Here is a 198477-nt window from a genome sequence, read left to right as displayed (position 1 = left end):
GCAGGGCCAGGGAAAAGGTCAGGAAGTAAAAGAGGTTGCCAGCTCCAAACGTAAAGGAAAGCCGGCTAAGGTTGGAGTAGAGGAGAATGCTAAAGCTGATGCAAAAGTAAAAGCTAATACACGTCGTGGCGGTGCTTCCCGTGCTGCTGGTGCTGCTCGTGCAGCGGCAGCTGTAAATGCCAAAGAAGCCGGTGCTGGTGCTGCCTCAACAGTAAAAGGCACTGTGAAAGCAACAGGTAAACCTGTTAAAGCAGCTACAAAAGCCGCTACTGGTCGTCCGGTACAGGTAGGTGGCGCTGTTAAAGTAGGTACTAAGATTAAAGTAGGTAATTAATTAGCTACTTTAATTTTAATTAATCCTTCAGCATTCCGGGCTCTACCCCGGAATGCTGATTTATTTATTTGTATGAAAAAGCTAAAAACATTTAAGTTGCTGCTCGGGCTGTTGCTGGCACCAATCCTACTGTTTGCGGCACCTGCTGAATTAGTAGAGGCTGATACAGCTACCGATTCAGTTAAAGTTAAAGAAGGTTGGTGGACTGTGGGCGCCGAAGTCGCTAACAATTCCTCGTTCTTCGGCCGTAATACCATTACCAGATACCCCTATGCGGCGGCATCTCTTACTTACATACATCGCACAGGAGTATGGGCCTCTGTTACATCCTACCAACTGTTTAATACAGATACTTATATTGATGAAACAGATATCTCTGTAGGTTATAGCTTCAAGATCCGGGATCTTGTGGAGGCCAATCTAAGTTACTCCCGGTTTATATTTGGAGAGAATACCCCGCTCGTTAACGCCTTCACTTCTAATGCTCTTTCTGCAAAAGCAGCTTTGGATTGGGGAATACTTTATACAGGGCTAACGTCAAGTTATGTGTTCGGAGAGAACCACGACCTCTTTGCGGTTTTAGAGAACTCCAGATTTATCCCTCTTAACCCGCTTTGGAGCGGAAAGCACGTCATTGGTTTGGACCCGAAGATAACTATAACAGCAGGCACCCAACGGTTCTATGAGACGCATACCACTACAACTCAAGATAAATCCGGCCTCCCAACTAGTGGTGGCTCAACTGGTAGCGGTCCGATAAGCGGTTCCCCTGTTGGTGGCGTTCTTGACCCGCTGAACCCGGGAGGGAAAAAGAGTCCAAACAATCCAAACACTGGCGGCACCACAACTACCACCACCATAACATCTGATAGTAAGTTCAACGTGATAAACTATGAGCTAAAGATACCAGTGGTTATTTATTTAGGTAACTTTGAGCTGGAGCCGGCTTACAGGTATTCCATTCCGGTAAATAAAATTGAGGGCGATGAATCAAAAGCCCAGTCTTTTTACTCATTTAACATTAGCTACACGTTTTAACCTTCTTTTTACAGAACGATTTCACCCATGCATGTACTAATTGTAGAGGACGAAAAAAGTCTTTCAAAAGAGCTGGAACATTTTCTCACTAAAGAGCACTATCGTTGCGATACAGCTTATACAGGTAATGAAGCCTCTGAAAAAATTGCAGTTAATTTATACGACTTCATACTTCTGGATTTAGGCCTTCCTGATTATCATGGTCTGGATCTGTTAAAGGAGGCCAAGGAACTGGAGCACCAACCTGCTATTATCATTTTAACAGCCCGTGGGGCCGTAGAAGACCGGATTGAAGGACTTGCTCTGGGTGCTGACGATTACCTGCCAAAGCCATTCTCGTTGCTGGAACTGCAGGTACGGATGCAGGCGATCATGCGGCGAAAGTTCAATGTGAAGTCTAATGTCATTTCTTTTCATGGCCTGGAAATAGACAGCACTTCCCGGCGGGTAAGCTACAAAGAAACGGAGTTGTCTCTCACCAAAAAGGAATTTGACCTGCTGCATTACCTTCTGTTGCATAAGAACCGCATACTTACCAGGTTACAGCTAACAGAACATATCTGGGGTAATATTCTTGAAGATGACTACGACTCTAATTATATAGATGTACATATCAAAAACCTCCGGAAAAAGCTGGCAGAGTATGTTCCCAAAGATTGGTTGGAAACAGTACGCGGTGTTGGCTACAGGCTAACATTCTGACATGCGGCTACAGTCAAAGCTTACCCTCTTTAGTGCGGCATCGAAAATCATTATCCTGCTCGTACTGATTCTGATATTACCTCCTTTAGTAAACAGAGTAGCCCTGCACAATACCGATCTGCGCCTGCTTGAGAAGAAAGAAGAGGTGTTCGACATTATTGAAGAAAAAGGAATCACCTCGTTTATCAGTGAGGGAGAAGATGAGATGTACGGCAGCTATAATCTACTGAAAGAGGAGTTTATTTCGATGGAGCCCATTGATACCTCTCAGATAAACAACCGCATTGAGAACACTTACCGTAAAGTTGAAGGTGAAATAGTTGAGTACCGGGTATTAAGCCTGGCTTTTGAAGTAGAAGGAGGTACTTACCTGCTCGAGATCGGCCGCAGTCTGGAGACAATTGTCGAAACAAGTAACACCCTGCAGCGCTACGCCCTGTACTTTTTAGTTGCGGTCGTTCTGATCACAGTTTTCATAGATCTGGCTTTTGTAAAAATTCTTCTGCGCCCGCTAACTCTAATCATTCGGCGGGTGCAGCGCATTGGTCATCCTGATAAATTCAAACCAATCCAAATTCCCACCACAACCAGTGATTTCGTTTACCTGAACGACACCATCAACGGGATGATGGGGCAGATCAAAGATGCATTTCTGAAGGAAAAGGAATTTATAGGGAACGTCTCACATGAACTGCTTACTCCTGTTTCCATACTCCAGACAAGGATGGAAAATCTGCTTACAGATCCGGACTTACCAGAAGACATGCTGGTAAAGGTGGTGGAGAACCAGAAGACGCTCCATCGGCTAAAAAGCATTATACAGGCTCTCCTGCTAATTTCTCGTATTGAAAACGAGCAATACCTTAAGAATGAGTCAGTAAGCCTGGAGGCTCTTGTATTGGATGTAGCAGAAGAAATAGAAGAGCGTATCCAAGCCAGAAAGCTAACCCTGGAGGTTAATATCGCAGATGATAAGGTTGTACAGGGGAATCATTCCTTGCTGTTCACCATGTTATTTAACGTGGTAAATAATGCCATCAAGTATAACAGACCAGGAGGAGCCGTTACCATAGAGGGCAAAACAACTGGGAAAGGTTACCTGCTTAGCGTTACCGATACTGGTGTTGGCATTCCGGAAGAACAGCTACCCTACATTTTTGATCGCTTCAAGCGTCTGCATGCACCTGACAGAGAAAGCCATGGTTTAGGTTTACCAATTGTTGAAACAGTAGCGAACTTCCACAACATTAAAATCACAGTAACTTCTGAGCCAGGCACAGGTACAAAATTTAGCTTTCTCTTCCCTGGTAAATAACCCTATTCACTATACGGCAATATTATAACCGCACTATTTTTTTAACACCTTACAACCCTTTGCATCCGGTTGGGGTCATTTAATTAAAACAGTTAGGAATGTGCTGCTAAAATGGTTGTAATAAAAAATCGTATAGTATGAGAAGGAAATCTTTACCCGCTCACAAACAGCTGCTTGTGCTTTTAATGTTCTTACCAGTACTGCTACTTGGTGCATGTACCGATGACTGTGAAACAACAGTTACTTACACAGTTCAGGAACCTGTGTACATGTTGCGGACTAACCTGAAGAATGCTGTTAAAGTTTCTGTTCCTCAAACACTGGAAGATCCTGGTAAAATCTATGTTAAAGGCAATTATCTTTTTATCAATGAAGTTAACAAAGGGATACATGTCTTCGATAACACCAACCCTGCTGCTCCACGCTCTTTAAGTTTTATTCAGGTACCAGGAAACATTGACATGGCTGTTAAAGGAAACACCCTGTACGCTGACAGCTATATTGATTTGGTTGCCTTAGATATCAGCAATCCAATGGATGTTAAGCTGGTAAAAAGAGTGGAAAATATTTTTCCGGCTTATGGTATGGTTGTAAACGACACCGCAAAAGTTTTCCTTTCAGGATATGTTGAAAAAACGGTTACGCAACCCGTTAGTTCAGACTGTGAAAGTTATTATAACCAGGGTCGACCTGTTTTTACACACGACTCCGGCGGACTCATCAACCGGGGTAGTACAACAGGAGGAAATCCAGGAGCAGCCGGCCAAGGTGGCTCCATGGCGAGATTTACAATTTCAGGAGACTTCCTTTATACTGTTAGCCTCTCCGATCTCCAGGTTTTTAATATCAGCAATACCTCTAACCCTCAGAAAGGGAACAAGATCAACATGGGCTGGGGTATCGAAACTATTTTCCCTTACAACAACAAACTCTTTATCGGATCTGCCACCGGTATGCACATCTATGACAACAGCAATCCTGTGAATCCGGTACACCTCTCCACCTATGCTCATGTAAGAAGCTGTGACCCGGTGGTAGTAGAAGGAGACCTGGCATGGGTTACCTTACGGTCAGGCAATACCTGTCCAGGTGTAACTAATCAACTTGATGTGATCAATATCAGCAATCCCCGAGAGCCTAAGTTGCTTAAATCTTACCCGATGCAGAATCCCCATGGTTTGGGAATAGACCAGTATGCCCTCTTCCTGTGTGAAGGAGAATTTGGACTTAAGGTGTTTGAGGTAAAGGACCACCTAAAGGTAAGTGAGAATCTGAAGAAGCACTTTAAAGATCAGCATGCTTATGATGTAATCCCATTAGGCAATACCTTGCTCCTGATTGGTAAGAACGGCTTGTACCAGTATGATTACAGCAACATAGATCAAATGAAGCTAATAAGTACCATTCCGGTTGTTCGAAAAAATATTTAAATGAGAAAGTTACCCTTAATCTTCCTCCTCTTTTTTCTGGATCATTTTTCTAAGGCACAGTCTCAAAATGAGTATGTTCAGGATGTGCACCCGGATTCCGACAAAGGCTATATGGGTATGATAGAGATTGGCTACCTGTATGGAAAAATGCCTGGCTCAGACCTTGACCGTTCTAGGGCTGCCGCCTCTTTTCAAATTTTCAACGGGTACCGCTTTAACAGATTCTTAGCAGTAGGTGGCACAGTAGGCTTTGATTCTTATGATGATGTCTTGATAACTCCCCTGGCTCTGGGAATCCGGGGAGAGCTAACAGATACTAGAATCAGCCCTATTTATAGCCTTGAGGCAGGTTATGGCTCAGCTAAACTAACTGACACAAACGATCAGTTTGATGCGAGGGGTGGCTGGATGTTTAATCCGGCACTAGGTATAAGAGCGATGTCGGGCAACAAAACTGCTTTCACTTTTACTGTTGGGTATAAAAACCAGCGTGTGGAAACCCTGACATACTTATGGAACTCCCGTACGGAGCAAAAGATCAACTTCAAGCGCTTAACTATTCGAATGGGTTTTACATTTTAACCTGCTGTAACTTTCTTTTTTAACAGGCTGCACAAATTCAGCACAAATTTTGTTGTTTTGTATCATAGAATACAAACAACCCTTATACAACAAAATGAAAAAGTTAGGAAGTCTTTTCTTGCTGTGCCTGTTACTCACTAGCCAGGCTTTTGCCTGGGGCCAAAACGGGCATCGCGCTGTAGGTCTTGTGGCAGAGCAGCACCTGAGCAAAAAAGCAAAGAAAAAAGTTATGCAGCTGCTGGAGGAAAATACTCTGGCAGAAGTATCGGTTTGGATGGATGATATCAAGAGTGACAACGCCTACGACCATACGCACGATTGGCACTGGGTAACTGTTCCGGACGGGCAGACATATGAGGAAGCCGAAAAGAACCCAAACGGAGATATTATCGCTAAAATAGAGGAAGCTACTAAAGTTCTAAAATCTGGAAATTTAAGTAAGAAGGAGGAACAAGAGTATATTAAGTACCTTGTACATCTTGTGGGCGATATTCACCAGCCCCTGCACGTGGGAGGTGGTGATGATCAGGGCGGTAACGCTGTAAAAGTGCAGTGGTTCTATCAGCCTTCTAACCTGCACCGTGTCTGGGACAGTGAAATGATAGACGGTAAGAACCTTAGCTTTACAGAAATCGTGCGCTTTCTGGGTGAACCAACTAAATCTCAGATCAAGCAATGGCAATCTGAAACAGTGAGGGATTGGGCTAAGGAGTCTATGAGCTACCGCGATCAGGTGTATAACCTGCCAGAGGATAAAAAACTAGGTTACCGTTATGCATATGAAAACTATGATACGGTTGAGAAGCGCCTTTTGCAGGCCGGTATTCGTCTGGCCGGTCTTCTAAACGAAATTTACGGTTAGGTTAGATAAGGCTTAAACGAGAAGAGGGTCGTCCTGTTAAAAGGGACGGCCCTCTTCTCGTTTAATAGCCGACTCATAGACTGGCATTTAGAAACAGGATAAACAAAAATGCTCCGGAAAACTTTTTAAACTGATAGTGTAAGCAGGAAGTATAACCTTATGAATAAAATGTAGCAACTATGAAAAAGACAAAACATGACTTTGATTCCTATGAAGAGGAAGCAATATCTACGACCTCACGGGTAGCGGGTGCCATTGGTAAAGGCCTGGTAGCAGGGCTAATAGGCACTGCCGTAATGACGATAGCACAGATGATAGAAATGCAGATAAGTGGCCGGGAGTCCAGCGACACACCTTATAAGGCAGTGAAGAAGATTTTCGGAGTTAAAGCAGAATCAGAAGAAGATAAAGAAACCATAACTAACCTGACCCACATTGCCTATGGCACTTTGTGGGGTGTACCACGTGCTTTACTGGCAGAGTTTGGAGCGGGAGGTGTTGCCGGAACTATAACACATTTCGGAGCAGTATGGGGTACTGAAATTACTATGCTCCCTTCACTGGATATAATGAAGCCTGTAACGGAGTGGAAACCGAAAGGAATTAGTGAAGATGTACTCTTCCATGGAATTTATGCCCTGACCACCGGCTTGGTAGCAGATGCTTTAGTAGAAAGCGAGGAATAGTAACTGCTTAAAAGTTAGCTTTTTACTACCAGTTTACCATTTCGAACAATATAAGAGGTTTGCAATACGCCCTATATTATCTAATTTAGAGCATCTAATCACAAACAAAAACTTAACATGAAAAAAATCAAATCTCTTTTACTGGCTTTCCTGTTTATGGTACCCTTCCTTTATGCATGCGAGGAGAAAACTGATGTTGTAGAGTCTGGCACTTATGCAGGAACTATACAGGAAGTAGAGGCTGACAAGTCGGAAATTTATGTTTTAACTGACGATGGCAAACTTCTGGAGTTATATTTTACTGAAACAACTACCTTGACTCAGGGTAGTGAAGAAGTTGCATTCGACCAGTTGCAAGAAGGTGGTAAAGTAGAAGTAGAGGTAGAAAAGGTAGGCCAGCGCCTGGACCCGATCGCTGTACGAATAGTAGAGTAGCATGACTGACCTGACCTCCTGGCGAACAGAGGTTTGGCATCCTCTTTTTGTTCATTTCCCTATTGCCATTCTTTTGTTTGCCACTGTTGTAAAGGTTTTATCTTTAATTATCAAGCCGCCCAATGCCTTCTTCTGGCAACGGGCGGCTTCGTTAATGCTTTATGTAGGCGTTGTCTTTGCCTGGATTAGCCTATACACCGGTGACCTGGCAGACGGTTATGTATCAAGAAACCTTTGCGACCCTACTATACTTAAAGACCACGAGATTTCAGCTTACTACCTGAACTATCTTTTTTCGGCTGCTGCAGTACTTAATCTGGGTCTGCAAACAGAGCTTATCAAATTTCTCCCCAGACTGTTACACCTGCTAGTAGCCCTGGTCATGGTTACCGGAACTTATTTCCTGATACTGACTGGCCATTCCGGTGCGCAGGTGGTATACGAACAAGCCGGAGGGGTTAATGTTCCCTCTGAAGATTGCGCTGGATTCTGACTTCTTCTATCAAAAAAAGCACACGATAACACGTGTGTTTTTTTTTTAATGCCCCTCTTCCCTCTTTCATACTAACTATTCCTGCCTTTATTCACAAAATATACAGCTAATGTTATTATTTTATTATCCATATATAGATATTAAAATACTTTCTGTTATTTCGTTTGCTTTATCTCCCTTAAAACAAATAAAAGAATGAAAAACAATTACTTGCTTAAATGGCTTTTTATCTTTTCAGCCCTTGTTAGTTTTACTGCATGTGAGCCTGAACAAGACAAAGTTCAGCCTAACTTCTCCTTATCTAACAGTCAGAATCAGACTGCCGCCGCTACACTTTTTGAGGAAAATTTTGAAACGGCTACTAAAACCAGTTATGCCGCCGCTTCTGTTAACTTCTCTAACGGACCCTGGTACTTTGAAGAAGCGCTGCTGGGAAACACCTCCTCCGATAGCAAAAATGGCCTACAATCTGCACGCCTCCGTAACAGCGGAAAATTAACAATGGAGTTTGACCTGCCTGATGGAGCAAAGTCTATATCCCTTAACTACGCCAAATACGGGAGAGACAAGAATTCGGAGTTCGAGGTATACTACTCCACCAACAGCGGTACAAGCTGGACTTTAGCAGGACCGCGAACCACAGTAAGCAAAACGGCCCTTAATGCAGTAACTTTCGCATTAAATGTACAGGGCCCTGTCCGTTTTGAAGTGCGCAAGGTAGATGGTACCAGCAACAGGGTAAACATTGATGACATTGTTGTAGAGTCTAACCCTGCTCCCGCCCCTGGCACCACAGGTGATATAGTTGAAGATTACGAAGGTGGTTCTAAAGGGAGCTACACTGCCGGTTCGGTAACCATGGCAACAGGTAACTGGATGCTCAATGAAGCATTGCTTGGCACATTGGACACTGACAGAAAAACAGGCGCTAAGTCAGTACGCATCCGTGACCTTGGCACCCTTGATATGGAGTTTGATGTACAGGGAGCTCAATCAGTTTACATTAGTCATGCCGTATACGGCAGCGACGGTTCCAGTACCTGGGAGCTGCAGGCATCAACCGATGGCGGCTCAAACTGGTCTAAAGTAGGTAACACCGTAACGTCATCCTCTATCAACCTCGAAACTATAAGCTTTAGCGTTAACTATACTTCCGGAGTACGTTTTCGTGTTGTAAAGCTGAGCGGAACAGGCAACAGGATCAACATCGATGATTTTAAAATTAGTGGAACCTCCACAAGTACAGGTGGCGGTGACACAGGTGGTGGTGATACTGGAGGCGGAAGCACTGGCGGCGGTGATGGCAGCACTCTTGGAGAGGTGCATTTAGCTATGGGTAATCCTTCAAATGCTATCACAGATGTAAACCAGCCCAATAACTACCTGCTTCGCAAAGAAGAATGGGTTATTTCTTATAGCCGCGACAAAGGAACTGCCAACTGGGTAAGCTGGCATTTGGATGAGGCGTGGTTAGGAAGCACTCCACGCCAGGATGATTTCAGGGCTGATGTAACCCTTCCTGCTGGCTGGTACCAGGTTAGCGCAACAGACTATTCCTACAGCGGCTTCGACAGAGGACACATGTGCCCGTCAGCAGACCGGACACTTTCTGTAGATGACAATTCCAACACTTTCCTGATGACCAACATGGTACCTCAGGCACCGAATAACAACCGTATTGGCTGGGCAAGCCTGGAGAGCTACTGCCGGTCGCTGCTATCTGGTGGTTATGAAATTTATATCATCTCAGGTGGATATGGTATAGGTGGAACAGGTTCTAACGGTTATGCTACTACCCTTGCTAATGGTAAAATAACCGTTCCGTCTAACACCTGGAAAGTTGTTGTTATCATACCCGATGGAGATAACGATGCAGCCAGGGTTACAGCCAACACACGCGTCATAGCGATTGACATGCCAAACGATCAATCTGTTTCCTCTGACTGGAGGCAGTACAGAACTTCAGTTGATGCATTAGAAGCAAAAACGGGGTATGACCTGCTGAGCATGGTGGCTGACAATGTGGAGAGTATAATTGAGGCATCCGTAGATACACAGTAGTTCTAACATTAAATAAATCAGAGATAAAGCAAACAGGCACGCTCTTATGGGAGCGTGCCTGTTTTATTCTTACCTTTACTATAAAATCAGTCTAATATATGAAATCCCTGAGCACCCATTGGCTCATTTTTTGCTGATTTCATTTCCGTTGCACCAAAACTTTCACTTTTGCGTTTGTAAGCAGCGTGGCTATTTTCCCCACGTTAGTAAACAGGTACCTGACAAACATGAGGCGTACGCTGAAAAAGATCATCAAATTTTTTATTACCAGAATATTTGTACCGGTTGTGCGCTTCCTGCATACCGAATTTTCGGTTTTCTTTCAGAGCCAGAAGCCAAAGCTTACCCGTGCTTACTGGAAAGAAAAATGGATATACTGGCAGGAGAGCCACCATCGCTCCGACTATAAATTCCTTTTAAGGGGCTTTTATAAGCTGGCGCTTACAGGGCTTCTGGCGTTTGTGCTCTTTTACCTCTCCGTCTATATGGGCTTCTGGGGGGACATTCCTTCCAGGCGTGAACTGAGAGGAATTCAAAACAACACGGCTTCAGAAGTTTATTCTGCTGATGGCATACTGCTGGGTCGATATTATATTCAGGACCGCACCAACATCAAATTTGATAAAATGTCACCTGCTGCTGTCAAGGCCCTTATTGCCACAGAAGATGCTCGTTTCTACGACCACAGAGGTGTAGACGTACGCAGTGTGGGCAGGGTACTGGTTAAGTCGTTGCTGATGCAGAATGAGAGCTCAGGAGGCGGCAGTACCTTAAGCCAGCAGTTAGCGAAGAACCTTTTCCCGCGCAAAGACCACTGGTTCTGGGATATGCCGGCAAATAAGCTTCGGGAGATAATCATTGCCCAGAAGCTAGAAGCCGTGTATTCAAAAGAAGAAATCCTGGAGCTGTACCTGAACACAGTTCCTATGGGTGGAAACCTGTATGGCATTGAACGTGCTTCCCGACGCTTCTTCAATACATCTGCTGACTCTCTTAAAACTGAGGAAGCCGCTGTTTTGATAGGTATGCTAAAGGCTACCACTACCTATAATCCGCGGCTGGACCTGGAGCGTTCTACCAAAAGACGTAATGTGGTTTTAGGGCAAATGGCAAAGTATAACTACGTGTCAGCTGCACAGGCAGATTCTCTGAAGCAACTGCCCCTTAAACTCAACTATAACTACACTACCCACAACGATGGGCTGGCACCCTATTTTCGGGAACATTTAAGGCAGGAGCTCATGCTGTGGGCTGCCAGCAAAAAGAAGAAGAACGGAGATCCTTATAATCTCTACACCGATGGCCTGAAGATTTACACCACCATTGATGCCGGCATGCAACGCCATGCGGAGGCAAGTATTCGTAAGCGTATGGCAGTTTTGCAGAAGCAGTTTGATGCACACTGGCGGGGGCGCTCTCCGTGGGGCCGTAACTCAGATGTGATACAGGTAGCAATGCACAGGTCTGACCGCTATAGAAAGATGCAGGAAGCTGGTAAGTCAGAGGCTGAAATAAAAGCAGCTTTCAGCACTCCTGTGCCTATGCAGGTTTACGGATGGAATGGGAGCGATAAGAAAACCATGAGCCCATTGGATTCAGTGGCTTATTACCAGCGGTTCCTTAATACCGGGCTGTTTGCAGTTGAGCCTCACTCGGGCTTTGTCCGGGCATGGGTGGGCGGTATCAATCACCATGTATTCAAATATGATCATGTAAAAGCAAAACGGCAGGTGGGTTCTACTTTTAAACCTGTCCTGTATGCTGCAGCCCTGGAAAAAGGCCTGAAGCCTTGTGATTATTTTCCAAATGAACGGGTAACTTATACCGAGTACCAAGACTGGTCGCCAAGAAATGCAAATGAGCAATACGGTGGCGAATACACTATGCGTGGGGCGCTTGCCCATTCCGTGAATACCATTTCTGCACAGCTTATGATGAAAACAGGAGTTGGAAGAACAGTAGACATGGCGCATCGGTTAGGTATAAATTCAGAGCTGCCGGAAGTACCTTCCCTGGCACTGGGCACTGCAAACCTTTCGCTGCAGGAAATGGTAACCGCCTATGCTACCTTTGCTAACCGGGGTTATCGGGTGGATCCGGTTTACATTACTAAAATCACCGACCGTAATGGAAAGATACTGCGTGAGCATCAGGACGGAGCAAACGCAAAAAAAGTGTTGTCTGATGAGACGGCCGCTATTATGCTACACCTGATGCAAGGAGTGGTGGAAGAAGGCAGTGCCGTGAAACTGCGCTCACAATACGGCCTTAAGATGGATATTGCCGGCAAGACCGGCACTACACAAGATCATGCTGACGGTTGGTTTATTGGCATCACCCCCAAATTAGTGACAGGCGTTTGGGTTGGTGGAGAGAGCCCGGAAGTGCGGTTTCGCACGCTCCAGTTAGGCCAGGGATCTTATACAGCACTTCCAATCTGGGGTGAGTTCAACCGAAAGGTTGCCATTGACCCGGCTTATAAGGGTTATTACTATGCTCGTTTTGATCCACTTCCATCCCACCTGCAAGCTAGTCTGAACTGCCCTTCTTACCGGGCTGAGCCGCCTCAGGAAAACTTTCTGGAACGTGTTTTTAATACCGTAACTGAAAAAGTGGGTCAAAGTTATGAGGACTGGAAGGAGAAATGGAAAAAACGGCGTGAAGAGAAAAAGCGTGACAGGAAAAGGAAGAAAGACAGAGACTAGATTGGTTTATGCAAAGAAGCTACTGTGTTGATACAGTAGCTTCTTTGTTTATGGCTTTATTAGTTCTGGCTTTTCTCTAAAGCATCGTAAACGACCTGTAGCACGTTAGTACGGGTATTCAGCTTGCTGAGTGTTGCGTTTTCGCGGGTGGGATTTACACGGTTAGAAAGGAACACATAAACCAGCTTGTTCACCGGATCCACCCAGGCGTAGGTGCCCGTGAAGCCAGAGTGTCCAAAGCTTTCAGCCGGGGCGGACGGGGCAGCGTTGCTGTTCTGAGCGCCTGGCTTGGCCGGCCTATCAAAGCCCAGTGCGCGATAGTTGCCCTCTTCGCAGAACTGGCACTTGCTGAACGCACTCACGGTGTTACCACCGATGTAGGTCCTGCCGCCGTAGGAGCCATCCTGCAGGTAGAGCTGCATCAGCTTAGCCACATCGTTGGCCGTGCCGAAGAGGCCCGCGTGGCCGCTTACCCCACCCAGCATGGCAGCCCCCTCGTCATGTACGGTGCCATGCAACAGTTGCCGGCGAAAGTGCGGCTCATACTCCGTGGGAACAATACGGGATAGCGGGTAGCGCAAGTAAGGATTAAAGGTTAATGTAGAGGCGCCGATGGGCCTGTAAATATTCTCCTTGAGATACTCCTCAAATTCCTGACCGGTGATGGCCTCCACTACCTTCGGTGCCAGAATAAAGGAAAGGTCACTGTACACATAACCCGGCTTCTCGTTCAAAGGAGACTCCATGATTTGCCTGTAAATTTTCCCAGCGTATTTTCTGTGCATGTAGAGGTTATCAGCCACTTTGATCGGGAACCTACGGGAGGGTTCATCCTTAAAAGTGCGCCATCTGAACCTGCCGTTCTTTTTTACTGTCTCCTTCCAAAAAGGAATCCACGCTTGCAGGCCAGCCTGGTGGGTAAGAATATCACGGTACAAGAGTCCTTCCTTGTTAGAACCCCGCGCCATAGGCAAATAAGTACCAAGTGTTTTATTCTCATCAAAGCGACCTTCACTTTTCAGTTTCATCAAAGCTGCCAGGGAGGTAGAGATCTTCGTCACAGAAGCCAGGTCGTAGAGGTCCGTGTTCAGCACCGGCGTCTGGTTATCATAAGTATGGTAACCATATGATTTCTGATAGATCACTTTACCATCCTTTGCCACCAGCACCTGTGCTCCTGGGGTGGCCTTCTCAGCAATGGCCTGCCTTACAAGTGAGTCTATTCCGGCCAGGTCCTGCGTTCGCAAGCCCACCGCCTCTGGCATCGAATAAGCTAATCGTAAACTTCCCTGGGTGGTAAGGCCATCTCCCAGGCGGAAGGCACTGTTTACTGTAACGGGTAGCTTCCCGTTCGCACCTACCCCACCGAAGATAATCTGCGAAGCCATATCCTGCGTTAAAGGCGTCTCCTGGTAGGCAGCAATGACGGCATCTGCCTTATCCAGGCTCTCAAACTCTGCCAGGCTATAGACATTACCAAAGATGCTCACTATGGTTGGTTTAGAACGGATCAGGTCCTTCAAAAAAAGATTCATCTCTGCTGTTACCCCGAAGTTGCTGCTGCCTGCTTTCAGGTTCAGTCTGTGTACGCCTGCAACTACTAAGTCATAATCCTGCAACTTCTGCTTCAGCTCTAACAGCTCAGAAATGGAAGTAGTTGGAGTCAGGAAAAAGGTATCAACCTCTGTATACCTTGCCAGGCCCCGTTGAAATTCCGTTTCCTTATCTGTGCCGATGGCCAGTGCAGCAATTCTTTTGTCCTCCAATGACTTTAGTGGCAGTATGTTCTGCTTGTTGCGGAGCAGTGTAAGCGAAGCTTCCACCAATTGGCGATTCAGGTACTGAGCGTATGGATTGTTCAAGTCCTCTATCAAATGTTCCGTTTCTATTGGCTCCCAGTTATCCAGGCCAACCCATTGTTTCGCAGCCAACACTTTACGAACACGTTTGTCAATTTCTTCCTGTGTAATCTCCCCGTTGGCAATTGCTTTTTTCACTTCCTCTATCGTGGTTTTCACATCCATGGTGTTGAGCAACACATCGTTCCCTGCCAACAAAGCTTTTACATCCACTACGCCCGGAGGATAAAATTTAGCAACTCCCTGCATGTTCAGGGCATCGGTAAACACAAGTCCCTTGTAGTTCAACTCCTTCTTCAGGAGATCATTTACAATTGGGGCTGATAAAGTAGAAGCCAGGTTTGGCGTGTTGTCCAGCACCGGGATGTTCATGTGCGCTACCATAAGGCTACCCAAGCCGCTATCCATTAATTCCCGAAATGGATACAGTTCTACCGAATCGAGTCTGATTCTGGAGAAATTAATTATTGGTAGCCCCAGGTGCGAGTCAACATCGGTATCACCATGCCCCGGAAAATGTTTTGCATTTGCTAACACACGATGGTCTTGCATGCCATGCATATAGGCCAGCGCTTTTCGGGTAACATTATACTTGTCCTCGCCAAAAGAGCGGAATCCGATCACCGGGTTGTTGGCGTTGTTGTTAATATCTACGACAGGGGCAAAATTGACATGCACACCAAGCCGTTTGCATTGCCTGGCAATCTCCTCTCCCATGTTATATATCAGGCGTAAATCATCGATCCCTCCTAAAGCCATCTGGTAGGGGAACTTGATGGTGCTGTCCAGGCGCATGGCAAGTCCCCACTCGGCATCGATGCTCACCATCAGGGGCACCTTCGACTCTGCCTGATAGCGGTTGGTCATCTTGGCCTGCCGTACCGGCCCTCCCTGGAAGAAGATCAGGCCGCCCACTTTGTAGGTCCGAATGATGTTGCTGATCGAGTCAATGTGGGCCTGGTCCTTGTTGGAGTACACCGGGATCATGATCAGCTGCGCGATACGCTCCTCCGGCGTCAGCGTGTTGAAAACAGAGTCCACCCAGGGAGATTGCAGGTCATCCAGGAATCCAGGTTTTATGTCCGGAGCTTCGGCTTTAGGTTTAGGGGTTTGATGTAGTGAAGCAGATTTCTTTTGTGCCTGTACCTGCCAGGAAGTAAGTAAAACCAACAACAGAAAAGCTACAGGTATAATATGATTATTCTTCAAAATAGTGGAGAGTTGATTAACAGAAGTTTAAACGCAAATTTTTGATACAAAGTCAATTTCAATGTAAGCCTCACATGATTTTGACACATTAGATAAGAATAATATTTCAGGCTGGTTAAGTAACGCTTTTCGCAGAAAACACTACATTTATGGTCTAGTTATTGTACTTATAAACGAGAAACCACAACTACCTAATCTACATATCTTAAACCAATGACAAAAAAAGGATCTACAAAAAGCATCCCAAACTGGAAAAATCGTTTGACGATTCTACTGTTTGGAGTTGCTTCTTTCTGTGCTGTTGAGGCATCCGCACAGTACAAACCAGAAGGAACAAAGCAGGCAGCTTTTATTGATAAGGCCAATATGGACCTTACCGTAAAGCCCGGCGATGACTTTTATACTTATGCTAACGGTGTTTGGCTGAGAAACAATCCCGTACCGGCAAAGGAAACTCGCTGGGGCAGCTTTAACCAACTTCGCGATTTCAATATTGTAGCTGTTAGAACGATACTGAATGATGCAGCAAATAATAAAGGGGCTGCTTCCGGTTCTATTGAAAAGCGTGTAGGTGATTTCTATGCCGCAGGTATGGACAGTGCCACAATAGATAAGCTAGGCTATACACCTGTCAAAGCTGATCTGAAGCGTGTGCGCAAAGTTAAAGATGTAAAAGGTTTACTTAATGAAGTAGCCTACTTAAGAACTTCCGGTGCTGCCTCTCCTATGTTCGGCTTCTATGTTGGTCAGGATCGTAAGAACCCCAACAACATGGTGCCACAGCTTAGCCAGGGTGGTACAACATTACCGGATCGTGATTACTATCTGAAAGATGATGCCCGTAGCCAGAAAACTCAGGCTGCTTACAAGGAGTACATCACCAAACTCTTTAGCCTGACCGGCGTTTCTGAAGGTGAGGCAAAAAAGAATGCAGAAACCATTTTCAATTTAGAGAAGAAGCTGGCTGCTGCCCAGATGGCACGCGTGGAGATGCGTGATCCATACAAAACTTATAATAAATTTTCTGTAGCCGATTTCAGCAAAACCACTCCGAACATGGATTGGAAATCGCTGATGGCTAAAATGAAGGTAAGCGGTCAGGACACAATCTTAGTAAACAATCCTAAGTTCTTTACAGAGCTAAACGGTATGCTTACAAACGTACCAACCGCTGACTGGAATACTTACCTGCAGTGGAATGTATTGAAGTCTGCGGCACCATACCTGAGCACTGATTTCGTAGATGCTAACTTTGCGTTTTCACAGGCATTGACAGGTCAGAAAGTACAGACGCCGCGCTGGCAGCGTATGTCATCGCTAACCGACGGCACCATTGGCGAACTGTTGGGGCAGCTGTATGTGAAGAAGCATTTCAAGCCTGAGGCTAAGGCCAGGATGAATGAGATGATCGCTAACCTGATCAAGGCTTATGAGATCCGTATCAATGGTTTAGAATGGATGAGTGCTGAGACGAAGGAAAAAGCTTTGGCGAAACTTCATGCCTTCCGTCCGAAAGTAGGTTATCCTGACAAATGGAAAAACTACGAGGGTCTGGAGATCAGCCGTAAATCTTTCTTCCAGAACGTTCGCAACGCTGGCCAGTGGGCTTATAACGACATGGTGGGCCAGTTGGGCAAGCCAGTAGACAGAGAGAAGTGGGGTATGACCGCTCCGACTGTTAATGCCTATTACAGCCCTGTGATGAATGAGATAGTGTTCCCGGCAGGCATCCTGCAGTTCCCTTTCTTTGACCCTAATGCGGATGATGCTGTGAACTATGGTGGTATTGGTGCAGTTATTGGTCACGAAATCTCTCATGGTTTCGACGATTCAGGCAGCCAGTACGACAAAGACGGTTCTCTCCGCAACTGGTGGACGACAGAAGACCTTGCTAAGTTTAAAGCTAAAGCGCAGGACCTGCAAAAGCAGTATGATGCTTACACGGTGCTGGACACTATTCATGTAAATGGTAAACTTACGCTAGGTGAGAACATTGGTGACCTTGGTGGCTTAAGTGCTGCTTACGAAGCCTTTAAAATGACAAAGCAGGGACAGTCTAAGGAAATGATTGATGGCTTTACTCCTGATCAGCGTTTCTTCCTGGCCTGGGCCCAAGTGTGGCGTACAAACATTTTACCTGAAACTGCCGCACAACTAATTCTTACTGACTCTCACTCCCCAGGGCAATACCGTACTATTGGCGCCCCTGTAAATATGGATGCCTGGTATGAGGCATTTGATGTGAAGCCAGGAGATAAACTTTACAAAAAGCCAGAAGACAGAATCAGAATCTGGTAATTATATTGTTTACTGGTTCTTCCAGTGAAGAAAGGAAAGGGGTTTGATGGAAACATCAAACCCCTTTATCTTTTTCCTTAGGTATAGCACAGTAGAAGTCTCTATCCTGTTTTTATCTGTGTTCGCTAGCTGTTAGCAACTCCTATATCTTGGTTATACTATAATTTTTTGCTTAGTTCGTGTTGCAACAAAAGTAGCTGGCACAGATTTGCTGCTAAACTTAACTTTTTGTTGCATTAAAATTATTATTTACTCCCTTATTAAGCCCCTACATGGAGCAAATCACTACGCAGGAACCTCTAATTACCAATGATGCAGTCGTTCTTGGCATACTAGTCATCATACTGGCATTTGTATTCAAAACATCGTCTAGCAATCACCCTTTTTTCAGAAAGTTTTACTCTGTAGTACCATCGGTTCTACTATGTTACCTCATCCCTAGTATTCTTAATTCATTTGGTGTTATCTCGGGGGAACAGTCAGGACTCTACCATGTTGCCTCACGTTACCTGTTACCTGCCAGCTTAGTTCTATTTACCCTAAGCCTCGATTTGAAAGAGATCTGGAAACTACGCCACAAGGCTGGACTAATGTTCCTGACCGGCACGGTTGGCATTATGTTGGGAGGTCCGATTGCTGTTATGATTGTAGCGGCCTTTGCTCCTGACATAGTTGACGGTGAGGGCCCGATGGCTGTTTGGCGAGGTTTATCTACCATTGCCGGCAGCTGGATTGGAGGTGGTGCGAACCAATTGGCCATGTTTGAGGTGTTCAAGCCTGACCCAAACCTGTTCTCTGCTGTGATAGCCGTAGATGTAATTGTAGCCAATGTCTGGATGGCGGTTCTGCTTTACGGAGCAGGAGTCAGTGAACGCATTGACAGGTTCTTTAGAGCAGACAGCACAGCTGTAAATGACCTGAAGGATAAAATAGAAAAGTACCGACTCGGCATTATGCGTATTCCCAACCTATCCGACACTGCAATGATTGTAGGGGTAGGTCTTGGCGTTACGGGAATAGCTCATTTCTTCGCAGACATTATCGCCCCTTGGATTGAAGTAAATGCACCCTACCTGGATAAGTTTAGCCTTACCTCTGGCTTTTTCTGGATCGTTGTGCTTGCCACTACACTAGGTGTTCTTTTATCATTTACAAAGGCCCGTGACCTGGAGGGAGTAGGTGCTACACGAATAGGCAGTCTTTTCCTGTATATCTTAGTCGCCACCATTGGTATGCAGATGGATATACTTGCCATCGTTAGCCAACCTGGTTTATTTCTGGTCGGGCTCATATGGATACTAGTTCATTCACTACTGCTGATAATAATTGGGAAGTTGGTGAAGGCGCCGTTCTTTTTCCTGGCAGTTGGGAGTCAGGCAAACGTAGGTGGGGCTGCATCCGCTCCTATTGTAGCAGCAGCCTTTCATCCGGCATTAGCACCGGTAGGAGTGTTATTATCTATCTTAGGGTATGCAGTAGGCACTTATGCCGCCTATCTTTCCGGGCTCATGATGCAGATTGTAGCCCCTTAATCTGATAAAGTAGATCCCATTTATAAGCAATCAATTTCCTTCATAGTACAGTTGGTTTAGTGACATTAGTCACTGCACTGCAGGTATAAAAAAGAGAAATTTGCTTTGTAATCATTTTTGAAAAACCATGAAAGTAGAACAAATCTATACCGGCTGCCTTGCCCAGGGAGCCTACTACATTGAGAGCAACGGTGAGGCTGCTATCATCGACCCGCTGCGTGAGATTAAGCCTTACCTGGAGAGAGCAGAGAAAGACGGAGCTAAGATAAAGTACGTCTTGGAGACGCATTTCCACGCTGACTTCGTTTCAGGGCACCTGGACCTGGCTAAGGCCAGCGGCGCCCGAATTGTCTTTGGTCCTAATGCAAGCCCCACTTTTGATGCGCACATCACATCGGATGGCGAAGAGTTGAAAGTGGGCAAAGTGACTATTAAAGTATTGCACACGCCTGGCCACACGATGGAATCCACTACGTACCTCCTAAAGGATGAGAATAGCAGGGATTACGCCCTTTTCACCGGTGACACGCTCTTTATAGGGGATGTTGGCCGCCCGGACCTGGCAGCAAAATCAGACCTGACAAAAGAGCAACTGGCAGGGCACCTGTACGACTCACTTCGCAACAAGATCATGCCGCTTACTGATGATGTAGTTGTTTACCCGGCTCATGGAGCTGGCTCAGCTTGCGGTAAAAACATGAGCAAGGAAACGTTTGACACCCTGGGAAACCAGAAAAAGACGAACTATGCCCTCAGAGCGGACATGACAAAGGAAGAGTTTGTAAAGGAGGTGACAGAAGGCCTGCTTCCTCCTCCGGGTTACTTCCCTATGAACGTGAAGATGAACAAAGAAGGGTATAACAGCATTGACAGCGTAATGAACCTGGGGTTACAGGCTTTATCGCCAGATGCTTTTGAGGCTGCCGCCAATGAGACAGGAGCACTTATACTGGACACGCGTAAAGCACAGGATTTTGCTGCAGGCTGTATTCCTAACGCTATCTTCATTGGTATCGACGGAGGCTTTGCCCCTTGGGTAGGCACCCTTATCCCGGATATCAAGCAGCCCATCCTGTTCGTTGCCGACGAGGGCCGAGAGGAGGAAGTGGTAACAAGACTTGCGCGCGTAGGGTACGACCACGCCATCGGTTACCTGAAAGGAGGCTTCGCTGCATGGAGAGAGGCAGGCAAAGAAACAGACACTGTCACCTCTATCACAGCGGATACCCTTGCCACTAGCTTTGAGCAGGACATCAACATCAATATTATAGATGTGCGTAAGCCGGGTGAGTACCAGGCAGAGCATTTAGAAACTGCCGTTAACAAGCCTCTTGATTTTCTGAATGAACACCTGGCAGAGTTGCCAAAAGATGAGACGCTTTACATTCACTGTGCTGGCGGATACCGCTCCATGATTGCAGCTTCTATTCTAAAGGCACGTGGCTATGATATGTTAATCGATGTGCAAGGTGGCTATAAGGCAATTTCTGAAACAAACCTGCCGCGCACAAATTTCGTGTGCCCGAGCACCCTTCAGTAAAGGCTAAAAAGTAAGGTGGTAAAGGTACTCAAAGTCTTTACCACCTCATTTCTCTATAGACTATTCGATCAATATACCCATTTTGCCCATCTGGTAGTCACGCATGGCCTGCATGATTTCTGTCTGGGTGTTCATCACAAAAGGACCATGCGACACTACTGGCTCTTCCAATGGTTTTCCTGCCATTAACAGGAGGCGGGTGTCTTTTTTCGCGGTGATAGTGAAGTTCTCACCATCTTTATTTAGCACGAGCAGGTGGTGTCCGTCTACTTCTCCAAAACCTTCGTACCTCACTCTTCCATCCAACAGGTATAAGAAGGCATTATAATTTTCCGGAACGGGAAAGCAATAAGTTGTTTCAGCTTTCATCTCTATCCGAAGAGCCAGTATAGGAGTAGGTGTCTTTATCGGGCCTACAATACCCGCAAACTCTCCTGTAACAATTCTAATTCTTACTTTACCTCCCTCTATCTCCAGCACAGGCGTATCTTCAGCCTGTAGCGGTATGTATTCCGGCTGATTCATTTTGTGAGACCTTGGCAGATTCACCCAAAGCTGAATAATCTCCTGTTCTCCTCCCCTTTCATGAATATCTGCCGGAGGCCGTTCACTGTGAATTACTCCCATACCTGCCTGCATCCACTGGGTTCCTCCTTCATATACCACACTGTTGTTGCCCCGTGAATCGCGGTGGTGCACTCCCCCTTTGTACACAAAGGTAACCGGTGAAAAGCCTCTGTGGGGGTGGGGCCCCACCCCAGACTTTTGCGGAATAACTCCTTCTGGAACCCTGGAAACATGGTGGTGCAGCAGCAGGAAAGGATCTATTTGGTTTACCTGCTGGGTAGGGAACGGCTGCCGTACCGGCATTCCTCCCATGTCTACCACTTCAGCGTATAGCATCCGTTCAACTGTTCTGTTCTTCATCTTATTATGCGTGGTTACACTCTGCAAACATTTAAACTGCACTCCTGCTTGTTAGTTTCAAAGAAAGAGACCAAACTTAAACTGCTCCGCTTCAGGCATAAACCCAGGATTTAAAGAAGAAATTATGATTGTAAGCTTCAGATGCTAAGAAATAAGTCCTTTTTGGAAAGCATATCGGATAAGGGTGGCAGTGTTTTTTGTTTGAGTTTTCTCCAAGAGGTTCTGCCGGTGTGTTTCAATTGTTCTTTTGCTGGTATATAGCCTTTCAGCTATATCAGCATTGGTGAGCCCCTCTGCAATCAGGTTCAGTATTTCTAACTCCCTTTTAGTCAAATCCTTTACCTCTTTCTGATTCGAGACATTAACATGCACTTGAACAGGAACATCAGCATGTTGTTTTCGCAACAAATCAAGGGTAACGTTTGAGCAGATATAGGAGGTCCCTTTAGCTACCAAGCCAATCGCGGATATCAGTTCGTCTTTACCGGTGTCTTTTAGCAAATAACCTGTAGCCCCGGCCTCCATCGCCTCGTGAACATATTGTTCGTAATTAAGCATTGATAGCACTAATACTCTTACATCAGGAAAATGAATCTTTATATGCTTAATTGTATCTACTCCACTCTTTCCAGGCATATTAAGGTCAAGCAGTACTAAATCGGCGGTTATTTCGGATAGCAGCTTTATCAACTGTTCTCCATCTGCAGCTTCACCAACCACTTCAAGGGCATTTTCAATTTTCAGAAGCGCTTTTATTCCGTCCCGTATTAGCTTGTGATCATCAGCAAGAATGATTCTTATCATATGTGTTGTTTTATAGCTGAAAGTGTAGGGGTATGGGTAGTGTACAGGTTAAGGAAAGGATTCTAACCTCTCAAAAGGTTGTTAAAGATTCACTATTAAATACTTTTGCACAATTTATATGCTATTTAATATATACGTAATTATAAAAATACGTATTTGACGCAGTATCAATTAATTATTATTTTATTACATTAATTGCACATATTTAGATACATTTGATTACTACACTAACTTAACTTATTATGAAACAGGCTTACTCACTTCTATTATTTCACTTTTGTCCATCCCATCAGTCGCTATTCTGGTTTTGCCAGTTTGTTGGCATGAAACCATACAGGCTCGTGCAGGGAACCGTACCTGTTGTTTTCTAAAATAATAGCACCTTTCGCCAAGGAGCTTTGTCAAAAGGAACCTGAAGATGAAAAAGTTTGAAGCTGATGTAGAAAAGGACAGAGACCTAAGTATTGTAAGACTCTCGGGTGAATTAGATGCGAACACAGCTGTTTCAGCTGATGATGCACTACAAAGCGCTATAACGAAGGATTGCAAAGGGTTAGTGATTGACTGTAGTGAACTAGAATACATTTCTTCTGCCGGTCTTGGTGTTGTACTGGCTACCATGCATGCCTGTAACCACAATAGTATTAAGCTTGCTTTTTTTGGACTCCAGCCTAAGATCATGAACGTGTTCAGCATTCTGGGAGTGGAAAAAATAGTAAGCATAGCCAGCACAGAAGAGGAAGCCTGTAAACTAGTGGGTGGCTCCTAAAGCTTTACTCTCTGTTATTTGTTCTCCTTCTTTATCAATATTATCTTATTTGCCGTGAATGCAGGGGAACATAACTGAAAAAGCCGGATACATTTAAAAATGTATCCGGCTTTTTCAGTTATATTGGGTATGCTTCTATTTACCAGCTTTGATGGTGCCAGGTGTTATCCCTGCGCTCAGATTCTCTGCGTCTATCTTGGAAGTTCCGGTCATGGACACTTCTGTCAGAAGAGTACCGGTCTCCATACCCTTCGTTGTCCCTGTCTCTGTTGTAGCCATATGTATCGCCTCGTGAATAACCATGCTGGCTACTGGCATTTCTGTAATCTCTGTTCCTGTCATGAACTGACCCACTTCGGTATCCCCCACCATACCCTGACGAGGACACAAAATCATCAGCGTTTCCTCCGCCTCCACTCATGGCTCCATAATCTGAAGAACCGCCAAAGCTTCCATGGGAGCTATAATTTGATCCACCAAAGCCGGAGCCACTATAGCCTCCAAGTCTACCAGATCCATACCCCTGTTCGCGTTGTGCATTTCGTTCACGCTCCATTTTCGAACGCCTGTCCTCGCTCTCAGAACTTCCTCCAAAGCTGAAGAAACCATATCCCTGCCTGACATTATCCAGCCTATGTCGGTCTCCCCTCACATTTTTATAGTAGTTGTCCTCCATCTCATAATCCCGGTTTCTGTAGCTCCTGGCCCTGTCATCCTCATTCCGGTAATGATTGTACTTACCGCCCCTATAGCGATCTTCATACTCCCGTCCAAAGTCGCCGTCTCGGGTATTGCGGTCAAAGTCTCTTCTGTTCTCTTCTGCCCCAAGCCCGCCGTGGTAATATCTATTTCTGGTGTCTCTATCCATTTTAATATTTGTTTAGATGATACAATAGTGTACCCTTTCTAAACGCATTTCACTGGCATCTGTTTAGCACCTTTACCCTACAGCCATAAATCAGAAAGACCCGGACAATGCCCAGGTCTCTCATTCCATGTTATATTGCCAAAAAATTATCAGCTCATAGTTTTAGTCCCGTGGACCATAGCCTGTAGTAAAGTAGCCATAGGTATTGCGGCGAGGAACATCACCAGCTTCATTAAAATTTCCTCCTTCTATTGTAGGCTCAAACCTACTACCACCTTCTATGTCTGAGCTACTAAATTTGCCCTCTTTTACATTTCCGCTTTCATAGGGTGAGTAGTAGCCAAGATCACCTTTTCTCCTATCTTTATAAGGACGAGGACCTCCGCTGTGATTTCCGTACCTGTTTCTGTAGGTAGAAGTACTGGAGTGTTCATGGGTACTAGGGTAGCTTTTCATTCTAAGTCCTGGAACAGATTCAGAACCACGTCTGCCCGCATTGTTTAAGGCAGCATTCCAGTTACTTTTAAAAGGATCATACAAGTCTCTGTACTCCTTCCGCTGCCTGCTTTCGTAAGAATCCTGCTGGTAATCTTGTTCAAAGGAGCCGTTCGCATAACTCTCCTGCTGATAATTTCTGTTCATGGCCATACACTATTATAAAATAAACAAATTCTTGGACTTTAAACGTAACTTCCGATAGGCGGTTTTAGTTTCTTTCCTGCTAATCAACATTAATCCTGACATCAAATTCACGAGGGTATGAAGAATTTTATTGTTTAAACGTAGATCATGAAAACAAGGCTATCAAGCATTTACACAAAAATCTATGAATCAATGTTTTATGCAAAAAGAAATACATATTGGAACATCGGGTTGGCACTATAAACATTGGATGGGTAACTTTTATCCTCCTGAATTAAAGAGTAAAGATTTTACCTCTCATTACACACGCTTCTTTAAAACCGTTGAGATTAATAACTCCTTTTATAGACTTCCTTCCTCCGGAACGTTTTTAAACTGGCGCACTTCTGTACCCGACGATTTTCTTTTTGCTGTAAAGGCAAACCGATTTATCACCCACATGAAAAAGCTGAAAGACCCACAAGAAAGTTTGGACCGTTTCTTCACTAATGTAAACGCCTTAGGAGAAAAGCTTGGTCCTATACTCTTTCAGCTTCCACCCGGGTGGAAAGTAGACACGGAAAGGCTGCAGAACTTCCTTTCGCTACTGCTCTCCTACTATACCTATACCTTTGAATTCAGACATGAGAGTTGGTATACGGAGGATGTCCTGCAATTACTTAGAGACTATAACGTAAGCTTCTGCATCTATGAGTTGGCAGGTCTCATGTCGCCTATTGAGGTAACTGCCGATGTGGTTTATGTAAGGCTTCATGGACCAGGAGGTAGATATGCTGGCAGTTACGATGAAAGTGCCCTAAGGTGGTGGGCCAACACCTGCCTGGAATGGCAATCTGCCGGACTGGAGGTGTTTATTTATTTCGATAATGATGAGGCCGGCTACGCTGCATTCAATGCACAAAGACTGCAGGAACTGGTACAGAACAAATTAATGTAGGAACATTAAACAAACCGCAATCTTATGATGTTGCACAGGTGATATTTACAAAATGCTAAAATTCTATGGCCTGCTATGTAGTAAATATTACTTTTATGGCATCATAGCTTTTATTTCACTAAGAATAAAAATGAGTAATATAACAACTGATATATGTATCGTAGGGGCAGGTCCTGTTGGGCTTTTTGCTGTTTTTGAAGCTGGATTGTTAAAAATGAGGTGCCATGTGGTAGACGCTTTGCCTGCCGTTGGTGGTCAGCTTACAGAGATTTACCCGAAGAAGCCTATTTATGACATACCTGGTTTTCCGGAAATTCTGGCTGGTGATCTGGTACAGAACCTACAAAAACAGATTGCCCCTTTTCATCCTACCTTTACCTTAGGCGAACGGGTAGAGCATCTCGAAAAACAGGAAGATGGCTCCTTTATAGTAACAACTGTGGCAGGCACAGAGATAGCCTGTAAAGCAGTAGTAATTGCCGGAGGCCTTGGCTCTTTTGAGCCTCGCAAGCCTGCCATTGAAAACCTGGAGAGCTTTGAGAATAAGGGGGTAACTTACATGGTACGTGATCCCGAAGACTTTAAGGATAAGCGCGTGGTGTTGGCTGGCGGTGGCGACTCAGCTCTGGATTGGGCTATATACCTGGCGGGAATCTGTAAAGAACTGACACTGGTGCACAGGGGCACGTCTTTTAGAGGAGCTCCTGAATCAGCAGCTAAGGTCACCAGCATGGCCGAAGAAGGCCAGATAAAACTAATACTTAAATCAAATGTAACGGAAGTACATGGGAGTCATAAGCTAGACAAAGTAACTGTAATGGTCAACAATGAAAGTCCTTACGAGATTGAAACAGACTACTTTGTCCCGCTCTTTGGGTTAGTGCCAAAGCTAGGCCCCCTTGAAAACTGGGGACTGGAACTGGAGAAGAATGCCATTGTGGTAAACACCACCGACTACTCCACAAATATTCCGGGTGTTTATGCTATTGGTGATATAAATACTTATCCGGGTAAGTTAAAGCTAATTTTATGTGGCTTCCATGAGGCGGCTCTGATGGCTCAAAGCGCTTACAATATCCTATACCCGAATAAAAAGTTCGTTCTAAAATATACTACCGTTAACGGAATTCAAGAATTGTAACATGGAAGACGCAATAACTATATTTGTTGAGCAGGACAACGGCGAACGCATTGCCCTGGAAGCTCCTACTGACATGGGGCTGTCTGTGATGGAAGTACTGAAGGCGAACGAGTTTGATGTGCAGGCTGTATGCGGAGGAATGGCCATTTGTGCTACCTGCCATGTAGAAGTGCTACAAAGCGGACCTCTGCCCGAAATGAATGATGATGAGGCCTATATGCTGGAATCACTGCCGCATGCAACAGATAGCAGCCGCCTTTCCTGCCAATTGAAAGTAAATCCGGAACTGGATGGACTGGTGGTTCGGATAATGCCTGAAGCATAAATGTTAGAAGGAGGCTAAAGCCTCCTTCTTTATTTTACAGTCGGTAAAAAAGGTTTTAACAAACTATACTCGTTCTAAGGGTACTGTAGGTATAAAAATAAAGTGATAAAATCGTCCTCAGCACCCGAAAAGGACAATCTTATCACTTTATGTAGCGGTAATTACCAGGTTAATCAAAGGATTAAACTTAGCGTTACAGCTTATGGCTCAACCAACTTGATTTATAAAGCTGTTTCGTTATCTATTGTTACCGCTTTTATACTTTACGCCCTCGTGTAGCTATAGTTATATTATTTAAGTGTAAATTCACAAAATTCAGTCTTAATACTTCTATTACTAGGTGTTTATACTTAGCTACAACAGCGATGAACCTTGTACTTGAAAGTCTTAAATCGTTACCACCCACTAGCCAGCACATCGGCAATATGCATAGTTCGTATAGGCTTACTCTGCTTTTGTATATACGCCTCCAGGTGCATCAGACAGCTGCTATCCGTAGATACAATGTAATCAGCACCTGTAGCAATAGCGTTCTCCACTTTTTGCTCTGCCATAGCCGTTGAAATAGCTTCGAACTTAACGGCAAAAGTACCACCAAAACCGCAACAGGTTTCACTGTCTTCCATCTCTACCATTTCCAAGCCTTGTACACTACTTAGTAAAGCTCGCGGACCTGCTTTTATTCCGCACTCGCGAAGCGCACTACAGGAGTCATGGTAGGTGAATTTGCCCTCTAACACGGCTCCAGGTATACTTGTTATCCCCATAACATCTGTCAGAAACTCCGTCAGTTCATACACTTTTTTCTGCATGGTGCGGTACTTAACAAGGTTTGAAGATTTCACGAAGATATCCTGGTAAGCATTACGGACCATCCCCACACAGGAAGCCGAAGGGGCCACAATGTAATGAGATGTTTCGCTCGAGAAATCGTTCAGGAACTTAGTCGCCACTTCACGGGCCTCATTAAAGAAGCCGGCATTGAAAGCTGGCTGACCGCAGCAAGTCTGGTTAGGATTATAGTTTACCTCGCACCCTATCTTCTCCAGTACCTTCACCATGTTCATACCAGTCTCAGGGAAGAGTTGGTCTACAAAACATGGTATAAAAATATCTACAACTATTCTTCTTGCCATAATCAGGAAAAGACAACACTTGACTCAGCCAGTGCCCTGTCAAACGCTGCTTTGTTTAGGTTCAAATTTAAACCAATATTTTTGAAGTAGCCGACTAAATTTTCTGTTGCCATGTTGCCAACCAGTTCATCTTTAGCCATTGGACAACCACCATACCCTCGCATGGCTCCATCAAACCTCCTGCACCCGGCTTTGTAAGCTGCCTCTACCTTTTCTTGCCAGGTAGTGGGGGTTGTGTGAAGATGTGCCCCAAACTCTACCCCTTTGAAGGCAGGAATAAGATGCCCAAACAGGTAGGAAATGTTCTCGGGATTTGACACACCAATAGTGTCTGACAGCGAAATAATTTTTACCTCCAGCTTATGCAGTTCCTCAACAAACCGAATAACGGTTTCTGCATCCCAGGGATCATTATAGGGGTTACCGAAACCCATTGAGATATAGGTTACCAGTTTTTTGCCATGCTTATGGCATATTTCCTGAATTTGCGCCAGTTGCTCCATAGCCTCTGCAATACTCTTGTTTGTATTGCGCTGCTGAAAGGTTTCAGAAACAGAAAGCGGAAAGCCGAGGTAGTCAATCTGCTTATGCTGTGCCGCATCATCGGCTCCACGCACATTGGCAATTATTGCCAGCAGTTTAGAATTCGTTTTCTCCAGTTCCAGGTTTGCAAGCACCTCAGCAGTATCACTCATCTGCGGAATTGCTTTCGGGGAAACGAAACTCCCAAAATCTATGGTATCAAAACCTACTTCTAAAAGAGTGTTGATATAGGCGATCTTTTTCTCTGTTGGTATAAATTCTTTGATGCCTTGCATGGCATCCCGGGGGCACTCAATTATTTTCATAGTAGCGTTACTTCTATCTTTTGTCCTTTAGTAGGGTATCATTCAAATATACAAATTATACAGCCTCCTTCTTAAACCATCGGTACTGTTTCTCTATTTTATAAGTTAAACTATTCTTTCTAACTTAAAGAAGAATTTTGTGAGCCACATATGACCCATATCCGAAACAGTACAATCTTAATTACTGGTGGCGCTTCAGGCATCGGGCAGCTAATGGGACAAATGAGCCTGGAGCGCCAGGCCAGGTGCCTTATCATCTGGGACATTAATCCAGCCCAATTGCAGTCAGCAGCATCACGTTTAACCGAAAAAGGATACCAGGTTTTCCCTTTTGAGGTTGATGTGGCAGATGCCGTACAGATCCAGAAAGCCTCAGAGCAGATCATACGTGAGATTGGTGTTCCTGATATTATCATTAACAATGCCGGCATTGTAGTAGGAAAAACCTTCGCCGATCATTCATACGCTGACATAGGCCGGACAATCAATGTCAATGTACTGGGCGTAATGTACGTAACCAGGGCTTTCTTACCTGGAATGCTTACCCGTGGAACCGGACACATTGTAAACATTGCCTCGGCTGCCGGCCTGTTACCAAACCCGCGCATGAGCGTATATGCCTCAAGCAAGTGGGCTGTACTAGGTTGGTCTGAAAGCTTACGGCTGGAATTGGAAGAGCATTATCCGGAGTTGCACGTCACTACGGTTACACCCAGCTACATTGACACCGGCATGTTTGCGGGTGTTAAGGCTCCGCTGCTAACTCCTATCATTAAACCTCAAGCTATGGCAGCAGCCATTCTTAATGCTGTGGAGAAAAACAAAATTCTGTTAAGAAAACCTGCCATTGTTTACCTGTTGCCTGTACTGCGTGGCATACTTCCTACCCGTTTATTCGACCTGGTCGTTGGCCGCCTGTTTAACGTATATTCTTCCATGAATCATTTTGCAGGTCGCCCAACTGCAGAAGCCCTTACTTCACACAAACCAAAAGCTTAAAGCTATGGATAAACCCACACATGAAGCTAAGACAACTCCTTCCCCACCCGAAACAGCTAAGGAGCGGGTTCAGCAACTGGTTCAGAAGCAGCGAAGCTTCTTCGAAGGGCATGGCACCCTGGATGTTGAGTTCCGGAAGCAGCAGCTTCAGATACTGCAGAAAGCCATACGAAAGAATGAGCAGAAAATCATTGATGCTATGTATGCCGACTTTCGGAAGCCTCCCTTTGAGTCTTTCGCCACTGAAATAGGCTTTACAGAAATTGAATTGAAGCACACTTTAAAGAACCTGAAAAAGTGGGCAAAGCCGAAGCGGGTAAAGGAAACAATTCTGAACTTCCCGGCTAAAAGCTACATCTATCCAAAGCCTTATGGGGTTGCCCTGATTATTGCTCCCTGGAACTACCCCTTTCAGCTCATGCTGGCACCACTCATTGGTGCTATGGCAGCAGGCAACTGTACTATCCTTAAACCTTCAGAAATAACCCCCAACACATCTGCTGTAATCGCAGAGATTATTCGCCAGAACTACAGTGAGGAGTATATAGCTGTTGTTGAAGGAGGTGTGGAGACAACTCAACACCTGCTGGATGAGCGGTTTAATTACATCTTCTTTACTGGCAGCACCAAAGTAGGGAAGATCATTATGCAGGCTGCTGCAAAAACCCTAACACCAGTTACCTTAGAATTGGGAGGTAAGAGCCCGGCCATAGTTACCGAAGACGCTGACCTGGAGTTAGCTGCAAGGCGAATTACGTGGGGTAAGTTTATTAACGCGGGCCAAACGTGTGTTGCTCCTGATTATGTGTTGGTGCAGGAGCAGGTAAAAGAGGAATTCATTCAACTGGTTTCTCAAACCATTCATAATTTTTATGGAGACGATCCTTCGAAGAGCCCTGACTTTGCCCGCATTGTAAACAGGAGTCACTATAACAGGCTAAAAAGTTATTTGCAAGATGGGAATATGCGGACCGGGGGAGAAACAGATGAGAACTCTTTCTACATTGCTCCAACTGTACTTGACCAGGTAACCTGGCAGCACCCGGTTATGCAGGAAGAAATATTTGGGCCGATACTCCCGGTGCTTTCGTTTACGAGCCTGAATGATGCCATTGAGACCGTAAACGGTGGGGAAAAGCCCTTGGCTTTGTATCTGTTCTCTTCGTCTAAGAACAAGCAGGACGTAGTATTGAGGTGTGCTCACTTCGGGGGTGGCTGCGTTAACGATACCCTTTCCCATCTGGCAAACCCAAACCTTCCGTTTGGAGGTATAGGTGAAAGTGGCATGGGAAGTTATCATGGACAAACAAGCTTTGACTTATTTTCGCACCAGAAAAGTGTGTTACACCGTGGTACCTGGCTGGACCTCCCACTACGCTATCCCCCTTACGCCGATAGACTGAAGCAGCTTCAGAAATTCTTCAAGTGGCTCTGATACACCGGGTATAATTCGGCAGCAGCGGTGCCCCTGCAAAGAAATATATAATTCTGCGTATACAATCACGGACTACACGTATGCATGCAGAAACTATCACGACTATGGAAAACCTTACTGCTTACCTCGACGATTCACTGGTACCACTTGAACGTAAGATAAAAGAGTACCTGGAACTTGAAGGTAAAATCAGAAAGCTGGAAGTTGAAATAATAAACCTGAAAGCTAAGGCAACAGCACCTGGCAACCATCAGAAGCAGGAAGAGGGAACTACAGAGGCTAAGTCATCAGAAGATAATCTGAAGGAAGATGAACAGCTTTTGGATATCATGCTCCAGCGCTACAGGGAAATGCAGAACGAAGTGATAAAGATGCTACCGGAGCAGAACAAATTTATTGAAATTGACTTGGGTTATGGCCCAAGTATGGTAGGTTACTTTACCGTTGACCTGGAAACACATACCCAGCTTCCGGAACCTGTGCTGCGTGTTGTACATTGACTCCTTCTGCGTAACCGTCTCCTAAATTCTTTAACACAAATGCCTTAAATCATAACCATTCATGGGCTTTTTGCTTTTGTACTTATCTGTTGCTCTGTTTTTTTCTTTTCTATGCTCACTGCTCGAAGCATCTCTGCTTAGCATTACCCCTTCCCATGCCACTATCCTCAGCAAAGAAAATCCATCACTGGGTGAAGATTTGCACCACTTTAAAGAGAATATAGACAGGCCTCTTGCAGCCATACTTACCTTAAATACCTTTGCCCATACGATTGGAGCTGCCGGCGTGGGTGCACAGGCGCAGTTGCTATGGGGTGAGGAAGCCTTGACAATCGTATCTGTAGTACTGACCATCGTTATACTCATTTTCACTGAGATAATTCCTAAAACACTGGGAGCTAATTACTGGAAGCAGCTAACCCCTTTTACTGTCCGGACACTCAAAATATTGATCTATTCCCCACTTTACCCTATTATTATTCTGTCGCAGTTCATCACCAAGCGCCTCAAAACAGAAAAGGGCCGTAGCGTATTAAGCCGTGCTGATTTCACGGCAATGACAGAAATAGGAATCAAGGAAGGTATCTTCAAGAAAGGAGAGTCACAGATCATCCAGAACCTTCTGCGATTTAATAAAATACTGGTTCGCCATATCATGACACCCCGGACCGTTATAGTAAGCGCCCATGAAGACACCACTATTGTAGACTTCTTCAAAAGCTTTCCGGACCTGCGCTTCTCCAGAATACCTATCTATAAAAGTAACCTGGATGATGTGTCGGGGTATGTTCTAAAGGATGAGGTAATGTATAAGCTGATCAATGATGAGGGGCATCTGCCGTTAAAATCAATCTCCAGGAATATACAGGTAGTTACAGAGCATATCCCCATCCCTACTGTTTTTTCCCGCTTGCTTGAAAAGCAGGACCAGATTGCTTTAGTGGTAGATGAGTACGGTGGTACGGCCGGTTTAATTACAATGGAAGATATTATTGAAACACTTCTTGGAATGGAGATTGTTGATGAAATGGACCAGATTGCAGACCTGCAAACCTGGGCCCGTACCAATTGGGAGAAACGCGCCAAGCGCCTTGGCTTTAAACCGGAGCAAGAATAGGGGTTAGAAACAGCTCTTAAAAAAGCCTGCTGCAGATCTCTGCAGCAGGCTTTTTTAACCTTTTATTTGCTTTAATGGAACTGTTCCTCCTCTGTAGAACCAACTAAGGCAGCAGTAGAAGCTTTACCCGAAGTAACCGTGTTTTGCACCGCATCAAAATAGCCTGTTCCCACAAACGACTGATGCTTTACCGCCTTAAAACCTTCACTTGTCAGGGCAAATTCCCGCTGCTGCAGCTCTGAGTAGCCGGCCATACCGCGTTGCTTATATGCTCTTGCCAATTCAAACATACTTGTGTTCAAGGCATGGAATCCTGCCAGCGTGATGAACTGGAATTTGTACCCCATGGCGGCAAGCTCTTCGCGGAAGCTTTCCATTTCTTCTACACTTAATCTGGCTGCCCAGTTAAACGATGGTGAGCAGTTATAAGCCAGAAGTTTACCCGGAAACTCTTTATGTATAGCCTCTGCAAACTGTCGTGCCTGCTCCAGATCCGGATGAGATGTTTCCATCCAGATCAGATCGGCATACGGAGCATAAGCCAGTCCACGAGCAATACCTTGCGCTATACCATTTCTAACATGGTAGAAACCTTCACTGGTCCTTGGCTCATCCAGTATAAATTCATGGTCGCGCGGGTCTATATCGCTGGTAAGCAGGTTTGCGGCATCAGCATCGGTACGGGCTACAAGCAAAGTAGGCACTCCCATTACGTCTGTAGCCAAACGTGCAGCAACTAATTTATTTATCGCCTCCTGTGTTGGCACCAGTACTTTGCCACCCAGGTGTCCGCACTTTTTCGCAGATGACAACTGGTCCTCGAAATGCACGCCAGAGGCACCTGCTTCTATCATCATCTTCATCAGTTCAAATGCATTCAGGTTACCGCCAAAACCAGCCTCTGCATCAGCCACAATAGGCACCATGTAATCTATCTCTCCGTCTCCGTTTACGCTCTGTATCTGATCAGCGCGCAGGAGTGAGTTGTTGATTTTCTTTACCACGTTCGGAACGGAATCTGCAGGGTATAAGCTTTGGTCAGGGTACATCTGCCCTGCTAAGTTTGCATCAGCCGCCACTTGCCAGCCACTTAAGTATATGGCATTCAACCCGGCCTGCACCTCCTGTACCGCCTGGTTTCCGGTAAGAGCACCTAACCCTGCCACATAGGGTTCAGAGTGCAGCAAACGCCATAGTTTTTCTGCACCGTTCCTGGCCAAGGTAAACTCTATCTGCACGGAGCCCTGCAGCTTAACAACCTCATCGGCACTGTAAGGTCTCTTGATTCCGGCCCAGCGTGGGTTTTCGATCCAATCTCTTTCAATCTTCTGGATTCTTTCTTTTTTGTTCATGGCTATAGAAAATTTAAATTCGCTTTTTGATGATTCTGTGGGTTACTGTTAGTCTTACTTTGTGCTTGCACGGCACTACTCGATGTACTTGTATGCAGGCAGGGTCAGGAACTCTACAAAACACTGCGAGAGAACCAGCTCTGAGAAAAGATGAGAAGCCCTTTCAAAGTGACAGTTTTTAAACATGGCCAATCCGACCTCTTCTTTAATGCCTTCTGTTTCCTCTTTAATAAGTTGCAGTACCCGCTCTTCTGATATTTCCAGGCCGTCATCAGTTTTAGTGTGCGGATGATGCAGCCACTGCCATACTTGTGCCCTGGAAATTTCGGCTGTGGCAGCATCTTCCATCAGGTTGTGTATCGCTGCAGCACCGGTACCGCAAAGCCAGTTCCCGATGTACATAATGCCAACATTTATGTTTAGCCTCAGCCCTGCCTCCGTTATTTTTCCTTCTTTGATCGTGAAGTCGGTAAGATCATCAGCCCTTACCTGCACGTCTACCCGAAGAACTTCTTTCTGATGCGGCTTATCACCCAACACCTTATCAAATTCTTCCCGGGCCACCTGCACCAGGTCAGGGTGCGCTACCCACGTGCCATCAAAGCCATTTTTTGCTTCGAAGGCTTTGTCTGCTTTCACCTTTCTGAAGGCGTTTTCATTTACAGCAGGGTCGCGGCGGCTTGGAATAAAGGCCGCCATGCCTCCCATCGCGTGTGCCCCCCGTATATGGCAGGTTTTTACCAATAGGTTAGTATAGGCCTTCATGAAAGGAACCTGCATGGTTACATCTGTTCTATCCGGGAACAGCACATCCTCACGGTTCCTGAATTTCTTAATGGCACTAAAGATATAATCCCATCTACCTGCATTCAGGCCCACAATGTGGTCACGCAACTCGTACAGGATTTCGTCCATTTCAAAAGCAGCGGTGATTGTCTCGATTAGCACGGTTACTTTGATTGTACCAACCGGAATACCAAGCGCCTCTTGGGCTGCCACAAAAACATTGTTCCATAGCCTTGCCTCCAGGTGACTCTCCAGCTTAGGTAAGTAAAAGTATGGCCCTGTACCACGCTTCAACAGTTCTTCAGCATTATGGAAAAAGTATAAACCAAAGTCGAAAAGAGAAGCAGAAACCGGCGTACCACCAATTGTCAGGTGTTTCTCGTTTAAATGCCAGCCCCTAGGTCTCACTTTAAGAACAGCCACCTCTTCCTTCAGGCGGTATACTTTGCCGTTATGTACTGTAAAGTCAATGTCTTTTCTGATGGCATCGCGCAGGTTGATCTGGCCCTGCACTACATTCTCCCACGTTGGAGAGTTTGCATCCTCAAAATCTGCCATAAACACATTGGCACCGGAGTTTAGCGCGTTAATAACCATCTTCCGGTCAACGGGGCCGGTTATTTCTACCCGTCTCATCTGAAGATCCTTTGGCACATCTCCCACACGCCAGTCACCCTCCCGCACATGCTTCGTTTCCGAAAGGAAATCAAGTTTCTCTCCTGCATCTATTCTATTCTGGCGTTCTTTCCGCTTCTCTAGCAGTTCTTTTCTCCTGTCGTCAAACCTGAGGTGCAGCATCTCCAGGAAATCCAGTGCTTTGGGTGTCAGGATTTCGTCTGCTCCTTCTGTAGATTTTACCTTAACTTCGGCAGTGTTTTCTAAGATCATAATACTATTGACTTAAATGGTGATTAATTATCCCTTTTTCATCTATACGCGAACAATTTACTTCTGGCGAATTTTCGCTAAATATTTTTTTTCGTTTTTTAGGAGATTATCGCAAAAAGCTCTTTCTTAGATTATATTTAACCTTTTGAGGCTCTTATGAAACTGCAGGAAGACGTAATCAGGATAATCTTTGGACTGAAAGTAAAGCAGTTACGCAGTGATAAAGGTATTTCTCTGACTGATCTTGCCGCTGTAACTGGTATCTCGGTATCTTACCTGAATGAGATTGAGAAAGGAAAAAAACACCCCAAGCCAAGTAAGACTGCTATTATAGCCGATGCGCTGGGTGTATCCTATGATTATCTTGTATCGCTAAAACTGAACAAGCGCCTCCAACCTGTGGGGGAGTTACTACAGTCTAACATACTTTCGGAGTTACCCCTCGAGCACTTTGGCCTAGACATCAACCGTGTTCTGGACCTGTTTGCAACTGCCCCTGCTAAATTGAGTGCTTTTATAAACACTCTGCTGGAGATTTCCAGAGCCTTTGACCTGCGTGTAGAGCAGTTTTATTTCTCAGCCCTTAGATCATACCAGGAGCTTCATGACAATTACTTCGATGAAATTGAATTAGAGGCAGAACGTTTCCTGGAGCAATTTCAACTGAACGAGGAGATCACCCCTACTTTTGATGAACTCGCCATCATACTCCTGGACCAATTTAACATAACAATTCAAACAGAGAACTTTGTCAACCATACTGAACTTGCCAGTCTCCGTTCAGTATTTGTTCCTGGTGCCAGACCACAACTGCTCCTAAATCCTGCTTTGACGGTGCAGCAGAAAACGTTTGCCTTAGCCCGTGAACTAGGTTTTCAGTATCTGAACCTGCAGGAAAGGCCTTACACTTCCACATGGGTTAAAGTAGGTTCTTTTGAGGAGGTTCTTAACAACTTTAAAGCTTCATACTTTGCAGGTGCTTTGCTGCTAAACCAGGACAGGCTCGTAGAGGATATACAGGTTTTATTTTCACAGCCTGCATGGAGACCTGACCTGCTGTTGAAGCTGATGGAGAAGTACCGTACTTCCCCGGAAACACTACTGCACCGCTTTACATCGCTGCTCCCGAAGTTTTTTGGGATAAAGCAGCTGTTTTTTCTCCGTTTTCATCATACTCCGGAAACAGAAAGCTTTTATCTTACAAAAGAGCTGCATTTAGCTGGCCTGCATAACCCGCACGCCTCTTTTCTGAATGAACATTACTGCCGTCGCTGGATTTCCCTTACCATTTTTAATGAAGTGGAAAAGGAAACAAATGCCCGGAACACCTTAGTCGGCATCCAAAAATCTTCTTATATCAACTCTGACAACGAGTATTTGGTACTGGCCCTGGCGCAGCCCACAGAAAATCGCCACGGTACTATAAGCATTGGCTTGCTGATTAATGAAAATCTCAGAAATAAAGTTATTTTTTTAAACGATGCGGCCATACTTACCCGTGAGGTTAATGAGACCTGCGAACGTTGCCCTGCACTGAACTGCATGGAACGGGCTGCGGCCCCAATTATATTAGAGAAACAGCTTTGGCAGGAGCAGGTAAGTGAAACACTAACTAAGCTTCTAAAAGAGAATAAATAGGCACACCTGTGATTTGATACCTTCCTTGTCTACTGTAGAAAATAACTGCCGCCCTTTAGCCTGATAATCGAAAAAATCCTATCTTCGTTTTGTAGGAGCCGGATATAGCCGGCATTGAAGGAGAAGACCAGAAGTTGCCATGTCCCAGATATTTTTTCGTCAAACCATCGTGTATGAGGAGCAGTATGCTCCGCTCTCGCTATTCGAACTGCACCAACAGATCCGGGAGGAGCTGGAGGTAGCTTTCCCGGAAAGCTATTGGGTGGTGGCAGAAGTGGCCCAGGTCAATGTTGATAAGCGCAAAGGCCACTGTTACCTGACTTTGGTGGATAAAGGCGACGATGCACGACAAATGCTGGCACAGGCACGGGCTACTATTTGGGGTACACGCTACCAGATGCTCGGCCGCTACTTTGAAGAGAAAACGGGACAACCTTTAAAAGCGGGACTAAAAGTATTGTTACAGGCTTCCGTTCGCTTTCATGAACTCTACGGCCTTAGCCTCGACATCTCCAATATCGATCCTAATTATACTATCGGTGATTTAGCGAGGCAGCGGCAGGAAACATTGAAACGGCTGGAGGCAGAAGGCCTGCTTACTGCGAACAAAGAACTGGAATTGCCATTGGTGCCACAAAGGCTGGCAGTCATTTCTTCAGCTACTGCAGCAGGCTACCAGGATTTTATACATCAGCTGCTGAACAACAGCTACGGTTATGTTTTCTATACAACGCTTTTCCCGGCTGTAGTGCAGGGGAATGATTCTCCTGCCTCAGTGGCTGCGGCCATGGCCCGGGTAATTGAAGAAAAAGAAAACTTCGACATTATCATTCTGATTAGGGGCGGCGGTTCTCAAACAGACCTCAGCTGTTTCGACGACTATAAAATAGCCGCTGCTATTGGCCACTCTCCCCTGCCAGTTTTAACCGGCATAGGTCACGAACGCGATGAGAGTATAGCGGACCTTGTTGCCCACACACGCCTCAAAACTCCTACTGCGGTTGCAGGTTATCTTATTGATAGGTTTCGTGAAGCGGAAGAGTTAGCAGAGGGATTGTATGACAGTATCCGGATGTTTTCTGCACAACAGTTAAAAGCAACATCTGACAGGCTCGAGCGAATAAGTTTGCGCTATAACAACAACTCCAGGCAGTTACTGCAGGCTAACAAAGAGAAATTAGAACAACTCTCCCGTGGACTTTTGCTCAAGCCTAAGTCCTTTATGGAGGCTCAGCGGCATGTGGTAAGCGACTATGAGAAGGAAATAAATTCTGAAGTCAAAGATCTGTTGCATCAGCGTGAAAAATACCTGCAGGAGCTTTCGGTTTGTGTAGAAGGGAAAAGTCAGCGTTACATGCACATGAAGGAGCATGAACTGAACCACCTGGTGCATTGCCTGGAAACAGAGGCAAAAGAAAAGCTACAGCGCAGCCAGATCAGCTTCGCCAAAAGAAGTGATAAGCTGGAATATGGCATCCAAAAGAAGATGCAGCAGGAAGTACATCGCCTGAAGCTGCTGGAGATGAGCATAGAAGCAAATAACCCGGAAAAGATGCTTTTACGTGGCTATACCTTAACTTTGCTAAACGGCAGAATTGTGAAAAGTACAAAAGAAGTGAAGAGTGGAGACGTGGTGGAAACGAGGATGAAAGATGGTACGCTCCATAGTATGATTGTAAACATTGACAAAGATGAATAAGGAACTGAACGAAATGACTTACAGGGAAGCTACCCAGGAGTTGGAGGAAATTTTAAGGGCCATAGAAAATGATGCCGTTGATGTGGACGAACTAACACAAAAGGTACAGCGTTCTTCCCAGCTTATAAAGCTTTGCAAAGAAAAGCTTCGCAAAGCGGAGAAAGCTATAGACCAGGTTTTCAACGAGGAGAACTGCGAAGAACCAGTTAAGCAAAAATCCTCCGACAGCAAAAAGAGCCAGGGAGGTAATACTCTATTTTAGCCCTTGCTATACATAAACAACAAAGCCGCCCTGAATCCAGGGCGGCTTTGTTGTTTATACTGTACTTTTTATCCTGTCATCAACGCTCCACCGGAAGCCTGTTCAGAACTTGAATGCTGCGTTAATTTCGAGAGCATCCACCTGGCTTCCTGGCAAGTATCCAGATGATACTTTGCAACAGAATGGCCATTACCAATCTTTACTGTATAGGCATTGCGCGGCATAGCCTTAAAGATATCTTCATCGCCCCAGTCATCGCCAATAGCCAGCACAAACTTGTGCGGATACTTACTTAGCCAATAGCTGGTAGCCTTTCCTTTATTTATCTCCTGTGCCTTTACTTCCACAGCCATCTGACCGTCTAACACCTGTAAGTTACTATTTGAAGCCAGGAAGTTCAGATGATTTACCAACTCTCGTGCCCGTAGATCGCCTAGGCCTGTTTCAACTTTACGATAGTGCCAAACCAAAGAGTAATCCTTCTCTTCTATAAATGAGCCAGGTGTACGGTCAACATACAACTCCAGGATCAGTCGGATATCGTTTTTCCAGTCATCCATCAGGCTTAATACTGTCTGCCATCCGGTATTCTTCTGCTTTATCCAGACACCATGCTCGGCAATGATATCAATATTGAGGTCGCCCAGCCAGTCCTCCATATTATCTTTCTCACGACTGCTTACTACTACAACTTTGTTCTTCGGATTGCTACTCAGGCGCTGTAGCAGCTCGATCAGGTCTTCACTTGGCCTTGCCATTAGCGGCTTGTTGGTGTAATCAGCCAGTGCACCGTCATACTCCAGGAAGAACAAACGGGAGCTCGCTGACTCATAAGAATGCATTAGCTCCTGGAATGTTGCCTGGTCCAGGTAACTGGTAGCCATAGAAAGCTGCTTGATCTTCACGTAAGACAGCCTGTCCATAAACATACTTACCCAATGGTGAATATTATAGCGTTTTATCGTTTCCTGCATGCTGCTCATATGCACTTTTTGAATTTCTTCAGGCATCGTTAGCGCCTCATGCAGGGCTTCCACCATTTGATTGATATCATTCGGGTTGATGAGGATAGCATCAGAAAGCTCTTTAGAGGCACCTGCCATCTCACTTAGGATCAGCACACCCGATTGATCGTGCCTGCTAGCCACGTACTCCTTACAAACCAGATTCATACCATCACGCATGGGAGTTACCAAAGCAACATCGGCCATACGATAAAGGGCAGACAAAGTCTCTAACGGATAGGAGCGGTAGAAATACTGGATTGGATTCCAATTGATGTCGCTGAACTTACCATTGATACGCCCCACTTTTTCATCAATTTCCTCCTTCAGTTCCTTATATTTTTCAACCTCATCACGACTCGGCACCACCAGCATCACCAGCGTTACTTTTCCCTGGAATTCAGGATATTTAGCAAGGAACTTCTCAAAAGCATCCAGGCGCTGAGGTATACCTTTTGAGTAATCCAAACGATCGACAGCGATCATTACTTTTTCTGCATGCAGGTTGTTACGGTAGATATTAGCACGCCTGCCAACCTCCTCTGTTTTTGCTATACCTGCGTATTTTTCATAATCGATACCCATTGGGAAAGAATCCACAAGCAACGAACGGGAGCTTAAATTTATCCAGCCATGCATACTGCCATGCCCCACGATCCTGTTTACAGAGCTCAGGAAGTGGCGCATATCATCATAAGTGTGAAAGCCAACAAGATCTGATCCCAGCATACCCTCCAACAGCTCTTTACGCCACGGCAATAAGCGGAAAACCTCATACGAAGGGAATGGAATATGCTGAAAGAAACCAATCGTACAATCAGGAAGCTTTTCCCTCAGCATAGAAGGAAGCAGGAGCAACTGGTAATCATGCACCCAGATGGTATCGTCTGGCCCTGCCTGTTCGGCCACGGCGTCACAAAACTTTTGGTTTGCCTGCACATAAGTTTCCCAAAGCTGCTGCTCATAAACAGCATATTGACTGAAATAGTGAAAGGTTGGCCAAAGCGTTTCATTGCTAAAGCCTTCGTAATACTCCTTGATCTCTGTTTCTGTCAAAAAAACAGGGAGCATATTTTCTTTTTTAAGATCTTCCGTTACCTTTTTCTGCTTTTCCGGCTCTTCTACTACCTGGCCAGGCCAGCCTATCCAGATATTATCTCCTTCTTTATAAATGGACCCTAAGCCTGTGGCTAAACCGCCCTCACTTGTTTTAAAAATAAGTTCACCCTCCTTTTCCTGGAGTTTTACTGGTAATCGGTTTGATACTATGATCAGTTTCGCCATTTATATAGTTTTTTCAGAGGCAGTAGTAAACGGTAAATCGGGTGTCTTTTACCATCTAAAAGTAGTCTGCAATTCAGTTTATCTGTAATTGAATTAGATACAATAATCTTCTTTCTCTTACGAAAGAAATAAGAACACGTTTAATGTATATAGCTATTTTACTATAATGTTTTTACCCATTGCAGTTAACATAGGTTAACCTTTCATATAACCTCCTGCCATATTCCTGAGTAATCCTTTTGCAGGAACCTGCAACTCAGATAACGGACATGGTTGCCTGTTGATTTGACAAATTTTCTCATGGATAAAATTACAGTATATATTAATAAACTTGATGATTTTGCAATTGGCATTCTTATACTGGTTGCAGCAGCCATTGCAGGATTGCTGGTAAAACTTGTCTTATTCAGACTTATGAAGTTTTATAACAGGCGAGAGGATCCCTTACTAGTTCGTTCTCTCACTGAGCACCTTAACCAACCTTTTGCATTTTTTATACCGCTGCTCTTTATCTCTATTGCAATCCCTACCCTTCCATACTCAAACGAAACTATCTATGTACTAAAGCGGACCCTAGAAGTACTAGACATTATTGCCTTTGCATGGATTCTAGTTAAACTAACCAATGTTGGGCGCGACGTTGTGCGAAGCAAATACCAGATAGGCAAGGCTGATAATTACAGGGAGCGGAAGTTGTACACACAGCTCCAGTTTGTAAGAAAGATCACTATTATACTAATTGTTTTTGTTGCGCTGTCTTTGATCCTGCTCAGCTTTGATGCGGTACGAAAGCTTGGTACAGGTTTGCTAACCTCTGCCGGGGTGGCCGGTATTGTTATTGGTGTAGCCGCTCAACGGTCATTGGCAAACTTATTGGCAGGCATACAGCTTGCCTTTACTCAACCAATCCGGCTGGATGATGTACTTGTTGTTGAAGGTGAATTTGGAAGAGTGGAAGAGATCACCCTAACCTATGTGGTTCTGAAGCTTTGGGACAACCGACGACTGATACTCCCCCTCAATTATTTTATCGAGAAGCCTTTCCAGAACTGGACACGCACAGGCTCAGACATTTTAGCCACAGTGTATTTATATACAGATTATACTGTACCTGTAGATGCGCTGCGTGAGGAATTTAATAGAATTTTAGCTGGTACTGATCTTTGGGATAAACAGGTTTCCGTACTACAGGTAACAAATTCAAATGAAAAAACGCTGGAGCTTCGGGCTCTAATGAGCGCCCACAGTTCAGGTACTGCCTGGGATCTTAAATGCCTTGTAAGAGAGAAGCTGGTGTATTTTATACAAAAAACCTATCCGCATGCACTTCCCAAAGAAAGAGCAGAGTTTACAGGCGACAAAGCAGCTGGTTTCCTGAAACATTCTTAACTTAATGTTTTAACGTCGTTTTCCACTTACCCCTTCATTATGAATTATTTCGAGGGTATTGATCCAGGCATAGTAGAATGGGTCATCATTCCTTTTTTGATATTCTTCGCTCGCATTTGTGATGTAACCTTAGGCACACTCCGGATAATTTTCATCTCGAAAGGAGATAAAATCATTGCACCTGTTCTTGGTTTCCTGGAGGTGCTTATCTGGCTGGTAGCCATTACCCAAGTAATGGAGAACCTAAGCAATGTTGCCTCTTACCTCGCCTGGGCTTTTGGTTTTGCCACGGGCAATTTTTTAGGCTTGCGGGTAGAGCAAAAGCTGGCATTAGGACAGATGGTGGTAAGGGTAATCACAGTAGAGCCCGCTGACAAATTAATTGAGCGTCTTAAAGGCCATGGTTACCGCCTTACCTGTATCGATGCACGCGGCACCAGGGGAAAAGTTAACCTGCTGTTTCTGATTGTAAAGCGCAAAAAACTGGAGAAGGTAATTGACATTATCCGCGACTATAATCCTCAGGCTTTCTATTCTATAGAAGATGTACGCTCTGTTTCAGAGCACCACATGCCACAAGATGAAACTTCACGACGCTTGGATTTTCGTAAGCTGATCCCACTTAGAAAAGGGAAATAGAAGAAGTTGATGATCCTATAATTCATACCTAAGCTGGCACTGCCGGACTACAATCTGTTTTGTACAGACATAAAAAGAGGCGAAGCATAATTAAATGCTTCGCCTCTTTTTAAAGGTTTTTACGCCTTTAGCCTTTTCGCTTAAAGAAGACTACTGCAAGAGGCGGCACCTTTAGGTTAAGAGAGTACTCCCGGCCATGAAAAGGTTCTTGTACAGCACGAAGAGGTTCCTCATTCTGAACATTACTGCCTCCGAAGCGGCTGTCGTCTGAGTTGAAGATCTGAACCCATTCTCCATCATACGGCACCCCCAGCCTGTAATGCTCGTGCACCACAGGGGTAAAGTTGCAAACCACCAGGATCTCGTCCTGTGGATGATCGCTCTTACGTAGGAAACTGATGATACTGTTATGGGCATCGTTGTAGTCCAACCATTCAAAGCCTTTATAATCAAAGCTATGGGTATACATAGCAGGTTCTTCTTTGAGAATAGCATTTAACTCCCTCAGCTCCTGTTGTACCCCTTGATGATAGCCAAACTGTAGCAAATGCCAGTCTAAGCTGCTGTCGTGGTTCCACTCACTGCTTTGCCCAAACTCACCACCCATGAACATCAGTTTAGCTCCCGGGTGTGCATACATATAAGCATACAATGCGCGAAGATTGGCAAACTGCTGCCACTCATCTCCTGGCATTTTTCGTAACAAGGCACCTTTTCCGTGTACCACCTCATCATGTGAAAGTGGCAGCATAAACTTTTCAGAAAAAGCATAAATGATACTGAACGTAATTTCACCCTGGTGATGGCGACGGTAAACAGGGTCCTTGGAGAAGTAATCCAGAGTGTCGTGCATCCAACCCATCATCCACTTCATGTTAAAGCCCAAACCGCCGTCCTCAACCGGACCCGTTACCATAGGCCATGCCGTAGACTCCTCCGCAATGGTCTGTACCTCCGGGAAATTATCATGCACCGCCTGGTTAAACTCTTTTAGAAAGGAGATTGCCTCCAGGTTTTCTCGCCCTCCATGTTCGTTTGGTATCCACTCCCCTTCTTTTCGGCTGTAGTCCAGGTACAGCATAGAGGCCACGGCATCTACACGCAACCCATCAATATGGTATCTGTCTAACCAGAACAGGGCGTTGCTGATCAGGAAAGAGCGAACCTCATTACGTCCATAGTTAAAGATGTAGCTGTTCCAGTCCGGGTGGAAACCTTTCCTTGGATCAGCATGCTCAAACAGGTGAGTGCCATCAAAATAAGCTAAGCCATGTTCATCAGACGGAAAGTGAGAAGGAACCCAGTCCATGATCACACCGATTCCATTCTGGTGTAACACATCAATCAGGTGCATCAGGTCCTGCGGAGAACCATAGGTACTGACAGGAGCGAAATAACCTGTGATCTGGTAGCCCCATGAGCCATTGAACGGGTGAAACATGACAGGCATGAATTCCACATGGGTATAACCCAAATCCTTTACATAAGCAGGTAGCTCTTCAGCCAGTTCCCGGTAAGTTAGAGGCCGGTTGTTATCCTCCAGCTTTCGGCGCCAGGAGCCAACATGTAGCTCATATACGCTAAACGGCTGTGGCTGCCCTAGCTTACTCTTACGGTAATCAATCCAGTCCTGGTCGTTCCACTTATAATGAATATCACTTACAACAGAAGCTGTTTGTGGCGGTACCTCACGGCAAAAAGCAAAAGGATCGCTTTTCTCTACATGGTACAGGTGATACTTGGATTTGATGTGGTATTTGTACATCGTTCCCACCTGTACATCCGGAATAAAACCTTCCCAGATCCCGGATTCATCCTGCCGCAAATGCAGTTGGTGACTATCTCGACTCCAGTCGTTGAACTCACCCATTACCGACACCTGATCAGCGTTAGGAGCCCATACGCCAAAGTATGTTCCGGACATGCCATTCTGCTCCATAGGGTGTGAACCTAACTTCTCAAACAGATTGTAATGCTTGCCCGCTTTAAACAAATAAATATCAAACTCAGTAATCCGGTTACCATACTGTACAGCCATATCAGAGTGGTAGACAGGCTCCTGCTCTTCTTCCACATTAACCACTTTGGTTTTCCGGTCTGTACCATGGTGCTTCAACGTGATCATCTCCTGCACACTATCATTGTGAGCAATAGAAACCGTCACATCTTCCTCTCCCTTAGAGGCAGCTTTGACTTTCCCTGTTGAAGCTTTAGCCTTGGTAGCAGCGCCTTTTACTTTTCCAGTGCTCTTTGGTTTAACGCTTTCCTTAGCAGAAGAGCCTTCCGTTTCACTTTTCCCCTTTGTTTTTCGGGCCGGTGACTTAGCAGCAGGATCTGTTGTTGGTGCTCCCATTTCAGCAGCAGGTGTATCTGTGGCTTTCTTTCGACCACGCTTCGCCACAGGACTTTCCGCTGCTTCTGCCTTAGCCTCTTTAGCAGCTTTTGGTTCTGCTTTAGAGGCCTTACCAGCTGTTGAAGCTTTAGCCTTACCTGCTTTCTTATCTGTAGTCTCGGTTGTCGTGCTTTCTTTTTTCTTAGCCATTCTTATACTTCCTCATGATGTATTTAATGCCTCTGATCGGGATGAGCACCCAATCCGGACGGTTATTTAATTCATATCCCAGCTCGTAGATTGCCTTCTCCAGCAGGAATGTCTGGATCAGGATCTCAAAGTCTTCTTCTTTAGGTGGCACCACTCCTGTACCCATTGTTTTGCCCAGGTAGGTATGCATGAAGAAGTTGCTGGCGTAGTGATACCACTGTTCTGCCCAGGCTTCGAGATAATCAGCGTCTTCTTTCCGCAGGCCCTCCTGCTGAAAATAAGCACTGTAAGCTGCGTAGTGGAAGGAACGGATCATTCCTGCCACATCTCGTAAGGCAGACCTTTTCAGGCGACGCTCGCTGAAAGATCGGGCTGGTTCACCCTCAAAATCAATTATGTAAAAGTCCTTACCCGTGAAGAGTACCTGCCCTAAATGATAATCACCATGTGTTCTAATCTTTAGCGTATCAATCTTGCGTGAAAAGATCAATTTTAGCCTTTCCAGAACTTCCTCACGCATGTTTAGAACTTCCTCCGCTTCTGCCCGGATACTGTCCGGCAGGTTTGGCAGGTGTTTGCTTAGGCTGTCGAAGTTGCTGCGCACAAGCGATGTGAGCGACGAAAAGAGCGAGCGCTGGTAATGCAGCGAAAACTCCTCCGGAACAAAGTCCTTGTGATCGTTGATGGAACCCAGTGCAAGGTGCATTTCTGCTGTTCGCCTGCCCAAAAGGTCTACCCGCTCAACATGAGCGCCACCTAACTGCATCTGCACATCATCGGGCACTTCATTGAAGGCCAGAGGTCTGGAAAGAGATCCTACGGGAGGCTTGATTTTCGCTCGTTCATTATGTGCAAGAATCCGCTCATACATTCGTTTCAACGAGTCTCCTATATAGCTCCATGCATCTCCCTGGTTCGGCACCAGTTCCTGCAGCATGACCAGCACCATAGGCTGCTTTCCATTCACCTGCTGCTCTATAGCACCCAGGAAGCGTGGTACATGGTCGAAACCAACCCCCTCAGTCAACATCTGCACTACCTCCACATCAGGATTCACTGCCCTGTCTAACTTACGGTAAACTTTCAGGAAGAATGTATTATCATAGACAATGGACGTGTTGCTCTGTTCCGCACTTAATATTTTAGAGGTTAATGGGCCTTCCGCATTCCGTATCTCTGTGTTCACGTTCCTATTGCTGTACCCTGCTAATTCTGCATCACCCTCTCCTTTGATCTTCTTGCGCTTAGCCATCATTTGCAACAGTAAACCACGGAACTCCTCGTTGTAAAGTGCATCATAAAGAACACCTTCCTTTCCATCCATTGCTACCCGTGCAACAACACTATTCGGAAAAGAACTTCGCAGCTCTTCTTCCTCCTCACCAGTGGCGAATGCAACAGGTAACTGGTACAATTCAGGCAATCCTTCGTTGTAGCTCACCTCAACAAAAAGCCAGGATGCAGCCCCTTGTTTGCTAAGCGGCACCGGTATGTTGTTGACCACTTGCATGCGCTGCATAGTGCGCGCCTTACCACCGAACCACCGGCGCTGCCAGATGTATGCCGGCAATACATTATTCTCCAGCTCTCTCAGGGTTTTGGCATCCAACTCCTGCTTCAGGGAACTCATCTTTACTGCTGGCCGCATACGCTGCTCTTCTGCACTTTGAGAAGCTTCTTGTGGCTTCAGCTCCATCCAGTAATACCCATGTCCGCCAATCGTAAAGAGGTATGGTTCATCTTTAACACCCGGAAACTTATTCTTACTGAATACTTCCACAGGTACATGTCCTTTGTAGTCATGCAGATCAAGCTCTACGGCTTCCGGGAAACGTGAAAGGTTTGCAATCACAAGTATGGTTTCATCTTCATACTCCCGTACAAAAGCCAGTACTTTAGAGTTAGACGGAGACAGAAACTTTATACTTCCACGGCCAAAGGCTTTGTAGCGCTTGCGCATGTTAATGGTGCGGCGCATCCACCAAAGCAACGAGTTGCTGTTGTGGTTTTGTGTATCCACATTTACTGATTCATACTTGTACTCCGGGTCTATGATGATCGGTAAGTAAAGCTTCTGCGGATTAGCATCTGAGAAGCCGGCATTCCGGTTGTCATTCCATTGCATAGGCGTACGAACACCATCGCGGTCACCGAGATAATAATTATCACCCATACCGATTTCATCGCCATAGTATACCACGGGTGTGCCACGCATAGAGAAGAGCAGGATGTTCATCAATTCGATTTTATCCCGGTCGTTGCCCAGCAGTGGAGCCAGCCTGTGCCGGATACCGAGGTTGATGCGTGCCTGCGGGTCAGTGGTGTACACTTTGTACATATAATCCCGTTCCTCGTCCGTTACCATCTCCAGCGTTAACTCATCATGGTTGCGCAGGAACATAGCCCACTGGCAGCTTTCAGGTATAGCAGGGGTTTGATTAAAGATGTCGATGATCGGATACCGGTCCTCCATCTTTAAGGACATAAACAACCGCGGCATGATTGGGAAGTGGTAGTTCATGTGGCACTCATCACCGTTACCAAAGTAGGCAGCAGAGTCCTCCGGCCACATGTTGGCTTCAGCTAACAGTAATTTACCAGTATATTTTTCATCTACATGAGCCCGCAGCTTCTTCAGGAAATCGTGCGTTTCCGGCAGGTTTTCACCGTTGGTGCCTTCGCGTTCGAAAAGGTAAGGCACGGCATCCAAACGGAAACCATCCACCCCTAAGTCAAACCAATAGTCCAACACCTTGAACACTTCCTTCTGCACGGCTGGGTTGTCGTAGTTCAAGTCAGGCTGGTGTGAGAAGAAGCGGTGCCAGTAATACTGCTTTGCAACAGGATCCCATGTCCAGTTGCTCTGCTCCGTATCTGTAAAAATGATTCTTACATCTTTGTATTTCGTCGGGTCATCTGTCCACACATACCAGTCTCTGTACTTTGTACCAGGCTTCGCTTGCCGTGCCCGCTGGAACCAGGGGTGCTGATCGGAAGTGTGGTTTATAACCAGCTCCGTAATTACCTTCAGCCCACGCTTATGCGCCTCCCGCACAAAAACTTTAAAGTCCTGCATGTTACCATAGTTGGGGTTAATGCTGAGGTAATCGGCAATGTCGTAGCCGTCGTCGCGCAACGGCGATGGGTAAAAGGGCAGCAGCCAGATGGCTGTTACACCTAAATCTTCCAGGTAATCCAGCTTTTGCATCAAACCTTTAAAGTCGCCGATGCCGTCGCCGTTTCCATCTTTGAAAGCTTTTATATGTAACTCATAAATGATGGCATCTTTGTACCAGTGGATATTGTCGTCAAACTCGAATTTTGCGTCTGCCATAGTTGTGGTCAAAAGGGTTCTTTATTATTCGTTGGTATGGTGGTCTGTTGGTAGCCAGTTATCGTCTAAATTATCGTGTCCCATGCCGGGATTAGCTGTTTCGATACGGAAAACGTGTACTGGCATCTCATGCGGACGCAGCTCTACGTAATTCCACTCGTCGTGCCAGGTATACTTACGCTCCGTTAGCAGGTCATGTACCATATAGTTTTCGCCAGTAGTCATCTTGAGTTTCCAAAGCGGTACTTTTACCCACCCTGCCTGTGTGTTGTGCGGGTCCAGGTTGATTACCATCAGCATCTTGTTTCTGAAATCATCGCTCCACTTGGCATAGCAAAGCAACGATGGGTTATCAGAATCTCCGAAGGCGATATTCCAGGTAGTTTGAAGGGCTGGATTAACTTTACGTATTTTGTTGATGAGCGTAATTACCTCCCGTATTTTGGTAAGCTTGCCCCAGTCCCAGTGCTTTATTTCATACTTCTCTGAGTCGAGGTATTCCTCTTTACCAGGCACAGGGGTGGCAATTCCAAACTCATACACCGGACCGTAAAGGCCATAGTTAGAAGACATAGTTGCAGCCATTACCACACGCGTTATGTGTGCCGGCTCGCCTCCCTCCTGCAGGGCCACAGGGTTAATATCCGGCGTGTTCGGCCAGAAATTAGGCCGGTAGAACTCACGAAGCTCCGTTTGAGAGAGTTCTTCCATGTACTGCCTTAGCTCTTCGGCAGTGTTACGCCAGGTATAGTAAGTGTAGGTCTGGGTAAATCCGATCTTGGCTAACCGCTCCATTACCCGCGGACGAGTAAAAGCCTCTGATAAGAAGATGACCTGTGGATTTACTTTATGAACTTCTGCAATTACCCATTCCCAGAATGCAAAGGCCTTGGTATGCGGATTATCAACTCTGAAAATGAAAACACCTTGATCTACCCAATGCAGTAGTACCCTTCTCAGCTCCTTCCATAGGTTCTTCCAGTCTTCTGTTTCAAAATTAACCGGTAGTACGTCCTGGTATTTTTTCGGAGGATTTTCTGCGTACTGCACTGTTCCGTCCGGGCGCCACTTAAACCATTGTGGATGCTCCTTTACATAGGGGTGGTCCGGGGAACACTGGATAGCAAAATCAAGAGCTACTTCGATGCCGTATTCCCGCGCCTGGTGCACAAACTCCCTGAAGTCTTCCAGGGTACCAAGTTCCGGCAAAATGGCATCATGCCCTCCCAGCTCACTGCCTATAGCCCAAGGTGAGCCAGGCTCACCAGGCTCTGAAGTAACAGAGTTGTTTTTACCTTTTCTGAAAGCATGTCCTATTGGATGGATAGGCGGCAGGTAGATGGTGTCGAAACCCATTTCAGCGATGCGCGGCAGCAGGCGTTCGCAGTCTTTGAAGGTACCGTGCCGGCCGGCCTCCTGTGCTGCTGATCTGGGGAAGAATTCATACCACGTACTGAAGAGCGCTTTCTGTCGCTCCACATCAAGTGGGAGCACTTTATCATAGGTAGATATATTCTGGCGTTCACAGCAGGCGTGCATCAGGTCACTTACATCCGGGCCTGTGGCCAGTGCTACCGCATCGGACACAGAGGTAACATTGTATAGATCTCCTGCCCATTTCATGAGTCGCTTTTGCTGTCCCGGCTTGGCAGTGGCTGCAGCGTTTTCCAGTTGCTGTGCTCCTATCTGTAGTTCAACAGTTATATCCTGGTTGGCTTCGTATTTTTTCTTCAGCCCCTTTTGCCATGTATAGAAGTGATCCACCCACCCTTGTACCGTGTACTCATACCTACCCATGGTTTCAGGAGTAAAGGAGGCCTGCCACCGATCGTTGCCCAAAAACTGCATGGGCACTTCCTCCCATTTCTTCTTACGCTCGTGCCGGTACAGCACTGCAGCTTTCACTTCGTCGTGACCATCACTGAATACATCGGCTGTAATGGTTATGTTTTCACCCACTACGCGCTTAGCTGGATATTTTCCGCAATTGATCTGTGGCTTTACGTTCTCTATGACAACTCGTTTGGTTCCTTCGATTCCTTCCATGTAATGTTTTCTGCTTTAATTAATGTAGGTACTGTACTCAAAAAAATATGTTTCGGACAATATTCCGGAACTACCAATAAGTTACGTGACCGGACCTGCTTCAGTAGCCAACGGACTCTTCTCTATATGCTTCCCTAATGCCTTCTTTCGCTAAAAATCTACAACCAATTACCCTGTAAGCCAGTTTATACGAGCTACGCAAAACACTTGATTATATGTCGATACTGAGAGAGATAGGAGCACAGTATAATCCTGAAAATGGAACTGTTTTTACTGTTTGGGCACCCGAAGCCAGAAAGGTCGAGGTAAAGCTGCACCATCCTAAACCAGAAAGTATAGAACTGCAGCGGGAGGCGTTTGGCTACTGGACAGCCTTGGCAGAAAGTGCCAAACAGGATACCCGCTACACCTTTTTATTAGATGGTGAAAAAGAGCGGCCAGATCCGGCATCACAGTCACAGCCAGAAGGAGTGCACAATGCATCTGCCGTGGTAGATCATACCAGCTTTAACTGGACAGACAAGAAATGGAGAGGGCTGCCGCTGGAGCAGTACATTATATATGAACTGCACGTGGGTGCCTTCACAGAAGAGGGCACTTTTGCAGGGGTAACAGAAAAGCTGGCAGAATTAAAGAACCTGGGGGTTACGGCCATTGAGATAATGCCGGTGGCACAGTTTCCGGGAGAAAGGAATTGGGGGTATGATGGTGTATATCCTTTTGCTGTACAGAACTCTTACGGCGGCCCGGAAGAGCTAAAGAAACTAATCGACAGCTGTCATCAGCAAGGGATTGCCGTGGTGCTCGATGTGGTGTACAACCACCTGGGGCCGGAAGGAAACTACCTGCGTGACTTTGGGCCTTACTTCACTCATAAGTACAATACACCTTGGGGCGATGCTTTAAACTTTGATGACAACCATGCGGATGCTGTCCGTAATTTCTTTTTTCAGAATGCCCTGATGTGGTTCCGCGACTATCACATAGATGCGCTTCGCCTGGATGCTGTGCACGCCATATTTGATATGAGTGCCAAGCACTTTCTGCAAGAACTGCAGGAACATGTAAAGCAATTGGAGGAACAGGAAGGACGTCCCTTTATTCTCATAGCAGAAAGTGATCTCAATGATGTTCGCCTTATCAACCCTGTTGATGATGGCGGATATGGTTTGGAAGCACAGTGGAGTGATGATTTTCATCATGTACTGCATGCAATGGTAACCGGAGAGCAAAGCGGCTATTACGTTGGCTTTGGCACAGCTGAGCAACTAGTAAAAGTTATGAAGCGGGCCTTTGTATACGACGGCCTTTACTCTGAGCATCGTAACCGAACCTTTGGCAACTCTACAGAGCATAACCTGGCAAAACAGTTCGTTGTTTGTTCCCAGAATCACGATCAGGTAGGTAACCGCATGCTTGGAGAGCGCCTCTCTCAGCTCGTGGATTTTGAGATGCTAAAGGTACTGGCCGGACTAGTAATTTTTTCGCCTTACCTGCCCATGCTGTTTATGGGTGAGGAGTATGGTGAACAAAACCCATTTCTGTACTTTGTCAGCCACAGCGACAAAGATCTGATTGAGGCAGTACGGAAAGGTCGCCGGGAAGAATTCTCTTCCTTTGCCTGGCAGGGAGAAGCACCCGATCCGCAAAGTGAGGAGACCTTTCAAAAATCGAAACTAAAACGAAGCTATACTTCCGATGAACAACAGCTAAAGCTAAGAGAGTTTTATAAGCGCCTTATACAGCTGCGGAAGTCCTCCCCCGCACTGGCCACACCAGACAAGAACCTGATAGAAGCCAGTATGGAGGAACAGGAAAAGGTGCTGCATTTACTCCATGCAACTAAGCAACCTCACCTTTACTGCCTGTTTAACATAAATAAACAACCTGCAACAGTTAACATCAGTTTAGCTACGGAAGTAAAGAATTGGCAGGTGGTTCTTCATTCAGCTGCAACTGACTGGGGAGGCCTGGGATCAGATCTGCCACAGGAGATAAAGACGAAGGAGGATATAAGACTTCCGGCAGCATCCATGCTCGTATTAAAACAAGCCGACTGACATGAACCGCTATATCTGCATACACGGACATTTTTACCAACCTCCCCGGGAAAACCCGTGGCTTAATGAGGTTGAACTACAGGAGTCAGCCGCTCCTTACCACGACTGGAACGAACGGATCACGGATGAATGCTATGCACGTAACTCCGCCTCCCGCATCCTAAATGGGCAGGGCAACATCGTGGACATCATGAACAACTACAGCAACATTAGTTTCAACTTTGGACCTACTTTGCTGGAGTGGATGCAGAGAAAGGCCCCCGACACTTACCAGGCTATACTTGATGCCGATAAGGAAAGTATAAGCCGCTTCTCAGGTCATGGGGCTGCTCTTGCTCAGGTGTACAACCACATCATCATGCCTCTAGCCAACGAGCAGGATAAGCACACACAGGTGATCTGGGGTATTTATGACTTTAAAAAACGTTTTGGTCGCGACCCCGAGGGCATGTGGCTTGGAGAAACGGCAGCAGACACTCCTACTTTAGAAGTTCTTGCAGAACATGGCATTAAATTCACAATCCTGTCTCCATATCAGGCAAAGCGCTACCGAAAAAAAGGTGAGAAAGAATGGAAAGATGCTGAAGGAGGTAAAATTAATCCCCGCCGCCCTTATCTGTGCAAGCTTCCGTCTGGGAGAGAAATTGCTCTCTTCTTTTATGATGCCCCTGTTTCGCAGGGTATAGCATTTGAGCGCTTGTTGAACAGTGGTGAAACCTTGGCGCACCGGCTGGTCAGCGCCTTCGATGAAAAGAGCAAGGAGCCACAACTCATGCACATTGCCACAGATGGTGAAACGTATGGCCACCACCATCGCTTTGGTGAAATGGCACTCTCGTACGCTCTTTACCATATCGAAGAAGAAGAGCTCGCTCAGCTAACCATTTATGGTGAGTACCTGGAAAAGCATCCTCCAGTTTATGAGGCTGAGATCATAGAAAACACCTCCTGGAGTTGCGTACATGGCATAGAGCGCTGGAGAAGTAACTGTGGCTGCAGCACAGGAGGTCATTCCTCCTGGAACCAGGAGTGGCGCAAGCCCATCAGGAACTCTTTCGATCAGATTCGTGACCATCTGGCCCCGATTTATGAGCAGGAAATAAAAAAGCTTGGAGTACAGGACCCTTGGGCTGTTCGGAATAATTACATCGAAGTAATTATGGACCGTTCAGAGCAGAATGTCGAAAGCTTTATCAGCAGGCATACTTCGCGGAAACTTACCCCTGATGAGAAAGTCAGGTTTCTGAAACTGATGGAGATGCAGTACCACACGCTGCTACTCTTTACAAGCTGCGGGTGGTTCTTTGACGAAGTAACAGGAATTGAAACGATCCAGGACATTTATTATGCCGCCCGTGCAATACAGTTGGCACGTGATCTTACAGGTTTAGACTATGAAGGTGAGTTCGTAAAACAGCTGGAGCAGGCAAAAAGCAACTTAAAGGATCAGGGAAATGCAGCCTACGCCTATAATAAAATTGTTAAGGACACGATGATCGACTTGCTTCGGGTGGGGGCACATTATGCAGTGTCTTCTCTCTTTGGGGAGCATACTGATGAGCTTGACCTTTATAGTTTTACAGCTACCTCAGAGAAGCATGAGATGCTGGAAGCAGGAAAACAAAAGCTGGCAATGGGCAGGGCTAAAATCAAGTCTAACATTACTTGGGAAGAGATTATGGTTACTTACAGTGTGTTACACTTAGGTGATCACCAGCTTTTCGGAGGAGTGAGAGAATTCATGAACATTGAAAGTTATGATAACCTCCGGCACGAGCTTACAACTGCCTTTGAACGTGGAAATGTAAGTGAAGTGATTATGCTACTGGACAAGCATTTTGAGGCTCATAATTACTCCTTCTGGCACTTATTCCGGGATGACCAGAAAAAGATACTTGACCAGGTAGTAGAACAGACACTGGAAGGTGTTGAAAACGACTTTCAGCAACTGTATGACAACAATTATCCACTCATGCTAGCCATGAAGTCGATTGGCATGAAGCTACCCCTTCCTCTGAAAACTACGGTTGACATTATTGTGAATACAAAGCTTCTACGCGAACTTAATGCAGAGGATCCAAACCCCAAAGAAGTAAGCCGTTTGATGGAAGAGGCAAAACGGATGGATGTAAAACTAAACTACAATGCGCTTGAATTTGCGGTGACCAGTAGGGTAGAGATCATGATGAAGCAGGTACAGGAGCAGTTACACAGTATTGATTTCATGGACCGAATGATAGAGCTTTTAATGGTGTTAGATAACTCCGATTTGGATCTTGATTACTGGCAGGCCCAGAATATTGCTTTCAGGATACAACAGGATGGCTACGAAGACTATAAGGAAAGAAGTAACATGGGAGACAAAGCAGCGGCCGAGTGGTGCGACAAGTTTGAAACACTCTACAACAACCTCAATTTAAAAGTATAATATGACATATATACCTTCAGCTACTTACAGGTTGCAATTTCATTCCGGCTATAGACTGCAGCAGTTGCTACACCTGATCCCCTACCTGCAGGAAATGGGGATTAGCACGGTGTATGCTTCGCCTGTTTTCTGCGCCCGCCCTGGTAGCGAGCACGGCTACGATGTTACCGCCCCCTATGATATAAATCCAGAAGTGGGAACACAGCAGGAGCTTAAGCAAATAGCAACAGATCTTAAAAGCAGAGGGATGGGATGGCTACAGGACATTGTTCCGAATCACATGGCTTTTCACCCAAGCAACACGTGGCTGATGGATGTGCTGGAGAAAGGCTCCCAATCTTACTTCTATACCTTCTTTGATATTGATTTTCGTCATCCGGATTTTGCAGGACAGGTGATGGTGCCCTTTTTAGGAGAAGCCCTAGAAAAGGTACTTGAACAGGACCAACTAAAACTGAGTTTTGCGGAAAACGGAATAACGGTAAATTATTTTGATAACGCTTATCCAATTAATGTTGCCAGCTATAAACCTCTCTTACAACAGGTACTTCAGGATTCAGGTGACCCAGAGATAACTCCGCTGGTACAGCAGTATATAGCTGAACTACAGCAATTCGAGACAGAGGAAAACATTACCCCTGCCGGTTGGGGGAACTTTAAGAAAAAGCTGTTTCAAAATAAGCTGCTTAATGAGAAGCTTCAGCAGGAAATTGATGGGATAAACAGTAACAAGCAACGTTTCAAAAAACTTCTGGAAGAACAGCATTTCAGGCTGGCACATTGGCAGGAAACAGAAAAGCAGATAAACTACCGTCGCTTTTTTACGGTTAACGATCTGATCTGTCTCCGCATGGAGCACCCGGAGGTGTTTGAGCAGTACCATCAATTCATAAAACAACTTTGTGATCAGGAGGTCTTTCAGGGTCTTCGCGTAGACCATGTTGATGGTCTTTTTGATCCGGGAACATACCTGAAAAGACTGAGACAACTGGTCGGCAATGAGAAGTATTTAATTGTAGAAAAAATACTGGAGGGGGAAGAAAAACTACCCGAACGCTGGCCAATACAGGGCAACAGTGGTTATGATTTCCTGGCGTGGGTAAGTAACCTCTATACCTCCGGATCCGGACGACGCAAGCTGACAGATATATACCGGCGGCTGGTGCCGGATGCCCCGGTGAATTACGAGCAGTTGGTGTTTAATAAAAAAATGTTCATTCTGACCAACCATATGCAGGGAGAACTTCATAACCTGCTCCGTATACTTCAGTCGCGGCACCTCATTCCATTAGAACCGAAAGAGGAATGGCAAAAGGCATTGGCTATATTACTGGCTTCTTTCCCGGTATATTGTATTTATGGCAACAGACTACCCTTGTCTGATTACGACATGCATGTTGTGGATGAAGCTTTTGCTGAGGCGCATAAGCAGGCACCTGAGTTGAAGGATCGACTGGATCACCTTCATTCTCTTTTCACGGTAAAGCCGGAAGATGATGAGGAGGTCATTCATCACAAACTGTATTTTGTAATGCGAAGTCAGCAGTTTACGGGTCCGTTGGCCGCCAAAGGTGTGGAGGACACTACTTTCTACAACTATAACCGCCTCATCTCCTTAAATGAAGTAGGTAACAGTCCAGATATTTTTCACCTGGAGACAGAGGAATTTCACGAACGCATGCTCTACCGCCAGCGTGTTTACCCGTACTCTCTCAACGCTACGGCCACTCACGACACAAAACGCGGCGAGGGCGCACGCATAAGGCTAAATGTGCTAAGTGAACTGCCGGAGGAGTGGGAAGAGCATGTAAGGCAATGGATAAAAATCAGCAGAAAGTATACTTCAGAGCCAACAGACAATGACCTGTACTTTATCTTCCAAACCATATTGGGAGTTTTGCCGCTAAATGGTGAAGCAAGCAATGAGTTGGTTAAGCGTGTGCAGGAATATCTGCAAAAAGCACTCCGCGAGGCGAAAGTAAATACAGACTGGAGCAATCCAAATGAAACGTATGAAAATGCGGTACAAGAGCTTGCAGAAAAGCTTTTGCAGCAAGATCAGGAGTTTACAAAATCATTTAAGCCATTCTTTCAGAAGATCTCCCACTATGGCTGGATCTATGCACTGTGCCAAACACTCCTGAAAGTTACCTGCCCTGGCGTACCGGATGTATACCAAGGCACTGAACTATGGGATCTAAGCCTGGTAGACCCGGATAACCGCCGCCCTGTAGATTACCGCCTGCGCCAACATTACCTGCTTCGGATAAGACAGCAGGAAAACCAGAATCTGTACCAAATGCACAGGGAGTTGCTGGAGCAACCAGATACCGGGCAGGTAAAACTGTACCTCCTCTACAAGGCTCTCAACACGCGGCGGAATATGCAGACACTGTTTAACCGGGGTGATTACATCCCGTTGGAGCTGCTAGGCAAGCATAAAACCCACGCTCTTGCCTTTGCCCGCCATCACCAGGGGCAATGGGCGTTAGTGGTAGTACCACTTCTTTTAACAGGTCTGGTTTCAGAAAACCAGCTACCGCTAGGCCAGGAGGTGTGGCAGGATACTGCTATTAAGTTACCCGATGATGCACCAAAACATTGGTACTCGGTTTTTGGTAAAGAAGGAGTACAAGCAGATGAGCACCTCCCGCTGGCGGAGCTATTCAGAACTTTTCCAGTCGTATTTTTAACAGCATCAGAAGCATGATCATATCAAAGCGCAGCAGTGGTTTACTGCTCCACATAACATCTCTTCCGTCCAGATTTGGAATTGGTGACTTAGGTCCCGAAGCCTATCGTTTTGTAGACCAGTTGGTAGAGGCCGGACAACGGTATTGGCAGTTGCTGCCCCTTAATCCTACAGAAATAGGCATGGGTAACTCCCCTTATAGCAGCCACTCTGCATTTGCAGGAAACCCTTTACTTATAAGTCCTGAACATTTACATCAGGATGGACTGCTACTGGAAAAGGACCTGCATATAGATGAGGAGTTCAATGAGGAGAAGGTAGAATTTCCAAAAGTAGCAGAATCTAAAGTTAAGGTCCTTTGGAGGTCTTTTAAGCATTTTAAATCTGAACTTCCCGATACTATCTGGAAGGATTTTACTAAGTTTCAGAAGAAGCATCACCGCTGGCTGGACGACTATGCAAGGTTTGCCGCCTTTAAGCAACATTTCGATCATAAAAGCTGGGTGGAATGGCCCCAGGAAATAAAGGATCATCACAAGGAGGCAGTACAGGAACTGGAGCAGAAACTGGAAGACAGGGTACTTTTTGAAAAGTACTTACAGTACCTTTTTTACCGGCAGTGGAAGAAGCTAAAAGCCTACTGCGAAAGAAAGGACATTGTACTGTTTGGTGACATGCCTTTTTATGTAAGTCATGATAGCGCTGATGTCTGGACACATCCTAAATACTTTAAGCTTGACAAAGAAGGAAATCCTACTTCTGTTTCGGGAGTGCCTCCTGACTATTTTAGCGAGACCGGCCAGCTTTGGGGTACACCTGTTTTTAATTGGGAAACGCTGAAAAAAAATAACTTTGACTGGTGGGTAGAGCGTATTGACCATAACCTGGACCTTTTTGGCCTGCTACGGCTGGACCACTTTCGGGCCTTCTCAGCATTCTGGGAAGTTCCTGCGGGAGAAGAAACAGCTGTAAAAGGGAAATGGGCCAAAACTCCCGGCGCAGATCTTCTACGTCTTGTCCAGGAGAAGCATCAGCCAATGCCGATCATAGCAGAAGACCTGGGTGAAATTGATCAGCCAGTGCGGGACTTGATGAAAAAATTTGACCTGCCGGGAATGCTGGTGCTCCTCTTTGCCTTTGGAGAAGATATTTCAACTAATCCCTATGCACCGCACAATCATTCTAAGAATAATGTTGTGTATACCGGCACCCACGATAACAAAACTGTCAGGGCCTGGTACGAGGAAACGGCCAGCGCAGGAGACAAGAAGCGGTTGAGTGAGTACAGCAATCATACTTTAAATAAGTTGAATGTGGCAGATGTCATGATGCATCTTGTTCAGGGATCAGTAGCTCAACTGGCCGTACTTCCTGTGCAGGATGTGCTACGATTGGGTTCGGAGGCAGTGATGAACACCCCTTCAACTGGCAACGGTAACTGGGAATGGCGCCTAAAGCCCGGGCAATTCTCACAGCAGCAGGTTAAGTACCTCCGCGACCTCACTGCACTTTATGGCCGCTGCGAAAGCTAAGGAATATGACATAAAAATCTGAAGGAGGGGATTTGTATTGTGAACTGAAAGTATTATTTTGGATGAAGCTAAAGCACAAGGATGCTTTAGCTTCATCTTCTCCAAATCCTAAATATCACTATGGCACACGCTAACGCACCCCTCACACTTGGCACAAAGGCTCCTAACTTTGCACTGTTGGACACTTTATCAGACAGGCTGGTTACGCTAAACGATGTCGCCTCTCCAAAAGCAACTGTAATAATGTTTATTTGTAACCACTGCCCTTATGTAAAGCATATCCTGCATGAGGTGGTGAATGTGGCAAAGGTTTATGCTCAGAAAGGAGTAAATTTTGTAGCTATCAGTGCAAACGATGCCATAGCCTATCCACAGGACGGTCCGCAGGAGATGAAGGCACTGGCAAAAAAGCTTGATTTTCCTTTCCCCTATTTATACGACCAGACCCAGCAGATTGCGCTTACTTTTCATGCTGAGTGCACTCCTGAGTTTTTTGTGTATGACCGGAATATGCGCCTTGCTTACCACGGCCAGTTTGACGACTCCAGACCAAACAATCAGGTACCGGTTACAGGTAATGACCTGAAACAAGCACTGGACCTGCTGTTGGATGATAAGCCTGCTCAGGAACTGCAGAAACCAAGTGTGGGCTGCAGTATTAAGTGGCGGCCTCAGGAGTAACAGACGGCGGAACATCTTTCTGGTTTTCACTTAAAAGTTCTGCCATAGCCGATACATGGTCCAGGTATTGTGAGGTATACGCATCATGTGCTGCATGAGCATAAATAGCTGTGCCGCCAACCACTGCTTTTATTATATCTTCATGCTCTTCTATGGGTACAGCAGGACAACCTAAACTACGCCCTAATCTTCCGGCCTGCTTTATAAATTCCTCTGTGGCATACTCAGCACCATGCATCACAATGCTACGGTCCATGGCGTTTGTATTATATCCTTCATCCAGCCCGTTGAGTTTCAGTGAAAGACCGTGCTTGCCGTAGTATGTATTTTCGGTAACATAGAAGCCAATGCTACTCATAAAGGACTCGTTTGTATTTGAGAAGTGTTCTGCAAACTCCTCACCTGAATTGCGCCCATGCGAAACGTATGTATTGAACAGCAGTTCCTTTTTATCCAGGTCTATTACCCAAAGGCGCTTTTGATTCGATGACTTCGTGAAGTCGATTACAGTTATGACAGGCTTATCCGATACCTTACCATTTCGTTTCATGTTATAGTATCCTGTAAGCGCTTTCTCAAAAACCTCGAATCTTAAACCTGTGTTCTGAAGTTCCATGTTACTGTACAGGTTGTAGGCTACCTGGTTAAACTTCATAACTTTCAGATCAGCTATCTTTGCCTTAGTCCGTTTGGTATCATTAGTTGGTTTTGATGAAGCTGAACCTATTGGTGTTGTAAGAGGAGCGAGTGCCAGTGGTGCAAACAAGGGCAGCATTCCTTTGGCCAGTCTTCTTCTTATGTATCTGAATCTTGGTTTTCTCATCTTATAGAATTTGTATTTTAAGTCTGTTTCAAAGCAGCTTCTGCCACTGTAAACTCTTTTATACGAGAGTTTTATTCATCCGTAACACAATCCACACCACTAGCGCTGCAGGCACTGTTTTTGCGTATAAAGTTGTTTACAGATAATATAAAAGAACCAATGCTATATGCAGCATCTAAAAATAACCTTCCTTATCTATAGTATACTGGCTCTGTTGCTTGCCAGTTGTAGCGGTAAACAAACCCTTCGAGGCGTATTCAAAAATCAGACGCCTTATGAGCGCTATGTAGCAAAGCTGAAGGATGCAAAACTAGATCAGACAGCACTTGGCCAAGACTGGCTCACAGCTGGTAAGCAGGCTTTACAGGATTCTATTATTGTTGCGCTTCCATTTAAGGAAACAGGCTATTTTTCAGCTGAAAAGCCGAAGGCATTGGGATACAGGATTGACGCTAAACGGGGAGAACGAATTACTGTAAATCTGGAAATGAAAGCCCGGGAAGCTGCCCTTGTATTCCTGGATATCTTTGAGGCACCAGCGATACCTGGAGCAGAACCGGATCATGTTGCCTCTGCAGATACCTTAACCACTACGTTAACTTATGAGGTTGAAGAGGATTTACCGCACATACTTCGGGTGCAGCCAGAGTTATTGCGCGGAGGGCAGTATACTGTCACTATAAAATCCGAACCAACGCTAGCCTTTCCGGTAGCCGGCAAAAGTAGCCGGAATATTGCCAGTGTCTGGGGCGATTCACGCGACGGTGGCGCAAGAAGACATGAAGGCATTGACGTTTTTGCCCCGCGTGGCACACCCGCACTGGCATCAGCCGAAGGGCTGGTAACACGCGTTAGCACCACACCAAGAGGAGGAAAAGTAGTGTGGGTTTCTGATTTTAACCGCAGGCAGAACCTGTACTACGCGCACCTCGACAGTCAGTTGGTTTCACCGGGCCAGCGGGTACAACCGGGAGACACTATCGGTTTCATTGGTAATACGGGTAATGCCAAAACAACAAAGCCACACCTGCATTTTGGCATTTACAGGTCCGGGCGTGGCGCCACCAATCCATACCCTTACGTTCATGCATCTAGTGTAACAGCACCACCTGTTAAGATTGATGCGACTCATATTGGAAACTGGATACGCATAGCGGCCAGGTCAGCTAATGTGCGCCTGCAGCCAAACATAAATTCTGATGTATACACAACACTGCCGCAGCATACCCCGCTACTTGTTACCGGCGGCACTACCGATTGGTACAGGATAAGGCTACCCCATGGCAAAGAAGCGTATGTTGCCAGTAGTCTTGTAGAAGCGACTCACAAACCTATCAATTCAGGAAAACTTTCCGAGGCCGCCCCTGTTCTGGACCAGCCATATACAGGTGCACCTGCCATGGATCACTTAAAAGCAGGCAGCAGCATAGCAGTGATGGGTAAGTATAAGGAATTTTCCCTCATCAAAAACGAAACAGGCATGATTGGTTGGTTACCTGGTTCCGTAAAGCTGTTTTAGGCCTTCTCTTTGCTATAATTTTTTATATTTACAATTCGAATAAAAAACCAGGATAGATATAATTGAAATTAGCTGCTATAGATATCGGTTCAAACGCTGTAAGGTGCCAGATCTCAAGCGTACTGAACCAGAATGGAAATGTCTTTTTTAAGAAGGTGGAATATATTCGCTATGCCATTCGGTTCGGCGAAGATGTTTTTAATACAGGCTATATCAGTGATGTTAAGATTGAGAAGTTTGTAAAACTTCTTAAAGCATTCCAGTTGCTGCTGGATGTGCATGACGTAGATCACCATATGATCTGTGCCACATCCGCCATGCGTACCTCCTTTAATGCACCAGAAATCATTGAGCGGGTACAGCAGGAAGTAGGATTGGATATTAATGTGATTGATGGAGAAACAGAGGCTGATCTGATCAATAAGGTAATTTTTAATTTCCTGGATGAGCGAAATTACCTGCATGTAGATGTTGGTGGTGGCAGCACAGAATTCAATGTGTATGTAAACCGGGAGAAGATGGCATCCCAGTCTTTTGAGCAGGGATCTATCCGCCACATGCACAACCGCGATTCGAAGGAGCTCTGGAATCGCATGCGCGAATGGATAGAAACGAACGCACGTAAATATCACGTATCCCGCGCTATTGGAACAGGAGGAAACATCAATAAGCTATATGAATTGGCTGGCAAGTCAGCTGGCAAGCCCATCTTCAGAAAGCAAATTGAAGAGGTGGCCGCCAGGGTAGCTGAAATGAGTATGGAAGACCGGATAACAAAGCTGCTCCTAAACCCGGATCGTGCTGACGTGATCATACCTGCCTCTGAAATATACCTTTCGGCTATGAAGTGGGCTAAGCTGGAAAGCATGATTGTACCTGCCGTTGGCTTAAAAGATGGAATTCTCCACGCCCTTTATGAGCGCTACCATCCAGAACGCTTTGTGATCAGCAACATCAGTTGATATAAGTCTTCATCAAAAATCAAGAGCGGCTGCAGTTTAGTCTTAATAACTAACTGCAGCCGCTCTTGATTTCTTTTTTTATCCTCTAAAGAACAGCCAGACAAGGTAAAGTTATACTAGCTCCACTTGTCCGACTTCAGTATAACTCTTACTGTAGAAGAGCTTGTGAACATCTATTATTTCCTCGTTAGTTGCGGCACGTTTTTTCACGTAGGTCCCATCCTCGCGCATGATGTAGGAGTTTCGGTTATCGAGCAAGTTCCAGTAAAGCATGTTTATCGCTTCCTTCTTCAGCTCCTCATTCACGATCAGGAACAGTGCTTCAATACGGCGATCGAAGCTGCGCACCATGCAGTCTGCACTGCCACTGTATAACCTAGAATCCCCGTTATTGTGGAAGTAGTACAGACGCGTGTGCTCCAGGTACTCTCCTACTATACTCTTCACGCTTATGTTCTCACTCAGGTCCTCGCGCCCAGGGCGCAGGCAGCAAATACCCCGAACAATCAGCTTTATCTGAACACCCGCCTTAGAGGCCTTGTACATCTCATCTATAATTTCTCTGTCCTCCAGTGAGTTTATTTTGATTACAATGCCGCTTTTCAGTCCTTTCTTAGCATTGCGGGCCTCATGCCGGATGAGTTCTATTAACTGGTGCCGCATTCCCTTTGGAGATGTCATCAGGTACTTGTACTCATTTGGTCTGGAATGGCCTGTTATTACATTGAAGAATTCAGACACATCATGGGCATATACCTCATTTGTCGTAAGTAGGCTTATATCGGTATAGAGTCGCGCCGTCTGTTCATTATAGTTACCACTGCCAATGTGCACATACCGCGTTACCTTCTCTCCTTCCTTGCGGATGATCATCATCATTTTGGTATGTGTTTTATACTTGCTGATACCATAGATCACAAAACAACCTGCTTTTTCCAGCCGCTCACCCTCTTTGATATTCCGTTCTTCGTCAAAACGAGCCTTTACCTCAAAAAGAACCGATACGTGTTTTCCATTCTCAGCGGCTTTCAAGAGAGCTGCTGTTACCCGGGACTGATCTGCCAGACGGTAAATTGTCTGCTTTATACCTAGCACAGAAGGGTCTTCGGCAGCACGCTCCAACAAGCTCACCACTGGCTCCATACTGTTGTAAGGATGGTGCAACAGCACATCATGCTCTTTCAGGTACTCAAACAAATCAACATTATCGCTTGGCAAGCTAAGCGGAGGCACAGAAGAAGGCTGTTTAAAGCCCTTATCTTTAAACTGCCGGTGATTGACCACCTGCCAGAGGCCCCGTAGGTCCATCAGGCTGTTAATCGTAAAGATGTTAGCGTTGTCAATTGTCCAACGTTCCTTTAGTATCCGCAGCATGAACTGCGAGGGGTTCCGCTCAATTTCCAGGCGCACAACACGTCCTTTCTTACGCGTTTTGAGCTTAGCCTTTATTTCCTGCACAAAGTCTGCCTCCAGGTCATCAGACTCTTCCAGGGTAAAGTCACCGTTTCGTGTTATGCGGAACAGGTTTACTGACACAATCTCCACGTTGCGAAAGAGCTTTTTGATCTTCCCTCTGATAATCTCCTCAATAGGGACAAAAATAATCTTATCCTTGCGGTTAATCTCATAAAAGCGCGCGAGGTTCTGCGGTATCTGCACAAAGGTGAGCCTATCCTGGGGCTTACCACCCTCATCTGACGTACGGGTTACCACACCAAACGTCAGCAACTGGTTCATCAGCAGCGGAAATCCATGGTAGTTGTCAAACACCATGGGAGTAAGTAGTGGATAGATCGTATTTTTAAAGTAGCTATCAACTTTCTTCTGCTCTATCTCTGTAAGGTCTGCTACTTTTAGTATATCAAACCCATGCTTCGTAAACAGAGGCTTTAATTCAGTATTAAATGTCAGGTACTGATCATTCACATAACGATGGGCATAATCAAGAAGCTTTTTCCGAAATGGCAGCTCGCGTAGCCCTGAGTAGTCCAGGCGTTCTTTGCCGTAATCCAGATAGTTATACAAACTACCTACCCTGATCATGAAGAACTCATCGAGGTTGGAAGAGGTAATGGCTAAGAACTTGAGCCTGTCAAAAAAGCTTTTATGTGTATCCCGTGCCTGGTCCAGCACACGGTAGTTAAAACGCAGCCAACTGAGATCGCGGCTAATGTATTTACTTTTCTTTATCTGGTCGGAGACCTTATTGATAAGCATGTTCACAATTTTAAGGGCCTTTTAAAAATTGTTTAAAGGCTAATAGCACTAATTAACCAAAATATAAGGATAAAGTATAGCTAATCCTCCATATTACTAACTTATTTACTTAGCCAATTTATATAAAAATAGTTAATTTGGTTGTTTGCCAGGGCATTACTATCCTCCGGCGTATTTTTATATGAAATTAAGTACAGCGATTCGCCTGAAATGCACAAAGGTCCTGGTGCTGGTAAGTATAACAGGTTCTTTTGCCACTGTGGTTACAGGAGCCTTTGGGTGGGGTGAAATTTACCCCTTTGCAACCTGGAAACTTTATACGCAGCCTCTTGGTAGTAAGCATACATTTACTGAATACAGAATCTACAGCTTTAGCGAAGAACAACAAAATTGGGAGCGACAGCCGGTTCCTACCACTTCCCTAAACTTCACTCCCGATGAATATGTTTACACGCTAAACAAGCTTGTAGCTGCCTCAATGGCAGACTCTCCGGACACTGCCCTATTTAAAAACAGGCTCAAAGTTTTTGTTCACTATGTGGCACCGCCTGCCGATAGATATAAAATAGTTCGTGAAACTTACAGCCCTCTGGAATTGATTGAAAATCCACAGCAATATGACACCCTCACTGTTATCCGCTTTTAAGGAAACAAACATAAGAACCAAGTCTGACCAGCGGGAGGACATATCCCGGAATGTGTTCAACTTCTTTGTGAGCGTTCAGGTTTTCAGGATCTTCACGTTTGTCTGGATATACTGGACAATTCAGAAATTCATCTTGCTGCAGGACCGCCCTAAAGAGATTTTTTGGTTTAACGATAAACTCGTGAGCTGGATAATGCCAGCCTTACCCGGAGAGACACTTTTTTATACTATAGCGGGCATAGCCATAGCGGCAAACCTGGTGCAGCTAGTTTTTCTTAGAAATATGGTGATAGTGCAGTTAGTGCTAGCCTTGTGCCTGTTATGGCTAAACCTGCCTCACTGGGGCTACGGCTTTCTGAGCCATGTGAACCACACGCTCCTCCTCTCTCACTTATTCCTTATTTTCGTTCCCGTTAGCAGGCATCTTCTGCAGGCTCCTGACAAGTATGTTCATCAGGCTATCAACTGGTTTTATGCTGGTATTCTATTTACCTATACACTGGCCGGTCTCTGGAAAGTCCCCTCCCTGCTATTCAAACTGGTAACTTTCTCTCCGGATGCACATTGGCTGCATCCTTATGGCGCTTTGTTCAATTCCTTTGTCAGCTACCGTAATTTTGACCTTAACTTTGAGCTGGAAACTATATTTACAGAGCACGTTCTGTTATGGCAGGTAAGTTTCCTGATAGTGGTATACTTACAGTCAATAAGCATCTTCGGGGCTTTCCGCCAGCCCCTACGGCCTTGGATCGGTTTGCTGCTGATCATTTTTCACGTGATGAACATGCTGGTGTTCCTGACTTACTTTGTAGTGGCCACCTTACTTATAGTTTGCCTGTTCACGCCTTACAGCCTCATCCTACAGCCCCTTTATAAAAGATACTATGCTGTTATAAATTCTATTTCGGAAGCCTCTGTTGTGAAAGAACCAGCCGAATACCAGACCGCTTTTGAGAATTACAGAAACAAAATAAAAGAAAGTAACTACTACCTCTCCGGAATACTTTTCTTACCTGGTCTGCGAACAGCCTCACGCCTGTTACACTACCTCAGGCACAAACGCTAAGCACAAAACTTTAATTCTTCCGTACCATAAAAGCAAAGCTAGTTAGATATGGTTACAGAAGATTTAAGTACTGAATTTGCTCCGGATTTTCCTCCACTGCCCCTGGAAGAGTGGGAACCTACAAAGGAAACACTACACCTGTACATCCAGATTATAGGTAAGATCAGGTTAAAGCTGATGCCCCGCCGCAATCACTGGTGGAACGTAACCCTTTATGTTACCTCCCGCGGACTTGGTACAGGTCCTATTCCGTACAAGTTTTTCACTTTTGAAATTGACTTTGATTTTATTGATCATCAATTAACCATAAAGACCAATACTGGAGCTGTTGAAACTATTACGCTGCAGGATGGCGTCAGTGTGTCGCAGTTCTATACTTCTGTTATGAAGTCATTAGAGGTACTGGGGGTAAAAGTTAATATTCTCGCTAAACCATATGACATAAAAAGTAATATTCCTTTTGCCCAGGATCACACACATGCCACCTATAATCCAGAACAGGTTAACAGGTACTGGCGTGTAATGGTGGCTGTTGACCAGGTAATGAAGGAGTTTAGCGGCCGTTTCTACGGAAAAACGTGCCCTGTTCAGTTGTATTGGCACCACATGGACTTAACTGTTACCCGCTTCTCCGGCAAAAGTATACCCATTCATGAAAATGCCAGTGTGGTAGAAAAGGATGCTTATTCACATGAAGTAATCAGCTTCGGTTTCTGGCCAGGAGATGAGCAGGTTCGTTATCCTGCCTTTTACTCATACACCTATCCATCCCCGGATGGTATAGACCTTGAGATGCTTCAGCCAAAGCAAGCACACTGGACAGACTCCAATGGCAGCCCCATGGCTATTTTAAATTATGAAGAGCTACGTCTTTTAGATAATCCAAGAGAGAAACTACTGGACTTCTTTGAAACCGCATATAAGGCCGGAGCTGAACTGGCAAACTGGCCGGTGGAAGAGTTAAAAGCTATTCCGCTCGATGAGTTATAATCAAATAGGAAAGGCCCGCTTAACAGCGGGCCTTTCCTATTTAACAGGTATCTACCTTACACGTCTACACGTGCATACTTAGCATTTCTTTCGATGAAGTCTCTGCGTGGCGCAACTTCATCACCCATCAGCATCGAGAACAGGTGATCGGCTTCAGCTGCAGATTCAATATCTACTCGCTTGAGGCTTCGTGTACCCGGATCCATGGTTGTACTCCAAAGCTGCTCAGGGTTCATCTCACCAAGACCTTTGTATCGCTGAACGCCTACGCTTTCCTCTTTGCCTTTACCTAACTCCTGAATGGCGTTAATACGATCCTGCTCACTCCAGCAATAACGTTCTTCCTTACCTTTCTTAACAAGGTACAGCGGAGGCAATGCAATGTATACATAACCTTTCTCGATCAGGTCTCTCATGTAGCGGAAGAAGAAAGTAAGAATCAGGGTACGGATGTGCGATCCGTCCACGTCCGCATCCGTCATGATGATCACCTTATGATAACGAAGTTTTACCATGTTCAGCGCCTTATCATCTTCTGGCGTACCAAAGCTGACTCCCAGGGCAGTGATCATGTTCTTAATCTCTTCATTCTCGTAGATACGATGCTCCTGCGCCTTCTCTACGTTCAGAATTTTACCACGAAGCGGCAGGATAGCCTGGAACTTACGATCCCGACCCTGTTTGGCAGAACCACCCGCTGAGTCACCCTCTACCAGGTAAATTTCGCAGTTCTCGGGATTACTGTCCGAGCAATCGGCCAGTTTACCAGGTAAGCTTGTGCTGGAAAGCACACTCTTACGCTGTACCATCTCACGTGCCTTACGGGCTGCAAAGCGTGCCTGAGCAGCAAGGATTACCTTCTGCACAATAATACGCGCCTCTTTCGGATTCTCCTCCAGATACTGGTTCAGCATTTCGCCTACAGCTGTATCCACAGCACCAGAAACCTCCGAGTTACCAAGTTTCGTTTTAGTCTGGCCCTCAAACTGAGGTTCCTGCACCTTTACAGAGATAACCGCTGTCAAACCTTCACGGAAGTCATCTCCCGCAATGTCAACCTTCACCTTGTCCAGCATACCGGATTTATCAGCATATGCCTTTAAGGTACGGGTAAGGGCACGGCGGAAACCTGCTACGTGGGTACCTCCTTCAATAGTGTTGATGTTGTTCACGTAAGAGAAGATGTTCTCCGTGTACGACGTGTTATACTGCAAAGCAATCTCTACAGGTACACCATTCTTCTCGCTCTCCACATGGATCGGCTCCGGGATCAGGTTCTCACGGGTTTCATCCAGGTAGGCAACAAATTCTTTCAGACCACCTTCAGAAAGGAAAGTATCGTTAAGCGGTTCGCCCTGGTCATTTACTTCACGCATATCGCGCAGGTTAATACGGATGCCCTTGTTCAGGAACGAAAGTTCGCGTAAACGGCTGGCAATTGTATCGTATTTATACTCTGTGCTGGTAAAAATAGAAGCGTCTGGCTGGAATGTTACCGTTGTACCAGTTTTGTCTGTAGTGCCTATTTCACGAACAGGATAAGCAGGAACACCAATATTATAATGCTGCTCATGTACCTTGCCGTTACGATGCACCGTTACATGCAGGTCCGTGGAGAGCGCGTTAACGCAGGATACACCCACACCATGCAAACCACCGGAAACTTTATATGTGTCTTTATCGAACTTACCACCGGCGTGCAGAACCGTCATTACTACCTCCAGGGCAGAGCGGCCTTCTTTTGTGTGGAAATCCGTTGGAATACCACGACCATTATCCGATACCGTGATAGAGTTATTTTCGTTGATCTGAACGTTAATCTCGTTACAATGACCGGCAAGCGCCTCATCAATTGAGTTGTCTACAACTTCCCAAACCAGGTGGTGCAGACCTTTGATGCCAATATCACCGATGTACATGGCCGGACGCTTACGTACTGCTTCGAGCCCCTCCAGTACCTGAATACTATTTGCTGAATAATCGTTAGCTAATGATTTTTCTTCTACTTCACTCATGTGTATAATTGGGTAGATTGGATAGGTAAAATTACCACTTTTATTTGGTTTATGCTATACTTTTAGAGGGCATAAAACAGGCTAATTACAGCACTACTTAACACTGCCTTTAACAGCACCGCATAACCACTTATTACCTAACATTTTATGTGCAACAAAAGTGCCTTTAGGAGAGGTTTAAACCCTTGAAAAACACAATTAACAAAACTTCGATTTTACCCAATCAACACTTCTATTTAAGGCTTGCTTTCACTTTCACCCTCGCTACCATCCGCCGATTAAAATCATAGTACTCCGGACCATAGGGAGTCGTATTATCAAGCTCCTCTATCCCTATAATTTCATATTCGCGTCCGTCGCTGATCATAAAATCTAACTTAGCCCTGGCATTCTCCATAGCCTTTTGTAGCATCTGGTGCTGTAGCTTTGTCTTCTGCTCTGGCTCCATAAAGGTACCCATCACATTTAAGTTGAAGGGAATGTTCCTTTCAAGAAGATCTTCTGTTAGGCTGCTGTACAAGGAACTATCCGATACTGTAAGCAAGTAGGTAACGCTTGTCTGATACATGTCCCTGCTGATTTTCTTGCCCATCTGCTCAGGCATGTAGTTCAGGTAAATACCCTCATTCATTTTAACCATGGAGGGAACAACCTGCTTGACAGAGTCAGCCCATTTTAAAAATTTTTCGCGTTGCTCTATTGGGCCATTGTAGGAAAGGTTTAACCGGTAGCCTGCCTCAGGTGTCTGTTGCTCATATTCCCCGATCACCTCCAGGTAATCCTGATTTGCTTCTTCACGCTCACGTACCTGGCAACCTGCAAAGGCCGCAACGCTTAGTATAAGTACTAAGCCTATAGAATTGATCTTTTTCATAGTAGTAGATAGTTGTTTTATATATAGAAATTGGCTGACTAGAATCATGCCATTCCATTCTTAAAACTATAAAATATTTTCAACTGCCCCCGTGGTTCTTACAGAATAAATCAGTGTTTTATATCAGGCAACTTGCAGGTTATCTATGTTATAAACCTGTTCCCTGTCTGTGGTTTAACATTAACCCAGTACTAATAACCCTTGCCTTTTACAATCGTTACTTTAAGTGAATGTAACATTTAAAAGAAGGAGGTAAAACTATGTCAATGAACTTTGAAAATTATTTGAAAGATGGGAAAACCTGGTTGCATGAATTATGCACTTACCTCGGAATTGATGACGAGCAAAAAGCAGCAAGAATTTTCAGGGCAGTGCTACATGCCATCCGCGACAGGATTCCTTCTGCAGAGGCTGTTCACTTTGCTGCGCAGCTTCCAATAATGTGGAAAGGAATATATTTTGATGGGTTTACCATGCATGAGCCAGTGCGTATCCGGCACGAAGACGAGTGGCTGGAGTTTATCCGCACAAAGAATGCTTTTGCTGAGGATGCTGACTTCCCTACCCTTGACCATGCATACTATGCTTTTCAAGATGTAATGTCCTTCCTGCGCGATCATATTTCTGAAGGTCAGTACAAGCAAATAGCCCAGGCACTACACTCGGAAATAACCGTACCTGTTTAGTCGAAAAAGCTTAAACCTCAGAAGGCCCGGGTCATTCCGGGCCTTTTTTTGTACTAACAATGTTTCAGCAGTATCCATTCTGAAAGCAGAAACTGCAACAAGTAGGGAGCAGGGAAAGTAAAGGAATGTGTCTCTCATCAAACATTCAGCCTCTGAATGAATTCAATACATATAAAACCTAAAGAAAAATTTATGAAAAGAAAAGCTACAGCCGTTTGGCAGGGAACAATTAAAGAGGGCAAAGGTCACTTAAGCACACAAACTGGCACACTTAAAGAAACTCAGTACTCTTTTAATTCACGCTTTGCAGATGGCATAGGCACTAACCCAGAAGAACTAATTGCAGCTGCTCATTCTGGCTGTTTCACTATGAAGTTAAGTGGTAATTTAACCGAAGCCGGCTTCAACCCTGAGCGCCTGGAAACGCAGTGTACTATAACGTTAGAGAACGGAACCATCACCAACTCTCACTTAGAAGTTAGTGCTACTGTACCAGGTATTGAAAAAGGTAAGTTTGAGGAATTAGTAAAAGAAGCGGAACAGAACTGTCCTGTCTCAAAGCTTTTAAAAGCAGATATCTCTGTATCGTCAAAATTAAACCAATAAATTTAACCCTGCCTGTACAGACACAGGCAGGGTTATACCTTTGGCATAAGCATCAACCAAGTCATTTCTTGCCCCGCAGCTGTTACTTTCCATCCTCTAACAGCACACACCTACTTTGAAGCCATTTCTCCTACACCAGGAACTTCTGTTTCAAGAAAATATAGTGTAGTGTGGTCACCTGGCCATTATAACAAAGATCAGCCTGTTTTATCAAACTTGCTATTCGGCCAAACCACAATACTTTTTTGCACATCCCAGACTGCAGCTGTACCTTTGTTACATGTGGCACAGCTACGGGACCAGCTTTTTTATACCCATTCTTTTTCGAAAGAAAAAGCTTCCCTTACCTGCATCATTTTGCCAATACCAGCACTGTTTCACAGCATTAATAAAAGCTCCTCCTGCACATTTTCGCCACCGACCGGTATATATTAAGTGTGCCATCAGCCGAATACAATTATGAAATACTTTATACTACTTATTAGCTTTGCGGTAGCCATGCTCGGCGGATGCAACCAAGGGGAAAAACCTGAGGAACAGAAAAAGGAGTTGGAGGACCAGGTAATGGAGGTACATGATAGTGCCATGGCAAAAATGAGTACCATATACCATCTGCGCCGGGATATAAGGGCATTACGTGATACATTGGAAAGTCAGCAGGTGGATACAGCTCAGCTTGCCCCTCTTTACAATAGTATATTACAACTGAATGAAGCTGATGAAGCCATGATGAACTGGATGCGGCAATACAAAGCTCCTGTAAGTCTGAGTCATGAACAGGCGATGAGTTACCTCCAAAACGAAATGGTAAAAATAAAACGCGTTAAAAATTTCATGGACACCACCATCATTGCTGCACAACAAACATATGAAAAGTACAGACAGAATGAAGCTCTTTAAAAACAACCACCACATATTAAACACAGCACTAGCCCTCTTTGCAGGGTTGCTTACAAGTTGTAGCAGTAATGATCCAGAGGTTACAACTCTTCCTGTACTAGGAGAGCGGGAAGTGGTGGAACGTGAGGTAAACGGGCAGATAGTAGCAGATACTCTTTACCCACAAATTCCTGATTTTGCTTTCATCAATCAGGACAGCCAGGAGGTTACTAATCAGACTTTCGAGGGTAAAGTATATGTGGCTGACTTTTTCTTTACCTCCTGCCCTACTATATGCCCCAAAATGAAGACACAGATGCTGCGGGTTTATGATAAATTTAAAGACAACCAGAATGTTGCCTTACTTTCTCATACCATTGATCCACTGCATGATTCAGTAGCCGTTCTAAAAGACTACGCCAGTAGGCTGAATGTGAAAACAGATAAGTGGCACTTTGTAACAGGGGAAAAGGACAGTATTTACGCTATTGCTCAAAAATACCTGGTTACTGCAATGGAGGATAATCAGGAAGCCGGTGGCTTTTTACACAGTGGAGCCTTTGTGTTAGTTGATGAAGACCGCCACATTCGTGGTGTTTATGATGGTACTGCCCCAGCTGAAGTTGACCGCCTGCTAAACGATATTCCGGTGCTACTAAAGGAAAAGAAAAATGGTAGTAAGTAGAGCTATTGCTGCGCTTGCAGGCATTGTAGCCCTTTTCACCCTTACCCAGTGTTTTACTGAAAAACAAAACCAGGGCAAACGCTTGTATGAGGCCAACTGCCAGAGCTGCCATATGGAAGACGGCAGTGGCCTGCGTGGTGTTATACCTCCAATCGCTGGAGCCGACTATCTACAGAAGCATCGCGAGGAGCTTCCCTGCCTTATTCGCCATGGGCTAGAAGGAAGCATTGTCGTAAATGGGGTGGAGTACAACCAGCCAATGCCGGGTGCCATGAGCTTGCGCGAGGATGAGATTACAAACCTGCTTAATTACATTCAGACGAATTTTGGGAACAATAACGAACGCTATACCTTTCCAGAAGTCGAGCAGTTGCTGCAGGCTTGTCCACCAGGAAAGTAAAAAGTGTTATCCTACACCATGTACAAGATCTGGATAAAGTTTATTCTTACACTTTTTAGAGACTTCACAAAAAAATCAAACCTATACAAGAGATCAGGGGTATTGTAATATAGGTTAGATAATAGTAATAGTCCGCTTGAGATTCAGGCGGACTTTTTTTATTTATAATGATGCAATACGAACTACAGAAGTTAAAAAGAAGAAACAATCATCTTCCGACGCTGAATTGTAATGGTACTTCAAAAATCAGCTTAGAATTTGTGCATGTGCACAAATTACTGGACACAAAACAAAAAAGCCTCTCTAGAAAATCTAGAGAGGCTTTTCAGTGATCCCGTTTGGATTCGAACCAAAGACCTACTGCTTAGAAGGCAGTTGCTCTATCCAGCTGAGCTACGAGACCATTGTTTTAGAGAAATGTAACATTCCCGTAAACAAAAAATTTCGGAATCTCTTCCGAAATTTTTTAGTCGGGGTGGCAGGATTCGAACCTACGACCTCCACATCCCAAATGTGGCGCGATACCGGGCTACGCTACACCCCGAACTATGCTTTCAACTCCGGAAGCGCTTAAGGCGCTGTTATTGTTGAATGCGGTGCAAAAGTAAGTGAAGAATTTGATTAGTCAAAGACTTTTCTAAAATTATTTTTCACTTGCGGAGAGGGGGGGATTCGAACCCCCGGTACCCTTACGAGTACGGCAGTTTAGCAAACTGCTGGTTTCAGCCACTCACCCACCTCTCCGGTGCTCTTTCTGCTAAAGAGAATGCAAACATACAACATTACATTTAACAGCGCAATAGCAAACTCTAAAATTTAGGCCTACAAACAGGCTTTTAATTATCCTGCAAAGGCTAAGTATTTGATAATATTCAGCTTGTAAGCCCAAAAATTTTTTAAAAAATTACTGTTCCCAGAATACCTTTGAGACCACACACTAAAAGATCTTCGTAATTAGTTATGGTTGCTCATACTACACCACATCCGAAACAGCTGATTTCATGTCAGCTTTAGTATATTTGTAACTAGTATTTGAATCTACATGACCTGGTACCAAACCATCACCCTACTCGAAATCCTGTTCGGCACATTATTTTTTGTGCTGTACCTGGGCTACTTGTATCGTGTTTGGAAAGTGGCAAGATTTTTTAAGCAGCGCCCACATGTGGTGTGGTTTAAGTTCTTGCTACGGCACTTATATCTTGCGCTAATTATTATTGCCATTCTTGGCCCTTCATTCGGAGCCATGAAGAAAGAGATCAAAACGATAGGTAAGGATTTGTACATTGCTGTAGATTTATCAAAGTCGATGGATGCCACAGATGTGCAGCCATCACGGCTGGAGAAAGCCAAGCATGAAATACAGCGTCTGATCAGCCGGTTCAATTCCGATCGCATTGGCTTGATGGTGTTCTCTAGTGAAGCATATATTCAAAGCCCCCTTACCTATGACCAAAACGCACTACAGCTTTACACACAAACATTAAATACGAACCTGTTGCCTTACTCTGGCACTGATTACGCTCCGGTGCTACAGCTCACACTGAATAAGTTTCAGGAAAACAACACCGTTTCTCTGGAGGAGCAGAAAGCAAAAGTTCTGGTACTCATAAGTGATGGGGAAGATTTTGGTGGAAAAGCGGAACAGCTGGCCGAACAACTTAACCAGCAGAATATCAGGGTGTACACACTGGGCATAGGTACTACAGAAGGTGGACGCATTCCTTCGGGCCGTGGCTTTAAACGTGACAAGCAGGGGAAAATAGTAACTACTACATTAAATGCTGCTCCGTTGGTGCAGCTTGCAGAACTGACTGGAGGTAGATATTTTGAGGTAAACGACCGCATTAGTGAGGTTGCCAAGCTTATCAATTCCATAAATGCTATTGAGGGGGAGCTCCGGGAAAGCAAAACCGTAGATGTAACTGCAAATAAATATGTATACCCCCTGGCGCTGGCATTACTATTGATACTCCTGGATGTATTGATTACCATTAAAGTGATTCGTATATGAAGGCAGTGTGGCTTTTGGTATTCCTGGTCAGTTTTCTAGGAGGCGGCTTTCGCACCATCTCCTCCATTAACCGCTTTGCTACTGAAGCAGCGCAGGCTTACCATAAGCAGGATTATATAGAAGCTATTACGGCGTATGAGTACCTGCTCAATGAATTGGAGGTAGATGATGATCAACTTCGCTTGAACCTTGCCCACTCCTACTACCAGTCTGGTCAATTTCCGAAGGCAATGCAAGAGTATAGGCTTTTGGCTGATAACCCAGCTCACAGATTACGATCTATTGCACACCTGCAGCTTGGCAACATTGCCACCAAGCAGAAAAAACACAAGCAAGCATTGGCTCTTTATAAACAGGCCCTGGTGGCAGAGCCAAATAACGAAGAGGCCAGGTACAACTATGAACTCCTTAAAAAATACCTGGAGCTGCACCCTGAACTGGTAAACCAACCGGAGCAGAAGCCTGCTCCACCTGAACCGGTAGAACAGGATGGCACCCAACTACCTCCGCCTGCTGAAAAAGAGCCTCAGCCGAAGAAAAAACCAGATGCTTCCGGAGACCAGGAAGAGGAAATGGAGCAACCGCAACCTGACAAGACTGGTGAAGAGGGAAAGGGCGGGGCATCAGAGCGCCAGAATGACAAGGCACCACAGCAACGTGAGAAAGAGCAGATAACCGGTAACCAGGAAGGAGACACCAAAGGTACTAATCCTGAAAGCCAGTTTAACCCGGAAGAGCAGGAAAGGCGTGGCGGTTACGAAAATGCATTAGATGCTGATCAGCAGGCACAGATGCGGCGCATAAGGCTACAAAAGGCTAACATGAGCCCCGAAAGAGCCAGACTGCTATTGGACGCTATGCGTAGTGCTGAGTTGCAGTATATACAGCAACTACCTAAAAAAGCAGGAAAAAAGCCTGATAAGTCTAAACCAGATTGGTAAAACTGTTCCCCATTCCTGACCTTTATAGTAATGGATAAATTCTATAGAATGCAGGACTGCATTTCCTGCTTTGAGAGATACATTCAGGAGTAAAGGGAATAAGATGTCTACCATGAGTGAGCAACAAAATGCTGCTTCACAAGAAAACGAAGGAGTTCAAGTGTAAGTCAAAATACTAAATCATTTAAAAGTTTTCCCTATACACCACTATTAAACATTTATGAAAACATCAGACAACCTGCCACAATTCCTGGAGAGCGAGGCGCTTATCCGTTTTGAAGACTGCGACCCTTTTGGCCACCTGAACAATGGACGTTACATAGATTATTTCTTAAATGCGCGGGAAGACCAGACGCGTGAAAATTACGATCTCGATGTATATGCTCATATTAAAAACACAGGCAAAGCATGGGTTGTGGCATCTAATCAAATCTCCTATCTGGGTGAGGTGAAGTTTATGGAGTGGGTAAAAATCAGGACCTGTTTGCGTTGGTATACTAACTCAGATTTATTAACAGAAGGCATTATGCTTGACAAAGAGACAGGTGCGATCAAATCTGTAATCTGGACCCGCTTCGCCTACATAGACATAAAAAAAGGACAGAAAGCGGAGTATAGCCAAGAGTTAATGGACCTGTACAAAAAAGTTGCTGTGGTAGGTGAAGGCAAGCCGGAACAGTTCTTTGAGGAGCGGGTAAAAGAATTGCGCTCTATGGATCGTTCATAAACAAAACCTAATTTTATTGTGCTGAAATAACATTCTATACACTAATACATCTAGCTTTGAAAGTTGCTAACTTTGCCTTATTAAAAGTGAAATTAAGCACCACTTAAAAACTATGAAAGATCAATTAAAGAACGTATTGGAAGTGCTGGCTCTGGCAGAGAGGCTGAAGTTTGAGCTAAGGCACAGCTGGCTCTCCAATGGCCGGCAGGAAAGCGTGGCCGAGCACACATGGCGAATGTCGCTGATGGTGGTGTTATTAGAGCCCTACCTCGACAATGAACTTGATACGGCACGCACACTGAAGATGGTGATCGTTCATGACCTTGTAGAGGCAGAGGCTGGAGACATCCCAGCGTTTGAAGTCACGACTGCAAAAGCAAAGGAGCTGAAGCAGATAAAAGAACTCAAGGCGATAGAAAACCTTCGCATCAAATTAGGCAATGGCATAGGCCAGCATGTATATGAGCTGTGGCATGAGTTTGAGGAAAAGAAAACATATGAGGCAAAAGTAGCTAATGCGCTTGACAAGCTGGAAGTACAGATCCAGCACAACCACGCCGATATTTCCACTTGGCTTGAGGTAGAGCAAGAGTTAGCTTTTCTGATGGGAACCCACACTTCCTTTGACACCTGCCTTACCCAGTTTAAGGAGCTGATCGAGGAACTAGCTGTACAGAAGATGGAAAGTGCTGGCATAGACACCATTGCAGTTAAAGAGCGTGTATCTGCACAGTATACAATAGGAACTTAAATGTTCTTCAACATTAGTTTATAAAACAAAGGCCCGGAATTTAGACAATCCGGGCCTTTGTTTTATGGTTATCGCAATGCTGCTTCAACTTCCTTTATTATGTTCTGTATTGATGCAGGTATGAATTACCTGATGGAAACTTTTAGTCATAAAAGGAGTTTGCTTCGGTTTATTTTTACAAGCTTTAGATTATGGATGCAGACCTTCACTATCGGGCCCTGGAGCGGCTCTACCAACATGCTAGGGTACAGGAACTGTTTAGCGATAGCAGCATAGAAGTGGCGCACAGTAGCTCAGAAATCACACTTCCTGTTAAAGAAGCTTACTTTCATGGAGCCAATGCCATACATGGTGCTGTATACTTCAAGCTACTCGATGATGCTGCTTATTTTGCAGTAGCCTCAGTTGTACGGGATGTGTTTATTGTTACTTCATCTTTTCAACTTAACCTGGTAAGACCGGTAACAGGCGGGGTGATAAAAGCAGTAGGCAAGCTAAGAACCCAGAGCAAAAGCCTTTTTGTTGCAGAGTCTACACTGTATGATGAACGGGGGAAAGAAGTTGCCTTTGGCACAGGGCAGTTTGTTCGTACACTACAGCCTCTGGTAAATTTAGAGGGTTATAAACTGCAGTAAAAAAGCCGCACAAAACATTGTGCGGCTTACTCTTTCATAGCATGGAAAGACTCAACTAATTACTAGCACTTATTTCCAAATATAGGTTTTATCCAATTACAGATTTACCTTCATTGATAAGATCAGTGCTTTAGATAATTATCTAAATCTAACAAAACTCTTTACTGGCTTTATGACAAAAGGTTTTAATTATAACTATTCCTTTAAACATTAGCCATGTTACAGCTTCAATTAATTTCACTAAACTATATATACATCTGGTTTTTGAAACACTGGATTTAATGCTCGCTTATTATTTTGGTCTCTTCTCTTATTAATACTGCTCCTTCACCAGCAAATTCTTAAGTTTTTGATTTTTAGCCGGTTTATAGCAGTATGTATAACAAACCAAAAGTAAAAACAACTATGAAGAATTTCTTACAAAGAGCTACATCTGTTGTAGCCGTATGCTCACTTTTTGCATTTTCTGCCTGCGAGTCTGAGGAGATTGCTCCTGATGCAAGTTTACAAGCTTCTAATACACAAGATGCGCGTAGCAGTAAATCTTTTAATCTGCACAAGACTTACACGGCAGACATAATGTCTTTAAACGATTCTGGAGTAATGGGTACAGCTACCTTAACTTTAGAAGGGGACATGCTTACAGTACATATCATGGCAAGCGGACTGGAGCCAGGCATGTTGCACCCACAGCACATTCATGGTTTTATGGATAGCAACAAAAACGCTGTTTGTCCTCCTATGTCAGCTGACATGAATGGTGATGGTTTTATAGATTTAACTGAAGGCGCACCTTTCTATGGTCCTGTTTTGCTTCCGCTTGAGCCATTCCCAACTGCACCAGACGGCACTATTGATTACAAGCAGACTTTTGAAGTAACTGCAAACATGCTTCCTCTACAGAACAACGTTATTGTGCTGCATGGCATGACAGTGGAAGGATTAGTAGAAAACGGAATGACCCTACCGGAGCAGTACGTTGCTACGCTTCCTGTTGCTTGCGGAGAAATCAAGCCAGCTAACATGAAAAAAATGAAGAAGTAGAATAATTGCTTCTTTCTAATCAAAAAAGCCACTGCAGGTTGTCCTGCAGTGGCTTTTGCTTTTCTAAAAGATACCTAAGCACCTACTGCTTCTTGTACCGGCATCACTGGCTTTGCCAACGCCCGCTGCCACTGCTTTTTAGTAGCCGCCGCCGTAATAAGTATAATTACAGAACTAATGACAGTTAATAAGCCAATGGGGTTGAGCGGGAAGATAGGAAGGCTCAGAGCAATGACTAACCAACTAACTGCTTTCAGCTTCGGATAGTAAAGACCCTCACCCCTACTAATCTGCCAGATGCATCTGATCGGGTATAGGCTAAGGAGCAAAAAGCATACTCCCATAAATAGAAGGGAATAGAAACGAAAGGTGTACACAAAAGAGCCTGCCATCATTCTTTTCACATTAACAATCGCGACAGCTATAAGGTATACCAACCAGTTGGAGACATTTTTAAAAAAAAAGGGAGCCACTTTTCGTAGCTCCCTTTCAACAGTAACTTCTTAAGTAAACTATTCTCTGGCTTCGCTGGCAACCTCAGGTTGTGGCTCTACCAACTCAAACCCATATTCTTTGCCTTTAACAACTGATGGCACGCCTTGCTTCATCCAAACAGGCATTGGGGCACCTTTCAAGTAATGGTCAAAATACTGCGACAAGCGCATTGACAAATCTTTGCGGTTCTTGCGCTGCACCAGGTTATGGTCTTCACCATTATACACCAGCATCCAAACCGGCTTGTCTAAGCGCCTCAGAGCCATAAAGAACTCAATGCCCTGGTACCAGGGCACAGCACCATCCTGGTCGTTATGCATGATCAGTAGTGGTGTTTGCACACGGTCAGCAAAAAACAAAGGTGAATTCTCTATAAATTGGAGCGGCTTCTCCCACAGTGTTCCGCCAATCCGGCTCTGCGTGCGCTCATACTGGAACTGGCGGCTCATACCGGTACCCCAGCGAATACCACCATAGGCGCTCGTCATGTTAGACACCGGCGCTCCTGCCATAGCTGTTTTAAACAAATTGGTCCGCGTAATCATGTAAGCAATCTGGTATCCGCCCCAGCTCTGCCCTTGCAGTGCCATGTTCTTATCATCTACAAACCCCTGCGCCACTAAACTTTGTACGCCTGGTACGATACAATCCATGGCACTCTCGCCAGGATACCCGTCCTTGTACACAATATCCGGCACAAACACCAGATAACCGTTACTAACAAAGAGCGGAATATTGATGGTAGAGGCACTTGGAGCCGGCACCCTGTGGTTGTGTATCCCATCAGAAGAACGCTCATAAAAGTATACCATCATCGGATACTTCCTCTTAGGGTCGAAGTTCTCAGGCTTGTATAGCAAACCTTGCAGCGGAGTGCCGTCTGTAGACTTCCAATCTACGAGTTCTACTGTTCCCCACAAGTAATCCTTCATCTGTGGGTTCGCATCGCTTAATTGCTCAACATTTGTAAAAGCTAAGTCAGAAGTGTACAAGTTGTTGTACTCACTGTAAGAGCCTTTACGGAAAGTTATCCTGTTATCATTTTTGGCTTTGCTTAACGCTGCATAAGCATGATCAGAGGATATGAGCTTTTCCGGCTGTGCCTTTTTACTGACAAATTCACGGTAGTACCCATCTGCTTTACTGCCATAGTTAAAGCCGCTCAGGTAGATAGTGGCATTTTCCGTAATAAACTTCTCGTCATTATCCAGCTTTTCGTAACGGAAGCGCAGGTTATTCAAGCGGCCATACTTATCGGTCAGGTTCTCCGGGGCTTTCCTTCCACTCGGGTCCAGTTTCCATATATCGTGCTTATCGTAAACCAGTATATAACTGTCTTTCTCTACCCATCCGGCAAAGCCGTAATTATCCGGAAGAGCGGGAATGTCATTTGTCTCATCGTAGAAAGGCAGGCCAATTTGTTTTGTCAGGTTAAGATTTGCACCTCCTTTGCTGCTCATGGCATGCCAGCTGCTGTCTGTTGGCTCATACCAGTAAATGTAGTTACCCATCGGAGACATGCGCGGATAACCCCGTGTCTCCTTCAGCACCTGCTTGCTTGTTCCTTTCTTTAGATCAATCAGGTAAGCATCTTTGCGGGTAGGCGTTTCATAGCCAATAGTAATTTTATAATTCTCATCGCTTATTCCTAAAGCTACATCTCCTTGTCCGTAGGCATCCAGGTATACATCCGGCATCTGCAGGGTAGCCAGCTGTTGCATGCGTTTTCCTCTCAGGTCATACATAGCCAGGAAAGAGCGTTTTAATTCCCGCTCATTGTTTTTAAGCTGCATTGGCTGGATCAATGGATCTTTGTAAGTCCAGATGTCTAGATTTACCTTATCCTCCTCAAGCTTAGTTGTGTCTTTCTCATAGCGGGTTGGGCGTGGGAAGGTACCAAAGAACAGGCGTTTTCCATCTTCCGAAAAGTTAAGCCTGCCATACTCACTGACCATCCATTTCTTAGGCATACCATTCGTTAAAGAATCTGCAAGCGTAACAACCTTCTTATCTTTCACAGTCCAGTGGTATAAGCTAAAGTGACGGATGTCTGCCCCCACTGTATCTGTAGTTGCCATATAGGCTAACTGGTCTCCTGCTTTATCCGTGCTGATACCCTTGTAGGTAACCTTACCTGTATCAACAGGCATCGTTCTCAGATCAGCAGTGCTAAATGCAAACACGCCTGCTTTGTTCAAAGAGTCCAGTTCATCTTTTACGAGGTACAGCATATTACCTCTCTCTGAGAAGATATAGTCTGTAACTCTTGCAAAGCGGTGCTCCTGCCCCGACTTCAGGTTTCGCAGGACAAGCTCTGTGCCTTCCGCTTTTTTGTTTTGCTTCAGAGCAGGCTTTTTAACCTCCTCCTTTTTCTCCCCTTCAACCTTAGTCTCATCCGCTTTTTTAGATTTTTTCTCCGGAAGTGGTTTCTCCAGGTGATAAGCTACCCAACCGCTGCCTTCTTTCGGCATCTTGTAAGACTTCACACGCGGAAACTTCACCACGCTCATGTCCTCCAATTTCACAATTGCCAGTGAGTCCTTCGGCAGGTCATCACCCTTTTTCTTTTTAAGCTTTAGGGCACGCACCTTCTGGTACTCCGGCTTTATTTCAAACACTGCAAACTGGCTGTCGTTTGAAAAAGAGGCATTGCCACCACGCGCAAACTGCTTATTCGCGTTGCTTAGATAGCTTTTGATGATTAATTCACCGTCTCCTTCCTGCGGATTGACGTTGAACAGCACATATTTTCCATTAGGAGAGATTTTATCTCCTGACACTCCTTTCCAACTGTCGTAGACGTCGTGGTTAAGTGGCTTTTTGCTGGCTTGCTGTTGTGCCTGAACCTGTAGAAGGCCACCACTAAACAGCGCTGCCCATAAGAGTAGCTTTTTCATCAAGGGTAAAATGAGGATAATATTAGTTAAGTATTATGAAGTTTTATTTTAAGCTGAACCATGGAACAATATTTTCCTAAAGCAGTAAGAACTTTAGAATTTCAGTCCCTTAAAAACCTAAAGTGGTTTTTAGACCAACAATTTAATTAAAGGTTTAAAACTACACCTCTTGTTAATTAAAAGGTAATGATTAACTGTAATAATAAGCCTTTAAAAGAATTACAGAGCAGCTTTCCTAGGCTAACGAACGTTTGGTTTTAAGGGCAAAAGATGGTAATTTCACACAACAAAACTTAACCTACTCTAACTATGCAAGTGAAAGAAGTATATATTATTTCGGCGGTTCGCACGCCAATTGGCAGCTTCGGTGGCGCGTTAGCAAGTCTAAGTGCCACGCAACTTGGTGCTGCTGCCATTAAAGGCGCTCTAAAAAAAGCCGGAGTTGATAAAAAAGAAGTTCAGGAAGTGATCATGGGTAATGTGATCTCTGCCAACGTTGGACAGGCTCCTGCTCGCCAGGCAGCAATTTTTGCTGGCTTAGGTCATGAGGTGGAGTGTACTACAGTAAACAAGGTATGTGCATCTGGCTCAAAGGCTGTGATGTTTGCTGCGCAGGCTATCATGTTAGGTCATAAAGACGTGATAGTGGCTGGTGGCATGGAGAGTATGTCAAATGTACCATTCTACCTGGATAAAGCACGTTTTGGTGCGAAGCTTGGTCACGGCCAGATGATCGATGGACTGCTTCGTGATGGTCTGTGGGATGTTTACAATGACTTCCATATGGGTAACGCTGCAGAGAATACTGCCAGGGAAATGCAGATCACACGTGAAATGCAGGACGAATATGCTATCGGTTCCTATAAAAAGGTAGCTGAGGCTGCAGAAGCTGGCATGTTGAAGGATGAGATAATTCCGGTTGAGATTCCGCAGCGAGGTAAAGACCCGATTGTAGTTTCTGAAGACGAAGAATACAAGAAAGTAAACTTCGACAAGATCCCTGGCCTGCGCCCTGTGTTTGACAAAGCCGGTACAGTTACTGCTGCCAATGCTTCTACACTAAACGATGGTGCTGCAGCAATTTTGTTAATGAGCAAAGAGAAAGCAGAAGAGCTTGGCGTTAAGCCTATAGCTAAGATTCGTGGATTTGCTGATGCAGAGCAGGACCCCATCTGGTTTACTACTACTCCATCTTTAGCTATACCAAAGGCACTTAAAAATGCAGGTGTATCTCCTGAAGAAGTAGATTTTTATGAAATCAACGAGGCTTTTTCAGTAGTGTCTATCGCTAACAACCAGAAGCTTGGCCTGGAAGGTGGCAATGTAAACGTTTTTGGCGGCGCTGTATCTTTAGGTCACCCGCTAGGAGCCTCTGGTGCCCGAATCCTTACTACGCTTTGCAATGTGCTTGATAAAAAAGGCGGTAAGATTGGTGTTACTGGTATTTGCAATGGCGGTGGTGGCGCATCTTCCATCGTGATCGAGAAAATGTAAATAGCCTTAAAGGCATACAATTTGCAGGAAGCCTTACGTTAAACGTAAGGCTTCTTTTGTTTCTGTTCACAGCATTGGAATTCATACTTTAGCAGAGGTGTTATCAAGGCCGGCAGTTAAAGCATTTTAGTTGCTTGCTTATTATTCAAAGAACTAATTCACCATATCATGTACAGATTTCTTTCATTAGTTATAGCACTTTGTATAGCACAGACGGTAGCAAGTGCTCAATCGAAAGTTATCACGTATCACCCGCAAGATGAAAGTGCTGTAAAAGAGGTGTACCACATACAGCTTCCCGACTCCGCGATTGTGGGTTATTATAACCGCTATTACCTGAATGGTGAGAAGGAGGCTATAGTAAAGTTTGTAGAAGGCAAAAAAGACAGCGTTTATACAGAATACTACCCTAATGGGCAGGTAAAGATACAGGTCAACTATGTGAAGGGTGTAATGCGGGGTCCTTTTAAAGCTTATCAGCAAAACGGTAAACTGCTCCAGGAGGGTAACTATGAAAACGACCAGCAAACCGGACTCTTCAAAACTTATAATCCGGATGGTTCGATTAAAAAGGAAGCAGAGTTTGTAAAGGGATACCCGGAGGGTATGCTGCGGGAGTATTATGATGGAGGAAAGGTACGTTCAGAAATTTCTTACAAAAACAGCCAGCAGGATGGTCCGGCTAAAACATATTTCCCAAATGGGAAGCTTGAATCAGAGGCTACTTATAGTAACGGTATGGTAGTAGGGCCATATAGGACGTATTTTGATAATGGGCAGCTTCAGACGGAGACAATGAATGAGGCCGGCAAGAAGAACGGCAGCTTTAAAAGTTACTATCGGAACGGGCAACTAAGCACTGAAGGTAGTTTTTCTGCGGGAAAGATGCATGGTCAGGCGAAGGCTTACTATGAAAGTGGAAAGCCGCTCAGTCTGATTCCGTACAAGAACGGGGCTATAAACGGCACAGCTCAGTACTTTTATGAGGATGGTAAGCTAAAACAGGAAATCATTGGCAGCAACAATGGCGACGACAGCAAAACTACAAGCTATTACCCTTCCGGAAATATAAAAGCAGAAGAGCAGATTAAGGACAAAAAGAAACACGGCACCTGGAAGGAATACTATGATGCACCAGGCAAGCCAGTACAAATATCCGAAACGTATAAAGCAGATCAGCGCGAGGGAGAAAGACTGGTATATTACGAAGCAGGGCAGTTAAAAGAGAAGTACGTGTATGAAAAAGGCAAAATCATTGGTACCAGCTATGAGTATTTTCCATCAGGTAAACTGAAGTCAGAAACTAATTATAAAGATGGCCGTCGCTTTGGCGCTTATAAGCAGTACTTTGAAAGTGGTAAAGTTGAAGTTGTGGGTCAGTTTAGAAACAATCGTGAAACTGGCACCTGGAAGTACCAGAATCCGGAGGGGAAGGTAACTAAAACCCGTGTATATCGGAATGGACAGGTACTAGAGGAAAAAGAGAAGTAGTATTTAATTTACCTCTAAAGCACCCACAACGGGTGCTTTTTTGCTGTAGCATGTAAACCAAAAGCCAAAGGTTAAGCAGCTAATTTCATTCAGTATTGCATTATTACTTTCACTTTTAAAATAAAAATTTGCTTCATGAAACAACCATTTACATCTTTGTACCGAACGAACATTCGGTCTAGATGACAAAGCGAGAGAAACTACTTCAGACAACACTCGAACTGATTGCCAACCAAAGCATTCAGGCCACGCCTATGTCACAAATAGCAAAGGAAAGCGGGGTAGCTACAGGCACTATTTACCACCATTTTAAAAGCAAGGAAGAAATCGTTCAGGAAATTTACCTGAGCAGCAAGAAGGAATTCCAGCAGGTAATACAAGCCAACCTCCATGCCGCTGCCGGTATAAAAGCTCAATTCTATTCGCTCTGGAGTGGAATTTACGAGTACTATATCAACAATCCTCTTCTATTCAGATTTGTACAGCAGGTAAACTACTCCCCTTACATTAACGAAGCTACCAGAGAAGAAGGAAGGGTATACTACCAGGATGCCTACAAATTTTTTGAAACTGGGATTATGAGTGGCCATTTCAGGAAAATGGAGGTGATGCTGATTAGTGAGTTAATTCATGGGAACATTAGCACCTTGGTAGAACTGCAACTAAATGGAATGCTAGCGGATTCAAATAACCAGGTAAAAAGCGCTATTGACTTTTCGTGGAATGCTATAAGGATTTAAAAAATTTATCTCATAAACCGACCGAATATTCGGTATATTATATAAGTATGCAAGAAATAGTTTTAGTAACAGGTGGAACAGGATATATAGGTTCCTGGGTAGTTAAAATGCTCTTAGAGAAGGGTTATACCGTCAGAATGACTGTACGAAACAAAGGCAAAAAAGAGAGCTATGCTTTCCTCAGTGAGATTGCATCCATAGCTAAAGGTAGTTTGGAAATATGGGAAGCTGATCTTTTGAAGGAAGGTTCCTTTGAGGAAGCTGCAACAGGATCTGACGCCATCATTCATTTGGCGTCCCCTTTTACCCTGAGATTTAAGGATGCCCAGAAAGAACTGATTGATCCAGCCGTAAAAGGTACTAAAAACGTTTTACAGGCCGCAACCAAATCGGGTACCGTAAAGAAAGTAGTACTAACTTCCAGCGTTGCAGCCGTACACGGTGATAACATTGATATGAAAGAACAGGGTCTGGAGGAATTTACAGAAGAGCAGTTCAACACATCCAGCTCCCTCACCCACCAGCCCTATTCTTATTCTAAAGTAATGGCTGAAAAAGAAGCATGGAAGATACATGATGCCCAGGAATTCTGGAAGCTAGTTGTCATAAATCCATCTTTTGTCATGGGTCCCTCCTTATCACCGGCTTCTAATTCCGAGAGCTTAAGCTTTATAAAAGATATGCTCTCAGGGAAGTACTATTTGGGTGCACCCGAACTTATGTTTGGATTTGTGGATGTGCGGGATGTGGCCAAGGCACATGTGCTGGCACTAGAGAACGAAATGGCAGCAGGAAGACACATATTAGCAGAGCGAACAACTGGTGTATATGAAGCATCGCAACTTATCAAGGGTAAATTTGGCAACAAGTACAAACTTCCTCTGATGAGATCTCCTAAAGCTATGCTTTATATGGTAGGTTGGATGTTTGGTCTAACCAGAAAGTTCATTCAAAGAAACGTTGGCCATACCATAAGGCTAAACAGCTCTAAAAGCACTGAAAAGCTTGGCCTTACATATACATCTCTTGATAAAACCTTGGAGGATATGGTATTACAAATGCAGAAAGACAAAGTCGTTTCTTAAGCTAAAGCAACTAATAGTTTATGTCATGAACATCTCAAAAAGCCTCCACATTTGGAGGCTTTTCTTATTTACGCTATAGCCAATCCCTATACCAGAAAAATTTCTTAACAAATTAACAAACCAATTTATTCACAGAAAACCTGCACATGCTGAATAACTTAACTAATTATCCACGGAAACTGCCCATATTTTTGATTTTTAATTCATAAATCTTCAAATTACCTTCGTAACCCAAATACGAATACCATGACGCAAAACGGACAAAACACAGATATCCGCACTGACTGGAGTCTGGAGGAGATAAAGGCGATTTACTACAAGCCAGTACTGGAGCTGATCGTTGAGGCAGCAAATGTGCATAAGCAGTATCAGGCTACAGGTGAAGTACAGGTATGTACACTACTTTCAGTAAAAACCGGTGGCTGCCCTGAAGATTGCTCATATTGTCCGCAGGCGGCACGTTTCCACACTGGCGTAGACGTTCATAAGCTCCTTAGCCAGGATCAGGTATTAACTGCTGCACAACGTGCCAAAGATGGTGGCTCTACCCGTTTCTGTATGGGCGCCGCATGGCGTGAAGTACGCGACAACCGTGATTTCGACAAAGTACTGGAGATGGTGAAGGGCGTAAACGATATGGGTCTTGAAGTGTGCTGCACACTGGGTATGGTAAATGAGTACCAGGCAGAAAAACTGAAGGAAGCTGGCCTGTATGCTTATAACCACAACCTGGATACCTCAGAAGAACATTACGATAAGATTATCACGACCCGTACTTATGATGACCGCTTGGGCACTATAAACAATGTGCGTAAGGCAGGTATCTCTGTTTGTTCTGGCGGCATTATTGGCTTAGGCGAAACAGATGAAGACCGTATTGGCATGCTGCACACGCTTTCAACACTGGAGCAGCATCCTGAATCCGTTCCGGTTAACGCGCTAGTGCCGGTAAAAGGTACCCCGCTGGAAAATCAGCCGCTGGTAACAGTGTGGGAAATGGTGCGCATGATTGCAACTGCCCGAATTCTTATGCCAAAAACAATGGTACGCCTATCAGCTGGCCGTGAGCGCATGAGCGTTACAGACCAGGCACTATGCTTTCTGGCAGGCGCTAACTCCATATTCACAGGCGAGAAACTTCTTACTACCCCTAACCCTGATTTTGATCAGGACAAGGCGATGTTTGAGCTATTAGGCCTGTCTCCAAGAAAATCTTTTAAAGAAGAAACACAGCCACAAGCGGTTTAATTACCGCTATGGACCTGCATAAAAAGTTACAGCAAAAGCTGGCAGAAAGAGCAGCGCAGGGCAACCTGCGCCAGCTCAAAACCACCACCAGCCTGATCGACTTTTGCTCTAACGATTACCTCGGCCTTGCTTGCTCCGAAAAGTTGCGGGCACTTATCCATGAGGAGGAGGACAAGTATAAAAAGCTGCCATTGGGAGCAACTGGCTCCCGGCTTTTGGCTGGCAATCATATTTTATTTGAAGAACTGGAACAAACGATAGCCAGGTATCATCATGGGGAGGCAGCACTGCTGTTCAACTCGGGATACACAGCTAACGTCGGGCTTCTATCTGCCCTGCCCCAGCGTGGAGACACTGTTTTTTATGATGAAGCCAGTCATGCTTCCATGAAAGACGGTTTGCGTTTAAGCTTTGCCAGAAGCTATAGTTTCAGGCATAACAGCTTAGATGATCTGCGTCGGAAGCTAGAGAATGCTACGGGAACAGTGTATGTTGTGGCAGAGTCCGTGTACTCTATGGACGGTGATAAGGCCCCCCTTGCAGAACTGGCACAAATTTGTCAGGAGAAAGGAGCTGCCTTGATAGTAGATGAGGCACATGCCGTAGGTCTTTATGGCCCAAAAGGGGAGGGAATAACAGTAGCACTAGGCCTGGAAGACCAGGTATTTGCACAGGTGATTACCTATGGCAAAGCCATGGGCAGCCATGGAGCAGCTGTGGTAGGCTCAAAGATACTTCGCGACTACCTTATTAATTTCAGTCGTGCTTTTATCTATACCACAGGTCTTCCTACGCACGCTCTTTTAACGCTGAGCTGTGCTTATAAATTGTTACCGGAACTAGAAAAAGAAAGGGAACAGGTAAAAAAGCTTGCCTGGCACCTGTCTAAGGAATTAAACAAATTAGAAGGCATCCACTGTACTCCAGGAGAAAGTGTGATACTTTCCGTTTTTCAGGAAAACAGAGATGTGCAGAAGCTGAAAAAGTTAGCTTCATCTTTACAGCTCAAAGGTTTTGATGTACGCCCTATTTTAAGTCCGACTGTGCCTGAAGGCCAGGAGCGCTTAAGGGTTATTGTACACGCATATAATACATTAGGAGAAATTGAGGGCCTCGTGCAGGCCATAGCCAAAGGAACATGAAACGTTATTTTGTAACAGGCATCGGTACGGATGTAGGCAAAACAGTTGCAGCCGCCATACTTACTGAAGCTTTGCAAGCTGATTACTGGAAACCTGTGCAGGCAGGCGGCTTGGATTTCACGGATACCGACACTGTTATGAGTCTGGTATCTAACCCTGCATCTGTATTCCACCCCGAAGCCTACCGCCTGAAGATGGCGGCTTCACCACATCGTGCTGCGGCTGCTGAGGGTATCGAGATCGATGTGCATGGCCTTACCTTGCCTTACACGGAGAATAATCTTATCGTAGAAGGGGCAGGCGGTTTGATGGTACCTTTGAACAAGCGATACCTTGTCCTTGACCTGGTGCAACAACTGGGCCTTGAAGTGGTTCTTGTATCCAGGAACTACCTGGGAAGCATTAATCATACATTGCTCACGGCAGAAGTTCTGCGTTACCGTAAAATACCTGTAGCAGGCATCATTTTTAACGGAGAAGAGAATCAGAGTTCAGAGGATTTCATAATCAAGTACACTGGCCTTCGCAGGTTACCTTCTATTCGGCAGGAGGCTGACTTCTGCAAAGAGACAGTTGCTGAATACGCTGAGCAATTTAAAGGTTACCTTGTTTAGTGATTGAGGAAGTATAGATGGCTTAAACCTTTACGAGCAACTATCAACATACTGAAAAAAAATGAAGAGCTGAATTTGCGGAAGGCGGGTTCAGTTCATCCTGTTTATTTGTACAAAAAGGTTTGGGGAAAAATAAACATATTGTAATCAGAGGTACAGGCAGCATATCCCCCTTAGGGCATAACGCTGACTCTGTCAGTAAAGGATATACTTCCGCCCAACCAGCTTTTACAAGTATAAACCATAACGGGCACCCCACACCGGTTGCCGCCCTCTCTGCTGCTGCAGAAGAAGTACTTCAGAAACTTATACTGTCAAACCCAAACTATAAGCAGCTCGACAGGTCCGTTTTGCTGGCAGTTTATGCAGCGAGACAAGCTGCGGCAGAAGCAGGCTGGCTACAGGAGGGTTCCCCTTTACAGGATGGTCTGGCTGTAAATATCGGATCTTCGAGAGGGGCTACCAGTCTTTTTGAGCAGCACTTCGGTTCATTCCAGCAGAACCCGACAGGCAGTATCTCTTCCAGCGCCTCCCCCACCACCACACTAGGCAACCTTTCCAGTTGGGTGGCGCACGCAGTAAATGCAGGAGGAGGGCAGATCAGTCACTCCATGACGTGCAGCACCGCTTTGATGGCCGTTGCCAATGGAGTGGCCTGGCTGAGAGCAGGCATGGCAAAAAGATTCTTAGCCGGAGGCACCGAAGCACCACTTACTCCCTTCACCATTGCTCAGATGAAAGCCGTTGGAATTTACTCTAAACTGGCAGATCACCCTTTCCCTTGTCAGCCTTACGCCCAAAATAATCAAAGCACATTTGTACTTGGTGAAGGAGCAGCGGTTTTTGCTTTAGAACAGGTAGATGGGACGGAACTCAAGAAGGGTGACATCATAGTAGAGACTGTTGGCTTAGGTTTTGAAAAAATTGAAAGTAAAACCGGAATATCAGCTGAGGGAATAAATTTCCAGAAGTCGATGCGACATGCGCTCGAACAACTCCCCCAACATGACCGAAATATTGATTTAATAGTTACCCATACCCCCGGAACGCGTGCCGGTGATGCCGCAGAGTTGGCAGCTATAAAAGCTGCATTTGGAGAAAACCCTCCAGCCATCACCACAAACAAGTGGTTGATCGGCCATACCCTTGGTGCTTCAGGAGCATTAAGTTTAGAATATGCAATCCAGGCGCTGAGGTATCAGGACGTTCCCTCTATACCTTACCCCTCAAAACTAAACTCATTGACTACCAATGTTATAACAATGGTTATGGTTAATGCTGCTGGATTTGGTGGCAATGCTGCGAGTGTAGTGTTGAGAAAATTATAATAGATAGTCTTTACTTTTCAATCTCTGATATTACCCTCTCATTTTTCCCTTTCCCCTTTTTAGAAATCACCTTCCCATTTTGATACAAACAGGTAAATCTCAACACTTTACCACATATACCTATTGTTATAACAAAAGTAACTTTAGCAAGATTAACATTCACCTAACACCTCATAAGGTCCTATAGCTAATAAAGCTTATTGCAAAGGAATACTGGGCATTACTATTGAACATCTAGGAGAGTAAAAGTTTGTTAAAGCTCCTCTGGAGTAATCGTTGGCCTTAGTTCTTAAATTCTCACCTTTAAGTGCATGGAAATAGTTATACTTGTTGCAACAACAATTGTAGTTTTCAAATATTCACTCCTTTGGAATACCAGAAGTTTGAGAACTGATGAAAACAAGAAGCTGTATACAAGCTTCTCTTACCTAAGCTTGTACAGAAGCTTATATCTCTCCAAAATACTTTTCCATACCAAAAACAGTACCTTCTGGAACTATCTTAATTTTGTCTCGCAAGTCTCCAAGCCAGAGAAAAATTCATCTTTTAGAGTTCCGTTTCTTTTACCAGGACTAATAGCTGGATTGATTCTTATTAATTCCAATGCAGCTACTGCACAATCATACATTTGTGATGGGAGAATATACATTCTTAATTCAAGCGAAGCTGCACCTAATGGTCATATTTTCAGACATTGGGAATATAGTTCTACAGGAGTTGCAAACTCCTATACTATCATTGCCGGAGCTACTAATCCAAATTATACTTTTACAGCAAGCCTTAACCCTAATAACAGTGGCTTTTACCGTGCTCTTTATACAAATAATGGCGGTGCACAAGGCTGGTACTATTCTATACAACTAATAGTAACTACAACCCCGTCAGCCCCAAGCGCAGTTGGAGCCTCAAGATGCGGCCCTGGTGCTGTAACTTTAAGCGCTAGTGGCACACCAAGCGGAGTCACTTATAACTGGTACTCTACACCTACTGGTGGCACCTCACTAGCAACTACATCAACTTATACAACCCCTAGCCTTAGCACTACCACCACCTACTATTTAACTACCACTACAGGTAGCTGCGAGAGCAACAGAACACCAGTGACAGCAACAATAAACACTGTTCCTACAGCTCCGATTGGTAATGGTGGCAGTACTTGTGGCCCAGGTTCAGTTAGCCTTACTGCATCGGTTGGGGCTAATGGCACTACAGCCAGGTGGTATGCCGCATCATCCGGAGGAACAGTTTTATCAACGGGCACCAGCTTTACCACACCGAGCATCAGCACTACTACAACTTATTATGTTAGTAGTTTTAATACCACAACTGGTTGTGAGAGCACAAGAACTGCCGTAACTGCCACAGTTAATACTGTTCCTGCTGCTCCAAGTGCAACAGGCGGCTCCAGGTGCGGGTCCGGTACTGTTACTTTAAATGCAAGTGGCTCTACCGGCTCATTTAACTGGTACAGCTCCTCAACTGGAGACACTGCTCTTGCAACTAACACAAGCAGTTACACAACACCTAGTATTAGCTCGACTACTACTTATTATGTAGCAGCTATTAATAGCTCCAGCTGCGAGAGTAGCAGGACAGCAGTGACAGCAACAGTTAACCAACCCTCAGATGCACCTGCTACTACAGGGGCATCAAGAGAAGGGGCAGGCTCTGTTACGCTTAGTGCTTCTGGTGCACCTTCCGGAGGCAGCTACCGCTGGTACACTGTGAACAGTGGCGGTACAGCTATTGGCGGTGCTATCCAAGCTAACTACACTACACCAAGTCTGGATCAAACCACCACATATTACGTTTCTACTGTAGGTGCCAATGGCTGCGAATCAGCAAGAACTGCTGTTACAGCCACTATTACCCCATCCCCACTACCAATTCAGTTGGCTTATTTCACGGGCAATACAGCTGATAATAAAGTACAGCTTCAGTGGGTCACAGCATCCGAGATAAATAATGATCGTTTTGAAATAGAGAGAAGCAAAAATGGTAGGAACTTCGAAAAGATTGGAACTGTAAAGGGTAATGGCAACAGTGCACAGATGCTTCGATATAATTTTACAGATGCCAATGGGGGCTCCGGAACAGTTTACTACAGATTACGACAAGTAGACTATAACGGTGAGTTTAGCTACAGTAAAGTTATTTCATTCTCATTAGGAAATTTGCCAGAAACAGGAATTGTTGAGGCTTATCCCAATCCATTTAATAGTGAGTTAAAGATGATTGTCACCGTCCCCTCAACCGGAGAAGTTTCTTTAGAAATAGTTAATACTAGCGGAAAAATTGTTTATACTGATAAAAAGTATATGCTTGAAGGTGTGAATGATGTTTACCTGCCTTTAAGTTCCCTAAGCAGCGGCCTTTATGTCTTAAAACTCTCTGGTACTAACATTAATTCTACTCAGAAGGTGATAAAGTCACAATACACTCATTAAAGAGCCTTTGTTGATTTAACTAATTCCCTTAGCTACTTCCAAAAGAGTAAAGGAAGTCAGTAAATCCCTACTGGATAATGAGCTTGTGTGAATGTTTATGTCATCAGAATTACCGAATCTAGAGGCTCTATCAAATCAAACATAGAGATAAGCTTAAATGGTTGTTAAAAAATATGGTATTACAAGTTTAAAACAGGTAGAACATTGCTTCATTAACTAGTTTGCTTTATGAAAAAAATCATAAATAACTTTTAGAACAATCTATCATCACTACTTCTCCCCCCTCTTGCACTTCTTCCCATTCTAGACAAACAAGCTCCCATTATGGGAATTTCAATAATATAAACACTTTTAGCTTATAAAACTTTACAAATATTTGTTATAAATATTAATACCGACATGAATGAATGTTACTCATTCCCAGAGGCAATCTCTTACATCTTCAGATGTTAACGTCGATTAGGTTTTTAATTTGCACTTAGGCGGGAAAATAATTGAAGAATATCCTTGATAAAAGAAAAAGGATGAGTCTTCAGCATTTCTTTTAGCCGAAGGATGAAAAAAGTTATATTCCACCTAGTAGCTTTTAGTATTATAGCCATAATACTTTTAGGTACTAATGTCTCCTCAATTGCGCAAACACCAGGGCTGATATATAAGCCTGCAACAAATGGTGGCAATAAAATATTAGACCCTAATGGTGATGGTTATATCTCTTTAAACAACAAAGGTTTTCCAGCAACAAACACCGATGAAGGCGCTGCTTTTAGCGAAATACCTTACAAGCCATTCCCTGTATTCATGGATGAACCTCTTTCTGACTTATCTACAGGTGCCAAGTACGGACATACCGATTACGCACCCAAGGGCACAGGTTCCTCTCCGTTAGCAGCCTATTTTGACGGCACAAATTTTTTATTCAGAATAAGGTTGGGTGGCCAGTCTACAGCATCAAAGGGATATAGCATCCTGATTGATGCTAACAACACCCTTAACAGCACCGGCAAAAATCCTGGATTTGAATATGAGGTAGTGCTAGCGACGAACTTTGACGTTCGGGTTTATTACCATGGCAGCAATGTTAATGCAAATCCTGTTGTTAATGCAGCTGGGCCCATAATATTCAATGGTTCAGTAGATCAGTATTCACAGAAGTCAGTTGCTTCTTCAGTTGGAGGAGGTGACCCTGACTATTTTTACGACTTCTATGTTCCTATTTCTGCTTTTACAGGAGCTATTCCAATAACATCCACCACGTCTCTTCGCATGACTGGTGTAACAGTTACAAGTGCTCAAAGTGGCCTTTTCGGGGTCGCTTCGGACATAGGAGGTGTTGATGACACGAAATATAACGGCAACTTAGTTGGAGCTTTAAAAGATATCATTGGTAGCACTACAGCAGAAACACCAACTGTAATAAAAGACAATGGGTTTTCATTGGTAAAGGCAACCGCGCCAACAGTGAATAGCCCTATTTACACAAACAGCGCAACTATAACTGGTACCTCTATAGAGTCATCCGGATCTGTGATAACTATTTACCGAAACGGAAGTAGCATTGGCACTGCTACAGTCGACGCAAATGGTGCCTGGTCATTTCCTGTTGCAGGAATCACACTTGCGGCAGGTGCTCAGATAACAGCAACCGTAACGCCCTCTGGCAAATCAGTGTCTGCTTTATCTTCTCCTGTTTCTGTTCAGCAAGCGTCTGGTTCTGGTGGTTGCTCCACTCAGCCTCCAGTTGTTACAGCTTTAACGAACAGCGACAAAGATTTTACAGTTTCCCTATCATCACCCGGTACAATAACAATATATTATGTCGATAACGGCGCTACAATCAACTACGGTTACTATGTTGCCAGTGTCTCCGGAACCCACATAATAACAGTTGACAATAGCGTACTTAATTATCCTAAACCTACAAACGGTAAGTTTCCGACGGGCCAATATCATTTTACTTTAACTGCTGCCAACGGGGGTTGTACTTCTGACAATTCTAACTCTTTGTGCTCCTCCTCTGGTACAACACTATCAACTCCAACCATTTCCCCTGCCAGTATTACGTCATCTACAGCAACAATCACTGTTACCGGACCTTCTGGCTCTACACTTATTCTTACTAAAAACGGTATACAAGTAGGTTCTGCAACCCTGGGCACATCACCAAACACGACGTCAACAGTATGGACAATTGATCTAACAGGACTAGTAAACGGAGACGTATTACAAGCCCGTGCCACAAAGCAGGAAACTAGCGGTAGTTGCACGAGCACGATTTCTTCCGGATATTCTAACGCTGTACCTGTTACAGTTACTTCTGCTATCCCTACTATAACAGGTACCTACTGCGGAAGAACAACTACTGTTTATGGCACTTCTACCGAAGCAGCAGGAACCGAGATCAGGATCTATAGAAATGGGGTGCTAGTAACCTCCCCATCAGGCCCACATGCCTATGTTAACTCTGCAGGCCAATGGACAGCTACAGGCTTTACAACACTGCTAGGCGGTGAAAGTATTTCTGCAACAGCAAAAGCCATAAGTAAAGCCGAAAGTAGCCAATCTAGCTCTTTAACTATTGGTACTGCTTACGTTCCCTCAGTACTATCCATCAACAGTTCCCCTGCTGTAATGGAAGGCAATACAAGTGTTTCTGGCAGAGCTCCGGCAGGCTCTATAGTTACCTTGTATATAAACGGGGAACCTTATCGTGACAACAGTGGAAACCTTGCACCTGTTACTGCTCAGGCAGGAGATGTCTGGACAATAAACAACATTTCACCATTTGAACTATATGCGGGTGCCAAACTAACAGTCAGAGCATCTGCCCCCTCTGGCACTGCTTGTGAAAGCGCCTCCTCCCCTGAAGTAGAAGTACAATGCAAAGCTGCAGATCAGACAATAACTACAAGTTTATCTAAAGCAATGTATTGCCCAGGAGAAAATGCTACAGTAAGATTAAATAAATCAGAAATAGGCACCATTTACAGCATTTACATAAGAACAGCTACCCAAACTGATGCCCAGGCTACTTTATTTGGTTATTCTGTACTAGGCACAGGAAATGCCATCAACTTAACCTCCTATGTATTCTCTAATGCTGACCATGGGAAAGTTCTTTTTGTTAGAACGATCAAGATTGGTGCTTCATGCCAGTACAAAATAGGAGGAGATCTGACAGTTGGAGTGTATGGTCCTGTACCAAATAACTTTACACTTTCTGCCACAAACCAGAGTGGGGTATGCCCAGGGCAGTCAAGTGTAATTACTGTTACAAATGCAGTAGTAGGATATTCCTACCAACTTATTTTAAATAACACTACTAAAGATAAAATTGGAAGCCCACTTATCCCTACTGCTGCAGGAGACATCAGCTTTCCTGCTTTACCAGTTAGTGTGAACACAGAGTACGGTGTAGTTATTACGAGATTGGAAGGAGGATGCGTTGCAGAAAATGTGAATTCCAGAATAATTTCAATTACCAGAACAGGGCCCACTGTTAATCAGGTTGTTACCCCGAGCAGCTCTACTATTTGTCTCAACAATTCCGTAAGCTTCAGCTTTAGCACTCAGAATGGCTACAGTTACAGCTTGATTGAAAAGAGCACGAACAGCCAGGTAGGGGCAACTATCGCAGGTGATGGCACTATCAGAACACTTTCAACAGGTATCCTAAGCATAACCGGGAGTAGAACATATCAGATTCAAGTTATTGGCGGAGTTTGCAACTCGAACCTAATTTCAGAACCAACTGTAAATGTAACCAGCGGCCCCGCTGCCACTGTTTCTGCAGGACCTAATCAAACTGTGTGTGGTAATACCGCTACTTTACAAGGAAGCAACCCAGCACCGGGCACTGGAACATGGACAAAAACAAGTGGTCCATCAGGAGGCAGCATAACAAACGCTACCTCGGCCAACACTACTGTAACAGGATTAGTATCCGGAACCTATGTCTTTACATGGACCGTAACAACAAATTGTACTACACCAACTATAAGTACAGCCAGCAGTGTTACAATTACTGTTAACTGCCCTGCCGCTGCAAGTGTTAAAACAACAAAATTTATTGACGAGTATGTAAATGGCGATATACTTGCTGTTATATCTGACCAGGATGGGGGAATCTCTAGTATTACCTCCACAAGCGGCCTTTTGCCTTCAGGCACCTCTTTCTCAATCATTAATAAGGAGGCTGTTCTGACAGTATCGAATGCATCAGCACTTTTAGCTGGCTCTTACACCTTCATGACCAGCACAATAGATGCTAATTCCGTTGCCTCTAACACTGCTATGCTGATCAGAATGTATGACCGTGGAACACCAGCATCACCCTTCACTCCCTTGCCTGTTCAGCTGGCATACTTTACTGGAAACGTTGCAGAAGGAAAGGTGTATCTTCAGTGGATTACCGCTTCTGAAAAAGACAATGATCGTTTTGAAATAGAACGAAGCGTTGATGGGGAGCGCTTTGAAAAAATTGGTTCTGTGAAAGGTAATGGTAGTAGCTCACAGATGCTGCGCTACAATTTCACAGACACAAGACCAGGTGCCGGCACTGTATATTATCGTTTAAAGCAAATTGACTTTAACGGCAAACACAGCTATAGCAAGTCTATAACTGTACTTATAGGAAAGGTTTCTAGCACAGGTTTAGCAGAGGCTTACCCGAATCCATTCTCTAAAGAACTGAATGTACAGGTTTTCGCCCCAACTGCAGGAGAGGTAAAGTTAGATCTTATGAACACAAGAGGACAAGTAATTCATAGTTTTAAGCAGAGAGTAGCTGAAGGATCAAACAATATTGTCCTTCCCCTAAACAGATTAAGCACAGGCCTGTATTTCCTGAATATCACAGGTACTGAAATTAATACTACTCTAAAAGTGTTAAAAGCACAATAAGCACAGCATCAGTACTTAAAACCGAAGAGGCTGCTTTGTAAAGCAGCCTCTTCGGTTTTATATTAATTTATTGTTTGTACTGATAATCTAAACATACTACACTATTTTTGTAGTCTACAATTTTATTATTTTAAGACACCTAGATGAAAATCTTAAAATTCGGTGGTACCTCCGTAGGATCTGCTGAGAGAATGAAGGCGGTTGCCTCGCTCATCCAAAATGATGAGCCAAAAATTGTGGTGCTTTCGGCTATGTCCGGCACTACGAATGCACTGGTGCAAATCGCAGAAAAACTGCACCAGAATATGAACCAGGAAGCAAGAGCGCTGATTGATGCGCTTCATGATAAATATAAACAGGTGGCTGAGGAGCTATACTCCTCTCCTGCTAAAAAGAAACAGGCTGAAGAGTTACTAATCAATCATTTCGAATACATCCGCTCTTTTACCCTTGACCTGTTCACAATTCATGAAGAGAGAGCGGTGTTAGCTCAGGGTGAATTGCTTTCTACTGCTTTGTTCCAGTTTTACCTGGAGGAGCAGAATTTACCCTCTGTACTGTTACCTGCCCTTAATTTCATGAAGATTGATGAAAATGAGGAGCCGGACACAGAATATATTGCCAAAAACCTGAGATCAGAACTGGAGCAGCATACTGGCAATAAGTTATTTATAACCCAAGGCTACATCTGCCGGAACGCTTTTGGTGAGGTAGATAACCTGAAGCGGGGTGGTTCTGATTATTCTGCCTCACTGATAGGTGCTGCCGCTGATGCCGAGGAAATCCAGATCTGGACTGACATTGATGGAATGCACAACAATGATCCGCGTATTGTAAAAAACACTTATCCTATCGCTGAACTTTCGTTTGATGAGGCGGCGGAGCTGGCTTACTTTGGAGCTAAAATTCTGCATCCAAGCAGTGTATATCCGGCTAAACAGAAAGACATTCCTGTGCGCCTGCTCAACACCATGCAACCGGAGGCCAAAGGGACTATTATCACTTCACAGAGCAAAGGCGGTAGCATTAAAGCTGTTGCAGCCAAAGATGATATCACTGCTATAAAAATTAAGTCTGGCCGGATGTTACTGGCTTATGGTTTTCTTCGCAGTGTGTTCGAAGTATTTGAGCGATATAAAACACCTATCGATATGATCACTACCTCTGAGGTAGCTGTTTCGTTAACAATTGATAACTCTAAGTTTTTGGATGAGATCGTGCGAGAACTGAAAGAGTTTGGCCAAGTGGAAGTTGACCAGGAACAGACAATTATTTGTGTGGTAGGTGATTTTATAGCTGAACGCAGTGGCTCTGGGTTGAAGATATTTGAGGCGCTTCAATATATACCGCTACGCATGATTTCCTATGGCGGAAGCAAAAATAATATCAGCCTCTTAATAAATACTACCGATAAGGTGGAAGCTTTAACAAGGTTGAACGATGGAATTTTTGAAAGAAACACAGCCAATGCTTAAGCAACACTTACAGGAATTGCGTCAGCATGCTACTCCACTTTATGTTTATAACCTGGAGCTACTGCGTCAAACGCTAAAAGCTGCCAAGCAGGAAGCCAATAAGTATAATTTTCATGTGCATTATGCACTTAAGGCAAATGCTAATCAGCCAATTCTTGATGAAATGCGTCAGCATGGCTTTGGCGCCGACTGTGTAAGCGGCAATGAGGTTCGGGCAGCCATTGAAAATGGTTTTGCTCCACAGGATGTAGTTTTTGCGGGTGTAGGTAAATCGGATGATGAAATAAACTACGCACTGGACCAGGATATTTTCTGCTTCAACTGCGAGTCGAGTCATGAACTGGAGGTGCTGAATGAGTTGGCAGAAAAGAAAGGCAGAACAGCCCGTATAGCCCTGCGCATTAACCCAAATGTAAATGCCAAAACTCATAAGTACATTACTACCGGCCTGGAAGAAAACAAGTTCGGAATAAATGCCTGGGAACTGGACAGTGTTCTTTTACTACTCAACAAGTTACCAAACATCCGGCTTATAGGTATACACTTCCATATTGGATCACAGATCACGGATTTAACTGTTTTCAGAAACCTGTGCACCAGAGTTAATGAGTTTCAGGAGTGGTTTGAGGCACATAAGATTCAATTGGAGCATGTAAATGTTGGAGGTGGTTTAGGAGTAGATTATTATAACCCGGAGCAACAGCCAATTCCAGATTTTTCAGCTTATTTCAGTCTTTTTAATCAGTTCCTGGAGCTAAGGCCAGGGCAACAGGTGCATTTTGAATTGGGACGTGCGCTTGTGGCACAGTGCGGTACGCTTGTTTCCAAAGTTCTTTACATCAAGAAAGGTGTAACTACCAACTTTGCCATACTGGATGCCGGCATGACGGAGCTGATTCGCCCTGCTTTGTACCAGTCTTACCACAAGATTGAGAACATCACCAGCGAAAAGGAAGATGTGCGCTACGATGTCGTTGGCCCGATCTGTGAATCTTCGGATTGTTTTGGCAAGGCTGTTATGCTGCCGGAAACCAATCGGGGTGATCTTATCGCGATCCATACTGCCGGTGCTTACGGCGAAGTGATGGCTTCTGGGTACAACCTGCGCAACAAGGTAAAGGCTTTGTACCTGTAAGAACAGTAGCTCAAAAAAAAGCCCGCTTCTAAATAAGTAGAAGCGGGCTTTTTTTTATGAGCTACTGCCTTTTACCTGCGTGTTGTTCCTGATAAGTTACGTAAAGAGCTTGCAGGATTTGCCGGAGCATCGGAAACCACAAAGTTCGGCTCCGCGTGCGCAATGCCTTCTTGCAACTTCAGGTAATTCGCCAATTCAAGCGCATTACCCTTAGAGCTTTTATCCACTTCAACAACATATACATTTTCACCCAGGCTGGTAACCACACTTGCACCATAAGCCTGAAGCAAATCATCCAGAGTGGCTTTTTTACCTTCCTGTACAGCTACAATAGTTTCATTACTTACACCAAGCAGATTGGATTGCTGCACAAAATAGGGCGCTGCATACGTTACGAGTTGGTCCTTGGATAAAACTTTTAAGGCCTGTTCGGTTTGGCTACAGCTTAACCCATCTATTAAAGATAAGTTAAAAAGGGTACCTGAGCTAAAAGTGGCAGGATAACCGATTCCTTTTACAAAGCCGTATTTTTCCATGGTATTTTTTTGCTCCTCATAGGTACTACCAGCTGTAAAAGACACTAATACTTGCTTTGTGAACACAGCACCTAAGTTCACCTCCTTGTCTTCATAAAAGTAACTGTGGGAGGCACACGAAGAGCCATCTTTCATCTGGTTTAACAAGTTGGGGTCAAAGCGCACATTTCTTACCGGGGATCCACTTTCCTGTCTGCAGGAGGAGAAGCCAAACAAGGCCATAACAAATATAGGGAGTAAATATTTTCTTATCATTTTCGTACAATTTAGATCATCAACACATACTAGTTGTACGAACAGTTTTAGCTTACAGCTACAATTTATACCAGCATTTTTACGCACCTAACATACAATAAACATACTTAAATATATTTTACGGAATATTTATATATTTAAAAGCCAAATTTCAATTCTACCCCACTAAATCGATCTACTAATTTTGCGTATTGAGAACGAACTGTAGGATCATCAAAGCCAGTTCACTACTTCTTCAGAAGAGATTTGCTCGGAAAGTAGTGCAATAAAAGCCCACTTCCTTTTTGACTTATTTGGTGTTGTAATAAGTGTGAGTATATCATTTTTCCACCCCCCTGCCACTCCTTTTGCTTCACACCAGAAGAAGTCATAGCCAATCACTTAAACCTACTAGAGGAGTTTAGGGCTAAAGTTACACCCAAGGTGCTCTGTTTCTATCTTAATTTCATTTCAGCTTCATACAGCCTTGCCCTACATACTTTAAGCCCGGTACGCTATACGGTTATAAATACACTTTCCATAGTTAGTTATATTGAAGGGTACCTTTTTATAAATTACCCAAACCCATATTTATCTCGTTTAGTAAAGAACAATGAGAATACTTCTTACAGGTGCCAACGGCTATATCGGGAAGCGGCTTCTACCATTCTTGGTGAGCCAGGGGCATCAGGTACTGTGCCTGGTGCGGGACCCGAGAAGATTTGTATTACCCCCAACAATCAAAGAAAAAGTACAAGTAATAAAAGGTGACTTACTCAACCCGTCCTCGCTAGACAGTTTACCTTTAGATTTGGATGCAGCATATTACCTGGTGCACTCCATGGGTGGTGGAGATCATAACTTTTCTGAGCTTGAAGCAAATGCAGCACTCAACTTCAGAACGTATATTAACTCGACTACGGCCAGGCAAATAATTTATTTAAGTGGTATTGCAAACGTTGAGCACCTGTCAAAACACCTCACTTCCCGTCTACATGTAGAGGAACTACTGGCGGAAGCCAAAGCAAAACTTACAGTATTACGCGCAGCTATCATTATAGGATCAGGAAGCGCTTCTTTTGAAATAATTCGGGATCTGGTTGAAAAATTGCCCATTATGATAACTCCTAAGTGGCTGCACTCTATGTGTCAGCCTATAGCTATACGCGATGTTATTTTCTATTTAACCACTGTACTTGGTAATGACAGATGCTATGGCAAGCGGTTTGAGATTGGAGGCCCTGATGTGATGACCTACAAAGAAATGATCCTTCAGTTTGCCCGTATCCGTGGCCTGAAACGCTACCTGATAACTGTGCCTGTGTTAACTCCACGACTTTCTTCCTACTGGTTATACTTTGTAACGAGCACCAGTTTTAACCTCGCTAGAAGTTTAGTTGATAGCCTCCGTAACGATGTGGTGGTGAAAGATTATTCCATAAATGACATCATTCCGCATCAGTGCTTAACCTATGATGAAGCTATAAAACTGGCTTTTAATAAAATTGAGCAAAATATGGTTTTGTCAAGCTGGAAAGATTCACTTGTAAGCGGCACGATGCACTTAAACTACATGGACTTTGTGCAAATACCTGAATTTGGTGTACTTACAGATAAGCAGCGCAGAAAATTTACCAGGCCTGTAGCCGAAGTTCAGGAGAACATCTGGAGGATTGGTGGTGAACGCGGCTGGTACAAAACAGATTTCCTATGGCGTATCAGGGGCATCATTGATAAAATGGCAGGAGGTGTTGGGCTGAGGCGTGGCCGTAGAAGCCCCTACGATCTTAAAGCCGGCGACACAATAGACTTTTGGAGGGTGTTGGTAGCTGATGAACAACAGGGACGCCTGCTCTTATACGCTGAGATGAAACTACCCGGTGAAGCCTGGCTGCAGTTCAAAGTTTCCGAAGAGCCTGACGGCAACTACTTAGAGCAGTTGGCGGCCTACCGCCCTAACGGACTCTTAGGCAGATTGTACTGGTATGCTGTTTTGCCTTTCCACTTTATCATCTTCGGAGGAATGATAGAAAACATCATCAATTACTCAGCAGACAAAAAACAGATGCAGTAGTTGAATATTCCTATTATATTGCTATTTATAGGTTCACAAGTATAAAACTTTAACCTTCCCCCTTAGTATACTTCAATATATTTTTCAGCCTATATTTAGGGCGATACCGATGAAATACACTTTGTACAGCTATAATTTTTCTCGCCCTATAAAATATAGTTAACTTTGCTCTTCGATAACCCATCAAACCAAATGGAGGCTATAAAAGAAACCGACTTCTCCTTTCCTGGCCAGACAGGCTTTTACAGGGGCAAAGTGCGTGATGTTTACTATTTCGGGGACAAACTGGCTATTGTAGCAACAGATCGTATATCGGCCTTTGATGTGGTGCTTCCGCGTGCCATACCTTATAAAGGACAAGTACTGAATCAGATAGCTGCTCTGAACCTAAAAGCCACAGCAGACATTGTACCTAACTGGGTAATATCTACACCGCATCCTAATGTTACTATTGGTTACCATTGCGAGCCCTATAAAGTAGAGATGGTAATACGAGGGTATCTGGCAGGACATGCCTGGCGGGAATATCGTGCGGGCAAAAGAAGCGTTTGTGGCGTAGCCTTACCAGATGGTTTAAAAGAAAATGATAAGCTACCCGAGCCGATTATTACCCCGACGACCAAAGCGGATGAAGGGCATGATGAAGACATCTCCAGAGAAGAAATTTTAGCGAAAGGACTTGTATCTGAACAAGATTACCTTAATTTAGAGCGTTATACGCGCATGCTGTTTGAAAGAGGAGCAGCCTTGGCGCAGCAGCAAGGCCTTATCCTGGTAGATACTAAGTATGAGTTCGGCAAGTATAAGGGAGAGATTTTTTTAATAGATGAAATCCATACCCCTGATTCTTCCCGTTACTTTTACAGTGAGGGTTACGAGGAGAGACAGGCACAGAATGAACCACAACGCCAGCTTTCAAAAGAATTTGTCAGGCAGTGGCTCATTGAAAATGGTTTTCAAGGGAAAGAAGACCAACAAATACCAGAAATGACAGACGATGTAGTTGCCGGAATATCAGAGCGTTACATTGAGTTATTCGAGGCTTTTACAGGAACAACCTTTGTAAAAGAGAATTATTCAAATATCCTTAAACAAATTGAGGAGCAGGTAACAGGAAACATTTTTAGTACCAAAGATTAAAATATTTAAAGTAGATTTGGTACATTTGCTTTTAAATCCTTATAGGTAGATCTATGAAGTACACGATTGATAAGAAAGAAAACTACACAATTATCACGATAGATGAGAAGAAGTTAGATACTTCTATTGCACCTGATCTGAAGTCTGAATTCGTGAAGTTGAATGCTGAAGGTATTACTAACCTGATTCTTGACCTAAATAACGTAAAATACACAGACTCTTCAGGCTTAAGCTCTATTTTGATTGCAAACCGTCTTTGCAACTCATCTAATGGCTTATTGATCATGACTGGGCTTCAGGACCATGTTATGAAGCTAATCACAATTTCAAAACTTGAGTCAGTATTGAATATCCTTCCTACTGTAGAGGAGGCTATTGACCGCGTTTTCCTGCACGAGATTGAGCAGGACCTAACTAATAAAGAAGACTAAGCATAGCCGCCTATTGTGGATTTCGAACTCAGGATATTAGGCAGTTCGTCGGCCACACCATCGGCAAACAGACATAATACCGCCCAGATTCTAACTATTGGTAATCAGTATCATCTGATTGACTGCGGCGAAGGAACACAAATGCAGCTGATGCTTTACAAGATAAAGCATCAGCGCATTTCAAACATCTACATCAGCCATTTACACGGTGACCATTACTTTGGACTGGCTGGTTTACTCTCAACGATGCATTTACAGGGACGCCAGGCACCCTTGCATCTCTTTGGCCCTCCGGGTCTCTCTGAAATACTAAGCCTTCAGTTTAAGTACTCCGGCACTAATCTGAGCTTTAAGCTTAATTTTCATGAGCTTGACACAACCGTTCACAAAAAAGTTTTTGAAGATAAACAGCTTACGGTTCACACCATACCCATGGAGCACCGAATTCCATGCTGTGGCTTTCTGTTCCGTGAAAAGCAAAAGCCCCGTCCGCTAATAAAGGAGAATCTTCCTTCATTTCTAACACCTCCACAACTGGTTCGGCTGAAATGGGGAGAGGACGTTTATGACGGGGAAGGTAAGTTACTTGTTAAGAACAGGGAAGTAACAATGGACCCAAAGCGTAGCCGTAGTTATGCTTACTGTGCTGACAGCCGTTATAAGCCCGATCTGCTACCTTACCTGAATGAGGTTGATCTGCTCTATCATGAAGCCACTTTCGCTGATGACCTGCGTGAACGGGCAGAATACACTTTCCATAGTACAGCCCGGCAAGCAGCAGAGCTTGCTGCAAATGCTCAGGTTCGTCAGCTTTTAATTGGCCACTTCTCCGTTCGCTATAAAGACCTCAATCCCCTTTTGAACGAGGCCAGAAGTGTTTTCCCAGACACTGACCTCGCCACAGAAGGCAGCATTTTCAGTGTCGTGGAATAAGAGCTTCCTCTGAATATTGGTAAGCTTAGAAGGTCTAATTTAATTAGTAATTTTGCCTCTGCAAGAACAGTCTTATAAGCTGTACCCAAAAAATTATGGCTTTACCAACCTCTGACATACAAAGGAAGCGTACGAACCTGTTCCTGGTTCTGAGCGGAATCTTTATCGCAAACGCTCTGCTTGCTGAACTGATTGGAGTCAAAATTTTTTCGGGTGAGGCTCTCTTTGGTTTACCCGGAGCCCAGATTCCTCTCCTTGGCGGCAGCAAGCTTGATTTCAACCTCACTGCCGGAGTAGTTATATGGCCTGTAGTCTTTATTACAACAGACATCATCAATGAGTACTTTGGGAAAGCAGGAGTAAAGAAGGTAAGTATTCTTACAGTAGCGCTTATCCTCTATGCTTTTCTAGTCATAACCGTTGTCACCGGTCTTCCTCCAGCACAGTTCTGGACAGAAATTAACAGCCAGGACCCGAATGGGAATCCATTTAATATTGATTTCGCCTTCAATTCAGTTTATCGTCAAGGCCTTGGGATTATAATTGGCTCTGTTGTGGCTTTTCTGGTATCGCAGTTTCTGGATGCCACTGTTTTTCATTGGTTGCGCCGCTTTACCGGCAGCAGGAAAATCTGGCTTCGCGCAACAGGCTCTACTTTAGTTTCACAGCTAATAGACAGCTTTGTAGTACTGTTCATCGCTTTCTTCCTCTTTGGCAACTGGTCCATGGAGCTTGTGCTTTCAGTGGCCCTGATCAACTACCTTTACAAGTTTACTGTTGCCATTCTACTAACCCCCCTCCTATATGTAGCTCATTATTTTATAGACCGTTATTTAGGTGATAATCAAGCAAAAGCTACAGTTGAAGCAGCAGCAATGGCAAGCAAAGAATAAATTTCTCTTCAAAATACTTGCAATGTCTGAACATTGGTTGTTACCTTTGCATCCTTGCAAAAGAAAAAAATGCCAGCTCACTTAGCACATACACAAATTTTTATTACCGGGTACGTCCTGCACGACCTATAGTAGCTCCTCTCTTCTGCATTTGAGGCTAACCAGCCTCCTTATTTCATTTTTTTTAGATATATCTCTTTGGAGGGACAATCATGTTCAGAGGAATCATATTGGTTTTTCTTGGGGCTTGTAGTTTTGGCATACTTTCTACATTCGTTAAGTTAGCATATAAAGAAGGTTTTACCCTGGGTGACGTAACGGGCACACAGGTATTTTTTGGGTTGATTTTTCTTTGGGTGATGGTGTTGTTGCGACAGCTGTTTGGCAGCAAAAGCAACAGCACGTCGTTCAGAGAAAAGCTGCAATTAGCTGCCATGGGCACTAGCACCGGCCTTGTAAGTATTTTCTATTACAAATGCGTACAAACAGTACCTGCTTCCATTGCCATTCTTCTGCTGATGCAGTTTACCTGGATGAGCCTTTTATTGGATGCTGTTATCAAGCGCAGACTGCCAAAACAAACACAGGTAGGCATGGTGGTGTTGGTATTAATTGGTACCTGCCTTGCCGGCAGATTATTCTCTGATAAGCTTCCGGAATTTGATTGGGCAGGAATAGGCTATGGTCTTTTGGCTGCAATAAGCTATACTGTTTTTCTGGCCATTAATGGGAAAGTGGGAAACAACATGCACCCAATCACCAAAAGCGCCTTGCTTTTAACAGGTGCCTGTGTACTCATTTTCACTGTTTTTCCACCTGTATTCCTTGTGAATGGTGCCCTTTTGAACGGATTATTTAAGTGGGGGCTTGTGTTAGCAATATTCGGGACAGTGCTTCCTCCTATTTTCTACGCATATGGCATTCCTAAAACAGGTCTTGGACTCAGCGCCATACTTAGTGCTGCTGAGCTACCAGTAGCTGTGCTAATGTCGCGGTTAGTACTGCAGGAGGAGGTTTGGCCTATACAATGGCTGGGGGTGATTCTGATTTTAGTTGCCATTCTAATAGCTAACTGGAAAATGATTTTTAAAAGAATTAATAAAGCCCGGGCAGTGCCAGTGGCAGAAACTTTATATTAACATCAAAACTAAACTCTTTTCTTCATCTACTAAATTGCCTATGATACTATAAAAGTTTTTGAAAATAAATTGGTTGATTTATGATGGTTAGGTTCAGCAATTCTGCTGTTTTCCTAACCATTGTTTTTTACAAGGTTTTCTACCATTTCCTCTTCCTGCTGAACCAGCTCCTCCTTCTAGGAGCGCCAAAACTTCCTGAAATTTCATCGAATACTTTTCTAAAACAATAATCTACCTACCTCACCTGTTTTAAGGGAAAGCTTATCTCTTTTTTATTTTTACCCTGTTAGCACATGAAAAAGGTATTTTCGATCACAATTGTAGCTGCTTTAGCTATGAGTTTTCAGTTTAAAACCGAAACTCCTCAACCAACTGATACCAAACTAGCTCTTACTATTAACTCTTCATCAAGAGCACCCATTACCATATCAACAGGAACATATATTGGCACGGTACCCTGTGTAGATTGCGAGGGCATACAAATGAAGCTTACACTCAAAGAAGGTAAAGCTGGCAAGGGTAAGACTTTCCTATTGGAACAAACTTATTTAGGAAAGCCTGCAGGCAGTAATGTTGTTCGCATAAAAGGAATATGGATTCCTGCACGTGGAAATAAACAAGACCCCAAAGCAGTTGTAATCCAATTAATACCTGACGGAAATTATGATCCGCTATACTTCTTGCGGCTAAATGATTATGACATTAAGATGCTCGACCGCAAACAGAGCTCCATCAAATCAAAACACAACTATATGCTGCAAAAGCAGAGGGGGTAGCAGCCAAATTGGCTCATGTATTTCAATTCAAAGCCATTTTAGGTTATCTTGCAACTTAGAACTTAAGAACTCAAGATAAATGGCACGTTACCTCACCGGAATACAGGCAACTGGCAGACCTCACCTGGGCAACTTGTTAGGAGCTATCATTCCTGCTGTTGAATTGTCAAGAACTTCTGAACAGGAGTCGCTTTATTTTATTGCTGACATGCATTCTCTTACCACTGTGCGTGATGCAGAACTGCTGCGAAGCAATACCTATGCTGTAGCCGCTGCCTGGCTTGCTTTCGGCTTTGACACAGATAAGCATGTTTTCTATCGCCAATCAGATGTACCGATGGTGACAGAACTCACCTGGTACCTGAGTTGCTTTACTCCTTTTCCAATGCTTGCGAACGCACATTCTTTTAAGGATAAATCATCGCGCAGAGGCCTTTCGGAAGTAAACGCGGGGTTGTTTACATACCCGGTACTGATGGCTGCAGACATCCTGATGTATGATGCCAACATTGTTCCGGTTGGTAAGGACCAAATGCAGCACCTGGAGATTACCCGAGACATCGCAAGCTCTTTTAACCACATTTACGGTGAAACCTTTGTGCTACCGGATGCCCGTATAGATGAAGCTGTTATGACAGTACCTGGCATCAACGGAGAAAAGATGAGTAAATCTTACGGAAACATTATTGATATCTTTGAGGCAGACAAGCCACTTCGTAAGATAATCATGAGCATTATAACTGATAGCACTGCACTTGAAGAGCCCAAAGATCCGGATAGTGATACTGTTTTTCAGCTTTACAGTTTATTAGCCAGCCCGGAAGAAATTGAGACCATGCGTCAAAATTATTTGGCTGGCGGCTATGGTTATGGGCATGCAAAGCAGGCGCTGTATGAGATTATCATCCGTAAGTATGCTAAAGAACGCGAGTTGTTTAATTACTATATGGATAATCTTGAGGAAGTAGACAGAAAGTTACTAGAGGGTGCAGAAAAAGCCAAAGCTATTGCAAAACCTGTTCTACAACGTGTCAGAGAAAAGCTAGGCTTCTAATCCTATAAACCGATATACAAAAAAAGCCTGAAGGAAACTTCAGGCTTTTTTTGTATATCGGTTTATAGGATTACATATCACCCTCACCATAATAGCGGTTATAACGCTCATTATATTCATTGTTATCTAACATATTGTCTCTGTTGGTATCCCAAAGAGTAAATATACCATCTGAATATTCACGCTCATTGATCATGCTATCTCTGTCTCTATCCCATTCCCCGTAGTAGTTACTGTTAGCAAAACCAGTCCTGAACTCATTCTCATCTAGATTATTGTCCCTGTTCACGTCCCAGTCTGCCCAATTGTTATTCTCAATTCCGTAGTCTCTACTGGCAGTTGTCCACTCATTCTCATCAATTAACTCATCATCGTTGATGTCCCAGGTGTCATAGAAACCTGTGTAAAATTCGTTCTCATCCAACAGATTATCATCATTCTCATCCCACTCGCCATATTGTCTGTTAGAAGCGAATGTGGTACCGAATCTTTCCTGGTCCCAGTTTTCCATTACGCCAGCATCTACCTCAGCTGTAGTTTCAAGTGTCTCTGTTTCTTCAGCTGTTTCCATATCGTTACCGCCGCAGGCAACTAAGCCAGTCATCAGCGTAAAGCAAAGACCAGTACTTAAAATTTTCATCAATTTATCTTTTTCAGTTTTCATAGTCGTTTTTGTTTAATTCTTGTTTAAAACATTATGTATTGGCACAAAATAGCCGATACAATAAATTTCTACGTCAGTACACCTTTATTAGGTTTGAGTAGACCCTCTAGAGAAGTGAAGAGCCTTTCTTGTTAAGTGTAAGCAACTATAAACGAAGTGAACAAAAGTAGGATTGCACTGAAAATTAGACAAACCAGGAATATAAATATGACTTTTACAATCTTTAATATGTACAAAATAAAGACCTGAATTCCAGCTCTATTACTACTTTTTACAAAAATTAATTTAAAATTAATTTCTGCTCTGATCCTGAACAACTAGATCTGCAGATGCTCTGTTCAAGGCAATGGGAATGTTGTTGAGCACTGCGGTTCTTATAAGCGTCTGTATATCATGCTCGTGCCCGTGTGGTGTTTCAGCATCAATAAAGAAAATAACTTTATCTACTTCTCCCTGGAGAATTTTTGCAGCAAGCAAAATATCCCCACCACTCGGACCATGCCCGAAGGCTTTAATATCCAGATCCAGCATTTCATTGATAAGCCGGGAGGTGTTGGTCGTGCCAATAAGGTTATGTTCCCGCAAAATCTGATAATTAACTTTCGCCCAGTTCAGCAAATCGTTCTTACGACTATTATGCGCAATTAAAGCAATGGTTTTTTTCATAATAATGATTATTCTCGTTTTCTATCTTACCTGGAGTTTTGGTAAATTTATAATATTCCCTTACGATAACTATGTAGTTAACAATAATATAATAAACCTCCTTTCTGCAGTAGATGGAAAGCCTTGAGTACCATTTTACAATAAAAGCCATTAAAAAAGCTCCCTTGCCTTATTCGGGCAAAGGAGCTTTTACAAGTAAAGGTAAACCTACAAAAACAGCTTTTTCTATTTTAACACTATAGCTTTAATTAAGGAATCCATTTAATATCCTTGAAATCTGGCTTTCTTTTCTCCAAAAAGGCATTTCTGCCTTCCTTGGCTTCCTCAGTCATATAAGCAAGGCGGGTAGCTTCTCCGGCAAATACCTGCTGGCCTACCATACCATCATCTGTAAGATTAAAGGCGAATTTAAGCATTTTAATAGATGTCGGCGATTTGGCGAGTATCTCCTGTGCCCACTCATAAGCTGTATCTTCCAGTTCATTATGAGGAATTACAGCATTCACCATACCCATCTCATAGGCATCCTGTGCCGAATAATTTCTACCCAGGAAAAATATCTCACGTGCTCGTTTCTGCCCTACCATTTTAGCCAGGTAAGCTGATCCGTAGCCCCCATCAAAACTTGTTACATCAGCATCGGTCTGTTTAAAAATTGCATGTTCTTTACTGGCGAGTGTCAGGTCACACACTACGTGAAGGCTATGACCACCACCTACTGCCCAGCCAGGCACAACAGCAATCACCACTTTCGGCATGAAGCGAATAAGGCGCTGTACTTCGAGAATGTTCAGGCGCGGCATTCCGGCTTCATCTACATACCCTTGGTGGCCACGTGCATTCTGGTCTCCGCCGCTGCAGAAAGAGTAAACGCCGTCCTTTGTAGATGGACCTTCGGCAGAAAGCAGCACTACCCCAATAGAAGTATCTTCGCGGGCATCCAGAAAAGCTTCAAAAAGCTCCCCTACTGTTTTCGGGCGGAATGCATTTCGCACGTTTGGCCGGTTGAAGGCAATACGCGCCACGCCATTCGATTTTTTATAGGTTATATCTTCGTATTCCTTTACAGTTATCCAATTTGCTTTGCTCATGATTCTAAAATTTTATACTGCAAATATAAGGTTCCTGCAGTTTATCTTTACAGTCCGCTGGGCTTACTTTACCTTACTATTACCTTTGTAGTGAAGGCAATAGGGAGATAGGCTTCGACCAAGCAGACATCTCTTTTACTATGCTTTCTTCAGGTACATTGTTTTGAGTACTACCTGACTCTTGCCAACACGGCATTCCACTTCATCTGGACTATCAGTCAGGCAGATGTTTTTGATCATGTTGCCACGCTTTAAAGTAGTAGACATCCCCTTTACCTTCAGGTCTTTTACAACGTGTACAGAGTCTCCATCATTTAGTATGTTCCCGTTGCTATCTTTCGCTTCCATTTTTTTCTTACTTATTTTCTGATATTATCCGGATTTGGCAAATGTCGAGTTTTGAGACCAATAATCAATTGAAAAATCGTCTTTTGTGTAAGCAGACAAAAAAGGGACAAAACCATTCACTTACTTTCAGAGTTACTTATAACCTTCATTTTAAACTGTTCCTGTTGCAGCACTTTTATTAATCAAAGCTGAAGATTGATTAAATTAACTGGCAGGTTGTACTTACGGAGAATTACAGTCTTTATCAGCTAAATCACAGGTTTAGATTAACATCTAATAGGGAATCCTCCTCTCTTTCTGCTCCAGATTTGTTGCTTATATATCACCATTCCGCCTCACTAAACTGGTTCTTGTAATAATTTTATAGTAAATTGACGATACAACACAACATTCCGCACCCATGGACGAACCTAATTACCGACTCCAGTACTACAAATTCCTAATCAGCAAGCACTACCGCAAAATCCTTTTAGGTCTGGCACTACTTGTACTTATTTTCACCTCCGTTAAAACAGTTGGCCCCGAAGAAGAAGGCGTTGTCCTTTATGTGGGCCATTACGACAGGACGGTTGATCCCGGCCTTCATTTTATTCTTCCCTTTGGTATAGAGGAAATGGAAAAGATACCAGTGCAGCGGCAGCTAAAACAGGAATTTGGCTTCCGTACTGTGGCAGCCGGTACCAGTACCCAATACTCTAAAGAAAACTTTGCCGATGAATCCCTGATGCTAACCGGAGACCTGAATTTAGCTAATGTGGAATGGGTAGTACAGTACCGGATTGTCAATTCTTACAACTACCTGTTCAAAGTCAGAGATGCCGACAAAGCACTGCGTGATATGTCGGAAGCTGCTGTACGAAAGGTGGTCGGAGACCGAACCGTAAACGAAGTGCTGACAGTAGGACGACAGGAAGTCGCCTCTAGTGTAGAAGTACTCCTGCAACGCATGTGCGATGAGTATGAGAATGGTATTCGAATTGATCAGGTAGTACTTCAGGATGTGAATCCACCGGAGCCTGTAAAACCGTCTTTCAACGCTGTTAACCAGGCACAGCAAGAACGAGAGACCCTTATAAACAAGGCAGAGTCTGAATACAACCGCATCATTCCGCGTGCACGAGGTGAAGCTGATGAGACTATACAACTCGCAGAGGCTTATGCCCTAAAGAGAGTAAACTTAGCCACCGGTGAGGCAGCTCGCTTTAACTCCCTTTTCGAAGAATATATAAAAGCACCTGAGGTAACAAAAAAGCGCATTTACCTTGAAACAATGGAAAAAATTTTACCCAAGATTGGTGGTAAAATCATTGTGGATGAAAATGGGAATAACGTTCTCCCACTGTTAAACCTCGACCAGCCTAAAAAGAAATAAGCCGTGAATATTAGAAAAATTTTATCGCTACTAGCCGTATTTATCTTACTGACACTCGCTTTTACAAGCATATTTGTACTTGACGAGACACAACAGGCTATTGTAACGCAATTTGGTAAACCTGTTGGAGAACCCCGGACACAGCCAGGGCTCCATTTTAAGATACCAATGATACAGAAGGTGCAGTTCTTTGATAAACGTTACCTGGAATGGGATGGAGATGCTAACCAGGTACCAACTAAAGACAAGAAATTCATCTTTGTTGACACCTATGCAAGGTGGCAAATAATAAATCCGCTGCAGTTTTTTATCCGTCTGCGGGATGAGCGTTCCGGCCAATCGAGGCTCGATGATATCCTGGATGGTGAAACCCGTAATGCGATTGCAAGTCACGATCTACTGGACATCGTAAGGTCTTCCAACAGGAAGCCAGAAGTGGTAGAGGAGTTTATGGAAGACCTTGAAAACCTGGATAACATCACTGTAGGTCGTGCAAAAATCGAAGCCCTGATACTTAAGCGGGCTAACGAAAGAACAGCTGATTTGGGCGTGCAGATTCTTGATTTCCGCTTTAAGCGCATGAATTATGTAGATGAAGTGAGGGACAGGGTGTATGACCGAATGATAAGTGAGCGTACCCGGATTGCAGACCAGTTCCGATCCGAAGGACAGGGTGAGGCCAGTAAAATACAAGGTAATAAAGAACGTGACCTTGCTAAGATACAGTCAGAAGCAACCAGGGAATCAGAAATGATACAAGGTAGAGCCGATGCACAGGCTACATCCATTTATGCTTCTGCTTACAACAAGAATTCACAGGCAAGAGACCTTTACAGTTTCCTGAGGTCTATGGAAACGTTAGAGAAATCATTTGATGATAAAACAAGTATCATCCTTTCCACAGATTCAGAACTCTACAAATACTTAAAGAAAGCTAATTAGCAAGATGCATTTAACAGCATTGCAAGACCTTCCTTTTTGATTGGGTAAAAGTGCAGTAGCTAAAGATTGAGGCTACTGCACTTTTATTTCAGTATTAGCACATATTCCCTCATACTTTTCTCGGGTTAATTTCCAGCGGTTAACTTCCTGTTCAAAATTGAGCGACCCGGGAATAGTTCTATATTTCTTCTCAAACACAAAACCTACTTTCTCAAGTGTTCTATTTGGTGCTGGATTAAGAGCATAGGGTTCACAGAAGAGAACTTTAAGCTTCAGGTTCTCAAAAAAATACGGAAGTGACTTCTTAACTAACGTTGTCCCAATCCCACGTTTTCTTGTTTCCGGCTTCCACAAGTGCAAATGCATAAATGCTGATTCCCCAAACTGTATTGAATTTACATTTGAATGGCCGATAGGTTCTCCATCACTTAACCAGATCAAGGCATAGGACATTTTTTCTTCCATTTTAGAATGTATCTGATGAGTAAGCATTGTTCTAAGCCCTTCCCTTGTTGGCAACTTCTCCAGATCAACTCCCATGCTCACCAGAAAGACTGAATCTGACTCTAGCCAATAATTGGCAATCAAGTCTATGTCTTCTGCCTGAACTTCTCTTACTGCTAATGACTCATTCATATCTGTACTCATTTTTTAGTGGGGTTTTAGAACACCACTAGTGTGGGGCTTTCTAGCTGTCTCTAAAGGTTTCGCGTAAAATAGCTCTGTTCAAACAACGTGGTTAAGCTGTAGGCGAAGTTATTTCAACTCCATAAACAAGATTGGATATGGTTTTCCAGAAGAGTCTACTTCTGATCGTCCTATCACTTTAAACCCCAGGTGCTCATAAAATCCAACAGCCTGTTTATAATCTACATTCACATCTACTTTGGTTACTTTCAGTTGCTGAACAGCATATTCTAAAAGAGCTTTACCCCACCTCTTCCTCTTGCTTCCGGGTGAATGAATCGCATCTCAACCTTCTGCCCAGATTTGCCGATAAAGCCAATAATCCTCCTTTCGTCATCTCAGATTAACTGCTTTTAGATATTCATTCAATATTAACGTCTTAAAAAACTGCATGTCTTCCTCCTTCAAAAAAAGATGCGTCGCTCTCACACAATCTTCCCATACACTTACGACCTCCTCATATTCATGGGCTTCTATTGCGTCAATTTTATTATACATTTTACCTGCTCCTGCTAAAATATTTTCAAATCTGGCAGCTCCTTATAATACTGATATCAGCACTAGATACTATACTTTCACAAAAAAGAAAAGAGGTGCTACTTCATGAGCGAAGGAATGAGATTTTGAAAATACTCCTTTTTAGGCCGATATTGTAAAAAAGTATCTACGGATGAAGATCAAACTCATTGCAATAGGCAAAACAGATGAATCCTTTCTTGAAGAGGGAATAGAAAAGTATCTTAAACGGCTGAAACATTACCACCCCTTTGAATTCGTAATTATACCTGACATCAAGCAAGGCGGCAAGTATACTCCTGAGAATCTTAAGGAAGCGGAAGGAAAGCTTATACTTCAAAAGATTCAGGAGGGCGATCATGTAATCCTGTTAGATGATAAAGGCAAGGGTTTTACGTCCACTGAATTCGCAGATTTCCTTCAAAAGAAGCTTAATGTGGTAAACACCAACCTGATTTTTGTTATTGGAGGGGCATTTGGTTTCTCGGCAGCTGTTTACCAAAGAGCTAAAGAGAAAATTTCACTCTCCAAAATGACTTTTTCTCACCAGATGGTAAGGCTCTTCTTTATAGAGCAGTTGTATCGTGGCTTTACTATTTTACGGGGCGAAAAATATCATCACGATTAAATTTTTGTATAGCAGCTGCTATACAAAAAGCCGCGCCTCCTTCGTATAGCTACAAAAGCAGGCGCGGCGGTTTTAGGCTGATCCCCTATAAGATGATAAGGAACTTGAATATTAACGACTATTCAGCTGTCCAGAGCACACGCTCCTGATCAGAGAGAATAAGCAGTACACGCGGAGGGTTTGCCACTAACACCAGGCGCATCTCTACTCCCGGAAAAGAGTCAGACTCTACCCAGACACCTTCAGTTTCCTCACCGTCTTCCAACTCTCTTCCGTTCAGTGAGCTAGCCAGGTAAGCTGTAGGCAAAAGAATGTCTGCATCAGATTTTATTTTGGCGTGCACATCTTCCAATACATCTTCAAGATATTCCCCGTATTCCTCATTGAAGTCATCTTCAAGGTCGTGCAGTTCCTCTTCTATATCATCATAACGCTCATCGTTGTAGTCCAGGGAATTTAGTTCCTGCTTTTTCTCCAGGATAGCAACAATAGAGCTGTTTAGGGCATTTGCGTTCATGAGATCTTAGTATTTTTTACAAAGTTGAAAACATGCCAGAGCAATTGCAAGTATTCTGAGTGATAATTTGCATTGCTTCAATACAGGTTTTGATAAAACTTTAAAAGCTGTATTTTTACATAAATCACCATTTAAACTACTCTTAAAACTATGGCAACAGATATTCTGCCTTTAAATGGCACCGATTATATCGAATTTTATGTAGGCAATGCCAAGCAGGCTGCACATTTTTATCAGACAGCCTTCGGCTTTAAACTAATAGCATACGCAGGTCCTGAGACCGGTATTCGGGACCGTGCATCCTATGTATTGCAGCAGGAGAAAGTACGCTTTGTGCTTACTACTTCACTAGATCCTAATTCAGAAATCTCCCAGCATGTGCTTAAGCATGGCGATGGTGTTAAAGTGTTAGCTCTTTGGGTAGATGATGCGGAAGAGGCATTCCGAGGAACAGTAGAGCGTGGTGCTAAACCAGCCCTGGAGCCTAAAACTCTTTCTGATGAGCATGGCGAAGTTAAAGTAGCCTCTATTCATACCTACGGCGATACCATCCATACTTTTGTAGAGCGCAAGAACTACAGCGGTCCGTTTATGCCAGGCTTTGTTGAAAAGAAAAGCCTGTTGGAAGTAGAACCTGTAGGCCTGAAGTATGTTGACCACTGCGTTGGTAACGTAGAGCTTGGCCGCATGAATGAGTGGGTAGAGTTTTATGAGAAAGTGATGGGCTTTAACCTCCTGCTTACCTTTGATGATAAAGATATCAGCACCGAGTACACTGCCCTTATGTCAAAAGTGGTGTCAAACGGAAACGGCTACATCAAGTTTCCGATAAATGAACCAGCTAAAGGTAAGAAGAAGTCGCAGATAGACGAGTACCTGGAGTTCTACAGAGGTGCAGGTGTGCAGCATATCGCCATCGCTACAAATGATATCCTGCATACGGTAAGCGAGTTGCGTCGTCGTGGCGTTGAATTCCTGTATGTGCCAGACACATATTATGATGATCTGATTGAGCGTATCGGGCATATAGATGAAGACATGGGTGACCTGCGCAAGCTAAACATCCTCGTCGACCGTGATGAGGAAGGTTATCTGCTGCAGATTTTCACAAAGCCAGTAGAGGACCGTCCGACAGTATTTTACGAGATTATCCAGCGCAAAGGAGCCAAGTCATTTGGTAAAGGAAATTTCAAAGCTTTATTTGAAGCAATTGAGCGTGAGCAGGAATTACGCGGCAACCTCTAACCTAAAAACCAAGTATAGAAGCCCTGGAATATTAGGGCAAATGCAATAAATTTATAGTTAACATCACACCAGCCTTCTGCTGTACACCGTGTACAAAAAAGGCTGGTGTGATTTTTTGTGTATTTCGACTTACAAATTTTTCAGATTCTACTACTATCACTACTATGATCGATACAACCATACGCCAAAAAATTGACAGCTGGCTCACCGGCAACTACGACGCAGCAACAAAGGAGGAAATAAGCGGTATGCTGGAGCGCAATGAGCACGAGGCGCTCTCTGATGCTTTTTACAGAGACCTTGAGTTTGGCACAGGGGGGTTAAGAGGCATAATGGGTGCCGGAAGCAACCGCATGAACCGTTATACACTGGGTATGGCGACACAGGGTCTTTGCAATTACCTGAAACAGAACTTTCCTGATGAGCAGGTAAAAGTGGCTATTGCTCATGATTGCCGTAACAACTCAGACAAATTTGCCCGCATTGCAGCAGAGATTTTTTCAGCCAATGATATTAAAGTATACCTATTCGAAGAGTTACGCCCGACTCCTGAGCTATCTTTTGCAATTCGCCATCTGGGTTGCCAGAGCGGTGTGGTTGTAACAGCCTCTCATAACCCTAAAGAATACAATGGTTATAAAGTCTATTGGAACGATGGAGCCCAGGTTACCTCCCCCCATGATAAAAACATTATTTCGGAGGTAAACAAGATAACTTCTATAGATAAGGTAAAATTTGACCCGAAGCCTGAGAACATTGAAATGATAGGCAAAGAGCTGGACGAGGCTTATATGGAGCGCGTGCTTGATCTTTCTATTTCAAAAGATGCCATAAAACGCCAGCACGATCTTAAAATCGTTTACTCTTCTATACATGGAACAGGTATAACACTGGTGCCTGAGGTGCTTGACCGTTTCGGTTTTACCAATGTGCATGTAGTACAGGAGCAGGCGGAGCCAAACGGCAATTTCCCGACAGTGGTGTACCCGAATCCGGAGGAGAAAGAAGCCATGACACTGGCACTGAATAAAGCGAAAGAGATTGATGCAGACCTGGTAATGGCCACTGACCCTGATTCTGATCGCGTGGGTATAGCTGTCAGAAACCTTAAAGGCGAATTTGTTTTGCTAAACGGCAACCAGACAGGTGCTTTGCTCATTAATTACCTGTTGCAGGCATGGCAAAGTGCCGGTAAGTTAACTGGTAAAGAATTCGTGGTAAAAACCATTGTAACAACAGACCTTATAAAGGACATTGCCGAAAGCTATAATGTAACGATGTATGAAACCCTGACTGGTTTCAAATACATTGCAGAGGTTATTCGTGAACTGGAAGGCAAGGAAGTTTATATAGGTGGTGGTGAAGAAAGCTACGGCTACATGATCGGTGACTTCGTTCGCGATAAGGATGGCATTTCTGCCTGCGCTTTAATTGCAGAAATGGCTGCCGTAGCAAAAGATAAGGGACTTAGCCTGTTTGAGATGATGGTGGAGATGTATGAGAAGTATGGTTTCTATAAAGAGGAGTTGGTTTCCTTCACTAAAAAAGGGCAACGTGGTGCAGAGGAGATTCAGCAGATGATGGCTGACATGCGCAGCAATCCACCTCAAAGTATAGCAGGCTCCAAGGTGGTGGAGATAAATGACTACAAGGTAAGTACCCGTAAGCTGGTATTGACCGGAGAGGAGCAAAAGCTTAAACTGGAAAGCTCAAACGTACTGCAGTACCTCACTGAAGACGGCAGCAAAATTTCGGCCCGGCCATCCGGTACTGAACCCAAAATTAAGTTCTACATCAGCGTGAATGAACCATTAAAGTCAAAAGATGATTTTGATAAAGTAGAACAACAACTGAACGAGAAAATTGAGCAGATTCTGGTTGATCTTAAATTGAAGTAAAGAAACTTGTACAAGAAGAATGGCTGATTGCTGGGGTAAACTCCTAATGATTAGCCATTCTTTTTATATTTAATTACTGACCTGTTTGAGTGTTTTTTATGGGGTATAGATATTTGAGCAGTCAGCAGGAGTTGGAAAAAATAGAATTTATGAAACCAAACGGGGACGTATATGCTACTTTGGAACGCACACCAGACAATGCTTATTTGATTGCCCGCTGGACAGGCATCCAGACAATGAATACCATCAAAGAAGGTGGAGAAGTTTATTTAGAGGTGATGCATGAAAACCCTTGTCCGAAGCTTCTGAACAGTCACCGGGAACTGATTGGCCCCTGGGACTTTGCCAATGAATGGATTAGCCAAACCTGGACACCAAAAGCTATTGAGTTGGGAATGCGCTATATGGCACAGGTTTTAGCCCCCGGTATTTATGGGCAAATGTCTTTTCACCAACTCCATCAGCGCATCGGCGACATGCTTGAAGTAAAGCTTTTTGACAACGAGGAGAAAGCAAGGAGCTGGCTGCTGAGTATCTGACCTTTGCCCTAATACATAGCCACTACTACAACGCATAAAAGGCTGTAAAAAGAAAAGCCGCTGGTCTTCGGACGCAACGGCTAATCTACCTTTGGCTATATGTTGAATGATTTATTCCTGTTTCCTTTAAAACAGGATTTGAATGCATTTATTGTTCTGCAACCCAGATCAGGTTAAAAAGGAGGCTCTTCATCAAAATTAGAAGCAGGGAAACCTCCACCGCTATTACCACCATCGTTCATGCGGCTGCCTAATCTGATAGACCCTGGACTTTCAGAATCAAATGTGCTGTTCGGCAAGGCATTGAACCCTCCCATACTATCACCTCCGTATTCACTTTCAAGGTTTGTAAACTTAGTAAACTTACCGATAAACTTCAACTGCACGTTTTCCAGCGATCCGTTACGGTGTTTGGCAATGATCACCTCTCCTACCCCCGCTGTTGGGTTCCCCATTTCGTCTTCAGTGATACCATAATATTCCGGGCGGTACAGGAAGCACACCATATCGGCATCCTGCTCAATGGAACCGGATTCACGAAGGTCAGAGAGCTGCGGACGTTTGTCGCCACCTCGTGTTTCCACAGCACGGCTTAGCTGTGACAGGGCGATTACCGGCACATTTAATTCCTTTGCCAGCATCTTTAATGCTCGTGAAATGGAAGCAATCTCCTGTTCACGGTTACCCCCGCCTTTGCCGTCTGCGTTTCCGCTCATCAGCTGCAGGTAGTCAATAATGATCATCTGGATATCATACTGAGCCTTTAATCTTCGGCATTTGGTACGCAGCTCACGGATCGAAAGACCAGGGGTATCGTCAATGTAAATCGGAGCCTCCGTCAGCTTCGCTATTTTATGGTTCAGCTGCGCCCACTCGTACTCTTCCAGGCTTCCCTTTTTAATTTTCTCTGACTCCAGCTCTGCCTCTGACGATATCAAACGATTCACCAGCTGCAGTGATGACATCTCTAGTGAAAAAATAGCCACACCTTTTCCAAAATCCACGGCTGCATTACGCATACATGAAAGCACGAAGGCTGTTTTACCCATCGCAGGACGTGCGGCAAGTATAACTAAGTCTGATTTTTGCCAGCCGGATGTTACTCTGTCCAAGGCTACCAAACCGCTTGGTACACCAGTTAAACCATCAGCCTGCTTACGCTTTTCTTCAAGCTCTTTGATAGCTAAGTGCATGAGCGAGCGCATATCATCGAAATTCTTTCGGATGTTTGATTCCGATACTTCGTATAACTTCGCCTCGGTCTTGTCAAGCAACTCAAATACGTCGGTTGTATCTTCAAAGGCACTGGAGAGTACTTCAGAGGAAATGGAGATAAGATCGCGCTTGATGGAGTTCTCCGTAATAATACGTGCGTGGTACTCGATGTTGGCCGCAGAGTTTACACGGGTTGTCAGCTGCGTTACATAATAGGCACCACCAGCTAACTCCAGCTCTCCGTTCTCACGGAGCTCGTGCGTCACTGTAAGAATATCAATTGGCTCCGACTTATCGAACAGGCCAAGGATAGCTTTAAAAATTCGCTGGTGAGCCTCCTTATAAAAGCTCTGCGGACGCAGAATATCAATTACATTGGTTAATGCATCCTTCTCCAGCATCAGAGCACCTAAAACGGCCTCCTCCAGATCTAGTGCCTGCGGCGGTTTTTTACCCAACTCCGATACGACAGGGGCTTTCTTCTGCCATCCGTTCCGGTTGCCTGCAGACCTCACATTCATTTTCATCTCCTCCATATGCACAAATTTAACAGATAAGCCGTAGAAGCAATCTTTATAAGTGTGTTAATAATCCACAAGATATCCACAAAGTATCAACATATTAGTGTATAGCTATTTTATTTTAGTGAGGGACTTCTAACTTTGTCTGCTTGACATCAAATTGCCTGGATTATGGAGAAGAAGGAATTTAATTATATACATCTGATCGCCATGGGGGGAAGCATCATGCATAACCTTGCGCTGGCGTTACACGACAAGGGACTGCAGGTAACAGGCTCCGATGATGAAATCTACGAACCTGCTAAGAGCCGCCTTGCCGCAGCGGGTATACTGCCTGAAAAGGAAGGCTGGTTCCCAGAGAAACTAGATGCAAAACCTGATGCTGTTATACTTGGTATGCACGCACGTCCCGACAATCCGGAACTGAAGCGTGCGCAGGAGTTAAACATACCCATCTATTCTTTCCCGGAATTCATTTACGAACAAAGCAAGGATAAGCAGCGCATAGTGATTGGTGGTAGCCACGGCAAGACCTCTATCACCTCTATCATCATGCATGTGCTGCAGCACCTAGGCCGCAAGTTCGACTATGCCGTGGGTGCGCAGCTGGAAGGATTTGACCGGATGGTGAAGTTGACCGACGATGCTCCTATCATCATCATTGAAGGAGATGAATACCTGTCAGATCCAATCAAGCGTGTGCCAAAGTTCCACCTATACCATCACCACATTGCTGTTATCAGTGGCATCAGCTGGGACCATATAAATGTATTCCCTGAGCCGGACATATACCGTGAGCAGTTCCGGATGTTCGCGGAGATGACACCTAAGGCTGGTTCCCTTATTTACAACCAGGACGATGAGCAAGTGCAGTTAGTGGCAGTTCCGCGTAATCCTGCTGATATTGCCTACATCGGCTATGGTGTACATGACCACAGCATCCGTAACGGCAAAACCATCCTTCACACCAAAAAAGAAGGGGATGTGGAAATCCAATTGTTCGGAGAGCACAACCTGCGCAACATCAGTGCAGCCAAAGAGGTTTGTAAAAAAGTTGGTGTTAAAGCGCATGATTTTTACGAGGCTTTGAAGTCCTTCAAGGGTGCTGCCAAACGCCTGGAGAAAACAGGTGAAAGTGACAGTACAGCAATGTTTCGTGATTTTGCCCATGCCCCTTCTAAAGTAAAGGCAACCACAGAGGCTGTAAAAAATCAGTACCCACAACGTGAACTTGTGGCTGTAGTTGAGCTGCACACGTTCAGCAGCCTTAACAAGAAATTTCTTCCGCAGTACGCCGGTGCTCTGGATAAGGCAGATGAAGCCATTGTTTATTTCAGCCCCAAAACCATAGAGCACAAGAGGATGGAGATGCTGACTGAAGAGGAGCTGAAGCAAGCATTCAAAAATCCAAACATAAAGGTATTTACCGATTCTGATGCACTGCAGCAACACTTAACCAGCCGCAACTGGAAAAATGCCAACCTGCTGCTCATGAGCTCAGGCACTTACAACAACATAGACCTTGAGGCGCTAAAAAAAGCGGTTCTTTAAACATTTACTCAAAGCAATGAAGCTGAACCTAAAACGCCCCATCGTATTTTTCGATCTGGAGACCACCGGCACCGACATAGCCAAAGACAGGATAGTGGAAATCAGTGTACTGAAAGTAATGCCTGATGGTGAAGAAATACTGAAGACACGCCGTATTAATCCAACTATTCCTATCCCTCTGGAATCGAGCTTGATTCATAAAATTTACGACGAGGATGTAAAGGATTGTCCGGCTTTCAAGCATATAGCCCGTGATCTGGACCAGTTCCTGAAAGGTTGTGACTTAGGAGGCTACAACCTGCTTCGCTTTGATATTCCGCTGCTTGCAGAAGAGTTTTTACGATGCGAAATAGACTTTGACATTGATAACCGGAATGTAATTGACGCTTGCCGCATCTTTCATCAGATGGAGCAGCGCACGCTTTCAGCCGCCTATAGGTTTTACTGTGATAAGTCACTGGAGAATGCCCATAGCGCTGAGGCAGATACTGTAGCTACCTATCATATTCTGATGGCGCAACTGGACCGGTACCAGAACACGCCTGTAGAGATTGCAGAAGGAGTTGAAGAGTACCCGATACAAAATGATATGGAACAACTTCATAAGTTCACTGTACAAAAAACAGCTGACTTGTCTGGTCGAATTGTATATAATAATGCTGGCCAGGAGGTTTTCAATTTCGGGAAGTATAAGAATGTATCAGTAGAGGAAGTGCTGCAGAAAGAACCCAGCTATTATGACTGGATGATGAAAGGAGATTTCCCCCTTTACACTAAAAAAATACTTACCCGTATCCGCCTCAGGAATGTTCAACTGTCCTAACAACAACAACTATAAATGAAAAGGGCTGCAATAATTTGCAGCCCTTTTCATTTATAGTTGTTGTGCTTTGCATCACCTTCTAGCCCCTAACCTGGTATTTTTAAGAAGCCCATTTGTAGGAGCAACTTTATGTACGCAGGTATTTTCTGTAGAGCGGGAGGAACACTCACAACCGGTGATTTTATTCCCCGAAAAAGTAAAGTAGCAAAAGCTGCAACCAATGGAAGCCTGGCACATGTGCTTCCCCCCCTGGCTGCTCAAAAACAGGCTGTTGTCAGAGGCCTTATCCAACTCCAGGGCCATAGAACGAAAAGCTCCGTTACGCATACCCAACCCAACCAAATAATAAGCTGCAGTATCCTCCTCCACTTCCTGTACTTTCCGGATCATCACCTTGTCTACCACTGTCCCATCGCCAAATTCACGGATGAAGGGCTGTAGCAAAGCCTCCTTCGACACGATGTAATGCACGCTATCCTGTACAACTTGGGCCAGTAGTACACCATCGTACTTAACAGGTGCCGCCTCACCCTCTGCAACCTCTAAGGGCTCGTCGCTCTCTTCGGGAAAAGACTCTCTTCTGGTACAGGCTGATGCTACAAGGAGCAAAAGCACGATAAAGAGCACAGGGTGAATAACAGCACGCATGTTGCGGCCAAGGGTGAATTTGTGCATATAGATTATGTATCGGTTACTTTTTGTAATATTTTAGCGCTTCAGGCATATACCTCTTCAGATCAGACTGACGTGTGCCTGCGCTTGGGTGCGTTGATAAGAATTCAGGTGGAGAAGCGCCCCCTTTCTCCTGCATACGCTGCCAAAACGGAATTGCCTGCTGTGGATCGTAGCCAGCCATTGCCATAAAAATAAGACCCAGGCGATCAGCTTCAGATTCCTGATTACGACCATATTTAAGCATACCTAATTGAGATCCTACCCCATAAGCAGCCAGCACAAGGTTAGCAGCTGTTCCGGGCTGAGCCCCGGCCAGAGCAGAGAGCGTTTGCCCCCCAAACTGCTGCGCCAGCGCCTGGCTCATACGTTCGTTACCGTGCTTGGCAATCGCGTGCGCGATCTCATGACCCATTACGACAGCAAGGCCCGTTTCGTTCTGTGCTACTGGAAGAATTCCTTCGTAAACAACGGTTTTACCACCAGCCATAGCGAAAGCATTAACCTGGTCATCATCAATCAGGTTAAACTCCCACCTGAAACCGGCCAACTCGTTCTGCAAACCGTTGGCAGTCATATACTGCTCCACGGCATTTTGTATACGCTGACCAACACGCTTCACCATGGCAGTTGCCTGTGCGTTTCTGGACAACTTATTTTCCTTTAAAAACTGATCATAAGCTTCATAGCTCATTGCCTGCATCTCCGCATCGGAAACAAGGCTTAACTGTCGGCGACCTGTCAGGGGCACAGTAGTACATCCTACCAGCATTACCACAGCTATCGCAAAAGCAACTATTCTATTGTACATCATCTTAAAATTTTGTGGTTCTGTAAAATCATTTTCAAATTTTGAACCAATTTATCAGAAACCAAATATTAACACATTAAATAATTAACATATTACCATACTTATCACCTTTCCGTATAATATATTATTTAGTTCTAGGCACTAAGCATAGTACAAAATGCAGTCTTCGGTTATACGACTTTCCCATTGTAAAATGTTCTACAGGCACTTTGCACAATATTTGCTCGTATAACTTGTTAGTTGATGGGCACGGTAAGGTAAACTCGGGGATAACTGGGGCAAAAAAAGTAAAACACAAATTTGTTACTTTATTGTGTGCAGCTACGTTAGAAACCCTATTTTTGAGAAACAGAACATCTAACGTAACATTAAATGAAGATTTTAGCCATAGGAAGAAACTATGCAGAGCATATTGCCGAATTAAAGAATGAAGTACCAGACGAGCCTGTCATTTTCTTTAAGCCTGACACGGCCGTTCTACGAAACAATGAACCATTTTATTACCCGGAATATACAAATGATGTACACTACGAGGCAGAGCTGATTCTGCGCATCAGCCGGGAAGGCAAAAACATCGAAAAAAAATTCGCACATAAATATTATGATGCCATTGGCCTCGGAATTGATTTTACGGCACGTGATATTCAATCCAAAGCCAAAGCCAAAGGCCTGCCCTGGACGCTGGCAAAAGGGTTTAACGGCTCCGCACCTATCTCGGAGTTCTTACCACTTGACCAGTTCAAGGACCTGCAGGACATTAACTTCAGATTGGATGTAAGCGGTGAAACAAAGCAAAAAGGTAATTCCAAGATGATGCTGAATTCTTTTGATGATATCATCGCTTATATTTCGCGCTTTATAACACTAAAAAAAGGAGACATTATTTTTACGGGAACGCCAGAGGGTGTTGGTCCGGTTAAGATAGGAGATAGATTAGAAGGGTATGTTGAAGATAAAAAACTTTTGGATTTCGAGATTAAATAGAAAGCGAATAGCGCTTGCTGCATTGTCACTCTTTACCACCTGCAGCGCATTTGCCCAGCTGGGCCCTGAACCCGCAACGTCTAAAGCTGCGGTACCAGAGGTTACACCTGGCTACTTTTTATTTCCGATTAAGCCTGGAGAACGAAATTTCCTTTCGGGCACAATGGGTGAGATTCGCTCAAATCACTTTCATGGCGGTTTGGATATCAAGACAGACCAGCGAGAGGGCTTACCAGTATATGCCGCTGCTGATGGCTATATTTCCAGGGTAAAACAATCCACCTACGGTTACGGAAATATTATCTACATCACGCACCCTAATGGGTTGGTTACCACTTATGCTCACCTGCGGGAGTTTGGGAAGCCACTGGCTGAACATATTCTTCAGAAGCAGTACGAGAAAAAGACTTTTGAGCTGGAGGTATTCCCCGAAGCAGGTAAGTTCCCGGTAAAGCGTGGGGATGTAATTGGTTTCTCCGGTAACACAGGAGGGTCCGGCGGGCCTCACCTCCACTTTGAGATACGTGATGAAAAGGACCAATTGTACAACCCTTTGAAGTATAAATTCACAGAAGTGATTGACACCACTCCTCCGGAAATTTACAGCTTAGGAATAATGCCTCTTAACATCCGTGCCCGGGTTAACAATGAATTTGACAGAGCTGAATACCGTACAATCCAAAAGAACAACAATTTTTCACTACCTGACACGGTTTTTGCCAATGGCCTTATTGGCTTAGAGCTTCAGACCATTGACAGGCTGGATGGTGCTGCCAACAGAAACGGAACACAAGAGGTGTCACTCTTTGTGAACGGAAAACAAATTTACAACCACTATATCGATCAAGTGCCTTTCGAATTGTCGCGCCAGGTGTCGCAGCACATTAACTACAATATGTATAAGCGCCATGGCCGCTCATTTCAGAAAGCTTTTATAGACCATGGCAACGACCTGCCACTTTACAATACCAACAGCCGGCAGGGCAGGTTTAATGTTCACCTGGACTCTGTTTACCAGGTAAAGCTTGTGGCCCGCGACTCCTACAACAATAACTCCACACTTAGTTTTGTGGTTAAGGGGCAGAAGCCAACATTTACGCACACGCAATCCAAAGCCGTTGTAAAACCTGCTCTTGACCATGAAATAGTTGGAAATGTACTGAAGATAATTGCCAGCGACTCAGGAAGCACACCACAGAACATTGAACTGTATATGGGCGACAAAACTTTAATCCTGGTGCCTAGCTATATCAAGGACTCAAAATCTGTCAGCCTCTATGACCTTCGTGCCGGCATTCCGGACTCCATGAAGTTCTGCGGAGTTTCTACAGTATTCGGACTGGAAGGTGTTATACCTCCCGCCAAAGAGTTCACCTTCACAAATAATTACCTGAAGGTGCTTTTTGACCAGCAGTCCCTGTACGACACCTTATACCTTGGAACCAGTTTAGATGGAGATGTGTATACCATCGGCGACTATTTCACCCCGCTGCATAAGGCCTTGAAGGTTACTATCACTCCACCAAATGAGGTGAAAGACAAATCGAAGGCAGCAGTTTATTTCCTGGGCACAGGCCGCGGCCGGGGTTATACGGGTGGCCAATGGGATGGCAACAGCATTACTTTCACTACTAAAAACATGGGTAAGTTTAAGGTAATGGAAGACACAAGACCGCCATCCATAAAACTGCTGAGTAAAAGCGGAACGCAGATCAGGTTCAGGATTGGAGACGATTTGTCAGGAATAAACTCCTTTAACGCCTATATAAACGGTGAATGGCTGCTGATGAAGTATGAACATAAACAGGCCACGATTTACTCTGAAAAACTGGATAAAAGTGTACCTTTGTCGGGTGAAGTAGTTTTGAAGGTAAAGGACAACGCTGGCAATGAAGCCACCTATACGACAAGAATCTGACAAGGCTTATGGAATTAAACATCGGCGACAAGGCCCCTGAGTTTGAAGGCAAAGACCAGAACGGAAATAAAGTAAAACTCAGCGACTATCGCGGCAAAAAAGTAGTACTGTATTTTTACCCAAAAGATAATACCCCTGGCTGTACCGCCCAGTCCTGTAACCTCCGCGATAACTACAGTGAGTTGCAGCAGCAAGGCTACGAAGTGATAGGTGTGAGTATCGACAGTGAGAAATCGCACCAGAACTTCATCAGCAAGTTTGAACTGCCTTTTACGTTAATTGCAGATACAGACAAACAGATTGTAGAGCAGTACGGGGTCTGGCAAGAGAAATCAATGTACGGCCGAAAGTATATGGGCACCATGCGCTATACCTTTGTGATAGATGAAAATGGGATGATACAGGACATCATCACGAAAGTGAAAACGAAAGAGCACGCCGAACAAATACTGAAATAATTATGAACGCAGCTGCCCTCACGGGCAGCTGCGTTTTTCGTATATTTGGATACCAATTCTTAATTCATAATTCTAATATATAATTGACTACCGTGAATCCACACAACAAAAGCATTGATGAACTGAAGGAGGTCGCAGCGCAGGTACGCAGAGACATCGTACGCATGGTGCATGCCGTTAACTCCGGCCACCCGGGCGGCTCTCTTGGCTGTACAGACTATTTCGTGTCGCTGTATTTCCGCGTGATGAACTATAGCACTGATTTTGATATGAATGGAAAAGGAGAAGATCTGTTTTTCCTTTCAAATGGCCATATCTCTCCGGTTTGGTACAGCACTTTAGCTCGTGCTGGATTCTTTGATATTGAAGAACTTTCTACATTCCGTAAGCTTAACTCCAGGCTGCAGGGCCATCCGGCAACAGAAGAAGGCCTGGAAGGTATCCGCGTAGCATCAGGCTCTTTGGGGCAAGGTTTGTCTGTAGCCCTTGGTGCTGCTCAAACTAAAAAGCTAAACAAGGATAATAGCCTGGTTTATGTGCTGATGGGTGATGGTGAAGTGGAAGAAGGACAGGTTTGGGAAGCTGCCATGTATGCCGCTCACCATAAGATTGACAACGTAATTGCCACTATCGACAGAAACGGACAGCAGATTGACGGCTCTACAAATGAAGTGATGGGGCTTGGCGACCTGCGTGCTAAATTCGAAGCGTTTGGCTGGCATGTTTTAGAGGCTGATGGCAATAACTTTGAGCTGTTGCTACCTGCTTTGGAACAGGCTAAGAAATCTACAGGCAACGGGAAACCTGTCATGATCTTAATGAACACAGAAATGGGCTACGGGGTAGACTTTATGATGGGCTCCCACAAGTGGCATGGTGTCGCTCCTAATGACGAACAGCTGGAGATTGCACTACAGCAGCTAGCTGTTAATGTAGCCTCAGATTATTAATTTATACGGCTTCAGGCTTTCATGGCAAACTGGATAAAGTCAGTTCTAGTGGTTTTGCTGATACTTTCAGCAAGCGGAACTGTTTTTCCCCAAAGCCAGAAAGCTCAGCCGAAAACTCGCATCCTGTTTTTACTTGATGCATCAGGGAGTATGTTGGCAAAGTGGGAAAATAGCGACAGAATGAACGTTGCTAAAAATCTCCTGGCCCACCTGGTAGACTCTCTGGAGCGTTATGAGAACCTGGAAGTAGCTTTGCGGGTGTATGGGCACCAGTCTGGCCGTGAGCGAAACGACTGTAAGGATACCAAGTTAGAGGTTCCCTTTGCAGAAGAAAATTCTGAATCGATCAAGAAAAAGCTGGATCAGATTGTCCCGCGAGGCAATACACCTATTACATATTCGCTCCTGCAGTCGGCAGGAGACTTTCCGGCAGATAAGTCCAGGAATGTCATCATCCTGATAACTGATGGTTTGGAATCCTGCGGCGGAGATCCTTGTGCTGTTTCGCTGGCCCTTCAGAAGAAACGCATCTTTCTTCGGCCCTTTATTATAGGCATTGGCATTGCCCCGGAGTTTGAGCAACAGCTAAGCTGCATTGGCCAGTATTTCAATGCAGCCGATGTGAAGACTTTTGAGAATGTGCTTACAGAGATTGTGACGCAAACGCTTAGCGAAACTACAGTTAGTGTTGAGCTTCTGGATGAGCAGGGCAAAGCAGTGGAAACCAATGTGAACATGACCTTTCTGAATTCCCTGACCGGTGACACAGAGTATAACTACGTGCACTATAAAAACGGGCAAGGTAAAACAGACCTTCTGGACATTGATGCATTAGTTCCCTATGATCTGGTGGTTAATACAACTCCTGCGGTAACAGAGCAGAACTTAAAAATCAAGCCGGGGCAGCACAACGTGATAAGGGTAAAGACTCCGCAGGGAGTGCTTCACCTGCGCCAGGACGGGCCATCACCTTACGGACAGCTAACCGCACTGGTAAGGGAGCAGGATTCACATGCTACACTAAATGTACAGACGTTCGGTAGCAAGCATAAGTATCTCACTGGTCAGTATGACCTGGAATTACTAACGCTACCACGCATTCATTTAAAAGGTGTTGAAATAAAACAGGGGCAAACGAAGACAATTACTATTCCTCCTCCGGGACAACTAGCCATTGTTTCGCAGATGCAAGGGTATGGCAGCATCTATGAGTTGGATGAAACCGGTAAGCAACGCTGGATCTATAATATTCCGGAAGATAACAGTAAGATCACACTTCCTTTACAGCCTGGAAAGTATAAACTGGTTTACCGGATGAAATCCGCTCAGGGAAGTAAATTTACGGATGTTCAGGATTTCACCGTCAGGTCGGGAGCAACAACATCCGTCAAAATTTTTAACAGATAAAAAGCTTTTACGCAAAGCGATTAAAGACCTTTAAGAACAAAACATACAAATGAAAGAGTACACATATTCAGAGAAAAAAGACACACGTTCAGGTTTTGGTGCCGGCCTGCATGAGCTGGGCAAGAACAACCCGGATGTAGTAGCCCTTTGCGCTGACCTGACTGGTTCACTTAAAATGGACGCTTTCAAAAAAGACTTTCCGGAGCGTTTCTTCCAGGTAGGTATTGCGGAGGCTAACATGATGGGGCTTGCTGCAGGTATGACCATCGGAGGCAAGATTCCTTTTACAGGTACGTTTGCCAATTTCTCTACTGGCCGTGTTTATGACCAGATTCGCCAGTCAATTGCTTATTCAGGTAAGAACGTAAAAATATGTGCTTCTCACGCTGGCTTAACGCTCGGTGAAGACGGGGCAACACACCAGATTCTGGAAGACATCGGAATGATGAAGATGCTTCCGCACATGACAGTAATCAACCCTTGTGACTTCAATCAGACAAAAGCTGCTACCATAGCAATTGCTGAGTACGAAGGGCCGGTGTACCTGCGCTTTGGCCGACCAACAGTCCCTAACTTCACTCCTGCCGACCAAAAATTTGAAATAGGTAAAGCGGTGATGCTGAATGAAGGTACAGATGTGACTATCATTGCCACAGGTCATCTGGTTTGGAAAGCTATCCTTGCTGGTCATTTGTTAGCTGACAAAGGCATCTCTGCAGAAATTATAAATATCCACACCATTAAACCTTTGGATGCAGAGGCAGTCTTAAAATCTGTGCGCAAAACAAAGTGTGTTGTTTCTGCAGAAGAGCACAACCGCTACGGCGGACTGGGCGACAGCATCGCACAGGTTCTGGCTAAAAACTTCCCGGCACCTCAGGAGTACGTAGCCACTGATGATACCTTCGGAGAATCTGGCACTCCTGATGAATTGATGGAGAAGTACGGTCTGTCAGAGCATGATGTTGTTGCCGCTGCTGAGCGCGTTATCAGCAGAAAGAAACAATAAGTAATTATCAGTAAACAGAATTAAAAAAGAGAAGCTGTACTGATAACCAGTACAGCTTCTCTTTTTATTGAGCCTGCAACTGTTTTTAAGCAGTGGAAGATAAAGAGCTTTTAGAGAAATTCGCCCAACCCGAAAGTCGCAACCTGGCCTTTAATCAGCTTGTCCGGAAATACCAGCAGAAAGTGTACTGGCACATCCGCAAGATGGTAATCGACCATGACGATTCCGATGACCTGACCCAGGAGGTTTTCGTGAAGGTTTGGAAGAACCTTGACAACTTCCGTAAAGATGCCCAGCTCTATACCTGGATTTATCGCATTGCCACAAACGAATGCCTTACCTTCCTGTCAAATAAGAAAAAGCGCTTCTTTCTCCCGATACATGATGTAACTGCCGAACTCTCCGACAAAATCGAGTCATCACCCGACATTTCCGGCGATGAGATACAAATGAAGCTGCAGAAGGCCCTCCTGCGCCTGCCTGATAAACAGCGCCTGGTATTCAACATGAAATATTTTGACGAGATGAAGTACGAGGAAATGTCTGAGATTTTAGGCACTTCTGTGGGAGCTTTAAAAGCTTCTTATCATTTGGCTGTGAAAAAAATAGAAGAATTTATCAAGCAGGATTAAACTATAGCTTGTATTCTGCATCTAACAGATAGTGATGGATAATATGAAAAAGGAATTTAAACTGGAAGACCTTCCAAAGCACAACATTTACCAGGTGCCAGATGATTATTTTGATCGCCTGCCGACACGTGTAATGGAAAGGACCGCTGCTGCGAATAAGCCGGCACATGCTTGGTTGCCAGGTGTGTGGCGCCCCCTTCGCTTGGCAGTGGCTCCTCTGATACTCCTTTTAGTGTTTGTTGGAGTTTACTTCTTTAGTACAGAAAAGATCAAGCAACCACAGTCATATGCTTTGGGTTCTTTGGCTGAGCAGGAAATTGTAGATTACCTACATAATCGTGAAGATCTGGAAACATCTGATTTCACAGAACTTAGCACCTTGTCTGATCAGGAATTTACGGCAGACTTTTTGAATGTTAGCTCTACTGCTGCCGAAGAGGAACTAGAGTACTACCACCTAAGAAATATCGGAGATACAGAATACTAATTCACCCATGAAACGTTTTATAATACTTTTATTTTTCTGCTTGATCACCCTTGGCAGTTCAGTTGTTGTTGCACAGGATCGTAGCGAGAATGTGGAGGCGGCCAAAATAGCCTATATAACTGACAAGATTGAGCTGAGCCCAGATCAGGCGCAAAAGTTCTGGCCAATCTACAACGAGTATGAAACCAAGCGTCGCGAACTGATGAGAAACTACCGTGGTGGTTACCGCAGGGATCTCGAAGAAGTTAGCGAGCAGGAAGCAAATGCACGGCTCAACGAGATGTTTGAGACAAAAGAAAGAGAACTGGCACTAGAAAAAGAATATGTAGCAAAGTATCAGAAAGTCTTGTCGGCTAAACAGGTAATTAAGCTTTACCGTGCAGAACGTGAGTTCACCAAACTACTTCTGAAAAGGCTAGATCACAGAAGAGCGAACAAATAATATTTGGCTATAGTGAAAGTGAAAGGCACTACCTTAACAGGAGTGCCTTTTTTCTTGTACCATACTTCACTTAGCTCTTTTTTTGCTCGGCTATCCACTCATCAACCTTTTTCTCCAGAACAGCCAAGGGCATAACTCCTCCTTTCAATATCATATCATGAAAAGCACTTATCTTAAACTTACTCCCTAATTCACGCTCTGCACGTTGGCGCAACTCCTTTATCTTAAGTTCTCCGATTTTATAACTGAGTGCCTGACCTGGAATAGCCATGTATCGCTCTATTTCGGCAGTGGCTGCTTCTTCGCTTGTCAGCTCATTATCCAGGGAATACTGAATTGCCTGTTCGCGTGTCCAGCCTTTGGCGTGCAACCCTACATCAACAACCAAACGTATGGCACGATGCATTTCATCACTCAGGCGACCGAAGTATTGGTAAGGGTCTGTATACAATCCAAGCTCTTTGCCTAAGCTCTCGGAATATAAAGCCCATCCTTCGCCAAAGGCGCCATACCAGGCATACTGCCTGAATTTTGGAAGCCCCTCCTGCTCTTGTTGTATAGATATCTGGTAATGGTGGCCTGGTATTGCCTCATGCAGAAACAGCGACTCCATTCCTACAATATTATACTTGGATGCATCCAGTATCGGTACATAAAACACTCCCGGACGTGATCCATCAGGTGCAGGCGGGTTGTACTCCGCACTGGCCGATGCAGCTCTGAATGCCTCTGTCTGGCGTACCTCAAATTTTGCTTCCGGAGTGATACCGAACAACTTATTTAGCTGTGGCTGCATCCGTTTCTCAATTCCTCTGTATGCCTCCAGCACCTGCTCGGGCGATCTAAACGGAGTAAACTTAGGATTATCATTTACATACCTGAAAAAAGCTTTTAGATCACCACTGAAGCCTACCTGTTCCTTCACCTTTTCCATTTCGCTTCGGATGCGTGCTACTTCCTGCTGGCCTGTATTAAAGATTTCATCTGGTGTCATTTGGGTTGTAGTCCAGTAACGAACCAGGAAACGGTAATAATCCTCCCCCCCTCTTACTCCGCTAATTCCTGAAGTACTCCTGCTTTTAGGCAAGTACTCCTGCTTCATAAAGTCATGGAGCTTTTTGTAGGTAGGGATCACTTCTCCTTTAATAGCCATGGTATATGCCTGCCGGATACTGTCTTTTTGTGCCGCTGTAAAGCTATCAGGCAGGTTTTCAACCGGTGCCCAAAAAATAGTCTTCTTTGGATCTTCTACCATCATGGCCTGCAGTTGTGGCAGCACCTTTTGGGTAAGTGTTCGCGGCAGTATGATACCTGTGGCCATCCCTCTGCGCATGTTGGCGATAGCAGTATCACCCCAAACGGCGAACCCTTTTATGCGCCCTAAGAAGTCCTTGTAATCCTCAGGTGTTTTGAAGGGCTGGTTACTTGAGCCGGAACCTAGCTGAGCCATCGTAATCGGTAAGCTCCAGAACTGGTTAATAGGTAACAGCTCCGTAGGCTGCTCCAACCCCTCCAGCGACATTTGCATCTCGTATTTAAAGATATCATAGCTTACCTGTTCCTGGTCGGTAAGCTTGCTTCTGTCTATCTGGTTTATCTGGTTAAGGTATTTTTGATACAACTGCCTTACCTGCTGTTTATGCTCCTGGCTCAGGTCGTTTGGCAGCTGGTCATTGTAGCGGCTATCAGCAATAGCTGTCGCTTCTAAAGGGAAAAGCTTAAGCCGCTCCTCAAAATAGTTTTCAAACACCTGACTGATGTTTTGCTCCGTTTGCACTGCCTCTGTGGTTTGTTCAGCTTCTGAAGTTCTGGTGCAGCTAGCTGTACCCCAGGTAAGTGCAGCAAGTAGTACACATAATGTGAGATGATGATTTTTCATAGGTGACGCTTGTAAAGTTTTATATTAAGTTATTCATAATCTTTGAGAAAAGGAATTATAAAGTATATACGGGATCAAAAACAAACGCCTTAAAACAACATTAAAACAAACAAGGGAAAGCAGTTTTGCTTTCCCTTGTTTACTCTACTATTATTTAACTTTTGATATCCTTCTAGTATGCTTCCATTAGAAAAGCGATGTCATCACCCGGCTTAAATTCCATGGGTTTTTGGCTTTGTAGAAAGATGCGTGCAGTGAGTGGGCCAAGAAGCTCTATTTTATCTCCCTTCACGCGAAGCATACTGCCTTCCCGAAGCCCCACAACCGGCTGGCGGTTATGGTGGTGAAACTCAGCAATACGTGTCTCCCTTGTCTCCCCCATATGTGTGGACCCTTCAATAGGATCAAGATAATGTGGATTAATATTAAAAGGCACCAATTGTAACGCATCAAATGTCTTTGCATGCACAATAGGCATATCGTTGGTAGTTCCTATCGTTTTACCTGCTACGTTTGTACCAGCACTGGTACCCATATAAGGCATTCCTTTCTGCACTCGCTCCTGCAAAGGCTTAATTAATTTACTAGCGTAAAGGTTACGCAACAAAACGAATGTATTACCACCTCCTATGAACACAGCCTCTGCCTCATTTACTGCTTTTACCGGGTCATCATATTCATGAACACCTGTAACGCTTATACCCCACTGTTCAAATGCCTCTCTTGCCTTAGCTGTGTAGTCTTTATGTGAAATACCTCCCGGGCGGGCGTAGGGGATGAAAAGAACACTTGATTTTCCTTCCAGAAGTGACCTTACCTCTTGCTCGGCATGCTCCAGGTAACCTGTTCCATGCGTAGTAGACGTGCTGATTAAAAGTAAATTTCTGCTCATATTCAAAATTAAGAATTTTGAATGACTGTATGAGTCCTTGAAAGAATAAATCTAGAACCCTTCCTGGTAGCACTAGTCCTTCTTGACAGGCTTTAACTTCAGCTTTATAGTTTCAAGGTAAGGCTCCAGTTGTTTATAACTGGTAAGGGCACGTACCAAGCCAATGCTTTTAAGATCGTAGAGAAACCACACCTCTACATAAAAATCATGGAACCAGTAAAGGTCTATTTTACACCAGCCTTTGATGCGATGATGAACGTAATGCCCCTGCTCCAGCACCAGATCAGCCTGCAGGAATGGTGAAAGTTCATTAAAATCTTTGGCGCTAATCATAACTCTAATCTACACAACCCAACATACATTAAAAAAGGCTGCATTTAGGCAGCCTTTATAGTTTAACGTAATTTTTCAGACTTTGGTCTAGTTAAGGTGTAACGTGTACAACTCAAATCTATTGGAGGCAAAACTCCAATGAGATGATGAAGGGTGAATTTCTACTCCGTCCTCGTCCATAATCGTGATAGCAAACCCGTCACCCTGGTTCAGGGGCTCCGTGAAATGCTTCACAGGGTACACCTTTCCTTCCTCTACCCACTCTTCAGGTTCGAAGGCAGGCATCGACGCATCTACGCACTTTGCGAAGACCGCCATGTAGCTCGGTGGCACAAATAAATTAACCATATAAAACAAACTTTACCGAAAGATAAAAAATTCCTGCAAAACAGGAAACGGATCTGCTTTTTTTTGAAGCTACCTGTATGATACCATCAAAAACCATGCCCTGTACATCAAGAAGATTTGAAAGTTTAATTACGGTATATTCCTATTTGCCAACTAGCAAAGCTTCTGTACTTTCTGATTTTGTAAGACATTCTAACAGCTTCTTTCACCCTTTAGACGTACTAACATATCTGACAAAGATTCATTATCTTTAATTATATACTTTGCTTATGGCGACGTTCAAAAGAAATCACTTCGGTAGCAGCAGACACACCTTCCATGTTGCTCCTCGTGTGTGGGGGCTCAAGACGATATTTGTCAACCTTTACTTTGTAGCTAACCCGAATGGCTCCTGGGTCTTAGTTGATACTGGGGTGAAAGGATTTGCTCAGCAGATTAAAGACGCGGCAGATGAAATTTTTGGAGAAAACAGCAGACCGGAAGCTATTTTACTGACACACGGTCACTTCGATCATGTTGGCACAGTAAAGGAACTGGCCGAACAGTGGGACGTACCGGTTTATGCCCATCCGATGGAGTTCCCTTACCTTACCGGGCTTTCCAGTTACCCACCACCAGACTCTAGTGTAGGCGGTGGAGCGATGGCGTATATGTCTTTTGTGTATCCTAAAAAGCCTATCAACATTAAAAACAGGCTGGAATTGTTACCACCAGATGGGTCTGTTCCTGCTCTTGAAGGCTGGCATTGGATTTATACACCAGGCCACAGCCCGGGGCACGTTTCTTTTTATAGAGAAGAAGACAAGGTTCTACTTGCAGGCGATGCTTTTGTGACGCGTGATGGGGAATCAGCTATTGCCGTAGTAACAGAGAAACGCGAAGTGCATGGGCCTCCTGCGTATTTTACCTCTGATTGGGGCGCTGCTCACCGTTCTGTGGATACGCTCTGTAACCTTAGTCCAGAAGTAGCAGCCACCGGACATGGCATGCCTATGAGAGGGAGGGAATTACGCTGGCAGCTGGAAGATCTGGTAAAAGAGTTCTGGATAAGAGCAGTGCCTGAACACGGCCGTTATGTACATGAACCTGCTGTAACCGATGAGCGTGGTATTATATCCTTGCCTCCTGCTGTAAATATCTCGCCACCTAAGATACTTGCCGTGGCCGGTGCCGTGGCTGTAGCCGGGCTTGTTTGGGCTACAATCAACAAGAAGAATAACAAAGCTCGCCAAAGCGACTATGTACAGCAACAGCAGCATCCATCAAAAAACCGACCTTATTCGCATAACAGGGTAATAACAGGGTTCCCACCTACCGTTGACCCTGAACATGATGATCCGGATGCACACACCAATAATTATCCTTAAAATAAACAGGCCAGATGGTTTAATCCTTCTGGCCTGTTTCCTTTAGTAAGTGAGCTTTCCTTGATCAATCTTTTGACCCTTTGCCTGAGCCGCTTTTCTTGCCTCCGCCATCTTGTTTATTTACGGTAGCCCAGGCTCTTTTCTCGGCTTCTTTGTGGCTTACGCCACGATCTTCATAACTATCTTCAATATGTTGCGCTTTTCTTTTTTGCTTATCTGTGTAAGCTGATTTATCTCCTTTTGACATAGCTTTCATTCTTTTAGTTACACATTATACTGCACTACTTGTTATAGCGCATTCTCCTATTTTTACGAGCCACACGGGTATTTAGGTTAAGTTAAGACGTATAGCAGCAATTGCAGTTGGCTTGCAAAAGAATAGCAAAGCATAAGTAGTAGTTTATTTATACTTTTACCCAATCAAACTTCAAATCAACAGCATGCAAATTGTATTTAACTGGAGTGGAGGTAAAGATTCTGCCTTATGCCTTTACCATACTCTTAAGGAGCAGCAGTATAAGGTACAGCTGCTGCTGACTACGCTGAGCAGTACCACCAACAGAATCACCATGCATGGGGTGCGACAGGACCTTTTAGAGCAGCAGTCAGTTAGTTTAAGTATTCCGTTAAAACAGGTAATGCTATCAGAGAGTGCTTCCATAGCTTCCTATAATAACCTGATGCATCAAACTATGCTGGGGCTTAAAGAACAAGGAATCTCACACGCTATCTTCGGCGACATAAACCTGGAGGACCTGCGCCAGTACCGCGAGCAGCAATTGGCACAAGTTGGCATAGAGGCTGTGTTCCCGCTATGGGGCAGGCCGACAAAGGAGCTGGTACAGGAGTTTATAGATTTAGGATTCAAAGCTGTGGTAGTAAGTGTAAATGCCAGGTTACTGGACGAGTCGTTCGTGGGCCGTATATTGGACAACAGTTTCTTAAACGATTTGCCAGAAGGCGTAGACCCTGCAGGCGAAAACGGCGAGTACCATACCTTTGTATTTGACGGTCCTCTATTCAAAAGACCAATAAAGTATACTTTAGGAGAGAAGGTTTTGAAAACCTATGGCGCACCAGCGGATGCTTCTGACAATTGTTTTAAAGAGGAAGACAAACAAGTTTATGACACCAGTTTCTGGTTCTGCGATCTGATACCTTCACACTAAATATAAAAGCCCGGCAAGGTTACCTGCCGGGCTTTTGTGTTTAGGTGGTAGTCTTCTAATAAAAAGTTTTCTGCACTTTAATCTGGTTATAAGCTGCAAACACGCCAAGGCCACCCTGCACATTACTATAGATCTGCCGTGGTTCAGCAAAGGGGTTACCCCCATCATTTTCCTGACTCAACACTGTTTGATGGTACTGATAATATGCCCTATCAGTAACGGCAAGCACAGCAACAACATTTATGGGTTTCGGTGCATGATCCGGATCCCCGCTAGTAATAGTGAATTCTGGAGAATGCAATATGTTCCCATCCTGCTTGGCATCTCCTATAAATATCTTTGAGTTATCTGTATAGGCCGCCTCATGCTGTGTCTCGATAACAGGAGGATAGCCATAAGTGTACTTATAGGTGCGATAACTGACAAGGTGGTAGTAGTTTTCAACCCCGGGAGCATCCTGCCATTTAAAGCTTATCTTATGCAGGTTCATTGGATAACCATAGTTCACCATAGGAGTAACATTATAGTTGAGCTCCGTAACACGAATGCCAGTAAGTAAAGGTACTGTACAAACGGCTTCCGCTTTATCTCCTGACGGTGTTGTTACTTTAAGAAAATAGGACTTCCCTGCCACTACAGGCAAAGAGTTCTTTGAAGTAAAGTATTTATCATGTGCTGTATGATAGGTCAGATTTACTGTCTGGCTACCATCCGATATGGTAACAGTGGCGTCAGTAACTTTCAATTCTTCATAGCTACTTTGCTTTCCGATAGCAGGCTGTGTTCGCCTTAGCTCTACTGCCAGGGCAGTATCCTGCGGCGATATAAAACTTGTAACCACCAGCATGGGTGTTGTACTCATATCAAAATTAGCCACATCTTTCTCGCAGCCTTGCAAGGTGACTGCTATGAGAGCAAGCCCTGCTAACAAAAATTTATGCAATTTCATAATGTCTTATCTTAAGATTAACCGGACTTAAAATTTGAAGCCATAGCTTACTGATGGTATAATAGGGAATAGTGTCACCTGTTTCAGCTTGGTTTCCGACTCATATTTGTCACCGTTATAATGAGTTTCACCATCCAGATAATAGATAAAAGGATTTCTGCGATTATAGGCATTGTAAATGCTTATTTCCCAGGTACGCTCTCCCCACGTCTTCTTTTTGTGGAACTGTATACCTAAGTCAAGCCGGTGATAAGGAGCCATACGATGCCCGTTCATAGGCCCGTAGTGAGTGGTATTCATACCCCAGAAGTTGTGTCCTCCTCCTGTTTCACTTCGCGATGGATTGTTCCTGGGAGCTTGCCAGGTACCCATTGGCATTGTTATAGCGTTACCTGTTCCATATACCCATGTGCCTGAAAGGGTAATATGCTCCCGTAACTTATAAATTCCCACCAGGGAGGCGTCATGACGACGATCGTAACGGGCATAATACTTCTGCCCGAAGTTCAGCGAATCAAATTGCAACTGCGTCCACGATAAGGTATAGCCTACCCAGCCCGAGAAGCGCCCTACCTTTTTCTGTAACAGAAGCTCTACACCATAAGACCAACCCTGGCCCTTGGTAATGTTGTCCTCCCAGCTAACGTTTTCAGCTGATTCCGGATCTTCCAGCAGCAGAAAGCTTGCTCCTTCCTTATACCCGATGATGTCGTCTGATTTTTTGTAGTATCCTTCTACCGTTAGTGCAACATCCCGCTCCAGAAAATCTTTAGCAAAGCCCACTGCTACCTGCGTAGATTGCTGTGGAGCTACTTTACGAGTGGTCGGCACCCACAGGTCTGTCGGTAGTCCAATACCAGTATTAGTGAGCAGGTGTACGTACTGGTTCATCTGAGAAAAAGATCCTTTCACAGCCAGATCCTCTTTCAGGTTAAAGGATGCTGAAAGTCTGGGCTCCGGTTTAAAGTACTGCTTGCCTTTAGCATAGAAATGGCTAAGACGTAACCCTCCATTCAGGCGGAGACGCGCGAAAGGTCTGTAGGTATCCTCCAGGTATATGGCAGATTCTACTACATCAATATTTTCGATGTTGCTTTCATACTTATCAACTTCTGTATCTTTTACAACCAGGGCACTTGGCCTGAAGCGATGGAAAGTGCTTTGTAAACCTGCTCTGATGGAGTGCTGTGGGTTTGGCAGAAAGTCCAGATCATACTTTAGGCCAATGTCATGGATACCTGAAGAGTAACGCAGACTGTATTCCGTGTCATTATCCTCTTCGTCAGAGAAGATGTTGAACTGATAGCGACTGAAGATAACTGAGGTGTTAGAGAACAGCCTGTCGTTGAAAAGGTGGTTCCATCGTAAGGTACCAGTGGCATTTCCCCAATTGAGTCCGGCTTTACTAAAACCCTCCTGATCTTCTTCTTTATAAGAAAACCTGTCTTCTCCAAAGTAGCCACTTAGATAGAGTTTGTTCTTCCTCCCAAAGTCATAATTTATTTTAGTGTTAAGGTCATAAAAATAGAAGCCAGGGCGTTCATCTTTTTCAAGAAAGGGCCTTGCGACCACGTCGGCATACGTACGGCGGCCTGAGATAAGAAACGATGACTTCCCTTTTTTCAGGGGGCCCTCCAACATGAACCGTGAGGACAACAGGCCAACACCACCTTCGCCATGCAGTTCTTCTTTGTTACCGTCCTTCATATTCAATTCAATTACAGAAGATAAGCGTCCACCATAACGTGCCGGAAAGCCACCTTTCGTAAGCTCCACGCTCTTAAGGGCATCACCGTTAAATAAGGAAAAGAAACCAAACAAGTGCGAGGCGTTATATACTGTAGCATCATCCAGTATGATCAGGTTTTGATCGGGGCCACCGCCACGCACGTAAATACCGCTGTTACCCTCGCTGCCAGACTGCACCCCCGGCATCAACTGGAGCACCTTCATCACATCTTTCTCACCAAGCAGCGCCGGCACACTTTTAATCTGAGCGACAGGAATTTCCAGCTTGCTCATCTCCACTGCCTGACTCACCTTTTCCACTCTCTCGGCTACTATTTCCACCTCTTTAAGCGTAGCCTCCGACTGTAGGTCAATATTAAGCTCTACATTCTGCCGCAGAGATATTTTTCTAAATTCAGACCTATACCCAAGATATCCGAAGGCAAGTGACACAGAGTCGGAAGCGGGTAGAGTTAAGGAATAAAATCCGTAGGTGTTGGTGCTAGTACTGATTACTGTACCAGGCAGATACACGCTCACGCCGATAAGTTGTTCGCCGCTGCCCTTCTCACGCACATACCCACTGATGGTATGCTTGTTTTGGGCAAAGGCCATGCTGATGCAGCTAATAAGAAGCAAGAGCGTAAACAGTTTCTTCATAGAACTTTAATTGAAATATTTGACAAAAATATTGAATGATCCGGCAGCAACACATATGCCAAGCATTAATTTTAAAAATATTTAGTGAACACATTATTAAATGTTTGTACACTGATAAACATCATAAAGTAAGGGTGAGTAAAACCTTACAACTTAAGCAACCAAAGCATGGAGAAAGTAAAGTATGACTACCGGGATAAGGTAGTGCTAGTCACAGGGGGTACATCTGGTATAGGCTTGGCCACAGCTCAAATGTTTGCCTTAGCCGGGGCCAAACTTATAATTACAGGCCGTGATGAAGAGAGGGCAAAGGCAGTGATGAAAAAGGCATCCTTTCAGCCCGATTTTATTCGCACAAACAACAGTCACCCAGATGAAATTCTCGAATTATTTCAGAAGATAAGGCACAAGTATAACAAGTTGGATGTGGCGGTTAACAACGCTGCGGACGAAACTGGAATAGGAAAGCCGCTCCATGAATTCGAATTAACTGACTTTGAGGAAGCGATGGCGGCAAATCTGAGAGGTGTTTGGCTCTGCATGCAACAGGAAATACGCATGATGCTGGAGCAGCAATCTGCGGGAGGAGCAATTGTAAATGTATCCAGCATAAACGGCTTAGGTGGAGCTCCTGGAGGTGGCCTTTACTCTGCTGCCAAAGCTGGAGTGATCGCCATGGCCAAGTCTTCTGCCCAGGAGTTGGCAACAAATAACATCCGGATAAATGTTTTAGCCCCAGGCGCTCATAACACACCCATGCTGCAGGATATGTTCCGGATGCAATCAGGGGGTGATACTGCAAAAGAACAGGAGGTGCGGCAGATGTACCTCAATTTTATTCCCCAAAAGCGATTAGGAGATCCGGCCGAGGCAGCCGCTGCCATACTCTGGCTATGTTCAGATGCTGCCAGTTACGTTACCGGCCACACCATGATCATAGATGGGGGCATGAGTGCCATGTTAAGGTAAGCTTTAATGATTCCACAATTTATTACCTACCTTTGTACCATGATTTCGATGAGGCAATTGTTTCTGAAGCACCAGGCCCAGACATCAGATTTTCCGCTGATGATTGAGGTAGAAAGAGCAGAGGGTGTGTATATGTATGGTACAGAAGGGCAACGCTACCTGGACCTTATTTCAGGCATAGGTGTAAGCAATGTTGGCCACCGGCATCCGAAAGTGCTAAGCGCCATACACGAGCAGTTGGAGAAGTATATGCACCTGATGGTATACGGTGAGTTTGTACAGGCTCCACAGGCAAAATTAGCTGAGGCTATTTGCAGCACTTTACCTGAAAGGTTAAACAATGTATACCTGCTTAACTCCGGCACCGAAGCCGTAGAGGGAGCTTTAAAGCTAGCAAAGCGTTACACTGGCCGTACCGAACTCATCTCATGCCGCAATGCCTACCATGGGTCCACACAGGGAGCCTTGTCAGTTAATGGCAGTGAGAACTTTAAGAATGCCTACCGCCCACTTTTACCCGATGTCCGCCACATTCAATATAACGTTCTCCCCGACTTACAGAATATTACGCACCGCACTGCCGCTGTAATTGTAGAAACGGTTCAGGGGGAAGCAGGTGTACGTATTTCGGCTAATGGGTATTTAAAGAAGTTACGCCACCGTTGTACGGAAGTGGGAGCTTTGCTTATACTGGATGAAATCCAGTGTGGTTTTGGCCGTACGGGTACTTTTTGGGCTTTCGAGCAATTTGGTATTGAACCGGATATTCTGCTTTGTGCCAAAGGAATGGGCGGAGGTATGCCTATCGGGGCGTTTATTGCGCCGCAGGAGATCATGGCTGTATTTAAAAACGACCCTATACTGGGCCATTTGACTACCTTTGGCGGGCATCCCGTTTCCTGTGCTGCCTCTCTTGCCACACTTCAAACTATTCAGGAAGAAAACCTGCTTGAAAACGTGGCACAGAAAGCGGAGTTGTTTAAGAAGTTATTGGTGCACCCACGCATAAAAGAAATAAGAAATTGTGGGCTGATGATGGCTGCTGAATTTGAGTCTTTTGAAGTATTAAAAGCAGTAATTGACCGTGCGATCCTGAATGGTGTGTTAACTGACTGGTTCCTGTTCTGTGATAACTCCATGCGCATTGCTCCTCCCCTGACCATCACGGAAAAACAGATTCGGGAGGCCTGCCAGGTAATTTTACAATCTATAGAAGAAGCGTTGGCAATGCAGAAATAATTTCTCAAATTCACCACCACTCCGGTGCACTGTACGTAAAAGCCGGAGCTGTACTTGCCTCTTAAGTATAGCCCTATTCGCTGCCTTTATGGAAATTGCCCTGGTGCTAACGCTGCTGGTAATCGCAGTGGTACTCTTTGCCACTGAAGTGCTCTCGATCGAACTCGTGACGCTTATCATGCTTATTATTCTCGCCAGTACACGGATTATATCAGCAGAAGAAGCCTTTGATGGTTTTAGCAGCGACTTCATTATCATAATTGCTTCTATTTTTATACTTAGTGCTGCCCTGCAGGAAACCGGGATCCTCGATTTTGTAGTAGTGCGGCTCGTGCGTCTTGCCAGGCAAAGCAACAACCTCATGCTGTTCATGGTGATGCTTATTTCTGGTGTTGTGTCAGCTTTTATGAACAACACTACCGTTACAGCCATGTTTGTAACACCGCTTGTGGGGTTATCAAAACGCATAAACCAGAGTACGTCCAAAATTTTGATGCCTCTTGCCTTTGCCTCTATACTTGGGGGCACCTGTACCTTGATTGGTACTTCAACAAACGTAGCAGTTAGCGGCTACATCGCCAAAGAAGGACTACCACCCATTGGTTTATTTGAAATCACAGGCATTGGAGTGGCTATTTTTGCTGTTGGTCTGTTATACATGATGACGATCGGCCAGCGCCTGTTGCCCAGCCATCATGATCAGCAGTTAGCCGAGGAATACAAACTGCAGAAATACTTGACAGAAATCCTTGTAAATCCTGATTCCCCACTTATCGGGCAATTGGTGTTTGCCTCTGATCTTACCTCTCTCAATTTCAGAATGCTCAATATCATCCGGGGCAAAGACAATTTCCTGCCCGACTTCCGCACGCGTATACGGGCTAACGACATCTTACTGGTGGAAGGTGACTTAGATAACCTGATAAAGGTGAAGGAGACAAAGGGTATTCAGATTATGGCTGATGCCATTCTTTCTAAAGACCTGGTAACAGATAACATCCGGCTCGGAGAGATGCTGGTTATTCGAAATTCGAACCTGATAGGCAGAACGGTGAAGGAAGTAGAATTTCTTCGGCGTTACGGACTTGTGGTAATCGCTATCTCAAGACATGGGGAAAACCTCCGTACCAAAATCGGCAGCATTCAGCTACAACTCGGCGACTTGCTACTGGTACAAGGATCTGCTCATAGCTTTGAACAACTACGGCAGTCAAACAACCTGGCCTTATTGGATGAATTTCAACCTATCCTTTTTAAGAAGCGGAAAGGTATTGTTGCTATAGCCTGCTTTCTGATAGCCATCGTAGCTGGTTCTATGAACCTGCTGCCTCTATCAATTGCCTTTCTGCTGGCAGCCGTTTGCAGCATATTGTTCAGGTGCATCAGTACCGATAAAGCTTATGCAGCTATAGATTGGCGCTTACTTATCCTCATTGGCGGAATGACGGCCTTTGGTACAGCCATGGAAAATTCAGGAGCGGCAGACTTTCTTGCAGAGGGCATTGTAAATATGATGGGCTCTTTTGGCAAACTAGCAGTACTGGCGGGTTTTGTGATATTAACAGTACTCTTAACCCAGCCCATGTCTAACGCTGCCGCGGCTTTAGTGATTGTACCCGTAGCACTTCGCACTGCTGCAGAGTTAAATGCAGACCCAAGGGCTTTTGCAATTGCCATTATGTTAGCAGCTTCTGTTTCGTTGGTCACCCCATTTGAACCAGCCTGTATCCTTGTTTATAGCCCGGGCAAATATCACTTTTGGGATTTTATAAAGGTAGGGTTTCCCCTAACGCTTTTGCTTATAGTTGTTATAATGCTTCTTGTACCTGTCTTCTGGCCAATGTAACAGCTTTCCCTGATTAGCAGTAAGCAATAGTCAAATAAGGAAATCATGAAAGACAATCTTAAAATACTCTGCACATTTCTTCTTCTCCTGGCAGGTTCCTGTACCCCAAAAAATGAAGAAGTAAAAGATGAGCAAGTGGAAATAGGACCACCTGCCGAGGCGCTGGACTCTATAGCGGATACAAAAAAGGATGCTGTTAAAACAGACGAAAATGAAATATCTCCTACCATGCCCTTACCCCCTCCGGTGCTAAGACTCCTTTCAGAGCGGTACCCTGGCTTTAAGCAGCCTGAGTTGTCTGAAGAAGCCAGAGAGTTAGCTATCCAGCACGACCAGGGGCCATTCATTGTTCGTGGAGATTTAAACGCAGACAATAACCAGGATTATGCCCTACAGCTGCAGCAAGGGAAAAGTGTGATCATCGTGGCTCTGACAGATGCAGGTAACGGGAACTGGAATGTTTATGAACTGCAACGTGACATTCTTTTTAATGACCGTGGAAAACTTAAAAGCTTGTATTACCTCTACCTCACAGAAGCAGGTGAAGAATTTATAAACTCTGAGACCAATGAAGAATTTGAAATAGCACAGGACGCTGTTTCTGTAGGAATGGAAGGAGAAGCTGTAACGTATGTTTATACTAATGGGAAGTTTACCCAATATACACCTGTAGAGAAGTAAGCAGACAGAACTTAATACAGGCTGACATACAGTAAGACAGCAGCAACGGCTGCACCAGTGCCAAGTGTAAAGGCTAGTTTGCCTACTTTGGAAGACTGAAGAATCTCAGAATCGGAGAAGTAGTACTTGTTAAGGTAAATGTGAAGCATAAAGAAAAGCAGAGCCAGTACAAAACTTATAAACCAGAACATGCCAAAGCGTACAATAAAGTCGATTGGTAAATCACCATAATGGCTCCTCATTGTTACTTTATCACGCACCAGAAAATAAGAGCCTAAGGCAAGCAGAGCACAGCTGTAAACAAAAAACAACAGCTTATGGTAAGAATGTATCCTCCTCATTTTTTAAGATAATCTAAAAACGTATGACTATGGGCAGTAACACAGCTGGCAAGTCTCATTAGTTAAGAAAAGACTGCGCCTCCTGTTTTATACGCTCACGCGTAAGTCCGTCTTTCACTCCCGTAGATATTTTGCGAACCAGCACGCCCACCACTGCTTTTTTAAAGCCTAACCTGGCAGCCATGTTTATACAGAACTCCATCTCACTTTCATCCACTATACCATCGGCAAGCATCATCTCCACTAAATCATAAATCTGATCGAATCTTTCAGAATCATTGGTTGGCAATTGAGCTTCAGATTTATCAGAACCTGAAATGAGGTTTCGTACCTCACTCGCCTTCATGCCATTTTTGGTCCCTATTGAGATGATAAAATTTATTTCGGCAGGATCAACATGTCCATCAATCTTTGCCAGTGCTCCTAAATTAGCAATATGGCTTTTTAACTTTTTTGTCTCCTCACTTTCAAAAAAACCAAACATATGTTGCCCCTTTTATTGTAATAAAGTCATTGTAAATCAAGATGAGCATATCTCATTCTAATCAGAAAATATGCTTAAATGGCTGCAGAAATAGTAAATTTTATTGTGCAACACAGCCTACAAAATGCTAGTATTGTAACTACCGCTATAGCATACGGTTTTCTCTATTTATAGAGACATGCTTTTGTAGCTTTTTTTATATTTTTGATCTTAAAGTGTCGATCCTTCGGTAAATTTGTGCAACAGTAACGCTAGTCCGAAGTCTGTACTCCTAATAACGATTTTGTTAAGCAAAACATTATCAGATTATTAAGCTAGTAAAATATTTATAGAATGAAAAGAATTGGAGTTTTTACTTCCGGCGGTGACTCACCGGGCATGAATGCATGTATCCGGGCAGTAGTGCGTGCTGCTGTGCATCAGGGAGTAGAAGTGTATGGGATAACGCGTGGGTATAGAGGAATGATAAAAGGTGAGATTACCCGCCTGGAGTCTAACTCTGTCAGCAATACGATACAGAAAGGCGGTACAATGCTCCGCTCAGCCAGAAGTAAAGAGTTCATGACCAAAGAAGGACGTCGTGAGGCATACGCACAGCTTAAGAAATTTGGTATTGAGGGACTGGTTGCCATTGGCGGAGACGGAACGTTTACAGGAGCAAATATTTTTTGCGAGGAGTTTGGTATTCCTATCATCGGAGCTCCTGGCACCATAGACAACGACCTTTATGGCACAGACTATACTATCGGTTATGATACTGCTGTAAATACCGCACTAGACGCTATTGATAAGATTCGTGACACGGCTGACAGCCATGACAGAGTATTTTTTATTGAAGTGATGGGACGTGACTCGGGTTACATTGCTATTCCTTGTGCTATTGGTGGCGGCGCAGAAATAGTTATGATTCCGGAAGCAGAAACGTCTATTCAAACAGTAGTAGATACGCTTAGAACAGGCTGGGACCGCTCTAAAACATCCTTTATAGTAATTGTTGCAGAGGGCGACGAAGCAGGTAATGCAACTGAGGTTGCATCGGAAGTACAGAAAGCACTTCCTTACATGGATGCCCGTGTTACTATCCTGGGGCATGTGCAGCGGGGAGGTTCTCCTACCGCCGCCGACCGTTTATTAGCTAGCCGCTTGGGCATAGCCTGTGTGGAGGGCCTTTTGGAAGGACGCAAAAATGTAATGGCAGGCATTGTAGACTCTAAACTGGTGTACACTCCATTTATCGAAACTATTACAAAACAAAAAATCATCAATCCCCACTTTATACAGATGGTAAACATACTTTCTGTGTAGTACTTCTGCACTTTAAGAGCTGTTACTGTACCATTATCCAAAACACCGACAAAATCAACAATTTAATAATCAACTAGATACACAAACAACCCCCTTTCCTTCCTATCTATATTCATACAAATCCGTAAAAGCAGAGCACAGATAATTATTAATATTAATAATAGTTCTTTATCGCTACTGCTAAACATATCGGAAAGATTACCCTGAAAAGTATACTCTGGCTGCTCGCTATTGTAATAGGTATTGTCATACTTATTGTCATAGCGCTTCAGTTTTCGGGAGTTCAGAATTTTGTTGCTCAAAAGGCTGCCAATTACTTAGAAAACACCCTTAACACCCAAGTAGATATTGGAAGATTCACCACTGACTGGCGAAACACCTTTGTATTAAAGGATGTTTATGTGGAAGACCAGCAACAGGACACGCTATGGTATTCGGAGCGCCTAGGGGTTGATATGGCAATACTAAGCCTTTTATCAGGTGAATTAAACATATCAAACATTAACCTGGATAAGGCAACCGTTAAGCTCCACATTCGGGAAGACAGCACCACCAACTATGATTTCATTTTGGATGCCTTTGCCACCGACACTGCCGCCGCACAACCTGCTGATACCACAGCAGCAATGGCAATAGACATCGGCACAGTCAATCTGGAACAGGTGTACTTTGTTTTAAAAGATGAAGCTGGCGGTAATTTTGTCCGCACCCGGATTGGCCAGTTGAAGGCATCTATGGAGGAGATTAACCTGGATAAGCAGCGTTATCTTATAGACGAAGTTGAGCTGGAAAACACCTGGGTAGACTACGAACAAACTAAACTCCCTCCCGAAACAGAAGATTCTGAGCCTCTGGACCTAGATTTCGGCCTTAACCGGGTGGCACTTGAAAATGTAAAGCTAAAGTATGTTAGCAGGCCTGCAGATCAGCGCATAGAGCTTGATTTAGGAAAATCAGAGTTGATCGCTGATAATATTGATCTAAAGGAAGCCAGGATCGACCTAAAAAGTTTTGCTTTACAAAACACTGATGTTATATACGTTCAGCAAAAGTATAAGCCTGTTGACTCCCTAGCTGTAAATCCTGCCAAAACCGCTGAGGAGCTAGATCAGTCTGTAGAAGAGGCTGCAGGTCAACCCATGGATTGGGTATTAACTTTAGGGGAGCTAGATGTAAACAACTTAGATGTAGCTTTTGATAACTTCAATGTTCCAAAGCAGGCGGAAGGCATGGACTATGATCACCTGAAATTTACAGATATAGTTATAGATGCCGAAGACATTTTCTACAGCCTGAACCAATACCGGGCAGACATTAACCAGCTGACGCTGGAGGAGCAGGGAGGCTTTGAACTGATAAACCTGCAGGCGCTTGTAGAGGTGGACGAAAACAGCGCCAGTCTCACAAACCTGGATTTAAGAACGAAAAACAGCTTCATTCAAAGCGATCTGGCCATGACTTACCCTTCGCTGGAGGCTATAACAGAAAAACCTGCGCAAGTTGGTGTCAGAGCTGATATCAACAGGAGTTATATCGGCATGCAGGATATAAAGCAACTGTTCCCAGAGGTTGCGGCAAATCCTTCTTTTAGAAAAATAGCAGGCTCAACAGTAAATGTAACAGCCAAAGTAACAGGCACTCTTGAAAACCTGCAGCTGGAGAATCTTCAGTTGGCAGGATTACAGAACACAAACGTGGATGTGAGCGGAGAGATCCGCAACGCAATGGACCCCGATAACCTATACCTCGACCTTGATATTGGTCGCCTGACAACAACCCGTACTGACATAGAGGCTTTGTTACCGGCTGAAACTATTCCAGAAGGATTCAGGCTTCCCAATGAAATAAGCCTGCAAGGAAACTACAAGGGTTCCTTAACTTCCTTTGATGCAAACACAGAGCTTAAAAGTTCTTTTGGTGATCTCAATCTGGACATCGACACACAGGAAAACGGTCGTTTTACGGCCTCCGCCAGTTCCAGTGGTTTCAATCTGAACCAGCTTTTCACTGATAGCTTAGGTCTAGGCGAAATTGCTTTCTCAGCCAACGCCTCGGGCACAAATTTGATGGACCCCGACGCTCTGGAAGCTACTGTGGATGCTCAGATCGGGCGTTTTACCTACAACAACTATACATATAATGATATTACTGTTGATGCGGATATTAACAGAGGCATCTATGATGTTGATGCTGTATCGAGAGACGAAAATCTGGCATTCACACTGGATGGGAAGTTTAACCTGCGCGATACACTGCAGCCTGCCTATACTTTCGATCTCGCTCTGAGGGAGGCAAACCTGGGTGTTCTTAATTTCTACCCTGAGCCCCTCTCTGTAAAAGGTCAATTTAAGGGAACATTTACCGGAGCAGATGCTAGTACAATCAGCGGAAGGCTTACTGGTGATGAGCTGGTAATACGGCACAACAACAAGGCTTACCCTGTCGACTCATTGCTGCTTACACTAGAGCAGAGCGGAGAGATGGCCAGTTTGGATCTTGCCTCAGATGTAGTGGATGCTGAAATGCAATTTGAAAACTCCTTGGCTACGCTGCCTACCGCCCTGCAGAAGTATTTCTCAAATTACTTTGACCTGCAGCCAGACCCACCCTACCCAGCCGATGTGAACCTGCAAGACTTTACCGCTACCATTGATCTGAAGAAGACAGGTGTGATCACCTCGTTTGTGCCGGGGCTGGAACAATTGCAAACAGCCGGCCCTATAACGGCTGTTTATGATGGCGGCACCAATCAACTGAAGCTGGATGGAAATATCAGCAAAGTAGTTTATACAGACTATACTTTACAAAACATTGACCTGGAGATGCGCGGTAACAGAGAACGATTGGCTTATAAAGTTGACCTGCAAAAGCTTATATCGCCATCGCTTAAGGTTAATAACGCCACACTGGAGGGTGCAGCCCGTGACGACAACCTGCAGGTAAAACTAACTGTTGCCGGCTCCGACACTACCGACACTAACTTTATGCTAGGTGGTATCTTTAACAGCCTGGGCGAAGGCTACCGCTTCACGTTTCAGCCTGACGAGGTGATCATTAATGGAGATCTATGGAATGTACCGGAGGATAACTCACTGCAGTTTGACACGGATTTCATTTACGCGAATAACATTGTACTTCAACGAAACAACAGTTCATTGTCATTGAACAGCACAGGTCCCGTTGGGCCTGGTGCACCTTTGCAGGTGAATATACAAAACTTTGACCTGGGTTACCTGATGGCATCTTTCCAGCCAAGCGATAGCCTGCTGCTAGACGGTACGCTTAACGGAGAAGCTACTGTACAAAATTTGTTATCAGGCACTTTAAGCTTTACCTCCGACCTAGAAATAACAGACTTTACTTACGAAGGAGTGCCTGTCGGGAACCTGGCCCTGGAGGCAAACAGCACTGGCGGCAACCGCTATAACATTGATGCCGCACTTACCGGTAACAGCAATCAGGTAAATATAGCCGGCTTTATGGAAACACAACCCAATGCCACGCTCCTCAATCTCAACGCCAACATAGATCGCCTCAACCTGGCTTCGCTGGAGGGCTTTACCGCAGGTTTGGTCAAGGATATGGGCGGGCTGGCCAGAGGTGATCTTGAAATAACCGGTACCCTTGACAATCCTGAAATTATCGGGCCGCTATACTTCGACCAGGCTCAGTTCAATATCACCGAGCTCGGATCCTTGTTCACGTTGGAAAATGAGCGGCTCCTGCTCACTGAAGAAGGGATTCGCTTCCCGAACTTCACCATCACTGATTCACTCGGAAACGACTTGGTAGTAGAAGGCAGGATACTTACGGAAACTTACACAGACTTTCAGTTCGACCTGGAAGTGGATGCGGAGCGTTTTCTTGTGCTCAATTCTACCGCTGCAGATAATGACTTGTACTACGGTACTGTATTCGTTGACGCCGAGGCTACTATAACGGGTGATATGGCAGTGCCTGTTATACAAATTGATGCGCGGGTGCTTGATGGATCAGAATTTACGACTGTGATACCGGCAGACCAAATAGGTGCCGCCGAACGTGAGGGCATTGTAGAATTTGTAGACCTCAATCCTGAGATGACCCGCATCATTGGCGGGCAAATGAAACAAGACACTGTAGAAGTCACAGGTTTTCAGGGGGTTGATTTGGAAGCGCGGATAACTATAACCGAGGCCACACCTATTACCATTATCATCGATCCACTAACAGGTGATCAGCTTACCGTGCGCGGAACCGCTGATCCGCTATTCATAGGTATGCAGCCAAGCGGAGAAATCAACATGAATGGCCGCTACACAGCAACAGAAGGCAAGTACAGTATGGAGTTTTACGACATTGCTTCCCGTGAACTAGAGATTGTCGAGGGCAGCTATATCAACTGGAATGGTGACCCGCTGCAAGCTATCATGGACATTACGGCGATCTATACTGTAGAGGCAGCACCACAGGAGCTTGTGTCCTCACAGGCCGGCGGCACGCTTGACCCTGTATTGAGGAATCAGGTACCGTTCCAGGTGCTTGTGTATGTGGAGGGTGAGCTATTAACACCGGAAATAAGTTTTGATATTCAGCTGCCAGAGGAAGAAAGAGGAGGTGTGCCACCAATTGTAGTAAGTAGTTTGGAAGCGCTGCGACAGGATGAGTCGCAGCAAAACAAGCAAGTATTCGCACTGCTGGTGCTTGGCCGTTTCCTGGCTCCTGACCCTCTTGCAAGCTCCGGGGGCGGGTTTGAAGGCACGGCTCGAAACAGCCTGGGCGGTGTACTCACCGACCAGCTTAACCAATTAACTAACCGCTACGCCGGAGGTTTAGGCCTGGAACTCGGAATTGATTCTTATCAGGACTATTCATCCGGGTCAGCTCAGGGCCGCACAGACCTGAATGTGGCGCTAAGCCAGCAGTTCCTCAACGACAGGCTAACAGTACGGGTCGGTACTGACATTGGTCTAGAGGGCGGCAGTCAGGCGAACCAAACGATGAGTGGCTTTGGCGGAGATATTTCGGTAGAGTATTCATTAACTGAAGACGGACGGCTTCGTGTCAGGGCCTTCCAGCGCAACCAGTACGAAGGCATTATAGAGGGAGGCGATGTGCGGGCTACTGGTGTGTCACTTATATATGTACGTGAATACAACAACTTTTCTGACCTGTTCCGTAGCCTGGAAGCCCGCCGTGCCCGAGAAGCGGAGCGTAAGTTAGAAGAAGCTCAGAAAACTGAAGAAGAGCTTCAATAAGCAAGTATACGTTAAGTTAAATATGATAAAAGATCGACCTCGGATAAGACTTTACTATATTTCCATGCTGCCACTGGTTCTGGCGTTTATATTTTTCTCGGGCTGCAACGTAACCAAAACAGTACCGGAGAACGATGCCTTGTTCACTGGTTACAATGTGACTGTAAAAGGTGAGAAAGACAGCAGCAACCGCTCCGCAGACCTCGAGACAGAACTAAGTGCCACCGTGCGCCCGGAGCCAAACGCCTCCATCCTTGGCTGGCGCCCTAAATTGGGTATCTACAACGCCTTCTATACTGAAAAGGAGAAAGGGATCAAGCACTGGATCATGACCAAGTTGGGAGAACCGCCTGTGCTGCTTTCAGAGGTAGACACTGGAAGTATTAGCACGGTTATGAGCAACCGCCTCCACAACCGGGGTTACTTCAACAACACTGTTAGCAGCAGCGCTACTATAGAGAAAAAAAAAGCTACCATCGATTGGACCGCCCGTGTGGGAGAGCCTTACCGCCTGCGCAACATTAAATATACCTGGCACGACTCCCTGCAAGTACAGGAAGCCATTGAACAGGTAGAACCAGAGTCACTATTACAGCCAGGTGACCCCTATGACCTGAGTGTGATGACGCAGGAGCGTATTAGGATAGCTGGAGACCTTAAAAACAAAGGCTACTACTTTTTCAGCCCCGAACTCCTTATTTACAGCGTGGACACTACTGTGGGTAACCGTCAAGCGGACGTACTGTTGCGAATAAAGCGAGCCGCCCCCGCCCGGGCACTAAAGCCTTATAGTTTAGATGATATTTACATCTTCGCTAACTATTCAATGGGCGACAGTCTCTCTGTGAGGGACACTATTGACTACAAGGGTTACCATTACATCCCAAATGAAAACTATGTACGGGCACGCCACCTGCTGCGCAATGTATTTCTGGAGCATGACAGTCTCTACACTCGCCAGGAGCACCTGCTTACCGTTAAGCGCCTGAACAGCCTTTCTGCTTACAAGTTTGTGAACATTGATTATGAGGTCGATACATTAAACAACAATGAGTTGGATGCCTTTATATACCTTACCCCTGCCCTAAAGAAGTCTTTGCGGGCCGAGGTTAAAATGGTGACTAAATCCAATGGCTTCGCAGGGCCAGGCCTCAGTGTGTCCTTCCGGAACCGAAATGCCTTCAAAGGTTCTGAACTGCTAATCGTAGAGTTTACGGGAAGTACGGAATCTCAAATAGGAGGAAGAGGTACTGGAGAGGCTCCTGAAGGGGTAGAGGATGTAGATAATACAGATTTAACTTCTTACGAGTTGGGGGTACAGACCACTCTTGCCATACCGCGTATCGTGTCGCCGTTCAATATTCGAAACCTCCGTACAGAGTTTTCGCCGCAAACCCGGATTGGCCTCGGGTTTAATTTCCTGAGCCGTGCTGGCTTTTACCAGCTCAACTCTTACAATGCCTCCTATGCCTATAACTGGCGCCCCAAAGAAGAACTGACTTTTGACGTAACCCCTATCAACTTGCAATTTGTGAGGTTAGCCAGCACCACTGATGCATTCGAAGCAGTACTGGAAGACGCCCCCTTCCTGCGTCGCAGCTTTGAGAACCAGTTTATCATCGGCTCTATTTACCAGGCTACCTACAGCACCCAAATGCACACAGACCGCACTAGCCTACTATTCGATAGGCTAACGCTGGACCTGTCGGGTAATCTGGTGAGCGGGGTACAGTCTCTGATCGGTGCTGAATCACCTACGGATGATGACCCACGCACCATCATCGGCCAACCATACTCACAGTACGTACTCCTGGACAATGACTTCAGGTACTACCTCAATATTGGGGAAGAGAGCCAACTTGTAGCAAGGCTGGTTACAGGTATAGGCTATTCTTACGGAAACTCTTCCACGCTACCTTATGTGAAGCAGTTCGCAGTGGGTGGCCCTAACAGCCTCAGGGCGTTCCGGGCACGCAGTGTTGGCCCAGGCGCTTATGATGCAGATGAAACTGCTTTCTCCTTCTTTGACCAAACTGGCGATATCAGGCTGGAAAGTAATTTAGAATACCGCTTTCCAATTTTTGGTTTTTTTAAAGGTGCCGTGTTTGTGGATGCAGGCAATGTGTGGATGCTGCGTCAGGAGTTTAATGATAAAGGAGAGCCTGCCCGACCTGGAGGTGTTTTTGACTCCAGCACTTTCCTTAGGCAATTAGCCGTGGGCACAGGCTTTGGTTTGCGTATTGACATCGAATTCTTCGTCATCCGATTGGATGTTGGCATACCTGTACGTATACCATACCTGCCTAGAGGAGAACGCTTCGTACTCGGTGACTTTGATGGCAGCTTTAGTGGTGAAAATGGTATGGTTTTGAATATCGCGATAGGCTATCCTTTCTAGGGATGCCTATTCCCCTATTTGTTCATTAATGAACATAACGATCTCCTCCCACTGCTGCGGATGAAACCAGGAGTACTCCTCCGGATTTTTGTTAAACCACGTGAGCTGCCGCTTGGCATAGCGGCGGCTGTTGCGCTTTAGCAGACGCACCGCTTCCGCCCAATTGTAACTGCCCTCTAAGTAATCGAATATCTCTTTGTAGCCTACCGTTTGCAGGGCATTGTGTTGCTTGTAGGGGTACAAGGACTTTACTTCATCCAACAGTCCCTGCTCCAGCATCAGGTCCATACGCGCGTCTATGCGCTGGTAAAGCTCCGTCCGATCCCGGTTCAGCGCGATTTTGATAATATTAAAAGGCCGTTCCTGCTTTTCACTCTTCCGGTACGAGGAATAAGGCAAGCCCCCGGAAAGGGACACTTCCAGCGCCCTTATGACCCGCTGAGGATTTGCTTTATCTACTTGTTCGAAATAAAGTGGGTCGAGCTGCTGCAGCTTATCAAGCAGCGGCTGTAAGCCCTCCTTCTCATACATTCCTACCAGTTCCTCACGCACCTGCGGGTTAACCTCCGGCATCTCGTCCATTCCTTCCAGCACAGCACGTACATACAATCCGGATCCGCCTGTCAGGATTACCACGTCATGTTCCTGAAATAACTTATCCAGCAGAGTCAGCACATCAGCCTCAAAAGTTCCTGCACTATATTCTTCCTTTATACTATGGGAATCAATAAAGTAATGCTTTACACCCTGCTGTTCTTCTGGGGTAGGTTTCGCCGTACCTATACTCATCTCCTTATAAAACTGACGGGAATCAGCTGAGACGATGTCTGTTTTGTAATGTTTGGCTAGTTGCACGCAAAGATCCGTTTTACCCACGGCTGTAGGACCTACTACCACAATCAGGTGCTTCTGCTTTTTTATACTTGCCATAGTCTGTTGTAAAATGAAATAAGCTTCTGCTCTTCCTGTTGCCAGTTCAGTTCTTGTCTGGCTGCAGTACAATTTGCCTGTAGTTCCTGGTAAAGCGTATCATCAGTTAACAGTTGCTCTAGCTTTTCCCTGATCTCCTGAACATCAAGCTTTGTTAACAGGCCTACTTTATATTTATCGTTCAGTTGCCTATACTCCGGGAAATCGATTACCAGTTGTGGAACCTCTGCCTGCATGTAATCAAAAAACTTGTTTGCCAGGGAATAGTAATAACTAAGGCCCTTGTTCTCGAGCAGCATTGTACCTACACGGCTACTACGGGTAATAGCTAGAAGATCTTTTGGCAGCACCTGCCCCTTAAACTCAACCTTGTGCGAAATCTGCAGTTCTTCCGCCAGTACTTTTAACTGAGGCATAACGTCTCCGTCTCCGCAGATGATGAGCCTGGCATCTAATCCTACCATTGCCTGGAACAGTGGCTCCAGTCCTCTACCTGCGTTCACAACTCCCTGGTACAAGATAGTTCTCGGGTATTTTACAGCAGGTTCAAGCGGCCGCAGCACAGGCATATTTCTTATTACCTCAACCTTTGTGTTGTACTTCTGATAAAATACATCTGCTATAGATTGTGTTACTGTGTAGGCATGATTTGTCCGGGTAAGGATAAACTTTTCGATGGCTGTCCAGACTGATTTTACGAGCTTCCTGTCTGTAACCTCTATCACTTCCGGGAAGTACTCATGTGCATCGTACACGAACGGCACCTTCTTTCTTTTTGCCTGAAAATAGACCGGCAACACTGTATCCAGGTCTATTGCACAGAGAGCATGAAAATTACGGCCGTGCAGGTACAGATACAACCGTAACATGTACTCGAGGTAAAAAAGCTTACCACTGTTAAACCAACATTTAAGCCTGTGCTGCTTAAATGGCTGTTGCTGTAACGGTCTAGAATTCCTCTTCTCTCTGCCTAATAACTCTACCTCATACCCCTGCTTTGCAAGCGACCCACAAATGCGCTGCATGCGCTGGTCGTGGTTCAGGTCGCTTGTAACGGCAAAAAAGAGTTTTTTCATGTAGGTGAGGCCGGTTTTTATGTCAAAAAAAGCACCAACTGCGGCCGGATGTTGTTTATTAACAGCAGAGATAGTCTGCCAAGACACATTTTTTTGCTAATTTACTCACTGATTTCATAAAAGTAGTACTCTGATTTTAATATAAACTGAAGTACTTAAGATTATACACAAATGCCAAACATAACTAACCAGCAGCCTCAAGAACAAACACTACACCGGGCGCGCACTCTCCTACAGGTGCTGGTGCAGCTTGCGAAGCCGACACACGGACTAGTGGTAGCCCAGACAGACGGACATGTTTTGGCTGCAAATGAACATATTGCTAAGTATCAGCAGAAAAATTCTGTTTTTAATCATACCAAACGGCTGCCAGACCTGTTAGGCATGACTCAGGATGACTTTGCCCACCTGATGGTCAGGCTGATGAAGCTGAGCAAGGTGGAGGGGGATATTTCTGCAAGTGAAGAGACAGCTCTTAGCACAAGTCACTTCAGCTGCCGCCTTATTGATTTTCAAGGAGAAAGCTATGTCTGCGTAGAGTTGTCGGGCATAGGGCAGCCATCCACATTGATTCCTTTCGATGGAGAAAGTTATCATAATGTATTCGAGAAAAGTGTAGAACCTCTGTTCATACTAAACTACGAGGGGGAATTCATTGATCTTAACCTAAGCGCTTCAAAATTAGCGAAAAGAAGCAAGGAGAGCCTTATCGGAAAGTCCATTTACAGCAGCTTTGGCTTAAACTTATTTGAGCGTGTGTCGCTTAGGAAACAAATAGTACAGGCTTTCAAGGGTAATCCGCAACGCTTTGAGTGGTGGATCAGGGAGGATGACAATGAGCTACTTCCGGTAGAGATATCGCTGCAGGTAGGGATATTTCAAAATGAACAGGTAATCTTTGGCTGTGTTAAGAACCTCTATGAAATTGTGGGCTCTGAACAGGAAGTACGTTTTCGAAATCACCAACTGGAGTTTGTTAACCAATTAATAACGAACCTGTCAACCTCCGATAGCCAGCATGAGGTATTACACTATACCCTGAATGAACTGTTGGATAAAAGCGATGTTACCGGTGGTTGTGTTTACACTTATTGTGCTGCCAACAATAAGCTTTCTCTCTCATATTCTGCCGGTGAAGTTGATACGGCACCGTTACCTGAAGAGCTTGAAATCCAGCCGGATCTTATTAAACGCATACTTTCCAATGAGAAAAGGAAAGCTCTTACTGATACGCGTAAAATTTTAAAGAATAGTTTAGGAAGAAAGCTTTCGCTGGTTCCGATTCTAACTGATAAGGAGGTACTTGCCTTTATCCTTGTGTGGCCTAGTGACAGACCCCGCATGACACAGTCTTTCGTAGCCTTACTGGATTTCATTGGCAGTGCCATCGGCAACTATATTTCACGACACCAGCTTTTACACCAACTCTCTCTATCTGAAGATAAATATAGACTCCTTTTTGAATCTTCGTATGACGCCATCCTGATGTTTAAAGATGGAGTTGTTGTGGAGTGTAACGAAAAGGCATTGGAATTCTTCCGATGTACCCGAGAGGATTTGCTAGGCCATGCCCCCCTTGATTTTTCTCCGGAGTTTCAACCAGACGGAGCACATTCTGTAGAAAAAACCAATAAGTTGATGGAGGAGGTACTATCAACCGGGCAATCTATTACATTTGAGTGGCAGAACCGCAGGAAGGATGGAACTCTTTTTTTTACCGAAATCAATGCAAATAAGATAATCATTGATGAGGAAGAATATGTCCAGGTATTCAAGCGTGACATAACACAGCGTAAGCTGGCACAGCAGGCAAAGCGACGCGAAGAGGTTGTGCAGGAATCAATGCAGCAGTTCAGAAACTTCCTGGAGAAGGTAAACCTGATCTACTATAGCCTGGACACTGAAGGAAATATTGCCTACGCAAACGATTATTTCCTTACCTATACCGAGTATACCCGCGAAGAACTGGTTGGCAAGAACTTCTATGAAGTTCTGGTACCTGAGCAGGACCGGGAGCAGCGCTGGCAGGACTTTGTTCGTTCTCTCGAAACGAGGCACCTGAACACTTACTACGAGCGCGATATCATCACCAAGTCCGGACAGCTGAAAACGATCCGCTGGAACTGCATGTTCGAATATTCGCCAGATGGTCAGCTAACAGGAATTACGAGTGTTGGTAAGGACATGACCGACAAGCGTATAGCGATGGAGGCCCTAAAGGATAACAAAATTCGTCTGCAGGACCTCTTCGACAACGCCCATGACCTTATTCAGAATATCTCCGTTGACAACAAATTCATATTTGTAAATAAAGCGTGGAAAGAGAGACTTGGCTATTCAGACGAGGATATTGAATCACTCTCCCTGAACGATATTGTACACCCTTACTATAAGGCAAAGCTGATCTACCAGCTCCGAAACCTGTACAAGGGTGAGAATGTGAATAAGATAGAAACTGTATTCCTGACAAAGGCAGGCAAGCCGGTACACTTGATCGGTAGTATCACCTGTAGCTGGCAAGACGGCAGACCTGTCGCCACACGGGGTATTCTGCATGACATCACTGACCGTATCAAGGCTGAGCGCTTGCAGAAGGTTTATTATAGTATCGCAAACTTAGCTATTAGCAGCAAAGACCTTAACTCCCTTTACTCGGCCATACACCGGGAATTGAGTAAGATCATCGAAACCCGCAATATATACATTGCTCTTTGTGATGAAGAAAGAACAAATCTACACTTCGTTTACCTTGTAGACCAGTATATAGATAAGGCCACTAAAAGGCAGTCTCACCGACCATTTTCTGTAGGTTTATCAGAATATATTATAGCATCCGGCAAACCGCTTTACATGCAGAAGCAAGAGCTGGTCGAATTAGCTGAGAAAGAAAACTTTATTATACATGGAGCCATTCCGGAAGTTATACTTTGCTCTCCCCTAGCTATTGGCGACAGAATTATTGGTGTAATCACGCTCCAGGACTACCAAAACGCTGATGCGTATGTGCACACAGATATTGAGATTCTGCACTTTATCTCAAACCAGGTAGCCCTTGCTATTGAGCGGAAGCGTAATGAAGAGCAAATCAATACTCAGAATGCCAGGTTGAATGCTATTTTTGAGAGTGGTACGCATCATATGTGGTCACTGAACCGCAGGTATGAGCTTACCTCTTTTAATCAAAATTTTGCCAGCACCTTCGAAAACCGAAATAACTTAAAGCTTCTCCCTTACACGCGCCTGGACAGCAAGAATATGCTGGAGCTTCATGAGAACTCCTATGATTACTGGAGAGAGAAGTATAAGCTTGCTTTTGAAGGAAACCCACAGCACTTCGAAGTGCATCTTAAGAATCCGGAAGGATGGCGTGAAGTCTATCTAAACCCCATTTATCTGAGTGATGGCACTTTTGAGGAGATCTCAGGTATAGCCCTGGATATAACAGACAAGAAAAAATCGCAGCTGGCTCTTGCGGAGAATGAAGAGAAGTTCCGCCACGTGTTCGAGTCATTCCAGGACGTTTATTACCGCGCATCCATGGACGGCACTTTGGAACTGATAAGTCCATCTATTTATAACCTGTTAGGGTATAGAGAAAATGAAGTAATAGGCCAAAAAACTAAAATTTTCTATGCTGATCTTAATGATAGAAATAACATTATAGACCTTGTGCTCCGCAAAGAAAGCATCCGTGACTTTGAGCTTGACATGGTTCATAAGGATGGTCATGTTGTCAATCTTTTGATTGATGCCCGCCTGGCCTATGATAATGAAGGCAACCCTGTAGCATTGGAAGGGGTAGCCCGAGACGTATCGGAACTGAAGCGTACGCAATGGGAGCTTCTCAAAGCTAAAGAAGAGGCAGAGAACCTTCTGAAAGTAAAGACGCAGTTCCTTGCCAATATGAGCCATGAGCTCCGTACACCGATGAATGGTATCATTGGTATGATAGACCTGCTAAACCAGGTCAACACCGATCCGGAGCAAAGTGAATATATCGACACGCTGCGTAAGTCATCGGATGCATTACTGGCCATCCTGAATGATATCCTTGACTTATCTAAGATACAGGCTGGTAAGCTGGTGATTCATGAAAGTGGCGTAGACCTTCATGAGTCGCTGGATAAAATATACAGCCTGTTCGTAAACAGGGCACAGCAGAAAGACCTGAAGTTCACTTATTCTATCACACCAGAAACTCCGCGGTATATCATTACCGATGAAACAAGACTGCTACAGGTCTTTTCAAACCTTACCTCCAATGCTATCAAATTCACCAACTCCGGTGAAGTGAGTATTAGCGTGGACAGTGTCAAACTAAAAGGAAATGATTACCAGCTACAGGTACGGGTAAAGGATTCAGGAATAGGTATCTCCCCGAAAGACCAGGTGTTACTGTTTACAGACTTTACCCAATTGGACAACTCCTCCACTAAAACATTTGGAGGAACCGGCCTTGGCCTGGCTATTTCTAAGCAACTTACACAACTGCTTGGCGGGGATATAGGCGTAGAATCCATACCAAACGACGGTAGTGTGTTCTGGTTTAACATCAGGGTCCGGAAGGCCAATGAGAAAGAGGTAAAAGAACAACTGAAGCGGCAGCAAACAGAAGTGAATGAGTATAAAACTCTTTCTAACAATCCATTCGTGCTTCTCGTTGATGATAACCAAATTAACCAGAAGGTCGCCTGGAAGCAGCTGGAGCGTTTGGGTTGCCAGATAGATGTTGCCTCTAATGGCTTTGAGGCCATAGACTTTGCAACCTCCAAGAGGTATGATATCATTTTTATGGATATACAGATGCCTGAAATGGATGGTATAACGGCTACAAAACACATCAAGGAGAAGCTTGGCACCAACTGCCCTCCTATTGTGGCCATGACGGCTTATTCCATGAAAGATGACGCTGATAAGTTCATGAACCAGGGAATGGATGATTACGTCTCTAAACCTGTTAAAAGTTCTGACCTTTATAGCATGATCACGAAATGGGATGTGAATTTTACTGCAGCAACAGAGGAGGAAGAGGAGGAAGACAAGAAAGAAGAAAATACTTCCCCAGCCCAGGTGATCATTGATAAGAGTGTGGTTGAGCAGTTGCGCATGATAGGTGGAGAGGATTTTACGAAGCAACTGTACTCAGAATTTGTGCAAGAAGCCGCAGAGCTGCTCGAAGAGGCCAAAAAAGAACTACAAGAACAACATTACAAAAGTATTTTGAGTACATTGCATCAGCTAAAGGGAACCGGCTTTACCCTCGGTATTAACCCACTGGCTGAAGTTGCAAAGCAGTTGGAGCACGATATCAAGCACGATCAGTTTGAAAGTGTAAATGAGAATTTCGTGAAGCTGCTGGAAGAATACGAAAACTACCGAAAAGCATATAAAGACATTATCATTTAGTTAACAAACATGGCAGATAAAACTATCCTGATTGCAGAAGACAGTTCTGTAATCCTGAACCTTACCAAAAAGATCCTTGAACTTCAGAATTATAAGATTCTGACAGCTAAGAACGGTGGCGAAGTGATCAAGCAGGTTGAAAACAACAAAATTGATGCGATTCTCATGGACCTCAACATACCTGTGAAGAGTGGTATGGACTGTACACGTGAGATCCGTGCGCATAAAGACAAAGACATTGCAAATATTCCCATCATTGCAGTAACAGGCAATGCCAATAACTACAGCATGGAAGATTTTAAAGAGGCTGGTATAAACGATTACCTTCCTAAGCCCCTGGACTTCGATGCGCTTGTACTAACCGTAAAGAAATACACGGCACAGTAAAAATGGAGCTGAAGTACACGCGGCCATTCCTGAATAAGCTGGAGGATATTTTTGCAGAGTCGGATTTTGTGCTGCGCTACGAAAAAGGCAACTTCAAAGCAGGCTATTGTGTGCTTAAGGACATGAAAGTGGCTGTAGTAAATAAATACTTTAGCCTGGAAGGCAAAATCAATTGCTTATATGATATTCTGCGCACTATTTCAGTAGATGAAAGCCAGTTGAGCGAGAAGAACAGACAGCTTTATCTGGAGATCTGTAATCAGGAAAAAGGCAATTGAAAATTACATTCTTAGGCACGGGCACCTCGCAGGGCGTACCAGTTATCGGGTGCAGTTGCGAGGTGTGCCGTTCTGTAGACTACCGAGATAAGCGCCTGCGCGTATCGGTGCACCTGCAAGTACGGGATAAAAGTATCATTATTGATTCAGGTCCTGATTTTAGACAGCAGGTTTTACGAGAGCGCATCAAAAAGCTGGATGCTCTTGTATTTACACATGAACATAAAGATCATACTGCCGGTCTTGATGATATTCGTGCCTATAATTTTTCTCAGCACAAAGACATACCTCTTTATGGAGAGGAACGCGTTCTGGAGCAACTTAAGAGAGAGTTCGCCTATATTTTCGCGGATTTCAAGTATCCGGGTATTCCCCAGGTGCAGCTCCATCCAATTGATGAGGAACCGTTTGAAGTAGAGGGGATTCCTTTCACTCCTATCCGCGTAAAACATTTTAAGCTACCTGTATTAGGCTACCGGGTCGGCGACTTTACCTATATCACGGATGCAAACTATATCTCTGCAAAGGAGATTGAGAAAGTGAGAGGTTCAAAGGTAATTGTGTTGAATGCCCTTCGGAAGGATCAGCATATTTCCCATTTCTCCCTCCGGGAAGCTGTTGCCTTACTTGAAGACCTGCAGCCGGAACAGGCTTACCTGACACACATCAGTCACTTATTGGGCTCGCACCGTGAAGTAGAACAAGAACTTCCGGATTTTATCAGGTTGGCCTACGACGGACTACAGATAGAAGTATAAGTGCACCAGAACTACTATTTCCTAAAGCAACTTACTAGATCCCTGAAAGCCACACTTACAGGAATGCAGGTTGTAACGGCTTTCAGCCAGAATAAATATGAACTGGTTATCGGGTTTGCCAATGGCGAAAAGGAGCAGTACATCCGAGCACTTCTGAGTCCTCATTTTGCCTCCCTTTCCTTCCCTGAAACATTCAACAGAGCCCGTGCCAACAGTGTGGAACTGCTCAGGGAAATGCAGGGTAAGATAGTAGAGGACGTAGTGCAGCATACAAACGAGAGGAGCTTCTACCTGAAACTCAGCGATGGTATGATGCTGCTTTTCAAATTGTTTGGCACCCGGTCAAACCTTGTTCTTTACCAGCACGAGGAGGCGATAAACCTGTTCCTGCACAAATTCAGCGCCGATATGGAACTGGACCCGCTAAACATGGACCGGTTACTGCAGCAGAATTATGAAGCTTTTGCCGCAGCTAACGGCAACCTCCGCAAAATTTTCCCCACCTTCGGCGATGTTCCTGCACTGTACCTGGAGCAGCGGAATTACAGTCAGTTACCTTTGGAACAACAGTGGGAGTTGGTGCAAAGTATGTTGGATATTCTGGAGGCTCCGGAGCAGTATTATATCATCCGGCTGGAAGGCAAGCTACGGCTTTCGCTGCTACCAATTGGCGAGGTGGAGCAAACCTATTCAGATCCCTTAGAGGCATTAAATGCCTATACCCGCTTTTATCTATCTGAAACAGGTTTTGATCGCCAGTATTCACAGGCTAAGCAGCAACTGGAGCGAAAGCTTCATGTGACGCGAACAGTACTGGAGCAGTCAGAGGCTAAGCGAAAGGAGCTACAGCACGATCGTTCTTACTCCCAGACTGCCGACGTAATCATGGCCAACCTGACGAATATACCGCCAAGGGCTACGCAGGTTGAGCTGTATGATTTCTATACTGATCAAAACCGGACTTACCAGCTAAAGCAGTCTGAAACGCCTCAGAAATTTGCGGAGCGTTTGTACCGTAAAGCAAAGAACCAGCATTTGGAAGTTAAGCAACTGGAGGAAAAAGTAGAGCGGAAACTAGAGGAAGTTATTGTGCTGGAAGATGCCTTACAGGCTTTAGGAGAAGCAACAGACCCTAAAAAACTTAAAAACTTTCTCCGGGAGTATACCCACCTGCTTTCCGGCAAAAAACAAGCGCAACAGGAAATACCATTCCGAATATTTGAGTCAGAAGGATATAAGATTCTGGTAGGGAAAAGCGCAAAGAACAATGATATTCTTACACAGCGGCATACATACAAAGAGGATTTGTGGCTTCATGCAAAGGATGTGTCCGGCTCCCATGTGGTAATAAAACATCAGGCTGGGAAAACCATTCCGACTACCGTTCTTGAAAAAGCTGCACAGTTGGCGGCGTACTACAGCAAGCGCAAAAGTGACTCCCTCTGCCCTGTGATGTATACGCCTAAAAAGTGGGTACGAAAACCAAAAGGATCAGCCCCGGGAGCCGTTGTTGTAGAGCGTGAAAAGGTAATTCTGGTGAAGCCGGAAAATCCTTTTGAAAAGAACCGGTAATATTCCGGAGGTAGGAGAAGAAAATGTGCGCACGGGGAGATTCGAACTCCCACACCCGAAGGCACCACCCCCTCAAGATGGCGTGTCTACCAATTCCACCACGTGCGCAGGTAAATATGATTGCAAAAGTAAAGAGCCACTTTGAAATATGCAACACTACGGAGGTGAAGCTTCTATGCCTGTATATAATAATCCAAGAGAATATTTATAACTCTCTGGTTACCTTTCTACTGCAGCACCCGATACTGCATTTTTTATAAAAAATTAAATATTAAACGGCCTTAACAGAAACCATATTATGGCTTATGCTTGTTCTAAAACATAAGAAAGGAACCCTTTTGGCAAAAGTTTTGCAGGCAGAGCTTGTTTAACAGTTATCACCCCCTTTAACTAGGACTTTTTAAAGTGTATTCTTAACTTTATACTAGTATGGTTGTTGTAACTATATCGGTATAATTTTTTTAGATATCAGAGCATGAGCGTAGAGATCAGTGGACTAACGAAGGCATTTGGCAGAAAGCAAGTTCTCCAGGACCTTCACTTATCAATTGAAAAAGGACAGTGCTATTGCCTTTTAGGAAAGAACGGAGTTGGAAAAAGCACTTTCCTGAACTGTATCCTCGACCTCATTAAGCCTGATTCTGGAAGCGTATCCATCTTTGGGCAAAGTTATGCGCAGCATTCACTTGCTGTAAAGCAGAAACTGGGTGCTCTTTGCGAAGACAACCCCCTGATTGAAGAATTTACTGGTCTGGAATACCTAAACTTTGTCGCTAAGCTGTATAAGTTGTCTCCAGCAGAAGCTGAGGAACGTATCAGCAGTCTAACGAATTACTTTTTTACTGATCAGGAATCGCTGCAGAAGAATATAGCTGGCTATTCAACCGGGATGAAGAAAAAGGTAGGGATAGCAGCCGCCATACTCCATAAGCCGGATTTACTGATTTTGGATGAGCCCTTCACTGGTCTTGATCCGATTGCAGCACAGCTACTTGTAAAGCTTATACGTAGCTATAGTAATCCTAACCGCGTTGTGCTTATCTCTTCTCATGATCTGAATTACGTGGAGAAAGTAGCTACCCATATTGGAGTATTAAATGATGGCCGGTTAATTTACAACGGCTCTGTTCAGGAGTTCACGATGAATGGTGAAAACCTGATCGACCAGGCACTATTCCAACTGTTGCTGCCTCACCACCTAACAAAAGAAAGCAACATTGACTGGATGCTAAATTAAAGGGGAGCAAGTGCAGAGAGCCTTTCTCTTCCTTTTAATTTTATCTTCTACTCAGGCCCTCAAAGTTAAATTTGTTTAAATGGATCTAATCATATTTTCCTGCCAGGCACGTGTTGCCAGCTTTTTCAGGCAGAAGAAACTACAACGCGTACTGTTGCTGGCTTTAGGTATAGTTGGCTCCGCGTTTTACAGCTGGCTTTTTTCCTTTTTACTCCATAAAGCTTATGAGGGGGGTATAAACCCTGGTGTACAGCAAGTGCTTCAGTATGCAAACCTGTCTCTGCTGGCTATTGTGATTCTCCGAGGTTTCTTTCCGGCTTATATTCCTAAAACAGAGATAGTGCAGCGAATTTACCCGGTAAGTGCACTGCAGAAATTCTGGACAGAATTTATTGTGGAACTGGTTTCACCCTTCTACTTTATTCTTCTCAACTTCCTGGTGCTGCTTTTCCTGATGTCGCCGGAGTATACATTCCAGCATTTGCTTCAAAGTACGCTGGTGCTGTTTACAGCACATGTAACGTTACGTTCTTTGCAGGTATTCGTAGAGCGTAAAATGCGTTGGCTGCACAGCAACTTCATAACAGCTGCTGTGCTTGCCGGAGGCTTTATGGCCTTGCAGGCACGTGTACCCATGTTTACAGCCTCTGATGAGTGGTTGTATCTGATAGTACACCTTTCTAGCTTAGGGGCTTTAATTGCTTCTAATTTCTTTTTAGAACAGGCCGCAGCAGAGCCGCGCCTTAAAGAGGTTAGTTACAGCCAGAACTCCCGCCGCAGCTTGGCGTGGAGACTGTTTAAAAACCATAAACTGGCCCGGCAAATCATTATTTTTGGTCTGGTATTTAAAGGCTTTTTCCTGGGTGCTGATGCACTGTCCTTCACCAGGGATGGGATACATTTATTTGAAAAGAGCTTTACCCTATGGTTATTTGTAGGCCCCATTGTTGTTTTCGCCTATGTTTTCAATAATGTGTGGGGTTTCTATAAAAACCTATGGCTTACGATAGAGCGCACCAGCGGCAGCTATAGAGATTTCTTAAAAGCTAGTTTGTTGCCACTACGTGTGCCCTTGCTCATGGATGCTGCACTCACATTCGTATATGTTGCCTTCTTTAATCACGATAATGTGACGTTCATTGTCATGATGTACATTGGATCAGCCTTGTTGTTGACCCCTTTCAGTATCATTGCCTCTTTTGTTAGCCCGAAAGCTGTTAAGGGAGGATTGTTTAGTTTTGATGCAAAAGTGAGTTACCTGTTTAATTTTCTGGCCATGGCACTGTTTGCAATGATGTTCCTGCCACTGCTTCACCCTTTGCTGTACCTCATCTACCCTGTCCTGATCGGGGGTGTGTTCTTCGCACTAACTGCAGTGATGAAAGAGTATCCAAGGTATAAGTACCAGTTGTTCGAAACGCTTTACAAAGTAGAAGCTTAAGAGGTCATTGCCTGATTATCTGTCCATCACTCATCTCTATAATCCTGTCTGAATTTTCAGCGAAATCCGGATCATGAGTAACAGCAATGATGGTTTGGTTAAAGTTGCGGGATAGATCTTTTAGAATATCAAATACTACCTGGCTATTTGCTTTATCTAAATTACCTGTAGGTTCATCTCCCATAATAACCGCAGGATCATTTATCAGCGCCCTTGCTATAGCAACACGCTGCTGCTGCCCCCCTGATAGTTTATTAGAGGCTTTTAAGGCCTGCTCCTCCACACCAAGCAACCGAAGCTTTTCATAAGCTCTCTCCTCTGTTTCTTTTTTACTGTACTTACCCAATTTAAGCGCAGGAAGCATTACATTCTGCAAAGCGGTGAATTCCGGCAGCAGGTAGTGAAACTGAAAGACAAAGCCAATGTGCTCGTTCCTGAATTTTGCAAGTTGGTTCTGTGTTTGCCCGGTTAGCAGTTGTCCGTTGATCTCCAGTGTACCGTCATATTCAGTGTCCATAGTGGATAGGATATAAAGCAATGTACTTTTCCCACAGCCCGATTTGCCTACTATTGTCAGAAACTCACCAGAATTAATCTCAAAGTTAATATCCTTTAACGCCTGAAACTCTACCGGCTCGTGAAAGAACTTATTAATATGGCTGGCTTTCAGTATAGTGCTTTTCATTTTAGCCTCTCAGGATGCTAACAGGGTCTATTTTGGATGCACGCTTCGCCGGGAAATAACCAGCCAGCACCGTAGTCAGAATACCAAAAACGATACCTGACACATAAAACATCGGATCAAAATTAACCGGAAAGGTATCAATACTCATAAAGTCACCTGCATCAAAGGGTGTAATAGAGAGCAGGTACGACAGCACGAAACCTAATAACAAGCCCACAACCCCACCTATCACACCGATGAATATAGCCTGTAAAAGGAACATGTGCACGATATCCCGACCATCAAAACCTGTGGCTTTAAGAATGGCAATATCCTTCATCTTATCGTAGATGGTCATACTCATGATATTATAGATGCCGAAGCCAGCAACAATAAGCAGTGTAGCTACTACTACATATGTCATTACATTTCGGATAGTAAAGCTGACAAGTATACTTGAATTGGCGGTCTCCCAGTCCTCTGCTTTATAGCCATACATGGATTGAAGCTTTGGCGCAAGTGCCTTTGCCTGCTCCAGATCTGTCAGTTTAATGTGAATATCTGTTATGTAGCGCGGATCCTGTTGCAGCACCTTCTGTACAGTTGAGAGACTGGCATAGCTACGCATGTTATCAATCTCGCCTATACCTATTCGGAAGGTTCCAACTACCTTCAGAAGGATAGTATGCCCCTTTGGCGTGGCTACCGTTACCCTGTCCCCCACACGCACATTAAGTTTCTCTGCCAACCCCTCTCCCATCAATATCCCATCGGAAGAGGTCAGTAATGCTTCCAGCGAGCCAGACTTCAGTTTAGACCCCAGGTCATAGAGAGCATCCTCATCAAAAATGTTAACCCCTACCAGTACTCCTGTTAATTGGGTTGGGCCATAATTATAAAAAACCTGGGAGGTAAGTTGTGGGGAGACTCCCAGTATTCCAGGCTCTTTCTTTATTTGTTCAGCAATGTGCAGACCACTCTTTAGGTTAAGCTTTTCATCTTTCGGCTTTTGGTGGTGCACTACATTCATATGCTCCTCCCCGGGTTTCACCTCTTCCAGAATGCTGCTCCGGCTTGTCTCAATATCGTTGTAGATGCGGATATGAGGCATGGAGGTAAGCATGGTATCTTCCAGAAACTTATTCACGCCAGTCATAAAACTGACCATAAGAATGAACATGGCTATACCGAAGGTTACACCCAACGACGCAATCGTAGTTTGCCTTGCTTTAGCAACTAAGTGGGTGCGGGCAATATTGGCAGCTAACTTCAGCGACATGCTATCGTTCTACAATAACTGAGTTAGTGTCCAAGCCACTCAGCACCTCTACCAGTTCAAAATTTTCCATACCTTTCTTCAGCTTCACCTTTTCTACATCTCCATTGCGTTTCACGAGCACGCTATCCTGCCCAACAAGGTACGATTTAGGTATGGTAAGGACTCTCGCGCGCTCACTGACGATGATATTTGCTTCAATGTTCAGGCCGTAGAAGATTTCCGGTTTCTCCTCTATAAATTCGGCATCTACCCTGAAGGACTGATCAGCGGTGATGAGCCTGGGGTATACTTTTGTTACGCGCGCTTTGAAGATTTTATCAGGATATAGGTCTACTTTAACCAATACCTCCTGCCCACGCTTTACACGGGCTATATCAAGCTCATCCACCAGCAAGCGCAGGTACACATTGCTGGCATCGCCTAACAGAGCTACAGGTTCATTACGCCGAACCAACTCCCCCTGCTCTTTATACAGATCGTACACCAATCCATTTATGTTGCTCCTGATATTGTAATTGGACTCGTCCTTTAAATTAATTTTATACTGGCTTTCCGCGTTTTTAAGCTCCAGGTAAAGTTGATTCCGAACATTCCGGTAATTACTCTGCCTTGCGGCATATTCCTGCTTCGATAGCTCATAAGCCAGTTTCCGCTGATCATACTGCGCTTTGGAAGTAGCATTGGCATTAAGCAAGTTTCTATAGCGGACATACTGCACAGAGTCATTCTGCATTTTAGTTTTAGCCGCCTCCAGCCCTGCCCTTAGTTCCTGCATCACAGGCGAGTCCGTATTATAGTTTTCTCTTGCCCTCCGGTAGGCTTCTGTAGCACTTTCTAGGCGGGCATCGGGTATATCGCCCTCAATACTCATCAGGGTTTGCCCTACCTGCACCGTATCCCCCTCCTCCACGAGCATGGAAGTGATCACACCATCCGCATTAGTGGACACGATGTATTCATTATCGGGATAGATCTTTCCGGATGCATATACAGCCTCTGTCAGTTGCCGGTAAGAAGGGGAAGTCGTTTGCTCCTGTGGACCACAGGCAGCAGTAATGAAAAGCAGAAGAACTAAAAGCCTGGCAATACATTTATCCATAGTTCAATGGCTTTGCAGGTGCTTTAGTTTTATTTTATTCTGGCTACAGCCAACCTAGCCGTACAGCAAGAAAGATACACCTATATAGCAACAAAATACCCTTTGGTTTAAAAATAGCAGTAAAATGTAGTAATTATACGAGAAACAGGATAATTATCCTGCTGAATATGTCTTAAGCAGACTTACAAGGTCTACTTTTCCAGTAGCACAAAGCAATTATTCAGTTGGCATAAGGCTAAGCAGGTCAAATACATCTGCTTCTAAATTTGCCTGCACCTCTAATATGAGCGATACTCTCCCGGCTATGGGTTTTACTTCCTGCACTCTTACCTTTTCTACTTTACCCACCAACTTAAATCCCTTCAGTTCAAGCCCCTTATCCAGAAGCCCATTCGCTTTTTCTAGCTCCTTTGAGATTGTTTCCCTTAGGTTAAATCTCGCCTTTTTTATGATTTGGTTATAAGCCACTTTATTTGCCAGCACTTCCAGGGCTGTGTTATAAAAGCCGCTGGAGGTTCTGGATTCCAGGTTGAACTTCTGTACAAACAGTTGCTCTGCTTCATTGTCATAATCAAGAGTGGCAAGTACAAACAAATCTACCTGATCCCTTTTTAACACCGTCCGGAGTATACGCATTTTAATGGCAAGTATGATATCATTAGCCCCAGCACTGCTCTTTGCGACCCCTACATCCAATATCTGGGCATAAGGAGTGCCTTCATCAGGCCTAGGTATATACTCCCCTACCATCTGTTTCTTAAGCACGTCTTCCAGTGCAGGATAGGTAATAGCTACAGGTAGTTGAATTCTTATTGCGTTCTCCATAGTTAAAGTGAGAAGGAAGGATATAGCTGACAGGACCTTCTTCTATGTGAAAATCTTTCTTATTCTGGTATGTATAAGGTGACTAAAGGCTGCAATGTATTAACTTAATCAAAGCGCCACTAAACTAAAACAATAAAAATTAGATCTGACTATCAATTTTAAAGAGTTAAAGCATTTGATTGGGCTCCTTTCAATGCTCAGCATCTTCTATAAATTTGCACTGGGTAAAGAAACTTTTTTTCATAAATTCAACCTTTAGACTAGCCGCTATAAACAGAAAACAAATGAAATACTTTTATACCCTTCCTATCTAAAGCCATTCTTAGCCATACTGATAGCCACTGCCTTCATAAGTTCCTGCAAAAAATCAGACGAAAGCCCAAAGACCTATGTTATGGCACAGGTAAACAGTAAGGAGTGGCATGCAGGTGATGGCGGACATGCGCAACTAGAGTACAACCGTGACCTGCAAGCTCATACTTTAAGGATTTATGGCGGCAGCATGCAATTACCTGATGGTAATAGTTACGAACTGGGGATTTATATTAATCATCCTGTTTCAGCAGGTAAATTTTATTTCAACACCAATCCAACGCCATTTACAGATAACGAATGGGCTAATGGGTATGCCATTGTGCGAAGGGGGGAAACCACCTTTTATACTGCAAATAGTATAGACGGCTTCGTGGACATAACCAGTCTTACGAAAGAAAGCTTAAAAGGCACCTTTGAATATACGGCGGTGACTAACTGGTCCAGCACCCATGCAGGCGGCGATACGATAAAAGTAAAGAAAGGCGAATTTTATATTTGGCTTAGTAATGGGTCTGATATGCCTTGGGATGGTCCCAAATAAACTAAGTCTAAAAATAAAAAAAGCCACCCGATAAGGAGTGGTTTTTTTTATTTGTGATCCCGCTGGGATTCGAACCCAGGACCCATACATTAAAAGTGTATTGCTCTACCAGCTGAGCTACAGAATCGGCACTGTTTTTCCCGTTGTTTGGGAGGGCAAATTTAGAAGCTTTATTCTAAAATGCAAAATAAAATTTCAACATTTGCTTTACTATCGTAGAAGTAAAAAGCCTTTCCATGTTGAAAAGGCTTCTCTTCCTATTTGTGATCCCGCTGGGATTCGAACCCAGGACCCATACATTAAAAGTGTATTGCTCTACCAGCTGAGCTACAGAATCTTTTAGTAACTTGCATTCTCAGGAACGTTTCCCTGAATCGCGATGCAAAAGTAACAACCATCTGTTTAAATGCAAAATCTTTGGTTCAAAATATCTGCCTTTTTAATTCTTTTTTTGGCACTCTTTACTAAACCAGCTTATAGCCAGGAAGATAAAAGTGCATTGGCAAAAGCAGATTCTCTGTTCGAGCAACAGCATTATACAGCAGCTTTCGATATATACGAATCAATTTTACAAAAGCAGCAGGCTTATTCTCCCCAAATGCTGCTCAAAATGGCATATATAAAGGAGGGGCTCCGTGATTATACCAGCGCAATGTATTACCTGCACCTTTTTTATACCAAAGAGCCTAGCCGGTCTACATTGAAAAAGATGGAAGAACTGGCACAAACGCACCGATTACAAGGATATGAATACAACGACCTGCAGTTCTTTAAGACCCAGTTAAGTAAACACTACATGCGTATCCTTGAACTGATGCTGCTAATCGCTGTCATAACGGTTACCGTCATGTTCTTTAGCTGGCGTAAGGGCCATAAATTCACGAACACCTTCAAAATAGGCTTTACAGTTTATCTCCTTTTCATCCTTTACTACATTAACTTCCTGACTCTGGGTGACGCCGGTATTATCCGAAACAAATCAGTAGCAATCATGTCAGCCCCTTCTGCCGGCGCGTCATGGATAGCCACTGCTTCAGAGGGGCACAAGGTTCCAATAACAGGTGAGCAGGATATTTGGTATGAGATCCGGTGGAAAGGAAGCAAAGCGTATATCAGGAAAAGTAACTTACTGGAACTTCCATAGTGCAACAGCCTTTTTTTGTTTCTCCGTTACATTTAAGCGGGTCAGGCTAAAAAGCCTGACCCGCTCTTTTTTTGCCCTCTCTTTTCATAAGCACCAATAACACAAAATACATCTTTGAAAATCTATATTAAAATAAATTTATTTATATCTTTATGAGATTTAACTTAACTAAAATTATAAATCCTCTACTCCATTTATGAAAACAATCTGTTGCTTTTTGCTTCTGCTGTGTACTGCCTTTAGCCTTCAGGCGCAAGTACCGGCCACTAAAGTAGATAACCTTCGGGTTTTTCTAGACTGCCAGGCCTATTGCGACCAAGACTACATTAAGCGTGAAATAACCTTTGTAGACTATGTTAATGATCGCTTTGAATCAAACGTATATGTTCTGATAACGTCACAATCTACAGGAAGCGGTGGGCGCGAGTACAAACTGCAGTTCCAGGGACAGGGCAAGTTCGAGGGTTTGACAGACACAAGATCCTACATACGACAGGCCACGGCTACTGATGATGAAGACAGAAAGCAAGCCGTAGAAAACATTAAACTAGGCCTCCTCCCCTTCATCCTGAAAACGGACAAGGCCAAAGACCTGGAGATTTCCTTTAAAAATGCCGGTGATGAGTCAAAAGATATCGCCACAAATCCCGAAGAGGACCCCTGGAACTTCTGGGTGTTTAACCTTAGCCTCAGAGGCTACTTTAGCGGTGACAGAAATTACTCTAGCAACAGCCTTAACAGTGAAATTAATGCCAGCAGAGTTACCGATAAGTTCAAGACTAATTTCTCGGTATACACAAACAAGAACAACAACCGGTTTGGTGAAGGCGACGAAGAGTTTACTTACACGAATGAGCGGTACGGGTTTAGAAACACTACTGTCTGGTCAATTAACCAAAAGCTATCTGCAGGTGGATATATTAACGGACAGCGCTCAGACTACAGCAACCATGACCTTGATGTTTCTGTTATGCCTGCCATTGAGTATAACTTCTTTCCTTACTCAGAGTCTAACAACCATTACCTTGGCCTGATGTACAAGGTTGGTCCCCGGTATTTTAACTATAAAGAAGAAACGATTTTTTCAGAAATGGAGGAGTTCAGGTTTCAGCAGAGTTTATCACTTGACCTGAGCTACAATCAAAAGTGGGGGCAGATAAGCGGGTCCACCTCCTATAGCCACTATTTCCATGATTTCTCTAAAAAGAGATTATCCTTCTCAGGCTATGCTGATATCAGGTTATTCAAGGGATTGTCCTTCAATGTGGGCGGCTACTATGCCATTCAACGCGATCAGCTTAATATTATTAAAGGCACCGTTTCTGATCAGGACCTTTTAACACGTCGCCGTCAGCTGGACTCTAACTATGACTTCTTTTTTAACTTTGGTGTCCGCTACAGGTTTGGCTCTCTGTTCAATAACGTAGTAAACCCAAGATTCAATGGTGGCGGCGGAGGAATGGTCTTTTACTACTAAGCCTTCCATTAAACCATAAAAAGTAAACCCGTAGCCAAGAATAAATACAGTCTTGGCTACGGGTTTATTTATACCTGAGAATATACCTTACTTCTTCTGCAGAGGCGAATCCTTTTCCTTGGCCATTACATTGTAAACTAACTTGTCTGCGAGCCCCGGCAGCAGCTTATTAACCCAGACGGCCATTTTCCCCTGCGTCGTCATGATAAGGTCACGTTTGCGTTTAATGGTAGCTTTTAGAATTCTGTCAGCCACCTCTTCGGCGCTCATCATCTTCTCTTCTTCACGTGGTGTTTCGCCCTGTTGCTGCCCATCAGCGGCCAGAGCCGTATTTCGGATATTGGAGGCCGTAAACCCTGGGCAGGCAAGCAGTACATGTACACCGGAGTAAAGCAGTTCAGTTCTTAAAGTCTCCAGGAATCCATGCATGGCAAATTTAGAGGCAGAATATCCCGTTCGGGCAGGTAAGCCTCTGTATCCGGCAATAGATGAGATTCCGATAATTGATCCTTTCGCAGCTTTTATGTGAGGTAACGCATACTTGGTGCTGTACACCGTGCCCCAGAAGTTTATATCCATTACCTTTCGTAACACATCCAGCTCCAGGTCCTCAAACAGCGCGCGCATAGAGATACCGGCATTATTGATAAGAATGTCCAGCTTACCATATGTCGCCACCGTTTCCTGAACCATACGTTCACAATCAGCTTCCACACTTACATCTGCCTGTATCGTCAGGTTTTCAATGCCAGCTGCAGAGAGTTCTGCTTTTGTTTCATCGAGTCCCTGCTGCTTACGCCCCGAAACTGCTATTTTAGCCCCTGCCTTTCCGAAAGCAAATGCCAGTGCTTTACCTATTCCTGATGTACCTCCTGTTATCAGAACGACTTTATTTTTCATCTATAGTTTCCTCTGGTGTTGATGCTGCAAAGATAGAGGTAATTATTAATTAGCGGATGAGGCTGCCCGGCAGAGCATCCATGTTCGTTAATTTGATTCTCATAGGTTTGAATTCTTTCCCGGGGCTGCTGTGTTGTAAGATTTTCGTACTTTTGCAGCATTGTGAGAAATAAGCATAAAAAGAAATTCCCTATACTCGAACGCATCAGGATCGAGGAGATGGTAGCAGAGGGCAAATGCCTGGCGCGCCACGAGAACATGGTGATTTTTGTAGGTGGTGTGGCTCCCGGCGATGTGGTGGACCTGCGTATTACCCGCAAGAAGAAAAGCTTTATGGAAGCCGAAGCCGTGAATTTTCATGAGCTCTCGGATCTTCGCGTGGAGCCTTTCTGTGAGCACTTCGGCATCTGCGGCGGTTGTAAGTGGCAGCACATCGGCTACAATACACAGGTACTTTACAAGCAAAAGCAGGTAAAGGATAATCTGGAGCGGATTGGTAAAGTAGCGCTACCGGAGTTTGACCCGATCCTGGGTTCTGCCAAAACTCGTTACTACCGGAATAAACTCGAGTATACTTTCTCCAACACCAGCTGGCTTACTAAAGAGCAGATACAGTCTGGCGAGGAGTTTGACCGTGATGCACTAGGGTTCCATATACCAGGCCGTTTCGATAAGATCCTGGACATAAAGCATTGCTATCTGCAGCCGGACCCATCAAATACCATCCGCCTGGAGGTGCGAGCCTATGCCAAGGCTAATAATTTACCCTTCTATGATCTTATAAAGCAGGAAGGTTACCTTCGAAACCTGATCATCCGCACGGCCAACACTGGTGAGTTAATGGTTATCGTGCAGGTGTATTATGAAGACCAGGAAGTAATGCAGGCGCTATTGGACCATTTAGCGGCTAAGTTTCCAGAGATATCATCGCTGCAGTATGTTGTGAACCCGAAGGGCAATGAGACATTTCACGACCTGGAAGTAGTCTGCTATAAGGGACTACCCTACATCTATGAAGAAATGGAAGGCATCAAGTTCCGTGTAGGTCCTAAGTCCTTTTACCAAACAAATGCAGACCAGGCATACGAGTTATACAGACTAACCCGCGAGCTTGCTGCACTTACCGGGAATGAACTAGTATATGACCTCTATACCGGCGCAGGCACTATTGCCAACTTTGTGGCGAAACAGTGCCGTGAGGTGATCGGTATCGAGTATGTGCCAAGTGCAATCGAAGATGCCAAAATCAATTCACAGATCAACAACATCACCAACACCACGTTTTACGCCGGTGACATGAAGGACATTCTTTCAGATGAACTGGTTGAACGGCATGGCAGACCAGATGTGGTGATCACTGACCCGCCAAGGGCGGGAATGCATCAGGATGTCGTGGAGAAGCTACTGCAAGTGCATCCTAACCGTATTGTTTACGTGAGCTGTAACCCTGCTACCCAGGCCCGCGATCTGGAGCTGTTATCAGCCAAATATGATGTGGCGCGTGTGCAGCCGGTAGATATGTTCCCGCAGACGCACCACGTTGAGAACATTGTGTTGCTGACATCGAAGTAGAATTAAAGAAGGCAAATAATTACGCCTTTTTATCTAAAACTGATAAAGAGTTAAAATACTATCATGGAAAACGATCCGGAATTAAACGGTAAATACCTCGGCACTATCTCCAAGGACTTTGTGGTAGTAGCCGAAACATTAAAAGAAGCAGCTTACCAGGTGCGTAAGCGTAAGATCTCTGATTACCCGATCTTCATATTCAGCCGCACACAGCTACCGGTAGGCATGGTGCTATTGGCTAAAGAAGAGGCTGCACTGGAGTGGCACATTAATGCCTCTTACCTGGAGGATTTTGTACAACGCCAGCTGGTAATGCCCGAGAAAGTAGAAGAATTTAAAGCAGCTTACCGGGACGCTGATGAGTTCTGCTGCCTGTTTGTAGCTGACGGAGATTTCCAGAATTTTATATTCATCCCTTATCCGGAAGATTAATCTTCAGGATGATGTACCTTGTAAACAGAAAAGGCAGTCTTGATAACTGCCTTTTCTGTTTTTACCTGAAATACCTGCTAAAAGTGACTCCAGCCCTGGGCTTTTAATGGATAAGAGTTACCATGCTTCGTAGCCAGGTTTACACCTTCACTGGCTTCAGTTATTTTACCAATGATGCTGATATCCGGGTGGTTCTTAAGCTTTTCATGATCTGATAGCGGCACTGTAAACAGTAGTTCATAGTCTTCGCCACCGTTCATGATACAGGTAAGCGGATCTATGTTGAACTCCACAGCCGTTTCCAGCATCTGCGCATCTGCCGGCAGGTTATCCTTATAAACTGTTGCTCCTACCTTCGACTGGCTACAGATATGGAAAAGCTCAGAGGCCAGTCCGTCAGAAATATCTATCATAGAGGTAGGCTTGATCCCACGCTCCTTCAGGTCGTAGATCACATCCATACGTGCCTCCGGTCTTAGTTGACGGCCGACAACATACTGCTTCCCTTCCAGCTGCGGCTGCATTTCCGGATTAGCCAGAAATGCCTGCTTCTCACGCTCCAGTATCTGGAGCCCCATATAGGCTGCTCCTAAATCACCAGTCACACAGACAAGGTCATTTACCTGTGCACCGCTGCGTAGTACAGCTTCACCTTTTGCTATTTCGCCAATAGCAGTTACACTGATCACCAATCCTGCATGTGAAGAGGTTGTATCACCACCGATCAGATCCACCTTATAGTTCTCGCAGGCCATACGGATTCCCTCATATAGCTCTTCCACTGCTTCTACCGTATAGCGGGCACCTAAGGCGATGTTAACTGTTATTTGCGTGGGCTTTGCATTCATGGCCGCTATGTCAGAAACATTTACAGCCACGGCTTTATAACCCAGGTGCTTCAGAGGGCAGAACGTCAGGTCGAAGTGCACGCCCTCCAGCAACATATCGCTGGAAACCACGATCTGCTTTTCCTGCGGCTCAATGATCGCGGCATCATCGCCAATGCCTTTTATCGTTGACTCCTGGCGCAGCTCGATTTTCTCTTTTATTAGCCTTATCAGGCCAAACTCACCTACTTCACTTAATGGGGTATACTCACTCATAGTTTTCTCTTTTGAAGGTACAAAGGTAAGAAAATGAGAGGAAGAATTTGTAGCGCTACTCTACCTCTACTATGAATGCACCGTCTTCCGCTATGTCATGGTACGCTATACTTTGGGCATCAAGCTGTTCTTTTAACTTTTTACGGTACCAGATACTATTGGAAGCATCTATAATGATTTGCTTAAAAGTGTACTTCGGCAGCATACCTGGTTCTAAGCGTACATTGTTACGTAGCAGAATGTAATCTGTCTGCAGCTGCTCTTTGGGCTGAAGCACTGGAGGGCTTGAAAGTATGAGCCAGCTTTGTCCCTGCCACACCAGCAGCTGGTTTTCATCAGCCAAACGCACAGAAGAAGCAAAAGGTAACTTATCCTGACCTAACGTAACAAATTCAGGCTGCTGCACCCCTCGTGCCCACAGCTGTGGCTGCACATTGAAAGTGTAGTTATTCTCATCCTGCAACAAAGCTGAATCTGCAATAACAACAGCTTGTTGCCCCTGCAGCAAAGACACTCCTGTACTGCCGCGCAAACTATAAACAGTAAGCAGCTTCTGGTTCTTTTGCTCTACAACCTCCAGTATCTCCTGCACCGAGAATACGGCAACAATACCCGTGGCAAACCAGACGTAGCGTAATCTTTTATTAAACAGGAAGAGGATGAAAGTAAACATCAACATGTAAAGCAACACGGCTTGCAGCAGAGAAATGTCTATCCCATTTATAAGCGCCCCTGGCAACTGCTGTACCCACACATTAAACTCATTCATTAGCCAGATGAAACCAAAGTGCAGCTTAAACAACAGCCAGCTGAGGCCGGGTACCCAGCTAAAGGCAAGTGCCACCATACCGGAATAAAGCACAACTGTAGCCATGGGCACTACTACTATATTGGCCAGCCAGAAGTACACCGGGAATTGGTGAAAGTAAAACAAACCCAGCGGAAACGTTGCCAACTGCGCCGCAATGGCTACAGTAAACAAAGCCCACACTTTATCCAGAAGCCAGTTATCTACTTGGACTAGAGTATATAAACGTGGCTGCAAGTATACTATACCCAACACGGCCAGGAAAGACAACTGAAAACCTACCTCCAGGAGGTTATAAGGGTTGATAAAGAGTAGCACCAAAGCCGCAACAGCCACCGTATTATAGATATTAGTGCGACGTTTGATAGCAAGACCTACGGTAACTAAACTAAACATCAGTACTGCCCTTAGCACAGAAGGTGATAAGCCTGTTATAAAAGCATAGAGCCACAGAACTAGCAGGATAACTACAGCCCCTACCAGGCGTTGCCTGCCTGTTCGGTTAAACTGTGTCAGAAGCAACATCAGCACCGTAAAGATCAACCCGACATGCAGCCCTGACACCGCCAGCACATGCATGGTGCCGGTATTGGCATAGGTCTTCCGAATATTATTATCCAACTCATCTTTCACCCCCAGCAACAAGGCAGATGCTATTCCATACTCTCGCTTTTCGTCCAGCTTTTCCTGTAGCAAAGCGTCTAACTTACCGCGCAACTGTATGCTGTAAGACAGAATACCAAGTGGTGGATCATTTGATACTTTTCCGTACTGGTACGCCTGTAAGTAGTGCCGGTGGTAAATGTTCTTGTTTGCCAGATACTGCCTGTAGTCAAATTGACCAGGGTTTGCAGGCGGGGCAACAGGCTCCGGCGATCCTTTTACCAACAGCACATCTCCATAAGCAAGCTCATAGGTCTTGTCTGAATCATGGGGCACAGAGAGCTGCACCCTGCCTGTAGCTCTCTGCCAGGAGCCATTTACCAGCACCTGCTGCACCTCTACTACAGTGCTCTGGTAGCCTGCCTTCTGCACCACGTAATCTGTTACTACACCTGTGTAATGCGCAGGCTGTTCTTGCAAATGCAGAAGATGATCCTGTTGGTGGTATGCTGTGCGGTAGTGCGTTGTGAAAAGTCCGGCACTGAAGAAGGTTAGCAATGCCAGTATACCGGCTATATTTGTGGCAAAAGCAGACTTAACTCTACGGGTAAGCAGGACTGCCACCACAAAGGCTGCAAAGAAAAAGGCAAGGAGCTCAAGGCTAAACCTGAACTCCCTGCCCGTAATGATGTATAACAGGATACCTGCAGCAAAGCTGAGCGCGACGCGCACAAACGGATATGGCGCCCACCGCAGCATCAGCCTTTGAAAACCATTTTATAATGTTTGATATCGCATTCAGTGAACATTTCGCCCTCCGGCTCAAATCCGTGGCGCTTGTAAAAGTTAACGGCAGGTAATTGTGCATTCAGGTATACTTTTTTACCCGTATGCTCCTGCTGAACATCCTCCAGCACTGCCTTTAAAATATGGGCTCCAATGCTCTTATTCCGGTAAGACTGCAACACGGCAAATCGCTCCAGCTTCACACCATCCTGTGTTACCCTCCAACGGGCAGCTCCGCAGGGCACCCCTTCATAGGTAGCCAGGTAATGTTTTGAAACAGGTTCATGCTCATCCAGCTCTGCCTCACGCGGCACCTTCTGTTCCAGCACAAACACTTGTTCCCGTATGCTATGAGCAGTTTTCAGGTCCTGCTCATTTTTAATTCTCTTCAGCTCAATCATGCTGCAAGGTATGCTTAAAAAAGTAGAGACGCATTTACTGCGTCTCTACAAGAATTAAAAAAATATCTGTTACTACTCTACGTTTATATGCCTCTTTCTGCCATTGTAACGTGCAGACTCATCTTCACCATTTGCCTTCGCCTCCTCACGGGCTGCACGGCGTTCCTCTTCAAGCACCGTATAGGCATTCACGATATCGCGCACCAGCCTGTGTCGTACCACATCTTCTGCCGACATCTCTACAAAACCGATACCTTTCACCCCTCGCAATATCTTAAGGGCTTCCATCAGACCAGAGCGTTGGTTACGCGGAAGGTCCACCTGAGACCAGTCCCCATTCACCATTACCTTGGCGTTTGGCCCCATACGTGTCAGGAACATCTTCATCTGAGCTGGCGTAGTGTTCTGCGCCTCATCCAGTAGCACAAAGGCATTGTTCAACGTACGGCCACGCATGTAAGCAAGCGGTGCTATTTCAATGATTTTGTTATCCTGGTAATACTTTAGTTTTTCAACAGGTATCATATCTTCCAGGGCATCGTAGATCGGACGCAGGTACGGATCAACCTTCTCCTTCATATCACCAGGTAAGAAACCGAGGCTTTCGCCTGCCTCTACCACTGGTCTGGAGATGATGATCTTTTTCACCTCTTTATTTTTAAGCGCACGCACCGCCATGGCCACTGAAACATATGTTTTACCAGTACCCGCAGGCCCCAGGGCAAACACCAGGTCGTTCTTCTCCACGGCATCTACCAGTTTCTGCTGGTTAGGTGTTTTAGCTTTGATGATACCTCCCTTGCTACCATAAACAATGATATCCGGAGAGGTAACAATAACTTCCTCATCCGCAAAAGAATCGGCTGAAAGGTATCTATTTACGCTGTTATGCGTAATCTTCCCGAACTTGTGGTAATGGTCTATCAGTGATGAGAGTATCTCGTGAATTTTAGTGATTTCGGGCGTCTGTCCCTGAATCTTTATTTCGTTGCCCCTGGAAATGATCTTGCTGCTTGGAAAAGCGGCGGCCAGTTGCTTTATGTTTTGATTCTCTGTCCCCAGAAAATCAATAAGAGAAATATTCTCTAAGGTTATTACTTTCTCTACCAAATGTTTATCTCCGTATATAGTACGTTGGTTATATTCCTTTAATTTACTTAATTTAGTATAATATATTACAAATCTACTTAAATTATAGTTCGCAGTATGGCTGTAATTACGTTTCTGTCAGACTTTGGGTACACAGATCACTACGTGGCTGCTGTAAAAGCAAAGATTCTTTCTCTCCATCCAGAGGCCACTATCGTGGACATCTCACATGGTATTGATCCTTTTAACATTGCCCAGGCAGTGTTTGTTTTAGGTTCTGTTTACCACGAGTTTCCCGAAGGCTCTGTGCATATATCTGCTGTAAATACCCACGGCAATAAACAGGGCAAATATCATGCTGCAAAGTATAAAGGGCACTATTTTTTACTCTCAGATAATGGATTGTTGTCTCTCCTGACAGATGGGCAACCAGACATCGTTATTGAGTTACAGAACGACACACCGCACATAGCTTTTCCGGCTAAAAATCTGTTAGCTCCTGCTGCAGCTTTTCTGGCAAAAGGTGGAGATATTGAGGTGCTTGGCGAGCGCACCCACCAGTTCAGGCACCTGCTTAACCGGCAGCTCCGCCTTAATGACCACTCCATTACCGGACATATTATCCATGTTGACCGTTACGGAAATTTAATAACCAACATTACCCGCGATAGTATAGACACCATTGCACATGGCCGAACCTACACTATTCATTTCGGCCGTGAAACAATAGGCAGAGTACACCCTAATTATAACCAGGTGGATGACGGTGACTGCTGCTGCACTTACAACAGCCAGGATCAGCTTTGCATCGGCATAAACAAAGGCCACGCTGCCGAGTTGCTCGGTTTAGGTTTTGATTCGCAGGTAGACGTGCGGTTTTATCCGGGGGCGTAGGTTGTTTAGGAGTACTTGTAAAACAGGATGGCTAAACAAGGTTTGGTTAAAATGTTACCTTTGCCCCTGCCGCCATTAACTTCTGTGACTTTTAAATCAAAAATACATTTATGCTTATCCGCATCGTCAGAATGACTTTTCAGCCCGAGAAAACAAACGAGTTCTTAGAGATTTTCAGAAATTCAAAAGATAAGATAAGAGCTTTTGAAGGATGTAATCACGTAGAGCTCCTCCAGGATTTAAACCACCCGAACATCTACAGCACCTATAGCCTTTGGGACTCAGAGGAACACCTGAACAACTACCGGGATTCTAAACTTTTCGGGCAGGTTTGGAAAGCTACGAAAGCCCTTTTTGCTGATAAACCACAGGCCTGGTCGAATGTGCAGGTAGATATTTAGCATTGGTTTATTTAATTATCGTTAGTTCACCATACTTCTCCTGATAAACATTCTTTGCCCATTTCCTGTACCTTTGCTAGTAGAGCTGCTCTCACGGGCGGTTTGATTTATTTAAATAGTCACTGATAAATGAGCAACTACTTCGAGTTTTACAATATACCTGAGAGCTTCCTGCTGGACGAAAAGGCACTGAAGGCAAAGTATTACCAGCTTAGCCGCGAATACCACCCGGACTTTTATGCCAATGAATCTCAGGAGAAGCAAAACGAAATACTACAGCTTTCTACCCAGAACACCAACGCCTACCGTACCCTCTCCGATCCGGACCTTCGCATGCAGTACATCCTGAAAGAGCATGGTATACTTGAGGAAGGAAAGAACGAACTGCCATCTGACTTCCTGATGGAAATGATGGAACTGAACGAGGAGTTGATGGAGCTGGAGTTTGATTTTGATGCAGCCAAACTTCATGAGATCGGAGAAAAAAGCAGCGGGGTTACGGCCCAGTTAGATAATGATGTTTTGCCTGTCTTACAGCGCTACCCTGAGCTTCACGGAGTTACCAAAGAAGAGGCGCTGCAGCAGATAAAAACCTACTATTTGAAGAAAAAATATTTGTTGCGCATTCAAGAAAGTTTATCTAAGTTTGCATCCCGTTCCTGACAGAGGAACAAGCCTTGGTGGCGGAATTGGTAGACGCGTTGGTCTCAAACACCAATGAGGTAACACTCGTGCCGGTTCGACTCCGGCCCAAGGTACAGAAACACAAGACAAAGCCTTGTAAGCTAACCACTTACAAGGCTTTTCTATTTCTAGGGGACGGCACAGGGGACGGAATTTGACTATATTTTTAAATATATAGATATTTATTTAGGTATCTCTATTAAGCAAATTTAAGATGTATAACCCAAATGTTCTTTACGACAAGCTCATTGAACTTCAAGCTAGGCTGGAGCATGCAAATGGCTATGATTACGAATTAACAGAAGAAGTAACTGGTAGGCTTCATCTTTATAATCAGCAGCATTTCCAAAACTCTAATTACGACGACACTTTATCAAGCCTAGATTTTGAGAATGACTATGTAAAGAGTACCAGAAAACTAAGAGGCCTGATAACTACAATGCTTGAGGAAATTGAGTTAAATGGTAAAAATTCTGATGAGCACATAAGGGATATTAACATTAAAATTAAAAAGCTAGAAGAAGAGAGAAATGACTTTGATAAAAAGAAAGCCCAGATTGAACAAGAGTTAAAGAGAGCTCAGCTTGCAAAACTTGAAGTTGATCAAGAAAGGACTGAGCTACTTATACAAAATGAAGAAGTTAAGCAGCTTCAAGAGGATTTGCGGAAAGAAAGAGAAAAACTCATTAATGAAAACAATAAATTTGATGAGTTCAAAAAGAAGCTAGAAGTTTCTGACAAGACTATTGATTTTCAGACTCTGGCCAAGCAAAATAGACATATTGCAATTGGATGGGCTGTATTAGCAGGGATTTTAATAATATCTCTGTTAGCTATTTTGAAGAACAGCATTTCACAACAAGACTCATTCTCGAATATTGCGAATTCAGTTTATGGTGGTTTTAATGCCCTTGACACTTTATCTACTAGTACATTTGATACGCTATCAACTTCTTCAAGATCGAGCGACACATTAATTGTAAATAATTTTAAAAGTAATGGCTCAAGTGTTATTACTAAAGCCACTTTACAACAGACCTATAAGACTACATTATATTTCAGTTTCATTAAATACATCGCTACGACACTCTTAATTTATTCATTATGGATATATGGAATTGTTGTTAGTATAAAGAATTATAATGCTCAGATGCATAACCATGTAATTAACGTCCATAAATCGAATTCACTCAGATCTACATTAAGCTTATTAGATACTGCTCGCTCAGATGACGGAAATGATAAACTTTTATTACAGGCTACGCAAGCCATTTTTGCTCATCAAAATACAGGATATAATGGACAAGATAGCGAAGCAGCAAGTCCAAATTTAATAACCAACGTTGTGGATTCAGTTTCCAAAAAGATATAAAAGAAAGTTCATACTGTTTAAAAAGAAATGCCAGAGCTTATCTCTGGCATTTCTTTTTAAACAGTATCGATCTCAAATATTGCTGAGTGTTCTTCACAACTTGGACAATATAGGAAGTAGTCTATTGAATCTAACATTCCTGATTCTTTCCAATGTGGCTGCTCTCTTTCAGGCAGCTCATCAAATACAAACTCATCTCTGGAGCCTCCACACTTCCTGCAGGGGTTTGTCTGTAGCCTGAAAAGTTCATGTATACACATAGGCTTAGCAGCTTTAGGCTTTTGGTTGCTGCTCTTATTGTTTTTCTTCTTTCTATTTTTCGATACTGGCATTTTCTTGTTGCTTTAAGTTTTCTAATGTTTTTCTATTCTTGTTTTCTAGTCTGTCATAGAACCTTATCGTAGTTTTATCTAAAGGCACTAGGTGAAGCGTACAGAACTCAAGCGGCACTTCTTTTATCTCATCTTTCTTAAGCCTCTGTAGTTCCTCTAAGAAGCTGTAGTCAGTATAGAAGTCTGTATAAAGTGCAGAGATAGATTTAGAGCAGTTCCAGACCTGACATTTAAACTCAGCTTTATTCTTAGTGACATACTTTGTGAGATAAGTCCCTACCTGCTTAGGATTCTTTGTATCTACTTTCTTCACATCAAAAGCAGATGAAGCCTTAAAGCTCTCATCCCTTGGAGCAATACCGTTCCTTTTTTGCAGATCAAGCCAATAATTCCAGGTCTTTTGTATGTCCCAGTATTTATTAGTGATCATGTGAAAGTGAATGTTATCCGGAAAGATTTTATTCTCTGTCTGTCTCTCAGCTACCCATAGATATTGAAAGTTCTTACTCCTCTTCTTTGTGTTATCAATAAACTTCCTGAGCACCTTGATAGCTTGCTCATCTGTTACCTCATTTACAAAAGTGAGCGTAACGAACGTTAGGCGTTTATGAAGTCTAGAGAAAGCAAAGAGCTTCTTTCTGATTTTAGTCTTAGTCCGGCTAGACATAACACGAACTTTCTCAGCAGTATCTTCCTCCTTTTCTACCTCTGCAGGTTCTTTCTTTTTTGGCTTAGATTTTACTTGCTTTTTCCTGTCCAAAGATGAACCGGAATACTTCGTATAGAATAGCCTTTTGGTTAAAGTTGTGCCTAGCACAGCGCTGCAACCATACGTGTTTTTGACTAACACGGAATCTGAATCGTTGCAGTATTATTAAAACCAATAAGGAAGGTGTAATGAAGGTTTAAAATACTAAAGGTTAAAAAAAACAAAACCAGTAAGAAGTCAGGTATGTACTGTTCCCTGTAGAAGCGTCTGATGAAATTTCCCGAACGCCTGTCATATACATTCATGTACCTCCAAGCCGGATGCTTCTTGTTTAAGAACAGGGAGAAACCGTAGAGCTTATGAACATACGCCCAGCGTTTAGGCTTAGTGCGTGACTCTTTCAGGCCTGACGCTGGAGCGGCTGAAGGACCTGCAGGCAAACCGGAGCAGATTACTTAAGGCGCTGCAGTCGATCAAGGTTACCATCAAAGAATTACTCTCGGTAGATCCTGTCTCTGGTAAAACGCTCCAGCAGGTCAACAGCAAAGCCATCAAAGGGATAGAGAAGAGCATGGAAAAGGTGGAAGAGAAAATGCAGCTCTTCATCGCCAAAGACGAAGCTTTGAAGAAAAAGTATGACCTGCTCACCTCAGTCAAAGGCGTGGGCAAGGTGCTGGCCATCTCGCTTCTGGTCTACACACAAGGTTTCACCCGGATGGAGGACGCCAGGAAGCTGGCCTGCTACTGCGGGGTGGCACCCTTCGAGTACCGTAGCGGAACGAGTGTGATGGGAAGAACAGGCGTGTCTAAGTTTGCCAATAAAGAGCTAAAGCACATCCTGCACATGGCTGCCATCAACAGCGTCCGCTTCAACCAGGAGCTCAGGGTGTACTATGAACGAAAGGTCGGGGAAGGTAAAAGCAAGATGAGCGTTATCAACGCTGTCAGAAACAAGCTCCTCCACCAGATCGTGGCAGTGGTCAAGAGAGGAACACCCTATGAGATAAGATTGAACAAAATCTAGAGCGAAACACTTGTTTTACTCATAGATTTCGGTTTGTACATAAAACGTGAAGGCGTAGCCGAACATGGTTTATGTGCTGGGTTAGGGGAAGCAATTTTCATTCTTACTCATATACTTTTCCTTCGCATTCATAAGGAAAGAACAAAGTCGTGTCTGCTTTATGAATGTAGAAAGTTAGCTCCCCAGAGTGTTTTACCACAGTATCACCCACTTCTATTTTATCATTTAAGAAAACATACCAAGTGTTTACATCGCTGTATGTCGCTCTTTGTTTAGTTTTAGGATTTATACCTTTTATTGTGAATCTTCTACCCCGCTCTGGTGGGTCTTCTACTACAATGTTGCACTCTTTAGGTCTAAGTATGGTAGCTAATTTATCACAGTCAACACTAAAACACGATGTGCAGAGAATTGCGAGTAAAAAGAGACAAACAGTTTTTATGTTTCTAATCAATTTAAATTTTATACTTTTTGTTAACCCTAACGGCTGGTACATAAGGTGATTGAGGCGCAGCCGAAGAATAACTTATGTATTTTGTTAGCTGCAGGGATTCTCTCTTTTAAATACTCCTTCTTTATAGGCCTTATTGTAAAGAGGCTTTAAGTCCTTTTTTCTTCTTTTAAAGTGCTTCTTCGCTTGCTCTACTGTCTCATACTCAATAATCATATGATTCAATAGGATGATGTTTACCTGACATTTTCCCATTATCGGTATCGTGTCTGTTTCCATGGCAATGTATAGAGCCACCAGTTCTTTTGTTGCTTCTGGTACTTTTATACTGTAATTGCCGTGCTCATCTGCAGTAGCAGTATACTTAGAGTCTTTGGTTCTTATTATTGCATTTTCTAACACTTCAAAATCCTCAGATATGATTCTGCCCGTGATAGTCTTCATCTGTGCCGAGGCAGACAGACATACCAAAAACAATAAGGCTGTAATAAGGATTAAGATTTGTTCTTTCATACTTTACATTGCAGCTAACGTGCTGGGCCATAAGGCGGCATAGCTGGCTTATGGGTGTGGTTAGCTAATGATTTTATTCAATATTCCCTGAACTCCTGACCATGCATTTTCTGGATGCAGGATGATGTAAAACAAAGCTTTTGGTAATACACCAGCTATTTCAATAGCTATTGCAACAATAGGTAACAATAAGTATAGCCAAACCGGGTACTTGAATTTAGTATTTACATTTTGCCATACTTCATTCCAAATGACTTCCATCTTGCTCTTGTAGTGCCATAGTATTAAAAAGTCTAATAGGATGTAAAATGAAAGGCGCCATGTAAAGGCATTAGCCATAGCTGGCGGCATGAAAGTCAGATCGATGAGTAAAACTGTAGTTACTATCGGAAGAAAAAGGAACGCTCCAAGTAAGGCGGTTCTGTTTATGATTAAGAGAGCGCCACAAATTACTTGTGAGATGCCAATGAATGCCTTGAAGGGTTGATGGTCGAACATGTACCATGAGACACGAAACAAGCTTAAGTCCTTCAACGGTGTAGCCAGTTCTGCGTCACTTATACCAAACTGGCCATCCACCATTTTGCTGTAGCCATACCTGAGGAAAGTCCACCCGATAAGAAACCTTGCCGCAAGTATAAAGTAGTCCAAGTATTTCTCTTTTGGTATTTCCTTAAGAAGCTTCATCATTCAATTATTTGCTAACGGGCTGGGCTATAGGATGGCGAAGCTAACCTATAGGTTTGGTTGGGGATGTGTTCTTTTATTACTAACATTTGCCTATCAATCCTACTCTATAGATTTATTACGTTTTGAATTTTTCTTTTCAAGTACACTACCGTTGCTATCAGTAGTCCTATAATAATGAAGACCAATAGAATTGAATTAGTTGTTGTTGTTGGAATATTATGACCAGAACCTATTGCCATAATCCAAAACAATAGATTAGCTACCCCTAAAAGTATAAGAATACCCAAGAATATATTTAATAAAACCTTCATTCTGCTGTTCTTCAAGAGTAAGTTTTACTTCTTTGGTTAATTTATACTTTTGAATATGCCCCAACGGATTTGTACATGAGGCGAGCGAGGCATCAGCCGAAGCTTTGCTCATGTGCTGTGTTAGGTGTAGACTTTCTTTTCAGGCTTAGAGCAATACCCACACCTACTAATGGCTGCCAAATTAGCG

At 44.4% G+C, this 198477-nt stretch carries 166 protein-coding genes and 7 tRNA genes; 113 read left to right on the top strand and 60 right to left on the bottom strand.

The window, feature by feature from the left end:
• The 12 genes from ACFSRY_RS14880 to ACFSRY_RS14825 all read left to right on the top strand — a co-directional run.
• The coding region (locus ACFSRY_RS14880) for a hypothetical protein (RefSeq protein ID WP_377509305.1) at positions 1 to 334 on the top strand (334 nt) is incomplete at its 5' end.
• 72 nt (positions 335 to 406) lie between these two features.
• Positions 407 to 1372, top strand: coding sequence for a hypothetical protein (locus ACFSRY_RS14875; protein ID WP_377509302.1), 966 nt, complete (start codon positions 407 to 409; stop codon positions 1370 to 1372).
• A gap of 27 nt (positions 1373 to 1399) precedes the next feature.
• Positions 1400 to 2074 (top strand): response regulator transcription factor, encoded by a 675-nt coding sequence (locus ACFSRY_RS14870; RefSeq protein WP_377509299.1) that lies wholly within the window; start codon positions 1400 to 1402, stop codon positions 2072 to 2074.
• A gap of 1 nt (position 2075) precedes the next feature.
• On the top strand, positions 2076 to 3389 hold the full coding sequence (locus ACFSRY_RS14865) for a sensor histidine kinase (protein WP_377509296.1): 1314 nt from the start codon (positions 2076 to 2078) through the stop codon (positions 3387 to 3389).
• Between the two features lie 137 nt (positions 3390 to 3526).
• Positions 3527 to 4819, top strand: a complete 1293-nt coding sequence (locus tag ACFSRY_RS14860) for an LVIVD repeat-containing protein (RefSeq protein WP_377509293.1) — start codon at positions 3527 to 3529, stop codon at positions 4817 to 4819.
• Positions 4820 to 5401, top strand: coding sequence for a hypothetical protein (locus ACFSRY_RS14855; protein WP_377509290.1), 582 nt, complete (start codon positions 4820 to 4822; stop codon positions 5399 to 5401).
• Between the two features lie 94 nt (positions 5402 to 5495).
• On the top strand, positions 5496 to 6263 hold the full coding sequence (locus ACFSRY_RS14850) for a S1/P1 nuclease (RefSeq protein WP_377509287.1): 768 nt from the start codon (positions 5496 to 5498) through the stop codon (positions 6261 to 6263).
• A gap of 179 nt (positions 6264 to 6442) precedes the next feature.
• A complete protein-coding gene (locus ACFSRY_RS14845) occupies positions 6443 to 6949 on the top strand; it encodes a hypothetical protein (protein ID WP_377509283.1) in 507 nt (168 codons plus the stop codon).
• 117 nt (positions 6950 to 7066) lie between these two features.
• Positions 7067 to 7384: a hypothetical protein gene (locus tag ACFSRY_RS14840; RefSeq protein ID WP_377509280.1), complete on the top strand. Its 318-nt coding sequence runs from the start codon at positions 7067 to 7069 to the stop codon at positions 7382 to 7384.
• Position 7385: 1 nt separating this feature from the next.
• The gene (locus ACFSRY_RS14835) at positions 7386 to 7877 is read left to right on the top strand and encodes a DUF2231 domain-containing protein (protein ID WP_377509277.1); all 492 of its coding nucleotides are present in this window, start codon (positions 7386 to 7388) and stop codon (positions 7875 to 7877) included.
• Positions 7878 to 8072: 195 nt separating this feature from the next.
• Positions 8073 to 9938, top strand: a complete 1866-nt coding sequence (locus ACFSRY_RS14830; protein ID WP_377509274.1) for a DNA/RNA non-specific endonuclease — start codon at positions 8073 to 8075, stop codon at positions 9936 to 9938.
• A 227-nt stretch (positions 9939 to 10165) separates the two neighbouring features.
• Entirely contained in the window at positions 10166 to 12643 is a 2478-nt protein-coding gene (locus ACFSRY_RS14825) for a penicillin-binding protein 1A (protein ID WP_377509271.1), read from the top strand.
• 59 nt (positions 12644 to 12702) lie between these two features.
• Here the strand turns inward: ACFSRY_RS14825 and ACFSRY_RS14820 are convergent, their stop codons facing one another.
• Positions 12703 to 15582 (bottom strand): glycoside hydrolase family 3 N-terminal domain-containing protein, encoded by a 2880-nt coding sequence (locus ACFSRY_RS14820; RefSeq protein ID WP_377511214.1) that lies wholly within the window; start codon positions 15580 to 15582, stop codon positions 12703 to 12705.
• Positions 15583 to 16077: 495 nt separating this feature from the next.
• On the opposite strand from ACFSRY_RS14820, the gene ACFSRY_RS14815 reads away from it, so the two are divergent.
• From ACFSRY_RS14815 to ACFSRY_RS14805, 3 genes are all read left to right on the top strand, one after another.
• A complete protein-coding gene (locus tag ACFSRY_RS14815; protein WP_377511210.1) occupies positions 16078 to 18009 on the top strand; it encodes a M13 family metallopeptidase in 1932 nt (643 codons plus the stop codon).
• 272 nt (positions 18010 to 18281) lie between these two features.
• A complete protein-coding gene (locus tag ACFSRY_RS14810; protein WP_377509268.1) occupies positions 18282 to 19541 on the top strand; it encodes a DUF819 family protein in 1260 nt (419 codons plus the stop codon).
• A gap of 127 nt (positions 19542 to 19668) precedes the next feature.
• A complete protein-coding gene (locus ACFSRY_RS14805; RefSeq protein ID WP_377509265.1) occupies positions 19669 to 21081 on the top strand; it encodes an MBL fold metallo-hydrolase in 1413 nt (470 codons plus the stop codon).
• Positions 21082 to 21141: 60 nt separating this feature from the next.
• Here ACFSRY_RS14805 and ACFSRY_RS14800 read toward each other — a convergent pair whose 3' ends face one another.
• Together ACFSRY_RS14800 and ACFSRY_RS14795 are read right to left on the bottom strand one after the other, a co-directional pair.
• Positions 21142 to 22008 carry a pirin family protein gene (locus tag ACFSRY_RS14800; RefSeq protein WP_377509262.1) on the bottom strand — a complete coding sequence of 289 codons (867 nt, stop codon included), beginning with the start codon at positions 22006 to 22008 and terminating at the stop codon, positions 21142 to 21144.
• A 144-nt stretch (positions 22009 to 22152) separates the two neighbouring features.
• Positions 22153 to 22812: a response regulator gene (locus ACFSRY_RS14795; protein ID WP_377509259.1), complete on the bottom strand. Its 660-nt coding sequence runs from the start codon at positions 22810 to 22812 to the stop codon at positions 22153 to 22155.
• 418 nt (positions 22813 to 23230) lie between these two features.
• On the opposite strand from ACFSRY_RS14795, the gene ACFSRY_RS14790 reads away from it, so the two are divergent.
• Positions 23231 to 23581: an STAS domain-containing protein gene (locus ACFSRY_RS14790; protein ID WP_377509256.1), complete on the top strand. Its 351-nt coding sequence runs from the start codon at positions 23231 to 23233 to the stop codon at positions 23579 to 23581.
• Positions 23582 to 23720: 139 nt separating this feature from the next.
• Here the strand turns inward: ACFSRY_RS14790 and ACFSRY_RS14785 are convergent, their stop codons facing one another.
• The gene (locus ACFSRY_RS14785; protein ID WP_377509253.1) at positions 23721 to 24449 is read right to left on the bottom strand and encodes a hypothetical protein; all 729 of its coding nucleotides are present in this window, start codon (positions 24447 to 24449) and stop codon (positions 23721 to 23723) included.
• A gap of 162 nt (positions 24450 to 24611) precedes the next feature.
• Positions 24612 to 25091 (bottom strand): hypothetical protein, encoded by a 480-nt coding sequence (locus ACFSRY_RS14780; RefSeq protein ID WP_377509251.1) that lies wholly within the window; start codon positions 25089 to 25091, stop codon positions 24612 to 24614.
• A gap of 199 nt (positions 25092 to 25290) precedes the next feature.
• Here ACFSRY_RS14780 and ACFSRY_RS14775 point away from each other — a divergent pair, with 199 nt between their 5' ends.
• The 3 genes from ACFSRY_RS14775 (at position 25291) to ACFSRY_RS14765 (ending at position 27494) form a co-directional block, all read left to right on the top strand.
• Positions 25291 to 26028: a DUF72 domain-containing protein gene (locus tag ACFSRY_RS14775; protein ID WP_377509248.1), complete on the top strand. Its 738-nt coding sequence runs from the start codon at positions 25291 to 25293 to the stop codon at positions 26026 to 26028.
• Positions 26029 to 26158: 130 nt separating this feature from the next.
• Positions 26159 to 27169, top strand: coding sequence for an NAD(P)/FAD-dependent oxidoreductase (locus ACFSRY_RS14770; protein ID WP_377509245.1), 1011 nt, complete (start codon positions 26159 to 26161; stop codon positions 27167 to 27169).
• A gap of 1 nt (position 27170) precedes the next feature.
• Positions 27171 to 27494 carry a 2Fe-2S iron-sulfur cluster-binding protein gene (locus tag ACFSRY_RS14765; protein ID WP_377509242.1) on the top strand — a complete coding sequence of 108 codons (324 nt, stop codon included), beginning with the start codon at positions 27171 to 27173 and terminating at the stop codon, positions 27492 to 27494.
• Between the two features lie 395 nt (positions 27495 to 27889).
• Here ACFSRY_RS14765 and ACFSRY_RS14760 read toward each other — a convergent pair whose 3' ends face one another.
• Together ACFSRY_RS14760 and ACFSRY_RS14755 are read right to left on the bottom strand one after the other, a co-directional pair.
• Complete coding sequence (locus ACFSRY_RS14760) at positions 27890 to 28630, bottom strand: (Fe-S)-binding protein (protein WP_377509239.1); 741 nt, start codon at positions 28628 to 28630, stop codon at positions 27890 to 27892.
• Positions 28631 to 28632: 2 nt separating this feature from the next.
• Positions 28633 to 29478 (bottom strand): hydroxymethylglutaryl-CoA lyase, encoded by an 846-nt coding sequence (locus ACFSRY_RS14755; RefSeq protein ID WP_377509236.1) that lies wholly within the window; start codon positions 29476 to 29478, stop codon positions 28633 to 28635.
• Positions 29479 to 29628: 150 nt separating this feature from the next.
• Between ACFSRY_RS14755 and ACFSRY_RS14750 the strand changes: the two genes are divergently transcribed.
• The 4 genes from ACFSRY_RS14750 to ACFSRY_RS14735 all read left to right on the top strand — a co-directional run bounded on the left by ACFSRY_RS14750 (position 29629) and on the right by ACFSRY_RS14735 (position 33529).
• The gene (locus ACFSRY_RS14750) at positions 29629 to 30477 is read left to right on the top strand and encodes an SDR family oxidoreductase (RefSeq protein ID WP_377509233.1); all 849 of its coding nucleotides are present in this window, start codon (positions 29629 to 29631) and stop codon (positions 30475 to 30477) included.
• A gap of 4 nt (positions 30478 to 30481) precedes the next feature.
• A complete protein-coding gene (locus tag ACFSRY_RS14745; protein ID WP_377509230.1) occupies positions 30482 to 31912 on the top strand; it encodes an aldehyde dehydrogenase in 1431 nt (476 codons plus the stop codon).
• A 104-nt stretch (positions 31913 to 32016) separates the two neighbouring features.
• Complete coding sequence (locus ACFSRY_RS14740) at positions 32017 to 32412, top strand: hypothetical protein (protein WP_377509227.1); 396 nt, start codon at positions 32017 to 32019, stop codon at positions 32410 to 32412.
• Positions 32413 to 32473: 61 nt separating this feature from the next.
• Positions 32474 to 33529: a CNNM domain-containing protein gene (locus tag ACFSRY_RS14735; RefSeq protein WP_377509224.1), complete on the top strand. Its 1056-nt coding sequence runs from the start codon at positions 32474 to 32476 to the stop codon at positions 33527 to 33529.
• 71 nt (positions 33530 to 33600) lie between these two features.
• Here ACFSRY_RS14735 and aceA read toward each other — a convergent pair whose 3' ends face one another.
• Positions 33601 to 34881, bottom strand: a complete 1281-nt coding sequence (aceA, locus tag ACFSRY_RS14730; RefSeq protein ID WP_377509221.1) for an isocitrate lyase — start codon at positions 34879 to 34881, stop codon at positions 33601 to 33603.
• 75 nt (positions 34882 to 34956) lie between these two features.
• Positions 34957 to 36555: a malate synthase A gene (gene aceB, locus ACFSRY_RS14725; RefSeq protein WP_377509218.1), complete on the bottom strand. Its 1599-nt coding sequence runs from the start codon at positions 36553 to 36555 to the stop codon at positions 34957 to 34959.
• Positions 36556 to 36711: 156 nt separating this feature from the next.
• Here aceB and ACFSRY_RS14720 point away from each other — a divergent pair, with 156 nt between their 5' ends.
• From ACFSRY_RS14720 to xseB, 3 genes are all read left to right on the top strand, one after another.
• Positions 36712 to 38193: a helix-turn-helix domain-containing protein gene (locus ACFSRY_RS14720; RefSeq protein ID WP_377509215.1), complete on the top strand. Its 1482-nt coding sequence runs from the start codon at positions 36712 to 36714 to the stop codon at positions 38191 to 38193.
• A gap of 139 nt (positions 38194 to 38332) precedes the next feature.
• The gene (xseA, locus tag ACFSRY_RS14715; protein ID WP_377509212.1) at positions 38333 to 39892 is read left to right on the top strand and encodes an exodeoxyribonuclease VII large subunit; all 1560 of its coding nucleotides are present in this window, start codon (positions 38333 to 38335) and stop codon (positions 39890 to 39892) included.
• Entirely contained in the window at positions 39885 to 40154 is a 270-nt protein-coding gene (xseB, locus tag ACFSRY_RS14710; RefSeq protein ID WP_377509208.1) for an exodeoxyribonuclease VII small subunit, read from the top strand. Before xseA ends, xseB begins: the two co-directional genes overlap by 8 nt.
• Positions 40155 to 40222: 68 nt before the next feature.
• Here the strand turns inward: xseB and ACFSRY_RS14705 are convergent, their stop codons facing one another.
• Entirely contained in the window at positions 40223 to 42442 is a 2220-nt protein-coding gene (locus ACFSRY_RS14705; protein WP_377509204.1) for a bifunctional alpha,alpha-trehalose-phosphate synthase (UDP-forming)/trehalose-phosphatase, read from the bottom strand.
• A 300-nt stretch (positions 42443 to 42742) separates the two neighbouring features.
• On the opposite strand from ACFSRY_RS14705, the gene ACFSRY_RS14700 reads away from it, so the two are divergent.
• Together ACFSRY_RS14700 and ACFSRY_RS14695 are read left to right on the top strand one after the other, a co-directional pair.
• Positions 42743 to 43831: a mechanosensitive ion channel family protein gene (locus ACFSRY_RS14700; protein ID WP_377509201.1), complete on the top strand. Its 1089-nt coding sequence runs from the start codon at positions 42743 to 42745 to the stop codon at positions 43829 to 43831.
• 39 nt (positions 43832 to 43870) lie between these two features.
• On the top strand, positions 43871 to 44470 hold the full coding sequence (locus ACFSRY_RS14695; RefSeq protein ID WP_377509198.1) for a DUF2179 domain-containing protein: 600 nt from the start codon (positions 43871 to 43873) through the stop codon (positions 44468 to 44470).
• 127 nt (positions 44471 to 44597) lie between these two features.
• On the opposite strand, the gene glgB is transcribed toward ACFSRY_RS14695, so the two are convergent.
• From glgB to ACFSRY_RS14680, 3 genes are read right to left on the bottom strand one after another with little or no spacing between them, the layout of a single operon-like run.
• Positions 44598 to 47012, bottom strand: a complete 2415-nt coding sequence (gene glgB / locus ACFSRY_RS14690) for a 1,4-alpha-glucan branching protein GlgB (protein ID WP_377509195.1) — start codon at positions 47010 to 47012, stop codon at positions 44598 to 44600.
• Positions 47005 to 50346 (bottom strand): maltose alpha-D-glucosyltransferase, encoded by a 3342-nt coding sequence (gene treS, locus ACFSRY_RS14685; RefSeq protein ID WP_377509192.1) that lies wholly within the window; start codon positions 50344 to 50346, stop codon positions 47005 to 47007. The genes glgB and treS overlap by 8 nt, the downstream gene beginning before the upstream one ends.
• A gap of 24 nt (positions 50347 to 50370) precedes the next feature.
• Positions 50371 to 52392 carry an alpha-1,4-glucan--maltose-1-phosphate maltosyltransferase gene (locus tag ACFSRY_RS14680; RefSeq protein ID WP_377509189.1) on the bottom strand — a complete coding sequence of 674 codons (2022 nt, stop codon included), beginning with the start codon at positions 52390 to 52392 and terminating at the stop codon, positions 50371 to 50373.
• Between the two features lie 215 nt (positions 52393 to 52607).
• On the opposite strand from ACFSRY_RS14680, the gene treZ reads away from it, so the two are divergent.
• The 5 genes from treZ (at position 52608) to ACFSRY_RS14655 (ending at position 61785) form a co-directional block, all read left to right on the top strand.
• On the top strand, positions 52608 to 54452 hold the full coding sequence (treZ, locus tag ACFSRY_RS14675) for a malto-oligosyltrehalose trehalohydrolase (RefSeq protein WP_377509185.1): 1845 nt from the start codon (positions 52608 to 52610) through the stop codon (positions 54450 to 54452).
• A gap of 1 nt (position 54453) precedes the next feature.
• A complete protein-coding gene (locus tag ACFSRY_RS14670) occupies positions 54454 to 56880 on the top strand; it encodes a DUF3536 domain-containing protein (RefSeq protein ID WP_377509182.1) in 2427 nt (808 codons plus the stop codon).
• A 1-nt stretch (position 56881) separates the two neighbouring features.
• Positions 56882 to 59590, top strand: a complete 2709-nt coding sequence (gene treY, locus ACFSRY_RS14665) for a malto-oligosyltrehalose synthase (protein ID WP_377509179.1) — start codon at positions 56882 to 56884, stop codon at positions 59588 to 59590.
• On the top strand, positions 59587 to 61104 hold the full coding sequence (gene malQ, locus ACFSRY_RS14660) for a 4-alpha-glucanotransferase (RefSeq protein ID WP_377509174.1): 1518 nt from the start codon (positions 59587 to 59589) through the stop codon (positions 61102 to 61104). The genes treY and malQ overlap by 4 nt, the downstream gene beginning before the upstream one ends.
• A 120-nt stretch (positions 61105 to 61224) precedes the next feature.
• Entirely contained in the window at positions 61225 to 61785 is a 561-nt protein-coding gene (locus tag ACFSRY_RS14655; protein ID WP_377509171.1) for a thioredoxin family protein, read from the top strand.
• Here the strand turns inward: ACFSRY_RS14655 and ACFSRY_RS14650 are convergent.
• Positions 61763 to 62608, bottom strand: coding sequence for a murein L,D-transpeptidase catalytic domain family protein (locus tag ACFSRY_RS14650; RefSeq protein ID WP_377509168.1), 846 nt, complete (start codon positions 62606 to 62608; stop codon positions 61763 to 61765). The two genes, ACFSRY_RS14655 and ACFSRY_RS14650, sit on opposite strands and share 23 nt — an antisense overlap.
• A gap of 166 nt (positions 62609 to 62774) precedes the next feature.
• On the opposite strand from ACFSRY_RS14650, the gene ACFSRY_RS14645 reads away from it, so the two are divergent.
• A complete protein-coding gene (locus ACFSRY_RS14645) occupies positions 62775 to 64127 on the top strand; it encodes a peptidoglycan DD-metalloendopeptidase family protein (RefSeq protein WP_377509165.1) in 1353 nt (450 codons plus the stop codon).
• Between the two features lie 62 nt (positions 64128 to 64189).
• Positions 64190 to 65089, top strand: coding sequence for a Ppx/GppA phosphatase family protein (locus tag ACFSRY_RS14640; protein ID WP_377509162.1), 900 nt, complete (start codon positions 64190 to 64192; stop codon positions 65087 to 65089).
• Between the two features lie 111 nt (positions 65090 to 65200).
• Here ACFSRY_RS14640 and ppk1 read toward each other — a convergent pair whose 3' ends face one another.
• Complete coding sequence (ppk1, locus tag ACFSRY_RS14635) at positions 65201 to 67306, bottom strand: polyphosphate kinase 1 (RefSeq protein ID WP_377509159.1); 2106 nt, start codon at positions 67304 to 67306, stop codon at positions 65201 to 65203.
• Between the two features lie 181 nt (positions 67307 to 67487).
• Between ppk1 and ACFSRY_RS14630 the strand changes: the two genes are divergently transcribed.
• The 3 genes from ACFSRY_RS14630 to ACFSRY_RS14620 are packed head-to-tail and all read left to right on the top strand — an operon-like array spanning position 67488 to position 70008.
• Positions 67488 to 67952, top strand: coding sequence for a hypothetical protein (locus tag ACFSRY_RS14630; RefSeq protein WP_377509156.1), 465 nt, complete (start codon positions 67488 to 67490; stop codon positions 67950 to 67952).
• Positions 67924 to 69018: a hypothetical protein gene (locus ACFSRY_RS14625; protein ID WP_377509153.1), complete on the top strand. Its 1095-nt coding sequence runs from the start codon at positions 67924 to 67926 to the stop codon at positions 69016 to 69018. Before ACFSRY_RS14630 ends, ACFSRY_RS14625 begins: the two co-directional genes overlap by 29 nt.
• Before the next feature lie 48 nt (positions 69019 to 69066).
• A complete protein-coding gene (locus ACFSRY_RS14620) occupies positions 69067 to 70008 on the top strand; it encodes a DUF5996 family protein (protein ID WP_377509149.1) in 942 nt (313 codons plus the stop codon).
• 56 nt (positions 70009 to 70064) lie between these two features.
• On the opposite strand, the gene gyrB is transcribed toward ACFSRY_RS14620, so the two are convergent.
• Complete coding sequence (gene gyrB / locus ACFSRY_RS14615) at positions 70065 to 72023, bottom strand: DNA topoisomerase (ATP-hydrolyzing) subunit B (protein WP_377509145.1); 1959 nt, start codon at positions 72021 to 72023, stop codon at positions 70065 to 70067.
• Positions 72024 to 72255: 232 nt separating this feature from the next.
• A complete protein-coding gene (locus ACFSRY_RS14610) occupies positions 72256 to 72897 on the bottom strand; it encodes an SIMPL domain-containing protein (RefSeq protein ID WP_377509141.1) in 642 nt (213 codons plus the stop codon).
• A 260-nt stretch (positions 72898 to 73157) separates the two neighbouring features.
• Between ACFSRY_RS14610 and ACFSRY_RS14605 the strand changes: the two genes are divergently transcribed.
• The 5 genes from ACFSRY_RS14605 (at position 73158) to ACFSRY_RS14585 (ending at position 76153) form a co-directional block, all read left to right on the top strand.
• Positions 73158 to 73583: a DUF2267 domain-containing protein gene (locus ACFSRY_RS14605; protein ID WP_377509136.1), complete on the top strand. Its 426-nt coding sequence runs from the start codon at positions 73158 to 73160 to the stop codon at positions 73581 to 73583.
• Positions 73584 to 73775: 192 nt separating this feature from the next.
• Positions 73776 to 74189 (top strand): OsmC family protein, encoded by a 414-nt coding sequence (locus tag ACFSRY_RS14600; RefSeq protein WP_377511207.1) that lies wholly within the window; start codon positions 73776 to 73778, stop codon positions 74187 to 74189.
• A gap of 459 nt (positions 74190 to 74648) precedes the next feature.
• On the top strand, positions 74649 to 75089 hold the full coding sequence (locus ACFSRY_RS14595; protein ID WP_377509133.1) for a hypothetical protein: 441 nt from the start codon (positions 74649 to 74651) through the stop codon (positions 75087 to 75089).
• The gene (locus ACFSRY_RS14590; protein ID WP_377509130.1) at positions 75058 to 75753 is read left to right on the top strand and encodes an SCO family protein; all 696 of its coding nucleotides are present in this window, start codon (positions 75058 to 75060) and stop codon (positions 75751 to 75753) included. Before ACFSRY_RS14595 ends, ACFSRY_RS14590 begins: the two co-directional genes overlap by 32 nt.
• Entirely contained in the window at positions 75740 to 76153 is a 414-nt protein-coding gene (locus ACFSRY_RS14585) for a c-type cytochrome (RefSeq protein WP_377509127.1), read from the top strand. The genes ACFSRY_RS14590 and ACFSRY_RS14585 overlap by 14 nt, the downstream gene beginning before the upstream one ends.
• Before the next feature lie 329 nt (positions 76154 to 76482).
• On the opposite strand, the gene ACFSRY_RS14580 is transcribed toward ACFSRY_RS14585, so the two are convergent.
• From ACFSRY_RS14580 to ACFSRY_RS14570, 3 genes are all read right to left on the bottom strand, one after another.
• Positions 76483 to 76556 (bottom strand) — tRNA-Arg (locus ACFSRY_RS14580).
• A 67-nt stretch (positions 76557 to 76623) separates the two neighbouring features.
• Positions 76624 to 76697 (bottom strand) — tRNA-Pro (locus ACFSRY_RS14575).
• Positions 76698 to 76810: 113 nt separating this feature from the next.
• A tRNA-Ser gene (locus ACFSRY_RS14570) sits at positions 76811 to 76897 on the bottom strand.
• Positions 76898 to 77195: 298 nt separating this feature from the next.
• Here ACFSRY_RS14570 and ACFSRY_RS14565 point away from each other — a divergent pair.
• From ACFSRY_RS14565 to ACFSRY_RS14540, 6 genes are all read left to right on the top strand, one after another.
• Entirely contained in the window at positions 77196 to 78167 is a 972-nt protein-coding gene (locus ACFSRY_RS14565; protein WP_377509124.1) for a VWA domain-containing protein, read from the top strand.
• Complete coding sequence (locus tag ACFSRY_RS14560) at positions 78164 to 79108, top strand: aerotolerance protein (RefSeq protein WP_377509121.1); 945 nt, start codon at positions 78164 to 78166, stop codon at positions 79106 to 79108. The genes ACFSRY_RS14565 and ACFSRY_RS14560 overlap by 4 nt, the downstream gene beginning before the upstream one ends.
• A gap of 220 nt (positions 79109 to 79328) precedes the next feature.
• Entirely contained in the window at positions 79329 to 79835 is a 507-nt protein-coding gene (locus ACFSRY_RS14555; RefSeq protein ID WP_377509118.1) for an acyl-CoA thioesterase, read from the top strand.
• A gap of 112 nt (positions 79836 to 79947) precedes the next feature.
• A complete protein-coding gene (locus ACFSRY_RS14550) occupies positions 79948 to 80586 on the top strand; it encodes an HD domain-containing protein (protein WP_377509115.1) in 639 nt (212 codons plus the stop codon).
• Between the two features lie 191 nt (positions 80587 to 80777).
• Complete coding sequence (locus ACFSRY_RS14545) at positions 80778 to 81221, top strand: PaaI family thioesterase (protein WP_377509112.1); 444 nt, start codon at positions 80778 to 80780, stop codon at positions 81219 to 81221.
• A 405-nt stretch (positions 81222 to 81626) separates the two neighbouring features.
• Positions 81627 to 82265 (top strand): hypothetical protein, encoded by a 639-nt coding sequence (locus tag ACFSRY_RS14540; RefSeq protein WP_377509109.1) that lies wholly within the window; start codon positions 81627 to 81629, stop codon positions 82263 to 82265.
• Positions 82266 to 82339: 74 nt separating this feature from the next.
• On the opposite strand, the gene ACFSRY_RS14535 is transcribed toward ACFSRY_RS14540, so the two are convergent.
• Both ACFSRY_RS14535 and ACFSRY_RS14530 read right to left on the bottom strand, forming a co-directional pair.
• On the bottom strand, positions 82340 to 82738 hold the full coding sequence (locus tag ACFSRY_RS14535; protein ID WP_377509106.1) for a hypothetical protein: 399 nt from the start codon (positions 82736 to 82738) through the stop codon (positions 82340 to 82342).
• A 39-nt stretch (positions 82739 to 82777) separates the two neighbouring features.
• A complete protein-coding gene (locus ACFSRY_RS14530) occupies positions 82778 to 85657 on the bottom strand; it encodes an alpha/beta hydrolase family protein (RefSeq protein WP_377509102.1) in 2880 nt (959 codons plus the stop codon).
• A 309-nt stretch (positions 85658 to 85966) separates the two neighbouring features.
• Here ACFSRY_RS14530 and ACFSRY_RS14525 point away from each other — a divergent pair, with 309 nt between their 5' ends.
• The 12 genes from ACFSRY_RS14525 (at position 85967) to lysA (ending at position 104758) form a co-directional block, all read left to right on the top strand.
• Complete coding sequence (locus tag ACFSRY_RS14525) at positions 85967 to 87151, top strand: acetyl-CoA C-acyltransferase (RefSeq protein WP_377509099.1); 1185 nt, start codon at positions 85967 to 85969, stop codon at positions 87149 to 87151.
• A gap of 168 nt (positions 87152 to 87319) precedes the next feature.
• Positions 87320 to 88642: a toxin-antitoxin system YwqK family antitoxin gene (locus ACFSRY_RS14520; protein ID WP_377509096.1), complete on the top strand. Its 1323-nt coding sequence runs from the start codon at positions 87320 to 87322 to the stop codon at positions 88640 to 88642.
• Positions 88643 to 88824: 182 nt separating this feature from the next.
• Positions 88825 to 89382 carry a TetR/AcrR family transcriptional regulator gene (locus ACFSRY_RS14515; protein WP_377509093.1) on the top strand — a complete coding sequence of 186 codons (558 nt, stop codon included), beginning with the start codon at positions 88825 to 88827 and terminating at the stop codon, positions 89380 to 89382.
• 47 nt (positions 89383 to 89429) lie between these two features.
• Positions 89430 to 90467, top strand: coding sequence for an NAD-dependent epimerase/dehydratase family protein (locus tag ACFSRY_RS14510; RefSeq protein ID WP_377509090.1), 1038 nt, complete (start codon positions 89430 to 89432; stop codon positions 90465 to 90467).
• Between the two features lie 246 nt (positions 90468 to 90713).
• A complete protein-coding gene (gene bioB / locus ACFSRY_RS14505) occupies positions 90714 to 91715 on the top strand; it encodes a biotin synthase BioB (protein WP_377509087.1) in 1002 nt (333 codons plus the stop codon).
• 8 nt (positions 91716 to 91723) lie between these two features.
• The gene (locus ACFSRY_RS14500; RefSeq protein ID WP_377509084.1) at positions 91724 to 92857 is read left to right on the top strand and encodes an aminotransferase class I/II-fold pyridoxal phosphate-dependent enzyme; all 1134 of its coding nucleotides are present in this window, start codon (positions 91724 to 91726) and stop codon (positions 92855 to 92857) included.
• Positions 92854 to 93471: a dethiobiotin synthase gene (gene bioD / locus ACFSRY_RS14495; protein WP_377509081.1), complete on the top strand. Its 618-nt coding sequence runs from the start codon at positions 92854 to 92856 to the stop codon at positions 93469 to 93471. Before ACFSRY_RS14500 ends, bioD begins: the two co-directional genes overlap by 4 nt.
• Before the next feature lie 122 nt (positions 93472 to 93593).
• Positions 93594 to 94799, top strand: coding sequence for a beta-ketoacyl synthase N-terminal-like domain-containing protein (locus tag ACFSRY_RS14490; RefSeq protein WP_377509078.1), 1206 nt, complete (start codon positions 93594 to 93596; stop codon positions 94797 to 94799).
• Between the two features lie 311 nt (positions 94800 to 95110).
• A complete protein-coding gene (locus tag ACFSRY_RS14485; RefSeq protein ID WP_377509075.1) occupies positions 95111 to 97246 on the top strand; it encodes an immunoglobulin domain-containing protein in 2136 nt (711 codons plus the stop codon).
• A gap of 555 nt (positions 97247 to 97801) precedes the next feature.
• Positions 97802 to 102148, top strand: coding sequence for a T9SS type A sorting domain-containing protein (locus tag ACFSRY_RS14480; RefSeq protein WP_377509072.1), 4347 nt, complete (start codon positions 97802 to 97804; stop codon positions 102146 to 102148).
• A 143-nt stretch (positions 102149 to 102291) separates the two neighbouring features.
• Positions 102292 to 103623, top strand: coding sequence for an aspartate kinase (locus ACFSRY_RS14475; protein WP_377509069.1), 1332 nt, complete (start codon positions 102292 to 102294; stop codon positions 103621 to 103623).
• Positions 103616 to 104758, top strand: a complete 1143-nt coding sequence (lysA, locus tag ACFSRY_RS14470) for a diaminopimelate decarboxylase (RefSeq protein ID WP_377509066.1) — start codon at positions 103616 to 103618, stop codon at positions 104756 to 104758. The genes ACFSRY_RS14475 and lysA overlap by 8 nt, the downstream gene beginning before the upstream one ends.
• A gap of 71 nt (positions 104759 to 104829) precedes the next feature.
• Here the strand turns inward: lysA and ACFSRY_RS14465 are convergent, their stop codons facing one another.
• Entirely contained in the window at positions 104830 to 105549 is a 720-nt protein-coding gene (locus ACFSRY_RS14465) for a S8 family serine peptidase (protein ID WP_377509063.1), read from the bottom strand.
• Positions 105550 to 106141: 592 nt separating this feature from the next.
• Here ACFSRY_RS14465 and ACFSRY_RS14460 point away from each other — a divergent pair.
• The 8 genes from ACFSRY_RS14460 to trpS all read left to right on the top strand — a co-directional run bounded on the left by ACFSRY_RS14460 (position 106142) and on the right by trpS (position 113968).
• Positions 106142 to 107602, top strand: coding sequence for an SDR family oxidoreductase (locus tag ACFSRY_RS14460; RefSeq protein ID WP_377509060.1), 1461 nt, complete (start codon positions 106142 to 106144; stop codon positions 107600 to 107602).
• Between the two features lie 192 nt (positions 107603 to 107794).
• Positions 107795 to 108742: a phosphoribosylaminoimidazolesuccinocarboxamide synthase gene (locus ACFSRY_RS14455; protein WP_377511204.1), complete on the top strand. Its 948-nt coding sequence runs from the start codon at positions 107795 to 107797 to the stop codon at positions 108740 to 108742.
• Positions 108743 to 108795: 53 nt separating this feature from the next.
• A complete protein-coding gene (locus ACFSRY_RS14450; RefSeq protein ID WP_377509057.1) occupies positions 108796 to 109173 on the top strand; it encodes an STAS domain-containing protein in 378 nt (125 codons plus the stop codon).
• A 15-nt stretch (positions 109174 to 109188) separates the two neighbouring features.
• Positions 109189 to 110106 (top strand): ribonuclease Z, encoded by a 918-nt coding sequence (locus ACFSRY_RS14445; protein ID WP_377509054.1) that lies wholly within the window; start codon positions 109189 to 109191, stop codon positions 110104 to 110106.
• Positions 110107 to 110201: 95 nt separating this feature from the next.
• Entirely contained in the window at positions 110202 to 110999 is a 798-nt protein-coding gene (locus ACFSRY_RS14440) for a queuosine precursor transporter (protein ID WP_377509051.1), read from the top strand.
• 212 nt (positions 111000 to 111211) lie between these two features.
• Positions 111212 to 112138, top strand: coding sequence for an EamA family transporter (locus ACFSRY_RS14435; RefSeq protein WP_377509048.1), 927 nt, complete (start codon positions 111212 to 111214; stop codon positions 112136 to 112138).
• Between the two features lie 293 nt (positions 112139 to 112431).
• Positions 112432 to 112914, top strand: coding sequence for a copper resistance protein NlpE N-terminal domain-containing protein (locus ACFSRY_RS14430; RefSeq protein ID WP_377509045.1), 483 nt, complete (start codon positions 112432 to 112434; stop codon positions 112912 to 112914).
• Positions 112915 to 112993: 79 nt separating this feature from the next.
• A complete protein-coding gene (trpS, locus tag ACFSRY_RS14425; RefSeq protein ID WP_377509042.1) occupies positions 112994 to 113968 on the top strand; it encodes a tryptophan--tRNA ligase in 975 nt (324 codons plus the stop codon).
• A 70-nt stretch (positions 113969 to 114038) separates the two neighbouring features.
• Here trpS and ACFSRY_RS14420 read toward each other — a convergent pair whose 3' ends face one another.
• From ACFSRY_RS14420 to ACFSRY_RS14405, 4 genes are all read right to left on the bottom strand, one after another.
• Positions 114039 to 114632: a hypothetical protein gene (locus ACFSRY_RS14420; protein WP_377509039.1), complete on the bottom strand. Its 594-nt coding sequence runs from the start codon at positions 114630 to 114632 to the stop codon at positions 114039 to 114041.
• A 291-nt stretch (positions 114633 to 114923) separates the two neighbouring features.
• Positions 114924 to 115298, bottom strand: coding sequence for a methylglyoxal synthase (locus ACFSRY_RS14415; RefSeq protein WP_377509036.1), 375 nt, complete (start codon positions 115296 to 115298; stop codon positions 114924 to 114926).
• A gap of 248 nt (positions 115299 to 115546) precedes the next feature.
• On the bottom strand, positions 115547 to 116389 hold the full coding sequence (locus tag ACFSRY_RS14410; protein ID WP_377509033.1) for a 1,4-dihydroxy-2-naphthoyl-CoA synthase: 843 nt from the start codon (positions 116387 to 116389) through the stop codon (positions 115547 to 115549).
• Positions 116390 to 116527: 138 nt separating this feature from the next.
• Positions 116528 to 116737, bottom strand: a complete 210-nt coding sequence (locus ACFSRY_RS14405; RefSeq protein WP_377509030.1) for a PhnA domain-containing protein — start codon at positions 116735 to 116737, stop codon at positions 116528 to 116530.
• A 400-nt stretch (positions 116738 to 117137) separates the two neighbouring features.
• On the opposite strand from ACFSRY_RS14405, the gene hflK reads away from it, so the two are divergent.
• Positions 117138 to 118109: an FtsH protease activity modulator HflK gene (gene hflK, locus ACFSRY_RS14400; protein ID WP_377509027.1), complete on the top strand. Its 972-nt coding sequence runs from the start codon at positions 117138 to 117140 to the stop codon at positions 118107 to 118109.
• A gap of 3 nt (positions 118110 to 118112) precedes the next feature.
• Complete coding sequence (gene hflC / locus ACFSRY_RS14395) at positions 118113 to 119051, top strand: protease modulator HflC (RefSeq protein WP_377509024.1); 939 nt, start codon at positions 118113 to 118115, stop codon at positions 119049 to 119051.
• A gap of 72 nt (positions 119052 to 119123) precedes the next feature.
• Here the strand turns inward: hflC and ACFSRY_RS14390 are convergent, their stop codons facing one another.
• Together ACFSRY_RS14390 and ACFSRY_RS14385 are read right to left on the bottom strand one after the other, a co-directional pair.
• A complete protein-coding gene (locus ACFSRY_RS14390; RefSeq protein ID WP_377509021.1) occupies positions 119124 to 119699 on the bottom strand; it encodes a GNAT family N-acetyltransferase in 576 nt (191 codons plus the stop codon).
• 108 nt (positions 119700 to 119807) lie between these two features.
• Positions 119808 to 120017, bottom strand: coding sequence for a GNAT family N-acetyltransferase (locus tag ACFSRY_RS14385; protein ID WP_377511201.1), 210 nt, complete (start codon positions 120015 to 120017; stop codon positions 119808 to 119810).
• Positions 120018 to 120408: 391 nt separating this feature from the next.
• Here ACFSRY_RS14385 and rlmH point away from each other — a divergent pair, with 391 nt between their 5' ends.
• A complete protein-coding gene (gene rlmH, locus ACFSRY_RS14380) occupies positions 120409 to 120882 on the top strand; it encodes a 23S rRNA (pseudouridine(1915)-N(3))-methyltransferase RlmH (RefSeq protein ID WP_377509018.1) in 474 nt (157 codons plus the stop codon).
• Positions 120883 to 121000: 118 nt separating this feature from the next.
• On the opposite strand, the gene ACFSRY_RS14375 is transcribed toward rlmH, so the two are convergent.
• Positions 121001 to 121399 (bottom strand): hypothetical protein, encoded by a 399-nt coding sequence (locus ACFSRY_RS14375; RefSeq protein WP_377509015.1) that lies wholly within the window; start codon positions 121397 to 121399, stop codon positions 121001 to 121003.
• A 150-nt stretch (positions 121400 to 121549) separates the two neighbouring features.
• Here ACFSRY_RS14375 and hppD point away from each other — a divergent pair, with 150 nt between their 5' ends.
• The 3 genes from hppD (at position 121550) to ACFSRY_RS14360 (ending at position 125081) form a co-directional block, all read left to right on the top strand.
• Positions 121550 to 122644 carry a 4-hydroxyphenylpyruvate dioxygenase gene (gene hppD, locus ACFSRY_RS14370; protein WP_377509011.1) on the top strand — a complete coding sequence of 365 codons (1095 nt, stop codon included), beginning with the start codon at positions 121550 to 121552 and terminating at the stop codon, positions 122642 to 122644.
• 164 nt (positions 122645 to 122808) lie between these two features.
• Positions 122809 to 124542, top strand: coding sequence for a phospho-sugar mutase (locus tag ACFSRY_RS14365; RefSeq protein ID WP_377509008.1), 1734 nt, complete (start codon positions 122809 to 122811; stop codon positions 124540 to 124542).
• Positions 124543 to 124691: 149 nt separating this feature from the next.
• A complete protein-coding gene (locus tag ACFSRY_RS14360) occupies positions 124692 to 125081 on the top strand; it encodes a hypothetical protein (RefSeq protein ID WP_377509005.1) in 390 nt (129 codons plus the stop codon).
• A 173-nt stretch (positions 125082 to 125254) separates the two neighbouring features.
• Here ACFSRY_RS14360 and dnaB read toward each other — a convergent pair whose 3' ends face one another.
• Positions 125255 to 126832, bottom strand: coding sequence for a replicative DNA helicase (gene dnaB / locus ACFSRY_RS14355; RefSeq protein WP_377509002.1), 1578 nt, complete (start codon positions 126830 to 126832; stop codon positions 125255 to 125257).
• Between the two features lie 156 nt (positions 126833 to 126988).
• On the opposite strand from dnaB, the gene ACFSRY_RS14350 reads away from it, so the two are divergent.
• Together ACFSRY_RS14350 and ACFSRY_RS14345 are read left to right on the top strand one after the other, a co-directional pair.
• On the top strand, positions 126989 to 128368 hold the full coding sequence (locus ACFSRY_RS14350; RefSeq protein ID WP_377508999.1) for a UDP-N-acetylmuramate--L-alanine ligase: 1380 nt from the start codon (positions 126989 to 126991) through the stop codon (positions 128366 to 128368).
• A 16-nt stretch (positions 128369 to 128384) separates the two neighbouring features.
• Positions 128385 to 129191: an exonuclease domain-containing protein gene (locus tag ACFSRY_RS14345; RefSeq protein WP_377508996.1), complete on the top strand. Its 807-nt coding sequence runs from the start codon at positions 128385 to 128387 to the stop codon at positions 129189 to 129191.
• Between the two features lie 72 nt (positions 129192 to 129263).
• On the opposite strand, the gene ACFSRY_RS14340 is transcribed toward ACFSRY_RS14345, so the two are convergent.
• On the bottom strand, positions 129264 to 129866 hold the full coding sequence (locus ACFSRY_RS14340) for a hypothetical protein (RefSeq protein WP_377508992.1): 603 nt from the start codon (positions 129864 to 129866) through the stop codon (positions 129264 to 129266).
• A 16-nt stretch (positions 129867 to 129882) separates the two neighbouring features.
• Positions 129883 to 130677 (bottom strand): M48 family metallopeptidase, encoded by a 795-nt coding sequence (locus ACFSRY_RS14335; protein ID WP_449301369.1) that lies wholly within the window; start codon positions 130675 to 130677, stop codon positions 129883 to 129885.
• Between the two features lie 369 nt (positions 130678 to 131046).
• On the opposite strand from ACFSRY_RS14335, the gene ACFSRY_RS14330 reads away from it, so the two are divergent.
• From ACFSRY_RS14330 to ACFSRY_RS14290, 9 genes are all read left to right on the top strand, one after another.
• Positions 131047 to 131658 carry a fumarylacetoacetate hydrolase family protein gene (locus tag ACFSRY_RS14330; RefSeq protein ID WP_377508989.1) on the top strand — a complete coding sequence of 204 codons (612 nt, stop codon included), beginning with the start codon at positions 131047 to 131049 and terminating at the stop codon, positions 131656 to 131658.
• The gene (locus tag ACFSRY_RS14325) at positions 131618 to 133576 is read left to right on the top strand and encodes a M23 family metallopeptidase (protein ID WP_377508986.1); all 1959 of its coding nucleotides are present in this window, start codon (positions 131618 to 131620) and stop codon (positions 133574 to 133576) included. Before ACFSRY_RS14330 ends, ACFSRY_RS14325 begins: the two co-directional genes overlap by 41 nt.
• A gap of 8 nt (positions 133577 to 133584) precedes the next feature.
• A complete protein-coding gene (gene bcp, locus ACFSRY_RS14320; protein WP_377508983.1) occupies positions 133585 to 134034 on the top strand; it encodes a thioredoxin-dependent thiol peroxidase in 450 nt (149 codons plus the stop codon).
• A gap of 83 nt (positions 134035 to 134117) precedes the next feature.
• Positions 134118 to 134984 (top strand): transketolase, encoded by an 867-nt coding sequence (locus ACFSRY_RS14315; RefSeq protein ID WP_377508980.1) that lies wholly within the window; start codon positions 134118 to 134120, stop codon positions 134982 to 134984.
• Between the two features lie 21 nt (positions 134985 to 135005).
• Complete coding sequence (locus tag ACFSRY_RS14310; protein ID WP_377508977.1) at positions 135006 to 136391, top strand: vWA domain-containing protein; 1386 nt, start codon at positions 135006 to 135008, stop codon at positions 136389 to 136391.
• Between the two features lie 49 nt (positions 136392 to 136440).
• Complete coding sequence (locus ACFSRY_RS14305; protein WP_377508974.1) at positions 136441 to 137400, top strand: transketolase family protein; 960 nt, start codon at positions 136441 to 136443, stop codon at positions 137398 to 137400.
• Between the two features lie 92 nt (positions 137401 to 137492).
• On the top strand, positions 137493 to 138032 hold the full coding sequence (locus ACFSRY_RS14300) for an RNA polymerase sigma factor (protein ID WP_377508971.1): 540 nt from the start codon (positions 137493 to 137495) through the stop codon (positions 138030 to 138032).
• A gap of 43 nt (positions 138033 to 138075) precedes the next feature.
• Positions 138076 to 138519, top strand: a complete 444-nt coding sequence (locus ACFSRY_RS14295) for a hypothetical protein (protein WP_377508968.1) — start codon at positions 138076 to 138078, stop codon at positions 138517 to 138519.
• A gap of 7 nt (positions 138520 to 138526) precedes the next feature.
• The gene (locus ACFSRY_RS14290; RefSeq protein ID WP_377508965.1) at positions 138527 to 138961 is read left to right on the top strand and encodes a Spy/CpxP family protein refolding chaperone; all 435 of its coding nucleotides are present in this window, start codon (positions 138527 to 138529) and stop codon (positions 138959 to 138961) included.
• 70 nt (positions 138962 to 139031) lie between these two features.
• Here ACFSRY_RS14290 and ACFSRY_RS14285 read toward each other — a convergent pair whose 3' ends face one another.
• The 4 genes from ACFSRY_RS14285 to ACFSRY_RS14270 form a co-directional block, all read right to left on the bottom strand.
• The gene (locus tag ACFSRY_RS14285; protein ID WP_377508962.1) at positions 139032 to 140840 is read right to left on the bottom strand and encodes a DUF885 domain-containing protein; all 1809 of its coding nucleotides are present in this window, start codon (positions 140838 to 140840) and stop codon (positions 139032 to 139034) included.
• A gap of 172 nt (positions 140841 to 141012) precedes the next feature.
• Entirely contained in the window at positions 141013 to 141732 is a 720-nt protein-coding gene (gene pepE, locus ACFSRY_RS14280) for a dipeptidase PepE (RefSeq protein WP_377508959.1), read from the bottom strand.
• 72 nt (positions 141733 to 141804) lie between these two features.
• Positions 141805 to 142065, bottom strand: a complete 261-nt coding sequence (locus ACFSRY_RS14275; RefSeq protein WP_377508956.1) for a hypothetical protein — start codon at positions 142063 to 142065, stop codon at positions 141805 to 141807.
• A gap of 87 nt (positions 142066 to 142152) precedes the next feature.
• Entirely contained in the window at positions 142153 to 142413 is a 261-nt protein-coding gene (locus tag ACFSRY_RS14270) for a hypothetical protein (RefSeq protein WP_377508953.1), read from the bottom strand.
• Positions 142414 to 142682: 269 nt separating this feature from the next.
• On the opposite strand from ACFSRY_RS14270, the gene ACFSRY_RS14265 reads away from it, so the two are divergent.
• Positions 142683 to 143780 carry an MBL fold metallo-hydrolase gene (locus ACFSRY_RS14265; RefSeq protein WP_377508950.1) on the top strand — a complete coding sequence of 366 codons (1098 nt, stop codon included), beginning with the start codon at positions 142683 to 142685 and terminating at the stop codon, positions 143778 to 143780.
• A gap of 64 nt (positions 143781 to 143844) precedes the next feature.
• On the opposite strand, the gene ACFSRY_RS14260 is transcribed toward ACFSRY_RS14265, so the two are convergent.
• Positions 143845 to 144027 (bottom strand): hypothetical protein, encoded by a 183-nt coding sequence (locus ACFSRY_RS14260; protein ID WP_377508946.1) that lies wholly within the window; start codon positions 144025 to 144027, stop codon positions 143845 to 143847.
• A gap of 193 nt (positions 144028 to 144220) precedes the next feature.
• On the opposite strand from ACFSRY_RS14260, the gene ACFSRY_RS14255 reads away from it, so the two are divergent.
• On the top strand, positions 144221 to 144949 hold the full coding sequence (locus tag ACFSRY_RS14255) for a Dph6-related ATP pyrophosphatase (protein WP_377508943.1): 729 nt from the start codon (positions 144221 to 144223) through the stop codon (positions 144947 to 144949).
• A gap of 55 nt (positions 144950 to 145004) precedes the next feature.
• On the opposite strand, the gene ACFSRY_RS14250 is transcribed toward ACFSRY_RS14255, so the two are convergent.
• Positions 145005 to 145898 (bottom strand): DUF4249 domain-containing protein, encoded by an 894-nt coding sequence (locus ACFSRY_RS14250; protein WP_377508940.1) that lies wholly within the window; start codon positions 145896 to 145898, stop codon positions 145005 to 145007.
• A gap of 27 nt (positions 145899 to 145925) precedes the next feature.
• Entirely contained in the window at positions 145926 to 148286 is a 2361-nt protein-coding gene (locus ACFSRY_RS14245; RefSeq protein WP_377508937.1) for a TonB-dependent receptor, read from the bottom strand.
• Between the two features lie 168 nt (positions 148287 to 148454).
• Between ACFSRY_RS14245 and ACFSRY_RS14240 the strand changes: the two genes are divergently transcribed.
• The 4 genes from ACFSRY_RS14240 (at position 148455) to ACFSRY_RS14225 (ending at position 153021) form a co-directional block, all read left to right on the top strand.
• Positions 148455 to 149255, top strand: a complete 801-nt coding sequence (locus tag ACFSRY_RS14240; RefSeq protein WP_377508934.1) for an SDR family NAD(P)-dependent oxidoreductase — start codon at positions 148455 to 148457, stop codon at positions 149253 to 149255.
• Positions 149256 to 149297: 42 nt separating this feature from the next.
• Positions 149298 to 150494: an aspartate aminotransferase family protein gene (locus tag ACFSRY_RS14235; protein WP_377511194.1), complete on the top strand. Its 1197-nt coding sequence runs from the start codon at positions 149298 to 149300 to the stop codon at positions 150492 to 150494.
• An 88-nt stretch (positions 150495 to 150582) separates the two neighbouring features.
• On the top strand, positions 150583 to 152340 hold the full coding sequence (locus tag ACFSRY_RS14230) for an SLC13 family permease (RefSeq protein ID WP_377508931.1): 1758 nt from the start codon (positions 150583 to 150585) through the stop codon (positions 152338 to 152340).
• A gap of 45 nt (positions 152341 to 152385) precedes the next feature.
• Positions 152386 to 153021, top strand: coding sequence for a hypothetical protein (locus ACFSRY_RS14225; protein WP_377508928.1), 636 nt, complete (start codon positions 152386 to 152388; stop codon positions 153019 to 153021).
• Between the two features lie 11 nt (positions 153022 to 153032).
• Here the strand turns inward: ACFSRY_RS14225 and ACFSRY_RS14220 are convergent, their stop codons facing one another.
• Together ACFSRY_RS14220 and ACFSRY_RS14215 are read right to left on the bottom strand one after the other, a co-directional pair.
• Complete coding sequence (locus tag ACFSRY_RS14220) at positions 153033 to 153362, bottom strand: hypothetical protein (RefSeq protein ID WP_377508925.1); 330 nt, start codon at positions 153360 to 153362, stop codon at positions 153033 to 153035.
• 58 nt (positions 153363 to 153420) lie between these two features.
• Positions 153421 to 153846 (bottom strand): tellurite resistance TerB family protein, encoded by a 426-nt coding sequence (locus ACFSRY_RS14215; RefSeq protein WP_377508922.1) that lies wholly within the window; start codon positions 153844 to 153846, stop codon positions 153421 to 153423.
• Between the two features lie 333 nt (positions 153847 to 154179).
• Between ACFSRY_RS14215 and pfkA the strand changes: the two genes are divergently transcribed.
• The 3 genes from pfkA to tamL all read left to right on the top strand — a co-directional run bounded on the left by pfkA (position 154180) and on the right by tamL (position 162786).
• The gene (gene pfkA, locus ACFSRY_RS14210; RefSeq protein ID WP_377508919.1) at positions 154180 to 155151 is read left to right on the top strand and encodes a 6-phosphofructokinase; all 972 of its coding nucleotides are present in this window, start codon (positions 154180 to 154182) and stop codon (positions 155149 to 155151) included.
• A 170-nt stretch (positions 155152 to 155321) separates the two neighbouring features.
• Positions 155322 to 160388: a translocation/assembly module TamB domain-containing protein gene (locus tag ACFSRY_RS14205; RefSeq protein WP_377511191.1), complete on the top strand. Its 5067-nt coding sequence runs from the start codon at positions 155322 to 155324 to the stop codon at positions 160386 to 160388.
• 22 nt (positions 160389 to 160410) lie between these two features.
• Positions 160411 to 162786, top strand: a complete 2376-nt coding sequence (gene tamL / locus ACFSRY_RS14200) for a translocation and assembly module lipoprotein TamL (RefSeq protein WP_377508916.1) — start codon at positions 160411 to 160413, stop codon at positions 162784 to 162786.
• Between the two features lie 6 nt (positions 162787 to 162792).
• On the opposite strand, the gene miaA is transcribed toward tamL, so the two are convergent.
• Positions 162793 to 163716: a tRNA (adenosine(37)-N6)-dimethylallyltransferase MiaA gene (gene miaA / locus ACFSRY_RS14195; protein WP_377508913.1), complete on the bottom strand. Its 924-nt coding sequence runs from the start codon at positions 163714 to 163716 to the stop codon at positions 162793 to 162795.
• Complete coding sequence (locus tag ACFSRY_RS14190; protein ID WP_377508910.1) at positions 163704 to 164792, bottom strand: glycosyltransferase; 1089 nt, start codon at positions 164790 to 164792, stop codon at positions 163704 to 163706. The genes miaA and ACFSRY_RS14190 overlap by 13 nt, the downstream gene beginning before the upstream one ends.
• A gap of 171 nt (positions 164793 to 164963) precedes the next feature.
• Between ACFSRY_RS14190 and ACFSRY_RS14185 the strand changes: the two genes are divergently transcribed.
• The 5 genes from ACFSRY_RS14185 to ACFSRY_RS14165 all read left to right on the top strand — a co-directional run bounded on the left by ACFSRY_RS14185 (position 164964) and on the right by ACFSRY_RS14165 (position 173193).
• On the top strand, positions 164964 to 170198 hold the full coding sequence (locus tag ACFSRY_RS14185) for a PAS domain S-box protein (RefSeq protein WP_377508907.1): 5235 nt from the start codon (positions 164964 to 164966) through the stop codon (positions 170196 to 170198).
• 9 nt (positions 170199 to 170207) lie between these two features.
• Entirely contained in the window at positions 170208 to 170585 is a 378-nt protein-coding gene (locus ACFSRY_RS14180; protein WP_377508904.1) for a response regulator, read from the top strand.
• 2 nt (positions 170586 to 170587) lie between these two features.
• On the top strand, positions 170588 to 170863 hold the full coding sequence (locus ACFSRY_RS14175) for a hypothetical protein (RefSeq protein ID WP_377508900.1): 276 nt from the start codon (positions 170588 to 170590) through the stop codon (positions 170861 to 170863).
• Entirely contained in the window at positions 170860 to 171621 is a 762-nt protein-coding gene (locus tag ACFSRY_RS14170; protein WP_377508898.1) for an MBL fold metallo-hydrolase, read from the top strand. The genes ACFSRY_RS14175 and ACFSRY_RS14170 overlap by 4 nt, the downstream gene beginning before the upstream one ends.
• A gap of 63 nt (positions 171622 to 171684) precedes the next feature.
• Complete coding sequence (locus ACFSRY_RS14165) at positions 171685 to 173193, top strand: NFACT RNA binding domain-containing protein (protein WP_377508895.1); 1509 nt, start codon at positions 171685 to 171687, stop codon at positions 173191 to 173193.
• A 26-nt stretch (positions 173194 to 173219) separates the two neighbouring features.
• Here ACFSRY_RS14165 and ACFSRY_RS14160 read toward each other — a convergent pair.
• Positions 173220 to 173301, bottom strand: a tRNA-Leu gene (locus ACFSRY_RS14160).
• 367 nt (positions 173302 to 173668) lie between these two features.
• On the opposite strand from ACFSRY_RS14160, the gene ACFSRY_RS14155 reads away from it, so the two are divergent.
• Together ACFSRY_RS14155 and ACFSRY_RS14150 are read left to right on the top strand one after the other, a co-directional pair.
• A complete protein-coding gene (locus tag ACFSRY_RS14155) occupies positions 173669 to 174430 on the top strand; it encodes an ABC transporter ATP-binding protein (protein ID WP_377508892.1) in 762 nt (253 codons plus the stop codon).
• A gap of 79 nt (positions 174431 to 174509) precedes the next feature.
• A complete protein-coding gene (locus tag ACFSRY_RS14150) occupies positions 174510 to 175871 on the top strand; it encodes a hypothetical protein (RefSeq protein WP_377508888.1) in 1362 nt (453 codons plus the stop codon).
• 4 nt (positions 175872 to 175875) lie between these two features.
• Here the strand turns inward: ACFSRY_RS14150 and ACFSRY_RS14145 are convergent, their stop codons facing one another.
• From ACFSRY_RS14145 to ACFSRY_RS14130, 4 genes are all read right to left on the bottom strand, one after another.
• Positions 175876 to 176556 carry an ABC transporter ATP-binding protein gene (locus ACFSRY_RS14145; protein WP_377508885.1) on the bottom strand — a complete coding sequence of 227 codons (681 nt, stop codon included), beginning with the start codon at positions 176554 to 176556 and terminating at the stop codon, positions 175876 to 175878.
• Position 176557: 1 nt separating this feature from the next.
• On the bottom strand, positions 176558 to 177814 hold the full coding sequence (locus ACFSRY_RS14140) for an ABC transporter permease (RefSeq protein ID WP_377508882.1): 1257 nt from the start codon (positions 177812 to 177814) through the stop codon (positions 176558 to 176560).
• 1 nt (position 177815) lies between these two features.
• The gene (locus ACFSRY_RS14135; protein ID WP_377508879.1) at positions 177816 to 178913 is read right to left on the bottom strand and encodes an efflux RND transporter periplasmic adaptor subunit; all 1098 of its coding nucleotides are present in this window, start codon (positions 178911 to 178913) and stop codon (positions 177816 to 177818) included.
• A gap of 216 nt (positions 178914 to 179129) precedes the next feature.
• Positions 179130 to 179738: a DUF4403 family protein gene (locus ACFSRY_RS14130; protein ID WP_377508876.1), complete on the bottom strand. Its 609-nt coding sequence runs from the start codon at positions 179736 to 179738 to the stop codon at positions 179130 to 179132.
• Positions 179739 to 180132: 394 nt separating this feature from the next.
• Here ACFSRY_RS14130 and ACFSRY_RS14125 point away from each other — a divergent pair, with 394 nt between their 5' ends.
• Entirely contained in the window at positions 180133 to 180594 is a 462-nt protein-coding gene (locus ACFSRY_RS14125) for a hypothetical protein (protein WP_377508873.1), read from the top strand.
• Between the two features lie 54 nt (positions 180595 to 180648).
• Here ACFSRY_RS14125 and ACFSRY_RS14120 read toward each other — a convergent pair.
• Together ACFSRY_RS14120 and ACFSRY_RS14115 are read right to left on the bottom strand one after the other, a co-directional pair.
• Positions 180649 to 180721: transfer RNA gene (locus ACFSRY_RS14120), tRNA-Lys, on the bottom strand.
• A gap of 137 nt (positions 180722 to 180858) precedes the next feature.
• Positions 180859 to 180931 (bottom strand) — tRNA-Lys (locus ACFSRY_RS14115).
• A gap of 114 nt (positions 180932 to 181045) precedes the next feature.
• Here ACFSRY_RS14115 and ACFSRY_RS14110 point away from each other — a divergent pair.
• Together ACFSRY_RS14110 and ACFSRY_RS14105 are read left to right on the top strand one after the other, a co-directional pair.
• Positions 181046 to 181738, top strand: coding sequence for an SH3 domain-containing protein (locus tag ACFSRY_RS14110; protein WP_377508869.1), 693 nt, complete (start codon positions 181046 to 181048; stop codon positions 181736 to 181738).
• Positions 181739 to 181934: 196 nt separating this feature from the next.
• Positions 181935 to 183215 carry a hypothetical protein gene (locus ACFSRY_RS14105; protein WP_377508866.1) on the top strand — a complete coding sequence of 427 codons (1281 nt, stop codon included), beginning with the start codon at positions 181935 to 181937 and terminating at the stop codon, positions 183213 to 183215.
• 87 nt (positions 183216 to 183302) lie between these two features.
• Here the strand turns inward: ACFSRY_RS14105 and ACFSRY_RS14100 are convergent, their stop codons facing one another.
• Positions 183303 to 184115, bottom strand: coding sequence for an SDR family oxidoreductase (locus tag ACFSRY_RS14100; RefSeq protein WP_377508863.1), 813 nt, complete (start codon positions 184113 to 184115; stop codon positions 183303 to 183305).
• Between the two features lie 162 nt (positions 184116 to 184277).
• Between ACFSRY_RS14100 and rlmD the strand changes: the two genes are divergently transcribed.
• Both rlmD and ACFSRY_RS14090 read left to right on the top strand, forming a co-directional pair.
• On the top strand, positions 184278 to 185687 hold the full coding sequence (gene rlmD / locus ACFSRY_RS14095; protein ID WP_377508860.1) for a 23S rRNA (uracil(1939)-C(5))-methyltransferase RlmD: 1410 nt from the start codon (positions 184278 to 184280) through the stop codon (positions 185685 to 185687).
• 63 nt (positions 185688 to 185750) lie between these two features.
• On the top strand, positions 185751 to 186119 hold the full coding sequence (locus ACFSRY_RS14090; protein ID WP_377508857.1) for a hypothetical protein: 369 nt from the start codon (positions 185751 to 185753) through the stop codon (positions 186117 to 186119).
• Between the two features lie 77 nt (positions 186120 to 186196).
• Here the strand turns inward: ACFSRY_RS14090 and thiL are convergent, their stop codons facing one another.
• From thiL to ACFSRY_RS14070, 4 genes are all read right to left on the bottom strand, one after another.
• On the bottom strand, positions 186197 to 187222 hold the full coding sequence (gene thiL, locus ACFSRY_RS14085; protein WP_377508854.1) for a thiamine-phosphate kinase: 1026 nt from the start codon (positions 187220 to 187222) through the stop codon (positions 186197 to 186199).
• A gap of 55 nt (positions 187223 to 187277) precedes the next feature.
• The gene (locus tag ACFSRY_RS14080) at positions 187278 to 189392 is read right to left on the bottom strand and encodes a ComEC/Rec2 family competence protein (RefSeq protein ID WP_377508850.1); all 2115 of its coding nucleotides are present in this window, start codon (positions 189390 to 189392) and stop codon (positions 187278 to 187280) included.
• Positions 189392 to 189820, bottom strand: a complete 429-nt coding sequence (locus ACFSRY_RS14075) for a GNAT family N-acetyltransferase (protein WP_377508847.1) — start codon at positions 189818 to 189820, stop codon at positions 189392 to 189394. Before ACFSRY_RS14075 ends, ACFSRY_RS14080 begins: the two co-directional genes overlap by 1 nt.
• 72 nt (positions 189821 to 189892) lie before the next feature.
• Positions 189893 to 190930: a PhoH family protein gene (locus ACFSRY_RS14070; RefSeq protein ID WP_377508844.1), complete on the bottom strand. Its 1038-nt coding sequence runs from the start codon at positions 190928 to 190930 to the stop codon at positions 189893 to 189895.
• 96 nt (positions 190931 to 191026) lie between these two features.
• Here ACFSRY_RS14070 and ACFSRY_RS14065 point away from each other — a divergent pair, with 96 nt between their 5' ends.
• From ACFSRY_RS14065 to ACFSRY_RS14045, 5 genes are all read left to right on the top strand, one after another.
• On the top strand, positions 191027 to 191803 hold the full coding sequence (locus tag ACFSRY_RS14065; RefSeq protein WP_377508841.1) for an SAM hydrolase/SAM-dependent halogenase family protein: 777 nt from the start codon (positions 191027 to 191029) through the stop codon (positions 191801 to 191803).
• Between the two features lie 110 nt (positions 191804 to 191913).
• Complete coding sequence (locus ACFSRY_RS14060; protein WP_377508838.1) at positions 191914 to 192204, top strand: putative quinol monooxygenase; 291 nt, start codon at positions 191914 to 191916, stop codon at positions 192202 to 192204.
• 129 nt (positions 192205 to 192333) lie between these two features.
• Positions 192334 to 192867, top strand: coding sequence for a Fe-S protein assembly co-chaperone HscB (gene hscB, locus ACFSRY_RS14055; protein ID WP_377508834.1), 534 nt, complete (start codon positions 192334 to 192336; stop codon positions 192865 to 192867).
• Between the two features lie 11 nt (positions 192868 to 192878).
• Positions 192879 to 192962 (top strand) — tRNA-Leu (locus tag ACFSRY_RS14050).
• A 140-nt stretch (positions 192963 to 193102) separates the two neighbouring features.
• Positions 193103 to 194260 carry a hypothetical protein gene (locus tag ACFSRY_RS14045; protein WP_377508831.1) on the top strand — a complete coding sequence of 386 codons (1158 nt, stop codon included), beginning with the start codon at positions 193103 to 193105 and terminating at the stop codon, positions 194258 to 194260.
• 56 nt (positions 194261 to 194316) lie between these two features.
• Here the strand turns inward: ACFSRY_RS14045 and ACFSRY_RS14040 are convergent, their stop codons facing one another.
• The gene (locus tag ACFSRY_RS14040) at positions 194317 to 194592 is read right to left on the bottom strand and encodes a hypothetical protein (protein WP_377508828.1); all 276 of its coding nucleotides are present in this window, start codon (positions 194590 to 194592) and stop codon (positions 194317 to 194319) included.
• A complete protein-coding gene (locus ACFSRY_RS14035; RefSeq protein WP_377508825.1) occupies positions 194573 to 195352 on the bottom strand; it encodes a rolling circle replication-associated protein in 780 nt (259 codons plus the stop codon). Before ACFSRY_RS14035 ends, ACFSRY_RS14040 begins: the two co-directional genes overlap by 20 nt.
• Before the next feature lie 340 nt (positions 195353 to 195692).
• On the opposite strand from ACFSRY_RS14035, the gene ACFSRY_RS14030 reads away from it, so the two are divergent.
• The gene (locus ACFSRY_RS14030; protein ID WP_377508820.1) at positions 195693 to 196325 is read left to right on the top strand and encodes a transposase; all 633 of its coding nucleotides are present in this window, start codon (positions 195693 to 195695) and stop codon (positions 196323 to 196325) included.
• Positions 196326 to 196863: 538 nt separating this feature from the next.
• Here the strand turns inward: ACFSRY_RS14030 and ACFSRY_RS14025 are convergent.
• Together ACFSRY_RS14025 and ACFSRY_RS14020 are read right to left on the bottom strand one after the other, a co-directional pair.
• A complete protein-coding gene (locus ACFSRY_RS14025) occupies positions 196864 to 197289 on the bottom strand; it encodes a hypothetical protein (RefSeq protein ID WP_377508817.1) in 426 nt (141 codons plus the stop codon).
• A 60-nt stretch (positions 197290 to 197349) separates the two neighbouring features.
• A complete protein-coding gene (locus ACFSRY_RS14020; protein ID WP_377508814.1) occupies positions 197350 to 197979 on the bottom strand; it encodes a DoxX family membrane protein in 630 nt (209 codons plus the stop codon).
• Between the last annotated feature and the right edge of the window lie 498 nt (positions 197980 to 198477).

Source organism: Pontibacter locisalis (genome assembly GCF_042684605.1).
GTDB lineage: Bacteria > Bacteroidota > Bacteroidia > Cytophagales > Hymenobacteraceae > Pontibacter > Pontibacter locisalis.
The sequence above is the reverse complement of the archived record's forward strand: the minus strand, read 5'-3'. Positions and strand labels throughout refer to the sequence as shown.

What these genes read in the sequence shown, in the direction of transcription:
- ACFSRY_RS14875 (WP_377509302.1), top strand. Translation starts at nt 407, where the DNA reads ATGAAAAAGCTAAAAACATTTAAGTTGCTGCTCGGGCTGTTGCTGGCA.
- ACFSRY_RS14870 (WP_377509299.1), top strand. Translation starts at nt 1,400, where the DNA reads ATGCATGTACTAATTGTAGAGGACGAAAAAAGTCTTTCAAAAGAGCTG.
- ACFSRY_RS14865 (WP_377509296.1), top strand. Translation starts at nt 2,076, where the DNA reads ATGCGGCTACAGTCAAAGCTTACCCTCTTTAGTGCGGCATCGAAAATC.
- ACFSRY_RS14860 (WP_377509293.1), top strand. Translation starts at nt 3,527, where the DNA reads ATGAGAAGGAAATCTTTACCCGCTCACAAACAGCTGCTTGTGCTTTTA.
- ACFSRY_RS14855 (WP_377509290.1), top strand. Translation starts at nt 4,820, where the DNA reads ATGAGAAAGTTACCCTTAATCTTCCTCCTCTTTTTTCTGGATCATTTT.
- ACFSRY_RS14850 (WP_377509287.1), top strand. Translation starts at nt 5,496, where the DNA reads ATGAAAAAGTTAGGAAGTCTTTTCTTGCTGTGCCTGTTACTCACTAGC.
- ACFSRY_RS14845 (WP_377509283.1), top strand. Translation starts at nt 6,443, where the DNA reads ATGAAAAAGACAAAACATGACTTTGATTCCTATGAAGAGGAAGCAATA.
- ACFSRY_RS14840 (WP_377509280.1), top strand. Translation starts at nt 7,067, where the DNA reads ATGAAAAAAATCAAATCTCTTTTACTGGCTTTCCTGTTTATGGTACCC.
- ACFSRY_RS14835 (WP_377509277.1), top strand. Translation starts at nt 7,386, where the DNA reads ATGACTGACCTGACCTCCTGGCGAACAGAGGTTTGGCATCCTCTTTTT.
- ACFSRY_RS14830 (WP_377509274.1), top strand. Translation starts at nt 8,073, where the DNA reads ATGAAAAACAATTACTTGCTTAAATGGCTTTTTATCTTTTCAGCCCTT.
- ACFSRY_RS14825 (WP_377509271.1), top strand. Translation starts at nt 10,166, where the DNA reads ATGAGGCGTACGCTGAAAAAGATCATCAAATTTTTTATTACCAGAATA.
- ACFSRY_RS14815 (WP_377511210.1), top strand. Translation starts at nt 16,078, where the DNA reads ATGGACCTTACCGTAAAGCCCGGCGATGACTTTTATACTTATGCTAAC.
- ACFSRY_RS14810 (WP_377509268.1), top strand. Translation starts at nt 18,282, where the DNA reads ATGGAGCAAATCACTACGCAGGAACCTCTAATTACCAATGATGCAGTC.
- ACFSRY_RS14805 (WP_377509265.1), top strand. Translation starts at nt 19,669, where the DNA reads ATGAAAGTAGAACAAATCTATACCGGCTGCCTTGCCCAGGGAGCCTAC.
- ACFSRY_RS14800 (WP_377509262.1), bottom strand. Translation starts at nt 22,008, where the DNA reads ATGAAGAACAGAACAGTTGAACGGATGCTATACGCTGAAGTGGTAGAC.
- ACFSRY_RS14795 (WP_377509259.1), bottom strand. Translation starts at nt 22,812, where the DNA reads ATGATAAGAATCATTCTTGCTGATGATCACAAGCTAATACGGGACGGA.
- ACFSRY_RS14790 (WP_377509256.1), top strand. Translation starts at nt 23,231, where the DNA reads ATGAAAAAGTTTGAAGCTGATGTAGAAAAGGACAGAGACCTAAGTATT.
- ACFSRY_RS14785 (WP_377509253.1), bottom strand. Translation starts at nt 24,449, where the DNA reads ATGGATAGAGACACCAGAAATAGATATTACCACGGCGGGCTTGGGGCA.
- ACFSRY_RS14780 (WP_377509251.1), bottom strand. Translation starts at nt 25,091, where the DNA reads ATGAACAGAAATTATCAGCAGGAGAGTTATGCGAACGGCTCCTTTGAA.
- ACFSRY_RS14775 (WP_377509248.1), top strand. Translation starts at nt 25,291, where the DNA reads ATGCAAAAAGAAATACATATTGGAACATCGGGTTGGCACTATAAACAT.
- ACFSRY_RS14770 (WP_377509245.1), top strand. Translation starts at nt 26,159, where the DNA reads ATGAGTAATATAACAACTGATATATGTATCGTAGGGGCAGGTCCTGTT.
- ACFSRY_RS14765 (WP_377509242.1), top strand. Translation starts at nt 27,171, where the DNA reads ATGGAAGACGCAATAACTATATTTGTTGAGCAGGACAACGGCGAACGC.
- ACFSRY_RS14760 (WP_377509239.1), bottom strand. Translation starts at nt 28,630, where the DNA reads ATGGCAAGAAGAATAGTTGTAGATATTTTTATACCATGTTTTGTAGAC.
- ACFSRY_RS14755 (WP_377509236.1), bottom strand. Translation starts at nt 29,478, where the DNA reads ATGAAAATAATTGAGTGCCCCCGGGATGCCATGCAAGGCATCAAAGAA.
- ACFSRY_RS14750 (WP_377509233.1), top strand. Translation starts at nt 29,629, where the DNA reads ATGACCCATATCCGAAACAGTACAATCTTAATTACTGGTGGCGCTTCA.
- ACFSRY_RS14745 (WP_377509230.1), top strand. Translation starts at nt 30,482, where the DNA reads ATGGATAAACCCACACATGAAGCTAAGACAACTCCTTCCCCACCCGAA.
- ACFSRY_RS14740 (WP_377509227.1), top strand. Translation starts at nt 32,017, where the DNA reads ATGGAAAACCTTACTGCTTACCTCGACGATTCACTGGTACCACTTGAA.
- ACFSRY_RS14735 (WP_377509224.1), top strand. Translation starts at nt 32,474, where the DNA reads ATGGGCTTTTTGCTTTTGTACTTATCTGTTGCTCTGTTTTTTTCTTTT.
- aceA (WP_377509221.1), bottom strand. Translation starts at nt 34,881, where the DNA reads ATGAACAAAAAAGAAAGAATCCAGAAGATTGAAAGAGATTGGATCGAA.
- aceB (WP_377509218.1), bottom strand. Translation starts at nt 36,555, where the DNA reads ATGATCTTAGAAAACACTGCCGAAGTTAAGGTAAAATCTACAGAAGGA.
- ACFSRY_RS14720 (WP_377509215.1), top strand. Translation starts at nt 36,712, where the DNA reads ATGAAACTGCAGGAAGACGTAATCAGGATAATCTTTGGACTGAAAGTA.
- xseA (WP_377509212.1), top strand. Translation starts at nt 38,333, where the DNA reads ATGTCCCAGATATTTTTTCGTCAAACCATCGTGTATGAGGAGCAGTAT.
- xseB (WP_377509208.1), top strand. Translation starts at nt 39,885, where the DNA reads ATGAATAAGGAACTGAACGAAATGACTTACAGGGAAGCTACCCAGGAG.
- ACFSRY_RS14705 (WP_377509204.1), bottom strand. Translation starts at nt 42,442, where the DNA reads ATGGCGAAACTGATCATAGTATCAAACCGATTACCAGTAAAACTCCAG.
- ACFSRY_RS14700 (WP_377509201.1), top strand. Translation starts at nt 42,743, where the DNA reads ATGGATAAAATTACAGTATATATTAATAAACTTGATGATTTTGCAATT.
- ACFSRY_RS14695 (WP_377509198.1), top strand. Translation starts at nt 43,871, where the DNA reads ATGAATTATTTCGAGGGTATTGATCCAGGCATAGTAGAATGGGTCATC.
- glgB (WP_377509195.1), bottom strand. Translation starts at nt 47,012, where the DNA reads ATGGCTAAGAAAAAAGAAAGCACGACAACCGAGACTACAGATAAGAAA.
- treS (WP_377509192.1), bottom strand. Translation starts at nt 50,346, where the DNA reads ATGGCAGACGCAAAATTCGAGTTTGACGACAATATCCACTGGTACAAA.
- ACFSRY_RS14680 (WP_377509189.1), bottom strand. Translation starts at nt 52,392, where the DNA reads ATGGAAGGAATCGAAGGAACCAAACGAGTTGTCATAGAGAACGTAAAG.
- treZ (WP_377509185.1), top strand. Translation starts at nt 52,608, where the DNA reads ATGTCGATACTGAGAGAGATAGGAGCACAGTATAATCCTGAAAATGGA.
- ACFSRY_RS14670 (WP_377509182.1), top strand. Translation starts at nt 54,454, where the DNA reads ATGAACCGCTATATCTGCATACACGGACATTTTTACCAACCTCCCCGG.
- treY (WP_377509179.1), top strand. Translation starts at nt 56,882, where the DNA reads ATGACATATATACCTTCAGCTACTTACAGGTTGCAATTTCATTCCGGC.
- malQ (WP_377509174.1), top strand. Translation starts at nt 59,587, where the DNA reads ATGATCATATCAAAGCGCAGCAGTGGTTTACTGCTCCACATAACATCT.
- ACFSRY_RS14655 (WP_377509171.1), top strand. Translation starts at nt 61,225, where the DNA reads ATGGCACACGCTAACGCACCCCTCACACTTGGCACAAAGGCTCCTAAC.
- ACFSRY_RS14650 (WP_377509168.1), bottom strand. Translation starts at nt 62,608, where the DNA reads ATGAGAAAACCAAGATTCAGATACATAAGAAGAAGACTGGCCAAAGGA.
- ACFSRY_RS14645 (WP_377509165.1), top strand. Translation starts at nt 62,775, where the DNA reads ATGCAGCATCTAAAAATAACCTTCCTTATCTATAGTATACTGGCTCTG.
- ppk1 (WP_377509159.1), bottom strand. Translation starts at nt 67,306, where the DNA reads ATGCTTATCAATAAGGTCTCCGACCAGATAAAGAAAAGTAAATACATT.
- ACFSRY_RS14630 (WP_377509156.1), top strand. Translation starts at nt 67,488, where the DNA reads ATGAAATTAAGTACAGCGATTCGCCTGAAATGCACAAAGGTCCTGGTG.
- ACFSRY_RS14625 (WP_377509153.1), top strand. Translation starts at nt 67,924, where the DNA reads ATGACACCCTCACTGTTATCCGCTTTTAAGGAAACAAACATAAGAACC.
- ACFSRY_RS14620 (WP_377509149.1), top strand. Translation starts at nt 69,067, where the DNA reads ATGGTTACAGAAGATTTAAGTACTGAATTTGCTCCGGATTTTCCTCCA.
- gyrB (WP_377509145.1), bottom strand. Translation starts at nt 72,023, where the DNA reads ATGAGTGAAGTAGAAGAAAAATCATTAGCTAACGATTATTCAGCAAAT.
- ACFSRY_RS14610 (WP_377509141.1), bottom strand. Translation starts at nt 72,897, where the DNA reads ATGAAAAAGATCAATTCTATAGGCTTAGTACTTATACTAAGCGTTGCG.
- ACFSRY_RS14605 (WP_377509136.1), top strand. Translation starts at nt 73,158, where the DNA reads ATGTCAATGAACTTTGAAAATTATTTGAAAGATGGGAAAACCTGGTTG.
- ACFSRY_RS14600 (WP_377511207.1), top strand. Translation starts at nt 73,776, where the DNA reads ATGAAAAGAAAAGCTACAGCCGTTTGGCAGGGAACAATTAAAGAGGGC.
- ACFSRY_RS14595 (WP_377509133.1), top strand. Translation starts at nt 74,649, where the DNA reads ATGAAATACTTTATACTACTTATTAGCTTTGCGGTAGCCATGCTCGGC.
- ACFSRY_RS14590 (WP_377509130.1), top strand. Translation starts at nt 75,058, where the DNA reads ATGAAAAGTACAGACAGAATGAAGCTCTTTAAAAACAACCACCACATA.
- ACFSRY_RS14585 (WP_377509127.1), top strand. Translation starts at nt 75,740, where the DNA reads ATGGTAGTAAGTAGAGCTATTGCTGCGCTTGCAGGCATTGTAGCCCTT.
- ACFSRY_RS14565 (WP_377509124.1), top strand. Translation starts at nt 77,196, where the DNA reads ATGACCTGGTACCAAACCATCACCCTACTCGAAATCCTGTTCGGCACA.
- ACFSRY_RS14560 (WP_377509121.1), top strand. Translation starts at nt 78,164, where the DNA reads ATGAAGGCAGTGTGGCTTTTGGTATTCCTGGTCAGTTTTCTAGGAGGC.
- ACFSRY_RS14555 (WP_377509118.1), top strand. Translation starts at nt 79,329, where the DNA reads ATGAAAACATCAGACAACCTGCCACAATTCCTGGAGAGCGAGGCGCTT.
- ACFSRY_RS14550 (WP_377509115.1), top strand. Translation starts at nt 79,948, where the DNA reads ATGAAAGATCAATTAAAGAACGTATTGGAAGTGCTGGCTCTGGCAGAG.
- ACFSRY_RS14545 (WP_377509112.1), top strand. Translation starts at nt 80,778, where the DNA reads ATGGATGCAGACCTTCACTATCGGGCCCTGGAGCGGCTCTACCAACAT.
- ACFSRY_RS14540 (WP_377509109.1), top strand. Translation starts at nt 81,627, where the DNA reads ATGAAGAATTTCTTACAAAGAGCTACATCTGTTGTAGCCGTATGCTCA.
- ACFSRY_RS14530 (WP_377509102.1), bottom strand. Translation starts at nt 85,657, where the DNA reads ATGAAAAAGCTACTCTTATGGGCAGCGCTGTTTAGTGGTGGCCTTCTA.
- ACFSRY_RS14525 (WP_377509099.1), top strand. Translation starts at nt 85,967, where the DNA reads ATGCAAGTGAAAGAAGTATATATTATTTCGGCGGTTCGCACGCCAATT.
- ACFSRY_RS14520 (WP_377509096.1), top strand. Translation starts at nt 87,320, where the DNA reads ATGTACAGATTTCTTTCATTAGTTATAGCACTTTGTATAGCACAGACG.
- ACFSRY_RS14515 (WP_377509093.1), top strand. Translation starts at nt 88,825, where the DNA reads ATGACAAAGCGAGAGAAACTACTTCAGACAACACTCGAACTGATTGCC.
- ACFSRY_RS14510 (WP_377509090.1), top strand. Translation starts at nt 89,430, where the DNA reads ATGCAAGAAATAGTTTTAGTAACAGGTGGAACAGGATATATAGGTTCC.
- bioB (WP_377509087.1), top strand. Translation starts at nt 90,714, where the DNA reads ATGACGCAAAACGGACAAAACACAGATATCCGCACTGACTGGAGTCTG.
- ACFSRY_RS14500 (WP_377509084.1), top strand. Translation starts at nt 91,724, where the DNA reads ATGGACCTGCATAAAAAGTTACAGCAAAAGCTGGCAGAAAGAGCAGCG.
- bioD (WP_377509081.1), top strand. Translation starts at nt 92,854, where the DNA reads ATGAAACGTTATTTTGTAACAGGCATCGGTACGGATGTAGGCAAAACA.
- ACFSRY_RS14485 (WP_377509075.1), top strand. Translation starts at nt 95,111, where the DNA reads ATGGAAATAGTTATACTTGTTGCAACAACAATTGTAGTTTTCAAATAT.
- ACFSRY_RS14480 (WP_377509072.1), top strand. Translation starts at nt 97,802, where the DNA reads ATGAAAAAAGTTATATTCCACCTAGTAGCTTTTAGTATTATAGCCATA.
- ACFSRY_RS14475 (WP_377509069.1), top strand. Translation starts at nt 102,292, where the DNA reads ATGAAAATCTTAAAATTCGGTGGTACCTCCGTAGGATCTGCTGAGAGA.
- lysA (WP_377509066.1), top strand. Translation starts at nt 103,616, where the DNA reads ATGCTTAAGCAACACTTACAGGAATTGCGTCAGCATGCTACTCCACTT.
- ACFSRY_RS14465 (WP_377509063.1), bottom strand. Translation starts at nt 105,549, where the DNA reads ATGATAAGAAAATATTTACTCCCTATATTTGTTATGGCCTTGTTTGGC.
- ACFSRY_RS14460 (WP_377509060.1), top strand. Translation starts at nt 106,142, where the DNA reads ATGAGAATACTTCTTACAGGTGCCAACGGCTATATCGGGAAGCGGCTT.
- ACFSRY_RS14455 (WP_377511204.1), top strand. Translation starts at nt 107,795, where the DNA reads ATGGAGGCTATAAAAGAAACCGACTTCTCCTTTCCTGGCCAGACAGGC.
- ACFSRY_RS14450 (WP_377509057.1), top strand. Translation starts at nt 108,796, where the DNA reads ATGAAGTACACGATTGATAAGAAAGAAAACTACACAATTATCACGATA.
- ACFSRY_RS14440 (WP_377509051.1), top strand. Translation starts at nt 110,202, where the DNA reads ATGGCTTTACCAACCTCTGACATACAAAGGAAGCGTACGAACCTGTTC.
- ACFSRY_RS14435 (WP_377509048.1), top strand. Translation starts at nt 111,212, where the DNA reads ATGTTCAGAGGAATCATATTGGTTTTTCTTGGGGCTTGTAGTTTTGGC.
- ACFSRY_RS14430 (WP_377509045.1), top strand. Translation starts at nt 112,432, where the DNA reads ATGAAAAAGGTATTTTCGATCACAATTGTAGCTGCTTTAGCTATGAGT.
- trpS (WP_377509042.1), top strand. Translation starts at nt 112,994, where the DNA reads ATGGCACGTTACCTCACCGGAATACAGGCAACTGGCAGACCTCACCTG.
- ACFSRY_RS14420 (WP_377509039.1), bottom strand. Translation starts at nt 114,632, where the DNA reads ATGAAAACTGAAAAAGATAAATTGATGAAAATTTTAAGTACTGGTCTT.
- ACFSRY_RS14415 (WP_377509036.1), bottom strand. Translation starts at nt 115,298, where the DNA reads ATGAAAAAAACCATTGCTTTAATTGCGCATAATAGTCGTAAGAACGAT.
- ACFSRY_RS14410 (WP_377509033.1), bottom strand. Translation starts at nt 116,389, where the DNA reads ATGAGCAAAGCAAATTGGATAACTGTAAAGGAATACGAAGATATAACC.
- ACFSRY_RS14405 (WP_377509030.1), bottom strand. Translation starts at nt 116,737, where the DNA reads ATGGAAGCGAAAGATAGCAACGGGAACATACTAAATGATGGAGACTCT.
- hflK (WP_377509027.1), top strand. Translation starts at nt 117,138, where the DNA reads ATGGACGAACCTAATTACCGACTCCAGTACTACAAATTCCTAATCAGC.
- ACFSRY_RS14390 (WP_377509021.1), bottom strand. Translation starts at nt 119,699, where the DNA reads ATGAGTACAGATATGAATGAGTCATTAGCAGTAAGAGAAGTTCAGGCA.
- rlmH (WP_377509018.1), top strand. Translation starts at nt 120,409, where the DNA reads ATGAAGATCAAACTCATTGCAATAGGCAAAACAGATGAATCCTTTCTT.
- ACFSRY_RS14375 (WP_377509015.1), bottom strand. Translation starts at nt 121,399, where the DNA reads ATGAACGCAAATGCCCTAAACAGCTCTATTGTTGCTATCCTGGAGAAA.
- hppD (WP_377509011.1), top strand. Translation starts at nt 121,550, where the DNA reads ATGGCAACAGATATTCTGCCTTTAAATGGCACCGATTATATCGAATTT.
- ACFSRY_RS14365 (WP_377509008.1), top strand. Translation starts at nt 122,809, where the DNA reads ATGATCGATACAACCATACGCCAAAAAATTGACAGCTGGCTCACCGGC.
- ACFSRY_RS14360 (WP_377509005.1), top strand. Translation starts at nt 124,692, where the DNA reads ATGAAACCAAACGGGGACGTATATGCTACTTTGGAACGCACACCAGAC.
- dnaB (WP_377509002.1), bottom strand. Translation starts at nt 126,832, where the DNA reads ATGGAGGAGATGAAAATGAATGTGAGGTCTGCAGGCAACCGGAACGGA.
- ACFSRY_RS14350 (WP_377508999.1), top strand. Translation starts at nt 126,989, where the DNA reads ATGGAGAAGAAGGAATTTAATTATATACATCTGATCGCCATGGGGGGA.
- ACFSRY_RS14345 (WP_377508996.1), top strand. Translation starts at nt 128,385, where the DNA reads ATGAAGCTGAACCTAAAACGCCCCATCGTATTTTTCGATCTGGAGACC.
- ACFSRY_RS14340 (WP_377508992.1), bottom strand. Translation starts at nt 129,866, where the DNA reads ATGCACAAATTCACCCTTGGCCGCAACATGCGTGCTGTTATTCACCCT.
- ACFSRY_RS14335 (WP_449301369.1), bottom strand. Translation starts at nt 130,677, where the DNA reads ATGATGTACAATAGAATAGTTGCTTTTGCGATAGCTGTGGTAATGCTG.
- ACFSRY_RS14330 (WP_377508989.1), top strand. Translation starts at nt 131,047, where the DNA reads ATGAAGATTTTAGCCATAGGAAGAAACTATGCAGAGCATATTGCCGAA.
- ACFSRY_RS14325 (WP_377508986.1), top strand. Translation starts at nt 131,618, where the DNA reads ATGTTGAAGATAAAAAACTTTTGGATTTCGAGATTAAATAGAAAGCGA.
- bcp (WP_377508983.1), top strand. Translation starts at nt 133,585, where the DNA reads ATGGAATTAAACATCGGCGACAAGGCCCCTGAGTTTGAAGGCAAAGAC.
- ACFSRY_RS14310 (WP_377508977.1), top strand. Translation starts at nt 135,006, where the DNA reads ATGGCAAACTGGATAAAGTCAGTTCTAGTGGTTTTGCTGATACTTTCA.
- ACFSRY_RS14305 (WP_377508974.1), top strand. Translation starts at nt 136,441, where the DNA reads ATGAAAGAGTACACATATTCAGAGAAAAAAGACACACGTTCAGGTTTT.
- ACFSRY_RS14295 (WP_377508968.1), top strand. Translation starts at nt 138,076, where the DNA reads ATGAAAAAGGAATTTAAACTGGAAGACCTTCCAAAGCACAACATTTAC.
- ACFSRY_RS14290 (WP_377508965.1), top strand. Translation starts at nt 138,527, where the DNA reads ATGAAACGTTTTATAATACTTTTATTTTTCTGCTTGATCACCCTTGGC.
- ACFSRY_RS14285 (WP_377508962.1), bottom strand. Translation starts at nt 140,840, where the DNA reads ATGAAAAATCATCATCTCACATTATGTGTACTACTTGCTGCACTTACC.
- pepE (WP_377508959.1), bottom strand. Translation starts at nt 141,732, where the DNA reads ATGAGCAGAAATTTACTTTTAATCAGCACGTCTACTACGCATGGAACA.
- ACFSRY_RS14275 (WP_377508956.1), bottom strand. Translation starts at nt 142,065, where the DNA reads ATGATTAGCGCCAAAGATTTTAATGAACTTTCACCATTCCTGCAGGCT.
- ACFSRY_RS14270 (WP_377508953.1), bottom strand. Translation starts at nt 142,413, where the DNA reads ATGGTTAATTTATTTGTGCCACCGAGCTACATGGCGGTCTTCGCAAAG.
- ACFSRY_RS14265 (WP_377508950.1), top strand. Translation starts at nt 142,683, where the DNA reads ATGGCGACGTTCAAAAGAAATCACTTCGGTAGCAGCAGACACACCTTC.
- ACFSRY_RS14260 (WP_377508946.1), bottom strand. Translation starts at nt 144,027, where the DNA reads ATGTCAAAAGGAGATAAATCAGCTTACACAGATAAGCAAAAAAGAAAA.
- ACFSRY_RS14255 (WP_377508943.1), top strand. Translation starts at nt 144,221, where the DNA reads ATGCAAATTGTATTTAACTGGAGTGGAGGTAAAGATTCTGCCTTATGC.
- ACFSRY_RS14250 (WP_377508940.1), bottom strand. Translation starts at nt 145,898, where the DNA reads ATGAAATTGCATAAATTTTTGTTAGCAGGGCTTGCTCTCATAGCAGTC.
- ACFSRY_RS14245 (WP_377508937.1), bottom strand. Translation starts at nt 148,286, where the DNA reads ATGAAGAAACTGTTTACGCTCTTGCTTCTTATTAGCTGCATCAGCATG.
- ACFSRY_RS14240 (WP_377508934.1), top strand. Translation starts at nt 148,455, where the DNA reads ATGGAGAAAGTAAAGTATGACTACCGGGATAAGGTAGTGCTAGTCACA.
- ACFSRY_RS14230 (WP_377508931.1), top strand. Translation starts at nt 150,583, where the DNA reads ATGGAAATTGCCCTGGTGCTAACGCTGCTGGTAATCGCAGTGGTACTC.
- ACFSRY_RS14225 (WP_377508928.1), top strand. Translation starts at nt 152,386, where the DNA reads ATGAAAGACAATCTTAAAATACTCTGCACATTTCTTCTTCTCCTGGCA.
- ACFSRY_RS14220 (WP_377508925.1), bottom strand. Translation starts at nt 153,362, where the DNA reads ATGAGGAGGATACATTCTTACCATAAGCTGTTGTTTTTTGTTTACAGC.
- ACFSRY_RS14215 (WP_377508922.1), bottom strand. Translation starts at nt 153,846, where the DNA reads ATGTTTGGTTTTTTTGAAAGTGAGGAGACAAAAAAGTTAAAAAGCCAT.
- pfkA (WP_377508919.1), top strand. Translation starts at nt 154,180, where the DNA reads ATGAAAAGAATTGGAGTTTTTACTTCCGGCGGTGACTCACCGGGCATG.
- tamL (WP_377508916.1), top strand. Translation starts at nt 160,411, where the DNA reads ATGATAAAAGATCGACCTCGGATAAGACTTTACTATATTTCCATGCTG.
- miaA (WP_377508913.1), bottom strand. Translation starts at nt 163,716, where the DNA reads ATGGCAAGTATAAAAAAGCAGAAGCACCTGATTGTGGTAGTAGGTCCT.
- ACFSRY_RS14190 (WP_377508910.1), bottom strand. Translation starts at nt 164,792, where the DNA reads ATGAAAAAACTCTTTTTTGCCGTTACAAGCGACCTGAACCACGACCAG.
- ACFSRY_RS14185 (WP_377508907.1), top strand. Translation starts at nt 164,964, where the DNA reads ATGCCAAACATAACTAACCAGCAGCCTCAAGAACAAACACTACACCGG.
- ACFSRY_RS14180 (WP_377508904.1), top strand. Translation starts at nt 170,208, where the DNA reads ATGGCAGATAAAACTATCCTGATTGCAGAAGACAGTTCTGTAATCCTG.
- ACFSRY_RS14175 (WP_377508900.1), top strand. Translation starts at nt 170,588, where the DNA reads ATGGAGCTGAAGTACACGCGGCCATTCCTGAATAAGCTGGAGGATATT.
- ACFSRY_RS14165 (WP_377508895.1), top strand. Translation starts at nt 171,685, where the DNA reads ATGCAGGTTGTAACGGCTTTCAGCCAGAATAAATATGAACTGGTTATC.
- ACFSRY_RS14155 (WP_377508892.1), top strand. Translation starts at nt 173,669, where the DNA reads ATGAGCGTAGAGATCAGTGGACTAACGAAGGCATTTGGCAGAAAGCAA.
- ACFSRY_RS14150 (WP_377508888.1), top strand. Translation starts at nt 174,510, where the DNA reads ATGGATCTAATCATATTTTCCTGCCAGGCACGTGTTGCCAGCTTTTTC.
- ACFSRY_RS14145 (WP_377508885.1), bottom strand. Translation starts at nt 176,556, where the DNA reads ATGAAAAGCACTATACTGAAAGCCAGCCATATTAATAAGTTCTTTCAC.
- ACFSRY_RS14140 (WP_377508882.1), bottom strand. Translation starts at nt 177,814, where the DNA reads ATGTCGCTGAAGTTAGCTGCCAATATTGCCCGCACCCACTTAGTTGCT.
- ACFSRY_RS14135 (WP_377508879.1), bottom strand. Translation starts at nt 178,913, where the DNA reads ATGGATAAATGTATTGCCAGGCTTTTAGTTCTTCTGCTTTTCATTACT.
- ACFSRY_RS14130 (WP_377508876.1), bottom strand. Translation starts at nt 179,738, where the DNA reads ATGGAGAACGCAATAAGAATTCAACTACCTGTAGCTATTACCTATCCT.
- ACFSRY_RS14125 (WP_377508873.1), top strand. Translation starts at nt 180,133, where the DNA reads ATGGCACAGGTAAACAGTAAGGAGTGGCATGCAGGTGATGGCGGACAT.
- ACFSRY_RS14105 (WP_377508866.1), top strand. Translation starts at nt 181,935, where the DNA reads ATGAAAACAATCTGTTGCTTTTTGCTTCTGCTGTGTACTGCCTTTAGC.
- ACFSRY_RS14100 (WP_377508863.1), bottom strand. Translation starts at nt 184,115, where the DNA reads ATGAAAAATAAAGTCGTTCTGATAACAGGAGGTACATCAGGAATAGGT.
- ACFSRY_RS14090 (WP_377508857.1), top strand. Translation starts at nt 185,751, where the DNA reads ATGGAAAACGATCCGGAATTAAACGGTAAATACCTCGGCACTATCTCC.
- thiL (WP_377508854.1), bottom strand. Translation starts at nt 187,222, where the DNA reads ATGAGTGAGTATACCCCATTAAGTGAAGTAGGTGAGTTTGGCCTGATA.
- ACFSRY_RS14080 (WP_377508850.1), bottom strand. Translation starts at nt 189,392, where the DNA reads ATGCTGCGGTGGGCGCCATATCCGTTTGTGCGCGTCGCGCTCAGCTTT.
- ACFSRY_RS14075 (WP_377508847.1), bottom strand. Translation starts at nt 189,820, where the DNA reads ATGATTGAGCTGAAGAGAATTAAAAATGAGCAGGACCTGAAAACTGCT.
- ACFSRY_RS14065 (WP_377508841.1), top strand. Translation starts at nt 191,027, where the DNA reads ATGGCTGTAATTACGTTTCTGTCAGACTTTGGGTACACAGATCACTAC.
- ACFSRY_RS14060 (WP_377508838.1), top strand. Translation starts at nt 191,914, where the DNA reads ATGCTTATCCGCATCGTCAGAATGACTTTTCAGCCCGAGAAAACAAAC.
- hscB (WP_377508834.1), top strand. Translation starts at nt 192,334, where the DNA reads ATGAGCAACTACTTCGAGTTTTACAATATACCTGAGAGCTTCCTGCTG.
- ACFSRY_RS14045 (WP_377508831.1), top strand. Translation starts at nt 193,103, where the DNA reads ATGTATAACCCAAATGTTCTTTACGACAAGCTCATTGAACTTCAAGCT.
- ACFSRY_RS14040 (WP_377508828.1), bottom strand. Translation starts at nt 194,592, where the DNA reads ATGCCAGTATCGAAAAATAGAAAGAAGAAAAACAATAAGAGCAGCAAC.
- ACFSRY_RS14025 (WP_377508817.1), bottom strand. Translation starts at nt 197,289, where the DNA reads ATGAAAGAACAAATCTTAATCCTTATTACAGCCTTATTGTTTTTGGTA.
- ACFSRY_RS14020 (WP_377508814.1), bottom strand. Translation starts at nt 197,979, where the DNA reads ATGATGAAGCTTCTTAAGGAAATACCAAAAGAGAAATACTTGGACTAC.